We start from the raw sequence: 230686 nt of genomic DNA on the forward strand, positions 1-230686 counted from the left end.
GGAAAAGGCGTCCGTCACCAAAGCGATTTTGCTGCCCAACGGACACGACCAGATGCCGCTGCAGCAGAACATTTTCGCGGTGATGGAGAAGCTGCGTGAAATCTATCCGCAGCGTCAATTTGTGATGAGCCGGTTTGAGGAGGTCTTTGATCGCATCGACGCGCACCGCGATGACCTGGCGACGTTAAAAGGTGAGTTTATCGACGGGAAATACATGCGCGTGCACCGGACCATCGGCTCCACGCGCATGGATATCAAAATCGCCCATGCGCGTATTGAGAACAAAATTGTCAATATCCTTGAGCCGCTGGCGACGCTTGCCTGGACGCTGGGCTTCGACTACCACCACGGCTTGCTGGAGAAAATGTGGAAAGAGATCCTCAAAAACCACGCTCACGACAGCATCGGCTGCTGCTGCAGCGACAAGGTGCATCGCGAGATTGTCTCCCGCTTCGAGCTGGCTGAGGACATGGCAGACAACCTGGCGCGTTTCTATATGCGCAAGATTGTCGACAACATGCCGCAAAGCGATGCCGATAAGCTGGTGATGTTCAACCTGATGCCCTGGCCGCGTGAGGAGGTGATGAACACCACGATTCGACTGCGCGCCAGCCAGTTCCGTCTGCGGGATGACAAAGGCAACGAGATCCCGTATTTCATCCGCAGCGCGCGAGAGCTCGACCCGGGCCTCATTGATCGACAGATTGTTCACTACGGCAATTACGAACCGTTTATGGAGTTTGATATTCAGCTCAGCCAGATATTGCCGTCGATGGGCTACCGTACGCTGTTTATCGAACCAAACGTGGCCGGGAAGGTGCTCTCTGCGGGGGAAAATACCGCCTCCTTACTTGAAAACGCCTTCTGGCAGATTGACGTAAATGACGACGGTTCGCTGCGCCTGCGCGACAAAGAAACCGGGCTTATTTATGACCGCGTGCTGGAAATCGAAGAGAGCTCGGATGATGGCGATGAGTACGACTACTCGCCTTCGCGGGAAGAGTGGAGACTCACTTCCGCGCAGGGCGAGCATGAATTTGAGGTTACGCATGAAGGCTGGCAGAGCAGGGCAGTTATCCGCCATCGAATCGCCGTTCCGGCAAACCTGGCGGAACGCGCGGCGCGCCAGCGAAACGGCTACCTCGACGCTGAATTTGAAATTACGCTAAGCCGCAACAGCAGACGCATTGACGTGGCGGTGCGCCTGGATAATCAGGCCGACGACCACCGCGTTCGCGTGCTCATCCCAACGCCGTTTGCGACCCGGGAGGTGTTAGCGGATACGCAGTTTGGCACGATCTCTCGTCCGGTGCAGGACGCGGCGATGCAAAACTGGCAGGAGGAGGGGTGGAAAGAAGCGCCGGTTCCCGTCTGGAATTTACTCAACTACGCCGTCCTGCAGGAAAAACGAAACGGGCTTGCGCTATTTACCGAGGGGCTGCGTGAATTTGAAGTCGTGGGTGATGAACAAAAGGCATTTGCTCTGACCTTGCTGCGCGGCGTGGGGGTACTCGGCAAAGAAGATCTGCTCCTGCGCCCCGGAAGACCATCCGGTATCAAAATGCCGGTCCCGGACGCTCAGGTGCGTGGTCCGCTAAGCTGTCGCTTTAGCCTCTTCAGCTTCAGCGGCACGCCGGAAAACGCGGGTGTCGCGCAGCAGGCTCAATCGTGGTTAACGCCGGTGCAGTGTTATAACAAGATCCCCTGGGATGCAATGAAGCTGAATCGCGCGTCGTTGACCACGCCGGAAAGTTACAGCCTGTTAGCGCTTTCGCCAACGGGATGCGTACTCAGTGCGATCAAAAAAGCGGAAGATCGTGATGAGCTCATTCTTCGTCTGTTCAACCCTTCACAGTCCAGTGCATGTGACGCGACGCTATCCGTCAATCCAGCGGTGAAGCGGTGCTGCGAAACGGACATGAATGAACGGCTGATGGACCACGGTGAAGACGAAGGGATTGTCGGGGCGTTCAGACCGGGACAGTCGCGAACCTTTAGCCTTCTTCTTGCCTGAGAATCGCTGATATCATTAAAAGGCTGCACTGTTTGCGGCCTTTTTCATTAAATAGTCACTCCGCGGTGTTAAGTTATGGGGTGACAAAAGTAAAATAAATGTAATTACGAAGGGGTGCATAAATGCCGTGGAAAAATAACCCGGCCCGACTATGCTTTATTGTTTGCCGCGCATCGAAATGAGGCTTTTGTTTCGCGTTAATTAAAATCACTTCTGTTTATATTTTTTTTCGTCTTCGATAACCAATCACATCTTTACATGCACATATCATTAACATGGTTTTTACCATTCTCACCATGATTAAACATAGTTAACATCAAGGTTTGTTTTTGATTTAAATCAAAGTTTAATCCTTGGAAAAAGGTGCTGAAAAGCGCTAAATTGTTCCCGATCAAAATGGCCGAAAAGTGGTAATTTTGCTATAAATTGATCACCGTCGAAAAACGTAAATGTGATTCAATAAAAACCTGTTTATTGTAAGGGTTTTGCAGCGTATTATATTTGCGGTATCAATTTGAGTTTTTTATTAACGTATTTGTAACCTCACGTCATCGTTTTTATCCTCCTTCAGGGTAATAACGACGACAAGGATGCGAATAATTTGTATTGGGGCATGCGTGTGGATCTCTTTCTGACGGGGTTCACTCTCGGAGTCTTCATGCGATGAGCAAGGAGTCATGATGTTAGATATAGTCGAACTGTCGCGCTTACAGTTTGCCTTGACCGCGATGTACCACTTCCTGTTTGTGCCACTGACGCTCGGTATGGCGTTCCTGCTGGCCATCATGGAAACGGTATACGTTCTCTCCGGCAAACAGATTTATAAAGATATGACCAAGTTCTGGGGCAAGTTGTTTGGTATCAACTTCGCACTGGGCGTGGCAACCGGTCTGACCATGGAGTTCCAGTTCGGGACTAACTGGTCTTACTATTCCCACTATGTAGGGGATATCTTCGGTGCGCCGCTGGCCATTGAAGGTCTGATGGCATTCTTCCTTGAATCCACCTTTGTAGGTCTGTTCTTCTTCGGTTGGGACCGTCTGGGTAAAGTCCAGCATATGGCGGTGACCTGGCTGGTGGCATTAGGTTCGAACCTGTCCGCACTGTGGATCCTGGTCGCGAACGGCTGGATGCAGAACCCTATCGCGTCTGATTTCAACTTCGAAACCATGCGTATGGAGATGGTCAGCTTTGCCGAGCTGGTCCTGAACCCGGTTGCTCAGGTTAAATTCGTTCACACCGTCGCCTCTGGCTATGTGTGCGGCGCGATGTTTGTACTGGGTATCAGTTCTTACTACATGCTGCGCGGTCGTGACTTCGCGTTCGCCAAGCGCTCCTTTGCTATCGCTGCAAGCTTCGGTATGGCTGCGATTCTCTCCGTTATTGTTCTGGGTGATGAATCCGGTTACGAAATGGGCGACGTGCAGAAAACCAAACTGGCCGCTATCGAAGCCGAATGGGAAACCCAGCCGGCACCTGCTGCCTTTACGCTGTTCGGTATTCCCGATCAGGACGCGCAGGAAAACCGCTTCGCTATTCAAATCCCTTACGCGCTGGGTATCATCGCCACCCGTTCTGTTGATAAGCAGGTGACGGGTCTGAAAGAGCTGATGGTGCAACACGAAGAGCGTATCCGTAACGGTATGAAAGCCTACTCGCTGCTGGAACAGCTGCGTGCCGGTTCTACCGACCAGGCCGTTCGCGATCAGTTTAACGACGTGAAGAAAGATCTGGGTTACGGTCTGCTGCTGAAGCGTTATACCCCGAACGTTTCTGATGCGACGGAAGCGCAGATCCAGATGGCAACCAAAGACTCAATTCCACGCGTTGCGCCACTGTACTTCGCATTCCGTATCATGGTGGGCTGCGGCATCATCATGCTGCTGATCATTGCGGCGTCCTTCTGGTCCGTGATTCGCAACCGCATCGGCGAGAAAAAATGGCTGCTGCGCACCGCGCTGTACGGTATTCCACTGCCGTGGATCGCGATTGAGTCCGGCTGGTTTGTGGCGGAATATGGCCGTCAGCCATGGGCGATCGGTGAGGTGCTGCCAACGGCGGTAGCGAACTCGTCCCTGACCGCAGGCGACCTGATCTTCTCCATGCTGCTGATTTGTGGTCTGTACACCCTGTTCCTGGTGGCTGAACTGTTCCTGATGTTCAAGTTCGCGCGCCTTGGCCCAAGCAGCCTGAAAACCGGTCGCTATCACTACGAGCAGTCCACTGCGACTACTCAGCCGGCACGCTAAGACAGGAGTCATCAAATGATCGATTATGAAGTATTGCGTTTTATCTGGTGGCTGCTGGTTGGCGTTCTGCTGATCGGTTTCGCCGTCACGGATGGTTTCGACATGGGGGTGGGGATGCTCACCCGTTTCCTCGGTCGTAATGACACCGAGCGTCGAATCATGATCAACTCCATCGCCCCGCACTGGGACGGTAACCAGGTGTGGCTGATCACCGCAGGCGGCGCGCTGTTCGCTGCCTGGCCGATGGTCTACGCGGCTGCGTTCTCCGGTTTCTATGTGGCGATGATTCTGGTGCTGGCCTCTTTATTCTTCCGTCCGGTCGGTTTCGACTACCGTTCGAAGATTGAAGATACCCGCTGGCGCAACATGTGGGACTGGGGCATCTTCATCGGTAGCTTCGTTCCACCGCTGGTGATCGGCGTGGCGTTCGGTAACCTGCTGCAGGGCGTACCGTTCCACCTGGACGAGTACATGCGTCTTTACTACACCGGTAACTTCTTCCAGCTGCTGAATCCGTTTGGTCTGCTGGCCGGTGTCGTCAGCGTGGCGATGATCATCACTCAGGGCGCAACCTACCTGCAGATGCGTACCGTGGGCGAGCTGCATCTGCGCTCCCGCGCGACGGCTCAGGTTGCTGCGCTGGTTACGCTGGTCTGCTTCGCGCTGGCCGGTGTGTGGGTGGTGTACGGCATTGATGGCTACGTTGTGACGTCTGCCATTAACCACACCGCACCGTCTAACCCGCTGACCAAAGAAGTGGCGCGTCAGGCGGGAGCATGGCTAGTGAACTTCAACAATACCCCTGTGCTGTGGGCGATCCCGGCGCTGGGCGTGCTGCTGCCGCTGCTGACCATGTTGACGTCTCGTCTGGAAAAAGGCGCGCTGGCGTTCGTGTTCTCTTCACTGACTCTGGCATGCATCATCCTGACGGCGGGTATTGCGATGTTCCCATTCGTCATGCCATCCAGCACCATGCTGAATGCTAGCCTGACCATGTGGGATGCAACGTCCAGCCATATGACGCTGAACCTGATGACGTATGTTGCTTGCGTGTTCGTTCCGATTGTTCTGGCCTACACCATCTGGTGTTACTGGAAAATGTTCGGTCGCATCACGAAAGAACATATCGAAAGCAATACCCACTCTATGTATTAAGTAAGGAGCTGAATATGTGGTATTTCGCATGGATTTTAGGGACGCTTCTTGCCTGTGCATTTGGTGTCATCACTGCCCTGGCGCTTGAGCACGTAGAAGCGACCAAAGCGGGTGAAGAAAAACACTGATGAATATTATCGCGAAACTTTACGCGGTAATGGATAAGCGCCCGTTACGGGCGCTTTCTTTAGTGATGGCATTACTGCTGGCAGGCTGTATCTTCTGGGACCCTTCGCGCTTTGCAGCGAAAACCAGCGAGCTTGAAATCTGGCACGGCTTCCTCATCATGTGGGCGGTGTGCGCAGGTGTGATCCACGGCGTGGGCTTTCGTCCGAAAGCCGTTCACTGGCAGGGAATTTTTTGCCCGCCGATCGCCGATCTGGTGCTACTCGCCGGTTTGATTTTCTTCTTCTTCTGAATAAGAAATGTCCGTTAACGTTATGGGCTTACCCGAGCCCATAAAAATTTACTCTCCGTTTACTTTCCCCCATTCCAAACCATCTTTCCCGCGCGTATAGTAGCGAAGTTTAAAAGCTCTAACTTTTGTTGCATTACTGGGATGTAAAGTGAATACAACGCTGTTTCGATGGCCGGTTCGTGTCTATTACGAAGATACCGATGCCGGTGGTGTGGTTTACCACGCCAGCTACGTTGCTTTTTATGAACGGGCACGCACAGAGATGCTGCGCCATCATCACTTTAGTCAACAGGTGCTGTTGGCTGAGCGAGTTGCCTTCGTGGTACGCAAGATGACGCTTGAGTATTTTGCGCCTGCCAGACTCGACGATATGCTCGAAGTCCAAACTGAAATTACATCAATGCGCGGGACCTCACTGGTTTTCACGCAGCGGATAGTCAACGCAGAGAATACCGTACTGAACTCAGCTGAAGTGCTGATTGTTTGTGTTGATCCAACCATAATGAAGCCTCGTGCGCTTCCTAAGTCTATTGTCGCGGAGTTTAAGCAGTGACTGACATGAATATCCTTGATTTGTTCCTGAAGGCAAGCCTTCTGGTTAAACTTATCATGTTGATTTTGATTGGTTTTTCAATCGCATCCTGGGCCATCATCATCCAGAGAACGCGTATCCTCAATGCCGCTGGCCGTGAGGCTGAAGCGTTTGAAGATAAGTTCTGGTCGGGCATTGAGCTTTCTCGTCTGTACCAGGAGAGCCAGGGACGTCGTGAAAACCTGACCGGCTCCGAGCAAATTTTCTATAGCGGCTTCAAAGAGTTCGCCCGTCTGCATCGTGCAAACAATCATGCGCCTGAAGCGGTGGTGGAAGGTGCCTCGCGCGCGATGCGCATTTCGATGAACCGCGAGCTGGAAAACCTTGAAACGCATATTCCGTTCCTCGGTACTGTCGGCTCCATCAGCCCGTATATCGGTCTGTTTGGTACCGTGTGGGGGATCATGCACGCCTTTATCGCGCTGGGCGCGGTGAAGCAGGCCACGTTGCAGATGGTTGCACCGGGTATCGCTGAAGCACTGATTGCGACCGCTATCGGTCTGTTTGCGGCAATTCCTGCGGTTATGGCTTACAACCGTCTGAACCAGCGCGTGAACAAACTGGAACTGAACTACGACAACTTTATGGAAGAGTTCACTGCGATTCTGCACCGTCAGGCGTTTACCAGCACCGAGAGCAACAAGGGGTAAACCATGGCCAGATCGCGTGGACGAGGTCGTCGCGAGCTCAAGTCCGAAATCAATATCGTTCCACTGCTGGACGTCCTGCTGGTACTGCTGCTGATCTTCATGGCAACAGCGCCAATCATTACCCAGAGCGTGGAAGTGGATCTGCCGGATGCGACAGAATCACAGGCGGTGAGCACCAATGACGATCCTCCGGTTATCATTGAGGTTTCCGGCGTAGGGCAATACAGCGTCGTGGTAGAAAAAGATCGTATGGATCAGCTGCCACCTGAGCAGGTTATTGCCGAAGCGCAGCGTCGCCTGGAGTCAAATCCGAAAACGGTCTTCTTAATCGGTGGCGCGAAAGACGTACCCTACGATGAAATTATTAAAGCGCTGAACTTGCTACATAGTGCGGGTGTTAAGTCAGTTGGCTTAATGACCCAACCTATTTGATCATCCGCGTAGTTTTTGGGAACCGATAGTGTCAAAGGCAACCGAACAGAACGACAAGCTTAAGCGAGCGATAATCGTCTCCGCAGTGCTGCACGTTATTCTCTTTGCAGCGCTGATCTGGAGTTCGTTCGACGAGCATATTGATGCATCAGCCGGCGGCGGTGGAGGATCTTCCATTGACGCCGTCATGGTGGATCCCGGTGCGGTAGTACAGAACTATAATCGCCAACAGCAGCAGAAGGCGAGTGCAAAACGGGCTGAAGAGCAGCGTGAAAAACAGGCGCAACAGCAAGCGGAAGAACTGCGTGAAAAGCAGGCTGCCGAGCAGGAACGTCTGAAGCAACTTGAAAAAGAACGTTTGCAGGCGCAGGAAGCCGCGAAAGCGCAGGCAGAGCAGCAGAAACAAGCCGAAGAGGCCGCGAAAAAAGCACAGGAACAGCAAAAGCAGGCGGAAGAGGCGGCAGCAAAAGCCGCAGCAGACGCGAAAGCACAGGCTGATGCCCAGGCGAAATTAGCGGCAGAAGCGGCGAAGAAAGCGGCTGCTGATGCCCAGAAGAAAGCGGAAGCCGAAGCCGCGAAGAAAGCGGCCGCTGATGCTCAGAAGAAAGCGGAAGCCGAAGCCGCGAAGAAAGCCGCAGCTGATGCTCAGAAGAAAGCAGAAGCGGAAGCCGCGAAGAAGGCCGCTCAGGAAGCAGAGAAGAAAGCTGCTGCCGAGGCCGCGAAGAAAGCGGCTGCTGCAGAGAAAGCAGCAGCAGAAAAAGCCGCAGCAGAAAAAGCGGCAGCTGCCGAAAAAGCCGCTGCTGACAAAAAAGCTGCAGCTGAGAAGGCCGCTGCCGATAAGAAAGCAGCAGCTGAAAAAGCGGCTGCTAAAAAGGCTGCCGCCGCTGAAAAAGCCGCTGCTGCCGCAGGGGTTGACGATCTGCTCGGCGATTTGAGCTCCGGTAAGAATGCGCCGAAAACGGGCGGTGGGGCGAAAGGAAACAACGCAGCGCCGACCGGAAGTGGTAACACTAAGAGTAACGGTGCGACAGGGGCTGAAATCAACGGTTATGCCGCGCAGATTAAATCCGCTATTGAAAGCCGATTCTATGATGCGTCTTCCTATACCGGTAAAACGTGTACGTTGCGTATAAAACTGGCTCCGGATGGCATGCTGCTGGATATTAAGTCTGAAGGTGGCGACCCGGCTCTATGTACTGCGGCCCTGGCTGCAGCGCGTCAGGCGAAGATGCCTAAACCGCCTTCGCAGGCAGTCTACGAAGTCTTCAAAAATGCGCCGCTGGACTTCAAACCTTAAGTTACATTTTCCCCGTGCAAACGGGGAAAAATAGACCAGGTTTAGTCACAGGGTTCGGGTAGTTTTGTCTATTTGAGTTTGTTAACATTCTGCTAAATTATCGTGGGTAAGGTTACCCGGATAAGGGAGATATGATGAAGCAGGCATTACGTGTAGCATTTAGTTTTTTAATGCTGTGGGCAGCAGTACTGCACGCAGAAGTACGTATCGAGATCACCCAGGGGGTGGACTCGGCACGCCCAATCGGTGTTGTTCCGTTCCAGTGGGCCGGTCCTGGCGCTGCACCTGAAGATGCCGGTGGCATCGTGGCGGCTGACCTGCGTAACAGCGGTAAATTCAACCCGTTAGATCGTTCTCGCCTGCCTCAGCAGCCGGGTAGCGCGCAGGAAGTTCAGCCTGCAGCATGGTCTGCACTGGGTATTGATGCCGTGGTTGTGGGTCAGGTTACCCCTAATCCGGACGGTTCTTACAACGTGGCCTGGCAGCTGGTGGATACCGGCGGTGCACCAGGTACCGTTCTGGCCCAGAACTCTTACAAGGTCACTAAGCAGTACCTGCGCTACGCGGCACACGCTGCCAGCGATGCGGTATTTGAAAAACTGACCGGCATTAAAGGCGCGTTCCGTACCCGTATCGCGTACGTGGTGCAGACCAACGGTGGTCAATTCCCGTATGAGCTGCGCGTATCTGACTACGATGGCTACAACCAGTTCCTGGTGAAACGCTCCTCGCAGCCACTGATGTCTCCAGCCTGGTCTCCGGACGGTTCTAAGCTGGCGTATGTGACCTTCGAAAGCGGCCGCTCTGCGCTGGTTATCCAGACGCTGGCAAACGGTGCGGTTCGTCAGGTGGCGTCTTTCCCACGTCACAACGGTGCACCTTCATTCTCTCCGGACGGCTCTAAACTGGCCTTTGCGCTGTCAAAAACCGGTAGCCTGAACCTGTACGTGATGGACATTGGCTCTGGCCAGATCCGTCAGGTGACCGACGGTCGCAGCAACAACACCGAACCTTCATGGTTCCCGGACAGTCAAAACCTGGCGTTTACCTCTGACCAGGCCGGCCGTCCACAAATCTACAAAGTCAATATTAACGGCGGTGCTCCGCAGCGTATTACCTGGGAAGGTTCTCAGAACCAGAACGCAGACGTGAGCAGCGATGGTAAATTTATGGTAATGGTCAGCTCCAACGGCGGGCAGCAGCACATTGCCAAACAAGATCTGGTAGCGGGTGGCGTGCAAGTTCTGTCGTCAACGTTCCTGGATGAAACGCCAAGTCTGGCACCTAACGGCACGATGGTAATCTACAGCTCTTCTCAGGGGATGGGATCTGTGCTGAATCTGGTTTCTACAGATGGGCGTTTCAAAGCGCGTATTCCGGCAACTGATGGACAGGTAAAATCACCTGCCTGGTCGCCGTATCTGTAAATAATAATTAATTGATTACTAAAGGAATCATAGAAATGCAACTGAACAAAGTGCTGAAGGGGCTGATGATCGCTCTGCCTGTAATGGCAATCGCAGCGTGTTCTTCTAACAAGAACGCCAGCAATGACCAGAGCGGCGAAGGCATGATGGGTGCCGGCACCGGTATGGACGCGAACGGCAATGGCAACATGTCTTCTGAAGAGCAGGCGCGTCTTCAGATGCAGCAGCTGCAGCAGAACAACATCGTTTACTTCGATCTGGATAAATACGACATCCGTTCTGACTTCGCTGCGATGCTGGATGCGCACGCTAACTTCCTGCGTAGCAACCCATCTTACAAAGTCACCGTAGAAGGTCACGCGGACGAACGTGGTACCCCAGAGTACAACATCTCCCTGGGTGAACGTCGTGCTAACGCTGTTAAAATGTACCTGCAGGGTAAAGGCGTTTCTGCTGACCAGATCTCCATCGTTTCTTACGGTAAAGAAAAACCTGCAGTACTGGGTCACGACGAAGCGGCTTACTCCAAAAACCGTCGTGCCGTACTGGTTTACTAAGAGAATTGCATGAGCAGTAACTTCAGACATCATCTGTTGAGTCTGTCGTTACTGGTTGGAATAGCGGCCCCCTGGGCCGCTTTTGCTCAGGCACCAATCAGTAGTGTCGGCTCAGGCTCGGTAGAAGACCGGGTCACTCAACTCGAGCGTATTTCTAACGCTCACAGCCAGCTTTTAACCCAACTCCAGCAACAACTTTCCGATAACCAGAATGATATTGACTCTCTCCGCGGCCAGATTCAGGAAAGCCAGTATCAGCTTAATCAGGTTGTGGAACGTCAGAAGCAAATCTTGTTGCAGATAGATAGCCTGAGCAGCGGTGGTGGTGCAGCAGCGCAGCCAGCCGCAGGCGATCAGAGCGGTGCGGCGACGTCTACGCCAGCGCCATCTGCTGATACGTCTGCCTCAACAGGCGCGCCTGTACAGAGCGGTGACGCGAATACGGACTACAATGCGGCCATTGCCCTGGTGCAGGATCAATCTCGTCAGGATGACGCGATTGCTGCGTTTCAGAGCTTTGTTAAGAAATACCCTGATTCCACTTATCAGCCAAATGCCAATTACTGGCTCGGTCAGTTGAACTACAACAAGGGTAAAAAGGACGATGCGGCGTTTTATTTTGCCTCAGTGGTGAAAAATTACCCAAAATCGCCGAAAGCGCCAGATGCGATGTATAAGGTTGGCGTGATCATGCAGGACAAAGGCGACACGGCGAAAGCCAAAGCGGTTTATCAGCAGGTGGTCGCAAAATTCCCGGGTACCGAAGGTGCTAAGCAGGCGCAAAAACGTCTGAATTCGATGGGATGATTATCGCATGACCAGAAATCGCGTTATTTCTGGTCGTGCAGCATGATTACTAAGCAGTTAAGTGATCTTCATCGAAATTTTTGTTGCGCAGAATTCTTAAATCAGTAATATATGCCGCCGTTGCCACGGGATATCAAACAACGTGAAAGCAGCATAAAAGTGGGTCGTTAGCTCAGTTGGTAGAGCAGTTGACTTTTAATCAATTGGTCGCAGGTTCGAATCCTGCACGACCCACCACTTAACGCAGTTCCGGCAGTACAGAGTGGGTGATTAGCTCAGTTGGTAGAGCATCTCCTTTACACGGAGGGGGTCGGCGGTTCGAGCCCGTCATCACCCACCACTCGGGTCGTTAGCTCAGTTGGTAGAGCAGTTGACTTTTAATCAATTGGTCGCAGGTTCGAATCCTGCACGACCCACCACTTTAAAGTGGTACCGAGTAAAAATCTTCGAAGTCAGCACCCGAATGGGTCGTTAGCTCAGTTGGTAGAGCAGTTGACTTTTAATCAATTGGTCGCAGGTTCGAATCCTGCACGACCCACCACTTCGAAGAAAAAAATCCCGCAAGGGGTCGTTAGCTCAGTTGGTAGAGCAGTTGACTTTTAATCAATTGGTCGCAGGTTCGAATCCTGCACGACCCACCAATGTAAAAAAGCGCCCTAAAGGCGCTTTTTTGCTATCTGCGATCTGGATGATTCGAACCTGCAGCAGGTTCGAGCCGAACGCAGTGAGGCACCGGAGCCGTTTACGGCGACGGCCCGAAGGGCGAGCGAAGCGAGTCATCCTGCACGACCCACCAGTGTAGAAAGGCGCCCTAAAGGCGCCTTTTTGCTATCTGCGGTACAACAAATGCTCCGCCCATCTATTCCCGGTGACTTTTCACGCCAGATTCGCTATCTTGTTTAGTATACAAAACACAATTGCCACGCGTTTTGCTATGTCAGGCAAATGAAAGGCAATATTGTTAAGCCCGTAAAACGAGAAGCCATAATGAGTGTGATGTTTGATCCTGAAGCCGCAATCTATCCGTTTCCGCCTAAGCCTGTCCCGCTGAGCCAGGACGAAAAGCAGTTCTACCGCGAGAAGATTAAACGTCTTCTTAAAGAGCGCGACGCGGTGATGGTGGCCCATTACTACACCGACCCGGAAATTCAGCAGCTGGCGGAAGAGACCGGCGGCTGCATTTCTGACTCACTGGAGATGGCGCGCTTCGGTGCACGACATCCCGCTTCCACGCTGCTGGTGGCCGGCGTGCGTTTTATGGGCGAAACGGCAAAGATCCTGAGCCCGGAAAAAACCATTCTGATGCCCACGCTTAACGCGGAGTGTTCCCTGGATCTTGGCTGTCCAATTGACGAATTCACGGCCTTCTGTGATGCCCACCCTGACCGGACCGTGGTGGTTTACGCGAACACGTCGGCAGCAGTGAAAGCGCGGGCAGACTGGGTGGTCACGTCAAGCATCGCCGTTGAGCTGATTGAACATCTGGACAGCCTGGGTGAGAAGATTATCTGGGCGCCTGATCGTCATCTCGGCAACTATGTTCAGAAGCAGACGGGGGCTGACGTACTCTGCTGGCAGGGCGCCTGTATCGTTCATGACGAGTTCAAGACGCAGGCGCTGGCGCGCATGAAGGCGCTTTATCCTGACGCCGCCATTCTTGTGCACCCTGAATCTCCGCAGTCGATTGTCGGCATGGCGGATGCGGTGGGTTCAACCAGCCAGCTTATTAACGCGGCCAGAACGTTGCCTCACAAGCAGCTTATCGTGGCGACCGATCGCGGTATCTTCTACAAGATGCAGCAGGCCGTGCCGGAGAAAGAGCTTCTTGAAGCGCCAACGGCAGGCGAGGGGGCAACGTGCCGCAGCTGTGCGCATTGCCCGTGGATGGCGATGAACGGCCTGAAAGCGATTGCCGAAGGGTTAGAAACCGGTGGTGCGGCGCATGAAATACACGTGGATGCTGCCCTGCGTGAAGGCGCGTTAATTCCGCTTAACCGCATGCTGGATTTTGCGGCTACACTACGTACTTAATTCACTACGCCCGGGGAAAAGATGGATTTTTTTAGCACACAGAACATTCTGGTTCATATACCGATTGGTGCAGGTGGCTATGACCTGTCATGGATTGAGGCCGTTGGTACGCTGGCGGGACTATTGTGTATCTGGCTGGCAAGCCTTGAGAAGATCAGCAATTATGCGTTCGGGCTGATTAACGTCACGCTGTTTGCGATTATTTTCTTCCAGATCCAGCTGTACGCCAGCCTGCTTTTGCAGCTGTTCTTCTTCGCCGCCAATATTTACGGCTGGTATGCGTGGTCGCGTCAGAACAGCCAACAGGAGGCAGAGCTGCAGATTCGCTGGCTGCCCTTGCCGAAAGCCATCGCCTGGTTTGTCGCCTGCGTGGTGGCCATTGGCTTAATGACCGTCTTCATCAATCCGGTATTTGCGTTCCTGACCCGCATTGCCGTTTCGGTCATGTCCGGCATCGGCCTGAACGTGACGATGCCAGAGCTCCAGCCGGATGCTTTCCCGTTCTGGGATTCCTGCATGATGGTGCTGTCGATTGCGGCGATGATTCTGATGACCCGTAAATACGTTGAGAACTGGCTGCTGTGGGTCATCATCAACGTTATCAGCGTGGCGATCTTCGCCCTGCAGGGCGTCTATGCCATGTCGCTGGAATATCTGTTGCTGACCTTCATCGCGCTGAACGGTAGCCGGATGTGGATTAACAGCGCGCGTGAGCGAGGCTCTCGCGCGCTTTCCAGCTAGTGGTCATGATGATGTGAATGACCGGACTGCGCCTCGTTAAGGTGGCAGTCCGGTCCGCTACAGGGCTGATACTCCATCTGAACGGTGGCATGGCTAATGTCGTAGTGATGTTCCAGGAAGTGCTGGATGCGATCGAGCAGCGCATCGTGGTCGTGAGGCGGGATCACCTGGACATGGAGCGTCATGACCGGTTTCTCCCCCACCAGCCAGACGTGCACGTGGTGGACATTGCGGACTTCCGGAACAGTACGGCGCAGGTTGCGCTTCAGCTCGTCGATGTCCATGGATGCCGGAGCCCCTTCAAGCAGTTCATTCACGCTCTCCTTCAGCAGCCGCCAGGCGCTGCGCAAGACCAGACACGACACCAGCACGGACAAAATCGGATCGACAGGCGTCCAGCCGGTATAGAGGATCACCAGCGCGGCGACAATCGCCCCGACTGAACCGAGCAGATCCCCCAGCACATGCAGAGCCGCCGCGCGCACGTTGAGGTTCTTTTCCTCGCTGCCGCGGTGCAAAATCCAGAAGGCCAGGATATTCGCCACCAGCCCTGCCACGGCAATCACCATCATGGTCGCCCCGGCAATTGGCTGAGGATGTCTGAAGCGCTGAATGGCCTCCCAGACGATAAGAATGGTAATGACCACCAGGGCAATCGCGTTAACAAAGGCGGCAAGGGTCGTCAGCCTCAGCCAGCCGAAGGTATGGCGTGTATTGGGGGGACGACGGGCAAACTGGACGGCCAGAAGGGCGAAAAGTAGCGCCGCTGCATCGGTAAGCATATGCCCGGCGTCAGCCAGTAGCGCCAGAGAGCCGGAGACCAGACCGCCGATGACCTCAATAATCATGAAGGTTGCGGTGACGCCGAAGGCCAGCAGCAATCGTTTAGCGTTGTCGTCGCCGGCGGCGTGGGAATGTGTGTGTGCCATGTTATCTTTCCTGATTCGTTATCGTTTTTAGTGTAGCGTTTTTAATAGGTTACTCAAAAAGAAAGGAGAGCCTTAGCTCTCCTTTTATCATTAATTTCACAGCCGGTTACTGAGTCGTACCATCTGTTTTGGTATTGGCATCATCCCCCACTTTGTCATTCGGGTCGGGACATTTGCCATCTTTACACATGGAGTTCTTATGAACTTCATCTTTGCTCATGCTGTCATGATTCATGGTGCCGGAGTCGGTACCGTTGGGGTGCAGCATGGTGCCGCCGGTGTTGGTGTTTCCATTATTAATCTGACTATTATCGACATTGTTCGGGGCGACGTTCTGTTTGGCATCAGGGGCGACCTGGCCTGCTGACGCAGCCGCGTTTGCATCACCGTTACCCGATGAGCCCGTTTCGGCCGCAAGAACGCTACCGCTGGCCAGGGTGAGGGTGGCGGTCAGGAAGAGGGTTGCCAGTTTTGTCATTTTCATCATGGTGCTCCTGTTCTTGTCGTTACGCTGGATAACTTTTTCCAACAGTGCATCTTTTTCAGAGGCGAAAGATTCCGCCATACGGACTTACGTCAGTCGGGAATCGCGTTTAAGCGTGTAAAAATGGTTGTTACAGTTAAAAAGCTTAGGTTAGATCTCGTTTTTCGCTATTTTGTGGCGATTTTTAGGCGAATTCCAGGAATTATCTGCGTGAAGTGTAAAACCGTGTTTACACTTCCTGAGCGACAAGATAGATTGAAAGGATTGCTTTCATTACTAAAGATATGGCAGAGCTGGAACGAAGATGAATTATCAGAATGACGATTTACGTATTAAAGAGATCAATGAGTTATTACCTCCTGTAGCACTCCTTGAGAAATTCCCCGCCACTGAAAATGCCGCAAACACGGTTTCTCATGCTCGTAAAGCGATCCATAAGATCCTGAAAGGTAATGACGATCGTCTTCTGGTGGTGATTGGCCCATGCTCTATCCACGATCCTGCTGCCGCGAAAGAATACGCAGCCCGTCTGCTCACCCTGCGTGAAGAGCTGAAGGATGAGCTGGAAATCGTGATGCGCGTCTATTTTGAAAAACCGCGCACCACCGTTGGCTGGAAAGGGCTGATTAACGATCCGCACATGGATAACAGCTTCCAGATCAACGACGGCCTGCGCATTGCGCGCAAGTTGCTGCTGGAGATTAACGACAGCGGGCTGCCTGCGGCCGGTGAGTTCCTGGATATGATTACGCCCCAGTATCTGGCAGACCTGATGAGCTGGGGGGCAATTGGTGCCCGCACTACTGAATCTCAGGTTCACCGCGAGCTGGCGTCCGGTCTCTCTTGTCCGGTTGGCTTCAAAAACGGCACTGACGGCACCATTAAGGTGGCTATCGACGCCATCAACGCAGCGGGCGCACCGCACTGCTTCCTGTCCGTGACCAAATGGGGCCACTCCGCCATCGTTAACACCAGCGGTAACGGTGACTGCCATATCATTCTGCGCGGCGGCAAAGAGCCGAACTACAGCGCAAAGCATGTGGCCGAAGTCAAAGTCGGGCTGGAAAAAGCCGGGCTGCCACCGCAGGTGATGATCGATTTCAGCCACGCCAACTCCAGCAAGCAGTTTAAAAAGCAGATGGAAGTGGGCGCAGACGTCTGTCAGCAGATTGCCGGCGGTGAGAAGGCGGTAATTGGGGTGATGATCGAAAGCCATCTGGTTGAAGGTAACCAGAACCTGGAAGGCAGCGAGCCGCTGGTGTACGGCAAGAGCGTGACCGATGCCTGCATCGGCTGGGATGACACCGACGCCATCCTGCGCCAGCTGGCGAATGCGGTGAAAGCGCGTCGCGGTTAATTCTGACGGCTCAAATAAAAAAGCGCGGACGGTTCCGCGCTTTTTTTATGGTCAGCGAAAATTACTTCGCTTTACCCTGGTTCGCAACGGCCGCCGCTTTCGCTGCGATTTCGTCCGCGTTACCCAGGTAGTAGTGTTTGATTGGCTTGAAGTTTTCGTCGAACTCATACACCAGCGGTACGCCAGTTGGGATGTTCAGTTCGAGAATTTCGTCTTCACCCATGTTGTCCAGGTATTTCACCAGCGCACGCAGGGAGTTACCGTGAGCGGCGATAATCACGCGTTCGCCGCTTTTCAGACGTGGCAGAATGGTTTCGTTCCAGTAAGGCACAACGCGGTCAATGGTCAGCGCCAGGCTCTCGGTGGTTGGCAGCTCAGCGTCGGTCAGTTTCGCGTAACGCGGGTCGTGGCCCGGGTAGCGCTCGTCGTCTTTGGTCAGCTCTGGTGGGGTGACCGCGAAGCCGCGACGCCACTGTTTAACCTGCTCGTCACCGTATTTCTCAGCGGTTTCCGCTTTGTTCAGGCCCTGCAGCGCACCGTAGTGACGCTCGTTCAGTTTCCAGGATTTCTCAACCGGCAGCCAGGCCTGGTCCAGTTCGTCCAGCACGTTCCACAGGGTATGGATGGCACGTTTCAGCACAGAGGTGTAAGCAAAATCAAAGCTGAAGCCTTCTTCCTTCAGCAGTTTACCTGCTGCTTTTGCTTCGCTTACGCCTTTCTCGGACAGATCAACGTCGTACCAACCGGTAAAGCGGTTTTCGTTGTTCCACTGGCTTTCGCCGTGACGCACCAGAACCAGCTTAGTAATAGCCATCTCTTACTCCTCAAGCATTTTTAGAATGATAACAATTCTCATTATATTGCCGTGGCCGTGCCAGCAGCAACGCTTAACCCTAACCATAGCGAAAATAGTCTCTGAGTGTAAGATGCTTGTGAATCCAGGGTTATGATTTTGTCTGCGATCGGCGCTATTTTCAGCAAGGCGCGCAGAAAAAAGCCCTCCAGAGGGAGGGCTGAATATTAATGTGGAATAAAATGATACTCCGTCACGCTAACGTACTCTTCACCCGGGCGCAGCACGCAGTCCGGCTGCGGCCATTCCGGATGATTCGGGCTGTCCGGCAGGAACTCGCTCTCCAGCGCCAGGCCTTGCCAGTCGCTGTACTCTTCGTGTTCGCGCGCCGTCGTGCCGCCGAGATAGTTACCTGAGTAGAACTGCAGGGCAGGGGCCGTGGTATAAACCGTCATCTGCAGCTTCTCATCGGTGGACCAGACCTGTGCGGCAGGTTGTTTCACATCGCCTTTAGCCTGCAGCAGGAACGCGTGGTCGTAGCCTTTCACCTTGCGCTGGTCGTCATCGCTCAGGAAATCCTGGGCGATGGATTTCGCGCTGCGGAAGTCAAAGCTGGTTCCGCTCACGTCTTTGAGGCCCTGGTACGGAATGCCCATCTCATCAACCGGCAGATACGCATCCGCCAGGATCTGAAGCTTGTGGTTCCGCACGTCGCACTGGTTACCGTCCAGATTAAAGTACGCGTGATTGGTCAGGTTAACCGGACACGGCTTGTCGACCGTCGCACGGTATTCGATGGCAATACGGTTGTCGTCCGTCAATGTAAAGCGCGCAGAGGCGATAAGGTTACCCGGGAAGCCCTGATCGCCGTCCTGCGAATCCAGCGAGAACAGCACTTCGCCGTCGTTTTGACGAACAATCTTCCAGCGGCGTTTATCAAACCCGTCCGGGCCGCCGTGCAGCTGGTTCTCACCCTGGCTTGGAAGCAGGGTGTACTGCACGCCGTCGAGTTCAAAACGGCTTTTCGCGATGCGGTTCGCATAGCGCCCTACGGATGCGCCCAGATAGGCAGACTGATTAACATACTGCTCGGGCGATGCGCAGCCGAGCAGGGTTTCGCGCACGCTGCCGTCCGGCATCGGTACGCGTGCTGAAAGAAGGGTTGCACCCCAGTCCATGAGCGTAACCACCATCCCCGCGCGATTGCGCAGGGTTAACAGGCGATACGGCAGACCATCCGGTGCGAGGGTAGGTGTTTCGTTTAGCACTGTCCGGCTCCTTGTGATGCTTTGCAAACATAGAAGGTTTCTTTGATACCTGTTTTTGCTTCGTACTGCTTCGCCACGGCGTCCTGTACAGCAGGGACCAGCTCCTCGGGCACCAGCGCAACGATGCAGCCGCCAAAACCACCGCCCGTCATGCGCACGCCGCCTTTGTCGCCAATGACCGCTTTGACGATCTCCACCAGGGTGTCGATCTGCGGCACGGTGATTTCAAAATCATCGCGCATGGAGGCGTGGGATTCCGCCATCAGTTCACCCATGCGTTTCAGGTCACCTTTCGCCAGCGCGGACGCGGCTTCAACGGTACGGGCATTTTCCGTCAGCACGTGACGAACGCGTTTGGCGACAATCGGATCCAGCTCGTGCGCCACTTTGTTAAATTCATTGAGCGTGACGTCGCGCAGTGCGGGCTGCTGGAAGAAGCGGGCGCCGGTTTCGCACTGCTCGCGGCGGGTGTTGTACTCGCTGCCCACCAGCGTGCGCTTAAAGTTGCTGTTGATAATCACGACCGCGGCACCCTTTGGCAGGGGAACGGCTTTGGTGCCCAGCGAGCGGCAGTCGATCAGTAGCGCGTGCTCTTTTTTGCCCAGCGCGGAGATCAGCTGGTCCATGATGCCGCAGTTGCAGCCCACGAACTGGTTTTCCGCTTCCTGGCCGTTTAGGGCGATTTGTGCGCCATCCAGCGGCAAATGATAGAGCTGCTGGAACACGGTGCCCACGGCGACCTCCAGAGACGCAGAGGAGCTTAAGCCCGCCCCCTGCGGCACGTTGCCGCTGATGACCAAATCGGCGCCGCCGAAGTTTTTATTACGCTTCTGCAGATGCTTCACCACGCCGCGCACGTAGTTAGACCACTGCTGGCTGTCGTGCGTCACAATCGGGGCATCGAGGGAAAACGCGTCCGTCTCATTACCGTAATCCGCCGCAATCACGCGAACCTGGCGGTCGTCGCGCTTCGCGCAGCTGATGACCGTCTGGTAATCGATGGCGCACGGCAGCACAAAACCGTCGTTGTAGTCGGTGTGTTCACCAATCAGGTTGACGCGGCCAGGTGCCTGAATTACGTGGGTGGCAGGGTAGCCAAATTTCTCAGCAAACAGGGATTGTGTTTTATCTTTCAGACTCATTTTTTAGACTCCTGATTCGCGATAGTGGACGTCGCTAACGGCACGCAGACGTTCAGCCGCCTGTTCCGCCGTCAGATCACGCTGGGTTTCTGCCAGCATTTCGTAGCCCACCATAAATTTACGCACCGTCGCAGAGCGCAGCAGCGGCGGATAGAAATGGGCGTGCAGCTGCCAGTGCTGATTCTCTTCCCCGTTAAACGGTGCGCCGTGCCAGCCCATGGAGTACGGGAAGGAGCACTGGAACAGGTTGTCGTAACGGCTGGTCAGCTTTTTCAGCGCCAGGGCAAGGTCGTCGCGCTGCGCGTCGCTGAGCTCGGTGATGCGCTGCACGTGCGCTTTCGGCAGCAGCAGCGTCTCAAACGGCCAGGCGGCCCAGTAAGGCACGACGGCCAGCCAGTGTTCGGTCTCCACCACGGTACGGCTGCCGTCGGCCAGCTCACGCTGCGCGTAATCCACCAGCATCGGCGAGCCGTTTTGCGCGTAATACGCTTGTTGCAGGCGGTCTTCACGCTCGGCTTCGTTAGGCAGGAAGCTGTTCGCCCAGACCTGGCCATGCGGATGCGGGTTGGAGCAGCCCATGGCCGCACCTTTATTTTCAAACACCTGCACCCATGGGTAAGTTTGACCCAGCTCGGCAGTTTGCGCCTGCCAGGTGCTGACCACCTCTTTCAGTGCCTCAACGCTCAGCTCCGGCAGCGTTTTGCTGTGATCGGGGGAGAAGCAGATCACGCGGCTGGTACCGCGCGCGCTTTCACAGCGCATCAGCGGATCGTGGCTTTCCGGCGCGTCCGGCGTGTCGGTCATCAGGGCGGCAAAATCGTTGGTAAACACGAAGGTGCCTTTGTAGTCCGGGTTTTTATCCCCGGTGACGCGCGTATTGCCCGGACAGAGGAAGCAGTCCGGGTCGTGCTGCGGCAGCGTCTGTTTTGCAGGTGTCTCCTGCGCCCCCTGCCAGGGGCGCTTGGCGCGATGCGGAGAAACTAAAATCCATTGCCCGCTTAACGGGTTAAAGCGACGATGCGGATGATCGACGGGATTAAATTGCGTCATGACGGATCCTTAGTCCGGATAGCCTTGCGGGTGGCGTGACTGCCAGTGCCAGGTATCCTGTGCCATTTCATCAAGCGTGCGCGTGACACGCCAGTTAAGCTCTTTGTCGGCTTTGGTGGCGTCGGCCCAGTAAGCAGGCAGATCGCCCTCACGACGCGGTGCGAAGTGGTAGTTCACCGGCTTGCCGCAGGCTTTGCTGAAGGCGTTAACCACGTCCAGCACGCTGCTGCCGACGCCAGCGCCGAGGTTGTAAATATGCACGCCCGGTTTATCCGCCAGCTGCTGCATGGCCGCAACGTGGCCGTCGGCCAGATCCATCACGTGGATATAGTCGCGCACGCCGGTGCCGTCTTCGGTCGGGTAGTCATTGCCAAAAATCGCCAGCGACTCGCGGCGGCCTACGGCCACCTGGGCGATATACGGCATCAGGTTGTTCGGAATGCCCTGCGGATCTTCCCCCATATCGCCAGACGGATGCGCACCGACCGGGTTGAAGTAGCGCAGCAGCGCGATGCTCCACTCCGGCTGGGCTTTTTGCAGATCGGTCAGGATCTGCTCCACCATCAGCTTGCTTTTGCCGTACGGGCTCTGCGGCGTCCCGGTCGGGAAGCTTTCAACGTAAGGGATTTTAGGCTGATCGCCGTAGACGGTGGCGGAAGAGCTAAAGATGAAGTTTTTGACGTCGGCCGCACGCATGGCGGAGATGAGACGCAGGGTGCCGTTGACGTTGTTGTCGTAATACTCAAGCGGCTTAGCAACGGATTCACCGACCGCTTTCAGACCCGCGAAGTGGATCACCGCTTCAATGGCGTGGTCGTGAAGGATCTCGGTCATCAGCGCTTCGTTACGGATGTCGCCTTCCACGAACGTCGGGTGTTTACCGCCAAGACGTTCAATCACAGGCAGCACGCTGCGCTTACTGTTGCACAGGTTGTCGAGAATGATGACGTCATGGCCGTTTTGCAGCAGCTGCACGCAGGTATGACTACCGATGTAACCGCTACCACCTGTTACCAGAACTCGCATATTTCGCTCCATTGGGCTTATGGTATGTAATAACCATAGCATAACAGAGACGCGAAAAGTGTGACATGGGATAAAATAGTGGAATCGTTTACACTGTTTTTAAAATCCGATTTTCAGCTACCGTGAGGCATTGTAGATCAACGGGATAGCAATGTATTAGTGCAGGTTATCTGAAAAACGGAGGGCGGTGCCCTCCGGGGATTAATCGATTTTGCTTTGCCGATAGTAATAGTGCTCACCGTCCGGAACAAACTCCAGGCGGTGGGTGATGCAGGAGGGGGCATCTTCGGCATGATGTGAAACGAACAGCAGCTGCGTTTCACCTTCGCTAATCAGGACATCCACAAAGCGGCGGATAAGCTGGCGGTTCAACGGGTCGAGTCCCTGCAGCGGTTCGTCGAGGATCAGCAGCGTAGGGTGTTTCACCAGCGCGCGAACGATCAGCGCCAGACGCTGCTGCCCCCACGAAAGACTATGAAACGGCGCGTCAACAACCCGGTTGTCCATGCCCAGAATGTCCAGCCACTGCTGGGCCAGCTTGTGCTGTTTGTCCGACACCGCCTGATAAATGCCGATGGAGTCAAAATACCCGGAGAGGATCACGTTGCGTACCGTGGTACTGACCCGGTAATCCAGATGCAGGCTACTGCTGACGTAGCCGATATGTTTTTTGATATCCCAGATGGTTTCGCCGCTGCCGCGACGCCGACCGAACAGCGTGAGGTCGTTGCTGTAGCCCTGCGGATGATCGCCGGTAATCAGGCTCAGCAGCGTGGATTTTCCCGCGCCGTTGGGGCCGACAATCTGCCAGTGCTCACCTGGATTGACCGTCCAGCTGAGGTGATTGAGGATAGCGCGATCGTCATAAGAGACCACCCCATCGCGCAGCACGATGCGCGGCTGGTGGGGATCAAGCGCGTGGCGCGCCGACGGGGCGTCGGGTTCCGGAAGGGTAATACCGTCGAGCTGTTCGCTGTGCGCGAGCTGGGCAATCAGCGCCTGCTTAAGCAGCGCGGTTTTTTCGCCGGTCTCGGTCAGGTTACAGTCGGCCAGGACGCCCGCGTGCTGGATAAAGTCCGGAATTTCATCAAAACGGTTAAGCACCAGCACGAGGGTATATCCCTGCTGATTAAGCGACGCCAGCAGAGACGCCAGCTGCGCCCGGGACTGCACGTCAAGACCGTCGAACGGTTCGTCCAGAATAAGCAGTTCAGGTTCGCTCATCAGCGCCTGACAAAGCAGCGTTTTTCGCGTCTCGCCGGTCGAAAGGTATTTAAAGCGCCGGTTCAGCAGAGGGGTGATACCGAACTGTTCTGCCAGGCACTGGCAGCGGGCGGGATCCTTCACTTCATCCTGAATAATTTCCGCCGTCGTACGGCCGGTATCGTCTTCGCCAGGGCTGAGCAAATCGGTGTTGTTGCGCTGCCACTCGTCGCTGACCAGCTTTTGCAGTTGTTCAAACGACAGGCGCGTCAGGCGCGTAAAGTCGCTCTGGTATTCGCCCTTGAGGAGGTTGAGCTCTCCGGCCAGCGCGCGGGCCAGCGCGGATTTACCGCTGCCGTTTGTGCCGACAAACGCCCAGCTTTCACCCGCGCGTAGCGTCAAATCAGCAATCGTCAGCGTTCGGGTATCGCTAAGACGAAACGTGCCTTGCGAAATATGCAATGATGACATGGTTTATCCCTGTTTTTGCAGCACCAGATATCAGGGATACGCACTGTCGGTACGATTGTCAATGTGCTCAGCACAAAGTGGCGATAATCACCCGGTCCGCGTTGAAATACGCGGTGACGGCAGCACCTTCTTCTACGTTGTCCGACTCGCTGAGCGGTATGGTCGCGCAAAGCGGCTGCCCATCTGCCAGGGTCATCAGCACTTCGCACTGCGCCTGGCCGCGTTCGATATGGCTGATGGTGCCCTGCAGCTGGTTATCTGCTGTCTTTGCCGCGTCGGGATCGCGTGTGATAGTGACCCACGGCGCCTTCAGGAGCACCAGCACCTCTTTCCCTTCATCCAGTTCAAGACGTTCCGCGCTTTGCGCCGTTATGGCGGCCTTCAGACGGGTGGTGCCATCGGCAAGCAGGATCTCAATATGCTGCTGTATCTGCAGATTGTCGCGCGCCGTCACCGTACCAAACCACTGGTTGCGGGCGCTGGTTTGTAGCGAGAAGCGGGAAATGGCGGCCAGCAGACTGTCCAGCGGAACGTGATCGTCATCGCTTAACACATCGAACGCCTTTTGCTGAATCTGGGCCAGCAGATCGTAAAGCTGAATAAGACGCTGGCCATAACGCGTCACGATTGCACCGCCGCCGCCTTTGCCGCCCGTGGCTCTGTCCACCAGCGGCTGTTCGCTCAGGGTGTTCATGTCGTTGATGGCGTCCCAGGCACTTTTGTAGCTGATGCCCGCGTTTTTCGCCCCCTGGCTAATCGAGCCCGTTTGTTCTATTTGTTTAAGCAGGGCGATACGTCGCGGATCGGCGAAAAGCTTTTGCTGAAGTCGGAGTGTGAGAAGAATTTCGGCCTGCATAACAGTGTCCTGGCAAAAAGGGTATTGTGACCCAAATGGTGCAGGGCGCAAAGGGTACCGCACAAAAGGGGATGTTTTTCTCAGTTGAAAGGGTAGAATAAGCTGTTCACAATATCTGGAGAAAACCATGTTAGAGTTGTTGAAAAGTCTGGTATTCGCCGTGATCATGGTACCAGTAGTGATGGCCATCATCCTCGGTGCCATCTACGGCCTGGGTGAAGTGTTCAACGTCTTTTCGAACATTGGTCACAGAGACCAGGCTAAAAAGCAGCATTGATTCCCCCCAAAACGCCCGGCTTGCCCGGGCGTTTTGCTCTCAAGATTTTCCCGTTTTCGCCGATACTCTTTAACGCACTACGCCGGTTTACCTCTTCAGCGGTACGATTAAACGCTGGGATCTCCCTGACGTTACCGTTATATTAATGTGTATATAACGCTACTCACAGGAGTTACAGATGGCACGTTCATGGGTACGCCTTTTTGCAGGGGCAACGTTGACGCTTTCCCTTACCGGACACGCGCTGGCGGACGACGGTAAAATCACGGTCTTTGCGGCGGCGTCGCTGACTAACGCGCTGCAGGATATCGCGGCGGCGTATAAAAAAGAGAAAAACGTCGAGGTGGTCTCCTCGTTTGCCTCTTCCTCGACGCTCGCTCGCCAGATAGAAGCGGGCGCGCCGGCGGATCTGTTCATCTCGGCTGACCAGAAGTGGATGGATTACGCGGTGGAGAAGAAAGCGATTGATGCGGCAACCCGCGAAACGCTGCTGGGGAATAGCCTGGTTGTCGTGGCGCCAAAAGCCAGCGCCCAGGCTGACTTCACCATCAACAAAGAGACCCACTGGATAAGCCTGCTGAACGGCGGGCGTCTGGCGGTGGGCGATCCGGAGCACGTTCCGGCCGGGATCTACGCCAAAGAAGCGCTGCAAAAATTGGGCGCATGGCAGACATTGTCACCGAAGCTGGCCCCGGCGGAAGATGTCCGCGGCGCGCTGGCGCTGGTGGAACGCAACGAAGCCCCGCTGGGCATTGTGTATGGCTCTGATGCCGTTGCCAGTAAGGGTGTGAAAGTGGTGGCAACGTTCCCGGAAGACTCCCACAAGAAAGTGGAATATCCTGTTGCGATTGTTGATGGACATAAAAATGCGACCGTGACGGCCTTCCGCGATTATCTGAAGGGGCCGGAAGCGTCCGCGATCTTTAAACGTTACGGATTTACGACTCACTGATGATATTGACCGATCCTGAATGGCAGGCTGTTCTGCTGAGCCTTAAAGTCTCTTCCCTGGCGGTTGCGCTGAGTTTGCCCTTTGGGATCTTCTTTGCCTGGCTACTGGTTCGCTGTCGGTTTCCCGGCAAAGCGCTGCTCGACAGCGTGCTTCATCTTCCGCTCGTGTTGCCGCCCGTGGTGGTCGGTTATCTGCTGTTAATTTCCATGGGGCGACGCGGTTTTATTGGCGAAAAACTTTACGACTGGTTTGGGCTGACCTTTGCGTTTAGCTGGCGCGGTGCGGTACTGGCGGCGGCGGTAATGTCATTCCCGCTGATGGTGAGGGCGATCCGCCTCGCGCTGGAAGGCGTGGACAGGAAGCTCGAACAGGCGGCCCGTACGCTGGGTGCCGGGCGCTGGCGCGTTTTTTTCACCATCACGCTTCCCCTGACGTTACCCGGCATTATTGTCGGGACGGTACTGGCGTTTGCCCGCTCGCTGGGTGAGTTTGGCGCGACCATCACCTTTGTCTCGAACATCCCCGGCGAGACGCGAACGATTCCGTCGGCCATGTATACCCTGATTCAAACGCCGGGCGGAGAGGGCGCGGCGGCGCGGCTGTGTATCATCTCAATCGTACTAGCCCTGGTATCGCTGCTGGTGTCGGAATGGCTGGCGCGGCTGAGCCGCGAGCGGATGGGGAAATAAGCATGCTGGAACTGAATTTCACCCAGACGCTGGGAAACCATACCCTGACGCTTAACGAGACGCTGCCTGCAAGCGGTATCACCGCCATCTTCGGCGTCTCGGGGGCGGGAAAAACGTCGCTGATAAATGCAATCAGCGGCCTGACGCGCCCGCAGTCAGGACGGATTGTATTGAATAACCGCGTCTTAAACGACGCGGAAAACAAGGTTTATCTCACGCCGGATAAACGCCGCATTGGCTATGTTTTCCAGGACGCGCGCTTATTCCCGCACTACAGCGTGCGCGGCAACCTGCGTTACGGCATGGCGAAAAGCATGGCCGGGCAGTTTGATAAGCTGGTGACGCTTTTAGGCATTGAGCCACTGCTCGACAGGCTGCCATCCTCGCTTTCCGGCGGAGAAAAACAGCGCGTGGCCATTGGCCGCGCGTTGCTGACCGCGCCCGAACTGCTGCTGCTCGACGAACCGCTGGCCTCGCTGGATATTCCGCGCAAACGTGAGCTCCTGCCCTACCTGCAGCGCCTGACGCGAGAAATTAATATTCCGATGCTCTACGTCAGCCATTCGCTGGATGAGATCCTCCATCTGGCCGACAAAGTGCTGGTGCTGGAAGAGGGCAGCGTCAAGGCCTTCGGCAACCTGGAAGAGGTGTGGGGCAGCAGCGTCATGCACCCCTGGTTACCCCGGGAACAGCAGAGCAGCATTCTGAAGGTGAGCGTCCTGGAACACCATCCGCACTACGCGATGACGGCGCTGGCGCTCGGCGATCAGCACCTGTGGGTCAATAAGATCGACAAGCCGTTGCAGTCCGCGCTGCGTATTCGTATTCAGGCATCAGACGTCTCGCTGGTGCTGCAGCCGCCGCTGCAAACCAGTATTCGAAATATTCTGCGCGCCAAAGTCGCGGAGTGTTTTGATGATAACGGCCAGGTGGAAGTGAAGCTCGAGGTGGGAAGCCGGACGCTCTGGGCGCGCATCAGCCCGTGGGCCAGGGATGAGTTAGGGATCAAACCCGGCCTGTGGCTTTACGCGCAAATTAAGAGCGTCTCGATCACCGCCTGATTACAGCAGGTGGGTATAAATATACTGCGCGATGCTGTCAGTGGTGTTGTCGCCAATCACCACGTTAGCGCGCGCTTTTACCGCGTCGTCGGCATTGCCCATCGCCACGCCCGTACCGACGGCTTCCAGCATGCTGATGTCGTTGTAGTTGTCGCCGAAGGCGATCGCGTCCTGCATTGACCAGCCCTGTGATTCCACATACTGCGTCAGACGCTTGCCTTTGCTGTTGCCTTTGCGGGCAATATCCACCTGATCGTGCCAGGACCACTCGCACTCCAGCCCCAGCGTTTCCTCGACGTGCTTCGCGAAGGTATTCAGTTTGGTCGTGTCTTCATCCGTCAGGGCGAATTTCCAGATAGCCTCAACGTCCTGGGCTGCCTGACGCAGGGAGGATACCTGGGTAAAGACCGGACGCTGCGCTTCAGGCAGGAATAACGCCCAGTTGCTGGTGCGCACCACGTGGCCGGTAGGGCGCTCGTAGACCATTGCGTTATCCACATACATCAGGCCGTGAATGGCGTGCTCATCCAGCAGATCAATCAGTTGCAGCGCCTGGGGAACCGGCAGCGGGTCGGAGGCTAAAACCTTTTTTGCCTGATAATCATACAAATAAGTGCCATTACAACAAATTGCAGGTGTATCTAACGCCAGTGCCTGATAAAAAGGGTGAATGGCTACGTGATGTCGACCCGTTACGATAAGGAGTTGATATCCCGCTTCCTGCGCGCGTTTAAGCGCTTCAAGGGAGGAGGGGAGAAGGGTTTTTTGCGGCGTCAGTAAGGTACCGTCTAAATCCAGAGCAATCACACGCGAGGTCATCTGTTTTCCCGGGTTAATATTGAATTTACGTTTTGATGGGATGGTACACCGAGAGGCGAATGCTTCAAAATTCCTGTCGACAATTCAGCATTCACCGTCAAAAGTTAATTACTTTCATGCGCAGTGAGGAGTGAATATTCATGAAACAAACCGTTTATACCGCCAGTCCTGAAAGCCAGCAGATCCACGTCTGGCGCTTAAATACCGAAGGGACACTCACGCTGGTTCAGGTTGTTGATGTGCCAGGCCAGGTACAGCCGATGGTCATCAGCCCGGATAAACGTTTCTTGTACGTGGGTGTGCGCCCGGAGTTTCGCGTGCTGGCCTATCGCATCTCTCCGGACGACGGCGCGCTGACGTACACTGCCGAAGCGCCGCTGCCGGGCAGTCCAACCCATATCTCAACCGATCGTAAAGGCAACTTTGTCTTCAGCGGCTCGTATAATGCGGGCTGCGTCAGCGTAACGCGTCTGGAAGATGGCATTCCGGTCGAAACCGTGGATGTGGTGGAAGGGCTGGAAGGCTGCCACTCGGCGAATATCTCTCCGGATAACCGCACGCTGTGGGTGCCTGCCCTGAAGCAGGATCGTATCTGCCTGTTCACCCTGAGCGACGATGGTCACCTGGTGGCGCAGAATCCGGCTGAAGTCACGACGGTAGAAGGCGCGGGCCCGCGTCATATGGTCTTCCATCCGAACCAGCAATACGCCTACGTAGTCAACGAACTGAACAGCTCCGTGGACGTATGGGAGCTGAAAGATCCAAACGGTCAGATTGAGTGCGTGCAGACGCTGGATATGATGCCGTCTGATTTCTCCGACACCCGCTGGGCGGCGGATATTCACATTACGCCAAATGGCCGTCATCTGTACGCCTGTGACCGCACCTCCAGCCTGATCACCGTGTTTAGCGTTTCCGAAGACGGCAGCGTGCTGGCGATTGAAGGCTTCCAGCCGACGGAAACCCAGCCGCGCGGCTTTAATATCGATCACAGCGGCAAATACCTGATTGCGGCGGGGCAGAAATCTCACCACATCGCGCTGTATGAAATTAAAGGCGAGCAGGGGCTGCTGGAAGAGAAAGGGCGCTACGCCGTAGGCCAGGGGCCGATGTGGGTGGTGGTTAACGCTCACTAAGCGGCTTAAAACAAAAAACCTCGCGAATGCGAGGTTTTTTTATGCCCGGTGGCAGTGCGTTTACCGGGCTTACATAACCTGTAGGCCGGGTAAGGCAAAGCCGCCACCCGGCAAAAGGACAGCTTACTGCTTCGGCTCAGCAACCACTTTGCTACCCAGACCGCGGTTGTTGTACTCCCACATGCGGTTGAAGTTAGCGTCGTTCAGGTTGCGCTGCACGTTCCCTTTATCGTCCACCGCACCGGTATTGCCGGAGAACGGACGTTTAGAGATCGCCGCATCCGCCCACGGCTTCGCCATGTTGAAGCCTTCGTTGATCACGCTGTCGCGGATCACCACCTGACCGTTGGTCGCCGCGTCCACGTCCAGGGAGCGTCCCAGCTGCGCCACGCCGTCACCGGCAGCGTTAAAGCGGCTGTTCACGGCCAGGAAGCCGAAGAAGAGGTTCGACTGGGTTGCCGGAGCAAACACGTAACCTTCCTGCTGGGTACGTGAGTTCACCACGCGGAAATCGGTGTTATCAAATACCACCGCGCCGCGGCCGGACACCAGATCCACGTCACCTTCAACGTAGCTGTTGGTTACCAGCGTACGGGTCAGACGGTTATTCTGCAGGGTGTTCTGCACGCCGCTGTTGGTCACGAAGAAGGTGTTCTGACGACCCAGAATGTTGACGTTGTTAATCTGCACCTTATCGCCATCGCTGCGCAGCGCGACGGCCTGGTGGTTACCGGCGTCAACGCTGTCGCCCAGGGTATTCTGGATGGTCAGGTTCTGCAGCTGCAGACCGTTATTCTGAGACCAGAACACCGCTGAGCACATCACGCCAACGGCGGCGGAACGCTTGCTCTGGCAGTTATCAAACATGTACCACGCCGGTTTGCCCGGCATATATTTACCGGCCGGGTTCACCAGGTGACGCCAGGTGTTGCTGTCGATTTCAGAATCAATCGCCAGGCCAATTTTTACGTCGATTGCTTTTTCGCCCAGACCGTAAAGCGTAATGCTGCCCGGTGCCGCCGGAACATAGACGGTGCCTTCATATTCGCCTGGCAGGATCGCGATGTACTGGCGAGACGCGCTGTGTTTAGTGATGGCAGCATCTACCGCAGCCTGAATCGAGGTATGCGTTACGCCCTGCGCACCTGCCGGGCCAACCACGAAGTCAGGCTGTTTCGGCAGGTTAATCGAAGACGGGGTCCACGGCGCAGCGTTAGGATCCATCGACGAGAAGTAGTGCGCACGGTCGAAGTTCTTCGCTTCATCAGCGGACAAAATCGGGCGGGAGGCGGTACCGGGCGCGACCTGCTCAGAAGGGCGCTGATCCGGTGGGGTTGAACTGCATGCGGATAAGGTCACGCCAAAGGCGAGCGCTAACGCCAGACGGGAAATCCTGGAAATGTTCAAGGTGAAGCTCCTGGGTATGCAAGTCTTTACGGGATAGACGAAATAGCCTGCTTTTTTATACTAAGTTGAGCGAAACGGGAAGATAAAAAGGGTAAAAGTTGCATTTTTAGCCCTGGAGCGGCGGGTAAGTGATCACAAATAAATAACATTTTCCGCAAAGTCGGTTGACAGCAGACAACAGATGAAAATAAATGTCTATACAACCCATGACAAGTGGAAAGCCCATGCAGCAGATTCATCCTGACGATGTGATATGGCGAAATGCGCGACTGGCTACGATGGCGCCGGACGTCCGTGCGCCCTATGGACTGAAAGATCAACACGCCCTGGTTATACGGGGTCAAACTATCCTGGCCGTGATACCTGAATCTGACATTCCGGCCGGACACACTCACTGTGTCGATCTTCAGGGGCGTCTGGTCACCCCGGGCCTGATTGATTGCCATACCCACCTGGTGTTTGGCGGCGATCGCGCGGCGGAGTGGGAGCAGCGTCTGAACGGTGTCTCTTATCAAACCATCAGCGCCCAGGGGGGCGGGATTAACGCGACCGTGACGGCGACGCGCAGCAGTTCACCCGAAACCCTGCTTAAGCTGGCACAGCAGCGGCTTCAGCGTCTGATAAATGAAGGCGTCACCACGATTGAAATCAAATCGGGATACGGCCTCAACGCCGAGGCCGAAGAGAAAATGCTGCAGGTCGCACGCCAGCTGAGCCTCAATAATCCGATCGATATCAGCCCAACGCTGCTGGCGGCCCATGCCGTTCCGCCGGAATACCGACAGGATCCGGATGCCTACCTCACGCTGGTCTGCGATCAGATATTGCCCACGCTGTGGCAAAAAGAGTTGTTTGAAGCGGTGGACGTGTTCTGTGAAAACGTCGGCTTTACCCCGTCGCAAACCGAGCGCCTCTTCAAGGCGGCGACCGCGCTCGGTATTCCGGTGAAAGGGCACGTCGAGCAGCTGTCGAATCAGGGCGGTGCGGCATTGGTCAGCCGGTATAAAGGACGCTCTGCCGATCATATCGAATATCTTGACGACGCAGGCGTTCAGGCGATGGCGCAAAGCGGCACGGTGGCGGTTCTGCTGCCCGGCGCGTTCTATTTTCTGCAGGAGCGCCAGCGTCCGCCGGTGGAACAGCTCAGAAAACAGGGCGTGCCAATGGCGGTCGCCACCGACTATAACCCCGGCACCAGCCCGTTTGCCAGCCTGCACCTGGCGATGAACATGGCCTGCGTCCAGTTTGGCCTGACGCCCGAGGAAGCCTGGGCTGGCGTCACGCGCCATGCCGCGCAGGCGCTGGGCCGCGGGGAAACCCACGGACAGCTGCGGGCCGGGTTTGTCGCTGATTTTATCGTCTGGGATGCGCATCATCCGGTAGAGATGGTCTACGAGCCGGGACGCAATCCGCTGTATCAACGTATTTTCCGTGGGGAGGCAGTATGAGGTTATGGCGGCCCGTCGCCGAAACGGTCTGGCAGGGGCGCGACGACAGCGCCGAGGCCAGCAACGCAACGCGTATTTTCCAGACGATACGGCAGCAGGGAGCGTTCACGCCGCTGGCATCCGGCATTGCGCTGATAGGCTTTGAATGTGATGCAGGGGTAAAACGTAATCAGGGCAGGCCCGGCGCCGTGCAGGCGCCTGATGTGCTGCGTAAGGCGCTGGCAAATATGGCAAGCCATCCGGGATACGAGCGGCTGGCGGATATGGGGTCGGTTTACGTTGAAGGTGACGAGCTGGAAGCGGCACAGCAGGCGTTAAGCGATGCCGTGACGTCATGCCAGCGGTCCGGGATGCGCACGCTGGTCTTTGGCGGCGGACACGAAACCGCGTGGGCGCACGGTCGCGGCGTGCTGGACGCCTTCCCGAACGAGCGGGTGGTCATTATCAACCTGGATGCCCATCTCGATCTGCGCAAGGCCGACCGGGCGACGTCCGGCACGCCGTTTCGCCAGCTGGCGCACTACTGCGCTGAGCGCGGGCGGGCATTTCAGTACGCCTGCTTCGGCGTGAGCCGGGCGGCGAACACGCAGGCGCTGTGGGATGAGGCTGAACGCCTGAACGTCACGCTGGTGGAGGATCTCCATTTCAGGCGCGATGCGCTATCCGCGCTGGAAAAGGTGCTGGCCCAGGCCGATCGCGTCTACCTGACAATCGATCTGGACGTCCTGCCCGCCAGCGAAATGCCCGCCGTTTCCGCTCCGGCTGCGTTAGGCATACCGGCACTGGATCTCCTCCCCGTCATCGAACAAATCTGCCGTAGCGGTAAGCTACAGGCCGCCGATCTGGTAGAGTTTAACCCGCAGTTCGATCGGGACGGGCAGGGCGCAAAGCTTGCCGCCCGTCTGGCCTGGCAAATTGCTCACTGGTGGGCATAACACTATTCAAGGAGTCACGATGTTTTCACGCTCACCCCTGCCGCCGTCGAGCCCTCCCGCGCCTTTCTACGAAAAGGTGAAGCAGGCGATCAGCGAAAAAATCGCCACCGGCGTCTGGCGGCCGCACGACCGCATTCCCTCGGAGGCCGAACTGGTGGCGCAGTTTGGCTTTAGCCGGATGACCATCAACCGGGCGCTGCGCGAGCTGACCGACGAAGGGCTTCTGGTGCGCCTGCAGGGCGTCGGGACGTTTGTGGCGGAGCCGAAAGGGCAGTCCGCCCTGTTTGAAATCCGCAGTATTGCGGACGAGATTGCCGCGCGTAATCATCAGCACCGCTGTGAGGTGCTGGTGCTCGAAGAGACTCAAGCCAGCGCCGAGCAGGCGGTAGAGCTGAATGTTAAAGAAGGCAGCCGGATCTTCCACTCGGTGATGGTGCATTTCGAAAACGACATTCCGGTGCAGATTGAGGATCGCTGCGTGAACGCTGAACGGATACCGGACTATCTGAACCAGGATTACACCCAGACCACGCCGCATGCCTATCTCTCGCTCGTCGCACCGCTGACGGAAGGGGAGCACATTGTGGAAGCCGTGCGCGCCACGCCGCAGGAGTGCGAACGGCTGCGCATTAAAGAGCACGACCCGTGCCTGCTGATCCGCCGTCGAACCTGGTCCTCGTCGCACATCGTGTCACATGCCCGTCTGCTTTTCCCGGGGAACCGTTACCGGCTGCAGGGCCACTTTATGTCATAAGTTTTATAAGCGTGATCGCTAACGCAATATAACAAAATTGTATCTTTTTTGTTAAATCTGATCTTGTGTGTGCTTGTCTATACAAGTATATCTAAATGCATCATCTGTCCCGTATAGGAGCACACAATGTCGTCAGGTAAATACCGCCAGCAGGACGTCCGCGCCGCGCGCGGCACCACCCTTACCGCCAAAAGCTGGCTCACCGAAGCCCCGCTGCGCATGTTGATGAACAACCTTGATCCTGAGGTGGCGGAAAACCCCCACGAGCTGGTGGTCTACGGCGGCATAGGCCGCGCCGCGCGCAACTGGGAATGCTATGACGCCATTGTTAAGGCACTGACCGAACTCGAAAACGACGAAACCCTGCTGGTGCAGTCCGGCAAGCCGGTTGGCGTGTTTAAAACCCACAAAAACGCCCCGCGCGTGCTGATCGCCAACTCTAACCTCGTGCCGCACTGGGCCACCTGGGAACACTTCAACGAACTCGACGCGAAAGGGCTGGCGATGTATGGCCAGATGACCGCCGGGAGCTGGATCTACATCGGCAGTCAGGGGATCGTGCAGGGCACCTATGAGACCTTCGTGGAGGCCGGTCGCCAGCACTACAACGGCTCGCTGAAAGGCCGCTGGGTATTGACCGCCGGTCTCGGCGGGATGGGCGGCGCGCAGCCGCTGGCCGCCACGCTGGCCGGCGCGTGCTCGCTGAACATAGAGTGCCAGCAGAGCCGCATTGATTTCCGTCTGCGTACCCGTTACGTCGACGAACAGGCCGAGAATCTCGATGACGCGCTGGCGCGCATCAAAAAATACACGTCCGAAGGCAAAGCGGTGTCGATTGCCCTGTGCGGCAACGCGGCGGACATTCTTCCTGAACTCGTTGCCCGCGGCGTGCGCCCGGATCTGGTCACCGACCAGACCAGCGCCCATGACCCGCTGCACGGCTACCTGCCAAAAGGCTGGACGTGGGAAGCCTATCAGCAAAAAGCGGAAACCGATCCGGAAGGCACGGTGCTTGCCGCGAAACGCGCCATGGCGGAACACGTCTCCGCGATGCTGGCCTTCAGCCAGATGGGCATTCCGACCTTTGACTACGGCAACAACATCCGCCAGATGGCGAAAGAGATGGGCGTGAGTAACGCCTTCGACTTCCCCGGCTTCGTCCCGGCCTATATCCGCCCGCTGTTCTGCCGCGGCATCGGTCCGTTCCGCTGGGTTGCCCTGTCCGGCGACCCGGAGGATATCTACAAGACCGACGCCAAAGTGAAGGAGATCGTCGCCGATGACGAACACCTGCACCACTGGCTGGACATGGCCCGCGAGCGCATTAACTTCCAGGGCCTGCCGGCGCGTATCTGCTGGGTAGGGCTGGAGTGGCGTCAAAAACTGGGCCTCGCCTTCAACGAAATGGTGCGCAACGGTGAAGTTTCCGCGCCGATCGTCATCGGCCGAGACCACCTGGACTCCGGCTCCGTCGCCAGCCCGAACCGCGAAACCGAAGCCATGCGCGACGGCTCGGACGCGGTCTCCGACTGGCCATTGCTGAACGCCCTGCTCAACACCGCCAGCGGCGCGACCTGGGTGTCGCTGCACCACGGCGGCGGCGTGGGGATGGGCTTCTCCCAGCATTCCGGGATGGTCATCGTCTGCGACGGTACCGATGAAGCCGCCGCGCGTATCGCTCGCGTGCTCCACAACGACCCGGCCACCGGCGTGATGCGTCACGCGGATGCGGGTTACGAGATTGCCATTGACTGTGCCAAAGAGCAGGGACTTAACCTGCCGATGATCCCTGCCACACAAGGAAAGCATGAATGAACGCGTTAACACTCACTCCCGGCTCACTGACGCTCAAGCAGCTGCGTAACGTCTGGCGTCAGCCGGTCACCCTGTCGCTTGATGAAAGCGCCCACGCCGCCATTAACGACAGCGTCGCCTGCGTTGAAGCCATCGTTGCCGAAGGGCACACGGCTTACGGGATTAATACCGGCTTTGGGCTGCTGGCGCAGACCCGCATCGCGACGCACGATCTGGAAAACCTGCAGCGTTCGCTGGTGCTGTCGCACGCGGCGGGCGTGGGTCAGCCGCTTGACGATGAGATTGTCCGTCTGATGATGGTGCTCAAAATCAACAGCCTGGCGCGCGGTTTCTCGGGCATTCGCCTGAGCGTGATTCAGGCGCTGATGGCGCTGGTGAATGCGGAGGTCTATCCGTGGATCCCGGCGAAGGGCTCCGTCGGTGCCTCCGGCGATCTCGCGCCGCTGGCGCACATGTCGCTGCTGCTGCTGGGCGAAGGCAAAGCGCGCTGGCAGGGCGAGTGGCTGCCTGCGAAAGAGGCGCTGAAAAAAGCCGGCTTAACGCCGATCACGCTGGCGGCGAAAGAGGGGCTGGCGTTGCTGAACGGTACCCAGGCATCGACCGCCTTCGCGCTGCGCGGCCTGTTTGAAGCGGAAGATCTGTTTGCCTCGGCGGTGGTGTGCGGTGCGCTGACCACCGAAGCGGTGCTGGGCTCGCGTCGCCCGTTCGATGCCCGCATCCACGAGGTGCGCGGTCAGCGGGGACAGATTGATGCCGCCGCGATGTACCGTCACGTGCTTACCGACACCAGCGAAATTGCCGATTCACACCATAACTGCGAAAAGGTGCAGGATCCGTATTCCCTGCGCTGCCAGCCGCAGGTGATGGGCGCGTGCCTGACGCAGCTGCGCCAGGCGGCGGAGGTGCTGCTGGTGGAGGCCAACGCGGTGTCCGATAACCCGCTGGTGTTCGCCCAGGAAAACGAGGTGGTCTCCGGCGGTAATTTCCACGCCGAGCCGGTGGCAATGGCGGCGGATAATATCGCGCTGGCGATTGCCGAAGTCGGCGCGTTGTCCGAGCGCCGCATCGCGCTGATGATGGATAAACACATGTCCCAGCTGCCACCGTTCCTGGTGCGTAACGGCGGGGTTAACTCGGGCTTTATGATTGCTCAGGTGACGGCCGCAGCGCTGGCAAGCGAGAACAAGGCGCTGTCGCACCCGCACAGCGTGGACAGCCTGCCAACGTCTGCAAACCAGGAAGATCACGTTTCGATGGCACCGGCTGCCGGGCGTCGTCTGTGGGAGATGGCCTCCAACACCCGCGGCGTGCTGGCGGTGGAATGGCTGGCGGCAAGTCAGGGTATCGATCTGCGTGAAGGACTTAAATCCAGCCCGCTGCTGGAGCAGGCGCGTCATGCGCTGCGCGAGCACGTTACGCATTACGACGACGACCGCTTCTTTGCCCCGGATATTGATAAGGCGATGCAGCTTCTGGAAGAAGGGCGGCTGGTGGGGCTGCTACCTTCGGTGCTGTGATTTTTTTGCCCGGTGGCGCTGCGCTTACCGGGCCTACGAGTGCGAAATCCAGGCCGGGTAAGGCGTAGCCGCCACCCGGCTTTTTTTACGAATACATCGCCGTAATCGACGCGCTCCCCAGGGAATGGAAATGCACGTTAAACCCGACCATCGCGCCGCTCGCGCCTTCATCGACGTCAATCTTCTCCACGTCCAGCGCGTGCACCGTGAAGATATAGCGGTGAGTTTCCCCTTTTGGTGGCGCCGCGCCGCCGTAGCCCGCTTTACCGAAGTCAGTTCGCGTCTGAATGGCACCTTCAGGCAGGGCAACCAGGTCTGAACCGGAACCCTGCGGCAGCACGCGCGTGTCGGCAGGCAGGTTCGCCACGATCCAGTGCCACCATCCGGAACCGGTTGGCGCATCCGGGTCATAGCAGGTCACGACAAAGCTTTTGGTGCCTGCCGGAACCTCGTCCCACGCCAGGTGCGGGGAGATGTTATCGCCCTGATACCCCATGCCGTTGAAAACGTGCCGTTCCGGCAGCTTTTCACCGTCGCGCAGATCTTTACTGATGATTTTCATACGGTTTACCCTCGTTGATCGCTCGTTCAGCAAGTGTAATGCATTGGGTTAAATCGTGAAATGCGCGGGAATGTTAACGGCTCTTACAACCGCGTCGGTTAGTTTTCGAAGCTGCTCTGGCGTGATGCTGTACGGCGGCATCAGATAGATAAGCTTGCCGAAAGGCCGGACCCACACGCCCTGGTCCACGAAGAAGCGCTGCAGCGCCGCCATATTCACCGGATGGGTGGTTTCAATCACCCCGATGGCGCCCAGCACGCGCACGTCCGCCACGAAATTCGCGCCCGAGGCGGCGCTCAGTTCCGCTTTCAGCTGCGCTTCTATCGCCGCAACCTGCGTCTGCCACTCGCCGCTCTCCAGAATCGCAAGGCTTTCACTCGCCACGGCGCAGGCCAGCGGGTTACCCATAAACGTCGGGCCGTGCATAAAGCAGCCGGCTTCACCGTCGCTGATGGTGTCGGCCACCTGGCGGGTCGTAAGCGTGGCGGAGAGCGTCATGGTGCCGCCGGTCAGCGCTTTACCGAGGCACAGAATATCCGGCGCAATACCCGCATGTTCGCAGGCAAACAGCTTGCCGGTGCGGCCAAAGCCGGTGGCGATCTCATCGGCAATCAGCAGAATGCCCTCGCGGTCGCACATCTTGCGAATACGCCTCAGCCATTCCGGGTGGTACATCCGCATCCCGCCCGCGCCCTGTACGATCGGCTCAAGAATGACGGCGGCGATCTCGTGACGATGTGCCGCCATCAGCCGCGCGAAGCCGACCATGTCCATCTCGTTCCACTCGCCGTCGAAGCGGCTCTGCGGCGCCGGGGCGAACAGGTTTTCCGGCAGATACCCCTTCCACAGGCTGTGCATGGAGTTGTCCGGATCGCACACCGACATCGCTCCGAAGGTATCCCCGTGATAGCCGTTGCGGAAGGTGAGGAAACGCTGGCGCGCTTCGCCTTTGGCGTGCCAGTACTGCAGCGCCATTTTCATCGCCACTTCCACCGCCACGGAGCCGGAATCGGCCAGGAAGACGCACTCCAGCGAGTCAGGCGTCATCGCCACCAGACGGCGGCATAAATCCACCGCGGGCTGATGGGTGATCCCGCCAAACATCACGTGCGACATCTGGTCAATCTGCGCCTTCATCGCCGCGTTCAGGCGCGGGTGGTTGTACCCGTGAATGGCCGCCCACCAGGAGGACATCCCGTCAACCAGCCGCTCGCCGCTGGCGAGGTGCAGCTCGCAGCCGTGGGCGGAGGCCACCGGATAGACGGGAAGGGGGCGGATGGTGGAAGTGTAAGGGTGCCAGATATGCTGCTTGTCGAAGGCGAGATCGTCCTGGGTCATAATCGACTTGTAAACCATTTTGAAAAGTTTTAGGTTTACGAGTATAAACCGAACCGAAAATTAACAAAACCCTTTGGAGAAGCCCGATGGCTCACCACGCACGCTGGACGATGTCGCAAGTTACTGAATTATTCAACAAACCTTTCCTTGAGCTGATGTTCGAAGCCCAACAGGTGCATCGTCAGCACTTCGATCCCCGCCATGTTCAGGTCAGCACGCTGCTGTCGATCAAGACCGGCGCCTGCCCCGAAGACTGCAAATACTGCCCGCAGAGCGCGCGCTACAAAACCGGCCTGGAGTCAGAGCGCCTGATGGAGGTCGAGCAGGTCCTCGACTCCGCGCGCAAGGCCAAAAACGCCGGTTCAACCCGCTTTTGCATGGGCGCGGCGTGGAAGAACCCGCACGATCGCGACATGCCGTATCTTGAGCAGATGGTGAAGGGCGTGAAGGAGATGGGCCTCGAAGCCTGCATGACCCTCGGCACGCTCAACGAAGAGCAGGCGCAGCGCCTCTCGGCGGCGGGGCTGGATTACTACAACCACAACCTCGATACCTCGCCGGAATTTTACGGCAACATCATCACCACGCGTACCTACCAGGAGCGTCTGGATACGCTGGATAAAGTGCGTGACGCGGGGATCAAGGTCTGCTCCGGCGGCATCGTGGGCTTAGGCGAAACGGTGAAAGACCGCGCGGGCCTGCTGCTGCAGCTGGCGAACCTGCCGACCCCGCCGGAAAGCGTGCCGATCAACATGCTGGTGAAGGTCAAGGGCACGCCGCTGGCGGATAACGAGGACGTGGATGCGTTTGATTTTATCCGCACCATCGCGGTGGCGCGCATCATGATGCCAACGTCTTACGTTCGCCTCTCTGCGGGCCGCGAGCAGATGAACGAGCAGACTCAGGCGATGTGCTTTATGGCCGGGGCCAACTCCATCTTCTACGGCTGCAAGCTGCTGACCACGCCGAACCCGGAAGAGGACAAAGACGTTCAGCTGTTCCGCAAGCTGGGGCTGAACCCGCACCAGACCGAGGTGCTGACGGGCGATAACGAGCAACAGCAGCAGCTGGAGCAGCAGATTTTTAACGCCGACACCGACCAGTTCTACAACGCGGCAGCCGTATGACCTGGCAGGCACGTATCAACTCTGCGCTCGACGACCGTCGGGCGGCAGAGGCATTTCGCGTTCGCAGGGTGGTGGAAAACGGCGCGGGCCGTTTTCTTACCCGTGAAGGCCAGCAGTTCTGCAATTTCTCCAGCAACGACTATCTCGGGCTGAGCCAGCATCCGGCCATTATCCGCGCCTGGCAGCAGGGCGCGGAGCGGTTTGGCGTGGGCAGCGGCGGATCGGGACACGTCAGCGGATACACCACGGCGCATCAGGCGCTGGAAGAGGCGCTTGCCGACTGGCTGGGCTACCCGCGCGCGCTGCTGTTTATCTCCGGCTTTGCCGCCAACCAGGCGGTCATCACGGCCCTGATGGGCAAGGACGATCGCATTGTTGCCGACCGCCTGAGCCACGCCTCCCTGCTGGAGGCGGCAAATTTAAGCCCGGCGCAGCTGCGGCGTTTTGCCCATAACGATGCGGGGCAGCTTGCTGCGCTGCTGGATAAACCCTGCGACGGACAACAGCTGGCGGTCACGGAAGGAGTGTTCAGCATGGACGGCGACAGCGCGCCGCTTGCCGCGCTGCACGAGGCCGCAAAGCGGCAGCATGCCTGGCTGCTGGTGGACGATGCCCACGGCACTGGCGTGATGGGCGACGAAGGGCGCGGGAGCGCGTATCAGCAAAACGTGAAGCCGGAGCTGTTGATTGTCACCTTCGGCAAAGGCTTTGGCGTCAGCGGCGCCGCCGTGCTGTGCAGCGAATCCGTCGCCGACTATCTGCTGCAGTTTGCCCGCCACCTGATTTACAGCACCAGCATGCCTCCGGCGCAGGCCGTGGCGCTGTCGGCGTCGCTGGCTGTCATCCGCAGCGCAGAAGGGGAGGAGCGTCGCCAGCGGCTGGCAGAGCATATTGCGCGCTTCCGTCAGGGACTCGCGGCGCTGCCTTTCCACAGTCCCGATTCGCAGAGCGCTATCCAGCCGGTGATTGTCGGTGAAAATGCCCGAGCGCTGGCACTGGCACAGGCGCTGCGCCAGCGGGGCATGTGGGTCACGGCCATCCGCCCGCCCACCGTCCCACCGGGCACGGCGCGGCTGCGCTTAACCCTGACGGCGGCGCATGAAGCACAGGATATTGAGACGTTGCTGGAGGCGCTCCATGATGCCGGTGAATAAGCAGGCCATCGCGGCGGCATTCGGCCGCGCCGCGCAGAGCTATTCGCAGCATGATGAGCTGCAGCGTCTGAGCGCGCAGGGGCTTCTGGCCGCGCTTGGCGAAACCTCGTTTGCGCAAGTGCTGGACGCCGGATGTGGTCCCGGCAGCAACAGCCGCTACTGGCGCGGGGCGGGAAGCCAGGTGACGGCTATCGATCTCTCAGCCCGGATGCTGGAGGAGGCACGCCAGCGGCAGGCGGCAGATCGTTATCTGCTGGCCGATATCGAGGCGATCCCGCTGGCGGACGCGCAGTTCGATCTGGTCTGGAGCCATCTGGCGGTTCAGTGGTGCAGCAGCCTGCCGCAGGCCCTGCGCGAGCTTTATCGCGTGGCGCGGCCGGGCGGGAAGGTGGCCTTTACCACCCTGCTGGAAAGTTCGCTGCCGGAGCTGAATCAGGCCTGGAAAGCAGTGGATGAACAGCCGCACGCTAACCGGTTTTTATCGCATGAGCAGGTGACGCAGGCGCTGGCAGGCTGGCGCTATCGCAGCACGGTGCAGACCATCACGCTCAATTTTAGCGATGCGTTCAGCGCCATGCGTTCGCTGAAGGGCATCGGCGCCACGCACCTGCATACCGGACGCGAGAAAAAACCGCTTACCCGGGGGCAGTTGCAGCGCCTTGAGCTGGCCTGGCCGCAGCAGCGGGGGCATTTCCCGCTCTCCTATCAACTTTTTCATGGGGTTATCGAACGTGACTGAACGTTATTTTGTCACCGGCACGGACACAGAAGTGGGCAAAACGGTTGCCAGCACGGCATTGCTGCAGGCGGCACGGCTGCTCGGGAAAAACACCGCCGGGTATAAGCCCGTAGCGTCCGGCAGCGAGATGACGGCGGAAGGGTTACGCAACACCGACGCGCTGGCGCTCCAGCGTAACAGCACGCGTGAACTCGCCTATTCTGCAGTGAATCCGTACACCTTTGCCGAACCGACCTCGCCGCACATTGTCAGCGCCGATGAAGGCCGTCCGATTGATTTTGCCGTGCTGTCTGCCGGACTGCGGACGCTGGAAAATCAGGCCGACTGGGTGCTGGTGGAAGGGGCCGGCGGCTGGTTTACGCCGCTTTCAGACACGCAGACGTTTGCTGACTGGGTGCAGGCCGAGCAGCTTCCGGTCATTCTTGTCGTCGGCGTCAAGCTGGGCTGCATCAATCACGCCATGTTGACCGCACAGGCCGTCCAGCAGGCCGGGCTGCGTCTGGCGGGCTGGATAGCCAACGACGTGGTTGCGCCGGGTAAACGCCATCAGGCGTATCTGGCGACGCTCAGGCGCGTCCTGCCCGCGCCGTGCCTCGGGGAAATTCCCTGGCTGGCTGACGGCGCGGAAAATGCCGAAATCGGACGTTATCTCGATCTCAGCGTTTTGCTTCCCGCGACATCCAGTGAGCGATAAGCTTGTCATCCAGTTCGTTAACGTGGCCCTGCGCCACGTTACGCCCGCGATAGAGCAGACAGAAACGGTCCGCTACCCGGCGGATAAACGACAGCTGCTGCTCGGCTAATAGCACCGTCATCCCTAACTCCCGGTTTAAGCGCCCCAGCAGCTGCACCAGCTTCTGGGCAACGCTGTGCCCCGCGCCGTGCAGCGGTTCATCCAGGATCAGCAGGTGAGGGCGGTTCACCAGCGCATTAGCCAGCGCCAGCTGATACTGGTCGTCCGGAGAGAGCGTGTTGGCGCGGGTTCGTCGCAAGGCATAGAGCGCCGGGAACAGGTCGTAAACGTCATTTTTCGCCTCCGGGTTCGGTTTTCCCGTCGCCCGCATGGCGATATGCAGGTTCTCCTCAATCGTGAGCTGGGAGAAGATCCGCCTGTCCTGCGAGACATAGCCTATCCCCGGCCCGGAACGCTGTTCTGGCGGCGGGTTGAGCAAATCGCGCGGCGGCGCGCCCGCCTCATACCAGATGATGCTGCCGCTTTCGACGGGCACTTTCCCGGCGATGCAATTCATGAGGGTGGTTTTCCCCATCCCCGGCAGGCCAACGACGCCTGTACACATCCCTTGCGGAAAATCTAAATCCACATTCCATAGCGTATGTTGACTTCCGTAAAACTGATTCACTGCACGCAGGCTCAACATCTTTCTCTCCTTAAAAATGTGTGTAGGTGTGGCTCGTTGTTAAACTGCAAAACCCCTGCCATAAAGCGGAAAGTGATTAAAAAAGCGTCTTTTTTAGGAATAAGTCACAGAAGCGCGGGGGATAAAAAGGGGGATTGCACATCGACGGTGCCGACGGTGGTGAGTTGTGGTGCAGAGCCAGAAATGATGGAAATGTGAGCAAGATCTCGTCAGTTGGTTATGAATGACGCGACTGTTAATCAGCAAAAAAGAGCTATAAAAATTTTTTGCTGCCGCCTCGTGGGAAAATCCGGGAATTTGCAGAGCGCCAGTCTGTATGGGCTGGAAGCAGTTATCCACTATTCCTGTGGATAACCATGTGCATTAGAGTTAGAAAACACGCGATAAGCGAGAGAAGACGCGGCTTACGCCCAAATTGACGCGAAACGCGGCTTTAGAAAATATCGTTTATTTTTTAATTGGTTAGATAAAATCAATTCCCGTCATGAAAGTGTCACCCGTTGCCATAAAACTATCATTACCTGGCTTGACAAATGTTAAAAAAGAAAAAGTTCTGGGGATAACCTGACCTGACTGGTGTTTTATGTTGCCACTGTCCAAATTTTGGCCGCTATCGCGCTAATCATTCAGGCGCTATGCTAAATATCCTGACATGCTACTGGTTTTTCATCCAGTGTTTTTTACTGGCATTCCTGGCAACAAGGAGTAAAATTATTCACCTGCCGCTTATAACGTCATCAGGTTGTCGCCCATGAGTAAACCGTTCAAATTGAATTCTGCTTTCCGTCCGTCTGGCGATCAGCCTGAAGCGATCCGTCGTCTGGAAGAGGGGCTGGAGGATGGGCTGGCGCACCAGACGCTGCTCGGGGTTACCGGCTCGGGTAAAACCTTTACCATTGCCAACGTGATTGCGGATCTCCAGCGCCCTACGATGGTGCTGGCGCCCAACAAAACCCTGGCGGCGCAGCTTTACGGCGAGATGAAAGAGTTCTTCCCGGAAAACGCCGTTGAGTATTTCGTCTCCTACTACGATTACTACCAGCCAGAAGCCTATGTGCCGAGCTCTGACACCTTCATCGAGAAAGATGCGTCGGTGAACGAACACATTGAGCAGATGCGACTGTCGGCCACTAAGGCGCTACTGGAGCGTCGCGATGTGGTTGTGGTGGCCTCTGTTTCGGCGATTTACGGCCTGGGCGATCCGGATCTCTATCTCAAGATGATGCTGCACCTGACGCAGGGGATGATTATCGACCAGCGCGCGATTTTGCGTCGTCTGGCGGAGCTGCAGTACACCCGCAACGACCAGGCCTTCCAGCGTGGTACGTTCCGCGTGCGCGGCGAAGTGATCGACATCTTCCCGGCGGAATCGGACGATATGGCGCTGCGCGTTGAGCTGTTTGACGAGGAGGTCGAACGCCTGTCGCTCTTCGACCCGCTGACAGGACACGTTGAGTCGGTGATCCAGCGCTTCACCATCTACCCGAAAACGCACTACGTGACGCCGCGCGAGCGTATCGTGCAGGCGATGGAAGAGATCAAAGTGGAGCTGGCCGAGCGCCGTAAGGTGCTGCTGGCGAACAATAAGCTGCTGGAAGAGCAGCGCCTCAGCCAGCGTACCCAGTTCGACCTGGAGATGATGAACGAGCTGGGCTACTGCTCCGGCATCGAAAACTACTCCCGCTTCCTCTCCGGGCGCGGGCCGGGCGAGCCGCCGCCGACGCTGTTTGATTACCTTCCGGCCGACGGTTTGCTGGTGATCGACGAATCCCACGTCACGATCCCGCAGATCGGCGGGATGTACCGCGGCGACCGGGCGCGTAAAGAGACGCTGGTGGAGTACGGATTCCGCCTGCCGTCAGCGCTGGATAACCGTCCGATGAAGTTTGAAGAGTTTGAGGCGCTGGCGCCGCAAACCATCTACGTCTCTGCCACGCCGGGCAACTACGAGCTGGAGAAATCCGGTGACGACGTTGTCGATCAGGTTGTGCGTCCAACGGGTCTGCTCGACCCGATTATTGAAGTTCGTCCGGTGGCGACTCAGGTGGACGATCTGCTCTCGGAAATTCGCGCCCGTTCCGCCATTAACGAGCGCGTGCTGGTGACCACGCTCACCAAGCGTATGGCGGAAGACCTGACCGAGTATCTCGAAGAGCACGGCGAGAAGGTGCGTTATCTGCACTCGGATATCGATACCGTGGAGCGCATGGAGATTATCCGCGACCTGCGTCTGGGCGAGTTTGACGTGCTGGTGGGGATTAACCTGCTGCGGGAAGGTCTGGATATGCCGGAAGTCTCGCTGGTGGCGATTCTGGACGCGGATAAAGAGGGCTTCCTGCGTTCCGAGCGTTCGCTGATTCAGACCATCGGCCGCGCCGCGCGTAACGTCAACGGTAAAGCGATTCTGTACGGTGACAAAATTACCCCGTCGATGGCGAAAGCGATCGGTGAGACGGAGCGCCGCCGCGAGAAACAGCAGCGCTACAACGAAGAACACGGCATTACCCCGCAGGGGCTGAACAAGAAGGTGGTGGATATTCTGGCGCTGGGCCAGAACATTGCCAAAACCAAAGCGAAAGGCCGCGGCAAGGCGCGTTCAGTGGTGGAAGAAGATACCGTCGTGCTGACGCCAAAAGCGCTGCAGCAGAAGATCCACGAGCTGGAAGGGCAGATGATGCAGCACGCGCAGAACCTGGAGTTCGAAGAGGCGGCGCAGATCCGCGACCAGCTTCATCAGCTGCGGGATCTGTTTATCGCGGCATCGTGAGTTTTTTGCCCGGTGGCGGTGCGCTTACCGGGGTGACAAAAGACGCTAAACCTGTAGGCCCGGTAAGCGCAGCGCCACCGGGGTTTTTGTTAACCCAACGCCTGAATTGCTTTCTCCAGCGCCTCGCGCAGCAGGTGGCGGTCGTGACGGTACTTGATGTCTGAGGCCTCCAGCGGCTCCTGCACCACCACGCGATCGCCAATCCCTGTCACATCCACTTTTGGCCCAACCACGACACCGTCGATAATTTTCTTACCGACGTACTGCTCCATCAGGTCGAGCTTGTCCGCCAGCGACAGGCTCGCCGCGGCCGGACTCAGCTCACGCCCTAAATTGCCGATGTAGACCATCGGCGCCGGGGTGCGGCGCAGCGCCTGCGCCAGCTCTTTCACCAGCAGGATCGGCATCAGGCTGGTATAAAAGCTGCCCGGACCGATCAGAATTAAATCCGCATCGCCAATTGCTTCTACGGCTTCACGCGTCGCCGGCACGCTCGGGTAAGTCATCAGCTCTTTGGGCGGCAGCAGAAGCTGGTCAATGTTCACCTCGCCGTACACTTCATGCCCTTCGGCGTCGATGGCCATCAAATCAACCGGTTGTTCAGACATGGGGATCAGGAATGCGTCCACTTTGAGCAGGTTACGGATCAGATTGATGGCTTCGAGAGGTCTTACGCTCAGGTGATCCAGCGCCTTTAACATCAGATTTCCGAGGTTATGCCCGGAAAGTTCGCCATTGCCGCCAAAACGGTACTCAAACATCGCCGACGCGACGCTCGGCTCGGTAATTAACTGGTTCAGGCAGTTGCGCATATCTCCCCAGGCAATGCCGCCTTCGGCACGTCTGATCCGCCCGGTTGAGCCGCCGTTATCGGTGGTGGTCACTATCCCTGTCAGCCTTGAGCCGAGTGACGACAAAGAGGACATAACGCGGCCCAGGCCGTGGCCTCCGCCAAGAGCGACCACTCGGTCAAGATCCGCAAAAGTGCGATTGCGCATACGTATTCCTTATCACGTTCGATCGCGTAACAGTAACCTAACTACCCCTAAAAGACGATGCCTCACCCGAAGCAAAATGACGTATATCAATGTGAAAGTGCAGTTTTTAGGTATTCTGTAGCGAAAATGCAGGATTGATTCGCTATATACATAATTATATAGCGAAAAGCGATAATGGCGCTGTCAGACTTTCCGCGCTACTATCGCCTTAACCACGTTTTCAACACTGAAAACATACACTCTAGCCCTTGTGCCTGTGTCGAAAGATATGGCGCTCTGGCCGTGGCGAATTTGCCACCAGGGTACAGAAAGAAATGACTGTGCCTCCCGTATCTGGAAAGGTGTACATGGCTTCACAACTTACTGATGCTTTCGCGCGTAAGTTTTATTACTTACGTCTGTCGATTACCGATGTGTGCAACTTCCGTTGCACCTACTGCCTGCCCGACGGCTACAAACCGGGCAGCGTCACCAATAACGGCTTTCTCTCCGTGGATGAAGTGCGCCGCGTCACGCGCGCCTTCTCTGAGCTCGGCACCGAAAAAGTGCGTCTGACCGGCGGTGAACCCTCTCTGCGCCGTGATTTCCCGGACATCATTGCTGCCGTGCGTGAAAACGACCGCATTCGCCAGATTGCCGTGACCACCAACGGTTACCGCATGGCGCGCGACGTGGCCACCTGGCGCGATGCGGGCTTAACCGCCATTAACGTCAGCGTGGACAGTCTCGACGCCCGCCAGTTTCACGCCATTACCGGCCAGGATAAATTCCGCCAGGTGATGGACGGCATCGACGCGGCGTTCAGCGCCGGGTTCGAGAAGGTCAAAGTCAATACGGTGCTGATGCGCGACGTCAACCACCACCAGCTGGACACCTTCCTCGCCTGGATCAAATCCCGCCCCATTCAGCTGCGCTTTATTGAGCTGATGGAAACCGGCGAGGGCAGCGAGCTGTTCCGCCGTCATCACATCTCCGGCATGGTGCTGCGCGACGCGCTGCTGAAACGCGGCTGGATCCACCAGATCCGCCAGCGCAGCGACGGCCCGGCGCAGGTCTTCTGCCATCCTGATTACGAAGGCGAAATTGGGCTTATCATGCCTTACGAGAAAGACTTCTGCGCCAGCTGCAACCGCCTGCGCGTCTCTTCCGTCGGCAAGCTGCACCTGTGCCTGTTCGGGGACGGCGGCGTAGACCTGCGCGATCTGCTGGCAGACGATGCCCAGCAGGAGGCGCTTGAAGCGCGCATTTCTGAAGCGCTGACGCATAAAAAACAGACCCACTTCCTGCATCAGGGCAATACCGGCATTACTCAGAACCTGTCTTACATCGGCGGGTAATCAGGCTTAAGAAGGAATCAGAAGATGAGTCAGGTAAGCGCAGAATTTATCCCGACACGCATTGCTATCCTTACCGTTTCCGATCGCCGTGGCGAAGAGGATGATACCTCCGGCCACTGGCTGCGCGAGGCGGCCCATGACGCGGGGCATCACATCGTCGATAAAGCGATCGTGAAGGAGAACCGCTACGCCATTCGCGCGCAGGTCTCTCAGTGGATCGCCAGCGATGAGGTGCAGGTGGTGCTGATCACCGGCGGCACCGGCTTTACCGCAGGCGATCAGGCGCCTGAAGCGCTGATCCCGCTGTTCGACCGCGAGGTGGAAGGCTTCGGCGAGGTGTTCCGCATGCTCTCCTTTGAAGAGATTGGCACCTCCACGCTGCAGTCGCGCGCCGTTGCCGGGGTGGCGAACAACACCCTGATTTTCGCCATGCCGGGCTCGACCAAAGCCTGCCGTACCGCGTGGGAAAACATCATCGCCCCGCAGCTGGATGCCCGTACCCGTCCGTGTAATTTCCATCCCCATTTAAAGAAATAAGCTATGTCACAACTGACCCACATTAACGCCGCTGGCGAAGCGCATATGGTGGACGTCTCCGCCAAAGCGGAAACGGTGCGCGAAGCGCGCGCCGAAGCGTACGTCACCATGCTGCCGGAAACGCTGGCGATGATCATCGACGGCAGCCACCATAAGGGAGACGTCTTTGCCACCGCGCGCATCGCCGGTATTCAGGCCGCCAAGCGCACCTGGGACTTAATTCCGCTGTGCCATCCGCTGATGCTGAGCAAGGTGGAGGTAAACCTGCAGGCGCAGCCGGAGCACAATCGCGTGCGGATTGAATCGCTGTGCCGCTTAACCGGCAAAACCGGCGTGGAGATGGAGGCGCTGACGGCAGCGTCCGTGGCCGCGCTGACCATCTACGACATGTGCAAAGCGGTGCAGAAAGACATGGTGATTGGCCCGGTTCGCCTGCTGGCAAAAAGCGGCGGCAAATCCGGCGATTTTAAGGTGGACAGCCATGATTAAGGTGCTCTTTTTTGCGCAGGTGCGCGAGCTGGTGAATACCGACAGTCTGACGCTGGATGCGTCTTTTGACAACGTTGCGGCCCTGCGTGCGCATCTGGCGGCACAGAGCGACCGCTGGGCGCTGGCGCTCGACGAAGGCAAGCTGCTGGCCGCCGTTAACCAGACGCTGGTGGAGCTTACCCATCCGCTGAAGGCCGGGGATGAAGTGGCCTTCTTCCCGCCGGTCACAGGGGGCTAATATGAGTGAAACCCGCATTCTGGTTGGCCCTGAGCGCTTTAACGTAGGGACAGAATACAGCTGGCTGGCGGAACGCGACGAAGACGGTGCGGTCGTGACCTTTACCGGCAAAGTGCGCAATCACAACCTCGGTGACAGCGTGAAGGCGCTGACGCTGGAGCACTATCCCGGCATGACGGAGAAATCGCTGGCGGAGATAGTGGACGAGGCGCGAGGCCGCTGGCCGCTCGGACGCGTCACGGTGATTCACCGCATCGGCGAGATGTGGCCCGGCGAGGAGATTGTCTTTGTCGGGGTGACCAGCGCGCACCGCGGCAGCGCGTTTGCGGCAGGGGAGTTCATTATGGATTACCTCAAAACCAAAGCGCCGTTCTGGAAGCGCGAAGCCACGCCGGAAGGCGATCGCTGGGTAGAATCTCGCGACAGCGATAAACAGGCCGCCAGCCGTTGGTAGTCGGTTTACGTGGATGTGTTACTCTTAAAGAGTGTGTCTACTTAATCTTAATCAGGAGTGAATCATGGACCGATTTCCGCGTTCCGATTCAATAGTGCAGCAGACCCGTAGCGGCCTGCAGACGTATATGGCTCAGGTGTACGGCTGGATGACGGTTGGCCTGCTGCTTACCGCGTTTATCGCGTGGTATGCGGCGAATACGCCGGAGCTGATGATGTTTATCTTCTCCAGCAAAATCACCTTCTTTGGGCTGATTATCGCGCAGCTGGCGCTGGTGTTTGTGCTTTCGGGTCTGGTGCATAAGCTAAGTGCCGGCATGGCAACGACCCTGTTTATGCTCTATTCGGCGCTAACGGGGCTGACGCTTTCCAGTATTTTCATCGTTTACACCTACTCCTCCATCGCCAGCACCTTCGTGGTCACCGGCGGGATGTTTGGTGCGATGAGCCTGTACGGCTACACCACGAAGCGCGATCTAAGCGGTTTCGGCAGCATGCTGTTTATGGGGCTGATCGGGATTGTGCTGGCGTCGCTGGTGAACCTGTGGCTCAAGAGCGACGCGCTGATGTGGGCCGTGACCTATATCGGGGTGGTGCTCTTCGTCGGGTTGACGGCCTATGACACCCAGAAGCTGAAAAACATCGGCGAGCAGATCGACGTGCGCGACAGTTCCAACCTGCGCAAATACGCGATTCTGGGCGCGCTGACGCTCTATCTGGACTTCATCAACCTGTTCCTGATGCTGCTGCGGATTTTAGGCAACCGTCGCTAAGGTTGCTTTGCCGGGTGGCGGCTTCGCCTTACCCGTCCTGCGAATCGCGAACCGTAGGTCGGGTAAGGCGAAGCCGCCACCCGACTTATTCACTTCGCTAGCATCCTCTCATTCTTCGCCCGCAGCTTTTTCGCCCGACTTTCCAGCACCAGATAGCAGATCGTTGCCAGCGCCAGCGGCAGGAAGTAATACAGCATCCTGTACGCCAGCAGGGCGGCGATAATCGTTCCCTGAGAAACATGCTCCCCGGCCAGCAGGGCAATAAACACCGCCTCCAGCACGCCGATCCCCGCCGGAATGTGCACAATCACCCCGGCAATGCTGCTCACCAGCAGCACGCCCAGCACGAAGAAGTAATTGACGTCCTCGCCAATCAGCAGCCAGATAATCGCCCCCATGGCCATCCAGTTGGCGCTGGAGACCGCCATCTGCAGCACCGCAAACTTCCACGAGGGCAGGACCAGCTTTTGCCCTTTGATGGTCATATGGCGGCGCTTTGCAAACGCGCAGGCCCAGAGATAAACGGCGATAATCAGCAGCAGCACGATGCCCAGAATGCGCAGCGTGGCCTCGTCGATATACCAGTGCGCGGGCAGCTGCACGACGCCGATGGTGAAGATCACCCCGCCGAGCAGGATATAGCCCAGCCAGTTGGTGGTAATGCTCAGGGAAAAAATGCGCGTGATGGTCCCGCCCGGCAGGCCGAGCCGCGAGTAGAGGCGATAGCGCATGCCAATGCCCCCGACCCAGGTGCTCAGCGTCAGGTTAAAGGCGTAGCAGATAAACGACACCAGCATCACCTGACGTTTGGCCAGCTTGTGGCCGCAGTAGGCCCGACCCAGAAGGTCATAGCAGCCGTACATCAGGTAGCTTACGATAACCAGCCCCGTCGCGCCCAGCAGCACCATCCGGTTATAGTTGCGGATGACCTTCCACACCTCTTCCCAGTCCACTTTCTGCGCGTAGACCACCAGCAGCACCGCGACGGCAATAAAGAATACCCAGGTGAGGATCTTTTTTGCCAGACGCCAGCGTGGATGCGATTTTGACATCAGGGTTTGCCTCCGTCTTCCGCTTCAATGCGGTCCTGGGTTTCCATTTCGGGTTGTACCGGCGGGTCCACCTGCGCCAGCTTCGGCGTATGCGCCGGCAGCCAGCCGACCATCGCCGGGAAATGCCGCAGGAAGTGGAACACCACCACGCTGATGCCCAGGTTCCACCAGGTGCGTTTGGGAACCATAGACTCATCCACGCGCACGCAGTCGTTAACGATCAACGCCTGCAGGTTATCCCGCAGGGTCTGGTTAAACTGGCGGTCGTGAATGATCAGGTTGGCTTCAAGGTTAAGCGACAGGCTCAGCGGATCGAGGTTGCTGGAGCCCACGGTGGCCCAGTGATCGTCCATCAGCGCGACTTTGCCGTGCAGCGGCCGACGGCGGTATTCGTAGATCTGGACGCCGCCCTTCACCAGGTAGTTGTACAGCAGCCGCGCCCCGACTTTGACGATCGGCATATCCGGCTCACCCTGCACGATCAGCTTCACGCGCACGCCGCGTCTTGCAGCATTGCGCATGGCATGCAGCAGGCGATAGCCCGGGAAAAAGTAGGCGTTAGCAATAATCACTTCGCGCTTCGCGTTGGCGAGCATCTTAAGGTAGTGGCGTTCAATGTCGTCCCGGTGCTCGCCGTTGTCGCGCCAGACGAAAAGCGCCTGCGCTTCGCCGGGCTTCCGGTTCTCTTCCGGGCGATGGCGGCGTCGCCACCAGCGGCGTACGGCCTCTTTCCCCGGCAGGTTCTCCAGCTCAAACAGCAAGATATCCTGCACTACCGGGCCTTCAATGCGAATGGCGTAATCCTGCTTCGCTTCCGGGCCGTAGTCGGACATATGTTCCGCCGAGTAGTTAATGCCGCCGACAAACGCTACCGTCTCATCCACCACCACAATTTTGCGGTGCATTCGGCGGAAAAGGTTGGTCCGCATGCCGAACAGGCGAGGGCCGGGATCGTAGTAGCGGAATACCACGCCTGCGGCGGTCAGTTCATTGACGAACGCATCGCTGAGGTCCGGCGAGCCGTAGCCATCCAGCAGTACTTCAATTTTGACGCCGCGCTGTGCGGCGCGCAGGAGCACGCTGTGCAGCTGCTTGCCGACGTTGTCTTCGAACCAGATAAAGGTTTCGAGGATCACTTTCTGCTGGGCGTTATCAATTGCCTTAAACACGGCCGGGTAATACTCGTCCCCGTTGACCAGCAGCGTGATCCGGTTGCCTTCCTGCCAGGAACATTTCATAAGTGGATCTCCGCGCTGAGCGGGGCATGGTCGGAAAGATGCCGCCAGTTGAGAAGCGCCAGGGCGGTCGGGCTGCTGGCGTGGGCATTTTTCACGTAGATGCGGTCAAGCCGCAGCAGCGGGAAACGGACCGGGAACGTGCGCGCAGGCCTGCCGTTCGCCCGGGTGAAGATCTCCTCCAGCCCGGCATCCACCTTCAACGGATGGTTTGCCCGCTGGCGCCAGTCGTTGAAATCGCCTGCCACGACAACAGGTTCACCGTCAGGCAGCGCGTTGGCCCATTCGGCCAGCATTTTCAGCTGCGCCTGACGATGGGCTTCGCGCAGGCCCAGATGAACGCAGCCGACGTGGATGGGCAGCTCAAGGTCGGGCGGGGTAATGCGGCAATAGAGCAGGCCGCGTTTTTCGCTCTCCCCGACGGAAACGTCGCGGTTTTCATAATGTTCAATGGGATAACGCGACAGCACCGCGTTGCCGTGATGACCTTCAGGATAGACCGCGTTGCGGCCGTAGGCGTAATCGCTCCACATGGTATCGGCCAGAAATTCATAGTGCGGCGTGTCGGGCCAGTTCTCAAAGTGAAGCGGATGTACTTCGTGCGCACCCATCACCTCCTGCAGGCAGACAATATCCGCGCTGACGGTGCGCACCGCGTCGCGCAGCTCCGGTAAAATGAAGCGGCGGTTAAATGCTGTGAAGCCCTTATGAATGTTTATCGTCAGCACTTTAAGCGAGAAATGCTGCATTTTTTTCGTCATAAGCTCCTTCCTGAGTGACTATCCCGATGAAAATAAAGTGTAGTCGTCGTCACAAAAAGATGCGGCGTTACGGAATTTTCCGTAAAGTGCGGTAGTCTGATTAAGCAGAGAAAAATCCTTCAGGAGAGAAGCCATGAAGTGGCAACAACGTGTTCGTGTCGCAACTGGCCTGAGTTGCTGGCAGATAATGTTGCATTTACTGGTCGTGGCCGTACTGGTGATGGGCTGGATGAGCGGCACGCTGGTACGTGTTGGCCTGGGGCTATGCGTCCTTTACGGCGTCACCGTGCTGTCGATGCTGTTTTTACAGCGCCACCATGACGCGCGCTGGCGCGAGGTGGGTGACGTGCTCGAAGAGCTCACCACCACCTGGTACTTTGGTGCGGCGATGATTGTTCTGTGGCTGCTTTCACGCGTGCTGCAAAACAACCTGCTGCTGGCCCTGGCGGGTCTGGCCATCCTCGCAGGGCCTGCGGTGGTCTCGTTGCTGACCAAAGAGAAAAAGCTACGCGATGTTGCGTCTAAACATCGCATAGGCCACTGAGCCTGTCGTGGCCGCGATGACCAGTAGCGGCCACAAACTTCCCCAGACAATATCCAGACTCGCATCCTTCAGATAGATCTGCTTGGTGATATCCGTAAAGTGTCGTATCGGGTTTATCCACGTCAGATCCTGGAGCCACACCGGCATATTCTCAACCGGCGAGACGTACCCGGAGAGCAGGATCGCGGGCATCATAAAGACGAATACCCCGATAAACGCCTGCTGCTGCGTCGAGCAGAGTGCGGAAATCAGCAGCCCAAACCCCACCAGCGACAGCCCGTAAATCACCATCGTGAAGTAAAACAGCGCCAGCGATCCGGCGAAAGGGATCTGGTAGGCCCAAATTCCCACCCCCAGCACGATGGTGGCCTGGAAGGTGGCGACAATTAGCGCCGGCACCGCTTTGCCGACGAAAATTTGCCAGGTGGCGAGCGGGGAGACCAGCAGCTGATCCAGCGTGCCCTGTTCGCGCTCGCGGGCGACGGAGAGAGAGGTCACAATCATCACCCCGATGGTGGTGATCATGGCGATCAGCGACGGCACCACAAACCACTTGTAGTCCAGATTCGGGTTATACCAGTTGCGCACCACCAGTTCGCTGTTGTTGGGCTTCGGTTTGCCGTCCATCAGCTCCTGCTGGTAATCCTTCACCACCTGCTGGAGGTAGTTGGCTGCGATCTGGGCGCTGTTGGAGTTGCGCCCGTCGAGGATCAGCTGCATCGGCGCGGTCTGGAAGGTATCCAGATTGCGGGAGAAATCCGCCGGGAAGCGCACCAGCAGCAGCGCTTTTTGCGTGTCGATGGTGGGCTGAATGTCCTGCGGGCTTTTCAGCAGCAGGATGTGGGTAAAGGCTTTCGCACGCGCAAAGCGCTGCGTCAGCTCGACGGAATGTTTGCCGTTGTCTTCGTTGTAAATGGCAATGGTGGCGTTGGTCACCTCAAGGGTGGCGGCAAACGGGAACAGTAAAACCTGGATCAGCACCGGCAACACCAGAATGGCGCGGGTTTGCGGCTCGCGCAGCAGGGATTGCAGCTCTTTGCGGATCAGTGTCCATAAACGGTAAAACATGCGCGCTCCTTAATCTAACCGCCGTTTGGTTTTCATCCACGTCAACCCGATAAACATCACCGCCGACGCCATTAAAAACAGCGTGTTGATAATCAGCACTACCGTAATATTCCCCGCCAGGAACAGGCTTTGCAGGGTGCTCACGAAGTAGCGCGCCGGGATAATGTAGGTCACGGCGCGGATGACGGCAGGCATGCTGTCTATCTGGAAGATAAACCCTGAAAGCATTATCGACGGCAGAAAAGCGGCGTTCAGCGCCACCTGCGCGGCGTTAAACTGGTTGCGGGTGATGGTGGAGATGAGCAGCCCCATCCCCAGCGTGCTGAGTAAAAACAGGCTGGTGATAAAGAACAGCACGATCAGCGAGCCGCGGTACGGCACGCCGAGGATAAAGACGGACACCAGCATGCAGAGCAGCATCGCCAGCATGCCGAGGAAGTAGTAGGGAATAAGCTTGCACAGCAGCAGCTCGACGCGCGTCACTTCGGTGGAAAGCAGCGCCTCCATGGTGCCGCGCTCCCACTCGCGGGCGATGACCAGCGAGGTCAAAATCGCGCCGATCACCGTCATAATAATCGTCACCGCGCCCGGAATAATAAAGTGCTGGCTGATGGCGGCGGGGTTAAACCAGTAGCGCGTCTGCACGTCGATAAGCGGTTCAAACGTCTCGCCCCGGTCTTCCGCGCGCTGCATCTGCCAGAGCTGCCAGATCCCCTCCGCGTAGCCCTGCACGAAGTTCGCGGTGTTTGGCTCGCTGCCGTCGGTGATGACCTGGATCGGCGCATCGGTATTCGCCCGCGCCATGTTGGCGGCAAAATCGACCGGAATGACGATCAGACCGCGAATTTTCCCGGCCTGCATCTTCTGGATCAGCTCCTGGCGGTTGTCGCTGATAGTGGCATCAATGTAGGGCGAACCGGTCATGGCGTGGGTAAAGTCCAGCGCCTCTTCGCTCTGCTGTTCGAGTAAAATCCCGACCCGCAGCTTGCTGGAGTCCAAGTTAATGCCGTAGCCAAAGATAAACAGCAGCAGCAGGGGGATCACCACCGCAATCAGCCAGCTGCTGGGATCGCGCACGATCTGCCGCGTCTCTTTAACGCACAGGGCGCGCACCCGGCGCCAGGAAAGGGCGTTACTGCGCATGAGCATTCTCCTTATCCCAGTCGTGGATGAGGGTGATAAACGCCTGCTCCATGGTCGGGTCCGGGACCTCATCGTCGGCGGCCTGGTTTTTCAGGTCGTCCGGCGTGCCGTGGGCAATCAGCTTGCCGCGATACACCAGCCCGATGCGGTCGCAGTACTCCGCCTCGTCCATAAAGTGGGTGGTCACCATGACGGTTACCCCTTTTTCCACCATGCTGTTGATATGCAGCCAGAACTCGCGGCGGGTAATGGGATCAACGCCAGACGTGGGTTCATCCAGAAACAGAATATCCGGCTCGTGCATCAGCGAGCAGGCCAGCGCCAGCCGCTGCTTAAAGCCGAGCGGCAGTTCGTCGGTGGCGTGGGAAGCGATAGTTGTTAACCCGAAGGCGTCGCTCATGCGGCGGATCTTCTCGTTCTGCGCCCGTCCGCGCAGGCCGTACACGCCGGAGAAAAAGCGCAGATTCTGCTCGACCGTCAGGTTGCCGTACAGCGAGAACTTCTGCGCCATATAGCCCAGGTGCTGGCGCGCCTTGCCGGAGCTGACTTTGAGATCCATATCCAGCACCAGCGCCTTGCCGGACGTCGGCACCAGCAGGCCGCACATCATCTTAAAGGTGGTGGATTTTCCCGCGCCGTTCGGTCCGAGCAGGCCAAAAATCTCGCCGCGCTTCACGGCAAAATTCACGTTGTCGGTAGCGGCGAAATCCCCGAATTTTTTGGTGAGGGATTTGGCTTCGATCACCGTTTCGCCCGGCGTACCTTCCACCGTGTGCAGGATCGCCCCAAGCGGCGACTCGGAGGTCCCCGCGCCGCCCAGCAGGTCGATAAACGCATCTTCGAAACGCGGCGCCGTCTCTTCCATGTCGATCTCAGGCATGCCGGGGGCATGGCGAATATCGTCGACGGTGGCCTCTTTTTTGAGGATCACCCGCACCGAGCGGCCCTGAATCATCCCGTCGCTGACCTGCGGCAGCCTGAGCACCCGCTGCAGCAGCGAGCGGTTGGACGCCTGCGGGCTGTGCAGCAGGAAGCTGCGCCCGGCCATGCTCTGCGTCAGCGTCGTCGGCTCGCCCTGATAGAGCAGTTCGCCTTCGTTCATCAGCAGCACGTCCCGGCACTGTTCCGCTTCGTCGAGGTAGGAAGTGCTCCAGAGGATCAGCATCCCGTCGCCCGCCAGCTCGTGTACCATCTGCCACAGCTCGCGGCGCGATATCGGGTCGACGCCCACGCCGGGCTCGTCCAGCAGCAGCACTTTTGGCTCGCCCACCAGCGTGCAGGCCAGACCCAGCTTCTGCTTCATCCCACCGGAAAGCTTGCCCGCCAGCCGGTCGGTGAACGGGCCGAGGGAGGTAAATTCCAGCAGGCGGGCGAAGGTCTTCTGTCGGGCTTCGCCGGTGACGCTGCGCAGGTCGGCGTACAGGTTCAGGTTTTCCATCACCGTCAGGTCTTCATACAGGCCAAACTTCTGCGGCATATAGCCGAGCATGGCGTGGAGCGCGCCGTCATCTTTTATCGGGTCAAGGCCCAGCACGCTGGCCGAGCCTTCATCCGGCTTCAGCAGCCCCGCCAGCATGCGCATCAGCGTGGTCTTTCCCGCACCGTCCGGGCCGACCAGCCCGGTCACGTAGCCTTTCCGGATGGTGCAGTTCAGCGGCGCGACCGCAGGCTTATCCATCCCCTTAAAGCGTTTAACCAGACTGTTGAGCTGAATAACCGCGTCATTCATGTCGTTCCCCGCTGTTCACTTTTACGGTGACGGGCATGCCCTGGCGCAGGGCGTCGTCCGCATCGGTCACGATAATGCGCAGGCGATACACCAGGTCGGTACGCAGGTCCGGCGTTTCTACCGTTTTCGGCGTGAATTCGGCGGTAGGGGAGACAAAGCCCACCTTGCCGTGATACGGCTTGTCCGGGCGACCGTCGGTATAGAGCAGCAGCTCGCGGCCCGGCTGCATCTGGCCGAGATTAGGCTCATCAATGTAGGCACGTACCCAGACCGGGCGGGTCAGGGAGAGGGTTAACACGGTGCTGCCCGCGCTGAGCATGCTGCCCGGCTCGACGGCGCGGGTCATCAGCGTGCCGTCAGACGGTGCGATGAGCGTGGTGTCGTGCAGATCCAGCTCTGCCTGCGCCAGCTGGGCCTGCGCCTGTTCAAGGCTGGCTTTCGCCTGGGCGATATCCTGCGGGCGGTTACCGGTGTGGTACTGGCTTAATTTATCCTGCGCGGACTTCAGGGTTGCCTGCGCCTGGTCGCGGGAGGAGCGCGCATTTTCCAGGTCATTTGCGGAAATGGTGCGGCTTTTCCACAGCCCCTGCTGGCGGGCGTAGAAGTTCTGCGCGTAGTCATAGGCCGCCTGTGCCTGTTTGACGGCGGCAGCGGCCTGGGCGATCTCTTCGTCGCGATAGCCGGCCAGCATCAGGTCATACTGCGCCTGCGCAACGGAGACGCCCGCTTTGGCCTGCAGCAGCGCGTTCTCATAGGGCGCTTTGTCCAGCATCCCCAGCGTCTGCCCGGTTTTAATGGCATCGCCTTCGTCAACGCTCAGCGAGGCGAGACGTCCGCCGACGCGGAAGCTCATGTTCACCGTGCGAATATCCACGTTACCGTACAGCGTCAGGCCTTTATCCTGATGGCTCTGATACCACAGCCATCCACCGACGCCCGCGGCAAGCAAAACAACAACCACCAGAATGATGGCGATAGGTTTTTTCATGACTTCAGGCTCCTTTGCGTTAAGCCTTGCAGGATCAGATCGAGATGACAGGCGATCACCTCACCGATCTGCGCGGCTTTATCCTCATCAAATTGTGTCCAGCCGGTGCGTAACAGGATGGTTTCCCGGCCCAGACGGAAGGCCAGGATTTCACCCAGCAGGGCGTGGGTATGCAAAATTGTCTCGGTATCGTTGGCATCCCGCCCGGTATAGGCGGCGATCAGCCGGGTCAGGTGGGTATGCATCGGGGCAATGACCCGATCGTGTACCCGCTGATAGGCGGCAGTGGGGGAGAGCTGCTCGCGGGAGATAAACTTGCTCAGGTTGAGCGTATCGTCGTGCGTCAGCACGCGGATCATGTTGTGGCAGGCACTCAGGATCAGCTGGCGGATGGCCTCGCGATCGGGCGACGGCTGGCCGAGCAGCGCGGTGGCCTCCTCGACGTGCGGGTGAAACTGCGTGCCGATAAAATCGGCAATCCACTCGGCGCAGGCGAGATATAAATCCTCTTTTGAGCCAAAATAGTAGGTAATCGCCGCAATGTTTTGCCCGGCCAGCGCGGCGATATCGCGCGTGGTCGCGTGCAACCCATACTCACCAAACTGCGCCAGCGCGGCGGCAATAAGCTGGTTTTTGGCCTGTTCACCTTTGGTTGTTGTGGGTGTTGTATTCATGGCGGCATTAAAAATTAATCAATCGATTGATTAAGATTATGCCTGATTCGCATCCCCGTCGAGGGAACGCTGAGGGATATTTTATGCGCCACGTCACAAAAGCTGCTACACTCCGCCCCTTCGCGACATTGTGGTTTTTGTCCTCTCAATTGTTATATCTCCCTGAAAACTACACCTGTGATGGTCGGGGCGGTTCGGAGTTTTTATGTCTTTTGATTCCCTTGGCCTGAACCCGGAAATTCTGCGCGCGATCGCAGAGCAGGGCTACGTTGAGCCAACCCCAATCCAGCAGCAGGCTATTCCTGCCGTTCTTCAGGGCCGTGACCTGATGGCCAGCGCCCAGACCGGCACCGGTAAAACCGCGGGCTTTACGCTGCCGCTGTTAGAGCTGCTGGTAAAAAACCAGCCGCACGCCAAAGGCCGTCGTCCGGTTCGTGCCCTGATCCTCACCCCAACCCGCGAGCTGGCCGCGCAGATTGGCGAGAACGTGCGTGACTACAGCCGCTATCTCAACATTCGCTCGCTGGTGGTGTTCGGCGGGGTCAGCATCAACCCGCAGATGATGAAGCTGCGCGGCGGCGTGGACGTGCTGGTGGCAACGCCGGGCCGTCTGTTGGATCTGGAACACCAGAACGCGGTGAAGCTGGATAACATCGAAATTCTGGTGCTGGACGAAGCCGACCGCATGCTCGACATGGGCTTTATTCACGACATTCGCCGCGTGCTGGCCAAGCTGCCGCCGCGTCGTCAGAACCTGCTCTTCTCCGCGACCTTCTCCGACGAGATCAAGGCGCTGGCGGAAAAGCTGCTGCATAACCCGCTGGAAGTAGAAGTGGCGCGCCGCAACACCGCTTCTGAGCAGGTGACGCAGCACGTTCACTTTGTTGATAAAAAGCGCAAGCGCGAACTGCTCTCCCAGATGATCGGCCAGGGTAACTGGCAGCAGGTGCTGGTCTTTACCCGCACCAAGCACGGCGCGAACCACCTGGCGGAACAGCTGAATAAAGACGGCATCCGCAGCGCGGCGATCCACGGCAACAAGAGCCAGGGCGCGCGTACCCGTGCGCTGGCGGACTTCAAGTCTGGCGACATCCGCGTGCTGGTGGCGACCGACATCGCTGCCCGTGGCCTCGACATTGAAGAGCTGCCGCACGTGGTGAACTACGAGCTGCCAAACGTGCCGGAAGACTACGTGCACCGTATCGGCCGTACCGGTCGTGCGGCGGCCACCGGTGAAGCGCTCTCTCTGGTTTGCGTGGACGAGCACAAGCTGCTGCGTGATATCGAACGCCTGCTGAAGAAAGAGATCCCGCGTATCGAAACCCCGGGATATGAAGTGGATCCGTCGATCAAAGCCGAGCCGATTCAGAACGGTCGCCAGGGCGGTCGCGGTCAGGGCGGCGGTGGTCGCGGCCAGCAGCCGCGTCGTGCCGAAGGTGGCGCGCTGAAGACAGCGGGCAAACCGCCGCGTCGTGGCAACGACAGCAAACCGGCCGGTGACAATCCGTGGCGCAGCGGCGAAGGCAAGCCGGCAGGGGAAGGGCAGCGCCGACGCCGCCCGCGCAAGCCTGCTAACCCGCAGTAATCTGGAAGCCCGGTCGTAAAGCCGGGCTTTTCTTTTTGCGGCAGCGAAGAGAAAGTGCCACAATAGTGGCTGTTTATACAGTATTTCAGGTTTTCCAATGGCTTTAACCGCGGCGCTGAAAGCGCAAATAGGCGCCTGGTATAAGGCGCTACAGCAGCAGATCCCCGATTTTATCCCCCGAGCGCCGCAGCGGCAGATGATTGCCGACGTGGCAAAAACGCTCGCCGGGGACGACGGGCGACATCTGGCGATTGAAGCCCCGACCGGCGTCGGGAAAACCCTGTCGTATCTCATTCCCGGCATCGCCATCGCGCGGGAGGAGGACAAAACGCTGGTGGTCAGCACCGCCAACGTGGCCTTGCAGGACCAGATCTTCAGCAAAGATTTGCCCCTGCTGCGCAAAATCATCCCCGACCTGCGGTTTACGGCCGCCTTTGGCCGCGGGCGCTACGTCTGCCCGCGTAACCTGGCAGGGCTTGCCAGCAGCGAGGCGTCGCAACAGGATCTGCTGGCGTTCCTCGACGACGATCTCACGCCCAACAACAAAGCCGAGCAGGAGCTCTGCGCAACGCTGAAAGCCGATCTTGATGGCTATAAATGGGACGGCCTGCGCGATCACACCGATAAAGCCATCAGCGACGATCTGTGGCGCAGGCTCAGCACCGACAAGGCCAGCTGTCTGAACCGCAACTGTCACTACTACCGCGAATGCCCGTTCTTCGTCGCGCGGCGTGAAATTCAGGAAGCCGAAGTGGTGGTGGCTAACCACGCGCTGGTGATGGCGGCGCTGGAGAGCGAAGCGGTGCTGCCGGAGCCGAAAAACCTGCTGCTGGTGCTCGACGAAGGCCACCATCTGCCCGACGTGGCACGCGACGCGCTGGAGATGAGCGCAGAAATTACCGCGCCCTGGTTCCGCCTGCAGCTGGATCTCTTCTGCAAGCTTGTCGCCACCTGCATGGAGCAGTTTCGCCCGAAAACCACGCCGCCGCTGGCGGTGCCGGAGCGTCTGAGCGACCACTGCGAAGAGGTTTACAGCCTTATCTCGTCTCTGAACAACATCCTGAATCTTTATCTTCCCGCAGCCCAGGAGGCGGAACACCGCTTTGCGATGGGCGAACTGCCTGAGGAGGTGATGGAGATTTGCCAGCAGCTGGCGAAGCATCTGGAAAAGCTGCGCGGGCTGGCGGAGATGTTCTTAAACGATCTCAGCGAGAAAACCGGCACCCATGACGTTGTTCGCCTGCACCGCATTCTGCTGCAGATGAACCGTGCGCTCGGCATGTTCGAAGCCCAGAGCAAGCTCTGGCGGCTGGCCTCGATGGCGCAGGCGTCGGGCGCGCCGGTCACCAAATGGGCCACCCGTGAAGTGCGCGACGGCCAGGTCCACCTGTTTTTCCACTGCGTGGGCATCCGCGTGGCCGATCAGCTGGAAAAGCTCATCTGGCGCAGCGTGCCGCACGTGGTCGTGACCTCCGCCACGCTGCGCTCCCTGAACAGCTTCTCGCGGCTGCAGGAGATGAGCGGCCTGAAAGAGAAAGCGGGCGATCGTTTTGTCGCGCTGGATTCGCCGTTTAACCACTGCGAGCAGGGGAAGCTGGTGATCCCGCGCATGAAGTATGAGCCGCTGATCGACAACGAAGAGCAGCACATTGCGGAGATGGCAGCCTACTTCCGCGAACAGATTGAGAGCAGAAAGTACCCCGGTATGCTGGTGCTGTTTGCCAGCGGACGGGCGATGCAGCGTTTTCTGGAACATGTGACCGACCTGCGCCTGCTTCTGCTGGTCCAGGGCGACCAGCCCCGTTACCGGCTGGTGGAAACCCATCGCAAGCGCATCGATAACGGCGAGCGCAGCGTGCTGGTGGGATTGCAGTCCTTCGCGGAAGGTCTGGATTTGAAGGGCGATTACCTGACGCAGGTGCATATTCATAAAATTGCCTTCCCGCCCATCGACAGCCCGGTCGTTATCACCGAGGGCGAGTGGCTGAAGAGCCTCAACCGCTATCCGTTTGAGGTGCAGAGTTTACCTGCGGCGTCGTTTAATCTTATTCAGCAGGTCGGGCGTCTGATCCGTAGCCACGGCTGCTGGGGGGAGGTGGTGATTTATGACAAACGTCTGCTCACCAAAAATTACGGCCAACGTTTGTTAAACGCGCTGCCGATCTTTCCGATTGAACAGCCAGAGGTGCCCGAGGTAAAAAAACGCCCGGCAACACTGACCGCCGGGCGCAGGAAAAGCATCCGTGCTAAGGGGCGCGGTCCTACTGGTAAGTGAAGGTCACCTGCACCACGCTGCTGAACGTCCCGGCGCTGACGGGCATAGAGGTGGCGTAGTAGCGCGCGGCGAGTGGGAAATCGACGCTATGATCGCTTTGATTAACCAGGGCGCTGAAGCTAGCCTGCGGGGCAATCGTAATGCGATCCAGGCGGTCTGCCAGCTCCAGCGCCAGCCCGCCGGAGCTGCCCGTGCTGGCAAATTTCGTCGGGTGTGCGCTGTCTGCCTGGCCGTTAAAGGTCGCGGTGGCGAGCGTGGTGGTGGACGGGCATTTTGACAGCGTAAGGTCAAAATTCTTCCACTCCCCGGTATCCCCCACATCCTTAAAATCGCTGGAGGCGGCTTGTCCCAGATCGATGGTCAAATTCTGACTGGCGCTGTCTACCGAGCAGGTATTGGCGATGATATTGCCTCTCATCTGGATCGCGATCTCATCGGCATGCGCCTGCGTGAGAAGGCCTGCCAGTAGCAGTAAGGTGATTTTTTTCATTTATATCCCAACGTAATCGTGGCAATGCTGTTTGCTGTGCCGGGGGTGACGCTGGCTGCCGTTTGTTGATATGCGACCTCAAACGGGATCGCCAGCGGAACGTTCGCTTGTGCGATGGCTGCCGTATTTTTGTAGGTATCAAAGTCGGCGACTTCGCCATCGAACAACATGCGTACCCCTACACCGGTTGCCACGCCGCTCTCCTGAGTGAGTTTGATGACGCCGGGAAAATCTGTTTCATAACCGTTTGCGCTGGAAACCATGACTTCGGGCTGCACGGTGTCGTTGCAGTTGACGGTAACGTCGAACGTCTGAGGCGACGTCAGGGTTCCTGTCCCGGTGAAGTCGCTGACCGGGAAATCGCCCAGCGTTACGGTAAGGCTTTTCGGCGAAACGGAGCAGGTGACTTCGTTGAACGTGACGTTACCTGAATAGGAAATGGTGTTCGGACTGCCTATGCCCTCCTGATTGTAAACGCCAAGCCCAAACTCCGTCTGAGCCTGAGAAAGCGAGCCTGAGGACACCGTGGAGCTGGTTTTCACCAGCTCCAGAGTCACGTCAAAATTGAACGAGAGCTGTCCATCTGAAGAGAGATACCCCACCGGCGTATTGCGGGAATCACAGTGGACGCCACCGGCCCCCTGGATGCGTTGCCCCTGATCGTTCATCAGGGCGATACCAATCCCGGCGACACCAGAGTCGTACACGCCCGGCAGGCCCGGTATTTCTGAACCGGAACCATAATAGCAGGCCACTATTTCCATCCCCGGGCTGTAGGTGCTGGAGCAATTCCCGGCAACGTGCACCGTCTGCTCTGAACCCGGAATGGTCGCGCCAACGGCCAGCGAGGTGGGAACAGAGATGGAGGCCACATCAATCATCTTTGGCATATCCGGTGACGTGCATGACGCTTTCGCGTGCGGCATGAAAAATGCGGATATTCCCAGCACTAACAATAAAAAACTCTGTTTAACGATTTGCATCATCTTTCGTCTCAGCCAGTGCATTACTGACATGGTGCGGCAGCGGTAATAATGCCGGATTTATCTCTCTCTTCAGCCAGCGCGTACTGCGCGATGCATTGTTCGCTGGCATTGTCACCCCACGCAACGGAGAGTTTTCCGCGTGCGGGAAGACCGGAGAGGTACGTTTGGCCATCGGAGCCAACGATAAATTCGCTGTCCTTATCCTCAGTAGTCACCGTCGCGCCGAAGGGCAGCGGTTTACCGTTGTGCGTGAGCGTCATCAGCACGCGATTGCCCACGCGGGTGTTAAAGCTGGCGCGCACCACCGCTCCCCGCGTTGGGGTGACGACCTGCGCCGCGTGCGTTACGTCGGCATCGTCCGGCAGCGTTTCGGTATCCAGCGCAATGGTGTTATGGCGATACGCGGTCACAAACGGCACGACGGTGTAGCCGCGGAAATCGGTCTCAACGCCCGTCTGGTTAGCGATATGCGTCCCGTGCGTTCCCGGTGCCTTCACCAGCGCGATGGTCTCACCCAACGGCTGGCTCAGGGTGATGCCGTTCGCATGGGCAACCACGCCGCCCTGCAAACCGACGTTCACGGTCTGCTGATATTTATCCTGACTGACGCCTGCGCTCACTTCGCCATAGGTCGCTTTATAATCGGCGTTGATGCTGGTGGAGTTACCGCTGCCGGTGCTGCTCAGCCCTTCCTGGATGTTCCAGTTCAGGTTGTCCTCTTTCAGCGCCGTGCCGTTCAGGCCGAAGTTCTGCGTCGTGCCGTCTTTGGTGTTGTTCAGGTTGTAGGTGGCCCAGGTGTTATGCATCCAGCGGTCCAGCGGCACCGAGACGCTCAGCGAGAACTGGTTGTCGTTTGTGACCTCGTTACCGTCTTCATCGCTGTCCTGGGTGTTTTTGTTCATGCTGTAGCTGAGGCTGTAGCTCACCCCGTGCCAGCTATTGTTGTAGCTGACGCTCATCGAGGTCATGTTCTGGCTCTGACTCCAGTACGTCTCTTTCACCATGCTCAGGGTGACGGATCCCCAGCCTTCCGGCAGCGTCTGGTCGATGGTGGCTTCGGTTCGGGCGCGGCGCTGCTGCGGTGCAGACCAGTCGTCGGAGCGGGTATATGACTCCATGGTGTCTTCAAGGGTGTAAAACCCTTTGCTGTTGTAGCGGTAGCCGGCCAGTGAGAAGTTGGTGCCTGACCGGGCGATGTCTTTGCTATAGCGCACGCGCCATGACTGGCCTTTGCTGGCCTGCTGTTTTTTCAACAGAGCCTTCGCGCGGGTCACGTCAATGGAGAAGGCGCCTAAATCGCCCATGTTTTTCCCGACGCCAGCCGCCTGAGACTTGTAATGGCTGCTCTGCTGCACGCCACCGTAGGCGGTGAAACCGTAGGGTAAACCGTAGATGGCGCTGCCCTGGGCAAACGGGGTCTTCTCGACGTCGTTGTCATAAGAACGGTAGCGTCCGGCAGTCACGCTGTAGCGCAGATTTTTTTCACGCTGCAATACCGGCACGGAGGCAAACGGCACGACGAAATGGCTTTCGCTGCCGTCGGTCTCTTTCACGGTGACCTGGAGATCGCCGCTGCTGCCGGTGGGGTAGAGATCGTTAATTTCGAACGCGCCGGGGGCGACCGTGTTCTGATAAATGATGTAACCGTTCTGGCGTACCACCACCTGCGCGTTACTGTGGGCGGTGCCGCGAATAATGGGGGCGTAGCCTTTTTCACTGTCCGGCAGCATGTCGTTATCGGATTTCAGCTCCACGCCGGTGTAGGGTACGCTGTCAAAAACGTCGGAAGGCGAGGAACTCTGGCCGACGGTGAGGTCGCTTTTCATCGCCACCATATCGCGTTGCGCGTAGGTATATACGGAGGTGAATTTTTGGTCCTCCTCGTTACCCGTGGTGCTGCGATTCCAGGTGGAATAGTTGCGAATGCGCCATGCGCCAATGTTCAAACCCGGACGCAGGTTAACGTACTGGCTGCTGTTATCCTGTTCACCCGGCTGGCGCGCATGGCTTTGGCTGGCATTTGCACTGTAGTTAAGCAGGCCCGCGTTAATTCCTTCGTCAAACTCTTTTGGGTCAATGTAGCCGCGAGGCACCTGACCGAGCGCCGACTGGGGAATGCTCAGCAGCAGTTGCTGGTTGCGAACGCGGAAGGTCGCGGATGCCGCAGGGATGGCGTGTAAATCGGCGCACTGGCCTTTGGCTTTCAGCTGCGGATATTTTTGGGTCTTGATCCCGAGGCTTTTTAAATCGTCCACGGTAAAGCAAGGTTGCAGCGTGCTGTTGCCCTGATCGTCTTTCTGCAGCGTAAAGGTGACATCGCGGGTATCAATTTTATTATTATTGATAAACACCGTAACCTGATATTTACCCGGCGCCTGGCCAGGGCCTTTTTCATAGATGGATAAATCGGTTTTTCCCTGCTGGGGATTATCAATATCCAGCAGGGCAGGGTTAAAATAATCATCAGCCATAACCTGATGCGCAAAGATCGCCATTACCAGGCCAAAAAGAATGACCAGCAATGACGAAAATCGGCAGGTGAACGGCTTTTTATGGCTGTACATGATTATTTTATTACCGGGGAAAAGTATTAATGAACGGATTTCGACCAGGTATGGCTGATGCTGCCGTAATCAGTAATAATGGAATACGTCACGTTCGAGCCTCTGACATTACCCGGTATGGCAAAATGCGTTTCTGTTTTTGGAACGGCCCAGGTCGCTTTCGTCACTTTCTGACCATTCAGGGTGACTGCCTGGAAATTCATATAAAACGGCGTGGGGTTATTCACCACCAGCTCGTTACCTTCGCGACGCCATTCAAGCTTATCGGCCACGTCTTCTGGTCTGCCTTTTACCGCAGACGGGCGATACAGCAATTTAATACGGGTATTAATCGCAATTTGCAGCGTATTCACGCCTTCCACCTGCTTTGAGGAAGGGATCGCTTTAATATTCAACCAGTACAGGGATTCCCTGTCTTCAGGCAAATTTCCGCCCGTACGTACCACGCGCAGAACGTTATCTTCTTTCGCATCCAGACGGAAAAGCGGCGGGGTGATGAGGAACGGGGCTTTGGCCAGGTTTTTACCGCCGGAATCAACCCAGGACTGTACCAGATAATCCGTCGCATCTGGATTTGAAAGACCAAGAGATGATTCCTTTTTATCTCCCTGGTAGACCAGACGGGTGCCATTAATAATGACGCCCGCATGTGCAGTGGCGGCTACCAGTAAAAGCGTGCTCAGTAAATAACCGTGGCGCATACAGATTTCTCAATAAATAGATGAGATATTAATGCACGCAAAAGCATTAATATCTCAGGATTGATAAGATCAGTTATAAATAACGGTGAAGGTCGATACAGAGTTAGCAGGGCCTGCGGTGATCGCAGCGCCGGTTTGGATATAACGGGCACCAAATTCCAGATCGTTAACCGCCGTACCGGAGGTTAATTGATACTGCTGCGATGGCGTATACAGGCTGACAGGCTGCTCTGAGGCATCAACCAGCTGAATTGCCACACCGGTCGCCGCATCGCTATCTGGCGTTAAGGCCAGCGTAGCGTTGTTATTCGCATCTGGCGTACCGCCGAAATTAATGGCTGCGGAGGTGACCGTGTCAGGACAATTCGTTAACTGAATATCAAACTTCGTTAATGTGCTGGTAGAGCCAGCACCGGTAAATACCGTTTTAGACACTTTTCCCAGCTGAACATTTAATGGATTACTTAATCCATTCACAACCTGACAAGCAGAATCGATAATTTCACCGGTGAAATTGATCTGACCTTCACCGCTTGTTGCCGCAAACGTGGATGCAGAACATCCCACCGCTGCGGCGATGATTAAACCTAAAGCAACCTTGTTCATAACAAATCCTGATATGTTTCTGGTGAGAGCGTTGCCTGGACGTTTTCACCGTTGACCCTTAATGACTTTCCGCTGGTTATTTAAACAAATAATGGTGCATTAAGAATCTTCTGCAGAAATCACAAATAATTGAAATAATGCTTGAGTTTCTTTTTTATCCTTAAAAACAGAACGTTGATGATGTAGAAAAAAACTAACGTCCGAACGTTTAACAGGGCTATATTGTTACCAGAAGGATATTTTCAGGAGAGATGTCGTGGATTATCGCAAGATTATCAAAGAGGTAGGCAGGGGCAAAAACCACGCCCGCGATCTGGACCATGAAACTGCTCGCGCCCTGTATACCCGAATGCTCGATGGCGAGGTACCTGACCTGGAGATGGGCGGCATACTGATTGCGCTGCGTATCAAAGGCGAAGGCGAAGCGGAGATGCGCGGTTTTTACGAGGCGATGCAGGCGCAAACGCTGCGCCTGACGCCGCCGGTGGCAAAACCGATGCCGATTGTCATCCCGAGCTATAACGGCGCGCGCAAGCAGGCAAACCTCACTCCGCTGCTGGCGATCTTATTGCATAAGCTGGGGTTCCCGGTGGTGGTTCACGGGGTCAGCGAAGATCCCACCCGCGTGTTGACGGAGACCATTTTCGGCATGCTGGGGATTGAGCCAACGCGTCATGCAGGACAGGCGCAGGCGAAGCTGGATGGCCATCAGCCGGTTTACATCCCCGTCGGAGCCCTGTGCCCGCCGCTGGAAAAGCAGCTGGATATGCGCTGGCGCATGGGCGTGCGCAACAGCGCCCACACCCTGGCGAAGCTGGCGACGCCGTTTGCAGAAGATGCCGCATTGCGCCTTTCCAGCGTATCGCACCCGGAATACGTGGGGCGTGTCGGGAAATTTTTTGAGGAGATTGGCGGCAGGGCGCTGCTGATGCACGGTACAGAAGGTGAGGTGTATGCCAATCCACTGCGCTGCCCTCAGCTGATGCTGATCGATTCTGCCGGTACGCGCGCTGTCCTGGCGCGCGGGGAAGAGAATACGGACGTCATTCTCCCTGAAGCGAAAGACCCGCACACCACCGCGCACTGGATTGAACAGTGCCTCGCCGGAAACGTGCCTGTGCCGCAGTCTATTAAGCTGCAGATGGCCTGCTGCCTGCTGGCAACCGGGGAAGTTGATACGGTCGAGGCCGGTCTCAAACGCGTGGACGCGGCGTTTTAGGCAAAAAAAAGCCCGTCCAGTGGCGGACGGGCAAGCAAGGGTAACAAACAACAGGGTCAATGAGGGTTGGAGCAGCTCACCAGAGGGTTTGGCGAGGGGACAGCATTCATTCAGGCGATTATTTGTAGATAACCGCGGTACCGCTCAGCTTGTTATTGCCGTTAGCGGAGGTAATGGTGTATCCGCTTGCACCGGCAGCAGCTGCTTTCTCAGCCAGTTTGGCTTCCAGACCGTCCAGGGTGGTCGCGCCATCAGCACTCACCACACCGACTTTGTTCATGTTCTGTGCCTGAGCAGAAGAGACTGGCTCTACGGCGAAAGCGCCGAAAGACAGAGCGGACAGGGCAACAGCAGCTACAGCATATTTGATGGTTTTCATAAGTAATCTCTCGCAGGTGTTTCTGTTAAGGGGACGATGTTCCGTCGATGTGATGAGTATCACGTTTTTTCTTGAGAGATAAAATCGAAGAGAATTGACGTGGTCAATCAAAAAAATTGAATAACAAATAACTTATTGATTACTAATAAATTCAAAGTGGCGCTTTACACTTCTTGTGGATGCGCTTTACAGAACAAAAATGAAGGGCACATTTTGCTACGCGGTTCGCTAAAAATCGTGAGCGTAAAGGTAAGCGCCCCGGCGGTTAACTTAGGTAAAGGAAAGTCAACGTAACTGGCTATCTTTCGAACCTCTGCGATTATAACCTGAATGTGAAGCATTTTTTGAATCTTTATTCTGCTGACACGTAATGCATAACCTTACGCCTGGCATGGCTTTTCGCCGCGCCTCCGGGATCGGTTCTCCACACTCTTCGCACTCCTCCAGGCTTTCGCCGCGTGGGATTTCACCGCGAGCGCGCGCAACCGCATCTTCAATCGTACTGTTGATCTGTTCGTTTACGGCGTCATCATTCGCCCAACCGGAAGCCATAGCATTCTCCTGAAATGGTGTTATGCCCTGCTTTTAATATGGGGTTAAAAAATGAACAATCAAGGCGAAGAAGAGAGCAAACTGCATCTGGCAGGCAGATGCAGTCATGGGGTGGGGCAGATTATTTATAGATGGTCGCTGTGCCGTACATATGGTTATCTCCGCCAGCGGAATTCACCACGAAGCCTTTTGCACCTTCCTGGCGGGCTTTTTCCGCCAGTTTATTCTGCAGATCGTCCAGGTTACTGGCGCGGCTTACGGAGACGGTGCCTGCAGGCTGAAGCTGGCTGGTGTCGGTACTCTGGGTCAGCGACTGAACGGCCATCGCAGAAAATGACGCGGTCGTCAGGGCGGCGGCGATAACAACAAGGGTCAGGTACTTTTTCATAATCACATCCTCATGAGGAAACAACAGGTGATTCCCCTTAAGTTTAGAAGCCTGACGAGTGTGACTTAGCGCAAATATTTGATGATGATCTGCTTATTTTTTGAACGATAAAAGTTGACATTACGCTGACAGATCATAGACATAAAGGTGTTTGATTTATGGCGGCTTTTTCAGCGCCGCAGAGAAAGATTTACCGTTGGGCCAGCAAAGGGTATCTTACGCCGCTGTTTAAAGGAGAACGCCATGACTTCCCAAAAGCCGGGATTGCACCCACGAAACCGCCACCGCAGCCGCTACGACATGAATGCGTTATGCCTGAGCTGCCCGCCGTTAAAGGACTATATTGTCCAGACCCCCGCGGGTGAACCTTCGGTCAACTTTGCTGACCCCCAGGCGGTTAAAATGTTGAACAAAGCGCTGCTCGCACATTACTACGGTGTGGCGAACTGGGATATTCCGGAAGGCTTTCTCTGTCCACCCGTTCCGGGCCGCGCGGATTACCTTCATCACCTTGCCGATCTTCTGGCTGAAGACCGTGATGGCATTATTCCTCAGCAGGCGACCGTGCTGGATATCGGCACCGGGGCGAACCTGATTTACCCGCTGATCGGCGCGCATGAGTATCACTGGCGCTTTACCGGAAGCGAAATCGGTGCCGAGGCCTTCGCCAGCGCCCAGGCGATTATCAACGCGAACCCGGGATTAAGCCGCGCCATTCGCCTGCGTCGTCAGAAAGAGGCCGCCTCAATCTTCAACGGCATTATTCATAAAAATGAAACCTATGACGCCACGATGTGCAACCCGCCGTTCCACGATTCGGCGGCAGCAGCCCGCGCGGGCAGCGAGCGCAAGCGCCGCAACCTGGGTCAGGCTGAAGACGCCGCGCTGAACTTCGGCGGTCAGCAGCAGGAGCTGTGGTGTGAAGGCGGCGAAGTGGCCTTTATCCTGCGCATGATTGCGGAAAGCAAACAGTTTGGCCGTCAGGTGAAGTGGTTTACGACGCTGGTTTCCCGCGGAGATAACCTGCCGCCACTTTACCGCGCGCTCACCGAAGCGGGCGCGGTGAAAGTAGTGAAAAAAGAGATGGCGCAGGGCCAGAAGCAAAGCCGCTTTATCGCCTGGTCATTTATGGACGATAACAAACGCCGCAAATAGCGCTGCGTCGCAGGCCGGGTCAGGCGAAGCCGCCACCCGGCAATCCGGCTACAGCGTCGGCTCCTGCGGAGGGAGCGGCGCTGCGGGCGGCGGCAGGACCTGATACGTCTGTACCGGCATCCGCACGTTCGCCAGATCGAAGTGCTTTTTCACCATGCTGTCGAGCGCAAAGCGCACCGTCCACTGCTTCAGCGGCTGGGTGGTGAACGACACGCGCAGGGTAAAGGCCGTGTTCGTCAGTCCGACGATACCGGCAAATGACGGCTCGCCAATCACCAGCCCGCGAATATCCTCCATCTGCATCAGCTCTTCTACCGCATCGCGCAGCGCCTGCTTCGCTTTATCGGCATCCTCATGACGATCCACATCGTAGTTCGCCACCACGGAACCAATGCCGCGCACAAAGTTGGCAAAGGTGGTGATCGAAGACCAGGGGATGATGTGGTACGCCCCGGTATCCTGACGCACGCCCACCGAGCGAATCGACATCCGCTCCACCGTGCCGGTCAGCGGCCCGATGGTCACCAGATCGCCCGTGTTCATCCCGTTCTCAAACTGGATAAAGATGCCGGTAATAATATCCTTCACCAGCGTTTGCGACCCGAAGGAGATCGCCAGCCCCAGGGCACCTGCACCGGCCAGCAGCGGGGCGATATTCACCCCGATTTCTGACAGCACAATCATGATGGTGATGGTACTGATGATGACCGCCAGCGCGTTGCGGAACAGCGTCAGCAATGTGCGGGCCCGCGCGCTGGGCAGGGGCCTGCCGTGAATATCCGACACCAGACGGTTCTCGATGAGGCTCGCCAGCAGCGTCCAGCCGACGGCAGAGAAGAACAAAATCAGCGCGATGCGAATCAGAATGTCGACCGTTTTTTCACCTGCGCCGTTATGCAGCCAGTTCCAGAAATCAAACAGGCTCCACGCGTTAAGGAGCAGCATGATCGCCACGCAGACGGTGAGAATGCGCGCCACCTTGAGGGATACCGACATCCAGCCGTTCACCCGTTTTTGCAGTTCCGGGTAATTACGCTGTACCTGCGGCGACAGGGTGATGGTTTTCGAGATCCAGCGCGACAGCAGCCCCGACACAAACGCCGCAATGCCGATAATCGCCAGGCTTTTGAACGTCGCCCCCATCATAAATTTCAGGCTGTTTCCCGGGTCGAACAGCGAGAAGAAGCACAATACGATGAAGTAGGCGCTTGCCAGCCAGTGCCACACCAGGGCGAATGCGCGAATAAACAGGCTGAAGAACGAGAGGGAACGATCGGCCAGATGCAGCAGGCTCTCGGTGATGGTCTTTTTATTGTGGAAGATAAGGTACAGCGACCAGACGGTAATGCAGAGCATGATAATGACGTTTGCCAGCGCGCCAAACTGCACGTTCACCTGGTTGGAGATGATCGGCACGGCAACCAGCAGACCGTAGCCAATCAGCCCGCTGAGCACGCTCAGGCGCAGCGCCCAGTATGTCGCGCTCTCGTCCCGAATGGAGAAGGGACGCAGCGCCGGCACGTGAGGGCAAAAGAGTAACCGCAGCAGCGCCTTGAAGAACTCAATCAGGGCAAAGGCATTCAGGAAAAGCGACTGCTGGAAGGCGATGGTTTTGTTGCCCGCGTTCAGCCTGTCGGCCAGCATCTGGCCTAAGAACAGCGTCAGCGCCAGCAGCAGTAAATCGATGATAAACGCTGAGGCGATCATCAGCGGCAGGTGCAGCCAGCTGCTTTTCTGCTGATTCTTTCTGCGTCCCCATTGCCCCATTTTGCGGTACAGCGGCCACGCGCACAGGCGCACCAGCCAGTAAAAAAGGAAGACTGCACCGGCCAGCATCAGGAACTGCATGGCGGCGGCGGTAAACGTTTGTGGGTTAAACGGCTTATGCGGTGAGCCAATCAGGTTGCGGTAGAGCTGGGCAAAGCGCGAGGAGAGCGCTTCCCCATAGTGGCGGCTCACGTCGGTGACATTTTCCAGCACCGTTTTTTGCTCCTCCTCCTGCGGAGGGGTGAGGGTCGGAACGGTTTCCTGGGGCGGCGTGGCGGCGGCTTTGCGCAACTGCTCGATTAATTCCTTTCGGGAGGTGTCGTTCTCAAGAACGTCGGCAAGCGCGCCGTAAGCCGCTTTCTTCTGTTCAACATCCGGTTCCTGAGGGGGCGTATTTTGCTGGCTGGCGGTTGTTCCGGTGGTCACACCGGGGATCGCGACGGCGAACGATGGCGCACTAAACAGGCTAATCAACAGCAACAGGATCCACGGCACGGCGTCCTCCGGTGAAAATGTCGAACAAAATGATAAGTATAGAAGTCGGGACGCGGAGGGGGATTTTTGGGAACAATCTGGCGTAAAAAAGCCGGGCAGGCCCGGCTTAGCGTAACGCGAGGGATCAGGAGACGTGCTGCAGGAACTCCTGCAAACGCGGGCTCGGCGGGTTCGCAATCAACTCCTGCGGGTTACCGTCTTCCGCGATACGGCCTTTATCAATAAAGATCAGGCGGGACGCCACTTTCTCCGCGAAGCCGATTTCGTGGGTCACGATAACCATCGTCATCCCTTCTTCCGCCAGATCCTGCATGACCTTCAGCACCTCGTGACGCAGCTCCGGGTCGAGTGCGGACGTAGGCTCATCAAACAGCATCAGCTTCGGTTTGACCGCCAGCGCACGGGCAATCGCCACGCGCTGCTGTTGACCACCGGACAGCTCGGAAGGGTAATGATGGGCGCGTTCTGCGAGGCCGACTTTCGCCAGCAGATCTTTCGCCAGCGCTTCTGCCGCCGCTTTGTTGGCACCGCGCACGCGCAGCGGGCCAAACATCACGTTCTCCAGCGCCGTCAGGTGCGGGAACAGGTAGAACTGCTGGAACACCATGCCCGCTTCCTGACGAATCAGACGGTCATCCACTTTCGGGTCATTCACCTTCAGACCGTCGACAATCAGATCGCCGCTGGTGATCTCTTCCAGCTTGTTGATGCAGCGCAGCAGGGTCGACTTACCGGAGCCGGATGGCCCGATAATCACCACCACTTCACCCTGTTTGATGTTCAGATCGATATTGTGCAGCACCTGGGTTGCGCCAAAGTGCTTGGAAACGTTTTTAAATTCAATCACAGGATTTTCATCCTTCTTTCAAGACGACGCAGAACGAAGCTCAGAACCAGAGTAATGATCAGGTAGACAACGGCCACCGCACTCCAGATTTCCAGCGCGCGGAAGTTGCCAGCAATGATCTCCTGCCCCTGACGGGTCAGTTCGGCCACGCCGATAACAATGAACAGCGACGTATCTTTAATGCTGATGATCCACTGGTTACCCAGCGGTGGCAGCATGCGACGCAGCGCCAGCGGCAGAATAACGTGGCGGATCGTTTCGCGACGTGAAAGGCCTAATGCCAGACCGGCTTCACTGAACCCTTTATGAATCGACAGCACCGCACCGCGGGTAATTTCCGCAATGTAGGCGCCCGAGTTGATCATAATGGTGACGACGGCGGCGCTGAACGGGTCGATACGCAGGTCGGTGAATGCCATAGGCAGGGCGAAGTAGATGAACATGACCTGCACGACAATGGGGGTGCCGCGGATCACTTCGATGAAAACCAGTGCGATGTGGTTTGCAATCCAGCCACCGTAGGTGCGGGCGAAACCGGCGACAAGACCGATAATCAACCCGCCAACCAGACCCAGGACCGAAATCCACAGGGTCATTTTAGCGCCTTCAAGCAAGAGTGGAATGGCAGGCCAGATGGCGCTCCAGTCAAACTGCATGATGTATTCCTGTATACCGTGGTGAAAAACGAAAAACGTAGGCCCGGTAAGCGGCAGCGCCACCGGGCGTTACAAACCTGAATTCAGGTGAAATTATTTAGGCTCGGTACCGAACCATTTTTTGTAGATTTCGTTATAGGTGCCGTTCTCTTTCAGCGTTTTCAGCGCGCCGTTAACTTTCGTGCGCAGGTCGTCGCTGCCTTTCGGGAAGGCGATACCGTACTGCTGAGCTTCCAGAGATTCGCCCACAGATTTGAACTTGCCGTTGCCCGCGGTTTTGATGAAGTACAGGATGTTTGGCGTGTCGTGCAGCACTGCGTCAGCGCGGCCGGTACCCAGCTCCATGTACGCATTGTCGATGTTCGGGAACTGGCGCAGGTCTTTGGTTTTGATATTCGCTTTCGCGTAATCAACTGACCCGGTGCCGCTCTTCACTGCCACCACTTTGCCGTCGAGATCTTTCACGCTTTTTACGTCGTTATTATCGGCTTTGACCATCACCAGCAGGCCGCTTTTGTAGTAGCCGTCAGAGAAGTCGATCGCTTTTTTACGCTCGTCGGTAATGGTGATACCCGCCAGCGCCAGATCAACGTTCTTGGTTTGCAGTGCCGGGATGATGCCGCTGAAGTCCATCGGCTTCAGGGTGTAATCCAGCTTGAGTTCTTTTGCGACTGCGGCCCACAGATCCACATCAAAACCAACGTATTTATCACCCTGTTTGAATTCAAACGGAACGAACGCCGTGTCGGTCGCCACAACCAGTTTGTCGGCAGCCTGAGAGGACACCGCAAAAGCCAGGGTAAGTGCAGCCAGTGAAACTTTTAATACAGACTTCATAGCATTTCCTTTTATATCCACGGGGCGATCCCCTGCGAGAACAGGTGGCACAATGAAAAAATCGTGCCAACTTTACAAGCTGTTGTTTTGCAAAGGGGATGATGTCATGCATTGCACAATAAATGGGGCAATGAGGTTTTATTGCACCAAAGTGGAGCACTGTTTTGGTGCGCTTCGTTTGGCTTAACTGACAGGGAGATATTTAGCGTAAATTCTGACGAAAAAACAATCTTCCGTTAACGGTTGTGTGAGGTGATTATTACAATTTCTTCACTTTTGCACGTTCTCAGGCAAAAAACGTGCACCATAGATGTGCAAAACCCTCACCGGAAGGCGAGGGTTTGATAGAAAATTCGTATGAATTATTCGATGTTAGATTCGATGAACCACAGGAACTGATCCAGATCGCGGGACGCGGCGGTGAAGATGTCTGCGGTATCTTCGTCTTTCGCTTCGCTAATCGCTTTGCGCACATCGTTCGCCACAATCGCGTAGCGGTCCGCCAGCTCTTTCAGGTGATCCTGAACGGTATGGATATCCAGCGGATAGCTTTTCAGCGGGGTTTTGCTGTTGATCACCTGTGTGGTACCCAGCGCCACGCCGCCTAACTGAACGGCACGTTCAGCCATCGTATCGAGGTGGGTAACCAGTGCTGTGCGGAAGCCATCCAGCATTTCATGAACGGCAATAAAGTTTGCACCGCGCATATTCCAGTGGGCCTGTTTGGTGATCAGCGAAAGATCGATGAACTGGATCACCTGGCGATTCAGCAACTCAATGGTCGCTTTTTTGTCGCTGTCCGATACATCGTTACGGGTATAAAGCAGATTAGACGCTTTCGTTTTCACCAGTTTAGCGGTACTCATAATCTCATATCCTCTTGATGTTTATGTCCCAGGTAATTACGGAACTAAGTATAGCACCGGATTTTTTCTCTGCGGTTTGGCTGTGCCTATCGGTTTAATAGCGAGAAGGGGGTTGAGAAATTAATGTATTGAAAATATTGAATAATTTTTAAATTGATACAGATCAATCTTAATTGCTGAATGAGGAAGTCAGCGCAGAGGGATATTTAGCTGGCAGGAATCAGAGTGTAAGAAATTATAACGACTGTCTTTTTGGCCTTTATTCTGCATGGCGTGGAAGCCATGCAGAATATATGGCCTTAGTTGATATCCACTTTCTCAACTTTAGGTTCGGGGCGCATGGTGAGCGTCGATCCCATTGATGCTGCGATTATCGAGCAGAGCGCCAGCGTTTGGGTCAATGTCAGGGTTTCACCGAGAAACACCATCCCGGAAATGGCTGCAAGCGCAGGCTCCATGCTCATCAGGGTGCCAAATATGCGCGTCGGCAGACGCGTAAGGGCAATCATCTCCAGAGAGTAGGGGAGTGCGGTAGAGAGAATCGCAACCGCCAGCCCGATGGGCATGACGGACCATTGCCAGATCGATTCTGTCGCCTGCGCCATGCCGATGGGCACAAACACGATGGCCGCAATCAGGGAACCCAGCGCCACCGTTGCCGGTCCGTGCTCTTCCCCTGCGCGCTGGCCGGTAAGGATATAGACAGCCCAGCAGGCACCTGCGCCCAGCGCCAGCGCTGCGCCCGTCAGGTCAATCTCAGAAACACTCTGGCCCAGCGGCAGCAGGAACCATAAGCCCAGTACGGCCAACACAACCCAGATAAAATCGACCGGACGTCGGGAGGAGAACAGCGCCACCGCCAGCGGGCCGGTAAACTCCAGCGCGACGGCAATACCCAGCGGTATCGTCTGGATGGAGAGATAGAACAGGTAGTTCATCGCCCCCAGGGAGAGTCCATAAAACAGCAGCGGTAAACGCTGCTCCTTTTTAAAGCGCAGTCGCCACGGTTTAAAAATGACCACCAGTATCGCCGTGCCCAGAACAATACGCAGGGCGGTCACCCCGGGCGCGCCAACCAGTGGAAAAAGCGATTTTGCCAGCGAGGCGCCGCTTTGAATGGACAACATGGCAATGAGTATGACTGCAACCGGCAACCAGACCGACGACGTGCGGGATAACCCAGGCATCCTTTCTCCTGTCAGCTTATGTCAAATGAGGTAAAGGTTGCAGTGTAAAGGAAATATGCGGCGACGGTTGAGGCGCTGTTGAAAAAAAAGCAGGTGAAATCCGTAAAATGGATAAGCGCTGGTGGATTTATCGCCTGTCAGATTAGGAATAATCTGGATGAATGTAACGGCGCAGACGCGCACTATGCGCATTTAGTAGTGAAAATTGCATGTGATTTGAAAGAGATAGCTTACGCTGGAAACGTTCTGTTACAGGAAAGGCTTCATTAGACATCACGAATCACAAAGAGTTTCGCAAATTTTTTTGATATATTTAAAACTTACGGACTTACTTGGATCACATTTGAGGTGGTTATGAAAAAAATTGCATGTCTTTCAGCACTGGCCGCTGTACTGGCTGTTTCCGCAGGTACCGCTGTAGCTGCTACTTCTACTGTTACTGGTGGTTACGCTCAGAGCGACTATCAGGGCGTGATGAACAAAGCTAACGGTTTCAACCTGAAGTATCGTTACGAGCAGGATAACAACCCACTGGGCGTGATCGGTTCTTTCACCTACACCGAGAAAGATCGTTCTGAAAACGGCGCATACAACAAAGGCCAGTACTACGGTATCACTGCTGGTCCAGCTTACCGTCTGAACGACTGGGCAAGCATCTACGGTGTTGTAGGTGTTGGCTACGGTAAATTCCAGCAGACCGAAAACGAAGGTCTGAACCGCACTGCAAGCAACAGCGACTACGGCTTCTCCTATGGCGCAGGCCTGCAGTTCAACCCAATCCAGGACGTTGCTCTGGACTTTTCCTATGAGCAGAGCCGTATCCGCAACGTTGACGTTGGCACCTGGATCGCGGGCGTAGGTTACCGCTTCTAATCACTTCGGTGATTAAATAAAAAATCCGCCCACTGTGGCGGATTTTTTTTGTCGAAGATAAAAGCAAAACGGCAACCTGAGGTTGCCGTTTTGAGTGTTGGTTCCCTCTCCCCGTGGGAGAGGGCATCGGTCCGCACGAGACGGCAATTACTTATTCTTAATATCAAAAATATCCGTACCCAGATGGTTGTAGTCAACTTTCTGTAACTTGAAGTTGGTAACGTACACTTGGGGAGCTTTCTTGTTAGAGACAAACGGGTAAGCGTTTTTTATCTGCCCGGCGGTAATCCCCGTCCACTGCGAGAAAAACTGCAGGAAATCATTTGCTGAACGACGTGCTTTAATAACGCGATGCGTTTTATCGTCACTCGACAGCACCATAAACGGCACCTGGAAGTTCTGCTGGAACTTGTCATCGTGCGCCAGGTACTGCACCTCTTTGCCGCGCTCCTTAAACGCCAGCCCGTGATCCGAGAAATAGACCAGGGAGAAGCTGTCGCCCGTATTGCGCAACTGATCGTACAGCTTGCTCAGCAGGTCGTCGGTTTGCGTCATGGTGTAGAGATAGCAGGAGGTCTCTTTGGACTGCACGAACTCCGCGTACTTCCCGCCGGTCCGATCGCAGGCCTGCGGGTGCGATCCCATCAGGTGCAGGACGATCAGCTGAGGCTGGGTGCGCGGGGTGGCGAAGACCTGTGCCGTCATTTTCAACAGCGCTTCGTCCTTGGTATTTTTGTCGGCTTCAAAGTCGCCATTTTTCAGGAACTGCACTTCGTCAGCCCGTTTGGCGATGCTGGCGATGGCCGTATCGTATTCGCCAATTTGCCCCTGATTAGAGAACCACCACGTCTGAAAACCTGCGCGGTTTGCCAGGGTGACGAAATTATCCTGATACTGCGGTTTGCCATCCACCACCCGGTTAAGGGTCAGGCCGAGCGATTTCTGCGTTGAGCCGCTGGCCGCGACATAATCGGTAAACAGGGTGCCTTTGACCGAACTCGCGAACGGAGTGTTGTCCCAGTGGCCGCCAAACGCCCCCATTGCATCGCGACGTGCGCTTTCGCCAATCACCACCACATAGGTGTGATATTTCGGCTTAACGGCCAGCACGTTCCAGGTGTCTTTCATATTGGAAAGCTCAGCCATGCGGGCCTGTTCGTCGAGAACCTCTTTATTATTTACCACGACGTCTTTCACGAAGCGGAAAACCGGATAGCCGATGTTAATAAGTCTTAGCTTACCGTCCCAGGGAATATTCTGGATGGGGGCGACAAACGCCACGGCAACGCTGAATACCAGACAGAGTATGTCGATCTTACCCCAGGATTTTTTCTCGCCCGGCTGACGGCGAATGGCGATAACGCCCAGCGCGAAGATAAAGAGCCCGACCACGTAGCTGTACCACGGGAAGATCGTCAGGATCTCCGTCGACTCTTCCATATTGGTCGAGTGCAGCGCCAGCAGGGTATTAAAGTTTGGCGAGCCGTAGGCCTGACCAAACGGGAAATAGAGTGCCGCAACCAGCGAACAGATGCCGATTAATGCTTTTTGCGCGCGCGGCGCGGCTCGCCACAGCACATGCAGAATGCAGGTGAAGGCCACCGCGTAGAGCAGACTAAAGGGATAACCGAGCGCAAAGTTAATCAGTAATGACTGCAAAAAGTAAAACCCCGTCCACGGGCTTAAGGCCCGGCTGCGGGTCACAACGGTATCTATCAGGGTTAAATTCATAGGTCACTATCATGGATGAAAACGCCATGTGCTCACCCTGGCGTCAAGGGTCATAACCTGCCTGACAGTGCGTGGAGAGGGAATGAGGGTCCGCTTCAGCGAGCCGCAAATTGTGCAGGGCTGCAAGAAGATAGTGCGAGCGCTAAATAATATCAACAGTTGCTAAGCAGATGTTTTGCGAAGGGGATTGCAAATCCGTAAAAAAGATCGGGAATAGGGCGGCTGGAAGCCAGTTTATAGCGAAAATGTGACGGGAAAATGAAGCGGCGTACCGCGACGCCGCTTAGTGGGAAGGTTTGTCATCCTGATGCGGTTTGCCGTTAAACATATCGCACAGCATGTTCAGCAGCATTAAGCGCACTTTAAAGGGTGAGTGGGTAAACACGGTCATGCACCTCTTGAATTCGTTCATAAGACCTCCTGATTTTTGATCCCTTCGATCCGTGAAGGGTGACTGCATTACATACAGATATAGCACAGGCTATATTGTATAGCTATGGCTATTTCGTTAATTTTTTGTGCTTGTGGAGGGATGGTTTACAATGTGCGCTCTCGATACCGGGCGCTGGAAGCGTCATCCCACTGAGGAAGTACAATGAACCGTCGCGCAGGTAAGCCAACCATTAAAAAAACGACGCAACTGGTGAATGTTGAAGAGCATGTCGAAGGTTTTCGCCAGGTCCGTGAAGCGCACCGGCGTGAACTGATTGATGATTATGTTGAACTCATTTCCGATCTGATTCGTGAGGTCGGGGAAGCGCGTCAGGTCGATATGGCCGCCAGGCTGGGGGTATCGCAGCCAACTGTCGCAAAAATGTTAAAACGTCTCGCCTCCGTGGGCCTAATCGAAATGATTCCCTGGCGCGGGGTCTTTCTGACGCCAGAAGGGGAGAAACTCGCGCAGGAGAGCCGCGAGCGCCACCAGCTTGTCGAGAATTTTTTGCTGGTGCTGGGCGTCAGCCCGGAGATTGCCCGCCGGGATGCGGAAGGAATGGAACACCACGTTAGCGAAGAGACGCTGGTGAAGTTTCGTGAGTTTACGCTTAAATATGGTCCCTCCGCTGAATGAAAATCCCTGGACTGCAGGCCCTGGCACGCGATCGTTTCTTCCATCTCTTATTACTCATTGGCGCAGGGTTAAGCCTCTTTGTGCCGTTTGCGCCGCAGGCCTGGCCCGCTGCCATTGACTGGCGCACCATCATTACCCTGAGCGGCCTGATGATGCTCACCAAAGGGGTCGAGCTGAGCGGCTATTTTGACGTGCTGGGCCGTAAAATGGTGCGCCGCTTTGCCACCGAGCGCAGGCTGTCCCTGTTTATGGTGTTTTCCGCCGCGGTGCTGTCGACGTTTCTGACCAACGACGTGGCGCTGTTCATCATCGTGCCCCTCACCCTCACGCTGCGTAAGCTTTGCGAGATCCCGGTCAGCCGGCTGATCATCTTTGAAGCGCTCGCCGTTAACGCCGGTTCTCTGTTAACGCCTATCGGCAACCCGCAAAATATCCTCCTCTGGGGACGTTCCGGGCTGTCGTTCGCCGCCTTTACCTGGCAGATGGCGCCGCTGGCGCTGGTGATGATGCTGTCGCTGATGGCGGTGTGCTGGTTTGCGTTTCCGGATAAAAAACTGCAATACCACAGCGGCACCACGGGCCCGCAGTGGCAGCCGCGTCTGGTCTGGAGCTGTCTCGGGTTATACATCGTCTTTCTGTTCGCGCTCGAGCTGAAGTATGAGCTGGCGGGTGTCCTGCTGGTCGCCGCAGGCTTTGTCGTCCTGGCGCGGCGCGTGCTGGTCAGCGTGGACTGGACGCTGCTGCTGGTCTTTATGGTGATGTTTATTGATGTGCATCTTCTCATCCAGCTTCCGGTGCTGCAGAACGTGCTGCACAGCGTCAGCACGCTGTCTCAGCCGGGACTGTGGCTGACGGCGATTGGCCTGTCGCAGTTTATCAGCAACGTGCCGTCCACCATTCTGCTGCTCAACTATGTTCCGCCGGACACGCTGCTGGCCTGGGCGGTGAATATCGGCGGGTTTGGGCTGTTGCCCGGCTCGCTGGCCAACCTGATTGCCCTGCGCATGGCCAACGACCGTCGTATCTGGTGGCGCTTCCATCTCTGGTCGATACCGATGCTGGTTTGGGCCGCGGCGATCGGTTTCGGAATATTCCTTCTCATATAGTGCGCAATTTGTCAGTTTTTCCTGGCAAACGTATAGCAACGTCCTAGCTTTAGTGAACGGCATAGTGTGATGCCGCTCACTGACAGGACCGTTGCTGAACTATGGCTGAAGATCAAACTCCACCTGCTGACGAGCAGGACAAAAATAATAATGAGCGTAAGCGACCGGGCAAAAAACCGTTAATTATCCTCGGCATTGTCGTGGTGGTGATGGTTGTCGTGGCGCTGGTCTGGTGGTTTTTAACCCGTAACGAAGAGACGACTGACGACGCCTTTACCGACGGCGACGTGGTGACGATTGCCCCAAAAACGGCAGGCTACGTCACCGAGCTGCGGGTGCGCGATAACCAGCGCGTGAAAAAAGGCGATCTGCTGGTGGTTATCGATCCGCGGGATACCACCGCGCAGCGCGATCAGGCTCAGGCCCAGCTTGGGCTGGCCATCGCGCAGCTGCATCAGGCTCAGGCGCAGCTCGCGCTCTCAAAAGTGCAGTATCCCGCCCAGCGTGACGAAGCCAAAGCGCAGGTGCTGAAAGCACAGGCCGATCTGGCGAACGCGCAGGCGGAGTACCGTCGCCAGCGCGGCGTCGACCCGCGGGCAACCACCCAGCAAAGCATTGATTCCGCGAACGCTCAGCTGCGCAGCGCGCAGGCGGGGCTGGCCAGCGCCCAGGCGCAGCTGGAGGTGGCAGAGCAGGTCCAGTTGCAAATCCGCCAGCAGGAAACCAACGTTGAAGCGCGCGAGCGTCAGGTCGATCAGGCGAAAGCGCAGCTGGAAACGGCCAATCTGAACCTCTCTTACACCGAAGTCCGCGCCCCGTTCGACGGGTTTGTCACCAAACGCAACGTGCAGCCCGGCACGCTGGTGCAGGCGGGTACGGCGCTGTTCTCCCTGGTTTCGCCGAACGTGTGGGTGGTGGCGAACTTCAAAGAGTCCCAGCTTGAGCGCATGAAGCCCGGCGATAAGGTCACCGTGTCCGTCGACGCGTGGCCGGATATGGCGCTTGAGGGCCACGTTGACAGTATCCAGCAGGGCAGCGGCTCGCGCTTCTCCGCCTTCCCGGCAGAAAATGCCACCGGTAACTTTGTCAAAATTGTGCAGCGCGTGCCGGTCAAAATCGTGATTGATAAGGGGCTCGATCCGAACAAACCGCTGCCGCTGGGGCTGTCGGTCGCGCCGAAGGTGACGGTGGAATGACGGATCACAGCCACGACAGCTGGAAGCCCGCCAGCAATCCGTGGGCGGTGGCGATTGTCGTCACCCTGGCGGTGTTTATGGAAATTCTGGACACCACCATCGTGAACGTGGCGCTGCCCCACGTGGCAGGTTCGCTCTCGTCCAGCTATGACGAATCCACCTGGGTATTAACCAGCTACCTGGTCGCGAACGGCATCGTGCTGCCCATCTCGGCGTTTCTGAGCCGGGTATTTGGCCGCAAGCAGTTCTTCCTGATCTGCATCGTCATGTTTACCGTCTGCTCGTTCCTCTGCGGCATCGCCACCGAGCTGTGGCAGATCATCCTGTTCCGCGTGATGCAGGGCTTTTTTGGCGGCGGGCTGCAGCCCACGCAGCAGTCGGTACTGCTCGACTACTTCAAGCCGGAGGACAGGGGCAAAGCGTTCGGCCTTTCCTCCATCGCGATTATCGTTGCACCGGTCCTCGGCCCGACGCTGGGGGGCTGGATCACCGACAACTACTCCTGGCGCTGGGTGTTCTTTATCAACATCCCGGTGGGGATTGTTACGGTGCTGGCGATCTACCAGCTGCTGGAAGATCCGCCGTGGGAGAGCAAGTCTAAAGAGAAGCTGACCATCGACTGGACGGGGATCGGCCTGATCGCTTTAGGGCTTGGCTGCCTGCAGGTGATGCTTGACCGGGGAGAAGATGAGGACTGGTTCTACTCGAACTTTATCCGTACCTTCGCGGTGTTAACGCTAATCGGCATTATCGGTGCCATTTACTGGCTGGTGTATGCCAAAAAGCCGGTGGTGGATCTGCACTGCATGAAGGACCGCAACTTTGCGATTTCCAGCCTGCTGATGGCGGGGATGGCGATGATTTTGTACGGCAGCTCGGTGGTGATCCCCCAGCTGGCGCAGCAGGATTTAGGCTATACCGCCACCTGGTCCGGGCTGGTGCTGTCGCCGGGGGCGGTGCTGATTGTATTAACGATCCCGCTGGTGCTGAAGCTGATGCCGGTGGTGCAGACGCGCTGGATTATTGTCTTTGGCTTTACCTGCCTGGCGGTGTCGTTCTTCTGGTCGCGCACCCTGACCCCGGATATCGACTTTGAAACCCTGGTGCTGTTCCGCAGCGCCCAGTCGCTGGGGCTGGGGTTCCTGTTTGTGCCCCTGACCACCATTGCCTTTATTTCGATTCCAAGACGGCTGAATGCCGACGCGGCAGCGCTGTTCACTATGTTCCGTAACGTCGCGGGCTCGGTCGGGATCTCGCTGTCGACGGCGGCCATCACCGAACGGTCTCAGGCGCATAGCGCGCACCTTGCGTACCACGCCTCGCCGTTTAACGAACAGTTTCAGCAGGCAATACGCGAAAGCGCCCAGGCAATCCAGAACTTCACGACCCAGGTGGGCGATCCCACCGGGATTGCCACCGGACGCCTGTACCAGACCATGATCGAGCAGTCGCGCTTTTTGGCCTACATCGACGTCTTCACCCTTCTGAGCGCCGTGGCCTTGCTATTGATTCCGTTTTGTTTGTTGCTCTCGCCGGTTAAGAGCGAGGGGAGTGCAGGAGCACATTGATGATACACAGACGTTTACACCCCCTGATGATAATGATGCTGCTGGCAGGCTGCGCCGTCGGGCCGGACTATCAGCCGCCCGCGCCGCCTGCCGTGACGCACTGGAACGATAAGGGCGACAGCGGGGTAAAATCGCAGACGACCTCCGCCGCGACCAACCCGCGCTGGTGGAAGACCTTCGGCTCGCCGCAGCTCGACAGCCTGGTTGAGCGCGCCATCGCCGGAAACCTGACGCTGCAGCAGACGGTGCTGCGCATCGCCGGCGCGCGCGAGCAGATTAACCAGGCGGGCGGGGCGTTTTACCCGTCGGTGAACGGCAATCTGCAGGCGACGCGCCAGCAGCTCGGGCTGGAAGGGGAGCTGAAATCCCACGGCGTGTATGACCAGCTGGATAATGTCGATCCTGAGCTGCGGGGCGCGTTAGGCCCCCTGACGCAGCCGATCAACCTCTACCAGGGCAGCTTCGACGCCCAGTGGGAAATTGACCTCTGGGGCAAGGTGCGCCGACAGGTGGAAGCCGCCGAGGCGCAGCAGAAAGCCGCTATCGAGCAGCGTAACGACGCGCTGGTGTCGCTGGAGGCGGAAGTGGCGCGCGCGTGGCTCCAGCTGCGCGGGGCGCAGAGCATTATCGCCACGCTGAACACCCAGATTAAAAGCGCGCAGCAGACGCTGGATCTGACCGAAAGCCGCCAGCGGGGCGGGCTGTCGCCGCAGATGGATGTAGAAAATGCGCGGGCGCAACTGGGTAACCTGGAGGCGCAGCTGCCGCAGTACCAGGCGCAGGCGCGGCAGGCGATGAACGGTCTGGCGATCCTCCTTGGCAAGCCGCCGGGTGCGCTCGATGCGGAGTTACAAAGCGTGCAGCCGATGCCCGCATTGCCGGATATCGTGCAAACCGGCATTCCGTCTACGCTCGCGCGACGCCGTCCGGACGTGCGCGAAGCGGAGGCGAATCTTCATGCCGCCACGGCGCAGATTGGCGTCTCGGTGGCCCAGCTGTTCCCGAGTTTTACCCTCTCCGGGCAGTTTGGCCTGCGCAACAGTGAAACCAACTGGCTCACAGACTGGAGCAGCCACTTCTACAGCTTTGGCCCGCAGGTCTCCATCCCCATCTTCCAGGGCGGTCGACTGGTCTCCAGCGTGAAGGTGGCGCGCGCGCAGCAGGGAGCCGCGGTGCTGGACTATCGGCAGACGGTGCTCACCGCGCTTGGCGATGTCGAAAATGCGCTGGTGAGCTATCGCACCGACCAGCAGCGTGAAGCGGGTCTCGCAAAAACGATCGACGCTTTGCAAAACGCCTTTGATTTAGCCAGCGACAGCTACCGCCAGGGGATCGCCAGCTTCATTGACGTGCTGGACGCCCAGCGACAGCTGGCGCAGGCCCAGCAGCAGCGCGCACAGGCGCAGGTGCAAAGCGCACTCGATCTGGTGGCGCTCTACAAGGCGCTCGGCGGCGGCTGGGAGCCGTATCAGCAGGTGCAATTACCGGACTACAGCGTCTTTGGCGACGCCCCGCGCGGATAAATTTTCAGAGGATTGGGCAAGAAACGGACAGGAACGCCACATTCGCGATGGCTGAGGGGCGGGTATAACTAACAGACACCCAATCGACATGCGAGGAAAGCGTTATGCGTTATCAAAAACTGGGCAATACCGGACTGTTCGTTTCTGAACTCTGCCTCGGCACCATGACCTTCGGCGGTGAAGGCGGCATGTGGGGCAAGATTGGTCAGCTCCAGCAAAGCGAAGCAGAACAGCTGGTGGGCCGCGCGCTGGATGCCGGGATCAACTTTATCGACACCGCGGACGTTTACTCGGAAGGGCGTTCGGAGGCGATCCTCGGGCAGGCGCTGAAAAACCTGAAAATTCCGCGCGAGAACGTGGTAGTCGCCACTAAAGTATTTGGCGAAACGGGAACGGCAGGAGTGAACTCGCGCGGCAGCTCGCGCTATCACATCATCAGCAGTGTGAAGGAGAGCCTGCGCCGCCTGCAGCTCGATCATATCGATCTCTATCAGCTGCACGGTTTCGACCCGGCCACGCCGATTGAGGAGACGCTGTATGCGCTGGATAACCTGGTGCAGCACGGCCACGTGCGCTATATCGGCGTCTCGAACTGGGCGGCGTGGCAGATTGCCAAAGCGCTGGGCATTTCCGAGCGTCTCGGGCTGGCGCGTTTCGCATCCCTCCAGGCGTATTACACCATTGCCGGACGCGATCTTGAGCGCGAGCTGGTCCCCATGATGCAGAGCGAAGGCGTCGGGCTGATGGTCTGGAGCCCGCTGGCGGGCGGCCTGCTGAGCGGGAAATATGGTCGTGACGGGCAGAGCGAAGCCGGTAGCCGCCGTCTGGAGTTTGACTTCCCGCCGGTGAACAAAGATCGCGCCTTTGACTGCGTGGACGTGATGCGCGTGATTGCCGAAAGTAAGGGCGTCTCCGTCGCGCAAATCGCGCTGGCGTGGCTGCTGCACCAGAAGGCGGTGACCAGCGTCATCATTGGCGCGAAGCGCGTTGAGCAGCTGGACGACAACATTGCCGCCACCGGGATCCGCCTCAGCGAAGACGAGCTTAAGCAGCTGGATGCGGTGAGCGCGCTGCCGCGCGAGTATCCGGGCTGGATGCTGGAGCGTCAGGGGGAGTATCGCCGCAATCAGCTCGCGCAACAGTAACTCTCCGCATCAGGTAATTTTTAAATTTGTTTGCCCATCGGTACAGAAATCGGCGAAAGCGGCTTATTTCACTGAGCACGCTTTTGCCGATTCAACGATGGGCTGTGGCGGGAATCAGCAACCGTCTTTGCAGGTTGCCGCTGGGTTTTGCTCAAGGATTCTTACCAGCAGGGCCCGGGGTTCTCTCACGACATCTGTTCCAACTGACAGTACTTTGCCGTCCCGCTCTGCTGAATACTTCGCGACAACATCACCGAATGCATTTCGCTGCAGGGCGACCTCTTGTCCTGCTTTGACCGTGTCGCCGGGTTTAACGAAAACTTCCGCAAACCCACCCGTGGTTGCTCGTATTGAACTGATCGCATTACCAATATACGTTTTATTGCTGCTGGCGGTTGCGCCGATTTTGCCTTCAATCACCTTGTAATGAATCAGTACATTGAGGGCACCCTCTACACCCCGGGCAATCATATCCTGCTGGTAAATCCTCGGCTCTCCCGTCTCGGCCGTTATCGCCGGGATACCATTTTGAATAAAGGTTGTCTCCATTGAGCCGGCTTCGCCGGGATCTTTCTTAATTTGATCGGCCGGAAAAAGTTCTGCAATCGTCCGGGCATCCGCATTGCGGTAGTCGGCATAAATGAACAGCGGATAAGCCGTTCCGGTAGACTGGGTGTGGTAGTCAATCGCCAGGTCGACATTTCCTTTGTAAACCTTATTCCACATCATCCATGCCTGACGCTCGGCAGGGTTACCCGTTTCTTTTCCTGGATGCACGCGGTTGTAGTCGATCGTCTCACCCCCATCGGTTGAAACGGACCATGTCCGGGAGACCCTTTCAAGTCCAGAACGGTTTGGACCTATAATGCCAATAACGCTGCCATTCATTTTTGCGGGGTCCAGTTGTTCCATCACTTTTTGTACGATGCGCACTCCGTTTAGCTCATCCCCGTGGACGCCCGCCTGCAGAAGGACTTTCTTCCCGTCCGTTTTGCCTTTTGCCACCATGATGGGGACATACCAGCGCTGTCCTGTTCCTGTCTCAACCCCCTCGAACATGAAGCGATGTTGTCCTGCTGTCAGGTCTGATACATCCAGAGTCGAGATAACCGGCACTCCCTGCACCTTATCACCCGTATACACCGTTGCCGCGTGAGTCATTGAGCATGGCAACGCTAAGCTGAGAGCGAATGCGATACGGCTAGTAGATATCTTCATGAGCGTCATTTTCCATTTGATAGGGTTGAGATTTTTATTTTTCGGCCTGGGCCGTGGTTCGTGCTCATTAAGTTAATAGTGATTTTATGAGGCCAGCCAGCGGCACGATCGGGAAATGTGATTTTGCATAGGCTAACGCACCGGCCTCAATAACAGGGTTGGCGCGATTCATTTTTCCTGCCCGACGTCTTCTTTCTAACCTACCTCACAAAAAACGATCCTCCGCTTTGATCGACATGCTATCTTCGCCTATATGACTAGTCATGAAATTTTAAATGACTAGTCATATAGGGAGGAAACATGAGCAATCAGCTGCCGGCCAACTTTTTATGGGGCAACTCGGTATCGAGCATGCAGACGGAAGGGGCCTGGAACGAGGGCGGGAAGGGGATGTCGGTGTACGACATTCGTGAGGCTGGGGAGAACATCTCCGACTGGAAAGTGGCGACCGACTCCTACCATCGCTACCGGGAAGATTTCGACCTGATGCAGGATCTGGGCATGAACTGCTACCGCTTCCAGATCTCCTGGAGCCGCGTCTGTCCGCAGGGTGACGGCGTGTTCAACGACGAGGGCATCGCGTTTTACGACCGCTTTATTGACGATCTCATCGCCCGCGGTATTGAGCCGATGATCTGCCTTTACCACTTCGATATGCCGCTGGCGCTGGCGCAGGAGTACAACGGCTTCAATGACCGCCGCGTAATGGACGCCTTTATCCGCTACGGTAAAAAGATGATCGACTGCTTTGGCGACCGCGTGAAGTACTGGCTGACCTTCAACGAGCAGAACATCTTCCATATGCCGGAAGCGTTTCGTATTTCCGGCTACATGAAAGGCGATCAAACCCTGCGCGAGCTGTACGAGCTGCAGCATCACACCATGGTGGCGCACATGGCGCTGACCGAGTATCTGCACCAGACGAAACCGGGCCAGCTGATGGGCGGCATGCTGGCGCACCAGCTGGTTTACCCGGCCACCTGCAAACCGCGCGATATCTTCTGCGCCCAGCAGTATGACGAGTTCCTCAACCAGAACCTGCTGCGCGTCTTTGCCGGGCAGGGCTACAGCCCGGCGGTGATGGCGGTGGTTGAGCAGGAAGGCTTTGGTGATATCTACCGTGCCGAAGATTTAGCGCTGCTGGCGCGCACCAGAAACGACTATATGGCCTTCAGCTACTACGCCAGCAAAACGCTGGACAGCGATGCGATCCCGGAAGGCACGCCGGTCAACTATTACCTGCTGCACGGCGAGAAAAATAACCCCTACCTGAAAGCCACCGAGTGGAACTGGCAGATCGACCCGCTCGGTTTTCGCACCATCATTACCCGCTACGCCAACGACTGGCGCATGCCGGTCTTTCCGATTGAAAACGGCATTGGCGTGATTGAGTCCTGGGATGGCGTCAACCCCATCGAGGATACCTACCGCATCGACTATCACCGGGCGCACATCGAGGCGATGAAAGCGGCGATATTCGAGGATGGGGCAGAGGTCATGGGCTACCTCGGCTGGGGGTTAATCGACATTCTCAGCTCCCAGGGCGACATGCGTAAGCGCTACGGCGTGGTCTACGTCAACCGGGAAAACCACGACCTGAAAGACCTCAGGCGCGTGCCGAAGAAGAGCTACGCGTGGTTAAAACAGGTTATCCATACCAACGGACGCGAGATGTAAGCCGTACGCTGCCGGGCCGTTTTTGTGACTGATTGATGGGAACACTCCGCTATGTCTGAAACAAAAATCACACCGCACATGCAGTCCTTTGTCGATAAGTTTGTCGAGTTCTCGGCGCGCCTGGCAAACCAGGTCCACCTGCGCTCCCTGCGCGACGCCTTCGCCACGGTGATGCCGATTTTCATCCTCGCCGGCCTGGCGGTGCTGGTGAACAACGTGGTGTTCCCGTGGATTTTTCACGGCGATACGCTGGCACACTTCAAAGTGTGGGGCGAGGCGATTATCAACGGCACGCTTAACATCGCCGCGCTGCTGCTGGCTCCGATGATCGCCTGGTCACTGGCGCGCAACAAAGATTTCGACAACCCGGTCTCGGCAGTGGTTATCGCCGTCAGCAGTTTTATCATCATGATGCCGATGCGCTTACAGGTTACGCCCGTTGGCAGCGACGCCGCGGTGAACGTCACGCAGGTGCTGACCTTCGCCAATATCGGCTCCACCGGGATTTTCGCCGGGGTGCTGATTGGGCTGCTCTCAACGGAAGTGTTTATCGCGATTTCGCGCCTGAAGGCGCTGCACATATCGCTCGGGGAAAATGTGCCCCCAGCGGTCAGCAAATCCTTTACCGCGCTGATCCCGACGATCCTCACGCTCTCCCTGTTCGCGGTGCTGGCGGCCGTGCTGGCAAACGTGCTGCACACGGATCTGATCCATCTCATTACCACCTTTATCCAGCAGCCGCTGCGGCTGATCAACACCAGCCTGCCGGGGACGATTTTCATCTACAGTTTCGGCAACTTTCTGTTCACGCTCGGTATCCATCAGTCGGTGGTCAACAGCGTGGTGCTGGAACCGTTCCTGCTGATCAACACCAACGAGAACATGCTGGCCTTCGCCAACGGCCAGCCCATTCCGCACATCATCAACAACATCTTCGTGCCGACGTTTGGCATGGTGGGCGGAACCGGCAGCACGATCTCGCTGCTGATCGCCATCTTTATCTTCTCCCGGCAACAGTCGGCGAAACAGGTGGCGCGTCTGTCGCTGGCGCCCGGCTTATTCAACATCAACGAGCCGGTGATCTTCGGCCTGCCGATTGTGTTTAACCTGCCGCTGATGATCCCGTTTGTGCTGTTGCCCGCCATCGGCATTTACTTCGCCTGGCTCTGTACCACGCTGGGATTCATGTCGCGCTGCGTGGTGATGATCCCGTGGACCACGCCGCCGATTCTCAGCGCCTGGCTGGCGACGGCAGGGGACTGGCGGGCGGTGGTAGTGCAGTTGGCAATCATCGTATTTGGTGTATTCTTCTACCTGCCTTTCCTCAAGATTGCCGAGCGAGTGGCGTTGAAAAACAGCGGGATAGAAAACTAACTGTAAGGAAGGACGATGGCGGCGAAGTACATCACCATAGCGCGGGAAATCAAGAAACGCATTATCAGCCAGCAGTACGCCGCCAATGAACCGCTCCCGGACCAGTTTGCGCTGGCGGCGGAGTTCAGCACCAGCCGGATGACCATCCAGCAGGCGATGCGCCAGCTGATCGTCGAAGGGCTGGTCTATACCCGCCAGGGGCAAGGGACGTTCATCCGCAAAAACTTCCTCCAGCTCTCGCAGTGGGATCTCTCCGGCAGCGACTATTTCGGTGCCACCAAAACCTGGGAACATCTGGGCACGGTTACCAGCCAGGTGGTGCATTTTGAACTGCGCTTCCCGAACGAAAAAGAGCAGGCGTCGCTGATGATTAACGCCGATGCGCCCGTCTATGACTTTATTCGTCTGCGCTTATTAAACGGCGAACCCATGTCGCTGGATTCCACGGTGATGCCGATGAATCTGGTGCCGGGCCTGACGAAAAGCCATCTTGAAGGTTCGGTGTTTCAGTACGTTCAGGAAACCCTGGGGCTGAAAATTATGGGGTCATACCGGGTGGTGCGGGCGCTAAAGCCCAACGCGCTGGACAGAGAGCATCTGGTCTGTGAGGAAACCGATCCGGTGCTGGAGGTGGAGCAGGTCATTTATCTGGAAGATGGCACCGCGCTGGAGTATGCCCACTGCCACTATCGGTACGACCACGGCGGGATTGTTATCGTGAATAACGGATAAAAAAAAGCGGGCCTTGAAGCCCGCTTTTTTAATGCGCGTGATTAATTCAGACGCACCGGCATACCGGAACGGTTCTGAATCGCCTGGTCGACGATGGTGGTTTCCACGTCAGGCTGAGAGGTCACGGACTGCACCGCGCTGTTCAGCGTAATCGGCACGATCTCGTTGTTGTTGATCTGGTCTTCGCTGGTGGACAGCGGGTTGTGCACTTCGATGTAGCGGCTGCCGTCTGGCTCAGACGTCGCTTTCACCGGTTCATTGATAAACTGCACGCGCGTACCCACCGGCACGTTTTCGAACAGGAACTTGATGTCGTCGTTACGCAGACGCACGCAGCCGTGGCTTACGCGCAGACCGATACCGAAGTTGGCGTTGGTGCCGTGAATCGCATACAGACGACCAATGTACAGGGCATACAGACCCATCGGGTTATCCGGGCCGGCTGGCACAACGGCTGGCAGCGGTTCGCCCGCAGCGATGTATTCCGCGTGCATTTTGGCGGTAGGGGTCCAGGTTGGGCCCGCTTTCTTACGTTCAACTTTGGTGGTCCAGTTCAGCGGGGTGTCTTTGCCCAGCTGGCCGATACCGATTGGCAGCACGATAACGGTGTTGGTGCCTTTCGGGTAGTAATACAGACGCATTTCGGCGCTGTTGATCACGATACCTTCATGAACGGTATCCGGCAGGATCAGCTGCTGAGGAATATTCAGCACGGTACCTGCTTTCGGCAGGTACGGGTCAACGCCCGGGTTCGCTTCCAGCATGTTAGACAGGCCCAGCTGGTACTGCGCGGCGAAATACTCCAGCGGCTGAGAGTTACCCTCAGGCACCGTCACCACCTGGTTTTGACCCACCAGACGGCTTCCGTCGGTCGGCAGGGGATACGTCACCGCAGACGCGGTCTTACAAAAACCTACTACGGCTAACGCCGCCGCAAAAAGCGCTGTTAATTTCATGTTCATGTTGTGCGAGGTATCTAAGCCATTCAGGCGATGAGTTGATAAGTCTGAATCTGTGATGGGAGCGCATTATATGTGCATTCCCGCTAACAGGGAATTCAGATGTGTACGAAATCACATTTTTTTCGATTTTGTTAAAGTTTAGTGGATTGCCGCAACACGGGATCTCAATTCGGAATTGTGGCATAATGCCGTGTTTATCACACTTTTCGCAGGAATCTCCCCGTGTTAGTTACCAGCAACGTCACTATGCAGTTTGGCAGTAAGCCGCTGTTCGAAAACATTTCCGTCAAATTTGGCGGCGGCAACCGTTACGGCCTGATTGGCGCCAACGGTAGCGGAAAATCCACCTTCATGAAGATCCTTGGCGGCGATCTGGAGCCGACCCTCGGCAACGTCTCGCTCGACCCTAACGAGCGTATCGGTAAGCTGCGTCAGGATCAGTTCGCCTTCGAAGCGTTCACCGTGCTGGACACCGTGATCATGGGGCACGCGGAGCTGTGGGAAGTGAAGCAGGAGCGCGATCGCATCTACGCGCTGGCCGAAATGAGCGAAGAAGATGGCTATAAGGTGGCCGATCTGGAAACGCAGTACGGCGAGATGGACGGTTACTCTGCGGAAGCGCGTGCGGGCGAGCTGCTGCTGGGCGTCGGCATTCCGGTTGAACAGCATTACGGCCCGATGAGCGAAGTTGCGCCAGGCTGGAAGCTGCGTGTGCTGCTGGCCCAGGCGCTGTTCTCTAACCCGGACATCCTGCTGCTCGACGAACCAACGAACAACCTGGACATCGACACCATCCGCTGGCTGGAGCAGACGCTCAACGACCGCGACAGCACCATGATCATCATCTCGCACGACCGTCACTTCCTGAACATGGTCTGTACGCACATGGCGGATCTGGACTACGGCGAGCTGCGCGTTTATCCGGGCAACTATGACGAGTACATGACGGCGGCCACTCAGGCGCGCGAGCGTCTGCTGGCGGACAACGCCAAGAAGAAAGCACAGATTGCGGACCTGCAGTCCTTCGTTAGCCGCTTCAGCGCCAACGCCTCTAAGTCGCGTCAGGCGACCTCGCGTGCGCGTCAGATCGACAAAATCAAGCTGGAAGAGGTTAAAGCCTCCAGCCGTCAGAACCCGTTCATCCGCTTCGAGCAGGACAAGAAGCTGTTCCGTAACGCGCTGGAAGTGGAGGCCCTTACCAAAGGCTTCGATGAAGGCCCGCTGTTTAAAAACTTCAACCTGCTGCTGGAAGTGGGCGAGAAGATTGCCATTCTGGGCGCCAACGGCGTGGGTAAATCCACCATGCTGAAAACCCTGGTCGGCGAACTGCAGCCGGACAACGGCACCGTGAAATGGTCCGAGAACGCGCAGATTGGCTACTACGCGCAGGATCATGAGTACGAATTCGAAAATGACCTGACCGTCTTCGACTGGATGAGCCAGTGGAAGCAGGAAGGCGACGACGAGCAGGCGGTGCGCAGTATCCTGGGCCGTCTGCTGTTCAGCCAGGACGACATCAAAAAGCCTGCTAAAGTGCTCTCCGGTGGCGAGAAAGGCCGCATGCTGTTCGGCAAGCTGATGATGGAAAAACCAAACATCCTGGTGATGGACGAACCGACTAACCACCTGGACATGGAATCGATCGAATCGCTGAACATGGCGCTGGAGATGTATCAGGGCACCCTGATCTTCGTCTCTCACGACCGTGAGTTCGTCAGCTCGCTGGCGACCCGCGTGATCGAAATTACGCCAGAGCGCGTGGTGGACTTCACCGGTAACTACGAAGATTACCTGCGCAGCAAAGGTATCGACGGCTAAAAAAAGCCCGGTGGCGCTTCGCTTACCGGGCCTACGGGTGACTTTGTAGGCCGGGTAAGGCGAAGCCGCCACCCGGCAATGTTCAGAGCACCCACTCACTCCTTTCAACCCCGTTCACCCGCAGCGTACGTTTTTCCCCCGCCGGTAATGATACCTTCAGCGCCTTCCACGCCGGACGATAGTCGCCGCGCGCGTTCACCTTCAGGTTTATGGTTGCGCCATCGCACACCATCTCCCATTCCACCCACAGCGCATTGCCGTTCAGGTAGCCCCAGCTTTCACCGTCGTCTTCAAACAGCAGCCCCGAGGTTGTGCCGACGCCTTTCACCGGGAACAGCTTCAGCTCGCGGGTCGTATCTTTTTCGGCACTCACATGCGTGATGCGCTCGCTCAGAGGCAGACCGGCCCCGGCGCGCACCAGCAGCGGCAGTTTTTCCAGCGGCGCATCGAGGACGATGGATTGCCCGCCCGCATACCACGCGTGGGTGTAAAAATCGTACCAGCCCGTTTCGTTATCCGGCAGCCAGACCCGGCGCTCGCGCTGCCCGGCTTCGACGACGCTGGCGACCAGCAGGTCGCGGCCCAGCAGGAAGTCGTCGCACTCTTTGAAGGTTTGCGCGTCGTGCTCGTGGTCGAGGAAGGTCGGGCGCAGCATCGGCTCGTCGTCGGCGTGCGCCTGCCAGAGCAGGGTGTAGAGATACGGCAGCAGGCGGTAGCGCAGCTCAATCGCGCCGCGAATGGCAGGCGTGACGCCCGGATACATCCACGGCTCGTTCACCGTGTGGTCATCGTTCCACGAGTGAATGGTAAAGCGCGGGTGCATCACGCCGTTCTGCACCCAGCGCACGAACAGCTCGGCGTCCGGCTTGTCGCCGGAGAAACCGCCTACGTCATGGCCGACGTTGAACAGCCCGGACAGGCTCATGCCCAGCCCCATGCGGATGTTATAGCGCAGGGTGTCCCAGTTGGTGCGGTTGTCGCCGCTCCAGGTCTGGACGTAGCGCTGCATCCCGGCGCAGCCGGAGCGGGAGATCAGATACGGGCGTTTTTCCGGCGCAAAGCGCTGCTGCGCTTCCAGCGAGGCGCGCATCATCAGCAGCGGCATCACCGGGCGAATATGCTTGATGGCAATCTCCTGGCCGAAGCCAAAGCAGCGGGCTTCCCCGTCCCACACTTCATATTCGTTATTGTCGTTCCAGGTGGAGTCGATGCCCATCTCCAGCAGCTGCGTGGTGACGCCGTTCTGCCACCACTGCACCGTTTGCGGGTTGGTAAAGTCGAGGTGTGAGCCTTCGTCATCCCAGAAGCTGGAGCGTTCGGGTGCATCGGTTTCTGAATCGCGAATGAACAGCCCGCGTTCCGCCACTTCGCTGTAGCGCGGATGGTCCTGCAGCAGGCACGGCTTGATGTTCGCCGCAAGCTTCATTCCCGCGTCGTGGAAGGCCTGGCTCATCACCTTCGGCTGCGGCACCTTGTCATAGTTCCAGTTGAAGACGTAGCGCTTGTCGTTGATGGAGGTATAGCCAGACGAAAGCTGGAACGAGTCGCACGGAATGGCGTGCTCTTCGCACAGGCGAATAAAGTTCATCAGCTGATTCTGCGCGTCCGGCGCGTCGGTGTAGTGCATGGTTGAGCCGCTGTAGCCCAGGCTCCATTTCGGTCCGAACAGCGTTTTTCCGGTCAGGCGAACAAAGGCTTTAGTGACGTCCAGCACGCGTCTGCCGGTAAAGAGGTAGTAGTCGATATCGCCCGCTTCCGCCTGCCAGCGGCGATAGGCGGTGTGGTAGTTGTCGATCTCGTTACCCAGATCCAGCCAGCAGCTGCTCAGGTTGTCGTAGAACAGGCCGTAGCTCACGTCGTCGCGGCGGGTGAGGGTGAACGGAATGTGCTTGTACAGCGGATCGGTGCTGGCGGCGTTGTATCCCATCGCGTCGAGGTTGCGCATCTCGTAGCGTTTACCGTTGCGCTGCAGATCGCCCGCTTTCTCGCCCAGGCCGTAGAAACGCTCGTCCTTGCGGCGGCTCAGGTAGTGCGCCACGCCGTCGCCGTGGGCGTTCAGCAGGTAGGCGCTGGTGGGGCGGTCGTTGACCAGCGGCTGCCACTCGCCCGCGTCATTGCGGTAGTGCCACTCCAGCCACAGCGGCTGGTGCACGGTGACGCGCAGCTGTTCGGTTGCCACGGTTAACGTGTCGTCCTGCTGCGTCAGCATCCAGGCCGGGCAGGTGAAGCCGCTGACATCGTCACGACGGCGACCTTCCCACGGCACGTCTTGTTCCGGGGCGATACTCCAGGTGCGGTCCAGCGCCAGCTCGCCTTTGCGTTTGATCAGCACGCGGAACAGGTTCTCTTCCAGCACATACAGGCACAGGCGGTGCTGGTTATCGACCAGCAGTTCAAGATGGTTTGCCGACTGCGTATCAACGGTCCAGTTTTTCAGGGTTTTCATATGCAATACATCCACTATCAGGCGCGCTTGGCGCGACGTTCAGCAATAAATGCTACCAGGAAGAGAGCGCCAATCAGGTCAAAGAAGCCCATGGCGATAAAGAGCGGGTTAAAGCCGATTTTGTCGGCGGTCACACCGATTAACAGCGAGAACAGGAAGCTGGCGATCCACGCCGCCGAGCCGCGCATGCCGTTGACGGTCGCCATCTGGCCTTTGTCGAACGACTCCACGACCAGGGCGCTCAGCATGCAGGAGATGATCTGGTGCCCGAAGCCGCCGATGGAGATCAGCACGATGGTGATATACGGGTCGCGGGTAATGGCGACGATGGCCAGCGAGATCATCAGGAACGCGCCGGTCACGGAGCTGGCGACAACCGAGTTCACGCGGGAGCAGCCGAACAGACGGGTGTACAGACGCGTCAGGTAGCCGCTTGCCACGCTGCCGAGGTCGGCGGCGAGGAACGGCAGCCAGGCAAACATCGCAATCTGCTTCAGGTCCATACCGTGCTCTTTGGCAAGGTACAGCGGCACCCAGAAGCTCAGCACCGCCCAGGCGGGTTCTGCCATAAAGGCAGGAATGGCGATACCGTAGAAACGTTTGTTTTTTGAAACGGTTTTCAGCGCGGTCAGGAAGGGCAGTTTGACCGGCGCCGGTTCGTTATCCTGCTTGATAAACGCCAGCTCATCCTTGCTCAGGTTCGGGTGCTGCTCCGGGTTGTGGTAGAACGCCCACCAGAGGATCACCCACAGCAGCGCCAGCAAGCCGGTAAACATAAACGCGCCCTGCCAGCCGAACGAGGCGTGAGCAAAGTAGATGATAGGGGGAGCCAGCATCGCGCCGATGGAGAAGCCCACGCCCGCCCAGCCGGCGGCAACGGGACGCTCTGATTTCGGGAACCATTCGCCGATGGTTTTGGCGTTCGCCGGGGTGGCGGCGGCCTCTGAAGCCCCCATAAAGAAGCGCAGAATCGCCAGGTGCAGCCAGCTTCCGGCGCCCGCGTGGAAGATACACATCAGCGCCCAGATCCCGGCGCAGACCATAAAGCCAATCTTCAGGCCAATGACGTCAATCAGCCAGCCGCACAGGGGCTGGAAAATGGTATAGGCGATCTGAAACGCGCCGACGATCCAGGAGTATTGCTCGGTGGTGATCCCGAGGCTCTCTTTTAGCTCTGGAGCGAGAATACCTAAGGAATTTCGGGTGATGTAGTTAACGGTGACGCCCAGCAAAAACAGCACCAGCACGTACCAGCGCAGGTTCTTGATGACGCGACGGGTTTTGCTTGTCGCAATGGTGTTATTGATGTCCTGACTCATTTTACTCTCCACAAGACGGACGGTAAGGGGACGGAGGTTCAGGTGTCACACAGATTGTTATGCCTTTGATTTCTATCCGCTTATAATGCTTAAGTTGCTATACAACTAGTATGGAAGCTGTGTGACAAGTTCACCTTAAGGAAGAAAATGAGTGGGCAAAAGTGGATTTTGTGCAAAATTTCTCATAATCGACGGAAACACTCTGGCATGATGGCATTCATGCCAGTTATTGCCTGACAAACACGCTATGAAAATTTTTTCATTTCGCAAATGGAGCCAGATCACAAAATGGACAAAAGGCTAAAAATCACCGAAATCGCGGCCCGCACGCAGCTCTCCATCAGCACCGTGTCGCGGGTGCTGGCTGGGAAAGCGAATACCAGCGAAAAAGCGCGTGCAAAGGTGCTGGCGTGCGCGCGCGAGCTGGGGGTAATGGACGGCATGGCGGCAGGGCGTCTGCTGCTTAACAGCCTGGTGGTTTTTGCCCCGCAGCGGGCGTTTGACGAGCGGTCCGACATCTTTTACTACCGCGTGATCCAGAGCGTGAGCAAAGCCCTTGCCTCCCACGAGGTCCGGTTGCGCTACTGCGCGCTGGAGGAGAACGACAGCGACGCCCAGCTGTTTCTGGCGCGGATGAACGAGCCGGATACGCAGGCGGCCATTCTTCTCGGTATTGACGATCCGCATATCCACGATCTGGCGGTGGACGTGGGCAAACCCTGCATGCTGATTAACTGCCGCGACCGGCACATGCGTCTGCCTGCCGTTGCGCCGGATCACCGCGCCATCGGCGAGCGGGCGGCGGAGTACCTGTTCGAGATGGGACACCGCGAGGTGATGAACGTGCTGTGCCTGCGTCGCTACACGATGGAGCTGCGCCTGTCGGGGATCCGCGACGCGTGGCAGTCTCACAACCTGGCGTTCAACGACAGGCGCGATCTGCTGGTGGTGCCCAGCTTCAGCGCCAGAGAGACGGAGCAGCTGGTGAGCGATTGGCTAAATCAGCAGCAGGGAAAAGACCTGCCGACGGCGTTCCTGGTTGGCGGCGACTTTATGGCGGCGGGCACCATCAGCGCCTTACAAAACCACGGCCTGCGCGTGCCGCAGGACGTCTCGGTGATGAGCATCGACGGCTTTAACCTGGCGGCGATTCAGGATGTTCCATTAACGGCCGTGCATGTTCCCCGCGATGAGCTGGGAACGGAAGCGGTACACATGCTCCAGCAGCGGCTCATGCGCCCGGACGCGCCGGTGGGCACATTGCTGCTGAACGGCACGCTGGCCGTGCGGGAATCGGTACGGCGGATACGTCAGGGGAAACGACGCACCGCCGTGGAGCGGGAAGGGCTGTACGACAGCTAGACCATGCCCAGCGCGCGTTTGCCGTGGATGTTGAGATCGTTCACGGTAAAGCGGTCCTGCCAGGTTTTTTCATAATCCTCGCGCGGGAAGTCTCCCGGCGACGCGCCGGTCTCCAGCGCTTCCTTGACCTTCTTCGCATAGGCGAGGTTTTTCTCGCACATCGGTGCGGCGGGGATGTACATCACGTTGCCCCAGCCCTGCTGATCTTCCACCGGCGCGACGGAGTGGATCACATCGCAGTGCCACCACACCGAATCACCCGCCTCCAGCGCAGGAATGCTGGTCAGCGCCTCGATAAGCAGCGGGTGCCACTTCTCGGAAACCGGCAGCACGCGCCCAGGCGCCACGCCGCACAGCTCGTCCTCCGGCACGTCGTCCAGCAGCGGACGCAGCAGAATGTACGCCATTGCTTCCGGGATCGGCACCACGTGCAGCAGCCCCTGGCCAGGGATCATGTCCGACAGCGCCGTCCAGCCCTGGAAGGTGCGGAACACCGAGCATTTGGTGGTGTTATCCACGGTATACTCTTCCACTTCGGTACGGTGCGCGGCGTTCCACGGATCGTACTTGTCGACGTTGCCGTCAAACACGCGGGCGAAAACCTGCTGGTATGCCGGCAGCAGCCAGCGCTCCAGGGCGCCGGAGTCGGTATGCGCGCCGAGTCCTTTCGAGGTGGTTCCCGGCGGACGGCGGCGGATACGATCCGGGTAAATCACGCTCACGTCCGGGTCGAACCACTGCTTGCCGTTGCTCTCGAACGTCCATAAGCGGTTCAGGAACGACTGCACCTGCGCCATTTCTTCGCTCTGGCGCGCCTGCATTTGCGCCTGCGACCAGTAGATCGGGTAAATCTCCGGACGGGAGGCGGTCAGGGTGCCGAAGAAGTTATCGCCTGGCCCTTTGTACACCTCATCAAACTTGTTCAGATCGAGGTAGTCGAGCATCGACTGATCCCACGCCAGCGCCTGCTCGCGCGGGAAGTGACCTTTAATCACCGCACAGCCGCGGCGCTTAACGGCCTCGCGCTGTGCGTCGGTAATCGTGCCGTTTTTCACATCGTTAAACGGAATCACCGGCCAGACGGATTCACCTTTATTTTTAAGGGCGTTAATTTCCGCCACGCGGGTGGCAATGCTGTCGCTGAGCTTGTTGAACACCGCCTGCACGTCACCGATCTGCGCGCGTAACTCACGTTTCAACTGACGGATTGCCGCTTTGTGATCCGCCGGCAAGGTTTCACTGGTAAAGGTCATAACTGCCTCGCATCTTTCATTCGAAAGTAAAAATGTCTACAAGTGATACTTTAAGTTAAAAATAAGTTAATGCAAGTTTAAAAACTTGACGTGCGCCACAGGACGGGAAAATGAGTGAGGGCGCCGGAGCAGGGCTCCGGCGAGAAGAGGATCAGGCGTCGAACGGGGGATGGTTGTCGAGCACGGCCTGAATGACGTTCAGCGCGCCATGATGGTTGTTGTCATCGGTGCTGTAGCGGCTGATTTCTTTGATGCTCTCTGCCGCGTTGCCCATCGCAAAGGAATATTTCACCAGCTTCAGCATCTCGGCATCGTTTCCGCTGTCGCCAATCGCCACGCACTCTTGCGGAGAAATTTTCCAGCGCTTCAGCAGACGGCTGATGCCGTTCGCTTTGTGCAGGCCGGGGATAATCAAATCGACAAAGCCAAAGCCGCTGGTGACCGGCTTCATGATGCCGTCCAGGGAGACGTGGAGTTTATCCACCAGATTAGGAATGTCGCTGTCCGGCAGGTTCAGGGAGAACTTAAACAGCACGTCGTCAATGTCGCGGTAATCGCTGATGCGCTTTAAGCGGTGGTAGTGCTTTGACATTAGCGCCACGAACGCGTCCGGCGCTTTATCGCTGACGTAGGCGCTCTCCAGCCCGCAGGCCACGAAGTTCAGCCCTTTGTCTTTCAGCAGTTCGCCAATCACGATCTGCGACTCATGGCGGGTCAGCTCGCCGTGAAAAATCTGCTCGCCGCGATCGAACACCAGCGCGCCGTTTTCCGCCACGAAAGAGATCCGATCTTTAAGCTCCGGAAAGAAGGAGATGAGCTGGTAATACTGGTTGCCGCTGGCGACAACAAATTCAATGTCGCGGGCTTTAAGCTGTTCAAACTGTGCCTGGAAGCGGTCACGATCGTACTGCTTGGCATCATCAAGGAAAGTTCCGTCCATATCGGTGACGATAACTTTAACGGTCATACTGTGCTCCTGGGTCACTGCGTTTTGAAACATTCTAATAACAAGGTGACGAGGAGCACAAATTTAATTTCGAATGAAAGTCAGAAAGCCGGGTGGCGGCTTCGCCTTACCCGGCCTACGGGGAGACTTTGTAGGCCCGGTAAGCGCAGCGCCACCGGGCGTTTTCTTACAGCGTATGCTCAGTACGGGCGATAATATCGTCCTGCGCATCCGGCGACAGGGCGGTGAAGAACGCCGAGTAACCCGCGACGCGCACCACCAGGTCACGATACTGGTCAGGATGTTTCTTCGCCTCCAGCAGCGTTTCGCGCGAGACGATGTTGTACTGGATATGCCAGCCCTTATGCACCTCGAAGAAGGTGCGCAGCAGCACCATTAGCTTCTGGCGATCGCTGTCGTTTTCCAGCGTTGACGGGTTCAGCTTCTGGTTCAGCAGCACGCCGCCGAGAATCGCTTCCGTCGGCAGTTTGCCCACCGAGCCAATTACCGCCGTCGGGCCGAGGTGGTCCGTACCCGAAGCCGGGCTGGCCCCTTCCGCCAGAGGGGTATGCGCCTTACGTCCGTCCGGCGTCGCCATCGTCGCCGCGCCAAACGGCACGTTCGCGGAGATGGAAGAGGTGCCCGCGTAGTAGTTACCGCCAATCGGGCCGCGGCCGTAGCGCGGGTTATGGTACTGCTTCAGCTCTTCAATGTAGGTCTGATAGGCGCGGGTCAGCAGCATATCCACGCTGTCGTCGTCGTTGCCGTACTTCGGCGCGCCGTTGATCAGGCGCTGACGCAGCTGCTCGTGGGTCAGCCCGTCGAAATCATCGGCCAGCGCCGCCGCCAGCTGCTGCTGGCCGATGACGCCCTGTTCGAACACCAGCTTCTTCACCGCCGCCAGGCTGTTGCCGAGGTTGGCGATGCCCACCTGCAGGCCGGACACCCAGTCATACTTCGCACCGCCCTGCTTGATGCTTTTCGCGCGCTCGATGCAGTCGTCCACCAGCGCCGAGCAGAGAATATCGTGGACGTTCTCTTCCAGCATGGTGTCCACCACATACTCAATCTCGATGGATTTGCGGGTGTAGTAGCGGATCTGGCTATCCCAGGCCGCCATCACCTCCTCGAAGTTGTCGAAGTTACCGGCGGAGAGGGCTTTCTCCTGTGGCAGGAATACCTTGCCGCTGGTGGCGTCGCGGCCGCCTTCCAGCGCGGCCAGCATCACGCGGGCGAAGTTGATGAAGCTCATGCCGGTGCAGCGATAGCCCCACTTGCCGCCCACCGCGGTTTCGATACAGCCAATGGCCGCGTAGTCGTAGGCGTCGTCGCGCTCAACGCCGAGCTTGATGAATTCCGGAATGACGATTTCATCGTTGTTGAACGCCGGCATCCCGAAGCCGCAGCGGATCACCTGCACGCAGGCGTCGAGGAAGTCGTTGCTCATGCCCGCGTGGTAGCGCACGCTCAGGTTCGGCTGGGTGGAGCGCAGGCGACCGCAGGATTCCAGAATCGCGTACGAGAGCGGGTTCACCGCGTCCATCGGCTCACCGTTGACCAGCTTCTGGCCGCCGATGGTGACGTTCTGGTACAGCGGGCTACCGGCGGAAGCCTTCGAGTGCGAGCCGGAGCGGATCTTGTTCACTTCCAGCAATTTCAGCCAGCAGCTGTGCAGCAGCTCGATGGCGTGCTCGCGGTCCAGGCTCTGGTTCAGCTCCACGTCGCGGCGGTAGTACGGATAGAGATACTGGTCCATACGCGCGAAGGAGACGGAGTGGCCGTTGGACTCAATCTGCAGGATCAGCTGAATGAAGTAGCACAGCTGCAGCGCCTGCCAGAAGGTTTTTGGCGGCTCGTGGGCGATTACGTCACAGTTTTCCGCCATCGCCAGCAGCTCGTCGCGGCGGCTTACGCGGGTTTCGGTGGAGGCCATCTCGCGCGCCAGGTCGGCAAAGCGTTTGATGTGCAGGCTCACCGCTTCCAGCACGATATCGATCGCCTTCAGGAACTGGTCGCCGTGCAGGTCTTCCAGCACCGTCAGGTTGATGCGCGAGCGGCGCTCGGCCACTTTGGCGCGCAGGCCGTCGAGACCTTTCTCCAGCACCAGAGGGAAGTTCACCGCCAGGTGCGCGTCGCCGGAGGTCATGTTGCCTTCGGCTTTGATGATGCCGGTTTCCAGCAGGCCTTTCTGCTCGTCGGTGAACATGCCGTAGCAGCGGTCCTGCACCGTCTGGCCGCGCCACCACGGGCAGATTTCATGCAGCACGCGCTTGTTCTCTTCGCTCACCGCAAAGCCCGCGCCCGGACGGTCCGCCAGGTCGTCAATCTCTTTCTCAATCCAGGAGACGGTGTATTCCGGGAAGATCGGCGCGGCGCGCACTTCGCTGGCCTGGTTACCGATGATCAGCTCGTCGTGCTTGATCCAGATGGTACGCTCGGCCAGGTGATGCGCCAGCGCCAGGGCGCGGCGCACCGGGATCGGCTTGTCCATGTGCTGCTGGTACATTTCGGTGTAATGCTGGGCGCGCTCGGTACAGACCGGCGGCTTCACGATATGCACCAGGGCCGTTTTGTGCGCCTTAATGCGCTCGCTGAGGGTGTTGAGATTCAGGGTGGTCATAAGTTTATCCTCGTAAGGTCGCGGTTAACCCTTTCTGGCAGGCGTACTGCTGTGCGAAGTCCAGCAGGGCAGGGTTATCCAGCGGTTTGTCAGGGGCAGAGTAGGGTTGGCCGAGCAGGGTGTATTTGTTCATGCCCAGCGTGTGATACGGCAGAAAATGAATATCGTCGACGCCGAGTTCATCGGCAGCGAAGTTGGTAATGGCGGTGATGGAGGCTTCATCCGCGTTGAAGCCCTGGATCAGCGGCACGCGGATGGTGATCGTTTTCCCGGCGGCGGCCAGGCGTTTCAGGTTGTCCAGGATGCGCTTAGCCGAACCGTCCGTCCACTGCTTGAAAACGTCACCGTCGACGTGCTTCAGGTCGGCGAGGAACAGATCGACGTAGGGTAATGACGGCTCGATATAATGCCACGGCACGTGAAGGCAGGTTTCGACGGCGGTGTGGATACCCTGGTCGTGGCTGGCTTTAAACAGCGCGTGCGCCAGCTCCGGGTTCATAAACGGTTCGCCGCCGGAGAGGGTGATCCCGCCGCCGCTGCGGTCGTAAAAGGGTTTATCGCGCAGTACGGTCGCCATGATCTCCTCGACCTGCTTTTCTTCGCCGCAAACGGTCAGCGCCTGCGTCGGGCAGCAGTCGGTGAGGGCATCAAGCGTCTCTTCACTCAGCTTTTCGCGGTGGATGACCAGGCCATTCAGCGCGCGTTCGATGCAGCCCGGTGCCGCCTGCTGGCACAGGTCGCAGCCGTTCAGGCACAGACGCGCATCAAACAGCACGTCCCGGCTGCGGGAGCGGCTTTCCGGGTTCTGGCACCAGCGACAGCCCAGCGAGCAGCCTTTCAGGAACACCACGGTACGGATACCGGGGCCGTCGTGGGTAGAGTAACGCTGAATATTGAAGATCATGTTTTTCGCCTCTCATCTTGCATATGAAGATTAAATTACTTTCGAATGAAAGTTATCTTGATGCAGGTCAACTCTTGAGCAGGTTTTGTCGTGATAGGGTAAGTGCAGGCTAATTTTGAGGGTGACATCATGGAACTTTATCTCGACACATCTGACGTTGCGGCAGTCAAAAAGCTGGCGCGTATCTTCCCGCTGGCGGGCGTGACCACCAACCCAAGCATCGTTGCGGCCGGTAAAACGCCGCTCGACGAACTGCTGCCCGCGCTGCACGACGCGCTGGGCGGCAAGGGCCGTCTGTTCGCGCAGGTGATGGCTACCACCGCCGAAGGGATGGTGGAAGACGCGCGTAAGCTGCGCGCCATCATTAACGATCTGGTGGTGAAAGTGCCGGTGACCGCAGAAGGGCTGGCGGCGATCAAGATGCTGAAGGCGGAAGGGATCCCGACCCTGGGCACGGCGGTCTACGGTGCTGCGCAGGGAATGCTCTCCGCGCTGGCGGGGGCGGAGTATGTGGCCCCTTACGTTAACCGCGTGGACGCGCAGGGCGGGGACGGGATTCAGACCGTAATTGAGCTGCAACAGCTGCTGACGCTGCACGCGCCGCAGTCAAAGGTGCTGGCCGCGAGCTTTAAAACCCCGCGTCAGGCGCTGGACTGCCTGCTGGCAGGCTGCGAGTCCATCACGCTGCCGCTGGACGTGGCGCAGCAGTTTATTACCTCTCCGGCGGTAGACGCAGCGATTGTGAAGTTTGAGCAGGACTGGCAGGGGGCGTTTGGACGGACGTCCATCTGACGCGGTTGCCGGGTGGCGCTAACGCTTACCCGGCCTGCGTTCGAGCCGTTGTAGGTCGGGTAAGGCGACGCCGCCACCCGACTTTTTACTGACTACACACCTCACACCCCGGATTACGCATTAGCTTCATTTCGCGGAACTGGCAGGTCATCGCGTCATACATCACGATTTTCCCCGCGGCGGGCGTGCCGTAATTCGTCAGCACCTTGATCGCTTCCATTGCCTGCAGTGAACCAATCACGCCGACGAGCGGCGCCATCACGCCCGCCTCAACGCAGGTCAGCGCATTCTCGCCAAACAGACGGCTCAGGCAGCGGTAGCAGGGTTCACCCTCGGCGTACGTGAAGACGCTGATTTGCCCCTCCATGCGGATCGCCGCCCCGGAGACCAGCGGGGTTTTGTGAGCAAAACAGCCCGCGTTGAGCTGATTACGGACGGTGACGTTATCCGTGCAGTCCAGGACCAGATCGTGCCGGGCAATCTGCGCGGAGAGCGCGTCGTCATCCAGCATTGCGTCAATCAGCGTGAACTGAACGTGGGGGTTGATGCGCGCCAGCGCAGCCCTGGCGGATTCCACTTTCGGCAGGCCCACCGTCGCGTCACTGTGCAGCGTCTGGCGCTGCAGGTTGGACACCGACACGGTATCGAAATCCAGCAGCGTCATGCTTCCTGCGCCCGCCGCGGCAAGGTACTGCGCGGCGGCGCAGCCCAGCCCGCCCAGCCCGACGACCAGCACGCTGGCCGCCTTGAGCGCTTCCTGACCTTCGAAATCAAACCCGCGCAGCACAATCTGGCGGTTGTAGCGCATCATCTCCTGATCGCTCAGCTCCACCGTCATGTCAGCCTCCGAACAGGTGGTTAAAGCGCTCGACCTCAACCCATTCGCCGGCTTCCACGTTGCCGCGCTCGCGCTCCAGCACGATGAAGCAGTTGCCCAGACTGAAGGAGCTGAAAATGTGCGAGCCCTGATGTCCGGTGGTGCTCACTTCGAGCTCGCCGTCCGCACCGCGGGTCAGAATGCCGCGCTGGAAATCGAGACGGCCCGGTGATTTTTTCAACCGCGTGGCGGCACGCACGCACACGCGTTCCGGCAGCGGGCTGGCCTTGTTGCCGGAAAGCTTCGCCAGCAGCGGGATCGCCAGCTGGTAGAAGGTGAGTGCCGCCGAGACCGGGTTACCCGGCAGGCCGCAGAACCAGCTGTGTGAAAGCTTGCCAAACGCGAACGGCTTGCCCGGCTTGATCGCCAGCTTCCAGAAGGCGATTTCACCCAGCTCTTCAAGAAGGGTTTTGGTGTAATCCGCTTCGCCCACGGAGACGCCGCCGGAGCTGATGACCACGTCGGCGGATTTATCCGCCTCGATAAACGCCGCGCGCAGTTTTTCCGGATCGTCAGGAATGATGCCGAGGTTAATCACCTCGCAGCCCAGCTGCTCCAGCATCAGGTGTACCGCCAGGCGGTTGGTGTCGTAAATCTGGCCGTCCTGCAGCGGCTGGCCCGGAAGCTGCAGCTCGTCGCCGGTGGAGAAAACGGCGACGCGCACTTTACGGATCACGTCGATTTCAGCAACGCCGAGCGACGCCAGCACCGGCAACTCCGCCACCGTCAGCTTTTGCCCGGCGGCAAAGACCGTCGCGCCGAGGGTAATGTCCTCGCCGGTACGGCGGATGTTCTGGCCCGCTTTGACGCTCGCGGTAAAACGCACGCCGTCGTCGGTCTGTTCGGTCTCTTCCTGCATCACCACGGCGTCGCAGCCTGGCGGAACCGGTGCGCCGGTCATGATGCGCACGCAGGTGCCTGCAGGCCATTCGCCGCTAAACGGCTGACCCGCAAAGGCTTTACCCGCCACCGGCAGGGCGTTACCCGTCTGGAGATCCGCCAGGCGTACCGCGTAACCGTCCATCGCGGAGTTATCAAACCCCGGCACGTTAAGCGGAGAGACGATATCGCGCGCGGCAATACGGCCAAAACAGCGCACGAGGGGCAGCGTCTCAACGTCATGCAGCGGGGAAACTCGGTCAAGCATCTGCGTGAGTGCCGTCTCAAGCGGCATCAGTCCGGCGGTAAAATCCATGGTGGGCTCCTGCGGAGTAACAACGAAAGCGTCCATTATGGCAGAAAAGTGCGGCTAACTGTATGACCGAAGGGTGCACGCTTTACATCACTGTTACGTCTTTCTATATTCAAAAATCATCTGAAGTTTCGTCGACGATAATGATATTTATAGAAAAAGCCGCAAAACAGGCTAACGGGTGATGCGAATGGTTAAGGCGGTAATCGCAATTCATGGCGGGGCCGGGGCAATCACCCGTGCACAGCTCACTTCTGAGCAGGAAAAACGCTACATCGACGCGCTGTACGCCATTGTGGAAACGGGCCAGAAAATGCTGGAAGCGGGCGAGAGCGCGCTGGATGTGGTCACCGAGGCGGTGCGTCTGCTGGAAGAGTGCCCGTTATTTAATGCGGGGATCGGTTCGGTCTTTACCCGGGATGAAACCCACGAGCTGGATGCCTGCGTCATGGACGGTATCTCCCTGAAAGCGGGGGCCGTGGCAGGCGTCAGCCACCTGCGTAACCCGGTGCTGGCCGCGCGTCTGGTGATGGAAGAGAGCCCGCACGTGCTGCTGACGGGCGCGGGGGCGGAGAGGTTTGCCTTCGAACACGGAATGGCGCCGGTATCGCCCGATCTGTTTTCCACAGAGGCGCGCTATCAGCAGCTGCTGGACGCCCGTTCGGCGGGTATGACGCAGCTTGACCATACTGCGCCGCTGGATGAGCGCAGCAAAATGGGCACGGTGGGCGCGGTGGCGCTCGACAAAGCGGGCAACCTCGCGGCGGCAACCTCCACGGGCGGGATGACCAACAAGCTCCCCGGACGCGTGGGCGACAGCCCGCTGCCCGGCGCGGGCTGCTATGCCAATAACGCCACGGCGGCGGTGTCGTGTACCGGCACCGGGGAAGTCTTTATTCGTGCCCTTGCGGCCTACGACATCACCGCGCTGATGGATTACGGCGGTTTAAGCCTCAGCGAAGCCTGCGAGCGCGTGGTGATGGAGAAACTGCCTGCCCTGGGCGGCGTCGGCGGACTCATTGCTGTGGATCGTGAGGGCAACGTGGCCCTGCCGTTCAACAGTGAAGGCATGTACCGCGCCTGGGGCTATGCCGGCGATGAGCCGAGCACGGGGATCTATCGTGAATAAGGGGGCAGCGCGTGCCGCACAGTGAAGAGCTGGACAACCGCGAAGTGCTGGCTGTCCATCAGCTGAATATTGCGTTTCAGGAAGAGCGGCAGTTCATCCCCGCAGTACAGAATTTATCGTTCACGCTCAGGCGCGGCGAGACGCTGGCGATTGTTGGCGAATCCGGCTCCGGGAAATCGGTCACCGCGCTGGCGCTGATGCGCCTGCTGGAACAGACGGGCGGGCAGATCGGCAGCGAGAAAATGCTGCTGCGCCGCCGTAACCGTCAGGTCATTGATTTAAACGAGCTGAGCGGCGCGCAGATGCAGGGCGTGCGCGGGGCGGACATTGCGATGATCTTCCAGGAGCCGATGACCTCCCTGAACCCGGTGTTCCCGGTCGGGGAACAAATCGCCGAGTCCATCCGCCTGCATCAGGGGCTGAGCGGCGATGAGGCGCTCAACGAGGCCCGACGGATGCTGGAGCTGGTGCGCATTCCGGAGGCGCAGGCCATCCTGGGCCGCTACCCGCATCAGCTTTCCGGCGGCATGCGCCAGCGGGTGATGATTGCCATGGCGCTCTCCTGCCGTCCGGCGGTGCTGATTGCCGATGAACCGACGACGGCGCTGGACGTGACGATTCAGGCGCAGATCCTGCAGCTCATCAAGGTGCTGCAGCAGGAGATGGAGATGGGGGTGATTTTCATCACCCACGATATGGGCGTGGTCGCCGATATCGCCGATCGGGTGCTGGTGATGCACAAGGGCAGCGCGGTGGAAACCGGACCGGTTGAACAGATTTTTCACGCGCCCGCGCATCCTTACACCAAAGCGCTGCTGGCGGCGGTTCCGCGCCTGGGGGCGATGAACGGCAGCGATCTGCCGCGTCGTTTTCCGTTGATTTCACTGGAGGCGTCTGAGCCGCAGGAGGAGGAACGCGAGCAGGACACCGTGGTGCCGGGCAAGCCCATTCTGGAAGTGCGCAATCTGGTCACGCGTTTTCCGCTGCGCAGCGGCGTGTTGAACCGCGTAAAGCGCGAAGTGCACGCGGTGGAAAACGTCAGCTTCGACCTCTGGCCGGGCGAAACGCTGGCGCTGGTAGGGGAGTCCGGCTGCGGTAAATCCACGACCGGGCGCGCGTTGCTCCGTCTGGTGGACGCGCAGGAGGGCAGCATTACCTTTAACGGCGAGCGCATTGATACCCTTCCGGACAGCAGGCTGCAGGCGGTGCGGCGGGATATTCAGTTTATTTTTCAGGATCCGTATGCCTCTCTCGATCCGCGACATACGGTGGGGTATTCGATCATGGAGCCGCTGCGGGTGCATAACCTGCTCGACGGCGAGGCGGCGCAGCGTCGCGTGGCCTGGCTGCTAGAGCGCGTTGGCCTGAAGCCGGAACACGCCTGGCGTTATCCGCACGAGTTTTCCGGCGGGCAGCGGCAGCGTATCTGCATCGCCCGCGCGCTGGCGCTGAACCCAAAAGTGGTGATTGCGGATGAATCCGTCTCGGCGCTGGATGTCTCTATCCGGGCGCAAATCATCAATCTGCTGCTGGATTTACAGCGGGATATGGGGATCGCCTTCCTGTTTATCTCGCACGACATGGCGGTGGTTGAGCGCATCAGCCATCGCGTGGCGGTGATGTTTATGGGGCAAATCGTGGAAATCGGGCCGCGAAGGGCGGTATTTGAGAACCCGCAGCACCCGTACACCCGCAAGCTCATCGCGGCGGTCCCGGTCGCCGACCCGGCGCATCGTCACGGCCAGCGCGTGCTGCTGCAGGATGAAATGCCGAGCAATATTCGTAAACGCGGCGAGGCCGTGGAGCGCGTGGCGCTGCGTGAGGTCGGTCCGGGTCATTTCGTGGCTCCCCCGCGTCAGGACAATGCCTTTTCGCGGTTATAACTTTCAACAGGCAGGAGAACATAATGGTTACATTTGTAGCGCGTAGATGGTTGTTAGCCGCGAGCGTGACGGCAGCCCTGGCCGCTGCCCCCGCGTTCGCTGCCAAAGATGTGGTGGTCGCTGTCGGCTCTAACTTCACCACGCTGGATCCGTATGACGCTAACGACACGCTCTCCCAGGCGGTGGCGAAATCGTTCTACCAGGGCCTGTTTGGCCTGGATAAAGAGATGAAGCTTAAAAACGTGCTGGCGGAGGGGTACACCGTTTCGGATGACGGGCTGGTGTACACCATTAAGCTCAAAACCGGGGTGAAGTTCCAGGACGGCACCGACTTTAATGCCGACGCGGTGAAGGTAAACCTCGATCGCGCCAGCAATCCTGAGAACAGCCTCAAGCGTTACAACCTCTATAAAAACATCGCCAAAACCGAGGTGGTCGACGCGGCGACGGTAAAAATCACCCTGAAAGAGCCGTTCTCCGCGTTTATCAATATTCTGGCGCATCCGGCGACGGCGATGATTTCCCCTGCCGCGCTGAAGAAATACGGCAAGGAGATCGGCTTCCACCCGGTGGGTACCGGTTCGTACGAGCTGGTCACCTGGAACCAGACCGATTTTGTGAAGGTGAAGAAATACGCGGGCTACTGGCAGAAAGGGCTGCCGAAGCTGGACACCATCACCTGGCGTCCGGTAGTGGATAACAATACCCGTGCGGCGATGCTGCAAACCGGCGAGGCGCAGTTTGCCTTCCCGGTCCCGTACGAGCAGGCCGCCATTCTGGAGAAAAACAGCAAGCTGGAGCTGGTCGCCAGCCCGTCGATCATGCAGCGCTACATCAGCATGAACGTCACGCAAAAGCCGTTCGATAATCCGAAGGTGCGCGAAGCCATTAACTATGCCATTAACCGCCAGGCGCTGGTTAAGGTCGCTTTTGCGGGCTATGCCACCCCGGCCACCGGCGTGCTGCCGCCGGCTATCGCGTATGCGCAAAGCTATCAGCCGTGGCCGTACGATCCGGCCAAAGCGCGCGAGCTGCTGAAAGAGGCGGGCTATCCGAACGGCTTTAGCACCACGCTGTGGTCGTCGCATAACCACAGTACCGCCCAGAAGGTGCTGCAGTTTACCCAGCAGCAGCTGGCACAGGTGGGGATTAAGGCGCAGGTTACCGCCATGGATGCCGGACAGCGTGCGGCAGAGGTCGAGGGGAAAGGGCAGAAAGAGAGCGGCGTGCGGATGTTCTACACCGGCTGGTCGGCCTCGACGGGTGAAGCCGACTGGGCGCTGTCGCCGCTGTTTGCCTCGCAGAACTGGCCGCCAACCCTGTTCAATACCGCGTTTTACAGCAATCCGCAGGTGGACAAAGACCTGGCCGATGCGCTGAAAACCACCAAACCGGAGGAGAAGGCACGCCTCTACAAGGACGCGCAGGACATCATCTGGAAAGAGTCGCCGTGGGTGCCGCTGGTGGTGGAGAAACTGGTGTCAGCCCATAACAAAGCGTTGACCGGGTTCTACATCATGCCGGATACGGGCTTTAGCTTTGACGATGCGGATTTAAAATAACGCCCATGCTGAACTATGTTTGTAAACGCCTGCTGGGGCTTATCCCGACGCTGCTGATTGTGGCGGTGCTGGTGTTTTTGTTTGTCCACATGCTGCCGGGCGATCCGGCGCGTCTGGTTGCCGGGCCCGAAGCGGATGCCACGGTCATTGAGCTGGTGCGTAAACAGCTTGGTCTTGACCAGCCGCTGTATATGCAGTTTCTGCACTATATTGGCAACGTTCTGCAGGGCGATTTTGGTATCTCGATGGTGTCGCGTCGTCCGGTGTCGGAGGAGATCGCCAGCCGCTTTATGCCCACGTTCTGGTTAACGATAGCCAGCATGAGCTGGGCGGTGGTGTTCGGACTTGGCGCCGGGATTGTGGCGGCCGTCTGGCGCAACCGCTGGCCGGACAAGCTCGGCATGGCGCTGGCGGTGACCGGCATCTCCTTCCCGGCGTTCGCGCTGGGGATGCTGCTGATGCAGATCTTCTCCGTTGAGCTGGGCTGGCTGCCCACCGTCGGGGCCGATACCTGGAAGCATTACATTCTGCCCTCGATGACGCTGGGGGCTGCCGTGTCGGCGGTGATGGCCCGCTTTACCCGCGCCTCGTTCGTTGACGTGCTGAGCGAAGATTATATTCGCACCGCGCGGGCGAAAGGGGTCAGCGAGAAGTGGGTCATTCTCAAGCACGGGTTCCGCAATGCGATGATCCCGGTGGTGACGATGATGGGGCTGCAGTTTGGCTTCCTGCTGGGCGGCTCTATCGTGGTGGAAAAGGTCTTCAACTGGCCCGGGCTGGGACGTCTGCTGGTCGATTCCGTCGAGATGCGCGACTACCCGGTGATTCAGGCGGAAGTCCTGCTTTTCTCGCTGGAGTTTATTCTTATCAACCTCGTGGTGGACGTGCTCTACGCCGCCATTAACCCGGCCATCAGGTATAAGTAAGATGCGATTGTTGAACTGGCGGCGTCAGGCCGTATTAAACGCCATGCCGGGGCTAAAACCGGACCACATCCGCACCCCGTGGTCTGAATTCTGGCGGCGCTTTCGCCGTCAGCCGGTCGCGATGACCGCGGGGCTGTTCGTGCTGCTGCTGATCGTGGTGGCGATCGTGGCGCCGTGGGTGGCGCCGTTTGATGCGGAAAACTATTTTGACTACGACCGCCTGAACGACGGGCCCTCGATGCTCCACTGGTTCGGCGTGGACTCTCTCGGGCGGGATATCTTTAGCCGGGTGCTGGTGGGGGCGCAGATCTCGCTCGCCGCCGGGGTGTTTGCGGTGCTGATCGGCGCGACCATTGGGATCGTGCTGGGGCTGGTCGCCGGCTATTACGAAGGCTGGTGGGACCGCATCATCATGCGCATCTGCGACGTGCTGTTTGCCTTCCCCGGCATTCTGCTGGCGATTGCCGTGGTGGCGATCATGGGCAGCGGCATGGCAAACGTCATCATTGCGGTCGCGGTGTTTTCGATTCCGGCCTTTGCGCGCCTGGTGCGCGGCAACACGCTGGTGCTGAAACAGCAGACCTTTATCGAGTCGGCCCGCAGTATGGGGGCCAGCGACGCCACCATTCTCTTCAGCCATATTCTGCCGGGGACGGTGTCGTCCATCGTGGTCTACTTCACCATGCGTATCGGCGTGTCGATAATCTCGGCGGCCAGCCTGTCGTTTCTGGGGCTAGGGGCACAGCCTCCGACGCCGGAGTGGGGCGCGATGCTGAACGAGGCGAGGGCCGATATGGTGATTGCGCCGCACGTGGCAATCTTCCCGAGTCTGGCGATTTTCCTGACCGTGCTGGCGTTTAACCTACTGGGGGATGGGCTGCGCGACGCGCTGGATCCGAGGATAAAGGGGTAGTGCAGTGAAATGTGCCGGGTGGCGGCTACGCCTTACCCGGCCTACAAAAGCGGAGTGGGGAGATTAAACCCGGCTACCCCACAGGTCATACTCATCCGCGTTTTCAACCTTCACGCGAATAATATCACCCGGCTTAACGTTGGTTTCGCCATTCAGGTACACCGCGCCGTCGATTTCAGGGGCGTCCGCCATGCTGCGGCCAATCGCGCCTTCTTCGTCCACCTCGTCGATGATAACCATGATCTCGCGGCCCACTTTTTCCTGCAGACGCTCGGCAGAAATCTGCTGCTGAAGCTGCATGAAGCGGTTCCAGCGCTCCTCTTTCACCTCTTCCGGCACCTGGTCCGCCAGCTCGTTGGCGGTTGCGCCTTCTACCGGGCTGTACTTGAAGCAGCCGACGCGGTCCAGACGCGCTTCTTTCAGGAAGTCGAGCAGCATCTGGAAATCTTCTTCGGTTTCACCCGGGAAGCCAACGATGAAGGTGGAGCGCAGGGTCAGATCCGGGCAGATCTCACGCCACTGCTTGATGCGCGCCAGCTGACGGTCAACGGAGCCAGGACGTTTCATCAGCTTCAGGATACGCGGGCTGGCATGCTGCAGCGGGATGTCCAGGTATGGCAGAATCTTGCCTTCCGCCATCAGTGGGATCACGTCGTCAACGTGCGGGTACGGGTAAACGTAGTGCAGACGCGTCCAGATACCGAGTTTGGACAGCTGCTCGCACAGGCCGACCATGCTGGTTTTCACCGGCTCGCCGTTGTGGAAACCGGAGCGGTGCTTAACGTCCACGCCGTAAGCTGAGGTGTCCTGGGAGATGACCAGCAGTTCCTTCACGCCTGCATCGGCCAGACGTTTGGCTTCCGCCAGCACTTCGCCGATTGGACGGCTCACCAGATCGCCACGCATGGACGGGATGATGCAGAAGGTGCATCGGTGGTTGCAGCCTTCGGAAATTTTCAGGTACGCGTAGTGGCGCGGCGTCAGCTTCACGCCCTGTTCCGGCACCAGGCTCAGGAACGGGTTGTGCTTGGGTTTTGGCACGTAGTGATGAACATGTTGCAGCACCTGCTCGTAGCTGTGCGGGCCGGTAATCTCCAGCACCTTCGGGTGCACTTCGCGGATCTGGTCTTCTTTCGCGCCCAGACAGCCGGTCACGATCACTTTGCCGTTTTCGGTCAGCGCTTCACCGATGGCTTCCAGTGACTCCTGGACCGCGCTGTCGATAAACCCGCAGGTGTTAACGATCACCATATCGGCGTTGTCGTAGCTTGGCACCACGTCATAGCCCTCGGTGCGCAGTTCGGTCAGGATGCGTTCTGAATCCACCAGGTTTTTCGGGCAGCCCAGGGAGACGAAGCCGATTTTCGGCTGGTGCGTAACATTGCTCATAGGTTAAAAATTCATCAATTATGGAGTTATCAGGGCGGGATTTTACAGCGTATCGCGGGGGATTTATACACTCTTTGCAAGGCGGATGCGTCGGGCCGAGGTTGTAACATTGTAAATAATGTTAATCAGTTAATAAAAATTGATCCCAGGCATTAAACTGTACAAAAAATGTACTTATCCTGACTATGCACCATGGCTGACAGAGGAGGAAAGAGCATGACCGTTGACAGACTAAAACGCGATCTGCTGAACAAGCTGATCAACGCCCGAATCGACCTGGCCGCGTACCTGCAGTTGAGGAAGGCAAAAGGGTATATGTCAGTCAGCGAAAGCGAACATCTGCGTGATAACCTGTTTGAACTTTGCAATTTCATGCGTGAAAAAGCACCGGCCCTGCAGGCGAACTACGGCGAAAGTGAAGAAGTCGCGCTGCGCCGCGCCGCCGAGGTGCTCTCCATTGCAGGGGTGTGTCTGATGAACGGACGCCACGACTGCCCGAATTTTATCGCCGTAAACGCGGAGAAGCTTGAAAACTGCCTGACAACGCTCTCTCTATGCATCATGTGTCTGAACGAGCACAAACAGCTCGAACAGCACTGATCCCGGGGGAGGCAACTCCCCCTTCTGATTAAGCTTTTGTAAAAGTGGTAACGCGCCCGGACGCAGTGGCTAATCTTTAAGCCATATGCCGATAAAGGAGTGCGTTATGCCTCGATCCTCGCTGATTTTCCTGCCTGCGTTATTCATTCCGTTTTCACTTCTTGCTGCGCCAGAGGCGGTGAAGGTCGAGGTGCTGCAAAACAGACTCGATCACCCCTGGTCCCTGGCGTTCCTGCCGGATAATAACGGGCTGCTGGTGACCCTGAAGGGCGGTCAGCTCAAACGCTGGCAGGCCGGAAAAGGGCTCTCCGATCCGATTGTCGGCGTACCGAAGGTCTGGGCAAACGGGCAGGGAGGATTGTTGGATGTGGTGCTGGCGCCGGATTTTGAAACGTCGCGCCGCGTCTGGCTGAGCTACGCCGAGGCCGGGCATGACGGCAAAGCCGGAACGGCGGTAGGCTTTGGCCGCCTGAGCGACGACTATTCCCGCATCGAGGGATTCCAGGTGGCGTTCCGCCAGATGCCGAAACTCTCAACCGGTAACCATTTCGGCGGACGGCTGGTGTTCGACGGCAAAGGCTCCCTCTTTATCGGACTCGGCGAGAATAACCAGCGTCCCACGGCGCAGGATCTGGATAAATTGCAGGGCAAAGTGGTGCGCCTCACCGAAGACGGAAAAGTCCCGCCGGATAACCCCTTTGTGAATACCCCCGGTGCGCGACCTGAAATCTGGTCTTACGGCATTCGCAACCCGCAGGGGATGGCGATGAACCCCTGGAGCGACACGCTGTGGCTGAACGAGCACGGCCCGCGCGGCGGGGATGAGATCAATATCCCGGAGAAGGGTAAGAACTACGGCTGGCCGCTGGCAACGCACGGCATTAACTACAGCGGTCTGAAAATCCCGGAAGCCAAAGGCGAGCACGTTGAGGGCACCGAGAAGCCACTGTTCGTCTGGAAAGTCTCACCCGCGGTAAGCGGCATGGCGTTCTACAACAGCGACGTCTTCCCGCAGTGGAAAAACAAGCTGTTTATCGGCGCGCTGAAGGAGAAGGACGTGATCGTGCTGAGCGTGGAGGGTAACAAGGTGACAGAGGACGGGCGCATTCTGGGCGACCGGGATCAGCGTATTCGGGATGTGCGGGTGGGGCCGGATGGGTATCTGTATGTCCTGACCGACGAGACGGACGGGCAGCTGTTGAAAGTCAGCCCGTCCGGCGCGTAATCAGGTAACCGGGATCATCACGACGTTACGGTACGCCGGGCGATCGCTCAGCTGTTTAAGCCAGCGCTCCAGGTGCGGGCGCGGCGTCCACTTCAGGCCCATGTTGGTCAGGTTCCAGACGAACGGCGCCACGGCGATATCGCCGATGCCGAACGCCTCGCCGGAGAACCAGGCGTGCTTCGCCAGCTCGTCATCCATCATCGCAAACAGATTTTCGCAGGCATCCTGCGCGGCGTGAATCGCGGGATAATCGCGTTCCGCTTCCGGCGTGCGGATAAGCCCCATCAGGATCACGCGGTGGGTCGGGGACAGCGTCTGGTTCGCCCAGTCCATCCACTTTTCGCCCTGGGCGCGGCGGGCCGGGTTTTCTACCCACAGGCGGCCCTGACCGTACTGGGCGGCGAGGTAACGCACAATCGTGTTGGACTCCCAAAGCGTCGCGTCCGTTTCATCATCGCGCAGCAGCGGCACCAGGCCATTCGGGTTCATGGCCAGATAGTCGGCCTCCTTGTTCACGCCGAACGCCATGCCTGCCATGATTTGATTGAACGGTAAATCCAGCTCTTCCAGCGTCCAGAGCACTTTCTTAACGTTGGTCGAATTATTCCTGCCCCACAGCGTAATCATATTTACTCCCGATGAGATGTGAATCCGAATCAGCTTTTCGCCATGGTGAGATAAACCTAACAATTACGCAACAGAAGACAAAAAAATCGCCTTAATCAAAGCGTATCTGAATGTTATTGCATAAACTTTAATAACTTTACCCTCGTTGGGTTTCTTTAACGGTTTTAGTGCGCTATTACTCATCGCTTCTTGCGACACGGTGATGTGACGTAATTTTTGAATGGACACTCGGGTGGCATTTATGACGCGTAAAATGACTTCTCTGCGCAGCCTGGCGGCAGGCTCTGCGCTTCTTTTCCTGTTTGCACCAACGCTCTACGCAGCTGAACAGGCTGCGCCCGAAGCGCCGCCAGTGGATGCGCGCGCCTGGATCCTGATGGACTACGCCAGCGGTAAAGTGCTGGCGGAAGGAAATGCGGATGAGAAACTCGATCCGGCAAGCCTGACCAAAATCATGACCAGCTATGTGGTGGGCCAGGCGCTGAAAGCGGGCAAGATCAAGCTGGACGATATGGTGACCATCGGGAAAGACGCCTGGGCGACCGGCAACCCGGCCCTGCGCGGATCTTCCGTGATGTTCCTGAAGCCAGGGGATCAGGTCTCCGTTTCCGATCTGAATAAAGGGGTGATTATTCAGTCGGGAAATGATGCGTGCATCGCGCTGGCCGACTACGTTGCCGGCAGCCAGGATTCTTTCATTGGCTTGATGAATGGTTACGCGCAGAAGCTGGGCTTAACCAACACCACGTTCAAAACGGTTCACGGCCTGGATGCGCCGGGCCAGTTCAGCACCGCGCGCGACATGGCGCTGCTGGGGAAAGCGCTGATCCACGACGTGCCGGATGAATACGCCATCCACAAAGAGAAAGAGTTTACCTTCAACAAAATTCGCCAGCCGAACCGCAACCGCCTGCTGTGGAGCAGCAACGTCAACGTGGACGGGATGAAAACCGGCACCACGGCGGGTGCAGGCTATAACCTGGTGGCCTCCGCGACCCAGGGCGACATGCGCCTGATTTCGGTAGTGCTGGGCACCAAAACCGACCGCATTCGTTTTAACGAATCAGAAAAACTGCTGACCTGGGGCTTCCGCTTTTATGAAACCGTGACGCCGATTAAACCGGATGCCACGTTCGTCAGCCAGCGCGTCTGGTTTGGTGACAAGAGCGAGGTGAACCTGGGCGCGGGTGAGGCGGGCTCGGTAACCATTCCGCGCGGCCAGCTGAAAAACCTGAAGGCCAGCTACACTCTGACCGACCCGCAGCTCACCGCCCCGCTGAAAAAAGGCCAGGTGGTTGGGACGATTGATTTCCAGCTTAACGGTAAGTCGATTGAACAGCGTCCGCTGATTGTGATGGAAGCAGTGGAAGAGGGCGGCTTCTTCAGCCGGATGTGGGATTTCGTGATGATGAAATTCCACGGGTGGTTTGGCAGCTGGTTTAGCTAAGTTTTTTGCCGGGTGGCGCTGCGCTTACCCGGCCTACGTTCGAGCCGTTGTAGGCCGGGTAAGGCGAAGCCGCCACCCGGCATAACCTCAATACATCAACTTCACCTGCTGCGCTTTCGCGTGGGCCACAATCTCGTCGTCCGGGCGGCAATCGCTGACGATGGCATCGAACTGCGCCAGCTCGCCCATTCTTGCCGGACGCACCTTACCAAACTTACTGTGATCGACCACCAGAACATGGTACTGCGCGGCGCTTAACGCCCAGTGCTTGACCGGTAATTCTTCCAGGTTAAAGCAGGTTGCCCCCTGACGCACATTGACGCCCGCGGCAGAATAAAACGCGATATCCGGGCAGAGGTTGCTGAGCGTGTCCTGCAGGTTGAGCGGCTTAAAGATCGCGTTGCTGGCGTGAAACTCACCGCCACAGAGGATCACCCGGCACTCGGGTTTCTCCTGGAGCGCCAGAAAGGTGTTCAGGGAATAACAGACGGCGGTAAACGGAATGCTGCTGTCGATGGCTTCGATAATCCACGGCGTGGTGGTACCGCAGTCAAAAAACAGCGTCTGGTGCGGCTGTACCAGGGAAGCCGCAAGCCGCGCGGCTTTGCGTTTCTCTTCCACCAGGCGCGTCTTCTGGTCGCTGATCAGATAATGGCTGGCGCTACGCGGCTCAAGCACAATGTATCCGCCCAGCAGCACGACGGGCGCGCTCTCGCTGTTCAGATCCCGACGAATGGTCATCTCCGAGACGCCGAGGAGGTTGGCGGCTTCCTTAAGATGCAGCTTATCGCTGCGCTTCAGCGCCTGTAGCAGCTGAGCAATGCGGTCATCGCGACGTGTTTCCATAGTTCCTCGGCATAAAAAAATGAACCCCCGCAGGGCGGGGGTTCAAGTGTAACCTGTCAGGTCGGGGTTAGTCACGTATCCAGCCTTTGCGGATCGGGATGGCGAAAATGGCGCGATAGAGTGAAGAAAGCGCACGGTAGAGCGCTTCCCCGATGAGGCTCCACAGGATAGCCGCGCTCACGCAGCCAATCAGCCCCACCAGGAAGCCGCCAACCATATCCAGCGGCCAGTGGACGCCCAGATACACGCGAGACCAGGCGATGGCCACAGCGACCACCATCAGCACCGCACCCGACCACAGGCGATGCCAGAACAGGAAGGCCAGTGCGAAGGTGAAGATCACCGTACCGTGATCGCTCGGGAAAGAGTCATCCGGCGCATGGTGCAGGAAGGTATAGCCGACGTGATCGACAAACGGACGATCGTGCGGGAACGCATGGCCCAGAATGTAACTTGCCAGGACGCTTACGCCGAGAGCCATCGCCACTTTGATTACAAGCTTGCGCTGCGCTTTCACCTGGCTACGCGGTCCCCACAGCCAGAGGATGGCTGCCAGCGCGGGCACGATACTGATCAGATCTTTTGCCAAAAAGGTGGCGAAGTCGATCATCCACTCGGGCGAGGCCGGGGTGGCGTTGATCAGATAAAACAGCTGATAATTCAGATTCTCTAGCATAGCGTTATCACTCTTTAGCAAACCGGGTGGAAACCAGCCCGTAGACTGCCACCTGGGAAAACCAGACCCACCACCCGGCCCACAGGTTGTGAGAGAAAAAATGCGCCCCGCGCATGACCTGACCGAAGCCCATCGCCAGACCCAGCAAAATGCCGAGAACGACAAAGCTCCAGGCCAGACGCGGCCGCTCGCGCCAGAAGGCAAAAAACAGTCCCATCACCATAAAGCCGCTGGAAGAATGGCCGCCGGGGAAGCAGCGCCCCGGGCCGCTGTCCGCCGGGACGGCGCTGAACAGGGGATAGGACATCGCCTTCCCGCCATATTCCACCAGGTCCCACGGGCAGCTGTGATGGCTCATGCTTTTCAGCACGCCCACGACCAGCGCGCCAAGCCCCATCAGCAGCGCCGCCGTAACCAGCCTCGCGTTACGCTTGTACGCGCCGTAAAACAGCGCCACGGCGCCTAAAGCGATGGCAATGTACTTCGCCAGACGATGGTTGAGCAGATCCAGCAGGTGGTCTTTCTGCAGCGGGAAGCTCTGCGTCGCCGCGTCATACCAGAAGCCGGTGATCCATCTGTCGAGCGCTTCATTGCGCGATAGCCACGTAAACACTACGGCAAGGACTATCAGTATGAAAAGCTGATAACCATAAAAGCGGGACGGCAAGCGGTAAAGGCGTTTTGTCTTATTTGTCTGTAACTTAGACAATTCTGAACGGCTGGAGGTGAGTGACATAATTTGGGGTCGTTGACGAGTAATGGGGCTATCATAAATCTGTCAAATTAAGGAAACCTTAAACGAAGACGATATGTGCTTTATTTCTGTTTATCCTCGATAAATCACTATCTCGGGCTGCGGCATTTCATTACACTCGTCGCGATTTTGTCATTATAAAGAGATTGCATGTTAAACCGTTCTTCTTCAGGTTCACGTCTGGGTCGTCAGGCGTTGCTTTTCCCTCTGTGTCTGGTGCTCTACGAATTTTCTACCTATATCGGCAACGATATGATCCAGCCCGGTATGCTGGCCGTGGTGGCGCAGTACAACGCCGGAATTGAGTGGGTACCGACCTCCATGACCGCCTATCTGGCCGGCGGCATGTTTTTACAGTGGCTGTTAGGCCCGCTGTCGGATCGTATTGGCCGTCGTCCGGTGATGCTGACGGGCGTGGTGTGGTTCATCGTCACCTGCCTTGCCACGCTGCTGGCGCAAAATATTGAACAATTTACTCTGCTGCGTTTCCTGCAGGGGGTGAGCCTGTGCTTTATCGGCGCCGTGGGGTATGCGGCCATTCAGGAGTCGTTTGAAGAGGCGGTGTGTATCAAAATCACCGCGCTGATGGCGAACGTGGCGCTGATCGCTCCCTTGCTCGGGCCGCTGGTGGGCGCCGCATGGGTGCATATGGCCCCCTGGGAAGGGATGTTTGTGCTCTTTGCCGTTCTCGCCGCCATCGCGTTCTTTGGCCTGCAGCGTGCGATGCCGGAAACCGCCACCCGCATCGGCGAGAAACTCTCGCTGAAAGAACTGGGTCGGGATTACAAAGAGGTGCTGAAAAACGGCCGCTTTGTAGCGGGCGCGCTGGCGACCGGGTTCGTTAGCCTGCCGCTGCTGGCGTGGATTGCCCAGTCTCCGGTCATTATCATCAGCGGTGAAAAGCTCAGCAGCTACGAGTACGGCCTGCTGCAGGTGCCGATCTTTGGCGCGCTGATTATCGGTAACCTGGTGCTGGCTCGTCTGACGTCACGCCGCACCGTGCGTTCGCTGATTATCATGGGCGGCTGGCCGATTGCGGCAGGGCTGATTCTGGCGGCGGTGGCAACCGTCGCGTCATCTCACGCTTATTTGTGGATGACGGCGGGGCTGAGTATCTACGCCTTCGGGATTGGCGTGGCGAACGCCGGGCTGGTGCGCCTGACGCTGTTTGCCAGCGAGATGAGTAAGGGCACGGTCTCCGCGGCGATGGGGATGCTACAGATGCTGATTTTTACCGTCGGTATCGAGGTGAGCAAGCATGCCTACGCGATGGGCGGTAACGGGCTGTTCAGCCTGTTTAACCTCGCCAATGGCGTGCTGTGGGTTGGCCTGATGGTGGTATTCCTGAAAGACAAGCGCGTCGGAAACGCTCTGCAACCTTAATTCTTATGCCCTCTCCCTGTGGGAGAGGGCTAGGGTGAGGGCACCAGACCGCACGCGGTCAATTAAACGGTGCCTCCCCGTTCAACACCTTCTCAATCACATCCAGCACGCCTTCCTCGTTATTGTGCGGCGCTTCAAAGCGCGCCGCCGCTTTGATATGCGGTCTGGCATTCGCCATCGCAAAGCTGAACCCGGACTGGCGCAGCATCTCCACGTCGTTGCCGCTGTCGCCGAAGGCCACCACGTCGCTGTTCTCTATGCCCCAGCGCTGTTGCAGGATCCGCAGGCCGTTGGCCTTATGCACGCCGGGGATAATGAGGTCGATACTGCCGTGACCGGTGGTGACGGGCACCATGATGTCACTCAGCTTTTCATGCAGCAGAGCCTGAATACGCGGAATTTCATCATCGGACACGTTGAGTCCGAACTTGAAGAAAATATCGTTCAGGTTGTCGAAATCGCTGACCATTTCCAGACGGTGATAGTACTTCGCCGCGATGGCCTTAAAGGCCTCGTCATAGCACTTCAGCGTATAGGCGCTGCTCTTCCCGCAGGCGATAATCTCAATGTCGGGAACGTCGTTTAAGACGCTCGCGACGGTCTCGAAATGGGCTTTCGACAGTTCACCGTTAAAGACGTCTTCACCCTCACTCACGACCCAGCCGCCGTTTTCGGCGACGAATGAAATTTCATGCGCAATCTCCGGGAAAAAGGAGATGAGCTGGTAGTACTGGTTGCCGCTGGCGACCACGAAACGAATGCCTTGCGCCTTCATGCGCGCGTACTGCGCCAGAAAGCGCGGGCGATTGTAGGTCTTGGCATCGCTCAGGAATGTGCCATCCATGTCGACGGCGATCAGTTTAACGCTCATATCCCTTCTCCAGTGTCGTTTGATTCGTTTCCGGCTTTGCCACCGCGCGCGCCACCAGCGCCGCGATGATGACCAACCCTAACACCACCAGCATGGCGCTGCGCAGCCCGTAGTGCTCCCCGAGGAAGCCGAGCAGCGGCGGCCCGACCAGGAAGGCGAGATAGCCCGTGGTTGCCACCACGCTGACGCGCGTCGGGGCATCCGGGCCGGTGTCGCTGGCGGCAGAGATGGTCAGCGGGAAGCCGAGGGATGCGCCCAGCCCCCAGAGGATCACCGAGACGCCGGCAATCCAGTCCACATCCACAAAAATGATCATCGCGATACCCAGCCCGCCGAGCAGGGCGCTGGCGCGCACTACCGCCACGCGGCTGTAGCGGTCGATAAACCAGCCGCCGGTGAAGCGCCCGACGGTCATCCCCAGCGTAAACCCGGCGTAAATCAGCGAGCCGGAGGTCGGGCTAAAGCCGTGACCGTCCACCATCAGCAGCGGCAGCCAGTCGTTGGCGGAGCCCTCCGCGAACGCCATCGCCAGCACCACCACGCCGATCAGCATCAGCTGGAAATCGCGGTAGAAGGGCAGCCCTTTTTCGGCAGAATGCTGTTCGTCCGCGGAGTTTTTACCGGTGCCGTCCGGGATGGCCCGGATGCCGGTCAGAATGGGAATGATGCACACCAGCGCCGCCAGCAGAATATGTAGATTCGCGCTCACGCCAGTGGCCGTCAGCGCCATCCCCACGCCCGCACCGGCCAGCGTGCCGAGGCTATAGAAGCCGTGCATCATTGGCAGCACGGTTTTGTTCATCTCGCGTTCGACCGCTGCCCCTTCCACATTTATCGCCACTTCCGCCGAGCCGAAGCTGCCGCCAAACACCGTCAGCCCGAGGGCAAACAGCACCGGTGAGGCAAACCACAGCGCCGCGCTCAGCACCATCATCCCGAACACCGCGAAGCACATGGTGGTGCGGATCACCGCTCGCGTACCGAAGCGCTTTACCAGCCACGCGGAGCAGAGAATGCCGCTCATGGAGCCTATCGACAGGCCGAACAGCACGATGCCCATTTCCGCGGTAGAGACGGACAAAATATCGCGAATGGCGGGCGTGCGCGTGGCCCAGGAGGCCATCAGCAGACCGGGAATGAAGAAGAACATAAACAGCGCCCACAGGCGGAGCTGCAGGGCTTTGCGGGGAGAGGTCAGCGTCATTGGGGTAGCACCAGAAGTACAACAATAGCGACAACACTAGCAAGTTTGTGTACATTTGTACACAAACCAGGTGAGGAATTGATGAGCAGACCACCCAACGATCCGCATCGCCGGGAGAAGATCCTGCAGGCGACGCTCGACACCATTGCTGAGCACGGCATTCATGCCGTCACGCACCGTAAAATCGCCACCTGCGCGGGCGTGCCGCTGGGGTCGATGACCTACTATTTCGACGGCATGGAGCCGCTGCTGGAGGAGGCCTTCACATGGTTTACCCGCCAGATGTCGCAGCAGTACCGGGATTTCTTCGCGGGCGTCACCGGGCCGGAAATGGCGTGCGAATCCATCACCACGCTGATCCACAGCTCGCAGGTGACCACGCCGCACAACATGGCGCTGATGTATCAGCTTTACGCCTTTATGCACCGCAGCGCGGCGCTGAAAACGGTGATGCAGGACTGGATGAAGATGAGCCAGACCACGCTGGAGCAGTGGTTCGACCCGGTCACCACCCGCGCGCTGGACGCGTTTATCGAAGGGATGACGCTGCACTATGTCACCGACCGGGCGCCGTTAAGCCGGGAGGAGATTCGGGCGATGGTGGGGAGGATTGCGGGCATTACACCGTTAAATAAAGAAAATTAGTTCATATTTTTCAATGTATTACGATTTTTCTCCATATTGACAATCCGGACCGAACACGTGACTATCCACCGCGGTGGTTATTTACTGTTCAGTGGTTGAGGTTGGCGTTGGGTGAAAAAGTAAGTACCTGGTTCGTGCAGGTCAGTCTGGCAAAAAAGAGAGCGTTGTTAGTACTGTTGATTTTGGTTCAGGTGAGTCTGCTGATTGGGCATCTGCTCTACCAGCGCGGCTATGTGGAGGATAACGCCGCACGTATCCTTCGCAATACGGCCATACTCCAGTCCCAGCAGTTTGATACCAGCCTTAACGCGATGCGCTACCAGATGCGCTTTATCGGGAATGCCTTTCTGCTCAACCATACGGTCACGCCTGAAAACGCGCAGCCATTCCTGCAAGGGGAGCTCAAGCGCGCCTGGCTGGATGGCGTTGTCGTCTTTGATGAAGACGGTGATTTTCTCAGCAGCCGCGCGCTATTTCCTTTTGAGCGCGCTCTGGACGCCTCTACGCTTGCGCAGGCCAGCTTTCGGCAGCACCCTCTGTTTACTGATTTTCGCCGGGATGAAGTTACCGAAAGTTTGTTTTACTGGCAGAGCAACGGCACGGATAAAAACACGTTGGGCTTCGTGATGTTCCGTGCAGTGCGCGATGCACATGGTCGCTTTCTTGGTGGTGCGTTGGGTTTCTTCAATGGTAACACCATGAACGATATGTTTCGCAAAATGGAAGCGCAGGGCTTCGATTTAGGTCAGGGTGGGGCGATGGCGGTCCTTGATCGTGACAATGCGGTGCAGCTTGCCCGTATGGGGGCGAATGACGGTTCGCAATTGAACACCTCCGACCCGCGCCTCGCGAAGCTGCTGGAATACGCAAGCGATACCGCACAGGTCCAACGATATACCTCTCCGATTGATGGCGTTGAACGTATGGGTGTATTTCTTAACCTCAACGAACGCAAATGGGTGCTGGCCGTCGGGCTGGCCAGAAAAGACGTGCTGCACGGCTGGTATTATCAGGCTCTGTGGACGGCGCTGGCGATTCTGGTTATCTCCATTACGCAGTGGTTTCTGATGCATTACATCCACGTCAACGCCCTGCAGCGGGCGCGTTTCCAGCAGGAGGCGCGGCTCGATCCGCTCACCGGGCTGGCAAACCGTCGCCAGTTTGATGAGTGGTCTTTGCGGGCCTGCAATCTTGCCCGTCGGCACCAGCAGCCCCTGTGCCTGATGAGCATGGATCTGGATTTCTTCAAGCGTATTAACGACACCTGGGGCCATGACGGTGGCGATGCGGTGCTGAAGCATATTGGCAACGCGCTTCCGGCACTGGTGAGAGGCAGCGACATTGTCGCCCGCTTCGGCGGGGAAGAGTTTGTCGTGGCAATGCCGCAGACCTCTCTGGAGACGGCCGCTGAGATCGCCGAGCGCGTACGGATGAGCCTTGCCAGCCAGAACGTCGACTTCAACGGGCAGACGATCCGCTTCACCGCCAGCATGGGGCTCGTATGTATGACGCCGGATGAACTGGAGATTGAACATGGCGTGCAGTCAGCCCTGGCGCGAGCCGATCGTGAGCTTTATCGTGCAAAACGTGAGGGGCGCAACCGGGTCTGCGTGGCGAGCTAGCGGGCGGTTGTTTTCTCCAGGCGTTCAGGGCCCGCCGGGCGCTGGCCCTGTCGTCCACCTGAGGATGGATTATTTTTTCAGGATATTCTTCCCGCTGGCGTCCACCACCGCTTCGCCATCCTCTTTCGTAAACGCCCCTTTCTGCGCGTCCGGCAGAATGTCGAGGACGACTTCAGACGGGCGGCACAGGCGGGTGCCCAGCGGCGTCACCACAATCGGACGGTTAATCAGGATCGGGTGTTGCAGCATAAAATCGATAAGCTGGTCGTCGGTGAAGCTGTCTTCGGCCAGGCCGAGCTGTTCATAGGGCTCCACGTTTTTACGCAGCAAATCGCGCACCGAAATGCCCATATCGGCAATCAGGGCGGTCAGCGTATCGCGCGACGGTGGCGTTTCCAGATAGAGAATAATCTCTGGCTCCGCGCCGCTGTTGCGGATCATCTCCAGCGTGTTGCGCGAGGTGCCGCAGGCGGGGTTGTGGTAAATGGTGATGTGGCTCATATCAGTGGCTCATTACAGTGTGAAGGAGAGACGTAGCGCCAGGGCGGCGAGCGTCACAAACAGGACCGGCAGCGTCATGATGATGCCCGTCCGGAAATAGCCGCCCCAGGTAATCGTCATGTTTTTCTGCGCCAGCACGTGAAGCCAGAGCAGGGTGGCGAGACTACCAATAGGCGTGATTTTTGGCCCCAGATCGCAGCCAATCACGTTGGCGTAAATCATCGCGTCCTTTATCAATCCTGTTGCCGTGCTGCCGTCAATGGAGAGCGCGCCAATCAGCACCGTGGGCATATTGTTCATTATGGATGACAGAAACGCGGTGATGAACCCGGTTCCCAGCGTGGTGGCCCACAGTCCGTGTCCGGCCAGGCTATTCAGTACGCCTGTGAGAGAGTCCGTCAGCCCGGCATTACGCAGGCCATACACCACCAGATACATCCCCAGCGAGAAGATGACGATCTGCCACGGCGCGCCGCGCAGCACTTTTCCGGTATTTATCGCATGTCCGCGTTTTGCGACAGCGAATAAAATCAGCGCGCCGACGGTCGCAATGGCGCTGACCGGAATGCCGAGAGGTTCAAGCACGAAGAAACCGACGAGCAGAAGGAGGAGGACGATCCAGCCCGTTCTGAACGTCGGGAGGTCGTGAATGGCCCGCGCAGGCTCCTGGAGTTTCGCCAGGTCATATTCTGGAGGAATTTCCTTGCGAAAGAACAGGTGCAGCATCACCAGCGTTGCGGCAATCGCGGCGATATCCACCGGAATCATCACCGAAGCGTACTCGCTGAACCCCAGCGTGAAGAAGTCCGCCGAGACGATGTTGACCAGGTTGGAGACAATCAGCGGCAGGCTGGCGGTATCGGCGATAAAACCTGCCGCCATCACAAACGCCAGCGTGGCCTGTTTGCTGAACCCCAGCGCCAGCAGCATGGCGATGACGATAGGCGTGAGGATCAGCGCCGCGCCGTCATTAGCAAACAGCGCTGCGACGGCTGCGCCCAGCAGGATAATCCAGGTAAACAGCAATCGCCCTCGACCTTTCCCCCAGCGAGCGACGTGCAGTGCTGCCCACTCGAAAAAGCCGGACTCATCCAGCAGCAGGCTGATAATGATGACGGCGATAAACGTTGCCGTGGCGTTCCAGACGATATTCCAGACTACCGGAATATCGTTAATGTGAATCACGCCGCTGGCCAGCGCCAGCACGGCGCCGATGGTCGCGCTCCAGCCGATACTCAGTCCTTTGGGCTGCCAGATGACCAGCACCAGCGTAAACAGAAAAATTGCCCCTGCCAGAAACATCGCTTACTCCGTTATATCTGTTTTTGTGAATGTGTTGCAATTAGCACGAACCCGGAAGCCGGTTTTTCAGCTTCATACGCGTCTCTTCCCGCAGGCAGTTCCAGCTGGTGTCGATAACGGCTGCCGTCCATGCAGGCATGTTGGGAGAGAGACGGTAATGGACCCACTTACCCTCGCGACGGTCGATCACCAGCCCGGACTCGCGCAGCAGCGCCATATGGCGGGAAACCTTCGGCTGAGATTCGGCGGTGGCGGCGCAGAGATCGCAGACGCACAGCTCGCCCGCTTCGCGGAGCAGCATGACGATGGCGAGCCGCGTTTCGTCGGAGAGGGTTTTGAAAAGGTGGAGTGGGTGGAGCATTCGGTCATCCTGAATGTCTTTAATCATATGCATTAAATCATATGTGTTTATGGCTGGCGAGAGAAGAGGGAAAAGCAGGAAGGATAGAAAAACTCAGGGAGGGCTTGTTGAAGGTCAAAATAGTCTTTTATGGCTTGCCCGGACCAATCCTGACAGTCACGGGAAAGAAACCGTCCCCTGGAACGGTTTCATTTTATCTGCTCACTTTCAACACTCTTCTGTGCTCAGGCGCAACAGCGATCGTTCCAGGTGTCACGGTAAATGATATTCCCCTCCGTGTACTTCCATGAGATAGCTTCATAACGCAATTCGAGTGTTTCAAGATGGGTGCTGCTCATCCCGTTAGGGGTCAGGAAGGGTGCCACTGTCGTGAACTTAACGTTTTCCATCACGATATTGAAATATTCGGCCTCGATACCGGACTCCAGAATACGGTACATCTTAATAATCCCCTTCTTCATCACTCGCCCTTCGCACACGGCTCGGTAAAGAAGTGGGGTAGTCTGATCAAATTCTTTGATTATCGTAATAGGGCGATGGACGCGCGTGCCGGTGAGCTTGCCCCAACTTGGGTCAACCGGAATGGTTACGCCATGGGAGAACGATTTCAGTTCTATGGAACCATGACGGGTGGGCATCATACAGCTACCAACAATTGGCGAGCCGTTCTCGTCCTCAAGCCAGAGATGTGCGGGTGTAGACATGTCATTTCCTTATTAGGAAACGTGAAGCTTTTATGGTCCTCAATGCCATATCCAGTAAGCCAGCCCCAGTGTGACCAGGTAAAACAGGAGGATGAATCCCTGGCTAACCTCAGGGAAGTAAACGTCAAGGACATAGCCAAAAATGAACGCGAGGATGATGGGTATATAAGTCCAGAAGAAAAACTGGGCCTGAGATTTGAGCCAGCGTCTTAGAAAGCCCATTAGTGCCTGCCCATGAGCTTCAGGATAGTGTCAGCAGCATCATAAGGGCTTTGACTGTCGGTCCATTGATGGGTTAGCACGCCCGCGCGCATAAAAGCAGGTTCCACCAGGAAATACATCATTTCCAGTTCTCGCAGGTACAACGCTTGATAGTAGGCGGGATGCATCACTTGCAAGCGATGAGCGCTGTCAGCGGCCTGTTGCACAATCCCATATATCCCCAGCCCGCCAATAGCCGCGCCCGTTAATCCTGAAACGACCTTTAACCCTGAAGGTGGAAGGGTTATATAAAGGCAAACAGTCGATGTGACCCCTGCAGAGAATGAATAAGAGGTTAGCGTGCTGGTGGATATATAAACGTTAGCGCGCATTAGAGCATGCTGTATCCCTGATAATTCTGCCGGGGAATAATCCTTAACCAGCTCCTCAACGTACGTGTTGATTAGGTCAAAGACGATGTTCCAGCGAGAAACGAGATGGAATATGCCCTTTCGGAAGCGAGCGTCCTCCAGGTTTTGTCGGGTGCATACATCGTAATATTCATCAGTAAAGCAGGAAGTGTAGTACAGCAGGCGTTGGGCACCGGCACCTATATTACTCAGCTGGCTCTTTACTTCTTCACCTACCGCGCGTACCGCCTGGTCCAGCTTCATGGCCAGTATTTTTTGGCTCTGAAGCTGGCGGATGATCTCTTCAGAATGGTACATGCTTACTGACCTCGCACTTCAGCTCACTTGAGCGATCTTTTGCTGCATTCCCTAAGACCGGAATTGCCATTACTGAGCTTGAAAACTGCATTCCTGTCCCCTCCATAGTGTTTCTATCCGCTCCAGCGTATGCCCGTAACTAATATGGAAGTTCAAAGCAGATCATGTTTATGAAAAACAGGGGATTTTTAGGAGAATGACCTGATATTTTTTAATCTAAATACGATTTATCGGGAGGTTTTAGGGCGAATAGATGAGTTCAATACTGAGTGGCGCGTTCCAAAGCCCAAATGGATTGCAGGAACAGTTAGCTGACTAATATAGACCCGCCGCTGGCTGGTTTTTTATTACCTGTTACAGCTATATAAGTTCTGCCGCGACGATGTCACTATGCAGGGGAACGTGGCGGCATAAAGCATTAATTTACAGAGTGGTAATTTTCAGGCAACAAAAAACCCATCAACCTTGAACCAAAACGGCGGGGTTGATGGGCTCCACAAATTGGGGACATCAAAGAAAAGCAGTGGCACTAGTTATGACTGCCCCCTGATAAAAAAGTTCTGCGCGTAACAAAAATATTTTCCGCCACGCGCATTCTTAGGAGTTATCCGAGTCCGGGCCAGATGATGATAATCAGCGTACCCGCCAGTGTCAGCAGCACGTTAGCGATAGCATACGTGCCCGCATACCCCAGCGCCGGGATGTTGCTGCGCGCGGTATCGCTGATGATTTCCATAGCAGGCGCACAGGTACGCGCCCCCATCATCGCCCCGAAGAGCAGGGCGCGGTTCATGCGCAGCACGTAGGCACCGAACAGGAAACAGATAACCACCGGTACCAGGCTGACGATAAGTCCGGAAACCAGCATCTGCCAGCCGACGGCGCCCAGGCTGTGACCAATCCCGCTGCCCGCGCTTAAGCCGACGCCTGCCATAAAGACCATCAGACCGAACTCTTTCACCATGTTCAGCGCGCCCTGCGGAATGTAGCCGAAGGTCGGGTGGTTCGCTCGCAGGAAGCCCAGCATGATCCCGGCGAACAGCAGCCCGGCGGCGTTACCGATGCCGAAGCTAAAGTTGCTGAACTGGAAGGTGATCATCCCGATCATCAGGCCAACGATAAAGAAGGCGCAGAAGGCCAGCAGGTCGGTGACCTGGCTGTGAATAGAGATAAAGCCGATGCGGTCAGCCACGGTTTTTACGCGTCGCGCGTCGCCGCTGACCTGCAGAACGTCGCCTTTGTTGAGCACCACGTTGTCGTCGATCGGCATCTCAATCTGGCTGCGGATCACGCGGTTGAGGAAGCAGCCGTGGTCGGTCAGCTTCAGCTGCGCCAGGCGACGGCCAACGGCGTTATGGTTTTTCACCACGATCTCTTCGGTGACGATGCGCATGTCGAGCAGGTCGCGGTCGAACACCTCTTTGCCGTTACGGAAGCTCGGGTCGAGACGAGCGTGGGCGTCCGGGTAACCCACCAGCGCGATGTCGTCGCCCATCTGCAGCACCGCGTCGCCGTCCGGGTTCGCCAGAATGCCGTTGCGGCGGATACGTTCGATGTAGCAGCCCGTCTGGCGGTAAATCCCCAGCTCGCGCAGATTTTTACCGTCTGCCCACGCCACCAGCTCCGGCCCGACGCGGTAGGCGCGGATCACCGGGAGATAAACTTTACGTTTGGAGTCGGTATCCAGACCGCGCTCGCGGGCGATTTGCTGGGCGCTGGTCTGCAGATCCTGATGCTGCAGTTTTGGCAGGTAGCGTGCGCCAACGATCAGGCTCACCAGACCAATCAGATAGGTCAGGGCATAGCCCAGGCTCAGGTGATCGAGGGCGGTAGAGAGCTGTTCCCCGGCCATACCGGAGTGGCGCAGGGTATCACCGGCACCCACCAGCACCGGAGTGGAGGTCATCGAGCCTGCCAGCATACCGGCCGTTAGCCCGATATCCCAGCCAAACAGTTTACCCAGCCCTAACGCGATCAACAGCGCGCTGCCGACCATCACCAGCGCCAGCATCAGATAATTTTTGCCATCGCGGAAGAAAATAGAAAAAAAGTTCGGCCCCGCTTCCACGCCAACACAAAAAATAAACAGCATAAAACCTAAGTTGAGCGCGTCCGTGTTAATGCTGAAGTGCTGCTGGCCTAATAATAAGGAGACGACTAAAACGCCAATGGAATTACCGAGTTGAACCGAACCCAGGCGCAATTTACCCAGGCAAAGACCCAGCGCCAGTACCACAAATAATAACAGGATGTAATTCCCATTTAACAAGTCTGCGACGTTTATATTCACGGAGGCTAACTTCTTGTTTACCAGTAAGTTGTTGAATGAAAGGACTTTTTGGGCTACTGTTTTTTGGGTCAGGGAAAAGCGTTAACGCTCCCTGTTTCCTGCTTTATTCCCTAAAACATTAGCTGGCGTGTAGTTTAATCGCATTAGCTACTGACAGCTACTGATTATCGCATCACCCTGTGCGTACTTTGGCAAGGATTGCCGCATTGCTTTATCTGACTGGGCGTCTACCCGACGAAAGTGTATTTGATAGAGATAAGTCAGGAGGATAGGTTGAATATGAAACGAAACTGGGCGGGGGTGATCAGCTGCTTTTTGCTGTTCACGGTCGTATGCATGTCGCTTGCTTTTAACGTGAAAGGGGCATTCAGGGCGTCGGGTCATCCGGAGCTCGGGTTGCTCTTTTTTACCCTGCCGGGGGCAGCTGCCAGTTTTCTCTCCCGTAAAGGGGAGGTGGTGAAGCCACTGCTGGGCGCCATGCTGGCCGCGCCGCTCTGTTTGCTGATGATGCGCTTGCTGTATATCTCTACGCGAAGTTTCTGGCAGGAGCTGGCGTGGTTGATGAGCGCTGTTTTCTGGTGCGCCCTTGGCGCGCTCTGCTACTTATTTGTGCGCAGTCTGTTTCATAACCGACGGCATCACAAATAAAAACGCCCTCTCGGTGAGGGCGTCCTTTCATTTTATTACTGGGCAGCAAACAGGCCCAGGTGCTCTTTGGCGTAAGCTTCAAAGTCGGTGCAGCCGCCAATGTGTTTCTGATCGAGGAAGATCTGCGGTACGGTTTCAACCGGCTTACCGACAGTTTTTTCCAGATCGGCTTTGGTGATGCCTTCCGCGTGGATGTCCACATAGCGGAAGTTGAAGTCATCGCGCTCTTCGGTCAGTTTCTCAGCCAGCTCTTTCGCGCGCACACAGTAAGGGCACCCTGGACGACCAAAAATTACTGCAAACATTTCTCTCTCCTCAAAAAAACAAGCCTGACGGCGAATGACACGTATAGTGCCCCATAACCTGTCGTCATTAAAGAAGGTTTCGCCTGTCGTTATAATATCTATGAGCTATGTTTCGCCAATTACACCGCGCATATCATTGCCTATACTGGCTGCCATACGGTTTAAGCAAGACAAAGAGAGACAAGATGACGCCAACCATAGACCTGCTCCTTTCCCATCGTTCCATTCGCCACTTCACCGATGAGCCGATTACCGATGCGCAGCGCGAAGCGATTATTAACAGCGCAAGGGCGACCTCCAGCTCCAGCTTCCTGCAGTGCAGCTCCATTATCCGCATTACCGACCCGGCGATGCGTGAACAGCTGGTGACGCTGACCGGCGGGCAGAAGCATGTGGCTCAGGCAGCCGAGTTCTGGGTATTCTGCGCCGACTTTAACCGCCACCTGCAGATCTGCCCTGAGGCCGAGCTGGGCCTGGCCGAACAGCTGCTGCTGGGCGTGGTGGATACCGCGCTGATGGCGCAAAACGCCTTTACGGCGGCGGAGTCGCTGGGGTTAGGCGGCGTCTACATTGGCGGCCTGCGTAACAACATTCAAAGCGTGACCGACCTGCTGAAGCTGCCAAAACACGTGCTGCCGCTGTTTGGCCTGTGCCTTGGCTGGCCGGCGGATAACCCGGATCTGAAGCCGCGCATTCCTGCGGCGATGCTGGTGCATGAAAACCACTACCAGCCGGTCGATCAGGACGTCCTGAATCACTACGACGAAGAGCTGGCGAACTACTACATGACGCGCGGCAGCAATAACCGCCGCGACACCTGGACTGACCATATTCGCCGCACCATCATTAAAGAAAATCGCCCGTTTATTCTTGATTACCTGCACAAACAGGGCTGGGCGACGCGATAGTCCATTTATCCTGCGCCTGCCTGCGTATATGATACGCAGGCTTTTTCCATGTCTTCAGAGAGGTGCAGGGTGAAAATTGCCATATTGTCCCGGGATGGAACGCTCTATTCATGTAAGCGCCTGCGAGAAGCGGCGGCGAAACGCGGGCATCAGGTTGAAATCCTCGACCCGATGTCATGCTATATGAACATCGATCCGGCCGCCTCGTCGATTCACTACAAAGGCCGCAAGCTGCCGCACTTTGATGCGGTGATTCCCCGCATCGGCTCCCAGATTACCTATTACGGCACCGCCGCGCTGCGCCAGTTCGAGATGCTGGGCAGCTACCCGCTCAACGAATCCGTCGCCATTTCCCGCGCCCGCGACAAGCTGCGCTCGCTGCAGCTTCTTGCCCGTCAGGGGATCGATCTTCCCGTCACCGGGATTGCCCATTCCCCGGACGACACCAGCGATCTGATCGACATGGTGGGCGGCGCGCCTTTGGTGATCAAGCTGGTGGAAGGCACGCAGGGCATTGGCGTGGTGCTGGCGGAGACCCGTCAGGCGGCGGAGAGCGTGATTGATGCCTTCCGGGGCCTCAATGCCCACATTTTGGTGCAGGAGTATATCGAAGAGGCGAAAGGGCGCGATATTCGCTGTTTTGTGGTGGGTAACGAGGTGGTGGCGGCTATCGAGCGGCAGGCCAAAGAGGGTGATTTCCGCTCTAACCTTCACCGCGGCGGCATTGCCAGAATCGCCGATATCAGCGATCGCGAACGGGAAATTGCCGTGAAAGCGGCGCAAACCCTGGGGCTGGACGTGGCGGGGGTAGATCTTCTGCGCGCGACGCGCGGGCCGCTGGTCATGGAGGTGAACGCCTCGCCGGGGCTGGAAGGTGTGGAAAAAACCACCGGGGTCGATATTGCGGGTAAAATGATCTTATGGATCGAGCGTCATGCGACGCCGGGCTACTGTCTGAAAACGGGTGGTTAAATGGATTACCGCGCGCTTTTTAAGTACCCTATGCGAAGTTTTTATTAAAGAGGCTGCATCGCGATGGATTTACAGGTCGTACCTACACTGGATACGTTACGTCAATGGCTTGATGATGCCGGAATTACGTTCTTCGAATGTGATTCCTGCCAGGCGCTGCATCTGCCTCATATGCAGAATTTCGACGGCATTTTCGATGCCAAAATCGATCTGATTAACGACGTGATCCTTTTCTCCGCGCTGGCCGAAGTGAAGCCCTCCGCGCTGCTGGCGCTGGCTTCCGACCTGTCGGCAATCAATGCCAGTTCTTTGACGGTGAAGGCATTTCTCGACATACAGGATGATAATCTGCCAAAACTGGTCGTTTGCCAGTCTTTATTCTCCGGGGCAGGGCTGTCGTTCAAGCAGTTCGCCTGGTTTATGCGCTTGAGCGAAGAGCAAATTTCCATGGTTATGATGGAAGCCAATGCACACCATCTGCTGTATAGCGCGGAAGATGATGCAGAGAATAATGATTCATCTCCCAATTTTCTTCACTAAGCCTGTCTGACTTTTGCGCAGTCGCTGCCATAGCGGCTGCAGAAGGCCATTTTTTCTGCTGCTTTTAACCTTTCTTTAAAGAATTATTCACCTCCCTGAAGGCCGTTTCGGCTTATCACGTAGACTTAACCTGCATAAAAAATTGATAAAAGGCGTTTTTTCGTCTGGGCTATAGCCGGGGACACGGGCTACAGTTATTCTTGCGATGCTTAAAAAAGCGAGCGGAAGCTGCCGGGTAAAGAGGTTTCTTTTTATTTTGAGCAGAGCGACAAACTATGCATGATTTTTGCATATATCCTGATTGCACAGTTTTAGTTCGTTTGTTAACGAGCTTTCAGAAGGAATAACACTATGATCGCCTTGAATAAAAAATGGTTATCGGGTCTGGTTGCGGGTGCTCTGATGGCCGTCTCTGCCGGCACGCTCGCTGCGGAACAAAAAACGCTGCACGTTTATAACTGGTCTGACTATATTGCGCCGGACACGGTGGCAAATTTTGAAAAAGAGACCGGCATTAAAGTCGTCTACGACGTGTTCGATTCCAACGAAGTGCTGGAAGGAAAGCTGATGGCGGGCAGCACCGGGTTTGACCTCGTGGTGCCTTCCGCAAGCTTCCTGGAGCGCCAGCTGACGGCAGGCGTCTTCCAGCCGCTGGATAAGAGCAAATTACCGAACTGGAAAAATCTCGATCCGGAAGTGCTGAAGCTGGTGGCTAAGCACGACCCGGACAACAAATACGCGATGCCTTACCTGTGGGCGACCACCGGTATCGGCTACAACGTGGATAAAGTCAAAGCCGCGCTGGGCCCGGACGTGAAGCTGGACAGCTGGGACGTGGTGCTGAAGCCGGAAAACCTCGAGAAGCTGAAAAGCTGCGGCGTCTCCTTCCTCGATGCCCCGGAAGAGATTTTCGCGACCGTGCTGAACTACCTGGGCAAAGATCCGAACAGCAATAAGGCCGATGATTACACCGGCCCGGCGACCGATCTGCTGCTGAAGCTGCGTCCAAACATTCGTTACTTCCACTCGTCCCAGTACATTAACGACCTGGCGAACGGCGACATCTGCGTCGCGATCGGCTGGGCAGGGGACGTATGGCAGGCGGCAAACCGCGCGAAAGAGGCGAAAAACGGCGTGAACGTCTCCTACTTCATTCCGAAAGAGGGGGCGCTGGCCTTCTTCGACGTCTTTGCGATGCCGGCTGACGCCAAAAACAAAGACGAAGCGTATCAGTTCCTCAACTACCTGATGCGTCCTGAGGTTATCGCCCACATCAGCGACCACGTTTACTACGCGAACGGTAACAAGGCCTCCGTGCCGCTGGTGAGCGAAGAGATCCGTAATAACCCGGCTATCTATCCGCCAGCGGATGTGTTCGCCAAGCTCTTCACCCTGAAAGTCCAGGATCCAAAAATTGACCGCGTGCGTACCCGCGCGTGGACCAAGGTGAAAAGCGGTAAATAACGGCGTTTGGTATTGCTGCCCGGTGGCGCTATCGCTTACCGGGCCTCTACAACCCGTAGGCCGGGCAAGCGATAGCGCCGCCCGGCGATGCGCACCCTGACGGTGCGTTTGCACCAGTTTTGATCTCTACCGGAGAACACCCCGTGAATGACGCGATCCCCCGCCCGCAGGCGAAAGTCCGTAAAGCGCTGACCCCGCTGCTTGAAATTCGTAACCTCACCAAATCTTTCGATGGCCAGCATGCCGTGGACGACGTCAGCCTGACGATCTATAAAGGCGAAATTTTTGCCCTTCTGGGGGCCTCTGGCTGTGGTAAATCGACCCTGCTGCGTATGCTGGCCGGTTTTGAACAGCCCACCGCCGGGCAGATCGTGCTCGACGGCGTGGATCTCTCCAGCGTGCCGCCGTATCAGCGCCCGATCAACATGATGTTCCAGTCCTACGCGCTGTTCCCGCATATGACGGTGGAGCAGAACATCGCCTTTGGCCTGAAGCAGGACAAGCTGCCGAAGGCTGAAATTACCGCGCGCGTGGCCGAGATGCTGAGCCTGGTGCACATGCAGGAGTTCGCGAAGCGTAAGCCGCACCAGCTCTCCGGCGGCCAGCGCCAGCGCGTGGCCCTGGCCCGCAGCCTGGCAAAACGCCCGAAACTGCTGCTGCTTGATGAGCCGATGGGCGCGCTGGATAAAAAGCTGCGCGACCGTATGCAGCTTGAAGTGGTCGATATCCTCGAGCGCGTGGGCGTGACCTGCGTGATGGTCACCCACGACCAGGAAGAGGCCATGACCATGGCCGGACGTATCGCCATCATGAACCGCGGGAAGTTCGTGCAGATTGGCGAGCCGGAAGAGATTTATGAGCACCCAACCACCCGCTACAGCGCGGAGTTCATCGGCTCGGTTAACGTCTTCGAGGGGCTGCTGAAAGATCGTCAGGAAGACGGTCTGGTCATCGAATCGCCGGGGCTGCAGCATCCGCTTAAGGTCGATCCGGATAACTCGGTGGTGGATAACGTGCCGGTTTACGTCGCGCTGCGTCCGGAGAAGATCATGCTCTGTGAGGATCCGCCTGCCGATGGCTATAACTTTGCCGTGGGCGAAGTGGTGCACATTGCCTATCTGGGCGATCTCTCCATCTACCACGTGCGCCTGAAAAGCGGGCAGATGCTCAGCGCACAGTTACAGAACGAACATCGCTACCGCAAGGGGCAGCCTACCTGGGGTGACGAAGTGCGCCTGTGTTGGGATGCGGACAGTTGCGTTGTGCTGACGGTATAAGGAGCGGCCAATGAGTACACTTGAACCTCCAGCCCGCGTCGAAAAGCCGGGCGGCTTTGCTCACTGGCTGACGCGCATGCAGATGAAGCACGGCCGCAAGCTGGTGATCGCCATGCCATATGTGTGGCTGATCCTGCTGTTCCTGCTGCCGTTCCTGATCGTTTTCAAGATAAGCCTGGCGGAAATGGCGCGGGCGATCCCGCCTTACACCAACCTGCTGGACTGGGCCGACGGGCAGCTGACGCTGACCTTAAACCTGGGTAACTTCCTGCAGCTCACCGACGATCCGCTCTATTTCGAAGCCTATCTGCAATCGCTGCAGGTGGCGGCGATCTCGACGCTCTGCTGTCTGGTGATGGGCTATCCGCTGGCGTGGGCGGTGGCGCACAGCAAGCCGTCGACGCGAAACATTCTGCTGCTGCTGGTGATCCTGCCGTCGTGGACCTCGTTCCTGATCCGCGTTTACGCGTGGATGGGCATCCTGAAAAACAACGGCGTGCTGAACAATTTCCTGATGTGGTTAGGCGTTATCGATCAGCCACTGACGATCCTGCACACCAACCTCGCGGTCTATATCGGCATTGTGTACGCCTATCTGCCGTTTATGGTGCTGCCGATCTACACTGCGCTGACGCGTATTGATTACTCGCTGGTGGAAGCGTCGCTCGATCTCGGCGCCCGTCCGTTAAAAACTTTCTTCAGCGTCATTGTCCCGCTGACCAAAGGCGGCATTATCGCCGGGTCGATGCTGGTCTTTATCCCGGCGGTGGGGGAGTTTGTGATCCCGGAACTGCTCGGCGGGCCAGACAGCATCATGATTGGCCGCGTGCTGTGGCAGGAGTTCTTCAATAACCGCGACTGGCCGGTGGCGTCGGCGGTGGCGATTATCATGCTGCTGCTGCTGATCGTGCCGATCATGTGGTTCCACAAGCATCAGCAGAAACAGATGGGAGATCGCGGATGAACAACTTACCGGTAGTGCGCTCCCCGTGGCGAATTGCGATCCTGGTCATCGGCTTTACCTTCCTGTATGCGCCGATGCTGATGCTGGTGATCTACTCGTTTAACAGCTCCAAACTGGTGACGGTCTGGGCAGGCTGGTCGACGCGCTGGTACAGCGAGCTGTTCCACGATGATGCGATGATGAGCGCGGTGGGGCTGAGCCTGACCATTGCGGCGCTGGCGGCGACCATGGCGTCCGTGCTGGGCACGATCGCCGCGCTGGTGATGGTGCGCTTCGGGCGTTTTCGCGGTTCGAACGGCTTCGCCTTTATGATCACCGCCCCGCTGGTTATGCCGGACGTGATCACCGGTCTCGCGCTGCTGCTGCTGTTCGTGGCCCTGGCGCATGCCATCGGCTGGCCGGCGGATCGCGGGATGCTCACCATCTGGCTGGCGCACGTCACCTTCTGTACCGCCTATGTCGCGGTGGTGATCGCCTCGCGCCTGCGCGAGCTGGATCGCTCCATTGAAGAGGCGGCGATGGATCTCGGCGCGACGCCGCTGAAGGTCTTTTTCATCATCACGCTGCCGATGATTATGCCGGCGGTGATCTCCGGCTGGCTGCTGGCGTTTACCCTGTCGCTCGACGATCTGGTGATCGCCAGCTTTGTTTCCGGCCCGGGGGCGACGACGCTGCCGATGCTGGTCTTCTCCAGCGTGCGCATGGGGGTCAACCCGGAGATCAACGCCCTGGCCTCTATCATCCTCGGCGTGGTCGGAATTGTCGGATTTATCGCCTGGTATTTGATGGCGCGCGCGGAAAAACAGCGCGTGCGCGATATCCAGCGTGCAAGACGCGGCTGAAGGATTTAAAATTTCCAGTGATGTGCCGCGCATGACGCGGCACTGTTTTTCAGGGAAGTAAAACATTGGGATTATTAAAAAAATCACGTATTACGCACGCGCGTCCTAACGTACCTGCACTGGTTCAGGTGGCGGCGCTCGCCATTATTATGATCCGCTGCCTGGACGTGCTGATGATTTTAAACACCCTGGGCGTGCGCGGCATCGGTGAATTCATTCACCGCAGCGTGCAGACGTGGAATCTGACGCTGGTCTTTTTGAGCAGCCTGGTGCTGGTGTTTATCGAGATTTACTGCGCGTTTTCGCTGGTCAAAGGGCGCAACTGGGCGCGCTGGGTCTATCTGCTGACGCAGATTACCGCGGCGAGCTATCTGTGGGCGGCTTCGCTGGGATACGGCTACCCGGAACTGTTCAGCATTGCCGGCGGATCCAAACGCGAAATCTTCCACGCGCTGTTTATGCAAAAGCTGCCGGATATGCTGGTGCTCTGTCTCCTCTTCGTTCCGGCCTCCAGTCGGCGGTTCTTCCGCCTGCAATAATGTGTATAATCGCAGCCCTCGTGATTCTTAAGGTTTTGATATGCAGTGCGCACTCTATGACGCCGGACGCTGCCGCTCCTGTCAGTGGATAGAACAGCCGGTCTCTCAACAACTCACCGCCAAAATGGCCGACCTGCAACAGCTGCTGGCAGCACACGCGGTGGGCGAGTGGTGCGCACCCGTCAGCGGCCCGGAACAGGGTTTTCGCAACAAAGCCAAAATGGTGGTCAGCGGCAGCGTAGAAAAACCGCTGCTGGGAATGCTGCACCGCGACGGCACGCCGGAAGACTTAACCGACTGCCCGCTGTATCCCGACTCCTTTGCACCGGTCTTTGCCGCGCTTAAGCCGTTTATTGCCCGGGCGGGGTTAACGCCCTATAACGTGGCCCGCAAGCGCGGCGAGCTGAAATACCTTCTGCTGACCGAAAGCCAGATCGACGGCGGCATGATGCTGCGCTTCGTGCTGCGCTCTGAAACTAAGCTTGAGCAGCTGCGCGCGGCCCTGCCTTGGCTGCAGGCGCAGCTTCCGCAGCTGAAGGTCATTACGGCGAACATTCAGCCGGTGCATATGGCGATCATGGAAGGGGAGAAAGAGATTTTCTTCACCGACCAGCACGCGCTGGCGGAGCGCTTCAACGGCGTGCCGCTGTGGATCCGCCCGCAAAGCTTCTTCCAGACCAACCCGACCGTGGCAAGCAGCCTGTACGCCACCGCCCGCGACTGGGTGCGTGCGTTGAACGTTCACCATATGTGGGATCTGTTCTGCGGCGTGGGCGGGTTTGGCCTGCACTGCGCCACGCCGGAGATGCAGCTCACCGGGATTGAGATCTCTGCCGAAGCGATTGCCTGCGCGAAGCAGTCTGCCTCTGAGCTGGGGTTAACGAATCTGCGCTTCCAGGCGCTCGACTCCACGCAGTTCGCCACCGGCCAGGGCAACGTGCCGGAACTGGTGCTGGTTAACCCGCCGCGCCGCGGCATCGGGAATGCGCTGTGCGACTACCTGAGCCAGATGGCGCCGGAATACATCATCTATTCCAGCTGCAACGCGCAGACCATGGCGAAAGACATCGCTCAACTGCCGGGCTATCGCGTTGAACGCGTTCAGCTTTTCGATATGTTCCCGCACACCGCGCATTATGAAGTGTTGACGTTGTTAACCCGTAGGCCGGGCAAGGCGTAGCCGCCACCCGGCATGACCCCCGCACAATGTTCAACAAAATGTGAACTCTTCATCCCGGTGAAATCAGGTAAGCTTACGTCATAAGACATGAATATAGGCTTACCCATGAAGCAGATCCTGCTGGTAGAAGACGACCACGATATCGCGGCGCTTCTGCGACTCAATTTAGAAGACGAAGGCTACGCCATCACCCACGAGCCCGACGGGGGCAACGCCTTACAGCGTCTTGACGCCCAGACGTGGGATGCGGTGATCCTCGACCTGATGCTGCCCAACGTTGACGGTCTGGAGATTTGCCGCCGCATCCGTCAGATGACGCGCTACCTGCCGGTGATCATCATCAGCGCCCGCAGCAGCGAAACCGACCGCATTACCGGGCTGGAAACCGGCGCCGATGACTATCTGGCAAAACCGTTCTCCGTGCAGGAGCTGATTGCACGCATCAAAGCGCTGTTTCGTCGCCAGCAGGCGATGGGGCAGGCGCAAACCGACGGACACATTCAGGCGCACGGGCTGACCATCGATCCGCTGGCGCGCAGCGTGCTGCTTCACGGCCAGGTGGTGGACCTCACCCCGCGCGAGTTCGAGCTGCTCTACTTCTTTGCCCGTCATCCCGGCGAGGTGTTCTCCCGCCTGGCGCTGCTGGAGCAGGTCTGGGGCTACCAGCACGAAGGCTACGAGCACACCGTTAACACCCATATCAACCGCCTGCGCATCAAGATAGAGAAGGACGCCGCCGAGCCGGAGATCATTCGCACCGTCTGGGGCAAGGGCTACAAATTTGCGGAGCCGCAGCATGATGCGTCGCTTTAGCCTGAGCCAGCGCCTGACGCTGCTCTTCATCCTGCTGATGATGCTCTGCGCCGCCGTCGCCTGCGCGGTCCAGCTCTACAGCAGCATGCAGTACGGTAATGCGATGGTGCAGCGGTTATCGGGCGGGCTGGCGCAGCAGATCGTCCAGCGCGAACCGATTCTGGACGCGCAGGGCAGGGTCGACCGCAGCGCGCTGAAACCGCTGTTTGGCCGGCTGATGACCTTTAATCCGAGCGTTGAGCTGTACGTTGTCTCCCCGGACGGCGATATCCTCGCCGACGCTGCCCCGCCGGGCCATATTCAGCGGCAAAAAATCGATCTGGCGCCGGTGCAGAGCTTCCTGAGCGGCACCGCCATGCCGGTACTGGGCGACGATCCGCGCAGTCAAAATCAAAAAGTCTTTAGCGCCACGCCGCTGCGGCAGGACGGCGAGCTAAAAGGCTATCTGTACATTATTTTGCAGGGCGAGGAGTCAAACGCCCTGGCGGAAATGGCCTGGCACAAGGCGCTGTGGAGTACCGTCCTGTGGTCGCTGCTGTGGGTCGCGCTGTTTGGGCTGCTGGCAGGGCTGCTGGTCTGGTACTGGGTCACGCGCCCGGTCAAACAGCTGACGGTGGAGGTCGCCGGGCTGGAGCAGGACAGCATAAGCGCCATCAGGCTGCTGGCGGGACAGACGCCGGACGCGGCGGCAAAAGATGAAGTGGCGATCCTGCGCAACAGCTTTATCGAGCTGGCGCGCAAAATCACCCAACAGTGGGATCGGCTGGCCGACAGCGATCGTCAGCGTCGTGAGTTTATCGCCAATATTTCGCACGATCTCCGCACGCCGCTCACCTCGCTGCTGGGCTATCTCGAAACCCTGTCGCTCAAATCCGCCACCCTGACGCCGCAGGAGCATCAGCAGTATCTCGCCACCGCGCTGCGTCAGGGGCAAAAAGTCCGGCATCTTTCGCAGCAGCTGTTTGAGCTGGCGCGCCTTGAACACGGCGGTATTAAACCCCAGCGCGAGCGGTTCGCAATGGCGGAGCTGATTTCCGACGTGGCGCAGAAGTTTGAGCTCACGGCCCGCACGCGAGAGGTCAATCTGCATATTGACGTGCCGGGGCCGCTGCCGATGGTAAACGCCGATGTATCGATGATTGAACGCGTGGTGACCAACCTGCTGGATAACGCGATGCGCCATACGCCTGGCGGCGGAGAAATTCGCCTGGCGGTGTGGCAGGAAAATGAACAGCTGCAGGTCGAAGTGTCCGACAGCGGAACGGGCGTGGATGCCTCGCTGCGCGACGATCTGTTCCAGCGGCCGTCGGCGTTGAATACCCAGGCCTCGCAGGAGAATCGCGGCGGGTTAGGGCTGTTAATCGTGAAACGGATGCTGGAGCTGCACGGCGGCGGGATCAGGCTGATGGAGTCGGCGAGAGGGGCACGGTTCAGGTTCTTTGTGCCGCTGTGAGAGAGTGCCGGGTGGCGCTGCGCTTACCCGGCCTACAACTCCCCCCGTAGGCCGGATAAGGCGAAGCCGCCACCCGGCAAAAGACATTACTGCGGGAACCACTGCTCGCTAATTTTCTGGTAAGTACCGTCCGCTTTAATCGCTTTCAGCGCACCGTTCAGTTTTTCCAGCAGGGCTTTGTTATCCGGACGTACCGCGATGCCGAGGCCCGTGCCGAAGTATTGCGGATCGGTCACTTTTTCCGTTGCGGTGCCCAGCTGCGGGTTGGTTTTCAGCCATTCGTTCACCACGGCGGTATCGCCGAAGACGCCGTCGATACGGCCATTTTTCAGGTCGATAATCGCATTCTGGTAGCTGTCATAGGCCACGGTCTTCACTTCCGGATGTTTGTCCTGCAGGTATTTCTGGTGCGTGGTGCCGTTTTCCATCCCGATGCGTTTGCCTTTCAGCTCGTCGAAGGATTTGTACGCCCCTTTCTTCGCAATCACCACCGCCGAGTTGGCGTAGTACGGGTCGGTGAACGCGACCTGCTTGCTGCGCTCAGGCGTGATGTCCATCCCGGAGATCACCGCGTCGTATTTTTTGAACTTCAGCGACGGGATCAGGCTGTCAAAAGCATGGTTAGTAAAGGTGCAGTCGGCCTGCATCTGTTTGCACAGCGCTTTCGCCAGATCGATATCGAAACCGACGATCTGGTTGCTGGCATCCAGCGATTCAAACGGCGGATAGGTGGCGGAGACGCCGAAATTGATTTTATCCGCAGCGGATGCGCCAGCGGCGAAGGTGGCGAGTAATGCGGCCAGAACTAACTTTTTCATTGTAATGCTCCCGTCTGTCTTATTGATGCGCCGTGTCTGCGGCCTGGATGTACAATGCCAGTTAATGAATTTGTATGCAATAAAAATGATTAAGTATTGTGTTGAGCGCGAAAAAAAAGCGGATAACCCATCAGGTTACCCGCTCCATGAATACCGTTTTATGCACTTGCGTGGTTAATTCCTGCGCTCAAACGCCAGCGCTTTACGCTCAATAAGGCGCATCATCAGCGTCAGCAGACCGTTCACCACCAGATAGACCACGCCCGCCGCGCCGAACACCATCACGTCATAGGTGCGCCCGTACAGCAGCTGTCCGTGTCCCATCACCTCCATCAGGGTGATGGTATAGGCCAGCGAGGTACTCTTGAACACCAGCACCACTTCGTTGGAGTAGGAGGAGAGCGCGCGCTTAAAGGCGTAAGGCAGCAGGATCGCCAGCGTGTCCTTCTTGCTCATGCCCAGCGCCCCGCAGGACTGCCACTGGCCTTCCGGAATGGCGCGGATCGCACCAAAGAACAGCTGGGTGGTATAGGCCGCGCTGTTCAGCGAAAGGGCAATCAGGGCACACAGCCATGGCTCAGAGAGCAGATGCCAGATAACCGGATATTCCTGCAGCGACGGGAACTGGCCCGGGCCGTAGTAAATCAGGAAGATCTGCACCAGCAGCGGCGTACCGGTAAACAGGGTGATGTACCCGCGCACAATCCACACCAGCACCGGCGTTTTCAGCGTCAGGATGATGGTGAAGATAAGGGCCAGGATCAGCGCCACGATAATGGACGCCACGGTCAGCGTCAGGCTGGTGTGCAGCCCTTTCATCAACTCGGGAAAGTATTCAAGCATCAGCCTGGTCTCCGTTCAAAGCGCGTCGCTCGCAGGTCAATACGCTTGAGGATGTACTGACTGAGCAACGTGATCACCAGGTAGATTGCCGCCGCCACAATGTACCAGGTAAACGGCTCCTGGGTACGGGTGGCGATGCTTTTGGTTTGCAGCATCAGATCGTTAACGCTGATCAGGCTCACCAGCGCGGTATCTTTCAGCAGCACCAGCCACTGGTTGCCGAGGCCCGGCAGGGCATGACGCCACATCTGCGGCATCACCAGACGGAAGAAGATGGCGGATTTCGACAACCCTAACGCCTGACCCGACTCCCACTGTCCCTGCGGCACGGCTTTCAGCGCACCGCGCAGGGTTTGCGACGCGTACGCGGAGTAGAGCAGGGAGAGCGCAATGACGCCGCACAGGAACGGGCTGACGTCGAAGTTGTCAATCTGCATCTGCACCGGGATCTGCGCAAAGCCGAGATTGATCGTGAAGCCGTCCGACAGCGTGAGCAGCAGCTGCGAGGAACCGAAATAGATGAACAGGACCACCAGAATTTCCGGTAGCCCACGCAGCACGGTGACCAGCGCGGAGCCTGTCCAGGCGACGGGGAACCATTTCGCGGATTCCCACACCGCAAAGAACATCGCCAGCACCAGGCCGATAATCAGTGCGCAAACGGCAAGGCCGACGGTCATCCCGGCGGCGCTTGCTAAAGGAAAAATTTCATTCATCAGGAATTACTTCTGGAACCATTTTTTGTAGATGGTTTCGTAGGTGCCGTCTTTCTTCACTTTTTCCAGCGCAGCGTTGAATTTCTGCTGCAGCTCAGTGTTGCCCTGACGAACGGCAATCCCCAGACCGGTACCGAAGTAGTCCTTATCGGTCACTTTGTCGCCCACTGGTGCCAGCTTGTCGTTGGCTTTCAGCCACTCGGTCACGACAGCGGTATCACCAAATACGCCGTCGATACGGCCATTCTGCAGATCCAGCTTCGCGTTCTGGTAGCTGTCATACGGAACGGTGGTGATTTCCGGATGCTTATCCATGATGAATTTCTGGTGCGTGGTACCGTTCTGCACGCCCACTTTTTTGCCTTTCAGCTGATCGACAGAGGTGAATTTGCCTTTCTGACCAATGAACAGGGCAGAGTTATCGTAGTAAGGGGTGGTGAACAGCACCTGCTTTTCACGCTCCGGGGTGATGTCCATACCGGCCATTACGGCGTCGATACGGCGGAACTTCAGGCTTGGGATCAGGCTGTCGAACGCCTGGTTGCTGAAGGTGCAGGTCGCATCGATCTCTTTACACAGGGCGTTAGCCAGGTCCACGTCAAAGCCAACAATTTTGTTGTTCGCATCAATGGATTCAAACGGAGGGTAAGAGGCTTCCGTGGCGAAACGAATGGTCTGAGCTGCGGTAGCGGAAAGGGTAACGCCAGCAAGCAGCACGGCAAGTAATACTTTTTTCATTATATTTCCCCTGACACAATCAATGAGATAAATAGTTTTTGAAGGCATCGGTTTGCGGGTTAGCGAAGCAGCTCGCATCACCTTGCTCAACGATATACCCGTTTTCCATGTACACCACACGGCTGGCGGTTTTACGCGCCACTTCCACTTCGTGGGTAACGATAACCTGCGTAATGTTGGTTTCCGCCAGCTCGCGAATAATGCTGACGATCTGAGCGGTGATTTCCGGGTCCAGCGCGGCCGTTGGTTCATCAAACAGCAGTACCGCAGGTTCCATCATCAGCGCACGGGCAATGGCCACGCGCTGCTGCTGACCACCGGACAGGTGCAGCGGGTAGCGGTCACTGTAGGGCTTAAGGCGCAGACGCTCCAGCAGCTTTTCGGCACGCGCGATGGCCTGATCTTTGCTTAAGCCCAGCACGCGGCACGGGGCTTCAATCAGGTTTTGCAGCACCGTCAGGTGCGGCCAGAGATTGTATTGCTGGAAGACCATGCCGACGTTTTGACGCAGCTCGCGAATCGCTTTATCAGACGGCGTCTTTGCGAAATCAAAATGGTTACCGGCAATTGCCAGCGTACCTGAACGAGGCATTTCAAGCAGATTAAGGACGCGCAGAAGGGAACTTTTGCCTGCACCGCTTGGGCCAAGCAAAACCAGCGTTTCGCCTTCCGGGCAGTTCAGCGTGATGTCAAACAGCGCCTGGTGTGCGCCGTAGAAGCAGTTAATGCCGTTTAGTTTAATACTCATCGGGGCAGTCTTTACTCATCCAGGCAATCTATAGCAATTGAGGCCGCAGATAGTACCGTTGACAGAATAGTTATGCAATATTTCTGCGTTAAAAGTTAAATATAACCCGTATTTCCTCTTAAACATAGCACAAAATAGCGAAGGGCAAAGGCGGCGAGTATAAATGTCGGCATTCCGCGAGAAATGCCGGACATTTTACGGGGGTAACATTTTTATCACTGATGAATCAGCGGTTCTCAATCGACTGGCGCAGCGTGCCGGCCGGGGCATGCACGCTGCCGCCCACGTAGCGTACGTCGTCCACCGCCCAGCACTGGCCTTCACGGATCATCAGCACTTCGTCCTGCCAGGTTTGGCTGCCCTGCGTCAGCTTCACGCGCAGCGGAATATTACGGGCATCCGTGTTCGGAATGGTTGACGCGCTGGCCACTACTGCGCTGTCCGGCAGCGTGGTGCGGCTGGAGAACGGGTCGGATTTCAGCAGCGCATTGTGCTGCGGATCGCGGGTGGCATCGTTAAGCAGTTTTGCCAGACCATCGCTCAGATACGGGCGCAGGCCGGTGAGGTCGTTGCTGCGGTGCTGAATCCGGTAATCATAGAACTGCTGCGCCACGGTGTCCGGGCCGCCCTCAATGCAGGGGCCGCTGCGGGTACCGATATCCTTAAAGGCTGGCGTGACCGTGGTGGTACAGGCGCTGAGCACCAGCGCGCAGGGCACTAAAAGTGTTAAAGCTGAATAGCGCATGTTGATTTCCTTATTTATTAACTATCCTTTCAATCATAGCGTAACGAACCGATAATGCTGTGCCTAAGGCATTGAACGCTAAAGAAGGAGAGAAACCATGCAGTTTTCAACAACGCCAACCCTGGAAGGACAGACAATAACCGAGTACTGCGGCGTGGTCACCGGCGAAGCGATTCTCGGCGCCAATATCTTCCGTGACTTTTTTGCCGGTATCCGCGATATCGTGGGTGGCCGCTCTGGCGCATACGAAAAAGAGCTGCGCAAAGCACGCGAAATCGCCTTTAAAGAGCTCGGCGAGCAGGCGGAAGCCCTCGGCGCGGATGCGGTCGTGGGAATCGATATTGACTACGAAACGGTCGGGAAAGACGGCAGCATGCTGATGGTGAGCGTAAGCGGTACGGCGGTGAAAACCCTGCGATGAGGCGTGCGTTTGCCACGCTCCTGCTGGCGCTGCTGCTGGCAGGGTGCGTTACGGAAAAGGGGATTATCGATAAAGGTGCCTACGAGCTGGATACGCGTCATCAGGCGCAGGCGGCTTACCCGCGCATCAAGGTGCTGGTGATCCACTACACCGCGGATGATTTTGACAGCTCGCTGGCCACGCTGACGGATAAAAACGTTAGCTCTCACTATTTGATCCCTGCCAACCCCCCGGCGCCGGACGGCAAGCCGCGCATCTGGCAGCTGGTTCCCGAGAGCGAGCTGGCCTGGCATGCGGGCATTAGCTTCTGGCGCGGCACCAACCGGATTAATGATACGTCCGTGGGGATTGAGCTCGAGAACCGCGGCTGGCAAACGCGTGACGGCGTGAAAACCTTTACCCCGTTTGCGCCTGCGCAGATTGCAGCGCTGATCCCGCTTGCCAGGGACATTATTGCCCGCTATGACATTCAGCCGCAGAACGTGGTTGCCCATGCCGACATTGCCCCGCAGCGTAAAGACGATCCCGGCCCGCTGTTTCCGTGGCAGCAGCTGGCGCAGCAGGGGATAGGTGCCTGGCCTGATCCCGCGCGCGTGGCGTTCTATCTTAACGGGCGGCCGCGCTATCAGGAGGTCGAGCGCGGTGCGCTGCTTGATGTGCTGAAACGCTATGGCTACGAGGTGCCGGACAACGCCACGGAACAGCAGCAGAAGAGGGTGATCAGCGCGTTTCAGATGCACTTCCGCCCCGCGCTGTGGAACGGCGTGGCTGACGTAGAAACCCTGGCCATCGCCGAGGCGCTTTTAGAGAAGTACGGGCAAGGGTAGTCCTCAGGGCTGCCCCTGACCAGGCCGTATTACCTTAGTTTTCTTGAGATTAATCTTAAGTACATTCTCAATTCATTTTTAGTTAATTGACTTAAAAGTACCCTCATTTAAGATAGACGTATAGCTTGCTAAGTATTTATAAAAAATAACACCTGCATAGTGATTTTTATTATCACTTCTCCTTGAAGTTTTTTATCAGGATTATACGAATAGTTTCGGTGGTTCCACCGTGGCCATTTTTTATCTAAAATTTACATCTTAATTCGGGTATAACAATGTTAAGCATTTACGGCAGAAAATTGCGTCCTCATCATGAAATAGAAAAAATCATTTCCGCAACGGAAGGATTTGAAGAAAAATCGTTAAAGAAATGGCAAAAAATTTCCACCGTCGATAATGAATTTATTCATATTATCGTCAGCGGTGAAGTGGAATTCCGCCGCGAATCCGACGAGCTCTGCTTGTTCACCCTGCAGGGGCAGTGCATTTTTGGACTCTCTTCCATTTTTTATCATTCGTCCCATATGTATGGCCTGGTCCGCTCGAATACCGTGGTGCGCTCGATTCCGAAAAGCGTTTTCTCTCAACTGATGACCGAGAAAGGCTTGTGGCCTGAACTCACCAAGGTGCTGGCCTGGTATATCTGTCTCCTGAGCAAGCGCGATGACGTGCTGGTTGCCCGCAGCGCCTATTCTGTCGTGCGCGAATTTTTGCTGGAAATTAATGAACTGATTGTACATCATCAACGCGATATTAATGTTTATGATTATATTCAGGAATACACCAGCCTGGCACGCAGTACGATTATAAAAATCCTCTCCGATCTGAAAAAAGGTCAATACATTGTGGTGGAAAAGGGTCGACTCCTTAATATCACCAACCTGCCTGAAAAATATTAACTATTCCAGCCGGTCTCCTTTTTTACTTAATGGAGACCGGGAACTTTCTTTATGTAATGCGTCCGCCTGAGTATTATCCTGCGTTTCGTCAACCGGCGGTGCGGGTATTTTCCCTTGCGAATAATCCTGCTCTTGTTCTTTTAACGCCTGCTTAAACAGTTCGGTTAATGATGCGTCGTCACCCTCCGTGCGGGGGGAGACGGCATCGTCGTGCGCTTCCGTTCCGGGGAGGGTATCCCGCGAGGTATCGTGCGGCACCGTGCCGTCAGGCATCTGCTGCCAGTCGGCGTCGTCGCTGTTAATTGGCAGATCCTGCATGGCAGGGACGTCGGCCTGCACCGGGACGGGTTTCGGGTGCGGATGCGGGAACGGCTTGCTCACGTACACGTAGTGCATATCGGTAAGCTGCGTCTCGGGCTTCGCCACGTTCACTTTTTTTACCGGCTCCGGCGCAGGGTGGCGCAGTTGCCAGTATACGTGGGCGTACAGCCCCGCCATCAGCATGACGCAGAGGCTTACTATTCCTAAAAAGGCGTTAGAAGCGATTTTTCTCAGGCGGGGAATGCGGTACGAAAACCAGACCGCCTCCCCGGAAACGTAGCTGCGCTGAGCCGCAAGACAGATGGTAGACATTAGGAATGCTTCTCCTGCGTTTTCGCGTCCGGTGCGGCATGGGGGGGCTGAAGCAGCACGCTCGGCGTGGTGTTAGTGTCGCGCATCAACTGCATCAGCGTCTCTTCACCCGGGATACCGTCGACGCGCAGATGCATTTTTTGCTGGAACTCGCGGGTACGTTTCATCATCTCCGTCGTCCAGGTTTGAGCGTGGGTTTCCGGCTCGGCAAGGGCCTGGCTCAGCTGCTGATCCAGCCACCCCATGTCCTTCGCATCGCTGGCGGCGCTGATGGCGTCTTTGCCTTCCGGCGTCAGGCGGTGGAGCTGGGTATAATTGCCGGTGGCATGCTGGTTAAACCAGTGACGGCTTACCTGCCAGGTGCGGTTATTCATCAGCAGGTCGAGTGAGTTATCCCCGACGCGGGCGACCACGGCATAGTTAAGGTGGTTGCCGGTTTTCAGTTCACTCACCCACGGATACCCTTCCTGTGCCAGCGCGTCCGGTGAGGCATTTCCCTGCTTACACATCAGGTTCACCTTCGCGGCGTTCTGGCACAGGGCATCGTCCGCCGAGGCGTCATACCCCCACATCAGATAGAGCTGATGCATCGCATCCGGCTGATTAACCACCTCGTTGTCGATAGCCGGCACCACCGGCGCCTGCTCGATGGGCGTCTGCTGTTTCCAGCTCGCGGGCACCGGCAGTTGAATCGGAAGTCTTGCTCCGATCGAGGAGGTCAAATACCAGCCGCAGGCAGCGAACAGCACGGAGGCGAACAGCCCCACGGTAGCCAGGCGCATACCGTGTTTTTTCGCAGGCAGGATCTCACCGGCCGCCAGGCGCAGATGACGCGGGCTAACCTGTTCTGCACGTTCGGTCCAGGCGGCGAGCATCGACAGGTGCGCCAGCTCGTTCAGCTTGCTGATATTCCCTTTGGTCAGCGCATGCATTTTACGCACGCGCGCCGGGGTCAACGGCGAGTGCTCACACCCGTGCGCTTCACACTGCGCCTGAACGTAGCTGAGAAACTCCCGGCAGGTAAGGGGGCGCAGGGTGTGGCAGGTATGCGCATATTCACGCAGTTCAGACTGCTGCATCAGAACGGCTTCCCGATCCGCTGCACCCATCAATACGACGGACAGACGAAACTCCAGCTCCTGCGCGCGCGTCAGCAGCAGAGCCAGCACCTCCCGACAGGTCTCTTTCATGGCATCGGTATGGCTAATCACCAGCACTTTCGTCCTGCTTTTCCCTCCCTGCCACTGGTGCAGGATGGCATCCACCGCCTGAAGCCGGTTTTTGCTCTCTTTCGTTCCCGGATTGAGTTTATACAGCAGGCTACTGGCACTCAGTTTTGGAAACGCGTTGATGGCAATAACGTCAGGGGTTGCGGATTTCAGGGCGTCGCTGAACTGGCCCAGCAGCGGGGCATCGTCTGCAAAGAGCCCAATAATCCCCGCCTGTTGGGTTTTCTCTTTCAGCAGGTTGAAAATATCCTGGTGATACGGCACGAAGAAATCGCCCGAGGCGCGGGTAATTTTTCGAAAAGGCGGGTGATTAAATTTAAAATGACTCTGATACATAACGACTTACCGTCTCTGGGCATGAATAGCAATGGTCCAGAAAAGTACGGCAAGGGTGCGTCATGGTCAATTTACGGGCAGGGTAAAAATAACCTGCCGGCTTCCTCTAACACTGGTTTTTTTGACGGTCAATCTTTTTCTTTATCAAAGTTAACGGCGAAGCAGGTGGTCGATTGTCAGGCCGCTAATTACTATTTATGTCACATATTGGCGCAGCATGACGCTGCTTATTTCCGCTTTGCTAAAGGCCAGATGAATAATGAGGCTCTCACTTTTTTCACGGTGGATAACGCCCTGTATTATGTTTGTATTGCTGATTTTTTGCGGTCAGCAAGGCTACGTCATTTTTAAAGATTATAAAAAAGTGACGAATAAACTCGCGAACGCAGCGGCGAAACCGCAAAAAAAACGTCAGGAAGAAAAGACATTTTCACTTTTCACCGCCGCCGTGCGTCAGGACAACCTGCCAGCGGCCGGAAAAGCCCCGCTCGCTGCCGAAATTGAGGGGATCGTCCGCAGCGACGATGCCTGGTTGTCCTTCGCCGTGATCAAAACGCCGGGTGGTCAAAAGAGCTATCGCGAAGGCGAAGCGCTGACCGGTTTTAACGATGCCTTTATTCAGGAAATAAACAAAGACAATGTGGTGGTTAATTACGAAGGTGCTACGCAGGTATTGGCGTTAAATAAACCTGACTATTTTAAGGGCGGCGTTGACAGCTGCCCGGTAACCCAATCGACGAAAGATGCTGGTGCTGAAAGCGTGCATCTGGATGATTATCTGGTGTTAAAGCCACTTATGGAAAAGGGCCAGCTGGAAGGCTACAACATTAATCCAAGGAATGCCTCTGACTTCTACAGTCATGCCGGTCTGGAAAAAGGTGATGTGGCGGTAAAAGTCAATTCTGTCGATATGACCGATGCAGAAAAGGCAAAAGATATTATTGCCAACTGGTCGAAAATGAAAGAAGCGGAGGTCGTCGTCAGACGTCACGCTCACCTTGAAAATATTCGGGTCAATGTTCTAAACAATTAACAAGTGTACAGACATGAAGAAATTTCCTTGGGCGTGCGTGGCGCTGACCGCATTGTCGTTATATTCCAGTTCGCTGCTCGCAGCTAACTTTAGCGCCAGCTTTAAAAACACCGATATCCGCGAATTTATTGATACGGTAGGCCGCAATCTGAACAAAACCATTCTGGTCGACCCGTCCGTGCAGGGCACGGTGTCGGTCAGAACCTATAACGTGTTGACGGAAGACGAATATTACCAGTTTTTCCTGAGCGTGCTGGACCTGTACGGCCTGTCGGTGATCCCGATGGATAACGGCATGGTTAAAGTGGTGCGCTCGAGCATTGCCCGCACCGCCGGTGCGCCGCTGGCCGACGGTAAAAATCCGGGCAAAGGCGACGAGATCATCACCCGCGTCGTGCGCATGGAAAACGTGCCTGTTCGCGAGCTGGCGCCGCTGCTGCGTCAGCTCAACGATGCCACCGGCATCGGTAACGTGGTCCACTTTGAGCCGTCCAACGTCCTGCTGCTAACCGGTAAAGCTTCGGTGGTGAACCGCCTGGTGGATCTGGTTCAGCGCGTGGACAAAGACGGTATTCAGCGTCGTGAAATCGTGCCGCTGCGCTTTGCGTCCGCCAAAGAGCTCTCGGAGATGTTGAATAACCTCAACAACGAAGAGCAGAAAGGGCAGAACGCGCCGCAGCTGGCGACCAAAGTGGTGGCCGATGACGAAACCAACAGCCTGGTGATCAGCGGTTCGGAAGATGCGCGCGCGCGGACCCGCTCCCTGATCCATCAGCTGGATCGCGAGCAGAACAACGAGGGGAATACCCGCGTCTTCTATCTCAAGTATGCCAGCGCCACTAAGGTGGTGCCGGTACTCACCGGCATCGGCGAGCAGCTGAAGGACAAGGCCGGCGCGCCGAAGTCGAAAACCGCGCCAGCGTCCAGCGATCTGAACATTACCGCCGACGAGGCAACCAACTCGCTGGTGATTACCGCCCAGCCTAACGTGATGAACTCCCTTGAGAAGGTGATCGACAAGTTGGACATCCGTCGTCCGCAGGTGCTGGTGGAAGCCATCATCGCGGAAGTGCAGGACGGGAACGGCCTGGATCTCGGCGTGCAGTGGACCAGCAAGCACGGCGGCGTGCAGTTCGGCTCCACCGGCCTGCCAATCAGCCAGATTAAAAATGGCACTATGAAAGGGGCAAGCTTCACTGGCCTGGCGACCGGCTTCTTTAACGGTGATTTTGGTGCGCTGGTGACTGCGCTTTCCACCGACGGCAAAAATGACATCCTCTCCACGCCAAGCGTGGTCACGCTGGATAATAAAGAAGCGTCGTTCAACGTGGGCCAGGATGTGCCGGTACTTTCCGGTTCGCAAACCACCAGCGGCGACAACGTCTTTAACTCCGTTGAGCGTAAGACTGTCGGTACCAAGCTAAAAATTGTGCCGCAGATTAACGATGGCGACATGATCCATCTGAAGATTGAGCAGGAAGTCTCCAGCGTCGACAACAGCGCGACGGAAGACTCCAGCCTCGGCCCAACCTTCAATACGCGCACGATCAATAACGAAGTGATGGTCCACAGTGGCCAGACGGTGGTGCTTGGCGGTCTGATGGAAAATGTGACCAAACAGTCCGTGTCCAAAGTGCCGCTGCTCGGCGATATCCCGCTGGTCGGTCAGCTGTTCCGCTACACCTCCCAGGATACCTCCAAGCGCAACCTGATGGTGTTCATTCATACCACCGTCCTGCGTGACGACGACAACTACAGCGCGGCCTCGAAAGAGAAATATGACCAGATCCGGGTGCGCCAGATGCAGCGCGTGGAAGAGAAAAAGCTCGGTATTGTTGAGCCGAGCGACAATGCCGTCCTGCCCGCGTTTCCTTCAGCAAGCCCTCACGCCGCACCGGTGAAAACCCGCGCGACACGCAATCCGTTTAAAGAGTAAGGCGGAGGGGCAACGTGGACGAACTGAGTAAAACACTGTGTAGCAGCAGCTACGCAAAAGATAACGGCGTTCTGCTTTACAACAATGACGTCTATATCCGTGAGGACACCCCGGCGTTAGCACTGCTGGAAGTGCGCCGGGTGTTGGGCCGCGCGTTCGTCCCGGTTACTGTGACGCCGGAAGCGTTTGACGAGATGCTGGCCAAAATCTGGCAGCAGAGCAGCGGCGTTTCACAGCAGCTGGTGGACGACATGGATGCGGATATCGACCTGATGGCGTTAACCGAGGAGATCCCGGATAACGAAGATCTGCTTGATAACGACGAAAACTCGCCGGTGATCCGCCTGATCAACGCCATTCTCGGCGAGGCGGTTAAGGACGGCGCGTCGGATATCCATATCGAAACCTTTGAGCGCACGCTGAGCATTCGCTTCCGCGTTGACGGCGTGCTGCGCCCGGTGCTGCAACCGGCGCGTAAGCTCGCCCCGCTGCTGGTGTCGCGTATCAAAGTGATGTCGAAACTCGACATTGCCGAAAAACGTCTGCCACAGGATGGCCGTATCTCACTGCGCATTGGCCGCAAGGCGATCGACGTGCGCGTCTCGACCATTCCGTCCCAGTACGGCGAGCGCGTGGTCATGCGCCTGCTCGATAAAAGCAATCTCAAGCCCGACATCAACAAGCTGGGCCTGATCGATGAAGAGCTGGAGAAGTTAAAAGGGCTGATTGACCGCCCGCACGGCATTATCCTGGTCACCGGGCCGACAGGCTCCGGTAAAAGTACCACCCTGTACGCCATTCTTTCGGCGCTGAACGGTCACGAACGCAACATCCTGACCGTGGAAGACCCGATCGAATATGAGCTGGAAGGGGTGGGGCAGACGCAGGTTAACCCGCGCGTGGACATGACCTTTGCCCGCGGGCTGCGCGCTATTCTGCGTCAGGACCCGGACGTGGTGATGATCGGGGAAATTCGTGACGGTGAAACCGCGCAAATTGCGGTACAGGCGTCGCTCACCGGTCACCTGGTCATGTCTACGCTGCACACCAACAGCGCCGCCGGGGCGATTACGCGTCTGCGGGACATGGGGCTGGAGTCCTTTTTAATCGGTTCATCGTTGCTCGGTGTCATTGCCCAGCGTCTGGTGCGTCGGCTGTGTACGCACTGCCGGACCACCAGTCCGCTGGATGCCAATGAAAAAGCGCTGTTCAGCTTTATGGACGCGCCGCCAAAAGCCATTTACCGCGCGGTGGGCTGTGAACACTGCCGCCAGAGCGGCTATCTGGGCCGTGCCGGTATTCATGAGTTCCTGGTGGTGGACAGCGCCATGCGCCGCGCCATTCATGAAGATAAAGACGAAATGTCCATCGAGACGCAGCTCTTTAAGCAGGCTTACAGCCTGCGCGAAAACGGGCTGTTGAAGGTGATTAGTGGCGTCACCTCGCTGGAAGAGGTGATGCGTGTGACCGCCGAGCGCGGGGGGGATGCGTAATGGCCTTCTACGCCTGGACGGCGACGGATGTCGCAGGCAAAACCCAGCGCGGCACGCTGCAGGCCGAGGGGCAAAAGCAGGTTCGCCAGATGTTGCGCGAGCAAAAGCTGATGCCCGTCAGCATCAGCGAAACCCGTGAAGCGGCGTCTGCCGGAAAAGCAAAAACCGGAGCCAGGCTCTCCACGCCGGTGCTGTCGATGTTTACCCGTCAGCTCTCCACGCTGGTCAACGCCGCACTGCCGCTCGAGAGCGCGCTGAAAGCGATCTCGAAGCAAACGGAAGACAAAAAGCTGGCGGCAATGGTGGTGGAGATCCGCGAGAAGGTGGTGGAAGGTCACACCCTGTTCGACGCCTTCAGCCAGTTCCCGCGCACCTTTGACAAGCTCTACTGCACGCTGGTGATGGCCGGTGAAAAAACCGGCCACCTGGGCGACGTGCTGGAGAAGCTGGCGGAGTACAACGAGCAGCGCCAGAAGATGAAGAGCAAGCTGACGCAGGCGATGGTCTACCCGATTACCCTCACCGTGGTCGCCATCGCGGTCATCAGCATTCTGCTGGTGGCGGTGGTGCCGCAGGTGATCGAGCAGTTCACCCACATGAAGCAGCAGCTGCCGATCACCACCCGCACGCTGATTGCGGTGAGCGATTTCCTGCAGGCGTACGGGATCTACATCGTGGGGATCCTCGGCGGCGGATTTGTTGGTTTTAAGGCCTGGCTTAGAAACGCCAAAAACCGTTTTCGCTGGCACAGCTGGCTGGTGAACGGCTCGCCGATTAAAAAGCTGGTGTGCGCGATCAACAGCGCCCGCTATATCCGCACGCTCAGCATCCTGCAGGCGAGCAGCGTGCCGCTGCTTGAAGGGATGTATATCGCGATGGACGGTATCGAAAACCTCTACGCCCGGCAGGTGCTGGAGCAGGCGGCGGATACCGTGCGTCAGGGGGCCTCGCTCTATGCCGCGCTGGAGCAGGCGAAATTATTCCCGCCCACCATGCTGTACATGATTGCCTCCGGCGAAGAGAGCGGCGAGTTAGGCAACTTAATGGACCGCGCGGCGGAAAACCAGGAGTCGGCGCTACAGCATCGTATTACGTTAACGCTCTCGGTATTTGAACCAGCGCTGGTGGTCTCCATGGCGACGATTGTTTTATTCATCGTGCTGTCAATATTACAGCCGCTTCTGCAACTTAATAATATGGTAGGTTAAATCATGGCTATAAAAACAAAACGTCTGGCTCGCCAGGCGGGGTTCACCTTGCTCGAATTAATGGTGGTGATCGTTATTCTCGGCGTTTTAGCGAGTATGGTAGTGCCCAATTTAATGGGTAACAAAGAAAAAGCGGACGCGCAAAAGGCGACCAGCGATATTGTTGCGCTCGAAGGCTCGCTGGATATGTATAAGCTCGATAACCACCGCTACCCAACGACCGAGCAGGGTCTGCAGGCGCTGGTGACCAAGCCTGAGATCGCGCCGATCCCCAACGGCTACCGCGCCGACGGCTATATTCGCCGCCTGCCGCAGGATCCGTGGGGCAACGATTATCTGCTCGTCAGCCCGGGTGAACACGGCGCCGTAGACGTCTTCTCTGCCGGTCCTGATGGCGAAGCCAACACCGCGGACGATATTACGAACTGGTCTCTGGATAAGAAAGAGAAATAATGAAGAATCAACGCGGCTTTACGTTGCTGGAAATTATTCTGGCGCTGGTGATATTTGCCAGTTGCGCCATGATGGTTGTCTCAACAATACCCTCACGCAGCGGTGCGGATATATTTGGTCAGCAATTAAAAGCCCTCGTTGATTATGGTTCAGACCGCGCGGTCATGGACGGAAATATTGTCGGGCTGGTGATCGCTACCGATAAATATCAGCTGGTCACGCTCGACGATAAAAACGGCGAACGTCACTGGGTGCCGTTATCCGCCGGCCGTATTACCACGAAAGGCGATTTCCCGGAAGAGATGCACGTGTCGCTCTCGCCTCAGCGTCTGGCGGCTAACGTCGAGGCCGACCCCCAGATCCTCTTTCTGCCGGACGGTGAGATTGGGCGTTTTACGCTGACGCTGCAAAGTTACGACAAACAGCATCACTTCCGCGTGGTGTCGCAGGGCGCGGCCCCGGTTTCGGTAGAGAACGATGACTAAAGGCAAGGTTAAGCAGAACGGGATGACGCTCCTGGAGGTGATGGTGGCGCTGGTCATTTTCTCCACCGCCACGCTGGCGCTGATGAATTCCGTCTCCCTGAACGTGCGCTTCACCCACGGGCTGGCCGAAACGCTGCAGGCCAGCTGGGTTGCAGAAAATCAGCTGGCTGAAGCCCAGCTTAGCAAAACCGATTTTCCCGATGCCGAGGAGCAGGGGACGGAAATCATGGGGGGGCGCAGCTGGTACTGGCATAAGCAGCGGGTGAAAACCGCCAATAGCGGTTGGGCCAATGCCATCCGCGTTTACGCCGAAGGCGATAAAAGCCAGCCGGTCATTTCGCTTCAGATCATTGGGCCGGGAGAAGAGAGCAAGTGAAGACGAGCCGACGCCAGCGCGGTTTTACCCTGCTGGAGATCATGATTGCGCTGACCATTTTTGCGGTCATCAGCACCCTGGCCTGGCAAATTCTCGACGGCGCGATGCGCACCAGTTCGGCAACCGATACCCGCGCGGCGAAGCTTAATCAGCTTCAGCGTGCCTGGAGCCTGATGGAGCGCGATTTTTTCCAGCTGCAGGCGCGGGCGCCGCGCAACGCGCCGGATCTGTTTTTACAGGATGGCGATGCCGTGGAATTTACCACGCTGAACGGCGTGAGTGGCACGGTCCAGCTGGAGCGCGTGCGCTGGCGGCTGGAAGAAGGGCGTCTGTATCGCGACGTCTGGCCGGTGATTGACAGCCCGGCGGACGTCAAACCCGATGAAGTGCCTATCGTCAGCGAGGTGAAAGCGATGCAGTGGCGGTTTTATCACCAGGGCTGGCAAAAAAGCTGGGGTGACTCTGCCCATCTGCCAGACGGCGTGGAGCTTACGCTGACCATGGAAAATGGCGACACCTGGCGCTGGGTGTTTACCACGCCGGGAGAGATACCAGAAGCGGTGGCACCGGCGGCAGAAAACGCGCCTGCCCCGCAAAATGCGCCTGCGCCGGACGTGAAGCCATGAGCCGGGTCCATCAGCAACGCGGTGTTGCCCTGCTGGTTGTGCTGATCCTGCTGGTCATGATGTCGGCCCTGGCGGCCAAAATCAGCCAGCAGTTCTGCCGTAATTTGCAGAAAACCCACTATCAGGTGAGCCAGCAGCAGCTGCGCTGGGCAATGCAGGCGCAGGAAAAAGTGGTGAAAGACCGGTTGCAGAACGACGCCAGCGGCGAGAGCAAACCGCTCGACCCGGAGGGCGACTGGCACCTGCCGCTGGAGACGCAGGGTGAAGACTATACGGTGGTCAGCCAGGTCGACGACGCGCAGGACTGTTTCAACGTCAATAACCTGCTGGCCGCAGACAAAGTGGCTCAGGATCAAAATGCGTCAACCGTGCCGGAAAAACCGCGAAAAGAGAAGATTGTCGAGCAGATCCTGACGGACGGCGGCATCAGCCAGACGGCGGCGGAAGAAATTTATCAGCAGCTGGTGGATTATCTCGACGGCGACGCCACGACGGTGAAAGAGGGCGCGGAGATGGACGCCTGGTCTGGCGTAGTGCCGGCGCGTCAGCCTGCGAATCAGATGATGCGCACCCTTGCCGAGATCAAGCTGCTGCCGGCGTTTCCTGCTGCAGCGTACCCGAAAGTGAGCAAGCTCTTATGCGCGCTGCCGGACTCGGCCAGCAAGGTGGATGTCAATACTCTGACGCCGGAGCAGGCGCCCTTACTGGCAGCCCTGTTCCCGGGAAAACTCACCGCGGACGATGCCGTACGCCTGATTGAGTCGCGGCCGGAAACCGGCTGGGAAAGTATGGACGTCTTCAGCAAAGCGCTGGAACAGGCCTTCCCGCAGTTGAAGGAAGAGTTGCCGCAGGTGGCCGGGCTGCTCTCCATCAACAGCCGGTATTTTCGCGTCAACTACACCGGCAATACCGATGAGTTAACGCTTCGCGTGGTGAGCCAGCTTCAGGTGAATAACGAAGCCGGTGAAATTGTGACGTGGCAACGTCGTTACCGAATGATTGAATAAGAAAAGTAGAACGCTATGAAACAGGTCCTTTTTGTTCGTCCCGACAGCCGTGAGGACGGGAAAATCATGTGGTGTGAGTCGGGAAGCGAACAGGTTACAACCCTGGACACTCCGCAGGCGCTGCATACCCTTGCCGACCATCCTCTTGCTGCGCGCGTGTGTCTGCTGCTGCCCGCCAGTGAGATGATCTTCCGCCACTTTACGCTGCCGAAGAAAATGGCGTCGCAGGCGACCGCCTTCTCGTGGATGGCGGAGGAGACTCTGATTGGTGAGGTGGACGATCTCCACTGGACGGTGCTGAACAAAAAAGGCGCCGAGGTGGACGCCGTGGCGATAGATTCCGCCCGCCTGCAGCAGTGGCTGACCCGCTTTCACGAGGCGGGCCTGAAGGTCATTCAGGTTCTGCCTGACGCCTGGCTGCTGCCGGTCACGGCGGGTGGAAGCACGCTGGTTGCGCGGGAAGAGAACTACTGGTTGCGCTTGTCGCCGCATATCGCCTGTAACGTTGAGGTTGGCCTGTTGCCGCTGCTGATGCAAAAAGCCGGAGAGGGCGAGGTCCGCTGCTACGGGGACATCCCGCCAGGCATTGAGGTTGACGAACAGCTGGCGGCAGAACATCCGCTGGTGCTGATCCAGCCGCAGTGGCGGGCGTGCCGCGTCAACGTGCTGCACGGTGCGTTCAGCGCGAAAGCGACCAGCGCGAGGGCGGCGAAAGGGATGAAGGCCGCCATCGCGGTGATGGGGCTTCTCTCTCTGGGCCTGCTGCTCGGCCCCCGCATCACCCTGGCGTGGATGCTGGCAGATCGGGAAAATCAGGTGCAGCAGGAGATGGTCGAGCTTTATCAACACCATTTTCCGAGTATGCGCCACCAGACCAACCTTAAGTACCATTTTGGACAGAACATCAAGAAGCAGCCTAAAGGCATTTTTTTGCAGATGGACGAACTGGAAAAGATCCGTCAGTCCGTTCCGTCGATGGAAATTACGCTGTTTGAATATGACGACTCGCAGGGAGCCCTGACATTAAGCGTGAGTGCGCAAAACGAGCAGGCATTACAGGAATTCATTCATCAGGCCAGCACGAATTTTGATTTTACGTTACAGCCTATTTCAAAGGACGCGCCGTATACGGCCATGATTACAGGGAAATATAAATGAAAGCGCGAATTGCACAGTTTACATCTCGTTATCAACAATACAGCACCAGAGAAAAATTCATTTTAAAAATAGCGGCGGGAGCTTTATGCAGCGCCGTCATCTATTACGCAGGGATAATTCCCCTGGATAACATGATAAAAAATAGCCAGGCGACGCTGGCGCGACAAATTGAAACGGTAAACTGGATGAAAACAGAAATTGATAAAAATCATCTGCCGGTGCTACAGGTGAAAACCGATAATCCACGCAGCGTGGTGGAGAATAGCGCGCATGAAATCAACCTGACGCTGACCGATATTCGTCAGGACGGTCAGACTCTGGCCTTTGTCGTGAACCGGGTCAACGTGTATGAATTAAAAAACTGGCTGCGGGAGATGAACCTCGCGTCAGGCGTCAGGCTGGAGAAAATGAACCTCACGCCCGTGGATCACCTGAGCGACGTGAAGGCCGAAATCCAGCTGACCTGGAAAAAAGTGGCATGAACGGGCTGATACTCGTCCGGGAGAGTTATCCCGTCGGGTTTGCCGCGATGAGCGGCGTGTTCGGCGCGATCCTGGGGAGCTTTCTCGGCGTTGTGGTGGATCGCGTGCCGGGGATGGTGCTAGAGGAGGAGAGCCGCAGCAACCTGCTTTTCCCGGCGTCACACTGTCCCGTCTGCCAGCATGCACTGCGCGCATGGGAGAACATCCCGCTGCTGAGCTGGCTGGCGCTGCGGGGACGCTGTCGTTGCTGCAAGTCGCCGATTCCGCTGCGGTTATTTTTACTCGAGCTGTTGACGGCGGTGTTCTTTGGCCTCACCGCCCGGTGGATACCGGACTTAGCATCCCTTTTCTCGCTGTGGGTGCTGGCGGCCTTTCTGCTGCCGCTGGCGATGATTGACGGACAGCACCAGCTGCTGCCCGACTGCCTGACGCAGCCGCTGCTCTGGGCCGGGCTGCTGTTCCACGCCTTCAGCCACGGGCTGCTCCTGCGTGATGCGCTGCTCGGCGCGGTGGCAGGCTATCTTTCGCTCTGGCTGGTGTACTGGGCGTTTCGTCTGCTTACCCGTCGGGAAGGGCTGGGCTACGGCGATTTCAAGCTGCTGGCGGCGCTGGGCGCCTGGTGCGGCTGGCAGTCACTGCCTGCGATTGAATTAATTGCCGCATTAAGTGGCATAGTGGGCTATTTGCTATTAAATAAATCGAATAAAAATAACCTAACCATCGCTTTCGGACCTTATCTGGCTTTTGCTGGAATAGCGCTCTATACCTGCCAGCTATTTGTGAATACCTATTAAATAACCGGGTCAAGTTTTTTTATCAATATTTTCGACGAGGAAAGAGAAGGACGACCTTTTATCCTCAGTGTATCGTAAAAGGCATAAGCTACACGGATTTTTAGCTTGTATCTTTTAATGGAGGAATACAACGCGTCTTTAAGGTTTGGATAACGGCTGTCTGCGTATTTAAAAACGCACTATGTGAATATCATTCCATGTTCTAAAGGAAGACATGGATCAATTTCGTTTACGAATAAATTTATCAGGAAAGAAAAATGAAATTTATTAAGCCTAAATATCTGGCGCTCTTTATTGCAGCGGCAACCGGTTCTGCATTCGCTGCTGCGCCAGGTGCGCCGACCATCGGCTCCGGCAATGACAAATTTGCGCTGGTCGAGGTGGATCAGGCCGCGCAGGATTACAACAGCCTCGTCAAGGTACATAACGACGGCGTGGATGTGAAAGTCGACTGGAACGTGTGGAGCGGCGACGCGCCAACGTCTGCCAAAGTGCTGCTGGATGGCAAAACCGTGTGGACCGGCGCAGCTGGTGCAAGCGGCTCAGCCACCTTTAAAGTGAAAAAGGGCGGACGTTATCAGGAGCAGGTGGAAGTCTGTAATGCCAGCGGCTGTACCAAAAGCGCCAGCAAGCTGATCATCGTGGCGGACACCGACGGCAGCCATCTGCTGCCGCTGAACGCGCCGCTGCAGGAGAACAACAAAACGTTCGCCAAACATACTGATAAAGTGGTTGCGGCGTATTTCCCTGAATGGGGCGTTTACGATCGTAACTTCCCGGTTGATAAAATCCCGGCAGCGAACCTTAACCACATCCTCTATGGCTTCATTCCAATCTGTGGCGGCGACGGCATCAACGATGGCCTGAAAACCGTTGAAGGCGGTAACAGCTTCTCCGTACTGCAGCGCGACTGCGCGGGTCGTCCGGACTATACCGTCGCCATTCACGATCCGTGGGCTGCGCTGCAAAAACCGCAGTCTGGCGTCTCCAACTGGGACGACCCGTACAAAGGTAACTTTGGCCAGCTGATGGCGCTGAAAAAAGCGCATCCGGACCTGAAAGTGCTGCCATCCATCGGTGGCTGGACGCTGTCCGATCCGTTCTTCCACATGGGCGACCCGGCAATCCGTGCCCGCTTCGTCTCCTCTGTGAAAGATTTCCTGCAGACCTGGAAGTTCTTTGACGGTGTGGATATCGACTGGGAATTCCCTGGCGGCGGCGGCGTGAGCGAACACCTGGGTAACCCGCAGCAGGATAAAGCGACGTATACCGCCCTGATGCATGACCTGCGCACCATGCTGAACGAGCTGTCTGCACAGACTGGCCGTACCTATGAACTGACCAGCGCCATCGGTGCGGGCCGCGATAAGATTGAAGACGTGGATTACACCGCTGCTCAGCAGTACCTCGACCACATCTTCCTGATGAGCTATGACTTCTACGGCGGCTGGAGCAACACCGAGCTGGGCCACCAGGCCGCACTGCGCGCGCCGTCATGGCGTCCGGACACGAACTACACCACCGAGAACGGCGTGGACGCGCTGCTTGCTCAGGGCGTACAGCCAGGCAAGATCGTGGTGGGTGCGGGCATGTATGGCCGCGGCTGGACTGGCGTGCATGGCTACACCGGTGACAATCCATTCACGGGTACCGCAACCGGTATGGTGAAAGGTACCTGGGAACCTGGCGTGGTCGACTACCGTCAGATCGTTAACGAGTACAAAGGCAAGCCTGGCTGGGAATATGGTTACGACGCGAATGCTGAAGCGCCATATGTCTTCAATAAGTCTACCGGCGACCTGATCACCTATGAAGATGCACGCTCTACCGCCGCTAAAGGCAAGTATGTGCTGTCGAAAAACCTGGGCGGACTCTTTGCCTGGTCTATTGACTCTGATACCGGCGACATCCTGAACGCGATGAACGAAAGTCTGCTGGGCGGTTCTACCCCGGTCGATCCGGTGGTCACCAACCATGCGCCAATCGCGTCTTCTGCGGATCAGAACGTCTCTGGCCCGGCAACCGTCACGCTTGATGGTTCTGCTTCCAGCGATCCAGACGGCGATGCGATTACCTACAAATGGACCCAGGTTTCTGGCCCATCTGTAACTCTCTCCAACAGCACCAAAGCGAAAGCCACCTTCAACGTTGCGGCAGCGACCAGCGATCAGACCATGGTGTTCCGCCTGACGGTTACGGATGCTAAAGGCCTGAGCAACGCCATTGATGTGCAGGTTGTGAATAAAGCGCCAAAAGCTAACCAGGCGCCAGTCGTGAACGCAATGGAGGCAGTGACGCTGCAGGCAGGAGAAACCTATGCTCTGCACGCGCAGGCTGTGGATCCAGACGGTGATGCGATGACCTTCTCCTGGAGCGTGCCAGCGGATATGCATGCAACCGGTACCGATACCGCGAACGTGACGATTACTGCACCAGACGTTGCCACCACGTCTACCTATACGCTGAGCGTAGTTGTAGGCGACGGCAAAACCAGCGTGCAGTCTAACGTGCAGGTTACCGTGAATCCGAAACCGGCTGACGTTACACCACCGTCTGATGAGGTTACACCTCCGTCTGATGACGTAACGCCACCCTCTGATGAAGTTACGCCTCCGTCTGATGACGTGACCCCGCCATCTGACGAAGGTTCTGCAACCGGTAGCTGCGATGCGCCTGTCGATGCTAACGCCAGCAAATATGCCGCGTGGGATGCCAGCAAAATCTACAACAGTGGCGATACCGTGAGCTTCGACCATCTGGTGTGGAAAGCGAAGTACTGGACGCAAGGCAACCAGCCTGGGTTCGGTGTGGATGCCTGGGAGCTGGTCAGCAACGTGAAGATGAACTGGCGTTCTGACCTGGTTTATAACGGCGGCGAAACCACAACCTACCAGGGCAACGTTTACCGTGCCAAATGGTGGACCCGCGGTGACAACCCGGCTAACAGCGATGTATGGGTGAAAGAAGGTCCTTCAACAGACTGCAAATAACCTTCTGAACCGTGGATTGCGGGAATGATATCAACCCGCAATAGTTGGTCACACCCCACTTCGGGTGTGACCAACACTTCAGAATTATCGCTAATGATGAGCGGAAAGAGGTTCAGTATTTAAAAAGCAGGTGCTCATGAAACGCGTGATTATATTTTTACTGCTGTTTAGTCAAAGCGTATTCGCGAACTGTTGGGATAACGCCGGACATTATTATCATGTCGATCCGTGGTTATTGTATGCAATTGCCAAAGTCGAATCCGGAATGAATCCCCACGCGGTAGGCTGGAACCACGACGGCACGCGTGACGTCGGGTTGATGCAGATTAACAGCTCACACTTCAGTGAGTTAGAACGTCAGGGTATTGATGAAAATCAGCTTATTAATGAGCCCTGTACCTCCATTATGGTCGGCGCCTCCATCTTGTCCGGGATGATAAACGTGTATGGCTATAACTGGGAAGCGGTGGGCGCGTATAACGCCGGATTGAAAAAAGAAAATTATCCGCAGCGCATGCGTTATGCCCATAAAGTGTGGGCGAAGTATCAGCAAATAAAATCGGGTAAATAACCGTAGCATTATTTTTATTTTTTGAAGAATTCCTTTCGGTGTTCTTCAGAAAATGAAAAAGAACCACACTCTCTGGCTTATTTATTAAGGGAGTAATACATAAGCCGGGAATGTACTCACCCTAGTTGCTTAAATACAGGATTATTTGAAATGACGAAAAGGACATTACTGAGCGTTCTCGTGGCGGGGGCATGTATTGCACCCTTTATGGCCCAGGCTGCATCACTGCAGGCGGCCAGCAGTGAGCCGTACACCATGAAAGCCAGCGATCTGGCGAAAAAGGAAAAAGAGCTGACCAATTTCCCGCTGATGGTTTCGGTGAAGGATACCATTGCGACCCTGGACAATAGCCTCGTTGAGCAGATTGAGCCAGGTCGTGCCTCGAACCCTGACAACGTCAAGCGCGTTGAAGGGATCGTGAAGGCCAGCGACTGGGAATATCTCTTCCCGCTGCGCGCTCAGTCTTATACCTACAGTAACTTCCTGAAGGCTGTTGGTAAATTCCCGGCACTGTGTAAGACCTATAACGACGGTCGCGACAGCGACGCCATCTGCCGCAAAGAACTGGCGACCATGTTCGCCCACTTTGCGCAGGAAACCGGCGGCCATGAGAGCTGGCGTCCGGAAGCCGAGTGGCGTCAGGCCCTGGTTCACGTCCGTGAAATGGGGTGGACCGAAGGCCAGAAAGGCGGCTATAACGGCGAATGTAACCCTGACATCTGGCAGGGACAGACCTGGCCATGCGGTAAGGACAAAGACGGCGACTTCGTAAGCTACTTTGGCCGCGGCGCGAAGCAGCTGTCTTACAACTATAACTACGGTCCGTTCTCTGAAGCGATGTTTGGCACCGTCCGCACCCTGCTCGACAAGCCTGAGCTGGTGGCGGATACCTGGCTGAACCTGGCGAGTGCGATCTTCTTCTTCGCCTATCCGCAGCCGCCAAAACCAAGCATGCTGCAGGTTATCGACGGCACCTGGCAGCCAAACGATCACGATAAAGCCAACGGCCTGGTTCCGGGCTTCGGCGTGACCACCCAGATCATCAACGGTGGCGTAGAGTGCGGCGGCCCAACCGAGATTGCCCAGTCTGAAAACCGCATCAAGTACTACAAAGAGTTCGCGAACTACCTGAAAGTGCCTGTTCCGGCGAATGAAGTGCTGGGCTGCGCCAACATGAAGCAGTTCGATGAAGGCGGCGCCGGCGCGCTGAAGATCTACTGGGAGCAGGACTGGGGGTGGAGCCCGGATACGCCGGACGGTAAGACCTACTCCTGCCAGCTGGTGGGGTACCAGACGCCGTTCAGCGCGTTCAAAGAGGGTGACTACACCAACTGCGTTAAGAAGTTCTATAACGTGAATATCATTAACGACAACGGCTCAGCCGTGACCCCAGGGGAAGACAAAACCCCGGCTGACACCACGCCGCCAGCGGATACGACGCCAGCGGAAGATACCACCCCTGTTGAACCGGCTACCGTGAATCACGCCCCTGTGGCGCAGATTGCGGGCCCAATCGGGGCGGTTGAAGCGGGTGCGTAGGTTTCCCTGAGCGCGGAAGGTTCCACTGACGCCGACGGTAACAAGTTGACCTACACCTGGCGTTCCCAGGATGGCCAGACCGTGACCGGTCAGGACAAAGCGGTGGTGACCTTCAAGGCACCAGAGTCTGCAACGGCTCAGCAGTACGAAATCGGCCTGACCGTCAGCGATGGTGAACTGACCAGCACAACGTCCTACCTGCTGAATGTGAAAGCGAAAGCCGAGTCTAAGGACGAAGGCACTTCCGGCTCTTACGCCGCCTGGAGCGCGAACAGCAAGTACAACGCAGGTGATATCGTGAACAACCACGGTAAACTGTTCCAGTGCAAACCGTTCCCGTACAGCGGCTGGTGTAACAATGCCCCGGCATACTACGAACCCGGCGCTGGCCTGGCGTGGGCTGATGCCTGGACGGCTCTGTAAAAGCAAACGGCAACCTTCGGGTTGCCGTTTTCGTATTTGCACCCTCTGTCTTTTGCCGGGTAGCGCTGCGCTTACCCGGCCTACATGAGGCTAAGGGGCGAGGGGTCAGTACGGAGCCGTTGTAGGCCCGGTAAGGCGAAGCCGCCACCGGGCAAAAAGGCTAGCGATGCAGCTTCCCGTGATCCCGCAGCCACGCCGCCGTGCGCATAATCCCTTCATCCAGCGTCACAACCGGTTTATACCCCAGCTCATTCTCCGCCCGCGAAATATCCAGCGTGAAGTCAAAGTTGAGTTTAGAGACGCCGTAATGCGTCAGCGCAGGCTCTTTGGCTGTTTTACTGCCAAAGCGCTCCATGCTGCGGGCAATCATGTCCAGCATTGGGTAGGGCACGGAACGGATACGGCAGTTGATCTGCAGCTCGTCGATCAGCCGCTGCACAATGCTGCGCAGCGTGCAGGGTTCGCCGTTAGTGATGTTGTAGGCGCGACCGGAGATCAGCTTATCGCAGTCCGGCTGGCTGGCCAGCCACATGGCGTGAACGGCGTTTTCGTAATAGGTCATATCCACCAGCGCATCGCCGCCGCGCGGTAACAGCACGCTGCCGTAGTGATGCATCATCTGGGCCAGTCGCGGGATAAAGACTTTGTCGTGCGGCCCGAACAGGCTCTGCGGACGCAGGACCGTAAAGCGGGTGTGCGGGTTTGACTGCGCCAGCAGGTCGATGACCTCTTCGCTGGCCGCCTTGCTGCGGGCAAACTCGCAGGCAAAGCGAGCAGGGCGGAAATCTTCCTGCACGTCGCGATGGTGGTGATAGTCGAAATAGAGTGACGGGGAGGAGATATGAATAAAGTTACGCACGCCCCAGGCAACGGCCCATTCCCCCAGACGACGGGTGGCCCGCACGTTGGCGAGATCGAAGGCTTCCTGGGTCCCCCACGGGGAGGTAAAACTGGAGCAGTGCCATAGCGTGTCGATACCGGCGAGCATCACCTTCGCCTGCGAGGAGACCAGCTCCGTCAGGTCGGCATGGACGAACTCTGCGCCCATTTTTTGCAGCAGCTTACCCATCGCTTCGTTGCGACCGGTAGCCCTGACGCTAATGCCCTTGTTGCGCAGAAATTCGACCGCATTTCGGCCTAAGCCGCTGGTCGCCCCGGTAACCAGTACCTTCATAGCTATCCACTGTGTTGAAAAGAATTTCGTGCGCATTCTTTCGTGAATTACGGCGCTATGCAATGGGAAAGGTGAAAGAAAGAGAGTTTTATTTAGATCTTTTCCGTCTTTTGTTCTGCCCGTTGCGCAATGCGTTTCGCCATTCCCCGGAAGATAAACAGGTGGGCAGGGATCATCAACAGCCAGTAGAACAGACCCGGCATTCCGTGCGGGTGCCACCAGGCGCGCACGTCCAGTTCACGATGATCGCCTTTGTCTTTCAGGGTAAAGCAGAGTCGGCCCAGCCCCGGGGCTTTCATGCCGAACAACAGCGCCAGCTGTTTTTCCGGTTCGACGATGATCACCTTCCAGCTGTCGACCGCGTCGCCCACCTCAAGATACGGGCGTGCCGGGCGGCCTTTCGCCAGCCGGTGGCCCACCAGCAGGTCCATCGCCCCGCGCGTTTGCCAGAGGAGATTACCGAAGAAATACCGTTCTTTGCCGCCAATCTGGTTCACCACCTCCCAGAGCGCGGCCAGGCTCGCGGAGGTTTTCACCGTGCAGCCCGCCTGTTTCGGGTAATAACCATACTCAGGCCGCCAGCGGGCAAAGGCCTGGGCGTCGTAGCCCCAGTCGCTGGAGTTCACCAGCTGTTCTTCTTCCTTGAGCGTATTGCGCACGGCATCGTCAAAGCGGATCAGATCCTGAGGAATTAAGGCGCGCAGCGCGCGATCGTCGGCCAGCAGATCGTGCTTCAGCCCCTGGATCAGCGCTTTGGCGGTCGTCGGCGGCACCGAGGTGATGACATTCAAAAACCACACCGAAATCCAGCGCGTCGGGAAGGGAATGGGGATCAGCCAGCGGCGGCGGCCGCTGACGCGCATAAAGTGCTCGAACTGCGCCTGATAGCTCAATACTTCAGGACCAGCGGCTTCCAGCACGCGGTGTTGCTCCGCCGGGTGATCCAGCAGGGCCACCAGATAATGCAGGAGGTTCTCCAGCGCAATCGGCGTGGTGCGCGAACGGACCCAGCGCGGCGGCGTGAGCACCGGCAGGTTGTAGACCATATCGCGCATCACTTCGAAGGCGGCAGAACCGGCGCCGACGATGATCCCGGCGCGCAGTTCGGTGACGGGGATATTGGCCCCCCGCAGGATGTCCGCCGTCAGCTGGCGGGCGCGCAGGTGATCGGACTGCTCGCGTTCAGGTGCCTGAAGTGAACTGAGAAAAATCACCTGCTTCACCGGGGTTTGCAGCAGGGCATCGCGGACGTTCATCGCTACCTGGCGCTCGTGGGCGATAAAATCTCCGCCTTCACCCATGCTGTGCACCAGGTAGTAAAGCGTGTCGACCCCTTCCAGCAGCGCGGGAAGCGCCTTTGGCCAGTTGAGGTCAACGTTGTGACAGGTAACGCCCGGCAAACCGAGTTTTTGCAGGCGTTCGGTATTGCGTGCCGCAGCCAGCACCTGGTGCCCCTGCTGGCTTAACGCCGCGGTGAGATGCTGACCGATATACCCGCTGGCGCCGAGCACCAGAATGCGTTGCGGCACGTGATGCTCCTTATCGCTGTAAAAACGCCTGCCAGTGTTTTACCACGTCGGCCAGCTGCTCGCGGTTGACGTCGAGATGCATGACCAGACGCACCACAGGTGAGGCGTTGATCAGCACGCCACGTGCTTTCATGAACTCGCCAAGCGCAGCGGCGTGGTCATCGCCCACGCGGACGAACAGCATGTTGGTGTCGTGGCGCATCACGTCGGCGCCAATTTCACGCAGCTCGGCCGCCATCCACGCGGCGTTGTCGTGATCGTCCTTCAGGCGCGTCACGTTGTTTTTCAGGGCATACAGCCCGGCAGCCGCCAGAATACCCGCCTGGCGCATGCCGCCGCCGGTCATTTTACGCCAGCGGTTGGCGCGCTTGATGTAGTCCGCATTGCCCACCAGCAGGGAACCCACTGGGGTGCCCAGCCCTTTAGAGAGGCAGATAGTGAACGAGTCGCAATATTGCGTAATCTCTTTCAGCGCGCAGCCGTACGCCACCACGGCGTTGAAGATGCGCGCGCCATCCACGTGCAGGCCGAGCCCGCGCTCGCGGGTAAACTCCCACGCCGCCTTCAGGTATTCGCGCGGCAGGACCTTGCCGTTGTGGGTGTTTTCGAGGCTGAGCAGCCGGGTGCGGGCAAAATGAATATCATCGGCTTTGATTTTCGCTGCGACTTTATCAAGGGGCAGGGTGCCGTCCGGCGCGGCGTCGATCGGCTGCGGCTGAATGCTGCCGAGCACCGCCGCACCGCCCGCTTCGTAGAGATAGTTATGCGCGCCCTGGCCGACGATATACTCTTCACCGCGCTCGCAGTGGCTGAGCAGCGCCACCAGGTTGGCCTGCGTGCCGGTGGGCAGGAACAGGGCGGCCTCTTTTCCGCTCAGCTCTGCGGCATAGCGCTGCAGCTCGTTGACCGTCGGGTCATCGCCGTAGACGTCGTCCCCGACCGGGGCGGCCATCATCTCTTCGAGCATGGCGCGACTCGGGCGGGTAACGGTATCACTGCGTAAATCAATCATGGCATGTCCTTATATTTAAAAAGGCGATGCCAGATGTTTTACCTGAGCCAGTTGGTTTTTGCCAGTTCGATCACCTCGTCACCGCGCCCGCTGATGATCGCGCGCAGCATGTACAGGCTAAAGCCCTTGGCCTGCTCCAGCTTGATCTGCGGCGGGATCGCCAGCTCCTCTTTGGCGACCACCACATCGACCAGTACCGGGCCGTCGATGGAGAAGGCGCGCTGCAGGGCTTCATCCACCTCGGACGCTTTCTCCACGCGGATGCCGGTGATGCCGCAGGCCTCGGCGATGCGGGCAAAGTTGGTGTCGTGCAGCTCGGTGCCGTCCGTCAGATAGCCTCCAGCCTTCATCTCCATCGCCACGAAGCCCAGCACGCTATTGTTGAAGACCACGATTTTCAGCGGAAGCTTCATCTGCACCACCGACAGGAAATCACCCATCAGCATGCTGAACCCGCCGTCGCCGCACATCGCCACCACCTGACGCTCCGGCGCTGTCGCTTTTGCGCCCAGCGCCTGCGGCATGGCGTTAGCCATCGAGCCGTGGTTGAACGAGCCGAGCAGTCGGCGTTTGCCGTTCATTTTCAGGTAGCGTGCCGCCCAGACGGTTGGCGTGCCTACGTCGCAGGTGAAAATGGCATCGTCGTCCGCGAAATGGCTGATCTGCTGCGCCAGATACTGCGGGTGAATGGCTTTGTCGCTCGGTTTGGCGAGGTCGTCCAGACCCTTGCGGGCATCGCGATAGTCGCTTAGCGCTTTATCGAGGAACTTGCGATCGGTTTTCTCTTCCAGCAGCGGCAGCAGGGCGGCAAGGGTGGATTTGATGTCGCCCACCAGCGCCATATCGACCTTGCTGTGCGCGCCGATGCTGGCCGGGTTGATATCAATCTGAATGATTTTGGCATCCGTCGGGTAAAACGCGCGGTACGGGAACTGGGTGCCGAGCAGGATCAGCGTGTCGGCGTTCATCATGGTGTGGAAGCCACTGGAAAAACCGATCAGCCCGGTCATGCCTACATCGTAGGGGTTATCGTATTCGACGTGCTCTTTGCCGCGCAGGGCGTGGACGATCGGGGCTTTCAGCTTTCCGGCAAATTCCAGCAGCTCTTTATGCGCGCCCGCACAGCCGCTGCCGCACATCAGGGCGATATTACTGGCGTAACGCAGCAGCTGCGCCAGCTTTTTCAGCTCCTCCTCGGATGGGGTCACCACCGGCTGCGGGGCATGGTACCAGTGGGTGCTGGCTCCTTCCGGCGCGGCCTTGAGCGCCACGTCGCCCGGGATAACGACCACGGACACGCCGCGATTCAGCACGGCCTTGCGCATGGCGATCGCCAGAACCTGCGGGATCTGCTCCGGGGATGAAACCAGTTCGCAATAGTGGCTGCATTCACGGAACAGCTCCTGCGGATGCGTCTCCTGAAAATAACCGCTGCCGATTTCGGACGAGGGGATGTGGGCGGCAATCGCCAGCACCGGCACGTGATTGCGGTGGCAGTCGAAGAGGCCGTTGATCAGGTGCAGGTTACCCGGCCCGCAGGATCCGGCGCAGACGGCCAGCTCACCCGTAAGCTGCGCTTCAGCACCTGCGGCGAACGCGGCAACCTCTTCATGGCGGGTCGGCATCCATTCGATGGTCTTCATCTTGTTGAGGCTGTCGCTGAGTCCGTTCAGGGAATCGCCGGTGACGCCCCAGATACGTTTTACGCCAGCCTGTTCGAGCGTTTTCGCTATATATGCAGCCACGGTTTGTTTCATGGTTGTCCGTCTCCTTTTTGTGATAACGCTTACAAGCTTAGAAGAAAGTCTCCGTATTGCCCGTCACATCCCCCCAATTAAAAGGTGCTTTTCACGCGCAACGCTTCGGCATAATCTGATGATACCTCAGTGAAAAAAGGAATCATTTCAAATGGTTAAATCATTGTTAATTGCTGTTAATGAAAAGCTATCGTGCGACGATCTCGGCAAACTCTTGTTACGACTTGCCGTCGGTGGGCTGATGCTCTTTCATGGGTTGCATAAGCTGTTTGGTGGGGTGGGCTTTATCAGCGGCATGCTGGTGGAGAAAGGGCTGCCGGGGTTTATTGCCTACGGCGTGTTGATTGGCGAAGTGGTGGCGCCGATCCTGATTATTGTCGGGCTCTTTACGCGCCCGGCCGCGCTGGTGCTGGCGTTTACGATGATCGTGGCGTGGCTGATGGTGGGATTGGATGAGTCATTCGCGCTCGACAAGGTCGGGGCATGGGCGATTGAAAGCCTGGTGTACTTCTTTATCGGCTCGCTGGCGGTGGCGTTTTTAGGGGCAGGGCGGTTTGCGCTGGGGAAAACACCTGCGTGGCGGTAGGGGGGTTGTAGGCCGGGTAAACGCAGTGCCACCCGGCAAAAAAGCCCGGTGGCGCTGACGCTTACCGGGCCTACGAACGAACGTTTATTGTTTATGCGAGGATCAGATCGCCCTGCGGATGGCACGAGCATGCCAGCACGTAACCCTCGGCAATTTCCGCGTCGGACAGCGTCATGGTGCTGGTGACGGTGTACTCCCCGGAAACCACCTTTGTTTTACAGCAGCCGCACACCCCGGCACGGCAGGCCGCCGCCACCGGCACGTTGTTGCTTTCCAGCGCCTCCAGCAGCGTCGTGCCCACGCGGCCAAAGAAGGTCTGCGCAGGCTGCAGTTTGGTGAACTGAATCCCGCTGGTTGCCGCTTCCGCCACCGGCGTGAAGAACTGCTCTTTGAAGAAACGGGTCACGCCGAGCGCTTTCACGTCTTCTTCCACGATAGCCATGTACGGCGCCGGGCCGCAGGTCATCACGGTGCGGTTCGCGATATCCGGCACGCTTTGCAGCAGCTCGCGGCTCAGGCGACCGGGCACAAAACCGTGCGTCGCGTTGTGCTCAGCCACCAGCGTCACCGAATAATCACGCCACTCCTCGGCAAAAATGACATCGTCCGGAGAGCGCACGCTGAAGATCGCCTGCACGTCGGCCTGCGGGCGGTTTTTTGCCAGCCAGCGGCGCATCGACATAATCGGCGTTACGCCACAGCCTGCCGCCAGCAGCAGGAATTTATCGTCCGCTTTGTCGTCACAGGTGAATTCACCCTGCGCGTCGGAGAGCCAGATATAATCCCCGCGCTTCACGTCACGGGTCAGCCACTGCGAGCCCGCGCCGTCATCAATGCGGCGGACGGTGAGCGTGATGTATTCGCTGACGCCCGGCGTGGAAGAGAGGGTGTAGGCGCGCAGGGTGTCCGCCGAATGGCGAACGCTGACCAGCGCATACTGACCGGCTCGGTACGGATAGTAGTCGTGGCACAGCAGCGACAGCGTCCACACATCCGGCGTCTCCTGATGGATGTGATGCACCTGCATCCGCCACGGGCATTGTGAGGTTGGCATGGTCATAAATTACTCCTTACGCGCTCAACAGCTGCTTCATATCGTCTTCAACGTTGGTCACGGAACGCAGGCCGAATTTCTCGTTCAGCACGGCCAGCAGGTCCGGCGTCAGGAAGCCTGGCGCTGTCGGGCCGGTCACGATGTTGGTCACGCCCAGAGAGAGCAGAGTGAGCAGGATGACAATCGCTTTCTGCTCAAACCAGGAGAGCACCAGGGAGAGCGGCAGATCGTTGACGCCGCAGCCCAGTTTTTCCGCCAGCGTGACCGCCAGAATAATGGCCGAGTAAGCATCGTTACACTGGCCCGCATCGATCAGGCGCGGCAGGCCTTCGATGTTGCCGAAGTCCAGCTTGTTGAAACGGTATTTACCGCACGCCAGGGTCAGGATCAGGCAGTCTTCCGGCACGCGGGTGGCGAAATCGGTGAAGTAGTTACGCTCGCCGCGCGCGCCGTCGCAGCCGCCGACGAGGAAGATGTGGCGCAGCTTTTCGCGGCTGACGAGATCGATCAGCGAATCGGCGGCACCGAGCAGGGTTTCACGACCGAAGCCGACGGTGATCAGATGCGGGATCTCACTGTACGGGAAGCCTGCCATCTGCTGCGCTTGCGCTATCACCGGTCCGAAATCGTCACCTTCAAGATGGCTCACGCCCGGCCAGCCGACGATGCTGCGGGTCCAGATGCGGTCGTCATACGCGCCCACGGTCGGGTCGATGATGCAGTTAGAGGTCATCACGATAGGACCGGGGAAGCGGGCAAATTCCACCTGCTGGTTCTGCCAGCCGCTGCCGTAGTTACCGATCAGGTGCTTGAATTTACGCAGCTCCGGATAGCCGTGCGCTGGCAGCATTTCACCGTGGGTATAGACGTTAACGCCGGTGCCTTCGGTTTGCTTCAGCAGGTTGTAGAGATCTTTCAGGTCATGACCGGAGATCAGGATGCATTTGCCCTCGGTCGCTTTGACGTTGACCTGCGTCGGCGTCGGGTGGCCGTAGGTGCCGGTTTCACCCGCATCCAGAATGCTCATCACGCGGAAGTTCATCTGGCCGATTTCCATTGAGCATTCCAGCAGCGCGTTCATATCGGCAGGCCAGGTGCCCAGCCACGCCATGATTTTATGGTACTGGGCGTAGATGTCGTTATCGTACTGACCGAGCACGTGCGCGTGCTCCATATAGGCTGCCGCGCCTTTCAGGCCGTACAGGCACAGCAGGCGAAGGCCGAGAATGTTCTCGCCAATCGCCACTTTGTCTTTATTCGGCGTGAATTCTGCCGCCTGACGCTGCAGCTCGCCCAGATCGTCACTCACCAGCTGAAGGTCTGACATCGGGTTTTCCACGCGGGCGCTGGCATCCGCCTTCAGGCACTGCGCCTTCAGCGCTTCACGCAGGGCAATGGCTTCGCGGGCATAGCCGACAATGCGCGGAGAGTCGAAGTTAACGTTGGTCAGCGTGGAGAAGAAGGCGCGCGGGGCGAAGCTGTCGACGTAATGGTCGACAATGCCGTATTCGCGGGCTTTGCACGCCCATGCGGAAAGGCCTTGCAGGGCGGCAATCAGCAGGTCCTGCAGGTCAGATGTTTCTGCGGTTTTGCCGCACATACCCTGTGCGTAAGAGCAGCCATTGCCTGCCGGGGTACGGATGGTTTGTTCACATTGCACACAAAACATAATCACACCTGTTAAAGTTATATTTGATATACATGTTTAAGGTTATGCCTGTGCCAGAACGGAGAAAAGGGCTTTCTGCTACAAAATAGAGGGAGATTGATTTAGCGCAATTTTGGCGGCAGGCACCCTACCGCCAAAGAGGTATCAGGCCGAGAAGACGGCCATCAGAACCGGAACCAGCAGGCTTAAAATAAAGCCGTGAACGATGGCGGCGGGCACCATCTCCAGCCCGCCAGAGCGTTGCAACACTGGCAGGGTAAAGTCCATCGACGTCGCGCCGCACAGGCCCAGCGCGGTAGAGCGGCTGCGGCGAACCAGCCCCGGGATCAGCATAATGGCGAGCAGCTCACGCGCCAGATCGTTAAAGAAGGCGGCACTGCCGATGACCGGGCCAAAGGATTCGGTCAGCAGGATACCGGAGAGGGAATACCAGCCAAAGCCTGATGCCATCGCGAGGCCGGTTTTCAGCGGCAGATCGAGAATAAAGGCGTTAATGACGCCCGCCACCATGGAACTGGCGACCACAATGACCGCAACCATCATTCCCCGACGGTTTAAAACAATTTGCTTCAGCGTCATGCCATTATTTCGCAGCTGGATACCGATCAGGAACAGCAGGAAAATTAGCGTATATTCACTGGCCTCTGTCGCGTGCTGTAAAAATGCCCAGCCGGTCAGCCCAAGAAGAAAACCGAGCACCACGACGCCGCACAGTTTTAATGATTCCAGCGCCATCGCAATTCGGGAAGGCAGTTTTTCCTGATGATGATGGTTTTTCCACGGAACGGTGCGCTCAAGCCAGAATAATGCGGCGATATTACACAGCAAAATAACCACCACGGTGACCACCGAATAATGCAGGATGGAAAGCAGATTCGTCGCCAGATTATCCAGGAAGGCCAGGCTGATCCCCATAAAGAAAAGAATGACGTAAACAATCCAGCTGAGAAAACGGTTGATAAGCCGTAATGCGGATTCTCTGTGCAGCGGGATGAGATAGCCCGCAATCAGGGGCAGCAGAATAATGAGGAGTCCTGAAAACATGAACAGCCGGTCCTTTTGAGTATCTGTTGAGCGCCAGAGACACTACCCAATAAAGACTGTTCAGTAAAGCGGCAATAAAAAAGCCGGGTGGCGGCTGCGCCTTACCCGGCCTACAAGTGCACACTCACGTGGGTCGGGTAAGCGTTAGGCCACCCGACACCGCGCGCAATTAATCGCGTTTTTCCAGCAGCGTGCGGTACAGCACGCCACCCAGGATACCGCCGATAATCGGCATCACCCAGAACAGCCAGAGCTGCTCAAGCGCCCAGCCGCCCTGGAAGATGGCGACGGCGGTGCTGCGTGCCGGGTTAACGGAGGTGTTGGTGACCGGGATGGAGATCAGGTGGATAAGCGTCAGTGCCAGACCAATGGCAATCGGCGCGAAACCGGCTGGCGCGTGTTTGTCGGTTGCGCCGTGGATCACCAACAGGAAACCTGCGGTCAGCACAATTTCAATCACGATGGCAGACAGCATGGAATAACCGCCCGGAGAATGCTCGCCGAAGCCGTTAGAGGCGAAGCCGCTGGCCGCCGCGTCGAAGCCAGCTTTACCGCTGGCAATGACGTACAGAACGCCCGCTGCGATAATACCGCCCACCACCTGAGCGACAATATAACCAATTACCTCTTTCGCCGGAAAACGACCGCCGGCCCATAAACCTAATGTCACTGCCGGGTTAAAATGACCGCCGGAAATATGCCCCACGGCAAAGGCCATGGTTAATACGGTTAAACCAAATGCCAGCGCGACGCCGACAAAACCGATACCTAATTCCGGGAATGCTGCTGCCAGAACGGCGCTACCGCAGCCACCAAATACCAGCCAGAATGTACCAAAGCATTCTGCTGCCAATTTTCTAAACATAACCACCTCAAATAATTTTCCGCACGCTTTCCCGCGCGCGGGATATATCGCCATAAAGGGATGACGACTCAAAGAGTCCGTATTTTAGAAACCAATAACACCCCTTCGCCACTTAAATAAATTCGATTAATTTGATTTAAGGCAATGTGATGTCAATCCTTGTTCAAATCAGCGGTAAATAGAGCATAGACCAATTCTCGTCAGGGTGAATGTTGTGCTGTCGTGACAGGGCGCCTCCCGCTATACTGCTGATAACTTAAAGGAAAAAGTGAACATTGCGCGGGGGATTTATGCTTCTCGAACGTGTGGAAATTGTCGGGTTTCGCGGTATTAACCGCCTGTCGCTGCAGCTGGAACAGAACAACGTCCTGATCGGCGAGAACGCCTGGGGTAAGTCCAGCCTGCTGGATGCGCTGACGTTACTGCTTTCGCCCGAAGACGATCTGTATCACTTCGTTCGCGACGATTTCTGGTTCCCCCCCGGCGACGTGACGGGGCGCGAGAAGCACCTGCATATCATCCTGACGTTCCGCGAGTCCGAGCCCGGACGTCATCGGGTGCGTCGCTTCCGCCCGCTGTCACCCTGCTGGGTACCGTGCGATGACGGTTTCCACCGGATATTCTACCGGCTGGAAGGGGAGATGGCGGAAAACGAGGGCGTGTTGACCCTGCGTGATTTTCTTGATGAGAAGGCCAGCCCGATCCCGCTGGACAATATCGACGATCTTGCCCGCCACCTGATCCGCCTGACGCCGGTGCTGCGCCTGCGCGACGCGCGTTTTATGCGGCGCATTCGTAACGGTACTGTACCGAATATGCCGGAAGTGGAAGTCACCGCCCGCGAGCTGGATTTTCTGGCGAGAGAGCTGGTGTCGCGTCCGCAGAATCTGACCGACGGTCAAATTCGTCAGGGGTTGTCCGCAATGGTACAGCTGCTGGAGCACTATTTTTCCGAGCAGGGAACGTCGGAGTCGCGCCATCGCCTGATGCGCCGCCGCTCTCATGACGAACAGCGCAGCTGGCGCTACCTCGATATCATTAACCGGATGATCGACCGGCCCGGTGGTCGTACCCATCGGGTGATTTTGCTGGGGCTGTTTTCAACGCTTCTCCAGGCCAAAGGCACCGTGCGTCTTGACCGGGACGCCCGGCCGCTGCTGCTGGTGGAAGACCCGGAAACGCGCCTGCATCCCATCATGCTCTCCGTGGCATGGCATCTGCTGAATCTGCTGCCGCTCCAGCGCGTTACGACCACCAATTCCGGTGAATTATTATCGCTGACGCCGGTCGAGCACGTCTGTCGTCTGGTGCGTGAATCTTCCCGCGTCTCCGCCTTCCGCTTAGGCCCGGGGGGATTGAACGCGGAAGACGGGCGGCGTATCGCGTTTCATATTCGCTTTAACCGGGCGTCGTCGCTCTTTGCCCGCTGCTGGCTGCTGGTGGAGGGAGAGACGGAAACCTGGGTCATCAACGAACTGGCGCGCCAGTGCGGCCACCATTTTGATGCGGAAGGGATTAAGGTGATTGAATTCGCCCAGTCGGGACTCAAGCCGCTGATCAAATTTGCCCGCCGGATGGGGATCGAGTGGCACGTTCTGGTCGACGGTGATGAGGCGGGCAAAAAATATGCCTCGACCGTACGCAGCCTGCTGAATAACGAGCGCGAGGAAGAGCGCGACCATTTAACCATGCTGCCCGCGATGGACATGGAGCACTTTATGTATCGTCAGGGGTTCGACGACGTATTCCACCGAATTGCCATGGTGCCGGTCGATGTCCCGATGAACATGCGGCGCGTGATCGCCAAAGCTATTCATCGTTCTTCAAAACCGGATTTAGCCATTGAAGTGGCGACGGAAGCGGGGAGACGGGGCGTGGAGGCGGTGCCGACCCTGCTGCGGAAGATGTTTTCCCGCGTGCTGTGGCTGGCACGCGGGAGAGCGGATTAACGTTGAGTCGCCTGGTTCACCTGCTGAATCAGGCTGTCCAGCAGCGCGTAGCGGCGGCGATATTCGGAGCGTTTTTTGCTCGCAATCTCTTCCATCGGTTTACGCGGCATGACGAGTGGCAGCATGAAGTTGCCGCTATCCTGCTTTTCACCGCCGATGGAGATCCAGAAACTGTCGTAATCGGCCAACAGTTTCCCCTCTTTTTTCTTGCGGTAGCGCCAGCTGCGATAAATATGGGTATCGTTACTGACGGCGACAATCTGTTCTACCGGGAAGGCGCTGCCGAGAGTCATGGCGGCTTCGACCAGCAGACGTTTCGGGAACAGACCATGGCAGGCCTTCGTCGCACCCTGGATCAGCTCATGGGGAACGTGGGCTTTTGCGCCCTGCAGGCCGCCAATGAACAGCGTCGATTTTCCCTCAAACTGGCACAGGGTGAAGGTCATCTCGGCCAGCACCGTATTCTGATGGTCGCAGAAGGCGAGGGTGGCTTCCCCTTCTTTATCCAGAAACGCATCGGCGCACAGGCGGACGGTAAATTGCTCTTCATCTTTACCGGTTAAGGTGAGCAGCGTGAAGCCCTTTTTCGACAGATAGCCCGAGAGCAGCGATGCCGGCATATGGCGGCTCATCGTTTGATAGTGCCAGTTAAGGGACTCAAGGGCCTGCTGGCGATCCATATTCACCGTCAGCCAGGGGCGATGCAGACGGCACGGCAGTCCTGGCTGCACCTGCAGCATTTGCATCAGGCTCGGCTGTTTTGCAAGGCTCGTCAACAGGCGAGCGGTACTTACAGGCGTCGCCAGCGAACGTAGCATGAATTTACGTCGATAGGCGGGGTTTTGCCACGCCAGCCCTGGCGTGAGCTTACCGGAAGCCAGATGACTGAAGAGCTGCCAACCCGATGCAGGCTGTGGCAGGTTTGAAAAAGGTGTATCGACGATGGAAGACATGTTAGATCCTGCTTCTTGATGAAGATCTCCATTTCAGCAGGCGAACGTTCAACGTCTCGTAAACAAATTGTGACGATTTCGGAGAACAGGGGTTTCGTTGAGGAGTCGTTTAGATAGAATCAGCATTTATCATTGCCAGAACATTTATTTGGAATATTTATGAACCTCAAGGGAAAACGCAGAACGCTGTTTCTGCTGCTGGCGGTCGTGGTGTTAGCCGGTGGGTACTGGCTATGGCAGGTGCTGAATGCGCCGGTGCCGCAGTATCAGACGCTGATTGTTCGTCCGGGCGAACTGCAACAAAACGTCCTCGCGACGGGCAAACTTGATGCCCTGCGCAAGGTTGACGTTGGCGCACAGGTCAGCGGTCAGCTGAAAACGCTGTCGGTTGAGATTGGCGATAAGGTAAAAAAAGGCCAGCTGCTCGGCGTGATCGATCCTGAACAGGCCGAGAACCAGATCCGCGAGGTGGAAGCCACGCTGATGGAGCTGCGCGCGCAGCGTGCGCAGGCGCAGGCAGAGCGTAACCTGGCCCAGGTGACGCTGACCCGTCAGCAGGCGCTGGCCAAAACCCAGGCGATCTCGAAGCAGGATTTAGATACGGCCACCACGGAACTGGCGGTGAAGCAGGCGCAGATTGGCACGATTGACGCGCAAATCAAACGCAACCAGGCCTCGCTGGATACGGCGAAAACCAACCTCGACTACACCAAAATCGTTGCGCCGATGGCCGGGGAAGTGACGCAAATTACCACGCTGCAGGGGCAGACGGTGATTGCCGCGCAGCAGGCGCCCAACATTCTGACGCTGGCGGACATGAGCACCATGCTGGTCAAAGCCCAGGTCTCGGAGGCGGACGTTATCCATCTCAGGCCGGGGCAGAATGCCTGGTTTACGGTGCTGGGCGATCCGCAGACGCGCTACGAAGGCGTGCTGAAAGACATTCTGCCGACGCCGGAAAAAGTGAACGACGCCATCTTCTACTATGCCCGTTTTGAAGTGCCGAACCCGAAGGGCGTGCTGCGTCTCGACATGACCGCGCAGGTGCATATTCAGCTGACTGGTCTGAAGAACGTGCTGACCATTCCGCTCTCTGCGCTGGGTGAATCCGCCGGGGAAAGCCGCTATAAAGTGAAAGTGCTGCGCAACGGCGAAACGCGCGAGCGCGAAGTGGTGATTGGCGCGCGCAATGACACCGACGTGGTGGTGGTGAAAGGGCTGGAAGAGGGTGAGGAGGTTGTTGTCAGTGAAAGCCTGCCCGGAGCCGCGAAATGACGGCATTGCTTGAGCTGAAGGACATTCGCCGCAGCTATCCGTCGGGCGATGGGCCGGTGGAGGTGCTGAAGGGCATCTCCCTGCGCGTGGAAGCGGGCGAGATGGTGGCGATTGTCGGGGCATCGGGCTCCGGTAAATCGACGCTGATGAACATTCTCGGCTGTCTGGATAAGCCGACCAGCGGGACCTATCGCGTGGCCGGAACGGATATCTCCACGCTGGATGGCGACGCGCTGGCGAAGCTGCGCCGGGAGCACTTCGGTTTTATCTTCCAGCGTTACCATCTGCTTTCTCACCTCAATGCCGCGCAGAACGTGGAAGTTCCGGCGGTCTATGCGGGCGTCGAGCGGAAAAAACGGCTCGAACGCGCGCAGATGCTGCTGACGCGTCTGGGGCTGGCGGAGCGGGTGGAGTACCAGCCTTCACAGCTGTCCGGCGGCCAGCAGCAGCGCGTGAGTATTGCCCGCGCCCTGATGAACGGCGGGCAGGTGATCCTCGCGGATGAACCAACCGGGGCCCTCGACAGCCATTCCGGCGAAGAGGTGATGGCGATCCTGCACCAGCTACGCGATCAGGGGCACACCGTCATCATCGTGACCCACGATCCGCAGGTGGCGGCGCAGGCGGAACGGATCATTGAGATCCACGACGGCGAGCTGGTCAGCAACCCGCCGCCGCGTGAGTCCAGAGCTGCGGCGCCGAAAGAAGTGCTTCCGGCATCAACCGGCTGGGGACAATTTTCCAGCGGCTTTCGTGAGGCACTGACCATGGCCTGGCTGGCAATGGCGGCCAATAAAATGCGTACCCTGCTGACCATGCTCGGCATCATCATCGGTATTGCCTCGGTGGTGTCGATTGTGGTGGTGGGCGACGCGGCCAAGCAGCTGGTGCTGGCCGATATCCGCGCTATTGGCACCAATACCATTGACGTCTATCCCGGCAAAGACTTTGGTGACGACGAGCCTCAGTATCAGCAGGCGCTGAAATACGACGATCTGGCGGCCATTCAGAAGCAGCCGTGGGTCAACTCCGCCACGCCTGCGGTGTCGCAAAACCTGCGCCTGCGCGTGGGCAATGTTGACGTGGCGGCCAGCGCGAACGGCGTCAGCGGGGATTATTTCAACGTCTACGGTATGACCTTCAGCGAAGGGGCCACCTTTAACGCCGAACAGCTGGCGGGCAGGGCGCAGGTGGTGGTGCTGGACGCGAACTCGCGCAGACAGCTCTTCCCCAATAAAGCCAACGTGGTGGGCGAAGTGATCCTGGTCGGCAACATGCCTGCCACGGTCATCGGTGTGGCGGAAGAGAAACAGTCGATGTTTGGCAGCAGCAAGATCCTGCGCGTCTGGCTGCCCTATGCCACCATCTCCGGGCGGATTATGGGGCAGTCCTGGCTCAACTCCATCACCGTGCGCGTGAAGGAGGGCTACGACAGCGCGCTGGCCGAGCAGCAGCTTGAGCGGCTGTTAACCCTGCGCCACGGGAAGAAGGATTTCTTCACCTGGAATATGGACGGCCTCTTGAAAACGGCGGAAAAGACCACACGTACTCTTCAGCTGTTCCTCACGCTGGTGGCGGTGATTTCGCTGGTCGTCGGCGGTATCGGGGTGATGAACATCATGCTGGTGTCGGTAACCGAACGTACACGGGAGATTGGCATCCGCATGGCGGTCGGGGCCAGAGCCAGCGACGTGCTGCAGCAGTTTTTGATTGAAGCCGTGCTGGTGTGTCTGGTCGGCGGTGCGATGGGGATTGCGCTCTCGATGATGATCGCCTTCGCGCTCCAGCTCTTTTTACCCGGCTGGGAGATTGGCTTCTCGCCGGTGGCCATTATTACCGCATTCTTGTGTTCGACCTTTACCGGCATTTTGTTTGGCTGGTTGCCCGCCCGCAACGCGGCGCGGCTGGATCCGGTGGATGCGCTGGCTCGGGAATAACCCGAAAATAAAAATGCCAGCCGATCGGGCTGGCATTTTGACTGCGGGATGTACACAATAAAACAGAGAGCTATGCAACCGTCTCTGCTTCAATGGGGACGATAAGGCTTGCATGATTGCCTTTTGGTCCCTGGTGTACATCGAACCGGACGGACTGCCCGGCTTTGAGCGTTCTGTAACCATCCATCTGAATGGTGGAATAGTGAGCGAAGATATCCTCGCCGCCGCCTTCGGGGCAGATGAAGCCAAACCCTTTGGCGTTGTTGAACCACTTAACAGTACCCATTTCCATGCTTCGACATCCTTCGTAAATCTTATAAGTTAAGATGGAATGAACCGGTGGTGGAGTGGGGGCTGTTCAAAACCTCGCCATCTCACGCTTGTACAATTTAGAGAAACGAAAGAAGTCGTCAAGCGTTTGGCGCTGGAGATGGGACAATAATCAACCAAAGTTTGAAGCAGTTAACGCTATTGCAACAGTTTGTGACAGACATCGCGGATGACAGTAATAGATGATTGTTATCTAACATCTGAGGTAGATTCAAAGTGGTTATGCAAAATGGGTAAGACCAACGACTGGCTGGATTTTGACCAGCTGGCGGAAGACAAAGTGCGTGACGCGCTAAAACCGCCATCTATGTATAAAGTTATGTTAATGAACGATGATTACACGCCGATGGAATTTGTTATTGACGTGCTACAAAAGTTCTTTTCTTATGATGTAGAACGTGCAACGCAACTGATGCTTACCGTTCATTATCGTGGCAAAGCTATCTGCGGCATCTTCACTGCCGAAGTGGCGGAAACCAAAGTGGCGATGGTGAACGACTATGCGAGGGAGAACGAGCATCCGTTGCTGTGTACGCTGGAAAAGGCCTGATAAGGCATAAAATTGGGGGAGGTGCCTATGCTCAATCAAGAACTGGAACTCAGTTTAAACATGGCTTTCGCCAGAGCGCGTGAGCACCGACATGAGTTTATGACCGTCGAGCATTTACTGCTCGCACTGCTTAGCAACCCATCTGCCCGCGAAGCGCTGGAAGCCTGCTCCGTGGATCTGGTGGCGCTACGTCAGGAACTCGAAGCCTTCATCGAACAAACCACACCGGTGCTGCCAGCCAGTGAAGAGGAGCGCGACACGCAGCCGACGCTCAGCTTCCAGCGTGTGCTGCAGCGCGCGGTATTCCACGTCCAGTCTTCCGGACGTAGCGAAGTGACTGGCGCAAACGTCTTAGTCGCCATCTTCAGCGAGCAGGAGTCACAGGCTGCCTATCTGCTGCGCAAACACGAAGTCAGCCGCCTCGATGTGGTTAACTTTATCTCTCACGGAACGCGCAAAGACGAGCCTAACCAGGCCTCGGATTCCAGCAATCAGGTCAATAACAATGAAGAGCAAGCAGGCGGGGAGGATCGTATGGAAAACTTCACCACCAACCTTAATCAGCTTGCTCGCGTTGGCGGTATCGACCCGCTGATTGGTCGCGATAAAGAGCTGGAGCGCGCGATCCAGGTGCTGTGCCGTCGCCGCAAGAACAACCCGCTGCTGGTGGGAGAATCTGGCGTGGGTAAAACCGCAATTGCCGAAGGGCTTGCCTGGCGCATTGTGCAGGGCGACGTGCCGGAAGTGATTGCCGACTGCACCATCTACTCGCTGGATATCGGCTCGCTGCTGGCGGGCACGAAATACCGCGGTGATTTTGAAAAACGCTTCAAGGCACTGTTAAAACAGCTGGAGCAGGACACCAACAGCATCCTGTTTATCGATGAGATCCACACCATCATCGGCGCGGGTGCGGCCTCCGGTGGCCAGGTGGATGCGGCTAACCTGATCAAACCGCTGCTCTCCAGCGGCAAGATCCGCGTGATTGGGTCTACCACCTACCAGGAGTTCAGTAACATCTTTGAGAAAGACCGTGCGCTGGCGCGCCGCTTCCAGAAAATCGACGTGACCGAACCGTCCGTCGAGGAAACGGTGCAGATCATCAACGGCCTGAAACCGAAGTACGAAGCGCACCACGATGTGCGTTACACCGCGAAAGCGGTACGTGCGGCGGTGGAGCTGGCGGTGAAATACATCAATGACCGTCATCTGCCGGATAAGGCGATTGACGTGATTGATGAGGCAGGGGCGCGTGCGCGCCTGATGCCGGCCAGCAAGCGTAAGAAAACCGTTAACGTGGCGGATATCGAGTCCGTGGTCGCCCGCATCGCGCGTATTCCTGAGAAGAGCGTTTCTCAGAGCGATCGCGATACGCTGCGCACGCTCGGCAATCGCCTGAAAATGCTGGTCTTTGGTCAGGATAAAGCCATTGAGGCCTTAACCGAAGCGATCAAGATGGCCCGTGCCGGGCTGGGGCATGAGCACAAGCCTGTCGGCTCCTTCCTGTTTGCCGGCCCGACCGGCGTGGGGAAAACCGAGGTAACGGTTCAGCTATCCAAAGCGCTGGGCATTGAGCTGCTGCGCTTTGATATGTCCGAGTATATGGAGCGTCACACCGTCAGCCGTTTAATTGGTGCGCCTCCGGGATACGTGGGCTTTGATCAGGGCGGTCTGCTCACCGACGCGGTGATCAAGCATCCGCACGCGGTACTGCTGCTCGATGAAATCGAGAAAGCGCACCCGGACGTGTTCAATATCCTGCTGCAGGTGATGGACAACGGGACGCTGACCGACAACAACGGGCGCAAAGCGGACTTCCGTAACGTGGTGCTGGTGATGACCACCAACGCCGGGGTACGTGAAACCGAGCGTAAATCTATCGGCCTGATCCACCAGGATAACAGCACCGATGCGATGGAGGAGATCAAGAAGATCTTCACGCCGGAGTTCCGTAACCGTCTGGACAACATCATCTGGTTCGATCACCTGTCTACCGAGGTGATCCATCAGGTCGTGGACAAGTTCATCGTCGAGCTGCAGGTTCAGCTGGATCAGAAAGGCGTGTCGCTGGAAGTAAGCCAGGAGGCCCGCAACTGGCTGGCCGAGAAAGGCTACGACCGTGCGATGGGCGCCCGTCCGATGGCGCGTGTGATTCAGGACAACCTGAAGAAACCGCTGGCGAACGAGCTGCTGTTTGGCTCGCTGGTGGACGGCGGCCAGGTGACCGTGGCGCTGGACCAGGCGAAGAACGAACTGACGTACGATTTCCAGAGTGCAGCGAAGCACAAGCCGGAAGCGGCTCATTGATTTCTTACGTAGGTCTTAAAAACCGGGCAATAGCCCGGTTTTTTTATGTCTGCTTTTCTCCCTCTCCCTGTGGGAGAGGGTTGGGGTGAGGGCAACAGACCGCTGAGGAATTTTGCGAGGCGCTTTCCAGTTTCGTACGACGTTGGTTGCTGGATAAATCCACAGTAATAAAATGGCGGCGCACCTGCAAAATCAGGTGCCGGGATTGGCGTCCTGAAAGTGTGTGAGCAGCAGTAATGCTGCAGGCTTCGTTCGCCCTCAGGAAAAGGGTATAATTCTGCATCTGGCGGGCGAATCGGAAGCTTCTATTGAAGCGCCAGTAGCACACACACTGGTACGCCAATTCCTTTTCGTCCGCCGCCAGCAAATTGGCGTTTACTGCGGTGGTAAATTCAAAGTGTGTGAAGGAATTACCCAATGAATACAGAAAACAATTTCGCCCATTTATACAGCGAACTCTCCCTCAATCCCGATCTTCCTACCTTGGCCGAGCGCTGCAACCTGCTCACCGAAATCCTGCTGGATTGCAAATCACTCCCACAAACGCAGCCCGTATGTCTTTGCCTCGCGGCTTATCTGGAAGAGGTAAAATCCGGCCTCACAGAATCCATGCGTGATTTTCAGATAGTGGAATTTGAGGACGAATCGGAACAACCGCGACAAAAGGAGTGGCTGCTAGAAGATACAGAAACAAAGTGTGATTACTGCCGGGCGTTGAATCATGTGTTGCTGGTATCGCATTTTGACCGCGATATGCTGCCGCACCTGACGGGATTACTCCATGACATGGCTCATTCTATGGCGGGGGATTTAATCGCTCCTGCACAACCGTGGATGACAATACTTCTTCCGACGCAGCAACACTAACGCCACAAATAAAAAAGGCCGGGATTAACCCGACCTTTTAAATATTCATCTGCCATTACAGGCGAAAACAATTAGCGACTACGGAAGACAATGCGGCCTTTGCTCAGGTCGTACGGGGTCAGTTCAACAGTCACTTTGTCGCCCGTCAAAATGCGGATGTAGTTTTTGCGCATTTTACCGGAGATGTGCGCAGTTACCACGTGACCGTTTTCCAGCTCTACGCGAAACATGGTATTAGGTAACGTATCAAGTACGGTACCCTGCATTTCAATATTGTCTTCTTTGGCCATCTAATCCTCTGGGGTATCACTACCAAGTTTTGAACCGGCAAGATAATGCCGAAATTCATCAATTAAGTAAAGAATTGCGCGTTTGAAACGCAGCAAAACAGTTTCGGCGCATTGCCCAAGCGTCACGGTACAACCGAACGGAAAGCGCATTCGTAAAGGGGATACAACAGGATAAACGTCAGGACGTTATCTGAAGCGAAGGTCCCAAACGGCGGCGGGGCAACAGGCAGAAGCTACTCTGCGGCGTAATTATAACACCCTCACAAAAAATATGCGGAAAACATTTAGGCATTGGGCATAAAGAGCGTTCTCGGTATCCAGAAGTCGCGCGGGAGCTTTTCCTGACGACTGGCATCCAGATGCTCGATGTACTGGCGTCGCGGTATCTCAACGGCGCCGAGGGAAGCCGTGTGCTCATTGAGCACCTGACAATCGATCAGGCGTCCGCCGCGCTGGGCAAATGCCTGGCAGAAGACCAGCAGCGCTGTTTTCGAGGCGTTAACCGCGCGGGAGAACATCGACTCACCGCAAAACAGCGTCCCCTGCGCCACGCCATACATGCCGCCGACCAGTGCTCCGCCGTCCCACACCTCAATGGAGTGCGCGTAGCCAAGCTCGTGAAGCTGGTGGTAGGCGGTAATGATATCGCGGGTTATCCATGTTCCCTCAAACCGGTCTTCGGCACAGCCTTCAATGACCTGACCAAAGGCGTGGTTCAGGGTGACGCGGTACGGTGATTTTGCATGGAAACGCTTCATGCTGCGGCTCAGGTGAAACTGCTCTGGCCACAGCACGGCACGCGGATCGGGAGACCACCATAAAATCGGGTCGCCGGGAGAAAACCAAGGGAAGATGCCGCGCTGGTACGCCATCAACAGCCGCGCAGGGCTGAGGTCACCGCCAAGGGCCAGCAGCCCATTGGGCTCACGCAGCGCCCCTTCCGGAGAAGGGAACGCGATGTTATGACGAGAAAGCTGGACCAGGCGCATGACAGCAAAACTCCAGTACGCGAGTGAGGACGCTACAAATATAGTCTACAGACGCTGTTTAAACTGGAAGTAGCGACCCTGTTTCGCCAACAGCTCTGCGTGACTACCTTGCTCAATAATGTGTCCGTTGTCCATCACAATTATCCGATCAAAACTCGCCAGTCCGCGCAGGCGGTGCGTGACCATCAGGACGGTTTTACCGGTCATGACATTGGCCAGCAAATCAAGGATTTGGCTCTCGGTCGTGGCATCCAGTCCTTCAGTGGGTTCGTCAAGCAGCATCAGCGGCGCATCGTGCAGCAGCGCGCGCGCAATCGCCAGACGGCGCAGCTCTCCGCCGGAAAGCTGACGACCGCCTTCACCGAGCCAGCTGTTCAGTCCATCGCCCTCAAGCAGCTTATGCAGACCGGCCTGTTCCAGCACGGCGCGAAGCGCATCATCAGAGGCCTCTGGCGCAGCCAGCAGCAGGTTATCGCGCAGGGTGGCGCTAAACAGATGCACCCGCTGCGGAACGACGCTGACGGTTTTGCGCAGGGCCTGCTCGCTGAAATCGGTCAGCAACGTATTATTAAAACGAATCTGACCGCGCTGCGGGTCCCAGGCGCGGGTCAACAGCTGCAGCAGCGTCGATTTACCGCAGCCGGTACGGCCGAGGATCGCAATCCGCTGACCGGCATTCACAGAAAGGGTGATACCGTCCAGCGCGTTCTGCGCCTGTTTGTCATAGCTGAAGGTAACATCTTCAAGCGTCAGCGCAACCTGCTCAGGGACAGCGGTCTGCACGGCACTGAACGTGACTTCAGGCTCCTGCTCGGCAATCTGGGTGATGCGCAGGGCAGAGGCGATGACCTGTCCCAGATGCTGGAAGGCGCCCGTCACCGGAGCCAGCGCTTCAAACGCGGCCAGCGCACAGAAAACGAAAAGGGCAATAAGCGGACCTGGCTGTGTGTTTCCCCCAATATCGCCGGAAGCCAGCCACAGCATGGCAATCACCGCCACGCCGCCGATCAGCATCATCAGCGCCTGAGAGAAGGCCGTCAGCTCCGACTGACGGCGCTGGGCCTCATGCCAGTTCAGCTCCGTACTTTCCATCCGCGCGCGGTAGCGCTTGCTGGCACCAAAAATGGTCAGCTCTGCCTGCCCCTGAAGCCAGGCGGTCAGCTGCTGGCGGTAGTCCCCGCGCAGGCGCGTCAGGTTTTCCCCGGTGGATTTCCCGGCGCGGTAAAACAGCGGCGGCAGAACGATAAGCGTCAGCAGCATGATCCCGCCCAGCGTCAGCGCAACGGGAACATCCAGAACAGACAGCCCCAGCGTGACCACCACAATCACCACAAACGCGCCCACGATAGGGGAAATCACGCGCAGGTAAAGGTGATCCAGCGTGTCAACGTCCGCCACCACGCGGTTAAGCAACTCGCCCTGACGAAAACGCGCCAGCCCGGCAGGGGAGAGGGGCAGCAGTTTGCTGAAGGTATAGATACGCAGGTGCTGCAGTACGCGGAAAGTGGCGTCGTGGCTGACCAGCCGTTCGAAATAGCGCCCGGCAGTACGGGTGATAGCGGTACCGCGAACCCCGGCGGCCGGAAGCATATAGTTGAAGCTGTATAATCCGGCGAACCCCGCGACGGCCGAGGCCGACAGGAACCAGCCGGAAAGCGTGAGCAGGCCGATGCTGGCGAGCAGCGTGACAATCGCCAGCACAATCCCCAGCGTCAGCATCCATTTGTGGCGTTTATAGAGCGCAAGATAAGGCAGCAGAGCGCGCATTAGATATCCTCCTGACGGTTTGCCAGCAGGGTCGCAAATGGCCCCTGGGCGGCAACGAGAGAGGCGTAGTCGCCTTGCTCAACAATACGGCCGTTTTCCATGACCCAGATCTGGTCCCAGTCGGCAATCCCTTCCAGCTGGTGGGTGACCATCAGGGTGGTTTGCTGCAGGGAGGCGGCGTTAAGCGCTTCCATTACGCGCTGCTCGCTGTGTGCGTCAAGGCTGGCTGCGGGCTCGTCCAGGAGCATGAGCTGGCATGGGTTAAGCAGCGCGCGGGCAACGGCCACACGCTGCGCCTGCCCGACCGACAGCCCGGCGGACTGGTCGCCGACTACGGTATCCACCCCTTGCGGCAGCAGCGGCAGAAATTCGCTGACCCAGGCGCGGTCGAGAACCGATTGCAGCTCATCTTCACGCGCGTCCGGGCGCGCCAGAAGCACGTTTTCGCGCAGCGTCGCGGCGGGAAGCTGCGGGTTTTGGCCTACCCAGCTGAGCTGTTTACGCCAGGCGTCAGGATCAAGGTTGCGCAGTTCGGTTTTGTTGATTCGCAGTGAACCCGTGTAGGCCATAAAACCGGATAGCGCGTTCAGCAGAGAACTTTTCCCGGAACCGCTGATGCCGACAAGCACCACGCGTTGTCCGGCAGGTAAGGTAAAGTTCAGCGGACCGGCGAGCACTTTGCCTTCGGGCGACAGAATGGAAAAGTCCTGCGCTTCAATGGTCACGGAGTCTTTAGCATTCAGCGTTACATCACCGCGCTCCGGGTGGGCCAGCGGCGTTTCCAGGAACGTTTTCAGGCTATCGGCGGCGCCAACCGCCTGGGCTTTGGCGTGATAGAAGGTCCCCAGATCGCGAAGCGGCTGGAAAAACTCCGGCGCCAGGATCAGCGCCAGGAACCCGGCGGAAAGGGTCACCGCCGTGCCGTAATGGCCGAAATCCAGCGCGCCGAGGTAGGAGAAGCCGAAGTAGACCGCCACGAGGGCAATCGACAGTGAGGTGAAGAATTCCAGTACGCCGGAGGACAGGAAGGCGAGGCGTAACACTTCCATGGTGCGCTGACGGAAGTCCTGCGACGCCAGGCGAATATTTTCAGTTTCTGCTTCACCGCGGCCAAAAATGCGTAACGTCTCCATGCCGCGCAGGCGATCGAGAAAATGACCGCTCAAGCGACCCAGTGCCAGGAAGTTTCGGCGGTTGGCATCCGCGGCCCCCATCCCGACCAGCGCCATAAAAAGCGGGATCAGCGGGGCGGTGCCCAGCAGAATTAGCGCTGCCATCCAGTTCACCGGGAAAATGGCGATCACGATCAGCAGCGGAACGAAGACGGCAAGGGCCATCTGCGGCAGATAGCGCGCGTAGTAGTCATGCATATCGTCAATCTGCTCAAGGATCAGCGTCGCCCAGCTACCGGCCGGTTTACCCTGGATCCACGCGGGCCCGGCTTCCTGAAGCCTGTCGAGCACCTGACGGCGGATCTCGTAGCGGATGTGCTGTCCGGCGTGAAAACCGACGCGCTCACGCAGCCACACCACCCAGGCGCGCAGGATAAAAATCAGGATCAGGACAATAAAGGGCAGCAGGAGCGCTTCGCGGGGAATGTTCTCCATGATCATGTGATTAAGAATGCGGGCCAGCAGCCATGCCTGGGCAACAATCAACAGACCGCTGATGAAACCCAAAATACGGGAAATCGTAAGCCAGCGGCGGGAAAGAACGCTTTGCTGTTTCAGCCAGCGTGTTAACTCTTGTTGACGGGTTTTTTCCATTGCGTACTTTGCAGGTGACGTTATTAGAAGTTGGGCAGCGCAATGTTACAACGGGGAGACAATAAAGGCGACTTATCGCCGCCTTTATTTACGTTTGTTACTGACTTGTAAAGATTATTTACCTTGTTCAGCCAGTCCATCGAGGTAGCGTTCAGCATCCAGCGCGGCCATACAGCCGGTGCCCGCAGAGGTGATCGCCTGACGGTAAATATGGTCCATCACGTCGCCGGCCGCGAATACGCCCGGGATGCTGGTTTGAGTCGCATTACCGTGAATGCCGGACTGCACTTTGATGTAGCCGTTTTCCAGCTCCAGTTGGCCTTCGAAGATTGCGGTGTTCGGGCTGTGGCCGATAGCCACGAACAGACCCGCCACTTCCAGCGTTTCGACGTTATCGGTGTTCTGGGTATCACGGATACGCAGACCGGCAACGCCCATCTGGTCGCCCGTCACCTCTTCCAGGGTGCGGTTGGTGTGCAGCACGATGTTGCCGCTTGCCACTTTGTCCATCAGGCGTTTGATCAGGATCTTCTCCGCGCGGAAGGTCTCGCGACGGTGGATCAGGTGCACTTCAGAGGCAATGTTGGCCAGATAAAGCGCTTCTTCCACCGCGGTGTTACCGCCGCCGATAACCGCGACTTTCTGGTTGCGATAGAAGAAACCGTCGCAGGTGGCGCAGGCAGAAACCCCGCGGCCTTTAAACGCTTCTTCGGATGGCAGACCGAGATAACGGGCAGAGGCGCCGGTAGCGATGATCAGCGCGTCACAGGTGTATTCACCGCTGTCACCCGTCAGGCGGAACGGACGGTTCTGCAGGTCGACCTTGTTGATGTGATCGAACAGAATTTCGGTTTCGAATTTAGCGGCATGCTCGTGCATGCGCTCCATCAGCAGCGGCCCGGTCAGGTCGTTCGGGTCCCCTGGCCAGTTTTCCACTTCGGTGGTGGTGGTCAGCTGACCGCCTTTTTCCATGCCGGTGATGAGTACCGGGTGCAGGTTAGCGCGTGCAGCGTAGACCGCCGCGGTATATCCCGCAGGTCCAGAACCAAGGATTAGCAGCTTACTGTGTTTGGCCGTGCCCATGAGATCCCCATTGTTGTTGGCAGACATTTGGCTGGATTGTAGGGAATTTGTTGCCGTAAAAAAAGAGCGCAGCAATTTTGATATCAATCTGTGTAATAGCCGTGGACGATGAATCGCGCGCGATAACATCACGCTTTCTTAAGAAAACCGGTCGTTTATAAGGCAATAAAATGAGGATTAATACCCTGTCGTAATGAATATCCGGCATGTTGTACTAAAAAACGATGTTTTGCTTTGACAATCCCCTGCGCTTTTGCGAAAACATTCAAGGAAGAAAAAAAACCGCGTTAACCGTATGCCGCATAGGCATGCACGTAAATGCCATTTTTACCGGGTCAGTGAAATCTACGCATGGCGTGGACAGACGCCATACGTGATGTCGGTGACAGCCTTCAGGCAACGGTCTTCTTACCAACAGAACCCGAATCCGCATCGCGTCTAATACAAAACCAGGCGATGTGATGACTAACGGGTACAGGCTCTGAACAGTGATGTGCACAGGGTCCAGGCAGGAGTAGGGAAGGAATACAGAGAGACAATAATAATGGTAGATAGCAAGAAGCGCCCTGGCAAAGATCTCGACCGTATCGATCGTAACATTCTGAATGAATTGCAAAAGGATGGGCGTATTTCCAACGTCGAGCTTTCAAAACGTGTGGGACTTTCCCCGACGCCGTGCCTTGAGCGTGTGCGCCGACTGGAAAGACAGGGTTTTATTCAGGGCTATACGGCTCTGCTGAACCCGCATTATCTGGATGCCTCACTTCTGGTATTTGTTGAGATTACTCTGAATCGTGGTGCGCCGGATGTGTTTGAGCAATTTAACGCCGCTGTACAAAAACTTGAAGAAATTCAAGAGTGTCATCTGGTGTCCGGTGATTTCGACTACCTGTTGAAAACCCGTGTGCCTGATATGTCCGCCTACCGTAAGCTGCTGGGGGAAACCCTGTTGCGTCTGCCGGGCGTGAACGACACCCGTACTTATGTGGTAATGGAAGAGGTCAAACAGAGCAATCGTCTGGTTATTAAGACGCGCTAACACGGAACAGGTGCAAAATCAGCGTAGTTTGATTACACTCCTGTTAATCCATACAGCAACAGTGCCGGGGAGTCCCGGCGCTGTTGTCCGTTTTAGCAAACAGGCAGGATATGCCTGATACCTGGAGAGCCTTTCTTGAGCCAGGAATACACTGAAGACAAAGAAGTCACACTATCGAAGCTAAGCAGCGGACGTCGTCTCCTCGAGGCTTTGCTGATTGTTATTGCCCTTTTTGCCGTCTGGCTGATGGCAGCCTTACTCAGTTTCAACCCCTCTGATCCCAGCTGGTCACAAACTGCATGGCATGAGCCTATCCATAATTTAGGCGGTGTCCCCGGTGCCTGGCTTGCGGACACGCTGTTTTTCATTTTCGGTGTGATGGCCTACACCCTTCCCGTCATTATCATTGGCGGATGCTGGTTTGCGTGGCGTCATCGTCAGAACGATGATTACATCGACTATTTCGCCGTCTCGCTGCGCCTGATTGGCGCGCTGGCGCTGATTCTCACTTCCTGCGGGCTGGCAGCGATCAATGCGGATGATATCTGGTACTTCGCCTCTGGCGGGGTAATCGGCAGCTTATTAAGTTCCGCGCTTCAGCCGATGCTGCACAGCAGCGGCGGCACGCTGGCACTGCTGTGCATCTGGGCCGCCGGGCTGACGCTGTTTACCGGCTGGTCCTGGGTGAGCATTGCCGAGAAAATTGGCAGCTTTATCCTCACCATTCTGACCTTCGCCAGTAACCGTACCCGTCGTGACGATACGTGGGTGGATGAAGACGAATACGAAGATGAAGAGGAAGACGACGCGCCTGTGCAGCGTCGCGAGTCTCGTCGTGCCCGAATTCTGCGCGGTGCGCTGGCGCGTCGCCAGCGTGTTGCTGAGAAATTTGCCAACCCGCTGGGCCGTAAAACCGATGCGGCGCTCTTCTCCGGTAAACGCATGGATGAAGACGAGCAGGTTGAGTACCGTGCAGCAGGGACCGCCGTCGATCCTGATGATGTGCTTTTTTCCGGTAGCCGTGCCACGCCGGGTGACTTCGACGAATACGATCCACTGTTGAACGGCCACTCGGTTACCGAGCCGGTTGCGGCTGCCGCCGCCGCGACGACCGCTGCGCAGGCGTATGCCGCGCCTGTCGACGCCGTGATGCCATCCGCGCCGGTCCCGCCGCCGGAATCCGTTATTCAGCAACCTCAGGTTGAGTGGCAAACTGCGCCGGGTGTTCATACGCCGGAGCCCGTTATTGCGCCTGAACCTGAAAGCTACATCCCCGTGCAGCAGGAACAGTGGCAGCAGCCTTATCAGCCGCCGCAGCCTGAGTATGCACCGCAGCAATATCAGCAGCCAGTGTCCCAGCCTTATCAGGAGTACGTGCCTGAACCTGTTGAACCTGTGCAGCCTTACGTTGCACCGCAGCCTGAACCTGAGCCTGAAATCGTGGAAGAGGTGAAGCCTGCGCGTCCACCGCTGTACTATTTCGAAGAAGTCGAAGAGCGCCGTGCGCGTGAACGCGAACAGCTGGCCGCCTGGTATCAGCCTGTGCCTGAACCGGTGCAGGAGCCGGTGACGAAGGCGCCTTCTGTTTCTGTTCCGCCGGTCGACCCGACGCCTGCTGTAGCACCCGTAGCGGAAGGCGTTAAGCAGGCTACTGCGGCCGCAGCAGCGGCGGCACCGGTCTTTAGCCTGGCAACAGGGGGCGCACCGCGTCCTCAGGTGAAAGAGGGGATTGGTCCGCAACTGCCTCGTCCTAACCGCGTCCGCGTGCCAACCCGCCGTGAGCTTGCTTCTTATGGCATCAAGCTGCCTTCCCAGCGCATGGCTGAAGAAAAAGCGCGCGAGTCTGAGTACGACGATGATGCTGATGAAATGCAGCAGGACGAGCTGGCCCGCCAGTTCGCTGCGCAGCAGAATCAGCGCTACGGTCAAGACTATCAGCACGACGAACCTGCGCTGGAAGACGAAGATGATGCGGCAGAAGCCGAATTAGCGCGCCAGTTTGCGGCAACGCAGCAGCAGCGTTACTCCGGTGAACAGCCGGCAGGGGCAAATCCATTCTCGCTGTCGGACTTTGAATTCTCGCCGATGAAAGATCTGGTGGATGATGGCCCAAGCGAGCCTTTATTTACCCCGAGCGTGATGCCGGAAGCTGAGCCTGTGCGCCAGCCGTCACCATCGACTTACGCACAGCAACCTGTTCAACAGCCGTATGTGCAACCACAGCAGCCGCAGCAACAGCAGTTCCAGCAGCCTGCGCCACAGCCGCAGGAGAGCCTGATTCACCCGCTGCTGATGCGTAACGGTGACAGCCGTCCGCTGCAGCGTCCAAGCACGCCGCTGCCGTCGCTGGATCTGCTGACGCCGCCGCCAGCTGAAGTCGAGCCGGTTGATACGTTTGCGCTGGAGCAGATGGCCCGTCTGGTTGAAGCCCGTCTGGCTGACTTCCGTATCAAGGCGGACGTGGTGAACTACTCGCCGGGTCCTGTGATCACCCGTTTTGAACTGAACCTGGCGCCGGGCGTAAAAGCCGCGCGTATTTCCAACCTGTCCCGCGACCTGGCGCGTTCGCTGTCAACCGTTGCGGTGCGCGTGGTGGAAGTGATACCGGGCAAACCGTACGTTGGTCTTGAGCTGCCGAACAAGAAACGTCAGACCGTCTACCTGCGTGAAGTGCTGGATAACACCAAGTTCCGTGATAACCCATCCCCACTGACCGTGGTGCTGGGTAAAGATATCGCTGGCGATCCGGTGGTGGCAGACCTCGCAAAAATGCCTCACCTGCTGGTCGCGGGTACCACCGGTTCCGGTAAGTCCGTCGGTGTGAACGCCATGATCCTCAGCATGCTCTATAAAGCGCAGCCGGAAGATGTGCGTTTCATCATGATCGACCCGAAAATGCTCGAACTGTCGGTCTATGAAGGTATTCCACATCTGCTGACTGAAGTGGTCACCGACATGAAAGACGCCGCCAACGCCCTGCGCTGGAGCGTGAATGAGATGGAACGCCGCTACAAGCTGATGTCTGCGCTCGGCGTGCGTAACCTGGCCGGCTATAACGAGAAAATCGCCGAAGCGGCGCGCATGGGCCGTCCGATTCCGGATCCGTACTGGAAGCCGGGTGACAGCATGGATGCCCAGCATCCGGTGCTGGAAAAACTGCCTTATATCGTGGTGCTGGTCGACGAATTCGCTGACCTGATGATGACCGTCGGTAAGAAAGTGGAAGAGCTGATTGCCCGTCTGGCGCAGAAAGCGCGTGCGGCCGGTATTCACCTTGTGCTGGCGACCCAGCGTCCTTCCGTGGACGTTATTACCGGTCTGATTAAAGCGAACATTCCGACGCGTATCGCCTTTACCGTATCCAGTAAAATTGACTCCCGTACCATTCTTGACCAGGGCGGTGCAGAGTCGCTGCTGGGAATGGGTGACATGCTCTATTCCGGGCCGAACTCCACCTCTCCGGTGCGTGTTCACGGCGCGTTCGTGCGCGACCAGGAAGTGCACGCGGTCGTGCAGGACTGGAAAGCGCGCGGTCGTCCGCAATACGTTGATGGCATCACCAGCGATACGGAAAGCGAAGGCGGCGGCGGTGGCTTTGACGGCGGTGAAGAGCTGGATCCGTTATTCGATCAGGCGGTAAATTTCGTTACCGAAAAACGTAAAGCGTCTATCTCTGGCGTACAGCGTCAGTTCCGCATCGGCTATAACCGCGCTGCGCGCATCATCGAGCAGATGGAAGCGCAGGGCATTGTGAGCGAGCAGGGGCATAACGGTAACCGCGAGGTGCTGGCTCCGCCACCGTTTGATTAACCTTCTGCGATTGCAAAGAAGGGTAAATCAGCCAAAATTAAGCATTTTCTTCTGTCGCCTGCCTCCGGGCAGGTCCAGAATAGAAGTCGGAAACCCCATATCGGGAAGACGTATTTTAAGGAATAACAATGAAAAAAATCGCCATCGCCTGTGCATTACTCACCAGTTTTGTCGCCAGCAGCGTCTGGGCTGATGCAGCCAGCGACCTTAAAAGCCGACTGGATAAAGTAAGCAGCTTCCACGCCAGCTTCACGCAGAAAGTGACGGACGGCAGCGGCAACGCGGTGCAGGAAGGTCAGGGGGACTTGTGGGTAAAACGGCCAAATCTGTTTAACTGGCACATGACCCAGCCGGATGAGAGCATCCTGGTGTCTGACGGTAAAACCTTATGGTTCTACAACCCGTTCGTTGAGCAGGCTACTGCGACCTGGCTGAAAGATGCCACCAGCAATACGCCATTTATGCTGATTGCCCGTAACCAGGCCAGCGACTGGCAGCAGTACAATATTAAACAGACAGGTGACGAGTTTGTCCTGACGCCGAAAGGCAGCAACGGCAACCTGAAGCAGTTCACCATTAATGTCAGCACCAACGGTACCATTAATCAGTTCGGCGCGGTTGAGCAGGACGATCAGCGCAGCAGCTATCAGCTCAAATCTCAGCAGAACGGCGCCGTTGATGCATCGAAGTTCACCTTTACCCCGCCGAAGGGCGTAACGGTGGACGACCAACGCAATAAGTAAGAGGCGTGAGTGGGCAATCTGTCGCTCGATTTTTCAGATAACGCGTTTCAACCTCTGGCCGCACGTATGCGGCCAGAAAATTTAGCGCAGTACATCGGTCAGCAGCACCTGCTGGCTGCCGGGAAGCCCTTGCCGCGCGCCATTGAGGCGGGGCATTTGCACTCCATGATCCTCTGGGGCCCCCCAGGCACCGGCAAGACTACGCTTGCAGAAGTGATTGCCCGTTATGCCAACGCGGACGTTGAGCGTATCTCAGCGGTGACGTCCGGCGTGAAGGAGATCCGTGAGGCTATCGAGCGTGCGCGTCAGAACCGCAACGCCGGACGCCGCACCATTCTTTTTGTCGACGAAGTCCATCGCTTCAACAAGAGCCAGCAGGATGCCTTCCTGCCGCATATTGAAGACGGCACGATCTTCTTCATTGGGGCGACCACCGAAAACCCGTCGTTTGAGCTGAACTCGGCGCTGCTTTCCCGTGCGCGCGTTTATCTGCTCAAATCGCTGACGACCGAGGATATCGAAAAGGTTCTCACTCAGGCGATGGACGACAAATCGCGCGGCTACGGCGGACAGGATATCGTTCTGCCTGACGAGACGCGTCGTGCGATTGCCGAGCTGGTTAACGGCGATGCGCGTCGGGCGCTGAACACGCTGGAAATGATGGCCGACATGGCCGAGGTCGACGATGCCGGCAAGCGGGTGCTAAAACCGGAACTGCTCACCGAAATTGCCGGGGAACGCAGCGCGCGTTTCGATAATAAAGGTGACCGTTTTTACGATTTGATTTCGGCGCTGCATAAGTCCGTGCGCGGCAGCGCGCCGGATGCGGCGCTGTACTGGTACGCGCGTATTATCACTGCGGGCGGCGATCCACTATACGTCGCGCGCCGCTGTCTGGCGATTGCCTCAGAAGATGTCGGCAATGCCGACCCGCGTGCCATGCAAGTCGCGCTGTCGGCCTGGGACTGTTTCACACGGGTTGGACCTGCGGAGGGCGAGCGTGCCATTGCGCAGGCGATTGTTTATCTGGCCTGTGCGCCGAAAAGCAATGCCGTCTATACCGCGTTTAAGGCCGCGATGTCTGACGCACGCGAACGCCCGGACTACGATGTACCGGTTCATCTGCGTAATGCGCCGACCAAACTGATGAAAGAGATGGGGTATGGGCAGGAATACCGCTACGCTCATGATGAACCCAATGCCTACGCTGCCGGGGAGGAATATTTCCCGCAGGAGATGGCACAAACGCGCTATTATCACCCCACAAACAGAGGTCTTGAAGGCAAGATTGGTGAAAAGCTCACCTGGCTCGCCGGACAGGATCAAAATAGCCCTATAAAACGCTACCGTTAGTTCAATCGTTGCGGTAATGTTGGCAATTGTATCCTTGTGGCCGCAGGCTGTGGTCACATTTCCTATTTTAATTCGATAAGCACAGGATAAGCATGCTCGATCCCAATCTGCTGCGTAATGAGCCAGACGCAGTCGCTGAAAAACTGGCACGCCGGGGCTTTAAGCTGGATGTAGATAAGCTGCGCGCTCTTGAAGAGCGTCGTAAAGTACTGCAGGTACAAACTGAAAATCTGCAGGCAGAGCGTAACTCTCGATCGAAATCCATCGGCCAGGCGAAAGCGCGCGGGGAAGATATTGAGCCATTACGCCTGGAAGTGAACAAGCTGGGTGAAGAACTGGATCAAGCGAAAGCTGAACTGGATGTTCTTCAGGCCGAAATTCGTGATATTGCCCTGGCTATCCCGAATATTCCTGACGACAGCGTGCCTGTCGGCAAAGATGAAAACGACAACGTTGAAGTGAAACGCTGGGGTACGCCTCGTGAGTTTGACTTTGAAGTGCGCGATCACGTGACGCTGGGCGAAATGCACGCGGGCCTGGATTTTGCGGCAGCGGTTAAGCTGACCGGCTCTCGCTTCGTGGTGATGAAAGGCCAGATTGCCCATCTGCACCGCGCGCTGGCGCAGTTCATGCTGGATCTGCACACCGAGCAGCATGGCTACAGCGAAACCTATGTGCCGTATCTGGTCAACCACGATACGCTGTACGGTACGGGCCAGCTGCCGAAATTTGCCGGCGACCTGTTCCATACCCGTCCGCTGGACGAGGAAGCAGACAGCAGCAACTACGCGCTGATCCCAACCGCGGAAGTGCCGCTGACTAACCTCGTGCGTGATGAGATCATCGACGAAGACGACCTGCCAATCAAACTGACGGCGCACTCTCCGTGCTTCCGTTCTGAAGCAGGCTCTTACGGGCGCGACACGCGCGGTCTGATCCGTATGCACCAGTTCGACAAAGTTGAGATGGTGCAGATCGTCCGTCCTGAAGAATCCATGGACGCGCTGGAAGAGATGACCGGCCACGCGGAGAAAGTGCTGGAGCTGCTGGGTCTGCCATACCGTCGTATGGCGCTGTGCACCGGTGATATGGGCTTTGGTGCCTGCAAAACCTTCGATCTGGAAGTGTGGGTACCTGCGCAGAACACCTACCGTGAAATCTCCTCCTGCTCTAACGTCTGGGATTTCCAGGCGCGCCGCATGCAGGCACGCTGCCGCAGCAAATCTGATAAGAAAACCCGTCTGGTGCATACCCTGAACGGTTCTGGCCTGGCTGTGGGCCGTACCCTGGTTGCCGTGCTGGAAAACTATCAGCAGGCAGACGGTCGTATCGAGATCCCTGAAGTGCTGCGTCCATACATGAAAGGCCAGCAGTACATCGGCTAATAATTTGTCTTAAAACAAAAAAGCGCCTCAGGGCGCTTTTTTTATGCCTTTGGTTTGATGCGACGCAATAACCTCTCCCTCTAAAGTAGTAATACTCCTTCGAATGAAAGTCAGCATAAAAAGCTGATAACGATAATATTCGTTATATATAAAACTACATAGCGGTTTGCGCCGCCTCTCTTTTCTTTGTGAGCAACCAAAGTGAGTCTCTATGAAAATCAACGCGCCTGAAGCATTAATGGCTGCCGAGGTCACTCGCCGTGGGTTGATGAAAACCACGGCAATAGGCGGCCTGGCTGTAGCCAGTAGTGCCTTCACGCTCCCTTTTACCCGACTGGCTTCGGCGGCAGATGCTCTGTCTCCGGCCACTTCGCCGGAAAAAGTGGTGTGGAGTGCCTGTACCGTTAACTGCGGTAGCCGTTGTCCGCTGCGTATGCATGTGGTGGATGGCGAAATTAAATATGTCGAAACCGACAATACCGGGGACGATAACTACGAAGGGTTACATCAGGTTCGTGCGTGTTTGCGTGGTCGCTCCATGCGTCGCCGCGTCTATAATCCGGACCGCCTGAAATATCCGATGAAGCGTGTCGGTAAGCGTGGGGAAGGGAAGTTCGAGCGGATTAGCTGGGATGAAGCCTACGACATCATCGCCACCAATATGCAGCGCCTTATTAAAGAGTACGGCAACGAATCCATCTACCTGAACTACGGTACCGGGACGCTCGGCGGCACGCTGACCCGTTCCTGGCCGCCGGGGAAAACGCTGGTGGCGCGCCTGATGAACTGCTGCGGCGGTTATCTCAATCACTATGGCGACTACTCCTCGGCGCAGATCGCAGCTGGCCTGAACTACACCTACGGCGGCTGGGCGGACGGCAACAGCCCGTCAGATATCGAAAACAGCAAGCTGGTCGTGCTGTTCGGTAACAACCCGGGTGAAACCCGCATGAGCGGTGGTGGAGTAACCTACTACCTCGAACAGGCGCGCGCCAAATCCAATGCCCGCATGATCATCATCGATCCGCGCTATACCGACACCGGTGCCGGACGTGAAGACGAGTGGATCCCAATACGTCCGGGTACCGATGCGGCCCTGGTCTCAGCGCTGGCGTGGGTGATGATCACCGAGAACCTCGTCGATCAGCCTTTCCTGGATAAATACTGCGTCGGCTATGACGAGAAAACCCTGCCAGCCAGCGCACCGGCAAACGGACATTACAAAGCTTACATTCTCGGTCAGGGTAGCGACGGCGTGGCAAAAACGCCGGAGTGGGCGTCCACCATCACCGGCATCCCGGCAGAGCGTATCGTTCAGCTGGCGCGTGAGATTGGCTCAGCCAAACCAGCCTACATTAGCCAGGGCTGGGGCCCGCAGCGTCATGCGAACGGTGAAATTGCGACCCGTGCCATTTCCATGCTCTCCATTCTGACCGGCAACGTCGGTATTCACGGCGGTAACACCGGCGCGCGTGAAGGCTCATATGAAGTGCCGTTTGAACGTATGCCAACGCTGGATAACCCGGTTCAGACCAGCATTTCCATGTTTATGTGGACCGATGCGATTGAACGTGGCCCGGAAATGACCGCCCTGCGCGACGGCGTTCGCGGTAAGGACAAGCTGGACGTGCCGATCAAGATGATCTGGAACTATGCCGGTAACTGTCTCATCAACCAGCACTCTGAAATCAACCGCACCCATGAAATCCTGCAGGACGACAAGAAGTGCGAGATGATTGTGGTGATCGACTGCCACATGACCTCCTCGGCAAAATATGCCGATATCCTGCTGCCGGACTGCACCGCCTCTGAGCAGATGGATTTCGCGCTGGACGCCTCCTGCGGCAACATGTCCTACGTGATCTTTACCGACCAGGCGATTAAACCGCGCTTCGAGTGCAAAACCATTTATGAAATGACCTCTGAGCTGGCGAAACGTCTAGGCGTTGAGCAGCAGTTCACCGAGGGGCGTACTCAGGAAGGGTGGATGCGCCATCTGCATGAACTCTCCCGTAAGGCGATTCCTGACCTCCCTGACTTTGATACCTTCCGCAAGCAGGGGATGTACAAACAGCGCGATCCGGAAGGACACCACGTGGCGTACAAAGCATTCCGTGAAGATCCGCAGGCGAACCCGCTGACCACGCCGTCGGGCAAAATCGAAATCTATTCTGAAGAGCTGGCAAAAATCGCCTCCACCTGGGAGCTGCCGGAAGGGGATGTTATCGATCCGCTGCCGATCTACACGCCGGGCTTTGAAAACTATAACGATCCGCTGACGGCGAAATTCCCGCTGCAATTGACCGGTTTCCACTACAAAGCGCGTGTTCACTCCACCTACGGTAACGTCGACGTGCTGAAAGCCGCCTGCCGCCAGGAGATGTGGATCAACCCGATGGACGCGAAAGCGCGCGGCATCAGCAATGGCGATCGCGTGCGCATCTTCAACGGTCGAGGCGAGGTGCATATTGAAGCCAAAGTCACCCCGCGCATGATGCCCGGCGTGGTGGCGTTAGGGGAAGGGGCCTGGTACAGCCCGGATGCCAACCGCATCGACCAGGCAGGCAGTATTAACGTACTGACCACACAGCGTCCGTCGCCGCTGGCGAAGGGTAACCCATCCCACACTAACCTTGTCCAGGTTGAAAAGGTTTAAGGAGTAACCGATGACAACTCAGTATGGATTTTTTATTGATTCCAGCCGTTGTACCGGGTGCAAAACCTGCGAGCTGGCCTGCAAAGATTACAAAGACCTGACGCCGGACGTGAGCTTCCGTCGCATCTACGAATACGCCGGGGGCGACTGGCAGGAAGATAACGGCGTCTGGCATCAGAATGTCTTTGCGTATTACCTGTCAATTGCCTGTAACCACTGTGAAGATCCCGCTTGTACAAAAGTCTGCCCGAGCGGGGCGATGCACAAGCGCGAAGACGGTTTTGTGGTGGTGGATGAAGATGTCTGCATTGGCTGTCGTTACTGCCATATGGCCTGTCCGTACGGCGCGCCGCAGTACAACGCCGCTAAAGGCCACATGACCAAATGCGACGGCTGCCACACCCGCGTAGCGGATGGCAAAAAGCCGATTTGCGTCGAGTCCTGTCCGCTGCGCGCGCTGGACTTCGGCCCGATTGAAGAGCTGCGTCAAAAACACGGTCAGCTTGCCGCCGTGGCACCGCTGCCGTCTGCGCACTTCACGAAGCCGAGTATTGTGATTAAACCTAACGCCAACAGCCGTCCTACAGGTGACACCACCGGCTACCTGGCAAATCCGAAGGAGGTGTGAGATGGGAAGTGGATGGCATGAATGGCCGCTGATGATCTTCACGGTCTTTGGTCAGTGCGTAGCGGGCGGCTTCATTGTGCTCGCGCTGGCGTTATTGAAAGGTCGTCTCAATGCTGAACAGCAGCAGCGTTTAGTGTTGAGCATGTTTGGCCTGTGGGTGCTAATGGGGATCGGCTTTATCGCCTCAACGCTGCACCTGGGTTCGCCGATGCGCGCGTTTAACTCTCTGAACCGCGTGGGGGCCTCATCACTGAGTAACGAGATTGCCAGTGGCGCTATTTTCTTTGCCGTCGGTGGGCTGGGCTGGCTGCTGGCCGCTATGAAGAAGTTGCCTGCGGGTCTGCGCAGCCTGTGGCTGATTGTGACCATGGTGCTGGGCGTGGTGTTCGTGTGGATGATGATACGTGTCTATAACACCATCGATACCGTCCCCACCTGGTACAGCGTCTGGACGCCAATGAGCTTCTTCCTGACGATGTTTATCGGCGGGCCGCTGCTGGGCTACCTGCTGCTGCGCGTGGCGGGTGTCGACGGATGGGCAATGCGTCTGCTGCCCGCTGTTTCGCTGCTGGCGCTGGTAGTGAGTGCGATAGTCGCCCTGATGCAGGGTTCTGAACTGGCAACCCTTCACAGCTCTATTCAGCAGGCCTCTGCCCTGGTGCCGGACTACGGTGCGCTGATGGCCTGGCGTATCGTTCTGCTGGTCGCCGCGCTGGTATTCTGGATTGCCCCTCAGCTCAAAGGTTATCAGCCGGCACTGCCGCTGCTGTCACTGGCTTTTGTGCTGGTACTGGCGGGTGAACTGATTGGTCGCGGCGTGTTCTACGGGTTGCATATGACCGTTGGTATGGCTGTCGCCAGTTAACGTTTCATTTGGTTATATCAAGCCGGGCCAGAGTGCCCGGCTTTTTCTTTTTTCGATAATGAAATTTTTCGACTGTCGTTTTGTTTTAATTTTCCCCATTAATAAATGAAAACAGAGACATAATTAATATCTATAGCAGGCGTGGCATTAGCAGGATAAGTTTTTTAAATCGACAGGGAACATATTGTGCGAGGCGGCTAAATCAGTGGATTGACTTTGTTTTTGCCAGTGGCATGATGCGCACGAAATCTGAACTTCCTCGCGGTTTTTAATCCATGACCACCTATACCCGGCCAGTGCTGCTGTTGCTCTGTGGCCTGCTTTTGTTGACCCTGGCGATCGCAGTGTTAAATACGCTCGTCCCGCTGTGGCTCGCCCATGAAAACTTACCGACCTGGCAGGTGGGTATGGTCAGCTCGTCCTTTTTTACCGGCAACCTTCTTGGAACGCTGGTGACCGGGAGCCTGATTAAGCGCTTTGGCTTTAACCGCAGCTATTATCTGGCCTCGCTGATTTTCGCCGCCGGATGTGCGGGGCTGGGCCTGATGGTCGGCTTCTGGAGCTGGATGGCATGGCGCTTTATCGCCGGTGTTGGCTGCGCGATGATTTGGGTGGTCGTTGAAAGTGCGCTGATGTGCAGCGGCACCTCCCGCAACCGCGGACGCCTGCTGGCTGCCTACATGATGGTTTACTATGTCGGCACCGTGCTGGGACAACTGATGGTGAGCAAGCTGCCAACCGACCTGATGAGCGTTCTGCCGTGGGTAACGGGCATGGTGCTGGCCGCAATCCTGCCGCTGCTCTTTACCCGCATTGTGAACCAGAACAGTGAACACCAGGAAGCAACCCATGTCTGGCCCATGCTGAGGCTGCGTCAGGCGCGTCTGGGCGTTAACGGCTGCATTATCTCGGGGATTGTACTGGGCTCGCTCTATGGCCTGATGCCGCTTTATCTGAACCATCAGGGCGTCAGCGACTCCGGAATTGGCTTCTGGATGGCGGTGATGGTGAGTGCGGGTATTGTTGGACAATGGCCAATAGGCCGTCTGGCTGATCGCTTTGGCCGTCTGCTGGTGCTGCGCGTTCAGGTCTTCGTGGTGATCATGGGATGCCTCGCCATGCTCAGCAATGCCGCGATGGCACCTGCGCTGTTTATTCTTGGAGCGGCAGGTTTCACGCTTTATCCGGTCGCGATGGCGTGGGCCTGTGAGAAAGTTGAACATCACCAGCTCGTGGCAATGAACCAGGCGCTGTTACTGAGCTATACCATCGGCAGTTTATTAGGGCCGACGTTTACCGCGATGCTGATGCAAAATTATTCCGACAATTTACTGTTTATCATGATCGCCAGCGTGTCGTTTATTTATCTCTTAATGCTTCTGCGTAAAGCGGGCGAACATCCAACGCCTGTGGCACACGCCTGATTAAATAAAAGCCTGTCATCGACAGGCTTTTTTGTCCCTGTCACATATAAGACTTTTACGTATTGTTTGTTTTTCCCGCCTGGCGATAATTCAAATGAGTTCTACCACTAAAAGGCAACAATCATGTCTATACGTCGTTTTTCCACTACCGCACTTGCCGTAGTGTTGTCTTTAACGTTTGCAACGGCTCCGGTCATGGCTAATCCTGGCAACGGGAACGGCGGTGGTCACGGAAACGGTGGCGGACAAGGTAATGGCGGCAATCATGGTAACGGGAATTCTGGTAACTCCGGTAACCATGGTAATAAGCAAAATAGCGGACAGGATAACCCTGGAAAATCGGATAAGAACTTCAAAAACAGCAAAGATGTCGGTAATGACGTTGATGCTCGCGTGAGCTTCGATCATGTCCGTCATCTGGCCGTGAATTACGGCTTAACGGGCTATAAGTCACTGCCCCCGGGGATCGCAAAAAACCTGGCGCGCGGTAAACCACTGCCTCCGGGTATTGCGAAGAAGGCCGTTCCGGCCTCAATGCTGGACCAGCTTCCTTCCTATCCCGGCTACGAATGGCGCGTAGTGGGTGACGACCTGGTCTTAATTGCGCTGAGTACTGCGATTGTGACTTCCGTTATTAACGGCGTCTTTAAATAGAATAAAAAAGGCCCGGTTCTCACCGGGCCTTTTCTTTAATACATCACTTTGTGACCGTACTGTTCAAGAATACCTTTGACGCGTTCCATCGTCTCTTTTTTCGGCGGCTTCACGCCATCAAGCTTGTACTCTTCACCCATGGCCACCCATTTATGTTTACCCAGCTCGTGATAGGGCAGAAGCTCGATTTTCTCGACGTTGCCCATGTCGCGGGTAAATTCTCCCAGGCGGTGTGCGGAGTCGTCGTCATCTGACCAGCCAGGAACAACCACGTAGCGGATCCAGGTTTTGATGCCCTTGTCGGCAATGTATTTGGCAAACTCCAGCGTGCGGTGGTTGGAGACGCCCACCAGATTCTGGTGGATCTCATCATTCATCTGTTTGAGATCGAGCATTACCAGATCGGTCACTTCGAGCAGTTCATCAATCACCGGATCGTAGCGACGTACAAAGCCGTTGGTGTCGAGGCAGGTATGAATGCCTTCTTTATGGCAGGCGCGGAACCAGTCGCGGACAAACTCAGCCTGAAGAATGGCTTCACCGCCGGACGCGGTCACACCGCCGCCGGAGGCGTTCATAAAGTGGCGATAGGTCACCACCTCTTTCATCAGATCGTCGACGGTGACTTCTTTACCGCCGTGTGTATCCCAGGTGTCGCGGTTATGGCAGTACAGGCAGCGCATCAGGCAGCCCTGGAAAAAGGTGATAAAGCGGATACCCGGGCCATCGACGGTGCCACAGGATTCAAAGGAGTGAATACGACCAATAGTTGACATTGCGGTGATATCTCCATCATCGGCCCGTCCGGGGCCTGTGTATGCACAGCTCAAAGCCGGCTGTGTTAAGTCTGTTTTGGCTGTTATCCATTCAGTATAGATAGCGGACAAAAGAGACTGAGGTGGAGAGGGTGCTAAAAAGGCCCCACTGACGTGGAGCCTTTATTGTACGCTTGTTAACGCGTGATTTCAGTCAATTCCACTTACATGGACTGAGTGAAAGTACGGGTGATAACGTCCTGCTGCTGTTCTTTCGTCAGGGAGTTAAAACGTACTGCGTAGCCAGATACACGGATGGTCAGCTGAGGATATTTCTCAGGATGTTCCATCGCGTCGAGCAGCATTTCACGGTTCATGACGTTCACGTTCAGGTGCTGACCACCTTCGATGGACGCTTCGTGGTGGAAGTAACCATCCATCAGACCCGCGAGGTTAGTTTTACGCACTTCGTCGTCTTTACCCAGCGCATTTGGCACGATAGAGAAGGTGTAAGAGATACCATCTTTCGCGTAAGCAAACGGCAGTTTCGCGACAGAAGTCAGAGAGGCAACCGCACCTTTCTGGTCACGACCGTGCATTGGGTTTGCACCTGGGCCGAATGGCGCGCCAGCACGACGACCGTCTGGGGTGTTACCGGTTTTCTTACCATACACAACGTTAGAGGTGATGGTCAGAACAGACTGAGTCGGGATAGCGTTACGGTAGGTAGTCAGTTTCTGAATTTTCTTCATGAAACGTTCTACCAGGTCAACCGCCATGTCATCAACGCGAGAATCGTTGTTACCAAACTGCGGATATTCGCCTTCGATTTCGAAGTCGATAGCCAGACCGTCTTCGTCACGAATTGGTTTAACTTTCGCATATTTGATTGCAGACAGGGAGTCAGCAGCAACGGACAGACCTGCGATACCACACGCCATGGTGCGGATAACGTCACGGTCGTGCAGCGCCATCAGAGAGGCTTCGTAGCTGTACTTGTCGTGCATGTAGTGGATAACGTTCAGCGCAGTGACGTACTGTTTCGCCAGCCAGTCCATGAAGTGGTCCATGCGTTCCATGACTTCGTCATAGTTCAGCACATCGCCTTTGATCGGCTCAGACTTAGGACCAACCTGCATTTTCAGTTTTTCATCAACGCCGCCGTTGATTGCGTACAGCATGGTTTTCGCCAGGTTTGCACGCGCACCGAAGAACTGCATTTGCTTACCAACAACCATTGGGCTTACGCAGCAAGCGATAGCGTAATCGTCGTTGTTGAAGTCCGGACGCATCAGGTCATCGTTCTCGTACTGCAGAGAAGAGGTGTCGATGGACACTTTAGCGGCGAATTTCTTGAAGTTCAGAGGCAGTTTTTCAGACCACAGAACGGTGATGTTCGGCTCCGGAGAAGGACCCATGGTGTACAGGGTGTTCAGGAAGCGGAAGCTGTTTTTGGTCACCAGAGTACGGCCGTCAACGCCCATACCGCCGATGGATTCAGTTGCCCAGATTGGGTCACCGGAGAACAGCTCATCGTATTCAGGGGTACGCAGGAAGCGAACCATACGCAGTTTCATGACCAGGTGGTCAATCATTTCCTGAGCGTCTTGCTCGGTGATTTTGCCTGCTTTCAGGTCACGTTCGATATAGGCATCCAGGAAGGTGGATACGCGACCAAAGGACATTGCTGCGCCGTTCTGAGATTTAACTGCGGCCAGGTAGCCGAAGTAGGTCCACTGGATAGCTTCCTGAGCGTTGGTAGCAGGACCAGAGATATCGCAGCCGTATTTAGCAGCCATCTCTTTGATCTGACCCAGCGCGCGGTGCTGTTCAGCGATCTCTTCACGCAGACGGATAGTCGCTTCCAGGTTTACGCCGTTTTCCAGATCGGACTGCAGGGAAACAAACTGCGCGTACTTGTCTTTCATCAGGAAGTCGATACCGTACAGCGCAACGCGACGGTAGTCACCGATGATACGGCCACGGCCATATGCATCTGGCAGACCAGTCAGAACGCCAGATTTACGGCAGTTCAGAATGTCTTTGGTGTAAACATCGAATACGCCCTGGTTGTGGGTTTTGCGGTATTCGGTGAAGATTTTTTTCAGCATTGGGTCCAGCTCGCGGTTATACGCTTTGCAGGAACCTTCAACCATTTTAATACCACCGAACGGGATGATTGCGCGTTTCAGTGGTGCTTCAGTCTGCAGACCAACGATTTTCTCAAGGGCTTTGTTGATATAGCCAGCATCGTGAGAAGTGATGGTGGAAGCAACGGAGGTGTCAAAATCAACTGGCGCGTGAGTGCGGTTTTCCAGTTTAACGCCTTCCATTACGCTGTCCCACAGCTTGGTGGTCGCGTCAGTTGCGCCAGCCAGGAAGGATTCGTCACCTTCATACGGGGTATAGTTTTTCTGAATGAAGTCACGTACGTTTACTTCATTCTGCCAGTCACCTTTCGCAAAACCTTCCCAGGCTGTGGCTAACTTTTCATTAAGCTCGGACATGTAACACCTACCTTCTTAAGTGGATTTTTTATTTACTGCCTGAGAAAACCATCAATGATGATCGTCGCCACGCAGGTAAATGACCCAGTATGTCAACCCAACTAACAGACCCCCACCGATAATGTTCCCGATAGTGACAGGGATCAGGTTATCAGTAATGAAATTCATAATAGTCAGGTGAGAGAAACTTTCCGGGGATGAACCAACTGCGGTCCAGAACTCCGGGCTCGCAAAGTCGCGGATAACAATGCCCATTGGGATCATGAACATATTCGCGATACTGTGCTCAAAGCCGCTGGCAACGAACATCGCAACCGGCAGAACCATAATTAAGGCTTTGTCCATCAGGCTACGACCCGAGTAGCTCATCCATACAGCCAGGCAGACCATCAGGTTCGCGAGGATGCCGAGAGCAACGGCTTCGATAAATGTGTGGTGCATTTTGTGGTCGGCAGTTTGCAGGACGTTAAGGCCCCAACCACCGTTGGCGGTCATGTACTCGCCAGAAAGCCACATCAACAAAACAAAGAGCAGACAGCCAACCAGGTTACCCACGTAAACATTAAGCCAGTTACGTGCCAGCTGACCCCAGGTAATTCTTCCGCTCGCCTTTGCCACGACAATCAGCACCGTTGAGGTGAAGAGGTCGGCGCCGCAAATAACGCAAAGAATCAGACCCAGTGAGAAACAAATGCCGCCAATCAGTTTGGCCATGCCGAAAGGCATTCCGGCAGTACCGGTAGTGGCGGTGATGTAGAAGACGAAAGCGATAGAGATGAACACACCAGCCGTGATCGCCAGATAGAACGTCTTCATCGGGTGTTTCGTTGCTTTATAGACACCTGCTTCTTCGGCAACTTTGGCCATCGCAGCAGGGAGTAAAAGATCAAAAGGGTTGTCAGCTTTCACACTAACTCTCTCTTTATTAAGTCGGCGACGAGATACTAACAAAGCATTATAGAAGAGAAATTGATATAGATCATATCTCGCCTGGCTTATAGGCCCGCAATGTGTATGGATTTACAGCAAATGCGGAGTAAGTATTTGATTATCCGTATAAAAATAAATTTTAAAAGTTATGAAAAGAGTTGAATTTTTTCGTTCGGCCACCTCTTTATCAGTTAATTAATATGGAGTATTAACCATAAAAAGTAACAGTAAAGCCCAGATCAATATTATTATATTTACCCGTGTTTAACTTTATTATTACAATCAACAATCATTGCCGAAGGAAATAAAAAAAGGGGCAATGAAATTGCCCCGTAATATAGCCCAGACGATTGAATACGCCTACTGCTGGTAATGTTATGTGCGCTTATTTTGACCAGTAAGCGGCTTTTGCTTTCTGCAGCTTTTCGTAGGCCTTCAGCAGCGACTGATGCGCCGGGAAGGCTTTCAGATCGCTATCAACAGCCTGCAGGCCATAGAACGGCGCTTCGCCGCTCAGGGCTGCGCTGGCTGCTTCAACGGCCTCAGCGCCGTACATTCGCACGAAAGCATTCAGGTATTGCAGCGGTTCGCGATCCTCTTCCTGTGCAAGCAGCAGCAGGGTTTGCAGGCAGCGGTAATAGTTGGTGCGCTCGGCAGAGAAGACCGACTGGTTGAACTCCATGGTCCACTCGGTCCAGGCCAGGGCCTGATCCAGATCGCCGCCCGCCAGGGCCAGCATCGCTTTCAACTCACCGATGCGCAGGGTGTACCAGCCGTTGTCTTTACCGGTCGCCAGGCCCAGGAGTTCGCGTACGCGGGTGAAATCATCATGGCCTTCTTCGTCCAGCTGGGCGATCAGGTTCAGATAATCCTCTTTCTCCCATTCGCTGCCCGGCAGAGCCAGCAGCGTTTCACGCAGATGCGCGCCCATGCTGTTGTTCGCCAGCCACAGATCTTCCGCCGGATAGATATCAGACATGCCAGGCACGATGATGCGGCACGCGTAAACGCCCAGGTGCTCGTAGTCGGCAATGTACACTTCCTGGTCTTCCGCGTTAAAGATCGCCATCAGCGTCGCGAACTCTTCTTCCGTGGTACCGGCAAAGCTCCAGTCCACGAACGGATAGTCCGCGTCCTGCTTGAACATATCCCAGGAAATTAAGCCGCTGGAATCGATGAAGTGGGTTTCGAGGTTGGTATGCTCGGCCACTTCTTCATCGTCAAACGTTGGCGGCGTAAACACGTCGAGATCTTTCAGGCTACGGCCCTGGAGCAGCTCGGTAACGGTACGCTCCAGCGCCACGCCGAAGTCCGGGTGCGCGCCGAAGGAGGCGAAGCAGGTGCCGTTGGTCGGGTTAAACAGCACGACGCAGATCACCGGATACTTGCCGCCCAGCGAGCCGTCATACGCAAAGATTGGGAAACCTTCTGCTTCCAGCTTGGCGATGGATTCCACCACGCCCGGGTAGCGCGCCAGCACCTCTGCCGGAATTTCAGGCAGGCTGATGGATTCGGCAATAATGCGGTTTTTGATATGACGCTCGAAGACTTCAGACAGCCCCTGCACGCGCGCTTCATTGCGGGTGTTACCGGCGGACATGCCGTTAGACACATACAGGTTGCCGACGATGTTCATCGGGATATAGACGGTCTGCTCGTCAGACTGACGGGTAAACGGCAGGGCACAAATACCGCGATCGTCGTTGCCAGACTGCAGATCGATCAGCATGCTGGCGGTCAGTTCGTTTTCCGGATCGTAGAAGGCACGCAGGCGCGCGTCGAGAATTCCTTCCGGCAGTTCATCGTCTTCGGTCAGCGGGAACCATTTTTCGTTCGGATAGTGAACGAACGGGCCGTTGGCAATGGTTTCGCCCAGCCAGAAGTCAGCGAAGAAATAGTTGGTGGACAGACGCTCAAAATACTCACCCAGCGCGGAGGCCAGTGCCGCTTTTTTTGTCGCGCCTTTACCGTTGGTAAAGCACAGGGCACAGTCTTTATCGCGAATATGCACAGACCAGACATGAGGCACCGGATTGAGCCAGGAGGCTTCTTCGATGTTAAAACCCAGGTCGGTCAGTTTCTGCTGGAAGCGAGCGATGGAATCTTCCAGAGCGGCGTCTTTGCCGGGGATAAACGTTTGAGTCATGGCGTTCACTTTTATCGTACGTAAAGCGCGCAATGATACGGGTTTTGTGTGACGGGTGCTATCTCCGGCGAAAATAAAAGACTGGGCTATGCTTATTGTCAGTAACTCACTGTTAAGGCATAGAAAAATGAAAGCATTCGATCTCCAGCGGATGGCGTTTGATAAAGTCCCTCCTGAATTTTTAGGCGAAGTGGCGCTGCGTAGTCTGTATACCTTCGTTCTGGTCTTCCTGTTTCTTAAAATCACCGGTCGTCGCGGCGTGCGGCAGATGTCGCTTTTTGAAGTGTTGATCATCCTGACGCTGGGTTCCGCGGCGGGGGATGTCGCCTTCTATGATGATGTGCCGATGGTGCCGGTCTTCATTGTTTTTGTCACCCTGGCGCTGCTTTACCGCCTTGTCATGTGGCTGATGTCGAAAAGTGAAAAGCTGGAAGATCTGCTTGAAGGGAAGCCGGTCGTTATCGTCGAGGACGGTCAGCTGGCCTGGGAAAACGTTCAGAGCGCCAATATGACCGAGTTTGAGTTCTTTATGGAGCTACGCCTCAACAGCGTGGAACAGCTCGGGCAGGTGCGTCTGGCGATCATGGAAACTAACGGGCAAATTAGCGTCTATTACTATTCTGACGATGAGGTGAGGCCGGGACTGTGCATCCTGCCGGATATGCTGATCGAGCGTTTCAGAACCGTACCTGAGTCAGGCGAGTATGCCTGCGTGAGATGTAGCCATGTCGTCGCGATGCAGCCGGGGGATCGTCAATTATGCCCCCGCTGTGCAAATCCGGAATGGACGAAGGTTAGCCGGGCTAAACGCATCACCTGACAGCCATTTTGTCGGTTTTGTCCTGGCGAGGCGGCAGATTGTTTTGTGTGACGCGGGGCACATTTCACGGGTCATAAGTTTTAGACATTGCGGCGCGTGTCACTGAATGATAAAACCGATATCCACAGTTATAACTTATGGCTTTTAGCGTGGTGAGGGGAAATGGCTCAAGTCTTTAATTTCAGTTCAGGTCCGGCAATGTTACCGGCAGACGTGCTTAAACAGGCTCAACAGGAACTTTGTGACTGGAACGGTCTGGGAACGTCGGTGATGGAAATCAGCCACCGGGGTAAAGAGTTTATTCAGGTGGCGGAAGAGGCAGAAAAGGATTTTCGCGATCTGCTGAATATTCCCTCGAACTACAAAGTATTGTTCTGTCACGGCGGCGGGCGCGGTCAGTTTGCAGGCGTACCGCTGAATATCCTCGGTGACAAAACGACGGCTGACTACGTTGACGCGGGTTACTGGGCGGCAAGCGCCGTTAAAGAAGCGCATAAATACTGCACGCCGAATGTTATCGATGCCAAAGTGACCGTTGACGGCCTGCGCGCCGTGAAGCCTATGAGCGAGTGGCAGCTTTCTGATAACGCCGCCTATCTTCACTACTGCCCGAACGAAACCATTGACGGGATTGCCATCGACGAGACGCCGAACTTCGGTAAAGACGTCGTGGTTGCCGCTGACTTCTCCTCCACCATTCTTTCTGCACCAATTGACGTCAGCCGTTATGGCGTGATCTACGCGGGCGCGCAGAAAAATATCGGCCCTGCAGGCCTGACGATTGTTATCGTGCGTGAAGACCTGCTGGGTAAAGCGCATACATCGTGCCCGTCCATTCTTGATTACACCGTGCTGAACGACAACGATTCTATGTTCAACACCCCACCGACGTTTGCCTGGTACCTCTCCGGCCTGGTCTTCAAATGGCTGAAGCAAAACGGCGGCGTGGCGCAGATGGACAAAGTGAATCAACAGAAAGCCGAACTGCTGTATGGCGTCATCGACAAGAGCGATTTCTACCGCAACGACGTGGCGAAAGCTAACCGTTCCCGCATGAACGTGCCGTTCCAGCTGGCGGACAGCAACCTGGATAAAGTGTTCCTGGAAGAGTCCTTCGCGGCCGGCCTGCACGCGCTGAAAGGTCACCGTGTCGTGGGCGGCATGCGTGCCTCCATCTATAACGCGATGCCGCTGGAAGGCGTTAAAGCGCTGACCGATTTCATGATCGACTTCGAACGTCGCCACGGTTAATCGCGCTGTTTTCACCCCCGTAGCCCTGCTGCGGGGTTTTTATTATGTTGAGTTGAGAGTTAAGTTTTCATGGAATCCCTGACGTTACAACCTATCGCGCGGGTAGATGGCACCATTAATCTGCCTGGTTCAAAAAGTGTCTCGAACCGCGCTCTGCTGCTGGCAGCACTGGCAAACGGCACCACCGTCCTTACAAACCTGCTGGACAGCGATGACGTGCGCCATATGCTCAATGCGCTGAAAGCGTTGGGCGTTCATTACACTCTCTCCGACGATCGTACCCGCTGCGAAGTGACCGGCAACGGCGGCGCGCTGCAGACGGGGGAAGAGCTTGAGCTGTTTCTGGGCAACGCGGGTACCGCGATGCGTCCGCTGGCGGCGGCCCTGTGTCTGGGGCGCAACAACATTGTGCTGACCGGCGAGCCGCGCATGAAAGAGCGTCCGATTGGCCATCTGGTGGATGCCCTGCGTCAGGGCGGTGCGCAGATCGAGTATCTGGAGCAGGAAAATTATCCGCCACTGCGTCTGCGCGGGGGCTTTACCGGCGGTCACGTCGAGGTTGACGGCAGCGTCTCCAGCCAGTTCCTGACCGCACTGCTGATGACCGCGCCGCTGGCGCCGCAGGATACGGTTATCACGATTAAAGGTGAGCTGGTCTCCAAACCGTATATTGATATCACGCTGCACCTGATGAAAACCTTCGGCGTTGAGGTGGAAAACCAGTCTTATCAGCGTTTTGTCGTGCGTGGGGCGCAGCAGTACCAGTCTCCGGGCAGCTATCTTGTTGAAGGCGACGCCTCGTCGGCATCTTACTTCCTGGCTGCAGGCGCGATCAAAGGCGGTACCGTGAAGGTGACCGGTATTGGTCGCAACAGCGTGCAGGGTGACATTCGTTTTGCGGACGTGCTGGAAAAAATGGGCGCGGTTGTGACCTGGGGTGATGACTTCATTTCCTGTACTCACGGCGAGCTGAAGGCCATCGACATGGACATGAACCATATTCCGGATGCGGCGATGACCATTGCCACGGCGGCGCTGTTTGCAAAAGGCACCACCACGCTGCGTAACATCTACAACTGGCGCGTAAAAGAGACTGACCGTCTGTTTGCGATGGCGACCGAACTGCGTAAGGTCGGTGCTGAGGTGGAAGAGGGCGAAGACTACATTCGCGTCACGCCTCCTGCAAAACTGCAGGTTGCCGAGATCGGCACCTACAACGATCACCGTATGGCGATGTGCTTCTCGCTGGTGGCACTGTCCGACACGCCTGTGACCATTCTCGATCCGAAATGTACGGCGAAAACGTTCCCGGACTACTTTGAACAGCTGGCACGCATTAGCACGCTGGCCTGATGACGCTTGCCGCATCACCTGATGCGGCATTTCCTTACGCTTCCTGACGAACACTTCCGTTCATTTCTTCTACACTCTGCTTCAATCAATCCGTAATTTGCACGCAAAGGTAACAGTTGCGCACGTTGACGCGTATAATGCGCGGCGTTCATGTAAACGGTATGCCTTATTTAAGGAGAAAAAGATGACGGCAATTGCCCCGGTAATCACCATTGACGGGCCGAGTGGCGCAGGGAAAGGGACTCTGTGCAAAGCGATGGCGGAAGCATTGCAATGGCATCTTTTAGATTCGGGAGCAATCTATCGCGTGCTGGCCCTGGCTGCGCTGCATCATCATGTGGACGTGGCGTCAGAAGAAGCGCTAGTTCCGCTGGCTGCGCATCTTGATGTGCGTTTCGTGTCGACCAATGGCAACCTGGAAGTCATCCTTGAAGGGGAAGACGTGAGCGGGGAAATCCGTACTCAGGAAGTGGCGAATGCGGCCTCTCAGGTAGCGGCCTTCCCGCGCGTTCGTGAGGCGCTGTTACGCCGTCAGCGCGCGTTCCGTGAGGCCCCGGGTTTGATCGCGGACGGACGCGATATGGGAACCGTGGTATTCCCTGATGCACCTGTGAAAATTTTCCTTGACGCCTCTTCGGAAGAACGCGCTCAACGCCGCATGCTTCAGTTGCAGGAAAAGGGGTTTAGTGTTAACTTTGATCGCCTTTTATCCGAGATAAAAGAGCGCGATGACCGCGATCGTAACCGCGCCGTCGCCCCACTTGTTCCAGCAGAAGATGCATTAGTTCTGGATTCAACCAGTTTAACTATTGAGCAAGTGATTGAAAAAGCGCTACAATATGCGCGCCAAAAACTGGCACTCGCGTAATCGCGACCGATTTAGCAGTACCCCCGCTGCAATGGATTGACGGCGGGTATGTGAAACAACCCCATCCGGCACGGAGCCAGGTGGACGTTAATATTAACCTGAAGATTAAACATGACTGAATCTTTTGCTCAACTGTTTGAAGAATCCTTAAAAGAAATCGAAACCCGCCCGGGTTCCATCGTTCGCGGTGTTGTTGTTGCTATCGACAAAGACGTAGTACTGGTTGACGCCGGTCTGAAATCTGAGTCCGCCATTCCGGCAGAGCAGTTCAAAAACGCCCAGGGCGAGCTGGAAATCCAGGTTGGCGACGAAGTTGACGTTGCTCTGGACGCAGTAGAAGACGGCTTCGGTGAAACCCTGCTTTCTCGTGAGAAAGCGAAACGTCACGAAGCATGGATCACGCTGGAAAAAGCTTACGAAGAAGCTGAAACTGTGGTCGGTGTTATCAACGGCAAAGTTAAAGGTGGCTTCACTGTTGAGCTGAATGGTATTCGTGCGTTCCTGCCAGGTTCTCTGGTAGACGTTCGTCCAGTTCGTGACACCCTGCACCTGGAAGGCAAAGAGCTTGAGTTCAAAGTAATCAAGCTGGACCAGAAGCGTAACAACGTTGTTGTTTCCCGTCGTGCCGTTATCGAATCCGAAAACAGCGCAGAACGCGATCAGCTGCTGGAAAACCTGCAGGAAGGCATGGAAGTCAAAGGTATCGTTAAGAACCTCACTGACTACGGCGCATTCGTTGACCTGGGCGGCGTTGATGGCCTGCTGCACATCACCGACATGGCGTGGAAACGCGTTAAGCACCCAAGCGAAATCGTGAACGTGGGCGACGAAATCACTGTTAAAGTGCTGAAGTTCGACCGCGAGCGTACTCGTGTATCCCTCGGCCTGAAACAGCTGGGCGAAGATCCATGGGTAGCTATCGCTAAGCGTTACCCAGAAGGGACTAAACTGACTGGTCGCGTAACCAACCTGACTGACTACGGCTGCTTCGTTGAAATCGAAGAAGGCGTTGAAGGTCTGGTGCACGTTTCCGAAATGGACTGGACCAACAAAAACATCCACCCATCCAAAGTTGTTAACGTTGGTGATGTAGTGGAAGTGATGGTTCTGGATATCGACGAAGAACGTCGTCGTATCTCCCTGGGCCTGAAGCAGTGCAAAAACAACCCATGGCAGCAGTTCGCGGAAACCCACAACAAGGGCGACCGTGTTGAAGGTAAAATCAAGTCTATCACTGACTTCGGTATCTTCATTGGCCTGGACGGCGGCATCGATGGCCTGGTTCACCTGTCTGACATCTCCTGGAACGTTGCAGGCGAAGAAGCAGTTCGTGAATACAAAAAAGGCGACGAAATCGCTGCAGTTGTTCTGCAGGTTGACGCAGAGCGTGAGCGTATCTCCCTGGGCGTTAAACAGCTCGCAGAAGATCCGTTCAACAACTGGGTTGCACTGAACAAGAAAGGCGCAATCGTAAACGGTAAAGTGACTGCAGTTGACGCGAAAGGCGCAACCGTAGAACTGGCTGACGGCGTTGAAGGTTACCTGCGCGCTTCTGAAGCTTCCCGTGACCGCGTTGAAGATGCCACTCTGGTTCTGAACGTAGGCGACGACGTTGAAGCTAAGTTCACCGGTGTTGACCGTAAGAACCGTGCAATCAGCCTGTCTGTTCGTGCTAAAGACGAAGCTGATGAGAAAGATGCAATCGCAACTGTTAACAAACAGGAAGATGCAAACTTCTCTAACAACGCAATGGCTGAAGCTTTCAAAGCAGCTAAAGGCGAGTAATATCAGGTTCTCAGCATCATTTGCGCTGTAACGCATTTACAGCGCGAAGGATGAGGAGCAAACTTGACAGATTACAGGATTCGTCCTGTAATCAATAACAAAGGGCGGCTACGGCCGCCCTTGTTTAATGAGCTGTTCAGCTAATTGGTTTGAAAGGAACCGGAGGAATCATGACCAAGTCAGAATTGATTGAAAGACTTGCCAGTCAGCAACCGCATATCCCTGCCAAGGCAGTGGAAGATGCCGTAAAAGAGATGCTGGAGCATATGGCCTCCACTCTTGCCCAGGGCGAGCGCATTGAAATCCGCGGTTTCGGTAGTTTTTCTCTGCACTATCGTGCTCCACGTACCGGGCGTAACCCGAAAACTGGCGATAAAGTCGAGCTGGAAGGTAAGTACGTTCCACACTTTAAGCCGGGTAAAGAACTGCGCGATCGCGCCAATATTTACGGCAACTGAGTTTAGCCAGCCGGTTAAACTGGGTTCGAAAGAAAGCACCTGCGGGTGCTTTTTTTGTCGCTGTCGCTTTCTTTCTCAAGGTGCCCCGCATTTTCCGTTTCGTTTTCTGCAACCCGTTAAATACCTTGCTGCGCTTGCCGTAAATCGTATTCTTCACACCTGACGACCGCTCAGCCTGCTTGCATACTGCCACCCTGAAACAGGGAGGTAGCAATGGGAATTCCCGCGCTTAGCATCTGCGCCATTCTGGCGATAGTTCCGTTACTCTGGTTACCTGAACTGCCTTCCCCCAACACCGTTTGGGTAATGATGGCTGGCGGGCTAGCGCTTGCTGCATGGCAAAACAGTCGACTGAAGTATGCGGGTATGACGCTGTTATTTTGTGCCTGGGGCATTTTTGCCGCGCAGGAGAGCATCTGGCCGATGCAGCATTTAACAACGGGGGCCGTGCAGGCTGAGATAGAGCTCACCGCGACCGACGGCGCCACTCAACATCAGGGAAGCATTCTAAGCGTCAATGGCAAGCGCTGGTGGGCCTCTACCGGCGTAACGCTGTATGGCAATTATCTGCCGCAAAAGGCGTGTGCAGGGCAGCGCTGGAGCGTGACGCTCAGGCTCAGGCCTGCACACGGCGAACTCAACGACGGCGGTTATGATGCTCAGCGCAGCGCTTTTGCCCGACATCAAACGCTGAGCGGGCGCTTCACCCGTGCGGAGATCGTCGACGGGCGCTGCAGCCTGCGAGCGCAATATCTGATGTCGCTGCAAAACCGACTGTCGGCTTACCGCTGGGGGGCGGTTATCCTGGGGCTTGGGATGGGAGAACGCCTGGAAGTACCCCGTGAAATAAAAGACCTGATGCGGGAAACCGGCACGCTGCATCTGATGGCGATTTCAGGTCTGCATATCGCGCTGGCAGCCTCTCTCGTCTGGTTACTTGCACGTGGACTCCAGTTTTTATTACCCAGCCACCGCGTCCACTGGCAAATGCCTCTCCTTGCCGGGTTGTTCTTTGCTGCTTTCTACGCCTGGCTTACGGGCCTGCAACCGCCTGCGCTGAGGACGATCATCGCCCTTGCGGTGCTTGCTCTGTTGCGGATTACTGGCCGTCAATGGTCTCCCTGGCAGGTTTGGAGCTGCTGCATCGCGGCGATACTGATTAACGATCCCCTGGCCGTAC

At 57.0% G+C, this 230686-nt stretch carries 209 protein-coding genes, 5 tRNA genes, 1 other RNA gene, 1 pseudogene and 1 riboswitch (2 of these 217 cut by a window edge); of the genes and pseudogenes, 126 read left to right on the plus strand and 90 right to left on the minus strand.

The window, feature by feature from the left end:
- From mngB to pnuC, 20 genes are all read left to right on the plus strand, one after another.
- Window positions 1-2014 carry the 3' portion of a mannosylglycerate hydrolase gene (gene mngB, locus ACEPLT_RS06160; RefSeq protein WP_232928129.1) on the plus strand. Its footprint begins 617 nt before the window's first position, so the window shows 2014 of its 2631 coding nt (coding positions 618-2631); its start codon lies off the left edge, out of view; its stop codon occupies window positions 2012-2014.
- A gap of 680 nt (window positions 2015-2694) precedes the next feature.
- Window positions 2695-4263, plus strand: coding sequence for a cytochrome ubiquinol oxidase subunit I (gene cydA / locus ACEPLT_RS06165; protein WP_008501098.1), 1569 nt, complete (start codon window positions 2695-2697; stop codon window positions 4261-4263).
- Between the two features lie 15 nt (window positions 4264-4278).
- On the plus strand, window positions 4279-5418 hold the full coding sequence (gene cydB, locus ACEPLT_RS06170) for a cytochrome d ubiquinol oxidase subunit II (RefSeq protein ID WP_023293006.1): 1140 nt from the start codon (window positions 4279-4281) through the stop codon (window positions 5416-5418).
- Between the two features lie 14 nt (window positions 5419-5432).
- On the plus strand, window positions 5433-5546 hold the full coding sequence (gene cydX / locus ACEPLT_RS06175) for a cytochrome bd-I oxidase subunit CydX (protein ID WP_003858598.1): 114 nt from the start codon (window positions 5433-5435) through the stop codon (window positions 5544-5546).
- Window positions 5546-5836, plus strand: coding sequence for a cyd operon protein YbgE (gene ybgE / locus ACEPLT_RS06180; RefSeq protein WP_023618885.1), 291 nt, complete (start codon window positions 5546-5548; stop codon window positions 5834-5836). The genes cydX and ybgE overlap by 1 nt, the downstream gene beginning before the upstream one ends.
- A gap of 148 nt (window positions 5837-5984) precedes the next feature.
- Complete coding sequence (gene ybgC, locus ACEPLT_RS06185; protein WP_003858593.1) at window positions 5985-6389, plus strand: tol-pal system-associated acyl-CoA thioesterase; 405 nt, start codon at window positions 5985-5987, stop codon at window positions 6387-6389.
- The gene (gene tolQ / locus ACEPLT_RS06190) at window positions 6386-7078 is read left to right on the plus strand and encodes a Tol-Pal system protein TolQ (protein WP_008501101.1); all 693 of its coding nucleotides are present in this window, start codon (window positions 6386-6388) and stop codon (window positions 7076-7078) included. The genes ybgC and tolQ overlap by 4 nt, the downstream gene beginning before the upstream one ends.
- A 3-nt stretch (window positions 7079-7081) precedes the next feature.
- Window positions 7082-7510: a colicin uptake protein TolR gene (gene tolR / locus ACEPLT_RS06195; protein WP_003858589.1), complete on the plus strand. Its 429-nt coding sequence runs from the start codon at window positions 7082-7084 to the stop codon at window positions 7508-7510.
- 28 nt (window positions 7511-7538) lie between these two features.
- A complete protein-coding gene (tolA, locus tag ACEPLT_RS06200) occupies window positions 7539-8807 on the plus strand; it encodes a cell envelope integrity protein TolA (protein ID WP_008501102.1) in 1269 nt (422 codons plus the stop codon).
- Window positions 8808-8941: 134 nt separating this feature from the next.
- Window positions 8942-10234, plus strand: coding sequence for a Tol-Pal system beta propeller repeat protein TolB (gene tolB / locus ACEPLT_RS06205; protein WP_013097529.1), 1293 nt, complete (start codon window positions 8942-8944; stop codon window positions 10232-10234).
- A gap of 35 nt (window positions 10235-10269) precedes the next feature.
- The gene (gene pal / locus ACEPLT_RS06210) at window positions 10270-10791 is read left to right on the plus strand and encodes a peptidoglycan-associated lipoprotein Pal (RefSeq protein ID WP_003858578.1); all 522 of its coding nucleotides are present in this window, start codon (window positions 10270-10272) and stop codon (window positions 10789-10791) included.
- 9 nt (window positions 10792-10800) lie between these two features.
- Window positions 10801-11598 carry a cell division protein CpoB gene (cpoB, locus tag ACEPLT_RS06215; RefSeq protein ID WP_021241013.1) on the plus strand — a complete coding sequence of 266 codons (798 nt, stop codon included), beginning with the start codon at window positions 10801-10803 and terminating at the stop codon, window positions 11596-11598.
- A gap of 161 nt (window positions 11599-11759) precedes the next feature.
- Window positions 11760-11835, plus strand: a tRNA-Lys gene (locus ACEPLT_RS06220).
- A gap of 27 nt (window positions 11836-11862) precedes the next feature.
- Window positions 11863-11938, plus strand: a tRNA-Val gene (locus ACEPLT_RS06225).
- A 3-nt stretch (window positions 11939-11941) separates the two neighbouring features.
- A tRNA-Lys gene (locus tag ACEPLT_RS06230) sits at window positions 11942-12017 on the plus strand.
- Window positions 12018-12063: 46 nt separating this feature from the next.
- Window positions 12064-12139: transfer RNA gene (locus ACEPLT_RS06235), tRNA-Lys, on the plus strand.
- 24 nt (window positions 12140-12163) lie between these two features.
- A tRNA-Lys gene (locus ACEPLT_RS06240) sits at window positions 12164-12239 on the plus strand.
- Between the two features lie 26 nt (window positions 12240-12265).
- A non-coding RNA gene (locus tag ACEPLT_RS06245) (RtT sRNA) lies at window positions 12266-12394 on the plus strand.
- 191 nt (window positions 12395-12585) lie between these two features.
- Window positions 12586-13629 carry a quinolinate synthase NadA gene (gene nadA, locus ACEPLT_RS06250; RefSeq protein ID WP_063436486.1) on the plus strand — a complete coding sequence of 348 codons (1044 nt, stop codon included), beginning with the start codon at window positions 12586-12588 and terminating at the stop codon, window positions 13627-13629.
- Between the two features lie 21 nt (window positions 13630-13650).
- Entirely contained in the window at window positions 13651-14370 is a 720-nt protein-coding gene (gene pnuC / locus ACEPLT_RS06255; protein WP_023293003.1) for a nicotinamide riboside transporter PnuC, read from the plus strand.
- Here the strand turns inward: pnuC and zitB are convergent.
- On the minus strand, window positions 14367-15299 hold the full coding sequence (zitB, locus tag ACEPLT_RS06260) for a CDF family zinc transporter ZitB (protein WP_008501107.1): 933 nt from the start codon (window positions 15297-15299) through the stop codon (window positions 14367-14369). The genes pnuC and zitB overlap by 4 nt on opposite strands.
- A gap of 106 nt (window positions 15300-15405) precedes the next feature.
- Entirely contained in the window at window positions 15406-15783 is a 378-nt protein-coding gene (locus ACEPLT_RS06265) for a YbgS-like family protein (protein ID WP_008501109.1), read from the minus strand.
- A gap of 304 nt (window positions 15784-16087) precedes the next feature.
- Here ACEPLT_RS06265 and aroG point away from each other — a divergent pair, with 304 nt between their 5' ends.
- Entirely contained in the window at window positions 16088-17140 is a 1053-nt protein-coding gene (gene aroG / locus ACEPLT_RS06270) for a 3-deoxy-7-phosphoheptulonate synthase AroG (RefSeq protein WP_008501110.1), read from the plus strand.
- 61 nt (window positions 17141-17201) lie between these two features.
- Here the strand turns inward: aroG and gpmA are convergent, their stop codons facing one another.
- The 7 genes from gpmA to modE form a co-directional block, all read right to left on the minus strand.
- Window positions 17202-17954: a 2,3-diphosphoglycerate-dependent phosphoglycerate mutase gene (gene gpmA / locus ACEPLT_RS06275; RefSeq protein ID WP_008501111.1), complete on the minus strand. Its 753-nt coding sequence runs from the start codon at window positions 17952-17954 to the stop codon at window positions 17202-17204.
- A 206-nt stretch (window positions 17955-18160) separates the two neighbouring features.
- Entirely contained in the window at window positions 18161-19201 is a 1041-nt protein-coding gene (gene galM / locus ACEPLT_RS06280) for a galactose-1-epimerase (protein WP_021241010.1), read from the minus strand.
- Window positions 19195-20343, minus strand: a complete 1149-nt coding sequence (galK, locus tag ACEPLT_RS06285) for a galactokinase (RefSeq protein WP_063417487.1) — start codon at window positions 20341-20343, stop codon at window positions 19195-19197. The genes galM and galK overlap by 7 nt, the downstream gene beginning before the upstream one ends.
- A 3-nt stretch (window positions 20344-20346) precedes the next feature.
- Window positions 20347-21393 carry a galactose-1-phosphate uridylyltransferase gene (galT, locus tag ACEPLT_RS06290; protein ID WP_032674382.1) on the minus strand — a complete coding sequence of 349 codons (1047 nt, stop codon included), beginning with the start codon at window positions 21391-21393 and terminating at the stop codon, window positions 20347-20349.
- A 9-nt stretch (window positions 21394-21402) separates the two neighbouring features.
- Complete coding sequence (gene galE / locus ACEPLT_RS06295; RefSeq protein WP_163340923.1) at window positions 21403-22419, minus strand: UDP-glucose 4-epimerase GalE; 1017 nt, start codon at window positions 22417-22419, stop codon at window positions 21403-21405.
- 201 nt (window positions 22420-22620) lie between these two features.
- On the minus strand, window positions 22621-24093 hold the full coding sequence (modF, locus tag ACEPLT_RS06300) for a molybdate ABC transporter ATP-binding protein ModF (RefSeq protein WP_032674384.1): 1473 nt from the start codon (window positions 24091-24093) through the stop codon (window positions 22621-22623).
- Window positions 24094-24160: 67 nt separating this feature from the next.
- Window positions 24161-24949, minus strand: coding sequence for a molybdenum-dependent transcriptional regulator (gene modE / locus ACEPLT_RS06305; RefSeq protein ID WP_232928147.1), 789 nt, complete (start codon window positions 24947-24949; stop codon window positions 24161-24163).
- Window positions 24950-25076: 127 nt separating this feature from the next.
- Between modE and ACEPLT_RS06310 the strand changes: the two genes are divergently transcribed.
- The 4 genes from ACEPLT_RS06310 (at window position 25077) to modC (ending at window position 27928) form a co-directional block, all read left to right on the plus strand.
- Window positions 25077-25226, plus strand: coding sequence for an AcrZ family multidrug efflux pump-associated protein (locus tag ACEPLT_RS06310; protein ID WP_008501118.1), 150 nt, complete (start codon window positions 25077-25079; stop codon window positions 25224-25226).
- A gap of 178 nt (window positions 25227-25404) precedes the next feature.
- The gene (modA, locus tag ACEPLT_RS06315) at window positions 25405-26178 is read left to right on the plus strand and encodes a molybdate ABC transporter substrate-binding protein (RefSeq protein WP_032674387.1); all 774 of its coding nucleotides are present in this window, start codon (window positions 25405-25407) and stop codon (window positions 26176-26178) included.
- Window positions 26178-26867: a molybdate ABC transporter permease subunit gene (gene modB / locus ACEPLT_RS06320; protein WP_032674388.1), complete on the plus strand. Its 690-nt coding sequence runs from the start codon at window positions 26178-26180 to the stop codon at window positions 26865-26867. Before modA ends, modB begins: the two co-directional genes overlap by 1 nt.
- Window positions 26868-26869: 2 nt before the next feature.
- Complete coding sequence (modC, locus tag ACEPLT_RS06325) at window positions 26870-27928, plus strand: molybdenum ABC transporter ATP-binding protein ModC (protein ID WP_032674389.1); 1059 nt, start codon at window positions 26870-26872, stop codon at window positions 27926-27928.
- Here modC and ACEPLT_RS06330 read toward each other — a convergent pair whose 3' ends face one another.
- Window positions 27929-28747 carry a pyridoxal phosphatase gene (locus ACEPLT_RS06330; RefSeq protein WP_232928165.1) on the minus strand — a complete coding sequence of 273 codons (819 nt, stop codon included), beginning with the start codon at window positions 28745-28747 and terminating at the stop codon, window positions 27929-27931.
- A 140-nt stretch (window positions 28748-28887) separates the two neighbouring features.
- On the opposite strand from ACEPLT_RS06330, the gene pgl reads away from it, so the two are divergent.
- Entirely contained in the window at window positions 28888-29883 is a 996-nt protein-coding gene (gene pgl, locus ACEPLT_RS06335) for a 6-phosphogluconolactonase (protein ID WP_023292974.1), read from the plus strand.
- Between the two features lie 123 nt (window positions 29884-30006).
- Here the strand turns inward: pgl and ACEPLT_RS06340 are convergent, their stop codons facing one another.
- Complete coding sequence (locus ACEPLT_RS06340) at window positions 30007-31290, minus strand: putative acyl-CoA thioester hydrolase (RefSeq protein WP_032674402.1); 1284 nt, start codon at window positions 31288-31290, stop codon at window positions 30007-30009.
- A gap of 224 nt (window positions 31291-31514) precedes the next feature.
- Here ACEPLT_RS06340 and hutI point away from each other — a divergent pair, with 224 nt between their 5' ends.
- From hutI to hutH, 5 genes are all read left to right on the plus strand, one after another.
- Entirely contained in the window at window positions 31515-32738 is a 1224-nt protein-coding gene (gene hutI / locus ACEPLT_RS06345; RefSeq protein ID WP_232928168.1) for an imidazolonepropionase, read from the plus strand.
- Window positions 32735-33673, plus strand: a complete 939-nt coding sequence (gene hutG / locus ACEPLT_RS06350; RefSeq protein ID WP_196095361.1) for a formimidoylglutamase — start codon at window positions 32735-32737, stop codon at window positions 33671-33673. Before hutI ends, hutG begins: the two co-directional genes overlap by 4 nt.
- Window positions 33674-33692: 19 nt before the next feature.
- The gene (locus ACEPLT_RS06355) at window positions 33693-34427 is read left to right on the plus strand and encodes a histidine utilization repressor (protein WP_023343612.1); all 735 of its coding nucleotides are present in this window, start codon (window positions 33693-33695) and stop codon (window positions 34425-34427) included.
- Window positions 34428-34553: 126 nt separating this feature from the next.
- Window positions 34554-36242, plus strand: coding sequence for a urocanate hydratase (hutU, locus tag ACEPLT_RS06360; protein WP_045405901.1), 1689 nt, complete (start codon window positions 34554-34556; stop codon window positions 36240-36242).
- Window positions 36239-37759, plus strand: a complete 1521-nt coding sequence (gene hutH, locus ACEPLT_RS06365) for a histidine ammonia-lyase (RefSeq protein ID WP_232928176.1) — start codon at window positions 36239-36241, stop codon at window positions 37757-37759. Before hutU ends, hutH begins: the two co-directional genes overlap by 4 nt.
- 85 nt (window positions 37760-37844) lie before the next feature.
- On the opposite strand, the gene ACEPLT_RS06370 is transcribed toward hutH, so the two are convergent.
- Window positions 37845-38321 carry a kinase inhibitor gene (locus ACEPLT_RS06370; protein WP_032674406.1) on the minus strand — a complete coding sequence of 159 codons (477 nt, stop codon included), beginning with the start codon at window positions 38319-38321 and terminating at the stop codon, window positions 37845-37847.
- 48 nt (window positions 38322-38369) lie between these two features.
- A complete protein-coding gene (gene bioA, locus ACEPLT_RS06375) occupies window positions 38370-39659 on the minus strand; it encodes an adenosylmethionine--8-amino-7-oxononanoate transaminase (protein WP_416172893.1) in 1290 nt (429 codons plus the stop codon).
- A gap of 86 nt (window positions 39660-39745) precedes the next feature.
- Here bioA and bioB point away from each other — a divergent pair, with 86 nt between their 5' ends.
- From bioB to bioD, 4 genes are read left to right on the plus strand one after another with little or no spacing between them, the layout of a single operon-like run.
- Window positions 39746-40786, plus strand: a complete 1041-nt coding sequence (gene bioB, locus ACEPLT_RS06380; protein ID WP_008501133.1) for a biotin synthase BioB — start codon at window positions 39746-39748, stop codon at window positions 40784-40786.
- Window positions 40783-41940: an 8-amino-7-oxononanoate synthase gene (bioF, locus tag ACEPLT_RS06385; protein ID WP_196095355.1), complete on the plus strand. Its 1158-nt coding sequence runs from the start codon at window positions 40783-40785 to the stop codon at window positions 41938-41940. The genes bioB and bioF overlap by 4 nt, the downstream gene beginning before the upstream one ends.
- Window positions 41924-42679, plus strand: a complete 756-nt coding sequence (gene bioC, locus ACEPLT_RS06390; protein WP_039266002.1) for a malonyl-ACP O-methyltransferase BioC — start codon at window positions 41924-41926, stop codon at window positions 42677-42679. Before bioF ends, bioC begins: the two co-directional genes overlap by 17 nt.
- Window positions 42672-43373: a dethiobiotin synthase gene (bioD, locus tag ACEPLT_RS06395; RefSeq protein WP_021240995.1), complete on the plus strand. Its 702-nt coding sequence runs from the start codon at window positions 42672-42674 to the stop codon at window positions 43371-43373. Before bioC ends, bioD begins: the two co-directional genes overlap by 8 nt.
- On the opposite strand, the gene ACEPLT_RS06400 is transcribed toward bioD, so the two are convergent.
- Window positions 43336-44058 (minus strand): ABC transporter ATP-binding protein, encoded by a 723-nt coding sequence (locus ACEPLT_RS06400; protein ID WP_196095350.1) that lies wholly within the window; start codon window positions 44056-44058, stop codon window positions 43336-43338. The genes bioD and ACEPLT_RS06400 overlap by 38 nt on opposite strands.
- A gap of 751 nt (window positions 44059-44809) precedes the next feature.
- Between ACEPLT_RS06400 and uvrB the strand changes: the two genes are divergently transcribed.
- Window positions 44810-46825: an excinuclease ABC subunit UvrB gene (uvrB, locus tag ACEPLT_RS06405; RefSeq protein ID WP_063615825.1), complete on the plus strand. Its 2016-nt coding sequence runs from the start codon at window positions 44810-44812 to the stop codon at window positions 46823-46825.
- 89 nt (window positions 46826-46914) lie between these two features.
- On the opposite strand, the gene yvcK is transcribed toward uvrB, so the two are convergent.
- Window positions 46915-47823, minus strand: a complete 909-nt coding sequence (yvcK, locus tag ACEPLT_RS06410; RefSeq protein WP_008501139.1) for a uridine diphosphate-N-acetylglucosamine-binding protein YvcK — start codon at window positions 47821-47823, stop codon at window positions 46915-46917.
- Between the two features lie 225 nt (window positions 47824-48048).
- Window positions 48049-48183: riboswitch (molybdenum cofactor riboswitch) on the plus strand.
- Here yvcK and moaA point away from each other — a divergent pair.
- The 6 genes from moaA (at window position 48171) to ACEPLT_RS06440 (ending at window position 51650) form a co-directional block, all read left to right on the plus strand.
- A complete protein-coding gene (moaA, locus tag ACEPLT_RS06415; protein WP_008501140.1) occupies window positions 48171-49160 on the plus strand; it encodes a GTP 3',8-cyclase MoaA in 990 nt (329 codons plus the stop codon). (Overlaps the previous riboswitch by 13 nt.)
- 24 nt (window positions 49161-49184) lie before the next feature.
- Complete coding sequence (gene moaB, locus ACEPLT_RS06420; RefSeq protein ID WP_023292963.1) at window positions 49185-49697, plus strand: molybdenum cofactor biosynthesis protein B; 513 nt, start codon at window positions 49185-49187, stop codon at window positions 49695-49697.
- Window positions 49698-49700: 3 nt separating this feature from the next.
- On the plus strand, window positions 49701-50186 hold the full coding sequence (gene moaC / locus ACEPLT_RS06425) for a cyclic pyranopterin monophosphate synthase MoaC (RefSeq protein ID WP_021240990.1): 486 nt from the start codon (window positions 49701-49703) through the stop codon (window positions 50184-50186).
- Window positions 50179-50424, plus strand: a complete 246-nt coding sequence (moaD, locus tag ACEPLT_RS06430; RefSeq protein WP_023343619.1) for a molybdopterin synthase sulfur carrier subunit — start codon at window positions 50179-50181, stop codon at window positions 50422-50424. The genes moaC and moaD overlap by 8 nt, the downstream gene beginning before the upstream one ends.
- Window position 50425: 1 nt before the next feature.
- Window positions 50426-50878, plus strand: a complete 453-nt coding sequence (gene moaE / locus ACEPLT_RS06435; RefSeq protein WP_021240989.1) for a molybdopterin synthase catalytic subunit MoaE — start codon at window positions 50426-50428, stop codon at window positions 50876-50878.
- Between the two features lie 64 nt (window positions 50879-50942).
- A complete protein-coding gene (locus ACEPLT_RS06440; protein ID WP_025912865.1) occupies window positions 50943-51650 on the plus strand; it encodes a Bax inhibitor-1/YccA family protein in 708 nt (235 codons plus the stop codon).
- Between the two features lie 89 nt (window positions 51651-51739).
- Here ACEPLT_RS06440 and ACEPLT_RS06445 read toward each other — a convergent pair whose 3' ends face one another.
- Genes ACEPLT_RS06445 through ACEPLT_RS06455 form a run of 3 tightly spaced genes read right to left on the minus strand, consistent with a single transcriptional unit; the run spans window position 51740 to window position 54698 of the window.
- Window positions 51740-52702, minus strand: coding sequence for a lysylphosphatidylglycerol synthase domain-containing protein (locus ACEPLT_RS06445; RefSeq protein ID WP_023292958.1), 963 nt, complete (start codon window positions 52700-52702; stop codon window positions 51740-51742).
- Window positions 52702-53940: a cardiolipin synthase ClsB gene (gene clsB, locus ACEPLT_RS06450; protein ID WP_023343620.1), complete on the minus strand. Its 1239-nt coding sequence runs from the start codon at window positions 53938-53940 to the stop codon at window positions 52702-52704. The genes ACEPLT_RS06445 and clsB overlap by 1 nt, the downstream gene beginning before the upstream one ends.
- Entirely contained in the window at window positions 53937-54698 is a 762-nt protein-coding gene (locus ACEPLT_RS06455) for an endonuclease/exonuclease/phosphatase family protein (RefSeq protein WP_008501148.1), read from the minus strand. The genes clsB and ACEPLT_RS06455 overlap by 4 nt, the downstream gene beginning before the upstream one ends.
- Before the next feature lie 133 nt (window positions 54699-54831).
- On the opposite strand from ACEPLT_RS06455, the gene ACEPLT_RS06460 reads away from it, so the two are divergent.
- Complete coding sequence (locus ACEPLT_RS06460; protein ID WP_008501149.1) at window positions 54832-55242, plus strand: YbhQ family protein; 411 nt, start codon at window positions 54832-54834, stop codon at window positions 55240-55242.
- Here the strand turns inward: ACEPLT_RS06460 and ACEPLT_RS06465 are convergent.
- The 5 genes from ACEPLT_RS06465 to cecR are packed head-to-tail and all read right to left on the minus strand — an operon-like array spanning window position 55204 to window position 60844.
- Window positions 55204-56310, minus strand: a complete 1107-nt coding sequence (locus ACEPLT_RS06465) for an ABC transporter permease (RefSeq protein WP_106106226.1) — start codon at window positions 56308-56310, stop codon at window positions 55204-55206. The genes ACEPLT_RS06460 and ACEPLT_RS06465 overlap by 39 nt on opposite strands.
- A gap of 9 nt (window positions 56311-56319) precedes the next feature.
- Window positions 56320-57453 (minus strand): ABC transporter permease, encoded by a 1134-nt coding sequence (locus ACEPLT_RS06470; RefSeq protein WP_232928182.1) that lies wholly within the window; start codon window positions 57451-57453, stop codon window positions 56320-56322.
- Entirely contained in the window at window positions 57443-59182 is a 1740-nt protein-coding gene (locus ACEPLT_RS06475) for an ATP-binding cassette domain-containing protein (RefSeq protein ID WP_232928185.1), read from the minus strand. The genes ACEPLT_RS06470 and ACEPLT_RS06475 overlap by 11 nt, the downstream gene beginning before the upstream one ends.
- Window positions 59175-60170 carry a secretion protein HlyD gene (gene hlyD, locus ACEPLT_RS06480; RefSeq protein WP_232928188.1) on the minus strand — a complete coding sequence of 332 codons (996 nt, stop codon included), beginning with the start codon at window positions 60168-60170 and terminating at the stop codon, window positions 59175-59177. The genes ACEPLT_RS06475 and hlyD overlap by 8 nt, the downstream gene beginning before the upstream one ends.
- On the minus strand, window positions 60167-60844 hold the full coding sequence (gene cecR, locus ACEPLT_RS06485) for a transcriptional regulator CecR (RefSeq protein WP_063453045.1): 678 nt from the start codon (window positions 60842-60844) through the stop codon (window positions 60167-60169). The genes hlyD and cecR overlap by 4 nt, the downstream gene beginning before the upstream one ends.
- Before the next feature lie 205 nt (window positions 60845-61049).
- On the opposite strand from cecR, the gene rhlE reads away from it, so the two are divergent.
- Both rhlE and dinG read left to right on the plus strand, forming a co-directional pair.
- Window positions 61050-62429 (plus strand): ATP-dependent RNA helicase RhlE, encoded by a 1380-nt coding sequence (rhlE, locus tag ACEPLT_RS06490; protein ID WP_232928191.1) that lies wholly within the window; start codon window positions 61050-61052, stop codon window positions 62427-62429.
- A gap of 97 nt (window positions 62430-62526) precedes the next feature.
- On the plus strand, window positions 62527-64704 hold the full coding sequence (gene dinG, locus ACEPLT_RS06495; protein ID WP_232928194.1) for an ATP-dependent DNA helicase DinG: 2178 nt from the start codon (window positions 62527-62529) through the stop codon (window positions 64702-64704).
- Here dinG and ACEPLT_RS06500 read toward each other — a convergent pair.
- The 5 genes from ACEPLT_RS06500 to ACEPLT_RS06520 all read right to left on the minus strand — a co-directional run bounded on the left by ACEPLT_RS06500 (window position 64691) and on the right by ACEPLT_RS06520 (window position 70051).
- Window positions 64691-65194 carry a fimbrial protein gene (locus ACEPLT_RS06500; RefSeq protein ID WP_063615829.1) on the minus strand — a complete coding sequence of 168 codons (504 nt, stop codon included), beginning with the start codon at window positions 65192-65194 and terminating at the stop codon, window positions 64691-64693. The genes dinG and ACEPLT_RS06500 overlap by 14 nt on opposite strands.
- Window positions 65191-66177, minus strand: a complete 987-nt coding sequence (locus ACEPLT_RS06505; RefSeq protein ID WP_032656491.1) for a fimbrial protein — start codon at window positions 66175-66177, stop codon at window positions 65191-65193. Before ACEPLT_RS06505 ends, ACEPLT_RS06500 begins: the two co-directional genes overlap by 4 nt.
- Window positions 66178-66200: 23 nt before the next feature.
- Window positions 66201-68744 carry a fimbria/pilus outer membrane usher protein gene (locus ACEPLT_RS06510; protein ID WP_248213680.1) on the minus strand — a complete coding sequence of 848 codons (2544 nt, stop codon included), beginning with the start codon at window positions 68742-68744 and terminating at the stop codon, window positions 66201-66203.
- Between the two features lie 26 nt (window positions 68745-68770).
- Entirely contained in the window at window positions 68771-69445 is a 675-nt protein-coding gene (locus ACEPLT_RS06515; protein ID WP_008501161.1) for a fimbrial biogenesis chaperone, read from the minus strand.
- A 69-nt stretch (window positions 69446-69514) separates the two neighbouring features.
- A complete protein-coding gene (locus ACEPLT_RS06520) occupies window positions 69515-70051 on the minus strand; it encodes a fimbrial protein (protein ID WP_447088338.1) in 537 nt (178 codons plus the stop codon).
- 256 nt (window positions 70052-70307) lie between these two features.
- On the opposite strand from ACEPLT_RS06520, the gene ybiB reads away from it, so the two are divergent.
- Window positions 70308-71270, plus strand: a complete 963-nt coding sequence (ybiB, locus tag ACEPLT_RS06525; protein WP_008501163.1) for a DNA-binding protein YbiB — start codon at window positions 70308-70310, stop codon at window positions 71268-71270.
- A gap of 118 nt (window positions 71271-71388) precedes the next feature.
- On the opposite strand, the gene ybiJ is transcribed toward ybiB, so the two are convergent.
- The 3 genes from ybiJ to mcbA all read right to left on the minus strand — a co-directional run bounded on the left by ybiJ (window position 71389) and on the right by mcbA (window position 72589).
- Window positions 71389-71649 carry a DUF1471 family protein YbiJ gene (ybiJ, locus tag ACEPLT_RS06530; RefSeq protein ID WP_013097471.1) on the minus strand — a complete coding sequence of 87 codons (261 nt, stop codon included), beginning with the start codon at window positions 71647-71649 and terminating at the stop codon, window positions 71389-71391.
- Window positions 71650-71934: 285 nt separating this feature from the next.
- Window positions 71935-72201, minus strand: coding sequence for a DksA/TraR family C4-type zinc finger protein (locus ACEPLT_RS06535; RefSeq protein ID WP_021240978.1), 267 nt, complete (start codon window positions 72199-72201; stop codon window positions 71935-71937).
- Window positions 72202-72322: 121 nt separating this feature from the next.
- Window positions 72323-72589, minus strand: a complete 267-nt coding sequence (gene mcbA / locus ACEPLT_RS06540; RefSeq protein ID WP_021240977.1) for a DUF1471 family periplasmic protein McbA — start codon at window positions 72587-72589, stop codon at window positions 72323-72325.
- A 243-nt stretch (window positions 72590-72832) separates the two neighbouring features.
- Between mcbA and rlmF the strand changes: the two genes are divergently transcribed.
- Complete coding sequence (gene rlmF, locus ACEPLT_RS06545) at window positions 72833-73744, plus strand: 23S rRNA (adenine(1618)-N(6))-methyltransferase RlmF (protein ID WP_008501167.1); 912 nt, start codon at window positions 72833-72835, stop codon at window positions 73742-73744.
- A gap of 48 nt (window positions 73745-73792) precedes the next feature.
- Here rlmF and ybiO read toward each other — a convergent pair whose 3' ends face one another.
- From ybiO to rhtA, 6 genes are all read right to left on the minus strand, one after another.
- A complete protein-coding gene (gene ybiO / locus ACEPLT_RS06550) occupies window positions 73793-76006 on the minus strand; it encodes a mechanosensitive channel protein (RefSeq protein WP_021240974.1) in 2214 nt (737 codons plus the stop codon).
- Window positions 76007-76130: 124 nt separating this feature from the next.
- Window positions 76131-76853: a glutamine ABC transporter ATP-binding protein GlnQ gene (gene glnQ / locus ACEPLT_RS06555; RefSeq protein WP_232928197.1), complete on the minus strand. Its 723-nt coding sequence runs from the start codon at window positions 76851-76853 to the stop codon at window positions 76131-76133.
- Window positions 76850-77509: a glutamine ABC transporter permease GlnP gene (glnP, locus tag ACEPLT_RS06560; protein WP_003858462.1), complete on the minus strand. Its 660-nt coding sequence runs from the start codon at window positions 77507-77509 to the stop codon at window positions 76850-76852. The genes glnQ and glnP overlap by 4 nt, the downstream gene beginning before the upstream one ends.
- A gap of 93 nt (window positions 77510-77602) precedes the next feature.
- Window positions 77603-78346, minus strand: coding sequence for a glutamine ABC transporter substrate-binding protein GlnH (gene glnH / locus ACEPLT_RS06565; protein WP_008501170.1), 744 nt, complete (start codon window positions 78344-78346; stop codon window positions 77603-77605).
- A gap of 362 nt (window positions 78347-78708) precedes the next feature.
- Complete coding sequence (gene dps / locus ACEPLT_RS06570) at window positions 78709-79212, minus strand: DNA starvation/stationary phase protection protein Dps (RefSeq protein WP_008501171.1); 504 nt, start codon at window positions 79210-79212, stop codon at window positions 78709-78711.
- A 299-nt stretch (window positions 79213-79511) separates the two neighbouring features.
- On the minus strand, window positions 79512-80399 hold the full coding sequence (rhtA, locus tag ACEPLT_RS06575) for a threonine/homoserine exporter RhtA (RefSeq protein WP_008501172.1): 888 nt from the start codon (window positions 80397-80399) through the stop codon (window positions 79512-79514).
- A gap of 354 nt (window positions 80400-80753) precedes the next feature.
- Here rhtA and ompX point away from each other — a divergent pair, with 354 nt between their 5' ends.
- A complete protein-coding gene (gene ompX / locus ACEPLT_RS06580; RefSeq protein WP_008501173.1) occupies window positions 80754-81272 on the plus strand; it encodes an outer membrane protein OmpX in 519 nt (172 codons plus the stop codon).
- Between the two features lie 147 nt (window positions 81273-81419).
- Here ompX and ACEPLT_RS06585 read toward each other — a convergent pair whose 3' ends face one another.
- A complete protein-coding gene (locus ACEPLT_RS06585; RefSeq protein WP_032674422.1) occupies window positions 81420-83003 on the minus strand; it encodes a phosphoethanolamine transferase in 1584 nt (527 codons plus the stop codon).
- Between the two features lie 283 nt (window positions 83004-83286).
- Window positions 83287-83415: a manganase accumulation protein MntS gene (mntS, locus tag ACEPLT_RS06590; RefSeq protein WP_008501175.1), complete on the minus strand. Its 129-nt coding sequence runs from the start codon at window positions 83413-83415 to the stop codon at window positions 83287-83289.
- A gap of 183 nt (window positions 83416-83598) precedes the next feature.
- On the opposite strand from mntS, the gene mntR reads away from it, so the two are divergent.
- The 6 genes from mntR (at window position 83599) to ACEPLT_RS06620 (ending at window position 90610) form a co-directional block, all read left to right on the plus strand.
- Window positions 83599-84072 carry a manganese-binding transcriptional regulator MntR gene (mntR, locus tag ACEPLT_RS06595; protein WP_008501176.1) on the plus strand — a complete coding sequence of 158 codons (474 nt, stop codon included), beginning with the start codon at window positions 83599-83601 and terminating at the stop codon, window positions 84070-84072.
- On the plus strand, window positions 84069-85178 hold the full coding sequence (locus ACEPLT_RS06600; RefSeq protein ID WP_032674423.1) for an anion transporter: 1110 nt from the start codon (window positions 84069-84071) through the stop codon (window positions 85176-85178). Before mntR ends, ACEPLT_RS06600 begins: the two co-directional genes overlap by 4 nt.
- A gap of 101 nt (window positions 85179-85279) precedes the next feature.
- The gene (locus ACEPLT_RS06605; protein WP_032674424.1) at window positions 85280-86374 is read left to right on the plus strand and encodes an HlyD family secretion protein; all 1095 of its coding nucleotides are present in this window, start codon (window positions 85280-85282) and stop codon (window positions 86372-86374) included.
- Entirely contained in the window at window positions 86371-87942 is a 1572-nt protein-coding gene (locus ACEPLT_RS06610; RefSeq protein ID WP_032674426.1) for a DHA2 family efflux MFS transporter permease subunit, read from the plus strand. The genes ACEPLT_RS06605 and ACEPLT_RS06610 overlap by 4 nt, the downstream gene beginning before the upstream one ends.
- Entirely contained in the window at window positions 87942-89465 is a 1524-nt protein-coding gene (locus ACEPLT_RS06615) for an efflux transporter outer membrane subunit (RefSeq protein WP_008501180.1), read from the plus strand. The genes ACEPLT_RS06610 and ACEPLT_RS06615 overlap by 1 nt, the downstream gene beginning before the upstream one ends.
- 104 nt (window positions 89466-89569) lie before the next feature.
- Complete coding sequence (locus ACEPLT_RS06620) at window positions 89570-90610, plus strand: aldo/keto reductase (RefSeq protein ID WP_045352160.1); 1041 nt, start codon at window positions 89570-89572, stop codon at window positions 90608-90610.
- Window positions 90611-90724: 114 nt separating this feature from the next.
- On the opposite strand, the gene ACEPLT_RS06625 is transcribed toward ACEPLT_RS06620, so the two are convergent.
- On the minus strand, window positions 90725-91828 hold the full coding sequence (locus ACEPLT_RS06625) for a succinylglutamate desuccinylase/aspartoacylase family protein (RefSeq protein WP_049122383.1): 1104 nt from the start codon (window positions 91826-91828) through the stop codon (window positions 90725-90727).
- A 300-nt stretch (window positions 91829-92128) separates the two neighbouring features.
- Here ACEPLT_RS06625 and ACEPLT_RS06630 point away from each other — a divergent pair, with 300 nt between their 5' ends.
- The 3 genes from ACEPLT_RS06630 to ACEPLT_RS06640 are packed head-to-tail and all read left to right on the plus strand — an operon-like array spanning window position 92129 to window position 95611.
- Window positions 92129-93505, plus strand: coding sequence for a glycoside hydrolase family 1 protein (locus ACEPLT_RS06630; RefSeq protein WP_232928200.1), 1377 nt, complete (start codon window positions 92129-92131; stop codon window positions 93503-93505).
- A gap of 51 nt (window positions 93506-93556) precedes the next feature.
- Window positions 93557-94879 carry a PTS sugar transporter subunit IIC gene (locus ACEPLT_RS06635; protein ID WP_023292937.1) on the plus strand — a complete coding sequence of 441 codons (1323 nt, stop codon included), beginning with the start codon at window positions 93557-93559 and terminating at the stop codon, window positions 94877-94879.
- Between the two features lie 15 nt (window positions 94880-94894).
- Window positions 94895-95611 (plus strand): GntR family transcriptional regulator, encoded by a 717-nt coding sequence (locus ACEPLT_RS06640; protein ID WP_008501185.1) that lies wholly within the window; start codon window positions 94895-94897, stop codon window positions 95609-95611.
- A 41-nt stretch (window positions 95612-95652) separates the two neighbouring features.
- Here ACEPLT_RS06640 and ldtB read toward each other — a convergent pair whose 3' ends face one another.
- Entirely contained in the window at window positions 95653-96573 is a 921-nt protein-coding gene (gene ldtB, locus ACEPLT_RS06645; protein WP_044596939.1) for a L,D-transpeptidase, read from the minus strand.
- Between the two features lie 222 nt (window positions 96574-96795).
- On the opposite strand from ldtB, the gene ACEPLT_RS06650 reads away from it, so the two are divergent.
- Window positions 96796-98391, plus strand: a complete 1596-nt coding sequence (locus ACEPLT_RS06650) for an ABC-F family ATPase (RefSeq protein ID WP_172513236.1) — start codon at window positions 96796-96798, stop codon at window positions 98389-98391.
- An 82-nt stretch (window positions 98392-98473) separates the two neighbouring features.
- Here the strand turns inward: ACEPLT_RS06650 and ACEPLT_RS06655 are convergent, their stop codons facing one another.
- Entirely contained in the window at window positions 98474-100837 is a 2364-nt protein-coding gene (locus ACEPLT_RS06655) for a glycoside hydrolase family 31 protein (RefSeq protein WP_232928203.1), read from the minus strand.
- A gap of 17 nt (window positions 100838-100854) precedes the next feature.
- The gene (locus tag ACEPLT_RS06660; RefSeq protein WP_213375358.1) at window positions 100855-102156 is read right to left on the minus strand and encodes an MFS transporter; all 1302 of its coding nucleotides are present in this window, start codon (window positions 102154-102156) and stop codon (window positions 100855-100857) included.
- Window positions 102157-102444: 288 nt separating this feature from the next.
- On the opposite strand from ACEPLT_RS06660, the gene ACEPLT_RS06665 reads away from it, so the two are divergent.
- Window positions 102445-103518: a LacI family DNA-binding transcriptional regulator gene (locus tag ACEPLT_RS06665; protein ID WP_063615839.1), complete on the plus strand. Its 1074-nt coding sequence runs from the start codon at window positions 102445-102447 to the stop codon at window positions 103516-103518.
- Here ACEPLT_RS06665 and ACEPLT_RS06670 read toward each other — a convergent pair.
- The 4 genes from ACEPLT_RS06670 to ACEPLT_RS06685 form a co-directional block, all read right to left on the minus strand.
- Window positions 103515-104771: a DUF1479 domain-containing protein gene (locus ACEPLT_RS06670; protein ID WP_045352145.1), complete on the minus strand. Its 1257-nt coding sequence runs from the start codon at window positions 104769-104771 to the stop codon at window positions 103515-103517. The genes ACEPLT_RS06665 and ACEPLT_RS06670 overlap by 4 nt on opposite strands.
- 151 nt (window positions 104772-104922) lie before the next feature.
- Window positions 104923-105738: a Cof-type HAD-IIB family hydrolase gene (locus ACEPLT_RS06675; RefSeq protein ID WP_045352142.1), complete on the minus strand. Its 816-nt coding sequence runs from the start codon at window positions 105736-105738 to the stop codon at window positions 104923-104925.
- A 166-nt stretch (window positions 105739-105904) separates the two neighbouring features.
- Window positions 105905-108337 carry a formate C-acetyltransferase/glycerol dehydratase family glycyl radical enzyme gene (locus ACEPLT_RS06680; RefSeq protein WP_126348719.1) on the minus strand — a complete coding sequence of 811 codons (2433 nt, stop codon included), beginning with the start codon at window positions 108335-108337 and terminating at the stop codon, window positions 105905-105907.
- Window positions 108338-108341: 4 nt separating this feature from the next.
- Complete coding sequence (locus ACEPLT_RS06685) at window positions 108342-109241, minus strand: glycyl-radical enzyme activating protein (RefSeq protein ID WP_044596935.1); 900 nt, start codon at window positions 109239-109241, stop codon at window positions 108342-108344.
- Window positions 109242-109370: 129 nt separating this feature from the next.
- Here ACEPLT_RS06685 and fsa point away from each other — a divergent pair, with 129 nt between their 5' ends.
- Window positions 109371-110033, plus strand: a complete 663-nt coding sequence (gene fsa, locus ACEPLT_RS06690; protein WP_008501195.1) for a fructose-6-phosphate aldolase — start codon at window positions 109371-109373, stop codon at window positions 110031-110033.
- Between the two features lie 85 nt (window positions 110034-110118).
- On the opposite strand, the gene moeB is transcribed toward fsa, so the two are convergent.
- The gene (moeB, locus tag ACEPLT_RS06695) at window positions 110119-110871 is read right to left on the minus strand and encodes a molybdopterin-synthase adenylyltransferase MoeB (RefSeq protein WP_094943810.1); all 753 of its coding nucleotides are present in this window, start codon (window positions 110869-110871) and stop codon (window positions 110119-110121) included.
- Between the two features lies 1 nt (window position 110872).
- Window positions 110873-112105, minus strand: a complete 1233-nt coding sequence (gene moeA / locus ACEPLT_RS06700; protein WP_232928206.1) for a molybdopterin molybdotransferase MoeA — start codon at window positions 112103-112105, stop codon at window positions 110873-110875.
- Window positions 112106-112292: 187 nt separating this feature from the next.
- On the opposite strand from moeA, the gene iaaA reads away from it, so the two are divergent.
- From iaaA to gsiD, 5 genes are read left to right on the plus strand one after another with little or no spacing between them, the layout of a single operon-like run.
- Window positions 112293-113231, plus strand: a complete 939-nt coding sequence (gene iaaA, locus ACEPLT_RS06705; protein ID WP_232928209.1) for a beta-aspartyl-peptidase — start codon at window positions 112293-112295, stop codon at window positions 113229-113231.
- Window positions 113232-113242: 11 nt separating this feature from the next.
- On the plus strand, window positions 113243-115114 hold the full coding sequence (gsiA, locus tag ACEPLT_RS06710) for a glutathione ABC transporter ATP-binding protein GsiA (RefSeq protein WP_232928225.1): 1872 nt from the start codon (window positions 113243-113245) through the stop codon (window positions 115112-115114).
- Window positions 115115-115137: 23 nt separating this feature from the next.
- A complete protein-coding gene (gene gsiB, locus ACEPLT_RS06715) occupies window positions 115138-116676 on the plus strand; it encodes a glutathione ABC transporter substrate-binding protein GsiB (protein ID WP_447088339.1) in 1539 nt (512 codons plus the stop codon).
- 5 nt (window positions 116677-116681) lie between these two features.
- The gene (gsiC, locus tag ACEPLT_RS06720) at window positions 116682-117602 is read left to right on the plus strand and encodes a glutathione ABC transporter permease GsiC (RefSeq protein ID WP_021240949.1); all 921 of its coding nucleotides are present in this window, start codon (window positions 116682-116684) and stop codon (window positions 117600-117602) included.
- 1 nt (window position 117603) lies between these two features.
- Window positions 117604-118515, plus strand: coding sequence for a glutathione ABC transporter permease GsiD (gene gsiD / locus ACEPLT_RS06725; RefSeq protein WP_023292926.1), 912 nt, complete (start codon window positions 117604-117606; stop codon window positions 118513-118515).
- 63 nt (window positions 118516-118578) lie between these two features.
- On the opposite strand, the gene rimO is transcribed toward gsiD, so the two are convergent.
- The gene (rimO, locus tag ACEPLT_RS06730) at window positions 118579-119904 is read right to left on the minus strand and encodes a 30S ribosomal protein S12 methylthiotransferase RimO (protein ID WP_008501203.1); all 1326 of its coding nucleotides are present in this window, start codon (window positions 119902-119904) and stop codon (window positions 118579-118581) included.
- 216 nt (window positions 119905-120120) lie between these two features.
- Here rimO and bssR point away from each other — a divergent pair, with 216 nt between their 5' ends.
- Entirely contained in the window at window positions 120121-120504 is a 384-nt protein-coding gene (bssR, locus tag ACEPLT_RS06735; RefSeq protein ID WP_021240947.1) for a biofilm formation regulator BssR, read from the plus strand.
- 106 nt (window positions 120505-120610) lie between these two features.
- Window positions 120611-121729, plus strand: coding sequence for a PQQ-dependent sugar dehydrogenase (locus ACEPLT_RS06740; protein ID WP_021240946.1), 1119 nt, complete (start codon window positions 120611-120613; stop codon window positions 121727-121729).
- Here ACEPLT_RS06740 and ACEPLT_RS06745 read toward each other — a convergent pair whose 3' ends face one another.
- The gene (locus tag ACEPLT_RS06745) at window positions 121730-122356 is read right to left on the minus strand and encodes a glutathione S-transferase family protein (protein WP_023292924.1); all 627 of its coding nucleotides are present in this window, start codon (window positions 122354-122356) and stop codon (window positions 121730-121732) included.
- Between the two features lie 241 nt (window positions 122357-122597).
- Here ACEPLT_RS06745 and dacC point away from each other — a divergent pair, with 241 nt between their 5' ends.
- Window positions 122598-123803, plus strand: a complete 1206-nt coding sequence (dacC, locus tag ACEPLT_RS06750) for a serine-type D-Ala-D-Ala carboxypeptidase (protein ID WP_008501207.1) — start codon at window positions 122598-122600, stop codon at window positions 123801-123803.
- Between the two features lie 87 nt (window positions 123804-123890).
- Here the strand turns inward: dacC and deoR are convergent, their stop codons facing one another.
- From deoR to ACEPLT_RS06765, 3 genes are all read right to left on the minus strand, one after another.
- Entirely contained in the window at window positions 123891-124649 is a 759-nt protein-coding gene (gene deoR, locus ACEPLT_RS06755) for a DNA-binding transcriptional repressor DeoR (RefSeq protein WP_023292922.1), read from the minus strand.
- A 67-nt stretch (window positions 124650-124716) separates the two neighbouring features.
- On the minus strand, window positions 124717-125325 hold the full coding sequence (gene ybjG, locus ACEPLT_RS06760) for an undecaprenyl-diphosphate phosphatase (protein WP_021240944.1): 609 nt from the start codon (window positions 125323-125325) through the stop codon (window positions 124717-124719).
- A gap of 7 nt (window positions 125326-125332) precedes the next feature.
- Window positions 125333-126061 carry a phosphatase PAP2 family protein gene (locus ACEPLT_RS06765; RefSeq protein WP_021240943.1) on the minus strand — a complete coding sequence of 243 codons (729 nt, stop codon included), beginning with the start codon at window positions 126059-126061 and terminating at the stop codon, window positions 125333-125335.
- 168 nt (window positions 126062-126229) lie between these two features.
- Between ACEPLT_RS06765 and ACEPLT_RS06770 the strand changes: the two genes are divergently transcribed.
- Window positions 126230-127462, plus strand: coding sequence for an MFS transporter (locus ACEPLT_RS06770; RefSeq protein ID WP_232928236.1), 1233 nt, complete (start codon window positions 126230-126232; stop codon window positions 127460-127462).
- Between the two features lie 58 nt (window positions 127463-127520).
- On the opposite strand, the gene ACEPLT_RS06775 is transcribed toward ACEPLT_RS06770, so the two are convergent.
- Complete coding sequence (locus ACEPLT_RS06775; RefSeq protein WP_163340867.1) at window positions 127521-128333, minus strand: Cof-type HAD-IIB family hydrolase; 813 nt, start codon at window positions 128331-128333, stop codon at window positions 127521-127523.
- Complete coding sequence (locus ACEPLT_RS06780; protein WP_023326980.1) at window positions 128323-129537, minus strand: MFS transporter; 1215 nt, start codon at window positions 129535-129537, stop codon at window positions 128323-128325. Before ACEPLT_RS06780 ends, ACEPLT_RS06775 begins: the two co-directional genes overlap by 11 nt.
- 81 nt (window positions 129538-129618) lie before the next feature.
- Here ACEPLT_RS06780 and ACEPLT_RS06785 point away from each other — a divergent pair, with 81 nt between their 5' ends.
- Both ACEPLT_RS06785 and ACEPLT_RS06790 read left to right on the plus strand, forming a co-directional pair.
- A complete protein-coding gene (locus ACEPLT_RS06785; protein WP_021240939.1) occupies window positions 129619-130182 on the plus strand; it encodes a TetR/AcrR family transcriptional regulator in 564 nt (187 codons plus the stop codon).
- Window positions 130183-130346: 164 nt separating this feature from the next.
- A complete protein-coding gene (locus tag ACEPLT_RS06790; RefSeq protein ID WP_232928239.1) occupies window positions 130347-131804 on the plus strand; it encodes a sensor domain-containing diguanylate cyclase in 1458 nt (485 codons plus the stop codon).
- A 69-nt stretch (window positions 131805-131873) separates the two neighbouring features.
- Here ACEPLT_RS06790 and arsC read toward each other — a convergent pair whose 3' ends face one another.
- The 6 genes from arsC to ACEPLT_RS06820 form a co-directional block, all read right to left on the minus strand.
- Window positions 131874-132305 (minus strand): glutaredoxin-dependent arsenate reductase, encoded by a 432-nt coding sequence (gene arsC, locus ACEPLT_RS06795; protein WP_055321937.1) that lies wholly within the window; start codon window positions 132303-132305, stop codon window positions 131874-131876.
- A gap of 12 nt (window positions 132306-132317) precedes the next feature.
- Entirely contained in the window at window positions 132318-133607 is a 1290-nt protein-coding gene (locus ACEPLT_RS06800) for an arsenic transporter (RefSeq protein WP_039025468.1), read from the minus strand.
- A 40-nt stretch (window positions 133608-133647) separates the two neighbouring features.
- Window positions 133648-133968 (minus strand): metalloregulator ArsR/SmtB family transcription factor, encoded by a 321-nt coding sequence (locus ACEPLT_RS06805; protein WP_232928242.1) that lies wholly within the window; start codon window positions 133966-133968, stop codon window positions 133648-133650.
- Window positions 133969-134192: 224 nt separating this feature from the next.
- Entirely contained in the window at window positions 134193-134672 is a 480-nt protein-coding gene (locus ACEPLT_RS06810) for an Hcp family type VI secretion system effector (RefSeq protein WP_021240935.1), read from the minus strand.
- A gap of 221 nt (window positions 134673-134893) precedes the next feature.
- Window positions 134894-135601 carry a hypothetical protein gene (locus ACEPLT_RS06815; protein ID WP_021240933.1) on the minus strand — a complete coding sequence of 236 codons (708 nt, stop codon included), beginning with the start codon at window positions 135599-135601 and terminating at the stop codon, window positions 134894-134896.
- A 604-nt stretch (window positions 135602-136205) separates the two neighbouring features.
- On the minus strand, window positions 136206-137891 hold the full coding sequence (locus ACEPLT_RS06820) for an aspartate:alanine antiporter (RefSeq protein WP_008503440.1): 1686 nt from the start codon (window positions 137889-137891) through the stop codon (window positions 136206-136208).
- Between the two features lie 279 nt (window positions 137892-138170).
- On the opposite strand from ACEPLT_RS06820, the gene ACEPLT_RS06825 reads away from it, so the two are divergent.
- Window positions 138171-138539, plus strand: a complete 369-nt coding sequence (locus ACEPLT_RS06825; protein ID WP_023326986.1) for an inner membrane protein YbjM — start codon at window positions 138171-138173, stop codon at window positions 138537-138539.
- Window positions 138540-138574: 35 nt separating this feature from the next.
- On the opposite strand, the gene ACEPLT_RS06830 is transcribed toward ACEPLT_RS06825, so the two are convergent.
- Complete coding sequence (locus ACEPLT_RS06830; RefSeq protein WP_006809455.1) at window positions 138575-138844, minus strand: GrxA family glutaredoxin; 270 nt, start codon at window positions 138842-138844, stop codon at window positions 138575-138577.
- Window positions 138845-139029: 185 nt separating this feature from the next.
- On the opposite strand from ACEPLT_RS06830, the gene nfsA reads away from it, so the two are divergent.
- The 11 genes from nfsA (at window position 139030) to ACEPLT_RS06885 (ending at window position 149796) form a co-directional block, all read left to right on the plus strand.
- Window positions 139030-139752 (plus strand): nitroreductase NfsA, encoded by a 723-nt coding sequence (gene nfsA, locus ACEPLT_RS06835; RefSeq protein WP_008503442.1) that lies wholly within the window; start codon window positions 139030-139032, stop codon window positions 139750-139752.
- A gap of 69 nt (window positions 139753-139821) precedes the next feature.
- Window positions 139822-140724 (plus strand): 30S ribosomal protein S6--L-glutamate ligase, encoded by a 903-nt coding sequence (gene rimK, locus ACEPLT_RS06840; RefSeq protein WP_021240931.1) that lies wholly within the window; start codon window positions 139822-139824, stop codon window positions 140722-140724.
- 63 nt (window positions 140725-140787) lie between these two features.
- Window positions 140788-141264: a YbjN domain-containing protein gene (locus ACEPLT_RS06845; RefSeq protein WP_126348707.1), complete on the plus strand. Its 477-nt coding sequence runs from the start codon at window positions 140788-140790 to the stop codon at window positions 141262-141264.
- Between the two features lie 351 nt (window positions 141265-141615).
- Window positions 141616-142728 (plus strand): spermidine/putrescine ABC transporter substrate-binding protein PotF, encoded by a 1113-nt coding sequence (gene potF / locus ACEPLT_RS06850; protein ID WP_008503444.1) that lies wholly within the window; start codon window positions 141616-141618, stop codon window positions 142726-142728.
- A 143-nt stretch (window positions 142729-142871) separates the two neighbouring features.
- Entirely contained in the window at window positions 142872-144005 is a 1134-nt protein-coding gene (gene potG, locus ACEPLT_RS06855; protein WP_021240929.1) for a putrescine ABC transporter ATP-binding subunit PotG, read from the plus strand.
- A 10-nt stretch (window positions 144006-144015) separates the two neighbouring features.
- On the plus strand, window positions 144016-144969 hold the full coding sequence (potH, locus tag ACEPLT_RS06860) for a putrescine ABC transporter permease PotH (protein ID WP_008503446.1): 954 nt from the start codon (window positions 144016-144018) through the stop codon (window positions 144967-144969).
- Complete coding sequence (gene potI / locus ACEPLT_RS06865; RefSeq protein WP_008503447.1) at window positions 144966-145811, plus strand: putrescine ABC transporter permease PotI; 846 nt, start codon at window positions 144966-144968, stop codon at window positions 145809-145811. Before potH ends, potI begins: the two co-directional genes overlap by 4 nt.
- Before the next feature lie 65 nt (window positions 145812-145876).
- On the plus strand, window positions 145877-146350 hold the full coding sequence (locus tag ACEPLT_RS06870; protein WP_039266050.1) for a YbjO family protein: 474 nt from the start codon (window positions 145877-145879) through the stop codon (window positions 146348-146350).
- Between the two features lie 40 nt (window positions 146351-146390).
- Entirely contained in the window at window positions 146391-147530 is a 1140-nt protein-coding gene (gene rlmC / locus ACEPLT_RS06875; RefSeq protein ID WP_065101849.1) for a 23S rRNA (uracil(747)-C(5))-methyltransferase RlmC, read from the plus strand.
- A gap of 105 nt (window positions 147531-147635) precedes the next feature.
- Complete coding sequence (locus tag ACEPLT_RS06880; RefSeq protein ID WP_021240925.1) at window positions 147636-148343, plus strand: response regulator transcription factor; 708 nt, start codon at window positions 147636-147638, stop codon at window positions 148341-148343.
- Window positions 148327-149796, plus strand: coding sequence for a sensor histidine kinase (locus tag ACEPLT_RS06885; protein WP_227157022.1), 1470 nt, complete (start codon window positions 148327-148329; stop codon window positions 149794-149796). The genes ACEPLT_RS06880 and ACEPLT_RS06885 overlap by 17 nt, the downstream gene beginning before the upstream one ends.
- Before the next feature lie 86 nt (window positions 149797-149882).
- On the opposite strand, the gene artJ is transcribed toward ACEPLT_RS06885, so the two are convergent.
- From artJ to ACEPLT_RS06915, 6 genes are all read right to left on the minus strand, one after another.
- Window positions 149883-150614 (minus strand): arginine ABC transporter substrate-binding protein ArtJ, encoded by a 732-nt coding sequence (gene artJ / locus ACEPLT_RS06890; protein ID WP_015571008.1) that lies wholly within the window; start codon window positions 150612-150614, stop codon window positions 149883-149885.
- Window positions 150615-150788: 174 nt separating this feature from the next.
- Window positions 150789-151457, minus strand: coding sequence for an arginine ABC transporter permease ArtM (artM, locus tag ACEPLT_RS06895; protein ID WP_008500034.1), 669 nt, complete (start codon window positions 151455-151457; stop codon window positions 150789-150791).
- On the minus strand, window positions 151457-152173 hold the full coding sequence (gene artQ / locus ACEPLT_RS06900) for an arginine ABC transporter permease ArtQ (protein ID WP_008500033.1): 717 nt from the start codon (window positions 152171-152173) through the stop codon (window positions 151457-151459). Before artQ ends, artM begins: the two co-directional genes overlap by 1 nt.
- A 6-nt stretch (window positions 152174-152179) precedes the next feature.
- Window positions 152180-152911 carry an arginine ABC transporter substrate-binding protein ArtI gene (artI, locus tag ACEPLT_RS06905; RefSeq protein WP_008500032.1) on the minus strand — a complete coding sequence of 244 codons (732 nt, stop codon included), beginning with the start codon at window positions 152909-152911 and terminating at the stop codon, window positions 152180-152182.
- A 19-nt stretch (window positions 152912-152930) separates the two neighbouring features.
- Window positions 152931-153659 carry an arginine ABC transporter ATP-binding protein ArtP gene (gene artP / locus ACEPLT_RS06910; protein ID WP_008500030.1) on the minus strand — a complete coding sequence of 243 codons (729 nt, stop codon included), beginning with the start codon at window positions 153657-153659 and terminating at the stop codon, window positions 152931-152933.
- Window positions 153660-153885: 226 nt separating this feature from the next.
- Window positions 153886-154404: a lipoprotein gene (locus ACEPLT_RS06915; RefSeq protein WP_023343659.1), complete on the minus strand. Its 519-nt coding sequence runs from the start codon at window positions 154402-154404 to the stop codon at window positions 153886-153888.
- A 97-nt stretch (window positions 154405-154501) separates the two neighbouring features.
- Here ACEPLT_RS06915 and ACEPLT_RS06920 point away from each other — a divergent pair, with 97 nt between their 5' ends.
- The 3 genes from ACEPLT_RS06920 (at window position 154502) to ACEPLT_RS06930 (ending at window position 156551) form a co-directional block, all read left to right on the plus strand.
- Window positions 154502-154825, plus strand: a complete 324-nt coding sequence (locus ACEPLT_RS06920; protein ID WP_008500028.1) for a heavy metal-binding domain-containing protein — start codon at window positions 154502-154504, stop codon at window positions 154823-154825.
- Complete coding sequence (locus tag ACEPLT_RS06925) at window positions 154822-155652, plus strand: N-acetylmuramoyl-L-alanine amidase (RefSeq protein WP_044596920.1); 831 nt, start codon at window positions 154822-154824, stop codon at window positions 155650-155652. The genes ACEPLT_RS06920 and ACEPLT_RS06925 overlap by 4 nt, the downstream gene beginning before the upstream one ends.
- A 275-nt stretch (window positions 155653-155927) precedes the next feature.
- The gene (locus ACEPLT_RS06930; RefSeq protein ID WP_023292914.1) at window positions 155928-156551 is read left to right on the plus strand and encodes a helix-turn-helix domain-containing protein; all 624 of its coding nucleotides are present in this window, start codon (window positions 155928-155930) and stop codon (window positions 156549-156551) included.
- Here the strand turns inward: ACEPLT_RS06930 and ACEPLT_RS06935 are convergent, their stop codons facing one another.
- Together ACEPLT_RS06935 and ACEPLT_RS06940 are read right to left on the minus strand one after the other, a co-directional pair.
- Window positions 156552-157184: a hypothetical protein gene (locus ACEPLT_RS06935; protein ID WP_032674442.1), complete on the minus strand. Its 633-nt coding sequence runs from the start codon at window positions 157182-157184 to the stop codon at window positions 156552-156554.
- The gene (locus ACEPLT_RS06940; RefSeq protein WP_032663888.1) at window positions 157184-158749 is read right to left on the minus strand and encodes an ExeA family protein; all 1566 of its coding nucleotides are present in this window, start codon (window positions 158747-158749) and stop codon (window positions 157184-157186) included. Before ACEPLT_RS06940 ends, ACEPLT_RS06935 begins: the two co-directional genes overlap by 1 nt.
- Between ACEPLT_RS06940 and ACEPLT_RS06945 the strand changes: the two genes are divergently transcribed.
- The 16 genes and pseudogenes from ACEPLT_RS06945 (at window position 158735) to ACEPLT_RS07020 (ending at window position 175323) form a co-directional block, all read left to right on the plus strand.
- A complete protein-coding gene (locus tag ACEPLT_RS06945; RefSeq protein WP_133059710.1) occupies window positions 158735-159100 on the plus strand; it encodes a hypothetical protein in 366 nt (121 codons plus the stop codon). The genes ACEPLT_RS06940 and ACEPLT_RS06945 overlap by 15 nt on opposite strands.
- Window positions 159051-159782: a type II secretion system protein GspC gene (gene gspC, locus ACEPLT_RS06950; protein ID WP_232928251.1), complete on the plus strand. Its 732-nt coding sequence runs from the start codon at window positions 159051-159053 to the stop codon at window positions 159780-159782. The genes ACEPLT_RS06945 and gspC overlap by 50 nt, the downstream gene beginning before the upstream one ends.
- Before the next feature lie 13 nt (window positions 159783-159795).
- On the plus strand, window positions 159796-161718 hold the full coding sequence (gspD, locus tag ACEPLT_RS06955; protein WP_023343662.1) for a type II secretion system secretin GspD: 1923 nt from the start codon (window positions 159796-159798) through the stop codon (window positions 161716-161718).
- 14 nt (window positions 161719-161732) lie between these two features.
- Window positions 161733-163211 (plus strand): type II secretion system ATPase GspE, encoded by a 1479-nt coding sequence (gspE, locus tag ACEPLT_RS06960; protein WP_264862944.1) that lies wholly within the window; start codon window positions 161733-161735, stop codon window positions 163209-163211.
- Entirely contained in the window at window positions 163211-164419 is a 1209-nt protein-coding gene (gene gspF, locus ACEPLT_RS06965) for a type II secretion system inner membrane protein GspF (protein ID WP_204624103.1), read from the plus strand. The genes gspE and gspF overlap by 1 nt, the downstream gene beginning before the upstream one ends.
- Before the next feature lie 3 nt (window positions 164420-164422).
- Window positions 164423-164872, plus strand: coding sequence for a type II secretion system major pseudopilin GspG (gene gspG / locus ACEPLT_RS06970; RefSeq protein ID WP_008500018.1), 450 nt, complete (start codon window positions 164423-164425; stop codon window positions 164870-164872).
- Entirely contained in the window at window positions 164872-165357 is a 486-nt protein-coding gene (gspH, locus tag ACEPLT_RS06975) for a type II secretion system minor pseudopilin GspH (RefSeq protein WP_008500017.1), read from the plus strand. The genes gspG and gspH overlap by 1 nt, the downstream gene beginning before the upstream one ends.
- A complete protein-coding gene (gene gspI, locus ACEPLT_RS06980) occupies window positions 165350-165733 on the plus strand; it encodes a type II secretion system minor pseudopilin GspI (protein ID WP_232928254.1) in 384 nt (127 codons plus the stop codon). The genes gspH and gspI overlap by 8 nt, the downstream gene beginning before the upstream one ends.
- A complete protein-coding gene (gspJ, locus tag ACEPLT_RS06985; protein ID WP_023292908.1) occupies window positions 165730-166359 on the plus strand; it encodes a type II secretion system minor pseudopilin GspJ in 630 nt (209 codons plus the stop codon). The genes gspI and gspJ overlap by 4 nt, the downstream gene beginning before the upstream one ends.
- Window positions 166356-167366: a type II secretion system minor pseudopilin GspK gene (gspK, locus tag ACEPLT_RS06990; protein WP_045405982.1), complete on the plus strand. Its 1011-nt coding sequence runs from the start codon at window positions 166356-166358 to the stop codon at window positions 167364-167366. The genes gspJ and gspK overlap by 4 nt, the downstream gene beginning before the upstream one ends.
- A 15-nt stretch (window positions 167367-167381) precedes the next feature.
- Entirely contained in the window at window positions 167382-168524 is a 1143-nt protein-coding gene (gene gspL, locus ACEPLT_RS06995; protein ID WP_045405984.1) for a type II secretion system protein GspL, read from the plus strand.
- Window positions 168521-169006 (plus strand): type II secretion system protein GspM, encoded by a 486-nt coding sequence (gene gspM / locus ACEPLT_RS07000; protein ID WP_021240906.1) that lies wholly within the window; start codon window positions 168521-168523, stop codon window positions 169004-169006. The genes gspL and gspM overlap by 4 nt, the downstream gene beginning before the upstream one ends.
- Window positions 169003-169800 carry a prepilin peptidase gene (locus ACEPLT_RS07005; protein ID WP_023292905.1) on the plus strand — a complete coding sequence of 266 codons (798 nt, stop codon included), beginning with the start codon at window positions 169003-169005 and terminating at the stop codon, window positions 169798-169800. The genes gspM and ACEPLT_RS07005 overlap by 4 nt, the downstream gene beginning before the upstream one ends.
- A gap of 257 nt (window positions 169801-170057) precedes the next feature.
- Window positions 170058-172790: a glycosyl hydrolase family 18 protein gene (locus ACEPLT_RS07010; RefSeq protein ID WP_063435802.1), complete on the plus strand. Its 2733-nt coding sequence runs from the start codon at window positions 170058-170060 to the stop codon at window positions 172788-172790.
- A gap of 136 nt (window positions 172791-172926) precedes the next feature.
- On the plus strand, window positions 172927-173361 hold the full coding sequence (gene iagB, locus ACEPLT_RS07015) for a type III secretion system invasion protein IagB (RefSeq protein WP_008500008.1): 435 nt from the start codon (window positions 172927-172929) through the stop codon (window positions 173359-173361).
- A gap of 150 nt (window positions 173362-173511) precedes the next feature.
- Window positions 173512-175323: pseudogene (locus ACEPLT_RS07020) on the plus strand (glycoside hydrolase family 19 protein).
- A gap of 160 nt (window positions 175324-175483) precedes the next feature.
- On the opposite strand, the gene ACEPLT_RS07025 reads toward ACEPLT_RS07020, so the two are convergent.
- The 4 genes from ACEPLT_RS07025 to poxB form a co-directional block, all read right to left on the minus strand.
- The gene (locus tag ACEPLT_RS07025; protein WP_008500006.1) at window positions 175484-176497 is read right to left on the minus strand and encodes an NAD-dependent epimerase/dehydratase family protein; all 1014 of its coding nucleotides are present in this window, start codon (window positions 176495-176497) and stop codon (window positions 175484-175486) included.
- Between the two features lie 92 nt (window positions 176498-176589).
- Complete coding sequence (locus tag ACEPLT_RS07030; protein ID WP_063418443.1) at window positions 176590-178026, minus strand: SDR family oxidoreductase; 1437 nt, start codon at window positions 178024-178026, stop codon at window positions 176590-176592.
- A gap of 10 nt (window positions 178027-178036) precedes the next feature.
- Complete coding sequence (gene ltaE / locus ACEPLT_RS07035) at window positions 178037-179038, minus strand: low-specificity L-threonine aldolase (RefSeq protein ID WP_059361998.1); 1002 nt, start codon at window positions 179036-179038, stop codon at window positions 178037-178039.
- 38 nt (window positions 179039-179076) lie between these two features.
- Complete coding sequence (gene poxB / locus ACEPLT_RS07040) at window positions 179077-180795, minus strand: ubiquinone-dependent pyruvate dehydrogenase (RefSeq protein ID WP_232928266.1); 1719 nt, start codon at window positions 180793-180795, stop codon at window positions 179077-179079.
- A 151-nt stretch (window positions 180796-180946) separates the two neighbouring features.
- On the opposite strand from poxB, the gene ACEPLT_RS07045 reads away from it, so the two are divergent.
- On the plus strand, window positions 180947-181381 hold the full coding sequence (locus tag ACEPLT_RS07045) for a DoxX family protein (protein ID WP_232928269.1): 435 nt from the start codon (window positions 180947-180949) through the stop codon (window positions 181379-181381).
- Between the two features lie 91 nt (window positions 181382-181472).
- Here ACEPLT_RS07045 and hcr read toward each other — a convergent pair whose 3' ends face one another.
- The 4 genes from hcr to aqpZ all read right to left on the minus strand — a co-directional run bounded on the left by hcr (window position 181473) and on the right by aqpZ (window position 186013).
- Window positions 181473-182441, minus strand: coding sequence for an NADH oxidoreductase (hcr, locus tag ACEPLT_RS07050; RefSeq protein WP_232928272.1), 969 nt, complete (start codon window positions 182439-182441; stop codon window positions 181473-181475).
- Between the two features lie 10 nt (window positions 182442-182451).
- Window positions 182452-184104, minus strand: coding sequence for a hydroxylamine reductase (hcp, locus tag ACEPLT_RS07055; RefSeq protein ID WP_232928286.1), 1653 nt, complete (start codon window positions 184102-184104; stop codon window positions 182452-182454).
- 144 nt (window positions 184105-184248) lie between these two features.
- Window positions 184249-185148 carry a lysine exporter LysO family protein gene (locus ACEPLT_RS07060; protein ID WP_008499999.1) on the minus strand — a complete coding sequence of 300 codons (900 nt, stop codon included), beginning with the start codon at window positions 185146-185148 and terminating at the stop codon, window positions 184249-184251.
- 169 nt (window positions 185149-185317) lie between these two features.
- Window positions 185318-186013: an aquaporin Z gene (gene aqpZ / locus ACEPLT_RS07065; RefSeq protein WP_008499998.1), complete on the minus strand. Its 696-nt coding sequence runs from the start codon at window positions 186011-186013 to the stop codon at window positions 185318-185320.
- 290 nt (window positions 186014-186303) lie between these two features.
- Here aqpZ and ACEPLT_RS07070 point away from each other — a divergent pair, with 290 nt between their 5' ends.
- Complete coding sequence (locus ACEPLT_RS07070; RefSeq protein WP_021240893.1) at window positions 186304-187962, plus strand: ATP-dependent endonuclease; 1659 nt, start codon at window positions 186304-186306, stop codon at window positions 187960-187962.
- Here the strand turns inward: ACEPLT_RS07070 and ACEPLT_RS07075 are convergent.
- The gene (locus ACEPLT_RS07075) at window positions 187959-188915 is read right to left on the minus strand and encodes a VirK/YbjX family protein (protein ID WP_232928294.1); all 957 of its coding nucleotides are present in this window, start codon (window positions 188913-188915) and stop codon (window positions 187959-187961) included. The two genes, ACEPLT_RS07070 and ACEPLT_RS07075, sit on opposite strands and share 4 nt — an antisense overlap.
- 159 nt (window positions 188916-189074) lie before the next feature.
- On the opposite strand from ACEPLT_RS07075, the gene macA reads away from it, so the two are divergent.
- On the plus strand, window positions 189075-190190 hold the full coding sequence (macA, locus tag ACEPLT_RS07080; RefSeq protein ID WP_232928296.1) for a macrolide transporter subunit MacA: 1116 nt from the start codon (window positions 189075-189077) through the stop codon (window positions 190188-190190).
- Window positions 190187-192127 (plus strand): macrolide ABC transporter ATP-binding protein/permease MacB, encoded by a 1941-nt coding sequence (gene macB, locus ACEPLT_RS07085; protein WP_232928308.1) that lies wholly within the window; start codon window positions 190187-190189, stop codon window positions 192125-192127. Before macA ends, macB begins: the two co-directional genes overlap by 4 nt.
- Window positions 192128-192197: 70 nt before the next feature.
- On the opposite strand, the gene cspD is transcribed toward macB, so the two are convergent.
- Window positions 192198-192419: a cold shock-like protein CspD gene (gene cspD / locus ACEPLT_RS07090; RefSeq protein ID WP_008499993.1), complete on the minus strand. Its 222-nt coding sequence runs from the start codon at window positions 192417-192419 to the stop codon at window positions 192198-192200.
- Between the two features lie 267 nt (window positions 192420-192686).
- On the opposite strand from cspD, the gene clpS reads away from it, so the two are divergent.
- The 3 genes from clpS to ACEPLT_RS07105 all read left to right on the plus strand — a co-directional run bounded on the left by clpS (window position 192687) and on the right by ACEPLT_RS07105 (window position 196181).
- A complete protein-coding gene (gene clpS, locus ACEPLT_RS07095) occupies window positions 192687-193007 on the plus strand; it encodes an ATP-dependent Clp protease adapter ClpS (protein WP_006174393.1) in 321 nt (106 codons plus the stop codon).
- A 27-nt stretch (window positions 193008-193034) separates the two neighbouring features.
- Window positions 193035-195314 carry an ATP-dependent Clp protease ATP-binding subunit ClpA gene (clpA, locus tag ACEPLT_RS07100; RefSeq protein WP_014831269.1) on the plus strand — a complete coding sequence of 760 codons (2280 nt, stop codon included), beginning with the start codon at window positions 193035-193037 and terminating at the stop codon, window positions 195312-195314.
- Between the two features lie 417 nt (window positions 195315-195731).
- Window positions 195732-196181: a hypothetical protein gene (locus ACEPLT_RS07105; RefSeq protein ID WP_032674456.1), complete on the plus strand. Its 450-nt coding sequence runs from the start codon at window positions 195732-195734 to the stop codon at window positions 196179-196181.
- A gap of 71 nt (window positions 196182-196252) precedes the next feature.
- Here ACEPLT_RS07105 and infA read toward each other — a convergent pair whose 3' ends face one another.
- From infA to trxB, 5 genes are all read right to left on the minus strand, one after another.
- Window positions 196253-196471, minus strand: a complete 219-nt coding sequence (infA, locus tag ACEPLT_RS07110; protein WP_002211347.1) for a translation initiation factor IF-1 — start codon at window positions 196469-196471, stop codon at window positions 196253-196255.
- 284 nt (window positions 196472-196755) lie between these two features.
- Entirely contained in the window at window positions 196756-197460 is a 705-nt protein-coding gene (aat, locus tag ACEPLT_RS07115) for a leucyl/phenylalanyl-tRNA--protein transferase (protein WP_008499991.1), read from the minus strand.
- Window positions 197461-197505: 45 nt separating this feature from the next.
- Window positions 197506-199227, minus strand: coding sequence for a heme ABC transporter ATP-binding protein/permease CydC (gene cydC, locus ACEPLT_RS07120; RefSeq protein ID WP_047747110.1), 1722 nt, complete (start codon window positions 199225-199227; stop codon window positions 197506-197508).
- Window positions 199227-200993, minus strand: a complete 1767-nt coding sequence (gene cydD / locus ACEPLT_RS07125) for a heme ABC transporter permease/ATP-binding protein CydD (RefSeq protein WP_039266070.1) — start codon at window positions 200991-200993, stop codon at window positions 199227-199229. Before cydD ends, cydC begins: the two co-directional genes overlap by 1 nt.
- A 114-nt stretch (window positions 200994-201107) precedes the next feature.
- A complete protein-coding gene (gene trxB / locus ACEPLT_RS07130; protein WP_021240886.1) occupies window positions 201108-202076 on the minus strand; it encodes a thioredoxin-disulfide reductase in 969 nt (322 codons plus the stop codon).
- Between the two features lie 544 nt (window positions 202077-202620).
- On the opposite strand from trxB, the gene lrp reads away from it, so the two are divergent.
- The 10 genes from lrp (at window position 202621) to ACEPLT_RS07180 (ending at window position 216633) form a co-directional block, all read left to right on the plus strand.
- On the plus strand, window positions 202621-203115 hold the full coding sequence (gene lrp / locus ACEPLT_RS07135) for a leucine-responsive transcriptional regulator Lrp (protein ID WP_000228469.1): 495 nt from the start codon (window positions 202621-202623) through the stop codon (window positions 203113-203115).
- A 135-nt stretch (window positions 203116-203250) separates the two neighbouring features.
- Entirely contained in the window at window positions 203251-206925 is a 3675-nt protein-coding gene (locus ACEPLT_RS07140) for a DNA translocase FtsK 4TM domain-containing protein (RefSeq protein WP_232928310.1), read from the plus strand.
- A gap of 128 nt (window positions 206926-207053) precedes the next feature.
- Window positions 207054-207668 carry an outer membrane lipoprotein chaperone LolA gene (gene lolA / locus ACEPLT_RS07145; protein ID WP_021240884.1) on the plus strand — a complete coding sequence of 205 codons (615 nt, stop codon included), beginning with the start codon at window positions 207054-207056 and terminating at the stop codon, window positions 207666-207668.
- Between the two features lie 9 nt (window positions 207669-207677).
- Window positions 207678-209021, plus strand: a complete 1344-nt coding sequence (gene rarA / locus ACEPLT_RS07150) for a replication-associated recombination protein RarA (protein WP_008499984.1) — start codon at window positions 207678-207680, stop codon at window positions 209019-209021.
- A 92-nt stretch (window positions 209022-209113) separates the two neighbouring features.
- On the plus strand, window positions 209114-210406 hold the full coding sequence (serS, locus tag ACEPLT_RS07155; RefSeq protein WP_008499983.1) for a serine--tRNA ligase: 1293 nt from the start codon (window positions 209114-209116) through the stop codon (window positions 210404-210406).
- 211 nt (window positions 210407-210617) lie between these two features.
- Entirely contained in the window at window positions 210618-213062 is a 2445-nt protein-coding gene (dmsA, locus tag ACEPLT_RS07160; RefSeq protein WP_046092255.1) for a dimethylsulfoxide reductase subunit A, read from the plus strand.
- Between the two features lie 10 nt (window positions 213063-213072).
- On the plus strand, window positions 213073-213690 hold the full coding sequence (locus ACEPLT_RS07165; protein ID WP_021240882.1) for a DMSO/selenate family reductase complex B subunit: 618 nt from the start codon (window positions 213073-213075) through the stop codon (window positions 213688-213690).
- A gap of 1 nt (window position 213691) precedes the next feature.
- On the plus strand, window positions 213692-214555 hold the full coding sequence (locus ACEPLT_RS07170; RefSeq protein WP_063453234.1) for a dimethyl sulfoxide reductase anchor subunit family protein: 864 nt from the start codon (window positions 213692-213694) through the stop codon (window positions 214553-214555).
- Window positions 214556-214830: 275 nt separating this feature from the next.
- Window positions 214831-215979, plus strand: a complete 1149-nt coding sequence (locus tag ACEPLT_RS07175; RefSeq protein WP_008499979.1) for an MFS transporter — start codon at window positions 214831-214833, stop codon at window positions 215977-215979.
- A 123-nt stretch (window positions 215980-216102) separates the two neighbouring features.
- Window positions 216103-216633 carry an anti-virulence regulator CigR family protein gene (locus ACEPLT_RS07180; RefSeq protein WP_023292887.1) on the plus strand — a complete coding sequence of 177 codons (531 nt, stop codon included), beginning with the start codon at window positions 216103-216105 and terminating at the stop codon, window positions 216631-216633.
- 35 nt (window positions 216634-216668) lie between these two features.
- Here ACEPLT_RS07180 and pflA read toward each other — a convergent pair whose 3' ends face one another.
- From pflA to ycaO, 4 genes are all read right to left on the minus strand, one after another.
- Window positions 216669-217409, minus strand: coding sequence for a pyruvate formate lyase 1-activating protein (gene pflA / locus ACEPLT_RS07185; RefSeq protein WP_008499976.1), 741 nt, complete (start codon window positions 217407-217409; stop codon window positions 216669-216671).
- A gap of 203 nt (window positions 217410-217612) precedes the next feature.
- Window positions 217613-219895: a formate C-acetyltransferase gene (gene pflB, locus ACEPLT_RS07190; RefSeq protein ID WP_008499975.1), complete on the minus strand. Its 2283-nt coding sequence runs from the start codon at window positions 219893-219895 to the stop codon at window positions 217613-217615.
- A gap of 51 nt (window positions 219896-219946) precedes the next feature.
- Window positions 219947-220804 (minus strand): formate transporter FocA, encoded by an 858-nt coding sequence (gene focA, locus ACEPLT_RS07195; protein ID WP_008499974.1) that lies wholly within the window; start codon window positions 220802-220804, stop codon window positions 219947-219949.
- 406 nt (window positions 220805-221210) lie between these two features.
- On the minus strand, window positions 221211-222971 hold the full coding sequence (gene ycaO / locus ACEPLT_RS07200) for a 30S ribosomal protein S12 methylthiotransferase accessory factor YcaO (RefSeq protein WP_023292885.1): 1761 nt from the start codon (window positions 222969-222971) through the stop codon (window positions 221211-221213).
- A gap of 127 nt (window positions 222972-223098) precedes the next feature.
- On the opposite strand from ycaO, the gene ACEPLT_RS07205 reads away from it, so the two are divergent.
- The 7 genes from ACEPLT_RS07205 to ACEPLT_RS07235 all read left to right on the plus strand — a co-directional run.
- The gene (locus tag ACEPLT_RS07205; protein ID WP_021240878.1) at window positions 223099-223791 is read left to right on the plus strand and encodes a DUF421 domain-containing protein; all 693 of its coding nucleotides are present in this window, start codon (window positions 223099-223101) and stop codon (window positions 223789-223791) included.
- A gap of 162 nt (window positions 223792-223953) precedes the next feature.
- Complete coding sequence (gene serC, locus ACEPLT_RS07210; protein ID WP_021240877.1) at window positions 223954-225042, plus strand: 3-phosphoserine/phosphohydroxythreonine transaminase; 1089 nt, start codon at window positions 223954-223956, stop codon at window positions 225040-225042.
- A 69-nt stretch (window positions 225043-225111) separates the two neighbouring features.
- Entirely contained in the window at window positions 225112-226395 is a 1284-nt protein-coding gene (gene aroA, locus ACEPLT_RS07215; RefSeq protein ID WP_008499969.1) for a 3-phosphoshikimate 1-carboxyvinyltransferase, read from the plus strand.
- Between the two features lie 184 nt (window positions 226396-226579).
- Window positions 226580-227263: a (d)CMP kinase gene (gene cmk, locus ACEPLT_RS07220; RefSeq protein WP_008499967.1), complete on the plus strand. Its 684-nt coding sequence runs from the start codon at window positions 226580-226582 to the stop codon at window positions 227261-227263.
- Window positions 227264-227374: 111 nt separating this feature from the next.
- On the plus strand, window positions 227375-229048 hold the full coding sequence (rpsA, locus tag ACEPLT_RS07225; RefSeq protein ID WP_008499966.1) for a 30S ribosomal protein S1: 1674 nt from the start codon (window positions 227375-227377) through the stop codon (window positions 229046-229048).
- Window positions 229049-229218: 170 nt separating this feature from the next.
- Entirely contained in the window at window positions 229219-229506 is a 288-nt protein-coding gene (ihfB, locus tag ACEPLT_RS07230; protein ID WP_008499965.1) for an integration host factor subunit beta, read from the plus strand.
- 213 nt (window positions 229507-229719) lie between these two features.
- Window positions 229720-230686, plus strand: partial view of a ComEC family protein gene (locus ACEPLT_RS07235; protein ID WP_063615871.1) — the 5' end (the start) only. It continues 1298 nt past the right edge of the window; the window shows 967 of its 2265 coding nt (coding positions 1-967); the start codon lies at window positions 229720-229722; its stop codon lies off the right edge, out of view.

It is taken from the genome of Enterobacter sp. fkY84-1 (assembly GCF_052974705.1).

Bases quoted from the DNA above. Each gene is read 5' to 3' on its own strand.
- pflB (WP_008499975.1), bottom strand. From the start codon at position 219,895: ATGTCCGAGCTTAATGAAAAGTTAGCCACAGCCTGGGAAGGTTTTGCG.
- ACEPLT_RS07010 (WP_063435802.1), top strand. From the start codon at position 170,058: ATGAAATTTATTAAGCCTAAATATCTGGCGCTCTTTATTGCAGCGGCA.
- ACEPLT_RS07075 (WP_232928294.1), bottom strand. From the start codon at position 188,915: ATGTCTTCCATCGTCGATACACCTTTTTCAAACCTGCCACAGCCTGCA.
- gspM (WP_021240906.1), top strand. From the start codon at position 168,521: ATGAAAGCGCGAATTGCACAGTTTACATCTCGTTATCAACAATACAGC.
- modB (WP_032674388.1), top strand. From the start codon at position 26,178: ATGATATTGACCGATCCTGAATGGCAGGCTGTTCTGCTGAGCCTTAAA.
- poxB (WP_232928266.1), bottom strand. From the start codon at position 180,795: ATGAAACAAACCGTGGCTGCATATATAGCGAAAACGCTCGAACAGGCT.
- arsC (WP_055321937.1), bottom strand. From the start codon at position 132,305: ATGAGCCACATCACCATTTACCACAACCCCGCCTGCGGCACCTCGCGC.
- ACEPLT_RS06625 (WP_049122383.1), bottom strand. From the start codon at position 91,828: ATGAAGATATCTACTAGCCGTATCGCATTCGCTCTCAGCTTAGCGTTG.
- artP (WP_008500030.1), bottom strand. From the start codon at position 153,659: ATGAGTATTAAACTAAACGGCATTAACTGCTTCTACGGCGCACACCAG.
- ACEPLT_RS06765 (WP_021240943.1), bottom strand. From the start codon at position 126,061: ATGTCACTCACCTCCAGCCGTTCAGAATTGTCTAAGTTACAGACAAAT.
- ACEPLT_RS07060 (WP_008499999.1), bottom strand. From the start codon at position 185,148: ATGTTTTCAGGACTCCTCATTATTCTGCTGCCCCTGATTGCGGGCTAT.
- ACEPLT_RS06310 (WP_008501118.1), top strand. From the start codon at position 25,077: ATGTTAGAGTTGTTGAAAAGTCTGGTATTCGCCGTGATCATGGTACCA.
- ACEPLT_RS06355 (WP_023343612.1), top strand. From the start codon at position 33,693: ATGTTTTCACGCTCACCCCTGCCGCCGTCGAGCCCTCCCGCGCCTTTC.
- ACEPLT_RS07045 (WP_232928269.1), top strand. From the start codon at position 180,947: ATGGTTAAATCATTGTTAATTGCTGTTAATGAAAAGCTATCGTGCGAC.
- trxB (WP_021240886.1), bottom strand. From the start codon at position 202,076: ATGGGCACGGCCAAACACAGTAAGCTGCTAATCCTTGGTTCTGGACCT.
- ybiJ (WP_013097471.1), bottom strand. From the start codon at position 71,649: ATGAAAACCATCAAATATGCTGTAGCTGCTGTTGCCCTGTCCGCTCTG.
- gspI (WP_232928254.1), top strand. From the start codon at position 165,350: ATGACTAAAGGCAAGGTTAAGCAGAACGGGATGACGCTCCTGGAGGTG.
- ACEPLT_RS06265 (WP_008501109.1), bottom strand. From the start codon at position 15,783: ATGAAAATGACAAAACTGGCAACCCTCTTCCTGACCGCCACCCTCACC.
- tolR (WP_003858589.1), top strand. From the start codon at position 7,082: ATGGCCAGATCGCGTGGACGAGGTCGTCGCGAGCTCAAGTCCGAAATC.
- cydX (WP_003858598.1), top strand. From the start codon at position 5,433: ATGTGGTATTTCGCATGGATTTTAGGGACGCTTCTTGCCTGTGCATTT.
- ACEPLT_RS06640 (WP_008501185.1), top strand. From the start codon at position 94,895: ATGGCGGCGAAGTACATCACCATAGCGCGGGAAATCAAGAAACGCATT.
- ACEPLT_RS06635 (WP_023292937.1), top strand. From the start codon at position 93,557: ATGTCTGAAACAAAAATCACACCGCACATGCAGTCCTTTGTCGATAAG.
- ldtB (WP_044596939.1), bottom strand. From the start codon at position 96,573: ATGAACATGAAATTAACAGCGCTTTTTGCGGCGGCGTTAGCCGTAGTA.
- dacC (WP_008501207.1), top strand. From the start codon at position 122,598: ATGACGCGTAAAATGACTTCTCTGCGCAGCCTGGCGGCAGGCTCTGCG.
- gspF (WP_204624103.1), top strand. From the start codon at position 163,211: ATGGCCTTCTACGCCTGGACGGCGACGGATGTCGCAGGCAAAACCCAG.
- uvrB (WP_063615825.1), top strand. From the start codon at position 44,810: ATGAGTAAACCGTTCAAATTGAATTCTGCTTTCCGTCCGTCTGGCGAT.
- cydA (WP_008501098.1), top strand. From the start codon at position 2,695: ATGTTAGATATAGTCGAACTGTCGCGCTTACAGTTTGCCTTGACCGCG.
- nfsA (WP_008503442.1), top strand. From the start codon at position 139,030: ATGACGCCAACCATAGACCTGCTCCTTTCCCATCGTTCCATTCGCCAC.
- artJ (WP_015571008.1), bottom strand. From the start codon at position 150,614: ATGAAAAAGTTAGTTCTGGCCGCATTACTCGCCACCTTCGCCGCTGGC.
- ACEPLT_RS06915 (WP_023343659.1), bottom strand. From the start codon at position 154,404: ATGCGCTATTCAGCTTTAACACTTTTAGTGCCCTGCGCGCTGGTGCTC.
- iaaA (WP_232928209.1), top strand. From the start codon at position 112,293: ATGGTTAAGGCGGTAATCGCAATTCATGGCGGGGCCGGGGCAATCACC.
- infA (WP_002211347.1), bottom strand. From the start codon at position 196,471: ATGGCCAAAGAAGACAATATTGAAATGCAGGGTACCGTACTTGATACG.
- zitB (WP_008501107.1), bottom strand. From the start codon at position 15,299: ATGGCACACACACATTCCCACGCCGCCGGCGACGACAACGCTAAACGA.
- ACEPLT_RS07025 (WP_008500006.1), bottom strand. From the start codon at position 176,497: ATGAAGGTACTGGTTACCGGGGCGACCAGCGGCTTAGGCCGAAATGCG.
- ACEPLT_RS07005 (WP_023292905.1), top strand. From the start codon at position 169,003: ATGAACGGGCTGATACTCGTCCGGGAGAGTTATCCCGTCGGGTTTGCC.
- ACEPLT_RS06680 (WP_126348719.1), bottom strand. From the start codon at position 108,337: ATGACCACCCTGAATCTCAACACCCTCAGCGAGCGCATTAAGGCGCAC.
- ACEPLT_RS06330 (WP_232928165.1), bottom strand. From the start codon at position 28,747: ATGACCTCGCGTGTGATTGCTCTGGATTTAGACGGTACCTTACTGACG.
- cydC (WP_047747110.1), bottom strand. From the start codon at position 199,227: ATGCGCGCTCTGCTGCCTTATCTTGCGCTCTATAAACGCCACAAATGG.
- macB (WP_232928308.1), top strand. From the start codon at position 190,187: ATGACGGCATTGCTTGAGCTGAAGGACATTCGCCGCAGCTATCCGTCG.
- lrp (WP_000228469.1), top strand. From the start codon at position 202,621: ATGGTAGATAGCAAGAAGCGCCCTGGCAAAGATCTCGACCGTATCGAT.
- ACEPLT_RS06800 (WP_039025468.1), bottom strand. From the start codon at position 133,607: ATGTTTCTGGCAGGGGCAATTTTTCTGTTTACGCTGGTGCTGGTCATC.
- ACEPLT_RS06475 (WP_232928185.1), bottom strand. From the start codon at position 59,182: ATGAATGACGCGGTTATTCAGCTCAACAGTCTGGTTAAACGCTTTAAG.
- ACEPLT_RS06665 (WP_063615839.1), top strand. From the start codon at position 102,445: ATGGACAAAAGGCTAAAAATCACCGAAATCGCGGCCCGCACGCAGCTC.
- moaD (WP_023343619.1), top strand. From the start codon at position 50,179: ATGATTAAGGTGCTCTTTTTTGCGCAGGTGCGCGAGCTGGTGAATACC.
- ybgE (WP_023618885.1), top strand. From the start codon at position 5,546: ATGAATATTATCGCGAAACTTTACGCGGTAATGGATAAGCGCCCGTTA.
- ACEPLT_RS06660 (WP_213375358.1), bottom strand. From the start codon at position 102,156: ATGAGTCAGGACATCAATAACACCATTGCGACAAGCAAAACCCGTCGC.
- cecR (WP_063453045.1), bottom strand. From the start codon at position 60,844: ATGAATACAACACCCACAACAACCAAAGGTGAACAGGCCAAAAACCAG.
- cmk (WP_008499967.1), top strand. From the start codon at position 226,580: ATGACGGCAATTGCCCCGGTAATCACCATTGACGGGCCGAGTGGCGCA.
- modF (WP_032674384.1), bottom strand. From the start codon at position 24,093: ATGTCATCATTGCATATTTCGCAAGGCACGTTTCGTCTTAGCGATACC.
- ACEPLT_RS06925 (WP_044596920.1), top strand. From the start codon at position 154,822: ATGAGGCGTGCGTTTGCCACGCTCCTGCTGGCGCTGCTGCTGGCAGGG.
- glnH (WP_008501170.1), bottom strand. From the start codon at position 78,346: ATGAAGTCTGTATTAAAAGTTTCACTGGCTGCACTTACCCTGGCTTTT.
- rpsA (WP_008499966.1), top strand. From the start codon at position 227,375: ATGACTGAATCTTTTGCTCAACTGTTTGAAGAATCCTTAAAAGAAATC.
- hutI (WP_232928168.1), top strand. From the start codon at position 31,515: ATGCAGCAGATTCATCCTGACGATGTGATATGGCGAAATGCGCGACTG.
- bioA (WP_416172893.1), bottom strand. From the start codon at position 39,659: ATGACCCAGGACGATCTCGCCTTCGACAAGCAGCATATCTGGCACCCT.
- moaB (WP_023292963.1), top strand. From the start codon at position 49,185: ATGAGTCAGGTAAGCGCAGAATTTATCCCGACACGCATTGCTATCCTT.
- aroA (WP_008499969.1), top strand. From the start codon at position 225,112: ATGGAATCCCTGACGTTACAACCTATCGCGCGGGTAGATGGCACCATT.
- gsiD (WP_023292926.1), top strand. From the start codon at position 117,604: ATGCGATTGTTGAACTGGCGGCGTCAGGCCGTATTAAACGCCATGCCG.
- ACEPLT_RS06510 (WP_248213680.1), bottom strand. From the start codon at position 68,744: ATGTACAGCCATAAAAAGCCGTTCACCTGCCGATTTTCGTCATTGCTG.
- ACEPLT_RS06515 (WP_008501161.1), bottom strand. From the start codon at position 69,445: ATGCGCCACGGTTATTTACTGAGCACGCTTTTACTGGTAGCCGCCACT.
- gspC (WP_232928251.1), top strand. From the start codon at position 159,051: ATGTTTGTATTGCTGATTTTTTGCGGTCAGCAAGGCTACGTCATTTTT.
- moeA (WP_232928206.1), bottom strand. From the start codon at position 112,105: ATGGATTTTACCGCCGGACTGATGCCGCTTGAGACGGCACTCACGCAG.
- rlmC (WP_065101849.1), top strand. From the start codon at position 146,391: ATGCAGTGCGCACTCTATGACGCCGGACGCTGCCGCTCCTGTCAGTGG.
- dps (WP_008501171.1), bottom strand. From the start codon at position 79,212: ATGAGTACCGCTAAACTGGTGAAAACGAAAGCGTCTAATCTGCTTTAT.
- glnP (WP_003858462.1), bottom strand. From the start codon at position 77,509: ATGCAGTTTGACTGGAGCGCCATCTGGCCTGCCATTCCACTCTTGCTT.
- ACEPLT_RS06830 (WP_006809455.1), bottom strand. From the start codon at position 138,844: ATGTTTGCAGTAATTTTTGGTCGTCCAGGGTGCCCTTACTGTGTGCGC.
- artQ (WP_008500033.1), bottom strand. From the start codon at position 152,173: ATGAATGAAATTTTTCCTTTAGCAAGCGCCGCCGGGATGACCGTCGGC.
- ltaE (WP_059361998.1), bottom strand. From the start codon at position 179,038: ATGATTGATTTACGCAGTGATACCGTTACCCGCCCGAGTCGCGCCATG.
- ycaO (WP_023292885.1), bottom strand. From the start codon at position 222,971: ATGACTCAAACGTTTATCCCCGGCAAAGACGCCGCTCTGGAAGATTCC.
- ACEPLT_RS06885 (WP_227157022.1), top strand. From the start codon at position 148,327: ATGATGCGTCGCTTTAGCCTGAGCCAGCGCCTGACGCTGCTCTTCATC.
- aroG (WP_008501110.1), top strand. From the start codon at position 16,088: ATGAATTATCAGAATGACGATTTACGTATTAAAGAGATCAATGAGTTA.
- ACEPLT_RS06930 (WP_023292914.1), top strand. From the start codon at position 155,928: ATGTTAAGCATTTACGGCAGAAAATTGCGTCCTCATCATGAAATAGAA.
- pgl (WP_023292974.1), top strand. From the start codon at position 28,888: ATGAAACAAACCGTTTATACCGCCAGTCCTGAAAGCCAGCAGATCCAC.
- ACEPLT_RS07105 (WP_032674456.1), top strand. From the start codon at position 195,732: ATGAATACAGAAAACAATTTCGCCCATTTATACAGCGAACTCTCCCTC.
- hutH (WP_232928176.1), top strand. From the start codon at position 36,239: ATGAACGCGTTAACACTCACTCCCGGCTCACTGACGCTCAAGCAGCTG.
- fsa (WP_008501195.1), top strand. From the start codon at position 109,371: ATGGAACTTTATCTCGACACATCTGACGTTGCGGCAGTCAAAAAGCTG.
- artI (WP_008500032.1), bottom strand. From the start codon at position 152,911: ATGAAAAAAGTATTACTTGCCGTGCTGCTTGCTGGCGTTACCCTTTCC.
- dinG (WP_232928194.1), top strand. From the start codon at position 62,527: ATGGCTTTAACCGCGGCGCTGAAAGCGCAAATAGGCGCCTGGTATAAG.
- aat (WP_008499991.1), bottom strand. From the start codon at position 197,460: ATGCGCCTGGTCCAGCTTTCTCGTCATAACATCGCGTTCCCTTCTCCG.
- clpS (WP_006174393.1), top strand. From the start codon at position 192,687: ATGGGTAAGACCAACGACTGGCTGGATTTTGACCAGCTGGCGGAAGAC.
- ACEPLT_RS06785 (WP_021240939.1), top strand. From the start codon at position 129,619: ATGAGCAGACCACCCAACGATCCGCATCGCCGGGAGAAGATCCTGCAG.
- ACEPLT_RS06630 (WP_232928200.1), top strand. From the start codon at position 92,129: ATGAGCAATCAGCTGCCGGCCAACTTTTTATGGGGCAACTCGGTATCG.
- hcp (WP_232928286.1), bottom strand. From the start codon at position 184,104: ATGTTTTGTGTGCAATGTGAACAAACCATCCGTACCCCGGCAGGCAAT.
- ACEPLT_RS06815 (WP_021240933.1), bottom strand. From the start codon at position 135,601: ATGTACCATTCTGAAGAGATCATCCGCCAGCTTCAGAGCCAAAAAATA.
- ACEPLT_RS06935 (WP_032674442.1), bottom strand. From the start codon at position 157,184: ATGTCTACCATCTGTCTTGCGGCTCAGCGCAGCTACGTTTCCGGGGAG.
- rlmF (WP_008501167.1), top strand. From the start codon at position 72,833: ATGACTTCCCAAAAGCCGGGATTGCACCCACGAAACCGCCACCGCAGC.
- ACEPLT_RS06675 (WP_045352142.1), bottom strand. From the start codon at position 105,738: ATGACCGTTAAAGTTATCGTCACCGATATGGACGGAACTTTCCTTGAT.
- ACEPLT_RS06605 (WP_032674424.1), top strand. From the start codon at position 85,280: ATGGCTGAAGATCAAACTCCACCTGCTGACGAGCAGGACAAAAATAAT.
- bioF (WP_196095355.1), top strand. From the start codon at position 40,783: ATGACCTGGCAGGCACGTATCAACTCTGCGCTCGACGACCGTCGGGCG.
- hutU (WP_045405901.1), top strand. From the start codon at position 34,554: ATGTCGTCAGGTAAATACCGCCAGCAGGACGTCCGCGCCGCGCGCGGC.
- ACEPLT_RS06805 (WP_232928242.1), bottom strand. From the start codon at position 133,968: ATGCTCCACCCACTCCACCTTTTCAAAACCCTCTCCGACGAAACGCGG.
- potI (WP_008503447.1), top strand. From the start codon at position 144,966: ATGAACAACTTACCGGTAGTGCGCTCCCCGTGGCGAATTGCGATCCTG.
- ACEPLT_RS06505 (WP_032656491.1), bottom strand. From the start codon at position 66,177: ATGCAAATCGTTAAACAGAGTTTTTTATTGTTAGTGCTGGGAATATCC.
- hcr (WP_232928272.1), bottom strand. From the start codon at position 182,441: ATGACCATGCCAACCTCACAATGCCCGTGGCGGATGCAGGTGCATCAC.
- ACEPLT_RS06400 (WP_196095350.1), bottom strand. From the start codon at position 44,058: ATGTTGAGCCTGCGTGCAGTGAATCAGTTTTACGGAAGTCAACATACG.
- gspH (WP_008500017.1), top strand. From the start codon at position 164,872: ATGAAGAATCAACGCGGCTTTACGTTGCTGGAAATTATTCTGGCGCTG.
- ACEPLT_RS06465 (WP_106106226.1), bottom strand. From the start codon at position 56,310: ATGTTTTACCGTTTATGGACACTGATCCGCAAAGAGCTGCAATCCCTG.
- modC (WP_032674389.1), top strand. From the start codon at position 26,870: ATGCTGGAACTGAATTTCACCCAGACGCTGGGAAACCATACCCTGACG.
- bssR (WP_021240947.1), top strand. From the start codon at position 120,121: ATGACCGTTGACAGACTAAAACGCGATCTGCTGAACAAGCTGATCAAC.
- ACEPLT_RS06685 (WP_044596935.1), bottom strand. From the start codon at position 109,241: ATGATCTTCAATATTCAGCGTTACTCTACCCACGACGGCCCCGGTATC.
- pal (WP_003858578.1), top strand. From the start codon at position 10,270: ATGCAACTGAACAAAGTGCTGAAGGGGCTGATGATCGCTCTGCCTGTA.
- ompX (WP_008501173.1), top strand. From the start codon at position 80,754: ATGAAAAAAATTGCATGTCTTTCAGCACTGGCCGCTGTACTGGCTGTT.
- macA (WP_232928296.1), top strand. From the start codon at position 189,075: ATGAACCTCAAGGGAAAACGCAGAACGCTGTTTCTGCTGCTGGCGGTC.
- galT (WP_032674382.1), bottom strand. From the start codon at position 21,393: ATGACGCAATTTAATCCCGTCGATCATCCGCATCGTCGCTTTAACCCG.
- moaE (WP_021240989.1), top strand. From the start codon at position 50,426: ATGAGTGAAACCCGCATTCTGGTTGGCCCTGAGCGCTTTAACGTAGGG.
- pflA (WP_008499976.1), bottom strand. From the start codon at position 217,409: ATGTCAACTATTGGTCGTATTCACTCCTTTGAATCCTGTGGCACCGTC.
- ACEPLT_RS06920 (WP_008500028.1), top strand. From the start codon at position 154,502: ATGCAGTTTTCAACAACGCCAACCCTGGAAGGACAGACAATAACCGAG.
- artM (WP_008500034.1), bottom strand. From the start codon at position 151,457: ATGCTTGAATACTTTCCCGAGTTGATGAAAGGGCTGCACACCAGCCTG.
- ACEPLT_RS06770 (WP_232928236.1), top strand. From the start codon at position 126,230: ATGTTAAACCGTTCTTCTTCAGGTTCACGTCTGGGTCGTCAGGCGTTG.
- cspD (WP_008499993.1), bottom strand. From the start codon at position 192,419: ATGGAAATGGGTACTGTTAAGTGGTTCAACAACGCCAAAGGGTTTGGC.
- ACEPLT_RS07165 (WP_021240882.1), top strand. From the start codon at position 213,073: ATGACAACTCAGTATGGATTTTTTATTGATTCCAGCCGTTGTACCGGG.
- ACEPLT_RS06370 (WP_032674406.1), bottom strand. From the start codon at position 38,321: ATGAAAATCATCAGTAAAGATCTGCGCGACGGTGAAAAGCTGCCGGAA.
- ACEPLT_RS06655 (WP_232928203.1), bottom strand. From the start codon at position 100,837: ATGAAAACCCTGAAAAACTGGACCGTTGATACGCAGTCGGCAAACCAT.
- potF (WP_008503444.1), top strand. From the start codon at position 141,616: ATGATCGCCTTGAATAAAAAATGGTTATCGGGTCTGGTTGCGGGTGCT.
- ACEPLT_RS06615 (WP_008501180.1), top strand. From the start codon at position 87,942: ATGATACACAGACGTTTACACCCCCTGATGATAATGATGCTGCTGGCA.
- gspL (WP_045405984.1), top strand. From the start codon at position 167,382: ATGAAACAGGTCCTTTTTGTTCGTCCCGACAGCCGTGAGGACGGGAAA.
- ACEPLT_RS06845 (WP_126348707.1), top strand. From the start codon at position 140,788: ATGGATTTACAGGTCGTACCTACACTGGATACGTTACGTCAATGGCTT.
- modA (WP_032674387.1), top strand. From the start codon at position 25,405: ATGGCACGTTCATGGGTACGCCTTTTTGCAGGGGCAACGTTGACGCTT.
- ACEPLT_RS06945 (WP_133059710.1), top strand. From the start codon at position 158,735: ATGACTCTGATACATAACGACTTACCGTCTCTGGGCATGAATAGCAAT.
- moaC (WP_021240990.1), top strand. From the start codon at position 49,701: ATGTCACAACTGACCCACATTAACGCCGCTGGCGAAGCGCATATGGTG.
- ACEPLT_RS06610 (WP_032674426.1), top strand. From the start codon at position 86,371: ATGACGGATCACAGCCACGACAGCTGGAAGCCCGCCAGCAATCCGTGG.
- clpA (WP_014831269.1), top strand. From the start codon at position 193,035: ATGCTCAATCAAGAACTGGAACTCAGTTTAAACATGGCTTTCGCCAGA.
- ACEPLT_RS06500 (WP_063615829.1), bottom strand. From the start codon at position 65,194: ATGAAAAAAATCACCTTACTGCTACTGGCAGGCCTTCTCACGCAGGCG.
- gsiB (WP_447088339.1), top strand. From the start codon at position 115,138: ATGGTTACATTTGTAGCGCGTAGATGGTTGTTAGCCGCGAGCGTGACG.
- ACEPLT_RS07170 (WP_063453234.1), top strand. From the start codon at position 213,692: ATGGGAAGTGGATGGCATGAATGGCCGCTGATGATCTTCACGGTCTTT.
- dmsA (WP_046092255.1), top strand. From the start codon at position 210,618: ATGAAAATCAACGCGCCTGAAGCATTAATGGCTGCCGAGGTCACTCGC.
- ACEPLT_RS06585 (WP_032674422.1), bottom strand. From the start codon at position 83,003: ATGAATTTAACCCTGATAGATACCGTTGTGACCCGCAGCCGGGCCTTA.
- ACEPLT_RS06940 (WP_032663888.1), bottom strand. From the start codon at position 158,749: ATGTATCAGAGTCATTTTAAATTTAATCACCCGCCTTTTCGAAAAATT.
- ACEPLT_RS06520 (WP_447088338.1), bottom strand. From the start codon at position 70,051: ATGAACAAGGTTGCTTTAGGTTTAATCATCGCCGCAGCGGTGGGATGT.
- gspK (WP_045405982.1), top strand. From the start codon at position 166,356: ATGAGCCGGGTCCATCAGCAACGCGGTGTTGCCCTGCTGGTTGTGCTG.
- bioB (WP_008501133.1), top strand. From the start codon at position 39,746: ATGGCTCACCACGCACGCTGGACGATGTCGCAAGTTACTGAATTATTC.
- ACEPLT_RS07205 (WP_021240878.1), top strand. From the start codon at position 223,099: ATGAAAGCATTCGATCTCCAGCGGATGGCGTTTGATAAAGTCCCTCCT.
- nadA (WP_063436486.1), top strand. From the start codon at position 12,586: ATGAGTGTGATGTTTGATCCTGAAGCCGCAATCTATCCGTTTCCGCCT.
- deoR (WP_023292922.1), bottom strand. From the start codon at position 124,649: ATGGAAACACGTCGCGATGACCGCATTGCTCAGCTGCTACAGGCGCTG.
- ACEPLT_RS06620 (WP_045352160.1), top strand. From the start codon at position 89,570: ATGCGTTATCAAAAACTGGGCAATACCGGACTGTTCGTTTCTGAACTC.
- rimO (WP_008501203.1), bottom strand. From the start codon at position 119,904: ATGAGCAATGTTACGCACCAGCCGAAAATCGGCTTCGTCTCCCTGGGC.
- ACEPLT_RS06535 (WP_021240978.1), bottom strand. From the start codon at position 72,201: ATGGCTTCCGGTTGGGCGAATGATGACGCCGTAAACGAACAGATCAAC.
- gpmA (WP_008501111.1), bottom strand. From the start codon at position 17,954: ATGGCTATTACTAAGCTGGTTCTGGTGCGTCACGGCGAAAGCCAGTGG.
- cydB (WP_023293006.1), top strand. From the start codon at position 4,279: ATGATCGATTATGAAGTATTGCGTTTTATCTGGTGGCTGCTGGTTGGC.
- mntR (WP_008501176.1), top strand. From the start codon at position 83,599: ATGAACCGTCGCGCAGGTAAGCCAACCATTAAAAAAACGACGCAACTG.
- iagB (WP_008500008.1), top strand. From the start codon at position 172,927: ATGAAACGCGTGATTATATTTTTACTGCTGTTTAGTCAAAGCGTATTC.
- gspD (WP_023343662.1), top strand. From the start codon at position 159,796: ATGAAGAAATTTCCTTGGGCGTGCGTGGCGCTGACCGCATTGTCGTTA.
- mcbA (WP_021240977.1), bottom strand. From the start codon at position 72,589: ATGAAAAAGTACCTGACCCTTGTTGTTATCGCCGCCGCCCTGACGACC.
- ihfB (WP_008499965.1), top strand. From the start codon at position 229,219: ATGACCAAGTCAGAATTGATTGAAAGACTTGCCAGTCAGCAACCGCAT.
- cpoB (WP_021241013.1), top strand. From the start codon at position 10,801: ATGAGCAGTAACTTCAGACATCATCTGTTGAGTCTGTCGTTACTGGTT.
- bioC (WP_039266002.1), top strand. From the start codon at position 41,924: ATGATGCCGGTGAATAAGCAGGCCATCGCGGCGGCATTCGGCCGCGCC.
- ACEPLT_RS06780 (WP_023326980.1), bottom strand. From the start codon at position 129,537: ATGACGCTGACCTCTCCCCGCAAAGCCCTGCAGCTCCGCCTGTGGGCG.
- pnuC (WP_023293003.1), top strand. From the start codon at position 13,651: ATGGATTTTTTTAGCACACAGAACATTCTGGTTCATATACCGATTGGT.
- ACEPLT_RS07070 (WP_021240893.1), top strand. From the start codon at position 186,304: ATGCTTCTCGAACGTGTGGAAATTGTCGGGTTTCGCGGTATTAACCGC.
- ACEPLT_RS06445 (WP_023292958.1), bottom strand. From the start codon at position 52,702: ATGTCAAAATCGCATCCACGCTGGCGTCTGGCAAAAAAGATCCTCACC.
- ACEPLT_RS06440 (WP_025912865.1), top strand. From the start codon at position 50,943: ATGGACCGATTTCCGCGTTCCGATTCAATAGTGCAGCAGACCCGTAGC.
- lolA (WP_021240884.1), top strand. From the start codon at position 207,054: ATGAAAAAAATCGCCATCGCCTGTGCATTACTCACCAGTTTTGTCGCC.
- ACEPLT_RS06455 (WP_008501148.1), bottom strand. From the start codon at position 54,698: ATGACGAAAAAAATGCAGCATTTCTCGCTTAAAGTGCTGACGATAAAC.
- ACEPLT_RS06825 (WP_023326986.1), top strand. From the start codon at position 138,171: ATGAAACGAAACTGGGCGGGGGTGATCAGCTGCTTTTTGCTGTTCACG.
- ybjG (WP_021240944.1), bottom strand. From the start codon at position 125,325: ATGCTAGAGAATCTGAATTATCAGCTGTTTTATCTGATCAACGCCACC.
- yvcK (WP_008501139.1), bottom strand. From the start codon at position 47,823: ATGCGCAATCGCACTTTTGCGGATCTTGACCGAGTGGTCGCTCTTGGC.
- aqpZ (WP_008499998.1), bottom strand. From the start codon at position 186,013: ATGTTTAGAAAATTGGCAGCAGAATGCTTTGGTACATTCTGGCTGGTA.
- galK (WP_063417487.1), bottom strand. From the start codon at position 20,343: ATGAGTCTGAAAGATAAAACACAATCCCTGTTTGCTGAGAAATTTGGC.
- potH (WP_008503446.1), top strand. From the start codon at position 144,016: ATGAGTACACTTGAACCTCCAGCCCGCGTCGAAAAGCCGGGCGGCTTT.
- ACEPLT_RS06740 (WP_021240946.1), top strand. From the start codon at position 120,611: ATGCCTCGATCCTCGCTGATTTTCCTGCCTGCGTTATTCATTCCGTTT.
- hutG (WP_196095361.1), top strand. From the start codon at position 32,735: ATGAGGTTATGGCGGCCCGTCGCCGAAACGGTCTGGCAGGGGCGCGAC.
- ACEPLT_RS06460 (WP_008501149.1), top strand. From the start codon at position 54,832: ATGAAGTGGCAACAACGTGTTCGTGTCGCAACTGGCCTGAGTTGCTGG.
- hlyD (WP_232928188.1), bottom strand. From the start codon at position 60,170: ATGAAAAAACCTATCGCCATCATTCTGGTGGTTGTTGTTTTGCTTGCC.
- galE (WP_163340923.1), bottom strand. From the start codon at position 22,419: ATGCGAGTTCTGGTAACAGGTGGTAGCGGTTACATCGGTAGTCATACC.
- ACEPLT_RS06745 (WP_023292924.1), bottom strand. From the start codon at position 122,356: ATGATTACGCTGTGGGGCAGGAATAATTCGACCAACGTTAAGAAAGTG.
- ACEPLT_RS06775 (WP_163340867.1), bottom strand. From the start codon at position 128,333: ATGAGCGTTAAACTGATCGCCGTCGACATGGATGGCACATTCCTGAGC.
- ACEPLT_RS06880 (WP_021240925.1), top strand. From the start codon at position 147,636: ATGAAGCAGATCCTGCTGGTAGAAGACGACCACGATATCGCGGCGCTT.
- serC (WP_021240877.1), top strand. From the start codon at position 223,954: ATGGCTCAAGTCTTTAATTTCAGTTCAGGTCCGGCAATGTTACCGGCA.
- gspG (WP_008500018.1), top strand. From the start codon at position 164,423: ATGGCTATAAAAACAAAACGTCTGGCTCGCCAGGCGGGGTTCACCTTG.
- moaA (WP_008501140.1), top strand. From the start codon at position 48,171: ATGGCTTCACAACTTACTGATGCTTTCGCGCGTAAGTTTTATTACTTA.
- cydD (WP_039266070.1), bottom strand. From the start codon at position 200,993: ATGGAAAAAACCCGTCAACAAGAGTTAACACGCTGGCTGAAACAGCAA.
- rhtA (WP_008501172.1), bottom strand. From the start codon at position 80,399: ATGCCTGGGTTATCCCGCACGTCGTCGGTCTGGTTGCCGGTTGCAGTC.
- modE (WP_232928147.1), bottom strand. From the start codon at position 24,949: ATGCAGGCCGAAATTCTTCTCACACTCCGACTTCAGCAAAAGCTTTTC.
- ACEPLT_RS06670 (WP_045352145.1), bottom strand. From the start codon at position 104,771: ATGACCTTTACCAGTGAAACCTTGCCGGCGGATCACAAAGCGGCAATC.
- ACEPLT_RS07175 (WP_008499979.1), top strand. From the start codon at position 214,831: ATGACCACCTATACCCGGCCAGTGCTGCTGTTGCTCTGTGGCCTGCTT.
- ACEPLT_RS06810 (WP_021240935.1), bottom strand. From the start codon at position 134,672: ATGTCTACACCCGCACATCTCTGGCTTGAGGACGAGAACGGCTCGCCA.
- tolB (WP_013097529.1), top strand. From the start codon at position 8,942: ATGAAGCAGGCATTACGTGTAGCATTTAGTTTTTTAATGCTGTGGGCA.
- ACEPLT_RS07180 (WP_023292887.1), top strand. From the start codon at position 216,103: ATGTCTATACGTCGTTTTTCCACTACCGCACTTGCCGTAGTGTTGTCT.
- ACEPLT_RS06470 (WP_232928182.1), bottom strand. From the start codon at position 57,453: ATGCGCAGTAACGCCCTTTCCTGGCGCCGGGTGCGCGCCCTGTGCGTT.
- gsiC (WP_021240949.1), top strand. From the start codon at position 116,682: ATGCTGAACTATGTTTGTAAACGCCTGCTGGGGCTTATCCCGACGCTG.
- mntS (WP_008501175.1), bottom strand. From the start codon at position 83,415: ATGAACGAATTCAAGAGGTGCATGACCGTGTTTACCCACTCACCCTTT.
- clsB (WP_023343620.1), bottom strand. From the start codon at position 53,940: ATGAAATGTTCCTGGCAGGAAGGCAACCGGATCACGCTGCTGGTCAAC.
- serS (WP_008499983.1), top strand. From the start codon at position 209,114: ATGCTCGATCCCAATCTGCTGCGTAATGAGCCAGACGCAGTCGCTGAA.
- moeB (WP_094943810.1), bottom strand. From the start codon at position 110,871: ATGACGGTGGAGCTGAGCGATCAGGAGATGATGCGCTACAACCGCCAG.
- rhlE (WP_232928191.1), top strand. From the start codon at position 61,050: ATGTCTTTTGATTCCCTTGGCCTGAACCCGGAAATTCTGCGCGCGATC.
- ACEPLT_RS06600 (WP_032674423.1), top strand. From the start codon at position 84,069: ATGAAAATCCCTGGACTGCAGGCCCTGGCACGCGATCGTTTCTTCCAT.